Here is a 226,627-nt window from a genome sequence, read left to right as displayed (position 1 = left end):
TTCGACCCGTATGCCCGTGAGTGGCAGGGCGGTAACAGTCGCTGGGACCTGATCGACGTGGTGCGGGCGGCGTATGCGTTGCGCCCCGACGGCATCATCTGGCCAACCGATGAGGAAGGGCGGGTCACCCTCAAGCTTGAACGACTGACCGCTGCCAATGGCATTGATCACGGCAGTGCCCACGAGGCGTTATCGGACGTTCGCGCCACCATCGCGCTGGCGCGCCTGATTCGTGAAAAGCAGCCGAAGTTGTATGACTGGCTGTTTCAGTTGCGCGGCAAACAAAAGGTCATGGACCAGATTCGCCTGTTGCAGCCGATGGTGCATATCTCCGGGCGTTTCTCGGCCGCGCGAAGTTACGTCGGTGTGGTGTTGCCGCTGGCCTGGCATCCGCGCAACAAGAACGCATTGATTGTCTGTGACCTGCACCTCGATCCCCAGGGGTTGCTCGATCTGGATGCCGACGCCTTGCGCCAGCGGCTGTATACCCGTCGCGATGACCTGGCTGAAGGTGAACTGCCGGTGCCGCTCAAGCTCATCCATATCAACAAGTGCCCGGTGGTGGCGCCGTTGTCGGTGCTGCGTCCAGACGATCAACAGCGCCTGGGGCTGGACATGGCGCTTTATCAGGAGCGCGTGCTGCGGCTAAGTGACGCACAACAGGTTTGGCGGGATAAGTTACTGGCGATTTATGCCGGCGAAGACTTCACGCAGAGCCAGGACCCCGAACAACAGTTATACGATGGTTTTATCGGTGATCGGGATCGGCGTCTATGCGAGCAAGTCCGAGCGGCCGACCCTGTCCAATTATCACAAGAGCAATGGCCTTTCGATGACGAACGTTTGCCTGAATTGTTGTTTCGTTATCGCGCACGTAACTTCCCTGATACGTTGAATTTCGAGGAGCAAGAGCGCTGGCGAATATTCTGTCAGCAACGTCTGTCAGATCCTGAGTGGGGGGCGCCAAATACGCTGCAAACTTTCATGGAGGCTGCTGCCCAATTGGCAATTACCGCTACATCGTTTCAGCGGGAGGTGCTCAATGAATGGCAGAATTATGTCCAGGGATTACGCAAACGTTTAAATCTTTGAAAACGAAAAGACCGCAGCCTGAATTGCGGACATAAAAAAACGCCAGCATCTGCTGGCGTTATTTTTTGTCGCGGATAAGTCTTTGACAAACTCTGCGGCTTAGCCCAGCAGAGTAGCCCAACCTTCCACCACGTCACCGCCCCACTTGGCTTTCCACTCTTTCAGAGTCTTGTGGTTGCCACCTTTGGTTTCGATGACTTCGCCGTTGTGCGGGTTTTTGTATTGCTTAACTTTACGGGCACGTTTGGTGCCAGTAGTTTTTACTGCGCCACCGCGTGGAGCCTTGGTTTTGGATTCTGGATCCAACAGCGCGATGATGTCACGCAGGGACTTGGAGTATTCGCCCATCAGGGTGCGCAGTTTGCCTTCGAATTCCAGCTCGGTTTGCAGTTTGTCGTCTTGGGACAGGTTCTTCAAACGGGCTTGCAGCTCTTTGATAGCTTCTTCGGTGGCGCGGTATTCGTTGATCAAGGACATGGGGACTACCTTATGTTTAGCGCTGGATGGCAGGTGACAGTGCCGCAATAATAGTCAGGGTGTTTCATCAAGTAAACATTTAACCGGTGTTTTACTTAAATTAGTTGCGGGGATTAGGACGCGAGTTTCAGGTGCAGTTAAAAGTGTGATGCGGTCATCACAGATATTCACAATTGTGCTCTTGAAGAGTGCGTGCAAGAACACCATCGCGCGGGCAGGCGAAGGGCTGATTGAACCTGTTCCACTGGCCTGCGTGCGCGAACGTGTCATCAATACTGCAGTTTTGCTGCGCAATCGCTAGAATGGCCGCCTTTGCGAAGTTCTGGAGTTTTACCCTCATGCGCACTTTTCGGCTGGTGATTGCTTGCCCGGACCGCGTCGGTATCGTTGCTAAAGTCAGTAACTTTCTGGCGTCACATAACGGCTGGATCACGGAAGCGAGCCATCACTCTGACAATCAGAACGGCTGGTTCTTCATGCGTCACGAGATTCGTGCCGATTCGTTGCCTTTCGGTATCGAAGCCTTTCGCGAAGCGTTTGCGCCGATTGCCCAAGAGTTCTCGATGAACTGGCGCATCACCGATACCGCGCAGAAGAAGCGCGTGGTGTTGATGGCCAGCCGTGAATCCCACTGCCTGGCGGACTTGCTGCACCGCTGGCACAGCGATGAACTGGACTGCGAAATCTCCTGCGTCATTTCCAACCATGACGACTTGCGCAGCATGGTCGAGTGGCACGGCATTCCTTATTACCATGTACCGGTCAATCCGCAGGACAAGGAACCGGCCTTCGCCGAAGTCTCGCGCCTGGTCAAACAGCATGACGCTGAAGTGGTGGTACTTGCCCGTTACATGCAAATCCTGCCGCCTGAGTTGTGCCGTGAATATGCGCACAAGGTCATCAATATTCACCACAGCTTCCTGCCGTCGTTCGTTGGGGCCAAGCCGTATCACCAGGCTTCCATGCGTGGCGTGAAGTTGATCGGCGCGACATGCCACTACGTGACCGAAGAGCTGGACGCCGGTCCGATCATCGAGCAGGACGTGGTACGTGTCAGCCACAGTGACAGCATCGAAGACATGGTGCGTTTCGGCCGTGACGTCGAGAAAATGGTGCTGGCGCGCGGTCTGCGTTATCACCTGGAAGACCGGGTTCTGGTACACGGCAACAAAACCGTGGTCTTCTGACCTCCACACAATACGGTTGAAATTCGAAGGGCCTGGGCGTTCAATCGCTTCAGGCCCTTCGCCGTTTCAGCACTGAGGACATGACCATGACCATGGCCGATCCACTCGACAAAGCCACTTCCAAGGCTCCCGCCACATTGGGAGAAGGGTGTTTGAGTCGCTACGACCCGGATGACATGAGCCCCGAAGACGGCACGGAGTTTCCCGGTGCCGCCGAGTTGTGGGAGCAATTGCAACAAGAAGCCGAAGACACGCCTAAGCCTGCTTGAACCTCATCAGCTTTTTCAGCAGCGGTCGGCCCAGCATCAGCAAAAACACCGGGCCACCCACCACCAGATAGAAGTAATAGGTCACCGCACGCCAGATCAAAATGGCCGCCGCCGCGGTGGACTTGCCCACCATCGGCGCCAGCAACGCCGCCGACGTTAATTCCGCCGCACCGGCCCCGCCCGGCAGCAGGCTGAACTGCCCCGCACTCAGCGACAGCATCTGGATCAGAAAGCACCAGGCCCACTGCAAATCCGCGCCGAGTCCGCGTAACGCCAGATACAGCACGCTGTAACGCAGGAGCCAATGCACGCAGGTCAGGGCAAACACTTTGATCAGCGTCTGCCACGGCAACTTCAACGTGTCAGTGAACGCCGCCAGGAAGTGCAGGAGTTTTCGCGCCCAGCGCAGGCGCGTGGTGCCTTTGACATTCAGGCGCACGAGCAACCGCCCGCTCAGTCGAATCAGTGGTCGATGGTAGCGGGCGACCATCAGGCAGCTGAACAGCCCGCCGAACATCGAGATGGCGCTGACGGTCAGCAGCCACTCCAGGCGTTCGCTGAGGTGCTGGAACAGCGCGTAAATCAGAATCGCGCTCAATGCACAGAGGAAAAACAGCAGGTCGCTCAGTTGATCCATGGCGAACACGGCACTGCCCCTTGCCGGCCGCACGCCGTTACGCGCCAGCAGCGCCATGATGGTCAGCGGTCCGCCGCTGCCGCCGGGGGTGGCGCAATAGGCAAACTCCGCGGCCATGACCACGCCCAGGCTTCTGATCTTTGTGACCTTGTCGCATTGATCGCCCAGCAACAAGCGCAAGCGCAGGGTGTTGACCCCCCAACACAGAAAGATCATGCCGAACATGATCAGCAATTCATTCAGCGGAAAGCTTTGCAGGCGCGACCATGTCTGATTGCCGCCGAGCAGCAATGGAATCAGCACTGCGGCAAGCAGGGCGAGAAACAGCAGAATCCCGCGACTCATGCGACGCGACCGATACGATCACTTTGCAACGAGAGCCATTGGGCTTTGGTCATCGGCACCCGCCCCTCATCCAGCAGGCGTTTGAGGGTCTGCAGCCAATAATTACGTGAAAACGGGTGGCGCATGTCCACCGGATGCACGCCGAGTCGAATCACGGGCGCTTGCCGCCATTGCTGCGCGCGTTGGTCGCTGAGAACTTTTGACAAGCCTCGACGCCAGGCGCTGCGCGCACTCCAGACCAGACCGGGAGCATCGATGGCAGTGAAATCCGGCAGGCGATAGAGATGCTGTGGATCGCTGGTGTACTTGAGGGGTAACTGGCGCAGCGCCTGACGAGTGCCTTCGCTCATCAGCCACGCCGGGGCGACAAAGCCTTCCAGCGGCCATTGATAGCGATGGAATACCTCGATTCCCGTGCGCAGACGGGCGAGGGCGGCGGCTTGCGACAGGCTGTAAAACTCGCCTTCGTGGGTGTAAATCCTGCGCATGAACCAATCTCTGGGGTTGCCGGGGGATGGGCCTTCGTCGCAATGAAAGTAGCCGTGCAATGCCAGCTCGTCACCTCGGGCGACTCGGTGGGTGAGCAAGCGCCTGAAGCCTGGATGGGCGTCGAGATTGTTATGCCTGTGAAAGTCGGGCACCACAAGCCAGGTCATCGGCACCTTGCCCAAGGCATCGACGGCTTCGACAAAAGGTTGGTAGTCGGTCCAGGTTTGCGGCGCGACGTCGTGCAGCACAAGTAACAGGCTGGGCGGGTTCATGGATTCAACCATTGGCGGTCAGCGGCCATTGGCTGCCGAGAACTGCGTGATAGTGGCCCAACAGACTGTTGACCACGGTGTCCCAGGCGTAATGCTGTTCGACATGACTGCGGGCACGTTTGCCCAGCGCAGCGCTGCCCTGGCTGAACAGTTCGCGTACTGCGTTGGCCATCGCCAGGGGATTGTTAGGCGTGCACAGCAAGCCGCAGGCGTCGGTAACGATTTCCCGAAAGGCCCCGGCGGCGACCGCAACGACCGGAATACCGCTGGCCATGGCTTCGAGAATCACCAGGCCGAAGGTTTCCTGATCGCCGGCATGCAGCAGCGCATCGGCGCTGGCCATCAAGCGCGCGACTTGCGTGGCCGGGCAGAATTCGTCGACGACGGTCACGTTGTCCGGCACCACGGCGGGCATCGAGGAACCGACCAGAAGCAGGTGATAACGAGGCCCCAGGCGCTTCATGCACGCCAGCAGGACCGGCAGGTTTTTTTCCTTGGAGCCACGGCCGGCGAAGATCAGCAGATGGGTGTCTTCATCGATGCCCAATTCGGCGCGCAGGCCGGGGTCCCTGGCGCCGGGATTGAAGGTCTGCAGGTCGACGCCCAAGGGCTGCACGAACACATTCTTCACGCCCAGGCCGATCAACTTGTCAGCCATGACCTGGCTTGGCGCCAGGACCCGGTCGAAGTTTCCATACAGTTTGCTGACGTAGGCTTCGACATTGGGGGTCACCCAATTGCCCATTCGATTTCTGGCCAGCAACGGCAGGTCCGAGTGGTAGAAACCGATCACCGGCACGTCCAGTTGCCGACGGGCATCCAGAGCGGCCCACGCCGTCAGGTACGGATCGCCGACTTCGATCAGATCGGGCTGCAAGACTTGCAGGACATTTCGCCATGGGGCCAGGCGGAGGGGGAAGCGATAACCCTTGCCGAAGGGCAGGGCCGGAGCCGGAACCTTGTAAACGCCATCCTGTTCACTCAAATGAGCGCCCGGGATCAGCAGACTGTGGCGAATACCCGGCTTGATGCTCAGGCGCCGGTGCTTGGCATCCAGATACGTGCGCACGCCACCGCTGGCCGGGGCGTAGAACATGGTTATGTCCGCGATATGCACAATGAGCATCCCTCCGGTCCGTTGTTCTCCCTTGGTTGACCTTAATGAAGGATAGATGTTCGTTTGGGGTTTTGTGGCGTGGGGACCGGCGAGGTTTTTGCGGTGTATTACAGACCGCTATCGCGGGCAAGCCCGCGATGAGGTCAGTGAGAGCGCGTCAGATACGGAAACTACCCACCAACTGCTTAAGACGCGCCGCCTGCTGCTCCAGGTCCGAACACGCCCGCAAGGTCGCCTGCAGGTTTTCCACGCCTTCCTGGTTCAGCGTGTTGATCTCGGTGATATCGACGTTGATCGACTCCACGACAGCGGTCTGCTCTTCGGTTGCGGTGGCCACCGACTGGTTCATCCCGTCGATCTCGCCAATGCGCTGAGTCACGCTGTTCAGGCGCTCGCCCGCCAGGTTGGCGATTTCCACGCTGTCTTGGCTGTGGCGCTGGCTGTCGCTCATGGTGCTGACCGATTCCCGGGCGCCGACTTGCAGCTCCTCGATCATGGTTTGCACCTGCTGGGCCGATTCCTGCGTGCGGTGGGCGAGGTTGCGCACTTCATCCGCCACCACCGCAAAACCGCGTCCTGCCTCACCGGCACGGGCCGCTTCGATGGCGGCGTTCAACGCCAGCAGGTTGGTTTGCTGGGAAATGCTGGTGATCACTTCGAGAATCTGCCCGATGTTCACGGTCTTGCTGTTCAGCGATTCGATGTTGGTGCTCGAAGCGCTGAGCATGCTCGACAGCTGATTCATCGCTTTGATGCTGCGATCCACCACTTGCTGGCCGTCTTCGGCCAGGCTACGGGCATCGCTGGCCTGGCTGGAAGCCTGGGCGGCGTTGCGGGCGATTTCCTGAGCCGCGGCACCCAGCTCGTTGATGGCGGCGGCCACGCTGCTGGTGCGCGAAGCTTGCTGGTCGGAGTTGAACATCGACGAGTTCGACGCCGCCACCACGCGCAGCGCGACTTCGTTGACCTGGCCGGTGGCCGAGGACACTTCGCGGATCGAGCCGTGAATACGTTCCACAAAACGGTTGAACGCGGTGCCGAGCACGCCGAATTCGTCGTTATTCTGGATTGTCAGGCGCTTGGTCAGATCGCCTTCACCGTCGGCGATGTCTTCCATGGCTCGGGTCATGACGTGCAACGGCTGGATCAGGATGCGAATCAGCATGCTGAGCAAGGCGATGATAATGGCCACGGCAATGACGGTCGCGATAATGGCCGAGGTGCGGAACTCGCTGAGCATGGCAAAGGCTTTGCCCTTGTCCACGGAAAGGCCGATATACCAGTTGACCGAGGACAGCCCCTTGATCGGGGTGAAAGTCACGATGCGGGTTTTGCCGTCGACCTGGATTTCGTTCGTTTGACTGCCGATTGTCGGGGTGTCTTGCGGGTAGGCATCCTTCAAGGTCTTCATCACCAGCGCCTTGTCTGGATGGACCAGAATCTTGCCATCGGCGCTCACGAGGAACGCATAGCCCATGCCGTCGAAGTCCAGTGCGTTGAGGCTGTCGGTGATCACTTGCAGGCTCAGGTCGCCACCGACCACACCAATGTTCTGGCCGTCCTTGAGGACGCTGTTAACGATGGAAATCACCAGCTGGCCGGACGCCAGATCGATGTACGGTTCGGTCAGGGCAGAACCGCTGGCGCTCTGGGCACTCTTGTACCAAGGGCGAGCGCGCGGGTCATAGCCGTCGGGCATCTTGCTGTCCGGGCGGATGATGAACGAGCCATCCTTGTTGCCCAGGTAGGCACCCATAAAGGTCGACGTCACAGCTTTTTGTTCAAGCAGCTTGGAGACGTTGCCCGTTTCGGGGTTCAGCGCAACGGTTTGCGCCATGTTTTCGATCAGCAGGCTGCGACCGGCCAGCCAGGTTTGAATGTTGTTGGCGGTGACTCTGCCCATCTCTTGCAGATAGTTGTCCAGATCCCTGCGGATCGCATTGCGCTGTAAATAGTCGTTGTACAGGGTGAACGAGGCAAAAGCGGCAATAACGATGAGGGCGGCGGCAAGCAAAATTTTGTGGCTGAAGCGCAGGTTTTTGTTCATGGCTTGGGGTTCCGCTAAGGTCTTTATGTCCTGAGCGTGCTTTTATAAAGGCACGCAAACTGGGCAATGTTGAAAAAGCTGATATTTCCGTCCTCTCCTTAGGGAATTACCGACGCTTGTTTCGTATTGGTCTCACAACTATTTGTATCGGCCATGCAGGATCAAAGATTAACCATGGGTGACAAAATGCCTGACTCATCGCAACTCGTTATCGGAGCCGACCTTGCCGGCCAGCCTGTCGCTCAGGCCATGCGCCTGACCAATCGTCACGGTCTGATCGCGGGCGCGACCGGGACCGGTAAAACCGTCACGTTGCAGCGCCTCGCCGAAGCCTTCAGCGATGCGGGCGTGGCAGTGTTTGCGGCAGACATCAAGGGCGACCTGTGTGGCCTGGGGGCTGCCGGCAACCCGCAAGGCAAAATCGCCGAGCGGATCGCCGGGATGCCGTGGCTGAACCATAAGCCGGCGGCCTATCCGGTCACCTTGTGGGACATTCACGGTGAGTCCGGTCATCCATTGCGCACGACCTTGAGCGAAATGGGCCCGCTGCTGATCGGCAGCCTGCTGGAACTGACCGACAGCCAGCAGTCGGCGTTGTACGCGGCTTTCAAGGTCGCGGACCGCGAAGGGCTGTTGCTGCTGGACCTCAAGGATTTGAAGGCGCTGCTCAATCACCTGCGTGACCATCCCGAAATGCTCGGGGACGATGCGGCGTTGATGACCACCGGTTCCAGCCAGGCATTGTTGCGGCGTCTGGCGACGCTGGAACAACAGGGCGCCGAAGCGCTGTTCGGTGAGCCGGCGCTGCAACTGGAAGACATTCTGCAGCCGACGGTCGATGGGCGCGGGCGCATTCACTTGCTGGATGCCAGTCGTCTGGTTCACGAGGCGCCGAAGGTGTATGCGACGTTCCTGCTGTGGTTGCTGGCTGAACTGTTCGAGCAACTGCCCGAGCGCGGCGATGCGGATAAACCGCTGCTGGCGCTGTTTTTCGACGAGGCCCATTTATTGTTCGCTGGCACGCCCAAGGCGTTGCAGGATCGTCTGGAGCAAGTGGTGCGGCTGATTCGTTCGAAAGGGGTGGGCGTGTATTTCGTCACCCAGTCGCCGGGCGATTTGCCGGACGACGTGCTGGCCCAACTTGGCCTGCGTATCCAGCATGGCCTGCGCGCATTCACGGCCAAAGAACAGAAATCCCTGCGGGCGGTGGCCGATGGCTTCAGGCCGAACCCTGCGTTTGACGCCTTGTCGGTGCTGACTGAGCTGGGAATCGGCGAGGCGCTGGTCGGCACGTTGCAGGACAAGGGCACGCCGGAGATGGTCCAGCGTGTATTGGTTGCGCCGCCGCAATCGCGGATCGGGCCGTTGACTGAAACCGAGCGCACGATGCTGATCGCCGGGTCGCCGTTCAAGGGACGGTATGACAAGCCGATCGATCGGGAGTCGGCGTATGAAATATTGATGGGCCGCAAAGGACTGGCGCCGGAGCCCGAGGCCGTGCCGGGCAAACCTGCGCCGGAGGAACCGAGTTTTACTGATAAGGCCGGGGAATTCCTCGGGACGGCAGCGGGGCAGGCGCTGAAATCGGCGATGCGCCAGGCGGCCAATCAATTGGGCCGACAACTGGTACGTGGTTTGATGGGGTCGCTGCTGGGAGGCAGCAAGCGCCGATAAATTTACAGATCGTTCCCACGCTCTGCGTGGGAATGCAGCCAAGGACGCTCCGCGTCCCAAAGCGTGACGCAGAGCGTCACAAGAGGCATTCCCACGCAGAGCGTGGGAACGATCTGTAAGAAAGTATCAGTCCTTGGGTTTGGCGTGCGCCGCCAGTCGTTCCAATGCTGCCCGCAGATTCGGATCGCTGATCCCGTCGGCCGTGGCCTGAATGGTCGCGCCGGCATCGGACGACAAGCTGATGGTATGGCCCGCCGCGCCTTGTTGAACGGTCGGCGGCTGCACCTTGAACAAAATTCGCGTCAGGCTGGCGAACTCATCAAACATCTGTAACTGTCGTTGCAGACGCTTTTGCTGGTAGCGCAGGCGGGTTGCCCAATGGCCGTCGGTGACGATCAGCAATAAACTGCCTTCGCGCCACGACGCCACATGGCAGTGCTCGCGGGCGGCGGGCTGCAATTGGCTTTCGAGCAGACGTTGTAAATGACCCAGGCGTTGAGCGTGGCCGAAGATGGCTTTCAGCGGTTTGGCTTCGCGAAGCAGAACGGCGGGTGCTCTGGCCGTAAGAGGGCGAAATGCCATGATCAGACACCTGAAGTAACAGAGCTGCCATGGTAGCAGAAAGCGCTCCCTGCACCCGACCCATTGCTTTGCGCGCGCTTTACCCATTAAATCAACAAGTAACTTCTGCCGTGAATGGCTTGAAGTTGAGCAAAAAGCCCTTATTTTAAGTGAGCCCCGTCATAGCGCAGTGCATGCATCGTGGAACAACGCCACTTTCCTCACCATCGTTTCCGGGTAGAATGCTCGTTCGCATGCGGCCATGAGGGCTGCACGGGCGACTCACGGGGCCGCCCTCCATCCCTTTAGTGTGGAAGATCCTGCCGATATGTTTGCGCCTTTGTTAAAGAAACTTTTTGGAAGCAAGAACGAGCGTGAAGTCAAACGCATGCTCAAGACGGTGCAACTCGTCAATGCCTTCGAAGAGCAAATGGTAGCCCTTTCGGACGATCAATTGCGTGCCAAGACAGATGAGTTCAAGGCCCGCATCGCCAAAGGGGAAACCCTCGACAAGCTGCTGCCAGAAGCCTTTGCGGTCGCCCGCGAAGCCGGTAAGCGCGTCATGGGTATGCGTCACTTCGATGTCCAGCTGATCGGCGGCATGACCTTGCATGAAGGCATGATCGCGGAAATGCGTACCGGTGAAGGCAAGACCCTGGTGGCAACACTGGGTGTTTACCTCAATGCACTGTCCGGCAAGGGCGTGCACGTTGTGACGGTGAACGACTACCTGGCCCGACGCGACGCCAACTGGATGCGTCCGCTCTACGAATTCCTCGGCATGACGGTCGGCGTGGTTACGCCATTCCAGCCGCCGGAAGAGAAACGCCTGGCTTACGCCGCCGATATCACCTACGGCACCAACAACGAATTCGGGTTTGACTACCTGCGCGACAACATGGCGTTCAGCATGGAAGAAAAATTCCAGCGCGAACTCAATTTTGCCGTGATCGACGAAGTCGACTCCATTCTCATCGACGAAGCCCGTACCCCGCTGATCATTTCCGGTCAGGCCGAGGACAGCTCCAAGCTGTACATCGAGATCAACAAACTGATCCCGCAGCTGGAATTGCACGTCGAAGAAGTGGAAGGCGTCGTCACCAAGGCCGGCCATTACACCGTCGACGAGAAGACCCGTCAGGTCGAACTCAACGAAGCCGGTCACCAGTACGTCGAAGAAATGCTCACCCGTATCGGTCTGCTGGCCGAGGGCGAGAGCCTGTACTCGGCGCACAACCTGGGCCTGCTGACCCACGTTTATGCCGGTCTGCGTGCGCACAAGCTGTTCCATCGCAACATCGAATACATCGTGCAGGACGGTCAGGTTGTCCTGGTCGACGAACACACCGGCCGTACCATGCCGGGTCGCCGTTTGTCCGAAGGCCTGCACCAGGCGATCGAGGCGAAGGAAAACCTGAACATCCAGGCCGAAAGCCAGACCCTGGCGTCGACCACGTTCCAGAACTACTTCCGTCTGTACAACAAGCTGTCCGGCATGACCGGTACCGCCGACACCGAAGCGTTCGAATTCCACCAGATCTACGGTCTGTCGGTGATGGTTATCCCGCCGAACAAGCCGCTGGCGCGTAAAGACTACAACGACCTGGTGTTCCTGACCGCCGAAGAGAAGTACGCGGCGATCATCAATGACATCAAGGAATGCATGACCCTGGGCCGTCCTGTGCTGGTGGGTACTGCAACCATCGAAACGTCCGAGCACATGTCTGCGCTGTTGCAGAAGGAAGGCATCGAACACAAGGTCCTGAACGCCAAGTTCCACGAAAAAGAAGCAGAGATCATTGCTCAGGCCGGTCGTCCGGGCGCATTGACCATCGCCACCAACATGGCCGGTCGTGGTACCGACATCCTGTTGGGCGGTAACTGGGAAGTTGAAGTTGCCTCCCTGGAAGACCCGACCCCTGAGCAGATTGCCCAGATCAAGGCCGACTGGCAGAAACGTCACCAGCAAGTGCTGGAGTCGGGCGGCTTGCAGGTGATCGCTTCCGAGCGTCACGAATCGCGCCGTATCGACAACCAGCTGCGTGGTCGTGCCGGTCGTCAGGGTGACGCCGGTTCCAGCCGTTTCTACCTGTCGCTGGAAGACAGCCTGATGCGCATCTTCGCCTCTGACCGGGTGAAGAACTTCATGAAAGCGTTGGGCATGCAGTCCGGTGAAGCGATCGAGCACCGCATGGTGACCAACGCCATCGAGAAGGCTCAGCGCAAGGTTGAAGGCCGTAACTTCGATATCCGCAAGCAATTGCTCGAGTTCGACGACGTCAACAACGAACAGCGTAAAGTGATCTATCACATGCGTAACAGTTTGTTGGCCGCCGACAACATCGGCGAGACCATTGCCGACTTCCGTCAGGACGTGCTCAACGCAACCGTCAGCGCGCACATTCCACCGCAATCGCTGCCTGAGCAGTGGGATGTGGCCGGTCTGGAAGCCGCGTTGCAGAGCGACTTCGGCGTGGCGTTGCCGATCCAGAAATGGCTCGACGAAGACGATCACCTGTATGAAGAGACCCTGCGCGAGAAGCTGCTGAACGAATTGCTGGCCGCGTACAACGAGAAAGAAGAGCAGGCGAGCGCCGAAGCGCTGCGCACCTTCGAGAAACAAATCGTTCTGCGTGTGCTGGATGACTTGTGGAAAGACCACCTGTCGACCATGGATCACCTGCGTCACGGCATCCACTTGCGTGGTTATGCGCAGAAGAACCCGAAGCAAGAGTACAAGCGCGAGTCGTACACGCTGTTCTCCGAGCTGCTGGATTCGATCAAGCGCGACTCGATCCGTGTGTTGTCGCACGTTCAGGTTCGCCGCGAAGATCCGGAAGCCGAAGAGCAACGCCTGCGTCAGGAAGCCGAAGCACTGGCCGCCCGCATGCAGTTCGAACACGCCGAAGCGCCTGGCCTGGAAGCGCAACCGGAACTGATCGGTGAAGAGGTTGATGTAGCCCTTGCCATCGCCCCGGTCCGCAACGATCAGAAGCTGGGCCGTAACGAACTGTGCTACTGCGGTTCGGGCAAGAAATTCAAGCATTGCCACGGGCAGATCCAGTAAAACCCGTTTCAACCGCTGAAATACCCGCGCCGCGACCGGCATTAGCCGTCGCGGCGTTTTGCCATTCAAACCACCGTTCTTCCTGAAAGCGGTGCTGACATCATTTATTAAGGAGCGCATTCATGGCTGTTGGTCTTGGTCCTTTGCCAACGTTGCACCCGGTTGCCGGTTTTGAACTCGGTATCGCCTCGGCCGGCATCAAGCGCCCGGGGCGCAAGGATGTTGTGGTCATGCGCTGCGCCGAAGGTTCCACGGTCGCGGGCGTGTTCACCCTGAACGCCTTTTGCGCCGCACCGGTGATTCTGGCCAAGCAGCGCGTGCAAGGCCCGGTGCGTTACCTGCTGACCAACACCGGCAACGCCAACGCCGGTACTGGCGAACCTGGTCTGGCTGCCGCCGAGCGCACCTGCGCCAAGCTGGCTGAACTGACTGGCGTCGATGCAAGCCAGGTGCTGCCGTACTCCACCGGTGTCATCGGCGAGCCGCTGCCGGTCGAGAAAATCGAAGGCGCCTTGCAGGCTGCCCTGGATGATCTTTCGGTCAACAACTGGGAAGCGGCCGCCACCGGCATCATGACCACTGACACGTTGCCAAAAGGCGCGAGCCGTCAGTTCCAGCATGACGGCGTGACCATCACCGTCACCGGTATCAGCAAAGGCGCGGGGATGATTCGCCCGAACATGGCGACCATGCTCGGCTACATCGCCACCGACGCCAAAGTCTCCCGTGATGTGCTGCAGAACCTGTTGCTGGATGGCGCCAACAAGTCGTTCAACCGCATCACCATCGACGGCGACACGTCGACCAACGACTGCTGCATGCTGATCGCCACCGGTCAGGCGGCGCTGCCGGAAATCACTTCGTCCAACGGTGAATTGTTCGCCAAGCTCAAGCAGGCTGTGTTTGAAGTGTGCATGGACGTGGCCCAGGCCATCGTTCGCGACGGCGAAGGCGCGACCAAGTTCGTCACCGTTGAAGTCAACGGCGGCGGCAATCATCAAGAGTGCCTGGACGTTGCATACACCGTGGCCCACTCGCCGCTGATCAAGACCGCTCTGTTTGCCTCCGACCCGAACTGGGGCCGCATTCTGGCCGCCGTCGGTCGTGCCGGCGTGCCGAATCTGGACGTGAGCAAGATAGACGTATTCCTCGGCGAAGTGTGCATCGCCAGCCGTGGCGCTCGCGCTGCGACCTACACCGAAGCCCAGGGCGCGGCGGTGATGCAGCAGGAAGAAATCACCATCCGGATCGAGTTGGGTCGCGGCGATTGCAGCGAAACCATCTGGACCACTGACCTGTCCCACGAATACGTGAAGATCAACGCCGAGTACCGTACTTGATCATTCGTTAGACCGCGTCGCTGCCATCGCGAGCAGGCTCGCTCCCACAGGAGATTCTCCAGTGAATACAACATTTGTGTTCGGCAGGATCAAATGTGGGAGCGGGCTTGCCCGCGATGACGGACAGCCAGTCACCACAAGACTGGCCTGCTTCCCTCATTAAAAGGTCCCGAACATGAGCCTCCACCTGATCATCGGCGACAAACTGCACTCCTCCTGGTCCCTTCGCGGCGCGCTGGCCCTTGACCTCACCGGCGCTCCCTACACCGAAGAGCTGATCAAACTGGGCAAACCGGACACTCGCGCACAACTGCTCAAGCACTCGCCGACCGGCAAGGTTCCGTTGTTGAAAACCGAACACGGCACCATCGCTGACTCCCTGGCGATTGCCGAATACCTGGCCGAGCAATTCCCCGACGCCGGCCTCTGGCCCAAAGACACCGCGGCCCGTGCCCAGGCGCGTTCGGCCTGTGCGCAGATGCACGCCGGGTTCTTTGCCATGCGCGGCAACATGCCGTTCGACCTGAGCCACGATGCCCCTTTATCGCCGACGCCCGCTGACGTTCAAGCGGACATCGAGCGCATGCTGGCGTTGTGGGCCGAATGCCGAGCGACGTCGACTGAAACGGGCCCGTTCCTGTTTGGTAGCGCGACCCTGGCAGATGCGTTCTTCGCACCGATTGCCGTGCGTCTGCGCACCTATCAAGTGAAGTTGCCTGTCGTGGACGAGGCCTATGTCGAAACCCTCTACCAATGGCCTGCATTCAAGGCTTGGCAGAAGGCAGGTCTGGAGGAGGTTGGACAGTGAAACGAGTACACGTAGCCGCCGCCGTTATCCGTGACAGTAGTGGCAAGATCCTGATCGCACGCCGCGCCGACACCCAGCACCAGGGCGGTTTGTGGGAATTCCCGGGCGGCAAGGTCGAGGACGACGAATCCGTCGAAACCGCTCTGGCTCGCGAGCTTCATGAAGAGCTGGGCATTGTCGTCAACACCGCGCGACCGTTGATCAAGGTTCGCCACGATTACCCGGACAAGCAGGTGTTGCTGGACGTCTGGGAGGTCTCGGCCTTTACCGGCGACCCCCATGGCGCCGAGGGCCAGCCTCTGGAATGGGTGACCCAGCGCGATCTGCTGAGTTACGAATTCCCGGCGGCCAACCGGCCAATCGTCGCGGCGGCACGCTTGCCCGCCGAATACTTGATTACCCCGGACGACCTGGAAACCCCGGCCTTGCTGCGCGGTATTCAGAAAGCCATCGCCGGCGGTATCAAACTGATCCAGCTGCGTGCGCCTAACGGCTACGACCCGAAATACCGCGATCTGGCCGTGGATGCGGCAGGGCTGTGTGCCGGCAAGGCGCAGTTGATGATCAAAGGGCCGTTTGAATGGTTGGGCGACTTCCCGTCCGCCGGTTGGCACATCACCGCCGCGCAATTGCGCAAATACGCGGCGGCGGGTCGCCCGTTGCCGGCGTCGCGCTGGTTGGCGGCGTCTTGCCACAATGCTGAAGAGTTGGCGCTGGCCGAAGAGATGGGCGTGGACTTTGTGACCCTGTCGCCGGTGCAGCCGACCCAGACGCATCCAGATGCGCAGCCGTTGGGTTGGGAGCAGGCTTCAGCGTTGATCGAGGGTTTCAGCAAGCCGGTGTTCCTGCTCGGCGGCGTTGGCCCGGCCGAACGGCAGAAGGCCTGGGAAGTTGGGGCGCAGGGCGTGGCGGGGATTCGGGCGTTCTGGCCTGATTCTCTGGCGTAGCGACTGGCCCCATCGCGAGCAAGCTCGCTCCCACTTTTGACCGAGTTCTTCCAGAAGGAATGCGATCAAAAGTGGGAGCGAGCTTGCTCGCGATGAGGACCTTACAGACGCCGATTAAATCTCTGGTTTAGCCGCCGGCTGCCACAAAATCTCGGCAATCCCCTGCCGCTTGGCGATTACCCTTGCCATCACAAACAACAAATCCGACAACCGATTGATGTACGCCAGGCCAACCCCGGTCAGCGGTTCAATCGCATTCAGCTGCTGACACCGTCGCTCCGCACTGCGCGCCAGACTTCGGCAGACATGGGCCTGGGCAATCAGCGCCGAGCCGCCCGGCAAAATGAAATTCTCCAGCGGTCCCAACTCTTCGTTCCACACATCGATCGCCGCTTCCAGCCGTTCGATTTCCGCCGTATTCAACGCCTGATAAACCGGCATCGCCAGTTCACCCCCCAGATCGAACAAACGATGCTGGCAAGGCGCCAAGACCTCGATGACTTCGTTCAGCCCCGGATACGTGGCACTTTCATTCGTCAGCCCGGCCAACAGCACGCCCACCTGACTGTTCAGCGTATCGACTTCGCCAATGGCTTCGATCCGCGGATGGTCCTTGGGTACGCGGCGGCCATCGCCCAGCCCGGTTTCGCCTTTGTCACCGGTGCGGGTGTAAATTTTCGACAGGCGAAAGCCCATGGTTACCTCGATAGCTGATTGAGTTCTTGTGAGATCACTGGGGTGCCCGCCAGCGGCAGGCGCAAGGTGAAGCAGGTGCCTTGGCCCGGCGTCGATTGCACCTCCATCTGTCCCTTGTGGTTGTTGGTGATGATGAAATACGAGACCGACAGGCCAAGGCCGGTTCCCTGGCCGATTTCCTTGGTGGTGAAGAACGGCTCGAAGGTGCGTTTGCGCACGCTCTCGCTCATGCCGATGCCGTTGTCTTCGACCTGGATCTCGGCCCACGGCGGATTCAGTTTGGTGCGCAGGATGATCCGCCCGGGTTCGCTGTCGTCTTCACGCTGGTGAATGGCCTGGGCAGCGTTTTTAAGCAGGTTGAGCAGCACCTGCTCCAGTTCGTTGGCGGTGCCGGGCACCGGCCCCAGCGCCGGGTCGAACTGGCGAATGATTGCCTGGCCCTTGAAGTCGAAGCCGATGGCCAGGTCGAAGTCGTTGCCGGCGATTTCCACCGCTTGATCGATCAACGCCGGCAGGTCGCACGGGGCCATTTGCCGGGTGCTGCGGCGACTGAAACTGAGCATGTGGGTGACGATCTTTGCCGCTCGGGCACCGGCCTGTTGAATGCCGTCCAGCAACTGTGGCACTTCCCGCGCTTGCAGGTATTTGTTGACCGTTTCCAGCGGGATACCGATTTGCTCGGCTTGTTCCAGGTTCTTTGGCAGATCAGGCGAAAGGCGTCGGCGGATGTTCTGCACGTTGTGCAGGATCGCGCCCAAGGGGTTGTTGATCTCGTGGGCCATGCCGGCAGCGAGGCCGCCGACCGAGAGCATTTTTTCCGACTGCACCATCATTTCTTCCAGGGACAGGCGCTGGGTGATGTCGTCGATACGAATCACCACGCCGCGCCCCGCACCGCCCATCAGCGGGTAGAACGTCAGGGCGTAATGCTTGGGTTCGTCGTCCTTGAACCAGGTCACGCGCTCGATCTTGGCCACCGTGTGTTGTTCAACGGTTTGCTTGAGTTGCGGCAGAAACGGTTTCAGTGGCTCGAAGGCGAGGAAGATCGGCTGGTTCAACGCTTCGTCCAGGCGCGTGCCGGACAGGGCGCTGGCCTCCTGATTCCACTGGGTCACGTAAAGCTGCTCGTCGAGGGCGATCAAGGCCGACGGCATGGAGTCGATGATGCTATTGAGGTAGTTCTGGAAGCCCGTGAGCTTTTTCTCGATCTTGCTGCGCACCTGGACTTCCAGTTCCAGTTTGCGATTGGTGTGGCGGGTTTCTTCAGCCAGGCCCTGGGCCTGATCGTAAGCTGCCTGGGAGTCATCCCGGGCACGCTTGAGCTGCTGCTCCCGGGCTTCGATGCGCGAAAGCATGGTGTTGAACGCTTCGGCGAGGCTGCCGATTTCGTCGTGGTTGCCGCGAGAGGCGCGCAAGGCGTAGTTCTCTTCGCGGGTCACTTGCCGTGACAACTCTTCAAGTTGATGGATCGGTCGGGTAATCAGGCGTTTGATCTGGCGGGCGATCACCAGCCACAACAGCACACTGAAAATCAGGATGCCGAGACTGGCGGTCAGGGTCCCGGTGTAGAACGCCACCGGCAATTCGCTGCTGGCCACCAACAAAAGGTGGCCCGGCGCGGTGCCGGGGCGGGGCAGGGTAATCACTTGATTGCTGCGAAACTCGGTGGCTTGCCAGGCTTCGATGTGCCGGTAGCGATCCGGCAGGTTCAGCCTGTCGCCATGCTGCAGTTGCGCTAAACGCTCACCCTTGCCGTCATAAAGCGCGGCGGCCCGCAGCGGTGAATAACTGTTGAGCTCGTTGAGCAGGCGTTCGGCATTCTCCGGCGACTTCAAGGCATCGGCCACCAGGCTCGGGTTGGACACCAGTCGGCCAATGGTTTGCAGCGCCTGGGGGGCCATGCTTTCCTGGGAGATGTAGTACGCGGCACTGATAAAGGTCAGATTGGCGACAAGCAGGATGGTGACCAACAACACCAGCAGGGCGGCCAGCAGTTTCTGGCCGACGGGAAGGTTTTCGAGGCGCTGGCGCAATGGCATCAGGTTCATCGCTGAAAAGGAACAAGTGGCCAGCGTAGCCGCTGCTCAGTCGCTGGGCAATCCAAGGCTGCGCAGATGCGCAATCAGTCGCTGTTGCAATTGATTGAGGTGGGGCAGGTTCAACTGGTGCCGCGCCGCCACTTTGCAGACATAGCCCAACAGGTAGCTGATTTCGGTCCGTCGCTGATTGGCGACGTCCTGGTGCATCGAGGAGTAATTGGCCGCCGTGGCGTGGATTACTCGTTCAACTTCCTGTTGAAGGTCTTGCGCCGCGGCGGGCTGACCGCAACGCTCCAGCAAATCAGTCAGCTCGCTGCACAGGGTGGCGACTTCGCAGTGATGCTCCTGTAAACCACCATTGCGGCAGTCGTGCAGCACCGTCAGGGGATTGATCGCACAGTTGAGCGCCAGCTTTCGCCACAGCCGGGTCAGGATGTCGGTGCTCCACTCATGGGGAATGCCGGCGGCGGTCAGGTCATCCAGCCAGATTGGCGCCACCGGATGGCCGGCATCGCCCAGCCAGGTGTAACCATGACCGGCGAACACTACACGCCAATCGCCGTCGCGAAACGCGCCTTCGGTACTCGATGCGAACACGCAGCGCGCCTGCGGGACCTGCGCGGCAACCGCGTCCTGGCTGCCGAGGCCGTTTTGCAACAGGATCAACTCGGCATCAGGCGTCAGGCGCGGCGCCAGTTGGGCGATGGCGCTCTCGGCGTCGTAAGCTTTACAGGCCACCAGCAAGCGGCTGATCGGTTCCTCGCTGTGCGCAGTTTCACCGGGGATTTCATAGGTGTGGGCTTCGCCATGCTCAACCAGCGTCAACCCGCCGGCGGCCTGATAGGCCTGCAATCGCTGCTCGTCGCGCACAATCAATCTGACCGGCACCCCGGCCCGGGCCAGGCGCGTGGCCCACAAGGTACCGAGACTGCCGGCGCCCAGAACATGCCAAGTGGTAGACATCAGCTTTTTGCTCGGTTTGGCGCAGGCATGTGAGGCTCACAGTATCGGTTGGAAAAGACCCGTTATAATGAGCCCGATTTTAACCGCAAGCCAAGCGCGCGCCATCGCTATCGAGCGCGCCTTTTTACTGGAGAGATTACATGCCGTCGTTCGACGTGGTATCCGAACTGGACAAACACGAAGTCACCAACGCGGTCGAGAACGCCGTCAAGGAACTCGATCGTCGTTATGACCTGAAAGGCAAAGGCACCTTCGAGTTCAAGGAAAAGGAGCTGACCGTCAACCTGACCGCTGAAGCGGACTTCCAGCTCGAGGCAATGATCGAGATCCTCAAGCTGGCCCTGGTCAAGCGCAAGATCGATGTGCAGTGCCTTGAAGTCAAAGACGCTTATGCGTCGGGCAAGCTGATGAAGCAGGAAGCGGTCCTCAAGGAAGGCATCGACAAAGAGCTGGCGAAGAAAATCGTCGCTCACGTCAAGGACGCCAAGCTCAAGGTTCAGGCGGCCATTCAGGGTGAGCAAGTGCGTATCACCGGCAAGAAACGTGACGATTTGCAGGAAGCCATCGCGGCCCTGCGCGCCAAAACCTTCGACATGCCGCTCCAGTTCAACAACTTCCGCGACTGACTTATCAATGCGGGAACCCTGTGGGAGCGAGCCTGCTCGCGAAAGCGGTGTGTCATTCAGTAGTGATGTCGACTGATCTGCCCTCTTCGCGAGCAGGCTCGCTCCCACCCGGATCGTGCTTAACCCAGGAGAAAGAAGATGGATTTGAATACTGAAGTGGACAACCTGGTCAAGGCATCCCAAGCCTGGATTCCGATGATCATGGAATACGGCAGCCGCGTGTTGCTGGCGGTTATCACCCTGGCCATCGGCTGGTGGTTGATCAACAAAGTGGCGCAAAAGCTCGGTGGCCTGCTGGCACTGCGTAACGCCGATCTCGCGCTGCAGGGTTTCATCAGCAGCCTGGCGAACATCATTCTCAAGGTGTTACTGATTGTCAGTGTGGCGTCGATGATCGGCGTCGAAACCACGTCGTTCGTTGCGGCCATCGGTGCGGCGGGTCTGGCCATCGGTCTGGCTTTGCAGGGCAGCCTGGCAAACTTCGCCGGCGGTGTGCTGATTCTGCTGTTCCGTCCGTTTCGTATTGGTGACTGGATTGAAGCCCAAGGCGTTGCCGGTACGGTCGACAGTATCCAGATCTTCCACACCGTATTGCGCACTGGCGACAACAAAACCATCATCGTGCCGAACGGCAACTTGTCGAACGGTATCATTACCAACACAAATCGCCAGCCGACTCGCAAAGTTGTGTTTGATGTAGGCGTGGACTACGAAGCGGACTTGCAGAAGGCCCGTGAAGTGTTACTGGAACTGGCCAACGATCCACGTGTACTGACCGACCCGGCTCCACAAGCAGTCATTTCTACCTTGGGTGACAGTTCGATTACTGTTTCTCTGCGCGTATGGGTGAAGACAGCGGATTATTGGGATGTGATGTTCATGTTCAACGAACAGTCCCGGGATCGTTTGAAAACAGCGGGTATCGATATTCCGTTTCCACAGCGGGTGATTCGTGTGGTACAGGAATCTGCAGTGCAGTGATTGTTTTTTGATCAGCGCCTGACTCTTTGGTCAGGCATGTTTCTCACGGATTTGATCGTTTGACACATTGTTTGTAGCCAATGAAAAAGGCCCATCCGAAGATGGGCCTTTTTTATGCTTACTAACTAACCAACTGCGATTACAAGATCGACAGTGGGTAGTCAACGATCAGGCGGAACTCGTCGATGCTGCCTTCGCCTTCGTCAGCATTGGCGCGGTGCCATGCTTGACGGATACGGAAGGACAGGTCTTTCGCTGGACCTGTTTGAACGACGTATTTGGCTTCCAGGTTGGTTTCGTGGTGTTTGCCATCGGCACCGTACAGGCCAGCGTAAGCGCTACCTGCTGGAGTGTTGGTACCGTCGATGTCCCAACCTTTCACGTAACGGGTCATGAAGCTCAGACCAGGTACGCCGTATTCGGCCATTTTCAGGTCGTAACGGGCTTGTACCGACTTCTCGCCAGGGGCGTTGAAGTCAGAGTACTGGATGGAGTTGGCGAGGAAAATCGAGTCGCCACCGCGGTTGTTTTTACCCACACCGATGTAGTCGAACGGGGTATCGCCGTTCACTTTCTGGAAGCCCAGGGTGAAGGTGTGCGCTTTCAGGAACGAGAAAGCAGCAGCGAGCGAGTAGGCGGTGTTGTTGATTTCGCCTGCTTTGGCGTTACCAGTGTCACGGGTGTTGTAGATGTTACCGTCGAAGTTGATCGACTGGTCGCCGCCCAGTGCGAGGGTGTAGTTCGCGTTGGCGTAGTACTGGTTCCAGATGTCCTCAAGCTTGGCGCCGTACAGCGACACGCTCAGGTCTGGGGTGATGCCGTACTTGCCACCGAAGTAGTCGATGGAGTTGGCTTGCACGCCAGCGTAAGTAGCCCACAGGTCGCCATCACGGGCGTTGCGGTCCTGGCTGGTTGCCGAGTAGAAGTGACCGCCTTCGAGGTCGAGATCTTTGACTTCGCTGCTCTGCAGTTGGATACCGCTGGCAGTTTGGTGAAGGATGCGGGAACCGCCTACAGCGAACACCGGAGAGGTGCTTGGCTGCATGTCGCCGATTTTGAGTTCGGTCTTGGAGATGCGGAACTTGGCGGCAGCGCCGGCTTTGCCCTGGCTGTTTTCGACTTCGCCATCAGAGCCCACGGGCATGTTGCCGGTACCCGAATATTTGTCGGAGCCGTCGAGCTTAATGGCCAGTTGTCCCCAAGCTTCAACGCCGACACCGATCAGACCTTGAGTGTAACCCGAGCTGTACATGCCCTGGATGCCCTGGGTCCAGTCTTTGTCGTCGACTGCGCCGTCTTTCTTGTTGCGATTGTAGTAGTAGTTGCGAACCAGCAAGTCGAGTTTGCTGTCTTCAACAAAACCTTTGGCTTCTGCCTGGTCGCTTACGAAAGGTGCGGCTACTGCCAACTGAGTACTGGCTGCTGCTGCAACTGCCAGTGCAATCATGCTCCACTTCATCACGCGCATCGTGATTTGCTCCTTTGGTTTTAGAAGAGTACTGCCGTCCCACCTGATTTATTATCTGGGCGGCTCTTTCTTTTTGTGTCGGCGCAAACTTATATCACGCCGACCATGTTGGCGATAGTTGCGTATCTAACCTTTCAGCTTCTTTACGACCCTGTCGTAAACAGCTTGGTAGATGTCGCAAATTTACAGCCTCGATGCAAGCGGAATGGCAACTTCAGCGTTGTTTTCCAAGACTTGGACATCGGTAAAAAGAGTCCCTGGTGAAACGTTTGAATCTCCATCGGGCAACCCTGCCGCTGTTTTTATTTGCCTTGAGGCTTCCACTTCCAGCGGAGGCAACCAAGGCGATATGGGTGTGAATGCAACAAGCGTGCACAAATCAGAATTCTGTCGCTATTTTTTTCTGAAGGCCTGCTTGATGCGGTAAAAACCTCATGAAACCGGGGGGTTCAAGCACCTGTTGGTCAAGCTTGACGCCTCGGTTTGCATCGTGTTGCACCCTCCCGTTCAACGGCGTGACAACCAAAAATGTTACCGGTTCACCCCACCAGTGAGTAATTGGCGGATGCCTGACGCACTCAGCGTAGACGCACTGTACGATTTTGGTGCAAAAAATTTCAATCGCTGTACCGAATTCATACAGTGGGGGTGCTGCTCGTCTGGAAACTCTTCATTGTTTATCAGTCATTTCCGCGCTGATTCTGACGTAACAGGTGCTGTGATGGTGCGTCGTGTTAGAAAATGTCTCACGACAGGGCGTTCGCATGCCGAATGTCGTTTCAGTGGCCTGACGTTGGCAGTGGTTGGTCGTGAAGCAGGCCGCTTTCACAGGTATGCTGGCGTCCTGTCGCTTGGTGCGCAGCCTCTCTGGAGGCGGACTAAGCTGAAAAATGATGACCAGGCGGGAGTGCGCGCGGTGTTCGCTTTAGATCCACGACTTCAACAAGACACACTACCGATCGGGGATTTCCCGCTTTGCCGGTTGCTGTTATCCAATGATTCCAATTACCCCTGGTTCATTCTGGTGCCGCGTCGCGACGATATCAGTGAGATATTTCAGTTGGATGTCGCCGATCAGCAGCGGTTGTGGCAGGAAACGACGGCGCTGGCGGAACTGCTCAAGGATGGGTTCGACGCCGATAAGTTGAATGTCGCAGCCCTGGGCAATGTGGTCAGTCAGTTGCACATGCATGTAATTGTGCGCAAGCGAGAAGATGCCGCCTGGCCCGCGCCGGTATGGGGTAAACACCCATCGATGCCTTACAGCGCAGAGCAGATCGCGACGATTCGCGAGCGGTTGCGTCTGCTGTTAACCGAAGATTTCACGTTTCTGGAGGGTTGAATCATGAGCCTGGAAGAGCGCGTTACCGATCTGGAGAGCCAACTGGCCTTTCAGGACGATACCATCCAGTCATTGAGTGATGTGCTGGCGACGCAGCAGCGCGCCGTTGAGCGCCTGCAACTGCAGATGGCCGCACTGCTCAAGCGTCAGGAGGAGATGGCTGGCCAGTTCGCAACCTTTGAAGAAGAAACTCCGCCGCCGCATTATTGAAACCGCAGGCAATAAAAAACCGCGAGCAGCTCGGCTGTTCGCGGTTTTTTTTGGCCCTGGAATCAGCGGCGCGGCAGTGCGGCGATCACATCTTCGGCTTGCAGACCTTTGTCACGATTCATCACGGAAAACTCCACGCGCTGGCCTTCGACCAGAACACGGTGACCTTCGCCACGAATCGCCCGGAAATGCACGAAAATATCATCGCCGGAGTCACGGGAAATAAAGCCGAAGCCTTTAGAGGTGTTGAACCACTTGACGGTGCCGGTATCGCGGTTGCTCATGTCATAGCTTGGCGAGGCGGCGGCCGGTGAAGATTTGTAGAAACTGATGGCCAGGTGCAGGAGAACGGCGATCAGGGCGGCCAGCAGGCTGAACAGAACGGCAGGTTGACCGGCGATGTCCGGCATTTTCGCGATCAGCGAAACGGTTTGCAGGACGACGGCCAGGACCAGCAGGGCGCTGACCAGGTTTTGCAGTTGATGACGTGGGCCTTTGTTCCAGTAAGGAATCACGGGAGCAAGGGTGAGGTTGAGCAGGCCGAAAAAGGCCAGGTACAGCGCAGCGGGTTGTTGCAGGTAAGGAGCAGCTTCGGGTTGCAGGCTGGGTATGAAGGACAACAGCAAAGCTGCTGCGCCCGTTAGCAGGTGAACGATTTTCAACATTTTGATTAACTCACGTTAAGACGGATCACAAGGAAGAGCTGATGGAGCACGGTTCGCTTCAGAACAATAAGAGGCGTTGGACACGTACCCGGTACCAGCCTATGCGCAACCCCCGGAAAATAGGCGGTAGCGACACACTGCCTATTTAACAGCAAAGGCTGCAGCTACTCAAATCAGGCGGTCCGGCGGTGCTCTATAGGGGGATGTAACTGAGGCTGTGAAGACCGCGGGGTAGTTGCAGGCTTTCCGGGTGGTTCTGCCGCTGCGATGTGTGGGTGAAGAAAATCGTCAATCCTGTTCGCGTGTTGCCTGGCACTTCGCAAAATCTGTTTTGCCTCCCTCAAAATTCGCCTGACCGTGTAGGAAAACGGCCGGCCTAGGACGGTCTCCATGATCGCTCTTCACCTGTTGGCTTATCCTACGTCGATGGTCATAAAGTCATCTGGATATCCCTTTGCGCCTGCGCTTTTATAAGGCGACCGACAGTGCTCTTACAGAAGGCAACGATGGCAAAGGAGTGTCAACGATATGGTGTACGAAGACAGGCTAGGCGAAGGGAAGGGAGGCCCGATCAAGGAAATAAGGGTTGATCCGTTTGTCAGCGAATTTGATATGGGGCTGGCCCAGCCGTTATCTCGCTCGGTGCGCTTGAATGGTTTTGCCACCTGTTTGCGGCTTGAACAGGTGTACTGGGATATTTTGGGTGACATGGCCAAGGTCAATAGCTGCTCGGTCAGTGCGTTGTTGTCGCATGTAGACCGCGAGGTGCACCTGCGTCACGGTGGCGTCAGGAACTTCACCGGGCTGGTGCGGGTTATCTGTGTGGTGCGCAGCCTGAAGGAGGGTGGCTGCGTCGCAATGCCCTAGCCACTGCGGTGGATCGGGCAGAGTGTCGGTCTGTGCAGTCTTACGGCTGCACAGGCTGCATTTAATGGATATAATCCCGCGCTTTGCCGCAAAACCCAGCGTGCGCGGTAGCAACCTGATCGCCGAGACAACCCCCATGCCGATGTACGACTATCAATGTGCTTCCTGTGGTCATCAGTTGGAAGCCATTCAAAAGATCAGCGCAGCACCGCTGGTCGACTGCCCTGCCTGCCAGGCGCCAGAGCTTAAAAAGATGCTGTCCATGCCGGGCTTCCGCCTTAGCGGCACCGGTTGGTACGAAACCGATTTCAAGACCGGTTCGAAGAAGAACCTGGCCGGCGGCGACAAAGCTGACTAGGGTCTAGGGCCTGAGTTGAACGACACGTGCGAGTTCCTGGCAAATCGGGCGCCTTATTCAAGCGCCGGGTGAACAAGGTCTCCAACCGAATTTCGAATTACGAGAAGTGAAACCACTACCATGATGCGCAGCCATTATTGCGGCCAACTGAACGAAAGCCTGGAAGGCCAGGAAATTACCCTTTGCGGATGGGTTCACCGTCGCCGTGACCACGGTGGGGTGATTTTCCTCGATATCCGTGATCGTGATGGTCTGGCCCAGGTGGTGTTCGATCCGGACCGCGCCGAGAGCTTCGCCGCCGCCGATCGCGTGCGCAGCGAGTACGTCGTGAAGATCACCGGCAAGGTACGCCTGCGTCCGGCCGGTGCAACCAACGCCAACATGGCGTCGGGCATGATCGAAGTCCTGGGCTACGAGCTGGAAGTGCTGAACGAGTCGGAAACCCCGCCGTTCCCGCTGAACGAGTACTCGGACGTGGGTGAAGAAACCCGTCTGCGTTATCGCTTCCTCGACCTGCGTCGCCCTGAAATGGCCGAGAAGCTGCGCCTGCGTTCGCGCATGACCACCAGCATCCGTCGTTACCTGGACGAGAACGGCTTCCTCGATGTCGAGACGCCGATCCTGACCCGTGCGACCCCTGAAGGCGCGCGTGACTATCTGGTGCCAAGCCGTACTCACGCCGGTTCGTTCTTCGCCTTGCCGCAATCGCCGCAGCTGTTCAAGCAACTGCTGATGGTGGCTGGCTTCGACCGTTACTACCAGATCGCCAAGTGCTTCCGTGACGAAGACCTTCGCGCTGACCGCCAGCCGGAATTCACCCAGATCGACATCGAGACCAGCTTCCTCGATGAAAAAGACATCATGGGCCTGACCGAAGGCATGATCCGCAACCTGTTCAAGGAAGTGCTGAATCTGGAATTCGGCGAGTTCCCGCACATGACTTTCGAAGAAGCCATGCGCCGCTACGGTTCCGACAAGCCAGACCTGCGTAACCCGCTGGAACTGGTGGATGTTGCCGACCAGCTCAAAGAAGTCGACTTCAAGGTCTTCAGCGGTCCTGCCAACGATCCGAAATGCCGTGTCGCCGCCTTGCGCGTCCCGGGTGCGGCGAGCATGCCGCGCAAGCAGATCGACGATTACACCAAGTTCGTCGGCATCTACGGTGCCAAGGGCCTGGCGTACATCAAGGTCAACGAACGTGCGAAGGGCGTCGAGGGGCTGCAGTCGCCAATCGTCAAGAACATCCCTGAAGCCAACCTCAATGTGATCCTCGATCGCGTTGGCGCGGTTGACGGCGACATCGTGTTCTTCGGTGCCGACAAGGCCAAGATCGTCAGCGAAGCCCTGGGTGCGCTGCGGATCAAAGTCGGTAACGACCTGGACCTACTGACCTGCAAGTGGGCGCCAATGTGGGTCGTCGACTTCCCGATGTTCGAAGAGAACGACGACGGCAGCTTCACCGCCTTGCACCACCCGTTCACCGCGCCGAAGTGCACACCGGAAGAACTGGAAGCCAACCCGGCGACCGCTCTGTCCCGTGCCTACGACATGGTCCTGAACGGCACCGAGCTGGGTGGCGGTTCTATCCGTATCCACCGCAAGGAAATGCAGCAGACGGTATTCCGCCTGTTGGGTATCAATGAAGCAGAACAGGAAGAGAAATTCGGCTTCCTGCTCGATGCCCTCAAGTACGGCGCGCCGCCGCACGGCGGCCTGGCCTTCGGCCTGGACCGTCTGGTCATGCTGATGACCGGCGCCCAGTCGATCCGTGAAGTGATCGCTTTCCCGAAAACCCAGAGCGCGGCTGACGTCATGACTCAGGCTCCGGGTGCTGTAGATGCCAAGGCATTGCGCGAATTGCACATTCGTTTGCGCGAAACGCCAAAAGCAGAGTAAGACTGACCCTGAAGGCGCATCCTTATGGGATGCGCCTTTTTTACAGGTCGAGATTTTTTTCTTGCTGGCCAGCGTGAATACGCGGCGGGCAATGTTTCAAAGAGAATTCGGAGCGAGATATGGCGGGTCATTCCAAGTGGGCGAACATCAAGCACCGCAAAGAACGTCAGGATGCCAAGAAGGGCAAGATTTTCACCAAGTGGATTCGTGAACTGACCGTTGCTGCCCGTCAGGGCGGCGGTGATCCGGGTTCCAATCCGCGTCTGCGCCTGGCGCTGGACAAGGCCCTGGGCGCGAACATGAGCCGCGACATCATCGATCGCGCGGTGGCCCGCGGTGCTGGCGCTGCCGACACCGACGACATGGTCGAACTGACCTACGAAGGCTACGGCCCGGGCGGCGTGGCGGTGATGGTCGAGTGCATGACCGATAACCGTAATCGCACCGCAGCTGCCGTGCGCCATGCCTTCAGCAAGTGCGGCGGCAACCTGGGAACTGACGGGTCGGTGGCGTACCTGTTCGAGCGCAAGGGGCAAATCTCCTTCGCGCCGGGCGTCGATGAAGATGCCCTGATGGAAGCGGCCATGGAAGCCGACGCCGATGACGTGGTAACCAACGAAGACGGCTCGATCGACGTGTTCACCTCGTTCGCCGGTTTCTACTCCGTGCGAAACGCGCTGGAAGCCGCCGGTTTCAAAGGTGATGACGCCGAAATCGTGATGTTGCCGACCACCAGCGCCGAACTGGATCTGGAAGGCGCCGAGAAGGTGCTCAAGCTGATCGACATGCTCGAAGACCTGGATGACGTACAGAACGTCTACTCCAATGCGGACATTCCGGAATCGGTCGCCGCACAGCTGGGTTAACGGCAGCTAAGATCTAATGTGGGAGCTGGCTTGCCTGCGATGCCATCACCTCGGTGTATAAGACAGACCGAAGTGATGCCATCGCAGGCAAGCCAGCTCCCACAATTGTTATTTGGTGTATTGGATATTTTGCTTTTACTCAACCCGCAGGCGTTATGACTTTAATTCTTGGTATCGACCCTGGTTCGCGCATTACCGGGTATGGCGTGGTACGCGATACCGGGCGGGGTTGCGTGTACGTGGCGTCGGGCTGTATTCGCACCGGTTCCGGCGAGTTGCATGAGCGTCTGCAAATCGTCTATCGCAGTGTGCGGGAAGTCATTCAGACCTACGGCCCGGTGACCATGGGGATTGAAAAGGTCTTCATGGCGCGCAACGCCGATTCTGCGTTGAAGCTAGGGCAGGCGCGGGGGGCGGCGATTGTTGCCGGTGCCGAAGAAAGCCTGGAAATCGCCGAGTACACCGCGACCCAGGTCAAGCAGGCGGTGACCGGCACGGGGGCGGCGAATAAAGAGCAGGTGCAGATGATGGTCATGCACATGCTGAAATTGACCAGCAAGCCGCAAATCGATGCCTCGGACGCCCTGGCCATTGCCATTTGCCATGCCCACACCCGATCGAGCCTGTTGCCGCATGGTCTGGGAGCGGCACGCAGTCGTGGCGGGCGCCTGCGTCTCTGATAGCATCAGCAATCGTTTTTTAGGGAATGAGGGTTTTGCGCCTGTGTTGCCGGCGCAAAACCCTTGTTCTGTCAGTCGCCAGTCATTGATCTGGCCAACGCTCAAGGATCTGAAACGTGATTGGACGCTTGCGCGGCACACTGGCTGAGAAACAGCCGCCGCACCTGATTCTGGATGTAAACGGTCTGGGGTATGAGCTGGAAGTGCCCATGACTACGCTTTATCGCTTGCCGTCGGTCGGTGAACCGCTGACCTTGCACACCCATTTGGTCGTACGCGAAGACGCGCAGTTACTCTATGGTTTCTATGGCAAACGTGAGCGAGACTTTTTTCGCGAGTTGATCCGTCTCAATGGTGTAGGGCCCAAATTGGCCCTGGCGTTGATGTCGAGCCTGGAAGTCGACGAGTTGGTCCGTTGCGTGCAGTCCCAGGACACCTCGGCATTGACCAAGGTGCCGGGCGTCGGCAAGAAGACCGCCGAGCGTTTGCTGGTCGAGCTCAAGGATCGCTTCAAGGCCTGGGAAACCGTACCGGCCATGTTTGCACTGGTGCCGAACCAGCCGGGTGGGCCTGATGCGCCAGCGCCGGTCGCCACCGCCGAAAATGATGCAGTCAGCGCGCTGATTTCCCTGGGCTACAAGCCGCAGGAGGCCAGCAAGGCGATTTCTGCGATCAAGGAGAAAGGCTTGAGCAGTGAAGACATGATTCGTCGTGCCCTGAAGGGAATGATTTAAGTGATTGAAGCTGATCGTCTGATTGCCGCCACGCCTGGCCCTCGCGACCGCGAGGAAGTCCAGGATCGGGCGATTCGTCCTGTCAGCCTGGCCGAGTACATTGGTCAGCCGACCGTACGCGAGCAGATGGAGTTGTTCATCCAGGCGGCTCGCGGGCGTAACGAATCGCTGGACCACACGCTGATTTTCGGCCCCCCGGGTCTGGGCAAGACCACCCTGGCCAACATCATCGCCCAGGAAATGGGCGTGTCGATCAAAAGCACCTCCGGCCCGGTGCTCGAGCGCCCGGGCGATCTGGCCGCGCTGCTGACCAACCTTGAGCCACATGATGTGTTGTTCATCGACGAAATCCATCGGTTGTCGCCGATCGTCGAGGAAGTGCTGTACCCGGCCATGGAAGATTTCCAGCTCGACATCATGATCGGCGAAGGGCCAGCCGCGCGCTCGATCAAGCTTGATCTGCCGCCTTTCACCCTGGTCGGTGCGACGACGCGGGCGGGGATGCTGACCAATCCGCTGCGCGACCGTTTCGGGATCGTCCAGCGCCTTGAGTTCTACAGCACCGCTGACCTGGCGACGATTGTCAGCCGGTCGGCAGCCATTCTCGGTTTGCCACTGGATCCGGAAGGCGCTTTCGAAATCGCTCGTCGTGCTCGCGGTACTCCGCGGATCGCCAATCGCCTGCTGCGCCGGGTGCGCGATTTTGCCGAGGTTCGTGCCAAGGGCCACATCACCAAGCCGATTGCCGATCTGGCGTTGAACCTGCTGGATGTCGACGAGCGTGGCTTCGACCACCAGGACCGGCGTCTGTTGTTGACCATGATCGAGAAGTTCGATGGCGGGCCGGTCGGGGTCGACAGTCTGGCGGCCGCCATCAGCGAAGAACGCCACACCATTGAAGACGTGCTGGAGCCGTATCTGATTCAGCAGGGCTATATCATGCGCACGCCACGGGGACGAGTTGTTACCCGCCACGCGTACTTGCATTTCGGTTTAAACATTCCGTCACGATTGGGCGAGATGCCCGTGGTAGACGAGTTCCTCGATGCCGTGGACGATTAATCACCTTTGCGCGCTGATTTATTCGGAGTTTGCGCGGTCTCAGGACCGTGCTTTCGCCAGAAAGCCGCGAATCAATGAAAAACAGTTGCCTGGCCGGATTGGCAACCTGAGGAGTAAGCACTAGAGTATGCGCGCGCAAAACGGGCTTGAGCCTTTCGCACTTCGTTGTCGCGTTTATTACGAGGACACCGATGCGGGCGGCATCGTGTATTACGTCAATTACCTCAAGTTTATGGAACGGGCTCGAACCGAGCGGCTCCGGGATCTGGGCTTTGCCCAATCGGCGCTGGCAGGGGAGGACCTGTTGTTTGTCGTGCACTCCAGCGAAGCGCGTTACCACGCGCCGGCGCGACTGGACGACGAGCTTCTGGTAAGCGCTGAAGTAATCGAATTGAACCGAGTCAGCCTGCGCTTCAAACAGCAGGTCAGGCGGGCAACGGATAATGTGCTGCTCTGTGAAGGGCAGTTTCTGGTGGCCTGTGTGCGCACTGAAAGTTTAAAACCCCGGGCCATTCCCGAAGCTCTACGTGCGGCCTTTGCCGACGTGAGCGGCGCGGGTACACACTCAAAGCAGGAGATAAAGCGTGGAAGCTAACGTCGTCGACCATTCCTCCATGTGGAGCCTGGTCAGCAATGCCAGTATCGTGGTGCAACTGGTAATGCTGATCCTGGTAGCCGCATCGGTGACCTCATGGATCATGATTTTTCAGCGCAGCAATTTGATTCGTGCCGGTCGACGTGCCCTGGAGAGCTTTGAAGAGCGCTTCTGGTCCGGTATCGACCTGTCCAAACTCTACCGTCAGGCCGGCAGCAACCCTGATCCGGATTCGGGCGTAGAGCAGATCTTCCGTGCCGGTTTCAAGGAATTCTCCCGTCTGCGTCAGCAGCCTGGCGTAGACCCGGAAGCGGTCATGGAAGGCGTGGCCCGTGCCATGCGCGTTGCCATCTCCCGCGAAGAAGAAAAGCTCGAGCAGAGCCTGCCGTTCCTCGCCACCGTGGGTTCCGTCAGCCCGTACATCGGTCTGTTCGGTACTGTCTGGGGGATCATGAACTCCTTCCGTGGCCTGGCCACTGCCCAGCAAGCGACCCTGGCCACTGTGGCTCCCGGTATCGCCGAAGCACTGGTCGCCACCGCGATCGGTCTGTTCGCCGCGATTCCGGCCGTTATCGCTTACAACCGTTTTGCTGCTCGCAGCGAAACCCTGCTGGGCCGTTACTACACCTTCGCCGATGAATTCCAGGCGATCCTGCACCGCAAAGTGCACACCAGCGAAGAATAAGCAGGTAATTTCCAATGGCTTTAATCGCTCGAGCTCGCAAAAAGCGCAAGCCGGTTGCCGAGATGAACGTGGTGCCCTACATCGACGTGATGCTGGTGCTGCTGGTCATCTTCATGGTGACCGCGCCAATGCTCAATCAGGGCGTGAAGGTTGATCTGCCCAAGGTTTCCAGCGAAGCCTTGCCGCAGGACAACAACACCCAGGTCCTGACCATTTCGATCAAGGCTGACAAGACCTACTACTGGAACCTTGGCAGCGAAGTCGACACCGAAAAGCAGCAGGACAAGGCCATGACCTTGCCGCAGATGACGGACGCGGTGACCAAGATCATTCGCGCCGGGACCGAAGGCGGCAAGCGTACCCAGGTGTTCATCCGTGGCGACAAGACCGTCGATTACGGCTCCGTGATGGGCGCCATGGGCGGATTGCAGAAAGCCGGGGTCGGTAATGTTGGCTTGATTACCGAGGCACCCTGATGCAGCAAATGCGAGAGCCGTCCGCCTCGGAAAGCTACTTCTGGCCTAGTGTCTGGGCGATTGTCTTGCACGTGCTGGTGTTCGGCATGCTGTTCGTCAGTTTTGCCTTCACACCGGAGCTGCCGCCGGCCAAGCCGATTGTCCAGGCGACCTTGTACCAACTGAAGTCGAAAAGTCGGGCGACCACCCAGACCAATCAGAAGATTGCGGGTGAAGCGCAGAAATCTGCTGCGCGTCAGACCGAAGTCGAACAGATGGAACAGAAAAAGATCGAGCAGGAAGCGATCAAAGCCGCGGAACAAAAGAAGGAAGACGCGGCTCAAAAAGCCGAAGAATCCAAGAAGGCCGACGAGACGAAGAAAGCTGAAGAGGCCAAAAAGGCTGATGAAGCCAAGAAAGCCGATGAAGCCAAGAAGACCGCCGAAGCCAAAAAGGCCGAAGAGAAAAAATTGGCTGATATAGCCAAGAAGAAAGCTGAAGAAGAAGCCAAGAAAGAAGCTGAAGAAGAGGCCAAGAAAGCGGCCGCTGAAGAAGCCAAGAAAAAGATCGTCGAAGACGCGAAGAAGAAAGCCGCCGAAGAGGCCAAGAAGAAATCTGAAGCTGAAGAGGCGAAGAAGAAAGTCGCCGAAGACGCGAAGAAGAAAGCTGCCGCCGATGCTGCGAAGAAAAAATCGCAGGAAGCGTCACGTAAATCCGCTGAAGAGAAAAAGGCCCAGGCCCTGGCAGATTTGCTTTCCGACACGCCTCAGCGTCAGCAAGCCTTGGCGGATGAGCAAGGTGACGAAGTCGCCGGCAGTTTCGATGATTTGATTCGTGCTCGTGCAGCGGAAGGCTGGGCTCGTCCACCTTCGGCACGCAAAGGCATGACGGTCGTGTTGCAAATCGGCATGTTGCCGGACGGTACGGTGACTTCGGTCAGCGTGGCCAAGTCCAGTGGCGATGGTCCGTTCGACTCGTCGGCAGTTGCGGCGGTCAAGAATATTGGACGTTTGACAGAAATGCAGGGAATGAAGCCGAGCGATTTCGCTCCGTATCGTTCATTCAAGATGACATTCACACCTGAGGATCTAGCCTTGTGAGAAACCTTCTTCGAGGAATGCTTGTCGTTATCTGCTGCCTGGCAGGGATAGCGGCGGCGGATGAAAAAAACATTCTGGTCACCAGCGGCAGTGATCGGGCAACCCCGATTGCGGTAGTGCCGTTCGGCTTCCAGGGCGGCACCGTGCTGCCAGACGACATGGCCGAAATCATCGGTAACGACCTGCGTAACTCGGGTTATTACTCGCCGATTCCAAAGCAGAACATGATCAGCCAGCCAAGCCAGGCCAGCGAAATCATTTTCCGTGACTGGAAGGCTATCAGCGCCCAGTACATTATGGTCGGCAGCATCGTTCCAGCGGGCGGTCGCCTGCAGGTTCAATACGCGCTGTTCAACGTCGCCACCGAGCAGCAAGTGCTGGCCGGCAGCGTGTCGGGCAGTGTTGATCAACTGCGCGACATGGCGCACTTCATTGCCGACCAGTCGTTTGAAAAACTCACCGGTATCAAGGGTGCGTTCTCGACACGCCTGTTGTACGTAACGGCCGAGCGTTTCTCCGAGAAGAACACGCGCTACACGCTGCAACGTTCGGACTATGACGGTGCCCGCGCCGTGACCCTGCTGCAATCGCGCGAGCCGATCCTGTCGCCGCGTTTCGCACCGGATGGCAAGCGCATCGCTTATGTTTCTTTCGAGCAGAAGCGTCCGCGTATTTTCATGCAGAACATCGACACCGGTCGCCGTGAGCAGATCACCAACTTCGAAGGTCTCAATGGCGCACCAGCCTGGTCGCCGGATGGCAATCGCCTGGCATTCGTACTGTCCAAGGACGGCAACCCGGACATCTACGTGATGAACCTGGGTTCGCGTCAGATCAGTCGTGTCACCAACGGTCCTGGCATCAACACCGAACCGTTCTGGGGTAAGGATGGTTCCACCATCTACTTCACGTCCGACCGTGGCGGCAAACCACAGATCTATAAAACCAGCGTCGGTGGCGGTGGTGCGGAGCGTGTGACCTTTATTGGTAACTACAACGCCAACCCTAAATTGTCGGCTGATGAAAAGACCCTGGTGATGATTCACCGCCAGGATGGCTTCACTAATTTCAAGGTGGCTGCCCAGGATTTGCAGCGAGGTAGTGTAAAGATCCTCACTGATAGCACTCTGGACGAGTCGCCTACTGTTGCGCCCAACGGCACCATGGTAATCTACGCCACCCGCCAGCAGGGCCGGGGAGTCTTGATGCTCGTGTCCATTAATGGACGCGTAAGGCTCCCGCTTCCTACCGCACAAGGCGAAGTCAGAGAACCTTCCTGGTCCCCTTACCTGAACTGACGCGGCGCTACACGTTGTACTTAACACACTGGGGTTCATTAGGAGTTTCACGATGGAAATGCTGAAGTTTGGTAAATTTGCTGCGCTGGCTCTGGCCATGGCTGTAGCTGTAGGTTGCTCGTCCAAAGGCGGCGACAATGCCGGTCAAGGCGCTGTCGATCCAAACGCTGGTTACGGCGCAAACACTGGTGCCGTTGACGGTTCCCTGAGCGAAGAAGCTGCTCTGCGCGCAATCACCACCTTCTACTTCGAATACGACAGCTCGGACCTGAAGCCAGAAGCCATGCGCGCTCTGGACGTTCACGCCAAAGACCTGAAAGCAAACGGCGCTCGCGTTGTTCTGGAAGGCAACACCGACGAACGTGGTACTCGTGAGTACAACATGGCACTGGGCGAGCGTCGTGCGAAAGCCGTTCAGCGTTACCTGGTACTGCAAGGTGTTTCCCCAGCTCAGCTGGAACTGGTTTCCTACGGCGAAGAGCGTCCAGTTGCTACCGGCAACGACGAGCAGTCCTGGGCTCAAAACCGTCGCGTCGAACTGCGTAAGTAATTCGTCATGCGAACGTGCCGTCGTGCTGTAACTGTTTTGGCTCTCAGTCTCACATCGCTTGCGGCGTGGGCTGCGGTTCCTGTGGTCGATAACAACTCCGGTTATAACAATAGCGGGAGCAGTTATCCGCCTGCGGGTTACGGTACGAACGGCGCCTATGCCGGGGGAGGGGTTTCGGCCCCTGTCTCGGCACAGGGCGAGCTGTTCAACCAACTGCAATCGATGCAGGAGCAGATTTCACGTCAACAGGGCGTGATCGAAGTTCTGCAAAATGATGTAGCGCGCATGAAGCAGGAAAACCTGGAGCGATACCAGGATCTTGATCGGCGCATAGGATCCGGCGTAGCACCAGCCGCGACGCCTGATAATTCTTCCTCCGGTGGCAATTTGAATGCCCCCGGTGCAGCAGTCGGCGTAAGCGCAGGAGCTGCAGCCGCAGCCGCGCAAGCACCCGCTGCGGGTAGCGAACCGGCCGATCCGGCGAAGGAAAAGCTGTACTACGATGCAGCCTTCGACCTGATCAAAGCCAAGGATTTCGACAAAGCCAGCCAGGCTTTTGCCGCATTTCTGCGCAAATACCCGAACAGCCAATACGCGGGCAATGCCCAGTACTGGTTGGGCGAAGTGAATTTGGCCAAAGGTGATCTGCAAGGTGCGGGTCAGGCTTTTGCCAAAGTTTCGCAGCTGTATCCAAAGCATCCAAAAGTGCCTGATTCGCTGTACAAGCTGGCTGATGTAGAGCGCCGCCTCGGTCATACCGACAAGGTAAAAGGCATTCTGCAGCAGGTGGTGTCGCAATACCCGGGCACTTCCGCCGCTCAACTGGCCCAGCGTGATCTGCAAAAAATGTAGGTCTGTGAGGCTCGTTTTGAAGAAACCCGCGCTTGTCGCGGGTTTTTTCGTTAGAATTCACACCCTTTTTTGAAACACGCTTTTTGGGATCTGCGCGATGGCGGGGTTCCTTGAAGTGCCTGACGGAGGCGGACAGCCTGTTTAGCTGTCATGCCCGTGGCGACTATGCAAGACACATTGAGAATCACCGAAGTTTTCTACTCGTTGCAGGGGGAAACGCGGACTGCCGGGCTGCCCACAGTTTTTGTGCGCCTGACCGGTTGCCCATTGCGTTGCCAATACTGCGACAGCGCCTATGCGTTCACTGGCGGCACCGTGCGCACGCTCGACGACATCCTCGAGCAAGTGGCCGGTTTTCGTCCGCGTTATGTCTGTGTCACCGGCGGCGAGCCGTTGGCCCAGCCGAACGCCATCCCATTGCTCAAGCGGTTGTGCGATGCCGGTTACGAAGTGTCACTGGAAACCAGTGGTGCTCTCGACATCTCGGCGGTAGATTCCCGGGTCAGTCGTGTTGTCGACTTGAAAACCCCGGGTTCGAAAGAAGCGCACCGCAACCGCTACGAGAACATTGAACTGCTCACGCCCAACGACCAGGTGAAGTTTGTCATCTGCTCGCGGGAAGACTACGACTGGGCGGTGTCCAAACTCATCCAGTACGGTCTCGACCAACGAGCAGGCGAAGTCCTGTTCTCGCCAAGTCATCACGACCTGAATGCACGGGACCTGGCTGATTGGGTGGTGGCGGACAACCTGCCAGTGCGTCTGCAATTGCAGCTGCATAAATATCTTTGGAATGACGAGCCGGGGCGCTGATATGACTGAACAACTGAACACTACTGAAAAGCGTGCGGTCATCCTGCTGTCCGGCGGTCTGGACTCGGCAACTGTCGTGGCCATGGCCCGTGCCGAAGGCTACAGCTGCTACACCATGAGCTTCGACTACGGTCAGCGGTCTCATGCCGAACTGCACGCGGCGGCGCGTGTCGCTCGCGACCTGGGTGTGGTCGAGCACAAGGTGATCGGCCTGAACCTGAACGGTATCGGCGGTTCGGCGCTGACCGACAGCAGCATCGACGTGCCGGAGGTGCCGGGCGAAGGTATTCCGGTGACTTATGTGCCTGCGCGCAACACGGTGTTTCTGTCTCTGGCGCTGGGCTGGGCTGAAGTGCTGGGCGCGCGTGACATCTTTATTGGTGTGAACGCCGTGGATTACTCCGGTTATCCAGACTGCCGTCCTGAGTTCATCGAGTCGTTCGAGCGCATGGCCAATCTGGCGACCAAGGCGGGTGTAGAAGGCAATGGCTTCCGTATTCAGGCGCCACTGCAGAACATGAGCAAGGCGCAGATCGTCCAGGCAGGCGTGAAGCTGGGGGTCGATTACGGGCTGACCGTTTCTTGCTATCAGGCCGACGATCAGGGCCGTGCTTGCGGCAAATGCGACAGCTGCCGACTGCGTGCGGAAGGCTTTGCAGCAGCCGGCGTAAGCGACCCAACACCTTATTTTTGATTTATTTTAAATTAGGTGTTGAATAGTCCTTAAAAATCAGTATTATACGCGCCACCACACAGCGGGTCGTTAGCTCAGTTGGTAGAGCAGTTGGCTTTTAACCAATTGGTCGTAGGTTCGAATCCCACACGACCCACCATTTTTGTAGCAGTTTTAAAAGTCTGGAAGGCCCACGCAAGTGAGGATTTCCGGATTTTTTTTTGCCCGCGATTTGTGCTGGCCCCCTGGTGGGGCTGCACCGCATGGCACAGGTCAGAATCATCTTTTGCATCCAGCCGATATTCTGTAGCCTTGCGCCTCTTCACCGCTGTCCGTGCCTGATGAATACTCACTCTCCGGCGGTACCCTGAAGGGTCCGGAGCCGGGTGTATACTCGACTTTCGCGCGAATGCGCCTGCAGGTCTTGCAAACATGACGCAGATTTCCGAACGCCTTCTGGTTCAAGCCCACCTCGACGCCAAGCAGCCCAAGCCGCTGACCGCCGAGGAGGAAGCTTTCTATCGTGCCGCCATCGCTGCCGAGCTCAAGGCTCAGGACGCGGTGCTGGTTGCTCACTTCTATTGCGATCCGGTGATTCAGGCCCTGGCCGAAGAAACCGGCGGTTGCGTCTCCGATTCGCTGGAGATGGCCCGCTTCGGCAGCGCTCACCCGGCCAAGACCGTGGTCGTTGCCGGTGTGAAGTTCATGGGCGAAACCGCCAAGATCCTCAATCCTGAAAAACGCATACTGATGCCGACCCTCGAAGCGACGTGTTCGCTGGACCTGGGTTGCCCGGTGGACGAGTTTTCGGCGTTCTGCGATCAACACCCGGAACGTACGGTGGTGGTCTATGCCAACACCTCGGCCGCGGTCAAAGCCCGTGCGGACTGGGTAGTGACGTCCAGCTGCGCGCTGGAAATCGTCGAAAGCCTGATGGATAACGGCGAGACCATCATCTGGGGCCCGGACAAACACCTGGGCACTTACATCCAGCGTCAGACCGGTGCGGACATGTTGCTGTGGGACGGTGCCTGCATCGTTCACGAAGAGTTCAAGTCCAAGCAGCTCGAAGACATGAAGGCGCTGTACCCGGACGCTGCAATTCTGGTGCACCCGGAGTCGCCGACATCGGTGATCGAACTGGCAGACGCCGTCGGCTCGACCAGTCAGTTGATTGCGGCGGCGAAGAGCCTGCCGAACAAGACCCTGATCGTCGCTACCGATCGCGGCATCTTCTACAAGATGCAGCAGCTGTGCCCGGACAAGGTCTTTATCGAGGCGCCAACGGCCGGCAACGGCGCAGCCTGCCGCAGTTGCGCGCACTGCCCTTGGATGGCGATGAATACCCTTGAGCGCCTGCTCAAGAGCTTGAAGGAAGGGGCGAACGAGATCTTTGTTGATCCGGCGTTGATTCCGCAAGCGATCCGGCCGCTGAAGCGCATGCTCGACTTCACCCAGGCTGCACGGATGAAACTGGCTGGTAACGCCTGAGATCTATCGGCTAGTCATAAATAACCTGTGGGAGCGAGCCTGCTCGCGATAGCGGTGTATCAGTCAAATTGAAGGTGACTGGCACACCGCTATCGCGAGCAGGCTCGCTCCCACATTGGTTTTTGTATGCCGTAGTTATTTGGTCTTCTTCGGGATGCGCACAATCCGGGTGTTGGAGTAGATGTCATGCCAGCTGCGTTTCTGTTTATCGAACAGCGACCAGATGAAGCCCAGGCCAACGCACAGCAGCGACGCGATCGACACCACAAACCGCAACAGCGCCTGCCACAGGCTGATGGACGAACCGTCGGCGTTCTGTACGCGGATGCACCACACCTGCATGCCCAGCGTCTGACCGGACCAGGTCCAGAACTTGGCAAAGAAGCCAAACAACACAAACAACAGTACCGTCGACAGCAATGGATCGCCGTCCAGCGCGCCGGCTTCGGTGAGGGCGCGCATCTTGTCTTCGCCGATGATCGCCATCTGGATCATCTTGTACACGCCGCTGGTGACGATCAGCAGGGCGGTACACAACAGGAAGTCATAGAACATGGCTGCCAGGCGCCGACCCAGGGTGGCGGCGGGGAAGTCGCCCTGGGGAGTGAGCAGGTGTTTGGACATCGCAGCCTCTGGACGCAAAAGAAGCCATTTTACGGATTTACGCGCACAAAAAAGCCCCTGATGTCAGCATCAGGGGCTTTTTCGTTACAGAAGATTAAGCTTCTGCTTGTACTTCGTCAGCCTGCATGCCTTTCTGGCCTTGCACAGCAACGAAAGTCACTTTCTGGCCTTCTTTCAGGCTCTTGAAGCCGTTGCCCTGAATGGCGCGGAAATGCACGAACAGATCCGGACCGCTTTCAGGAGTGATAAAACCAAAACCTTTCTCGTCGTTAAACCACTTGACGGTACCGCTCTGACGTTGGGACATTTCTTATTTCCTTTGACGCAAAAAATTAATGACAGTCTCTTTCTCATGAAAGAGTACTGGGGCTGGTTGCAGGAGAGTAAGAAGACGTCGAACGGGATGTAGCTAACTTGTAGGCTACTGCCCAGGTCACGATTCCAAGCGACCCATGCAAACACAGTGAACAAACTCTACGCCAACTACGAGAGAAAAAACAAGCCCCTGTGAAAGGCCCGGTTTTGCTGAGGTTGCGGGTTAGTGTGTTCACTAGTGCGGGCTTATTCGATGAGGAGGTTCAATTGTTTTCGAACGTTATAAGCAAAGTTCATAAACGAAGCTTAGAGCCAACGACATGCACTATTTTATGGCGGTTGCGTTACACATTAGTGCACTGTTAACGCAACCGCGTTACTTATAGAAACAGTCAATCAGCCGCGATAGTAGCGTTGTGCAACAAATGGCATTTTGCTTACAAGCAAAGGCACCTTTTTCCCACGCACGATCGCCCAAACGGGTGTGTCGATGGCGATGTACTTGCTGTCGAGGTAACCCATCGCCAAAGGACCGCCCAAGGTTGGCCCGAAACCGCCACTGCAAACCGTACCGATGATGTCGCCCGCTTCATTGACGATCTCAGCGCCTTCGCGCACCGGAGTGCGTTCCTGGGGCAGCAGGCCGACGCGTTTGCGGCTGACGCCGTTTTGCTGTTGCGCATATACGGTTTGAGCGCCGGGGAAGCCGCCGGCCCGTGCGCCATCGGCGCGACGTGGCTTGGAGATGGCCCACAACAGGCTGGCTTCGATCGGGGTGGTGTCGGTGTTCATGTCGTGGCCATAGAGGCACAGGCCGGCTTCCAGGCGCAGGGAGTCGCGGGCGCCAAGGCCGATGGCTGCCACTTCAGGCTCGGCCAGCAGGGCGCGAGCCAGGGCTTCGGCGTTGGCCGCCGGCACGGAGATTTCGAAACCGTCTTCACCGGTGTAGCCCGAACGGCTGACAAAACAGTCCACGCCCAGCAGTTTCACGCGGGTGAACTGCATGAAGGTCATCTTCGCCACTTCAGGCGCCAGGCGCGCGAGCACGGTGACGGCCGCCGGACCTTGCAGCGCCAGCAACGCGCGCTCTTCGAAGAGCGGCTCGATGGTGCACTGATCGCCGATGTGTTGGCGCAGGTGCGCGAGGTCCTGATCCTTGCACGCGGCGTTGACCACCAGGAACAGCTCGTCGTTACCCAGATTGGCGACCATCAGGTCGTCGAGGATGCCACCGGTTTCGTTGGTAAACATCGCGTAGCGTTGCATGCCCACCGGCAAGTCGATGATGTCTACCGGCACCAGGGTTTCCAGGGCCTTGGCGGCATTGGCGCCGGTCAGGCGGATCTGGCCCATGTGCGAGACATCGAACAGCCCGGCCTGATCACGGGTGTGCTGGTGTTCTTTCATCACGCCCAGCGGGTATTGCACGGGCATGTCATAGCCGGCGAACGGCACCATGCGTGCGCCTAGCTCGATGTGCAGTGCGTGCAACGGGGTTTTCAACAGGTGTTCGGTGGACATATTCAGCTCCTGAAAAAGTAGGCAGATGCGCGTGCGCATCAGCACTCGATAATGTTGACCGCCAAACCGCCGCGGGCGGTTTCCTTGTATTTGCTTTTCATGTCGGCGCCGGTCTGGCGCATGGTGCGGATGACCTTGTCGAGCGAGACAAAGTGCTGGCCGTCGCCGCGCAGGGCCATGCGTACCGCGTTGATCGCCTTGACCGAGCCCATGGCGTTGCGTTCGATGCAAGGCACTTGCACCAGTCCGCCAATCGGGTCGCAGGTCAGGCCGAGGTTGTGTTCCATGCCGATTTCCGCAGCGTTTTCCACTTGCTGTACCGTGCCGCCCAGCACCTCGCACAAGGCGCCCGCCGCCATGGAGCAGGCCACGCCGACCTCGCCCTGGCAGCCGACTTCGGCACCGGAGATCGAGGCGTTTTCCTTGTAGAGAATCCCGATCGCCGCAGCAGTCAGCAGAAAGCGCACAACGCCGTCTTCGTTGGCGCCGGGGATGAAGCGCATGTAGTAGTGCAAAACCGCCGGGACGATTCCTGCTGCACCATTTGTGGGCGCGGTAACGACGCGTCCGCCATTGGCGTTTTCTTCGTTGACCGCCAAGGCATACAGGTTGACCCAGTCCAGCACCGACAGCGGATCGCGCAATGAGGATTCAGGGTTCTTGCACAGTTGCCGATGCAACGCGGCGGCGCGGCGCTTGACCTTCAATCCGCCGGGCAGGATCCCTTCGTTGCGGCAACCGGCGGCGACGCAATCCTGCATCACTTGCCAGATTCGCAGCAGTCCGGCGCGGGTTTCCGCTTCGGGGCGCCAGGCGCTTTCGTTGGTCAGCATCACCTGGCTAATGGATAAGCCGTAGGTGGTGCAATGGGTGAGCAGGTCCTTGGCGCTTTTGAACGGGAAGGTCAGAGGCGTGGCGTCTTCGACAATGCGGTCGGCGCCGGCGGCGTCTTCATCGACGACAAAACCACCGCCGACCGAGTAATACTCGCGGCTGCGGATCTGCAGGCCGGCAACATCGAACGCGCGAAAAATCATGCCGTTGGGGTGATACGGCAACGGTTTGCGGATCATCGCCAGGTGTTCTTTCTCGTTGAACGCAATGCTGTGCTCGCCGAGCAGGTTCAAGCGACCATTGCCGCGAATGTCTTGCAGACGGGCGGCGACGGTTTCGGTATTCACGGTGTCCGGGTGCTCGCCTTCCAGGCCTAGCAACACAGCCTTGTCGCTGCCGTGGCCTTTGCCGGTGGCACCGAGCGAGCCGTAAAGCTCGACTTTGATGCAGTTGGTTGCCGCCAGCAGCCCTTCACGGCGCAGCCCTTCGGCAAAACGCGCGGCTGCGCGCATCGGGCCGACGGTGTGGGAGCTGGAGGGGCCGATGCCAATCTTGAACAGGTCGAACACGCTTAACGACATGGGGGGCTCCTGCGGCGCAGTTGTAAGCTGCAAGCTCCAAGCTGCAAGTAAAAGCAGTTAGCTTTTGACTTGTCGTTTGAAGCTTGCAGCTTGAGGCTCGAAGCTTATTGCTGCTTCTTTTAAGCGTAGCTTTCGATCGACGGGCAGGCGCAAACCAGGTTGCGATCGCCAAACACGTTGTCGACGCGGCCGACCGGTGGCCAGTACTTGCCTTCGATCAGCGACGCAACCGGGTACACCGCTTGCTCACGGCTGTACGGATGCGTCCACTCGCCGACGATTTCCGCGGCGGTGTGCGGAGCGTTTTTCAGCGGGTTGTCTTCCTTGTCCAGGGTGCCATTTTCCACGGCGCGGATTTCTTCGCGGATGCGGATCATGGCATCGCAGAAGCGGTCCAGTTCTTCCTTGGATTCGCTTTCGGTCGGCTCGATCATCAGCGTGCCGGCCACCGGGAACGACATGGTCGGGGCGTGGAAGCCGAAGTCGATCAGGCGCTTGGCGACGTCATCGACGCTGATGCCGCTGCTGTCTTTCAGCGGACGCAGGTCGAGGATGCATTCGTGCGCCACCAGGCCATTGCTGCCGGTGTACAGCACCGGGTAGTGCTCTTCGAGGCGACGGGAAATGTAGTTGGCGTTGAGGATCGCCAGTTGCGAAGCACGCTTGAGACCCGCGCCACCCATCATCCGAATGTACATCCAGGTGATAGGCAGAATGCTCGCGCTGCCGAACGGTGCTGCGCAGACCGCGCCTTCCTTGCGTTCCATGGTGCCGTGACCCGGCAGGAACGGCGTCAGGTGTGACTTCACGCCAATCGGGCCGACACCCGGGCCGCCACCGCCGTGCGGAATGCAGAAGGTCTTGTGCAGGTTCAGGTGCGACACGTCGCCGCCGAACTTGCCTGGCGCGCACAGGCCGACCATCGCGTTCATGTTGGCGCCGTCGATGTACACCTGGCCGCCGTTGTCATGAATGATGCCGCAGATTTCGCGGATGCCTTCTTCGAACACGCCGTGGGTCGACGGATAGGTGATCATCAATGCCGCGAGATGCTCGCGGTGCTCGATGGCCTTGGCGCGCAGGTCTTCGATGTCGACGTTGCCACGGGCATCGCACGCGGTTACCACCACACGCATACCGGCCATGTTGGCGGTCGCCGGGTTGGTGCCGTGGGCCGAGGACGGGATCAGGCAGATGTCGCGACGGTCTTCGCCACGGCTCTGGTGATAGGCGCGAATCGCCAGCAGGCCGGCGTATTCACCCTGGGAGCCGGCGTTCGGTTGCAGCGAGATCGCGTCATAGCCAGTCGCGGCGCAGAGCATCGCTTCCAGTTCGTCGGTCAACTGCTGGTAACCGGCGCTTTGATCGGCCGGAGCGAACGGGTGCAGGGCACCGAATTCAGCCCAGGTGACCGGGATCATTTCGCTGGCGGCGTTGAGTTTCATGGTGCACGAACCCAGCGGGATCATGGTGCGGTCCAGCGCCAGGTCCTTGTCGGCGAGCTTGCGCAGGTAGCGCATCAGCTCGGTTTCTGAGTGATAACGGTTGAACACCGGGTGGCTGAGGATCGGCGATTGGCGGACCAATGCGGCCGGGAAGGTGCTGACCACGGAAGCGGCGAGGGCGGCGAAGTCCGGCAGGGTTTTGCCGTCGGCGAGCAGGGCCCACAGGGTTTCCACATCGGCTTGCGAGGTGGTTTCGTCAAGGGACAGGCCCAGACGTTCAGCATCGACTACGCGCAGGTTGATCTGCTGGGTGCGAGCCTTGTCGTGCAACGCGGCGGTGTTGGCGCCGGTCTTGATCGTCAGGGTGTCGAAGAAGGTCTCTTGTTCGACGGGCAGGCCGATCGCTTTCAGGCCTTGGGCCAGAATCGCGGTCAGGTGATGCACGCGATTGGCGATCTGCGTCAGGCCTTTCGGGCCGTGGTACACGGCGTACATGCTGGCGATGTTGGCCAGCAGTACTTGGGCGGTGCAGATGTTCGACGTGGCTTTCTCGCGGCGGATATGTTGCTCGCGGGTCTGCATCGCCAGGCGCAGGGCCGGCTTGCCGAAGCGGTCCACGGAGACGCCGACCAGACGGCCTGGCATGTCGCGCTTGAACGCATCTTTGGTCGAGAAGTAAGCGGCGTGCGGGCCACCGAAGCCCAGCGGCACACCGAAGCGTTGCGCGCTGCCGATGGCCACGTCGGCACCGAATTCACCCGGCGGTGTGAGCACGGTCAGGGCCAGCAGGTCAGCCGCGACGGCGACCAGCGCGTTGGCGGCGTGGAAGCGTTCGGTCAGTTCGCGGTAATCGAACACATCACCGTTGCTCGCCGGGTATTGCAGCAGCGCGCCGAAGAATGGCGTCACGTCGATCAGTTCACGCTCGTCGCCGACCACCACGTCGATGCCCAGCGGCTCGGCACGGGTGCGCAGCACGTCGAGGGTCTGCGGGTGGCAATGCACGGACGCGAAGAACGCGTGGCTGCCCTTGTTCTTGCTCAGGCGTTTGCAGAAGGTCATCGCTTCAGCGGCGGCGGTGGCTTCGTCGAGCAGCGAGGCGTTGGCGATCGGCAGGCCGGTGAGGTCGCTGATCAGGGTCTGGAAGTTCAATAGCGCTTCGAGACGGCCTTGGGAAATTTCTGGCTGATACGGGGTGTAGGCGGTGTACCAGGCCGGGTTTTCCAGCAGGTTGCGCAGGATCGGCGACGGCGTGTGCGTGCCGTAGTAGCCCTGGCCGATGAAGGTCTTGAACAGCTGGTTTTTGCCGGCGATGGATTTGATCAAGGCCAGGGCATTGGCTTCGCTCAGACCGTCTTCGAGGCCGAGGACGCTGGTGCCTTTGATGCTGTCGGGAATGACGCTGGCGCTCAGGGCTTCCAGGGAATCGAAGCCGAGGCTGTTGAGCATGGCTTGCTCGTCACCAGCACGCGGGCCGATGTGGCGGGCGATGAATTCGTTGGCGGTCGAAAGGTTTACTTGAGTCATGTCAGCGCTCCTCAGGCTTCGGCGTTGGCTTTGATCAGGCGGTCGTAGGCGTCCTGATCCAGCAGGTTGGCGACAGCCGAGGCGTCGGTTGGCTTGAAGCGGAAGAACCAGCCTTCGCCCAGCGGATCTTCGTTGACCAGTTCCGGGCTGCTGTCGAGCGCCGGGTTCACTTCCAGTACTTCACCGTCGAGTGGCATGTACACGCCGCTGGCGGCTTTTACCGATTCCACGGTGGCGGCTTCAGCGCCTTTGTCGTAGGACTGCAGCTCAGGCAGTTGTACGAAAACCACGTCGCCCAAGGCGTTCTGCGCGAAAGCGGTGATGCCGACTGTGACGCTGCCGTCAGCTTCGGTGCGCAGCCATTCGTGATCTTCAGTAAAACGCAATTCGCTCATGGAAACTCCTAAGGGGGCCAGACTCGTCTGGTGGACGCGATGGAATGCTTGGGCAAAAGCCCTGCTTTATGGATGGCTACTAAGCAAGATCGCGGCCAATGTGGTTAAACCCTTATTAATCAATGGTTTGTGCTTAGATTTGAGGCGGGCGAGTTTCAAGACTGTAGCGAAATCGCTACAGATGGAAGCAAAGAAAAAAGCGTAGTGGGATCAAAGCCTTGCACAGCGGTGATCAGGGGAGGGTGTATCGATATCGTTCCGCTGTAGCGCTTTCAGTACAGGTGGAGGTCGTTTTTGAGTTGAGCAAATGATGATCGTTCCCACGCTCTGCGTGGGAATGCCTCAATGGACGCTCTGCGTCTGCTTTGGGACGCGGAGCGTCCCGGGCTGCATTCCCACGCAGAGCGTGGGAACGATCAACACATGCTTTACGGCTTATTGGGAATCCCGTACTTGCGCAACCGATGGGCAATCGCGGTGTGGGAAGTCTGCAGGCGACTGGCCAGTTGCCGGGTCGAGGGGTAGCTGACGTAGAGTTTTTCCAGCAGGGTTTTTTCGAATTCTTCCATGGCTTGCTCAAGGCTGTCGACATCGCTGTCGCTCTGGCGCGCCACCGAGGTGCCGGCGATATCGAGGTCGCCGATGTCCACCAGGCTGCTTTCGCAAATCGCCGCGGCGCGGAAGATGACGTTCTGCAATTGCCGCACGTTGCCCGGCCAGCGATTACCCAGCAGCGCCGGATACGTGCCTGGCGCCAGGCGGCAGACCGGGCGCTGGATTTGCGCGCAGGCCTGCTGCATGAAGTAGCGGGCCAGCAGCAGGATGTCCTGGCCGCGTTCGCGCAGCGGCGGGACTTCGACGTTGAGGACGTTGAGGCGATAGAACAGGTCTTCGCGGAACGAGCCTTCGCTGACCATTTTTTCCAGGTCGCGATGGGTCGCGCTGAGGATTCGCACGTTGACCTTTACTTCACGGTCACCGCCCACTCGACGAAAGCTGCCGTCGTTGAGGAAGCGCAGTAACTTCGCCTGCAAGTACGGCGACATCTCGCCGATCTCATCGAGAAACACCGTGCCCTGGTTAGCCAGTTCCATCAGCCCCGGTTTGCCGCCCCGTTGCGCACCGGTGAAGGCGCCAGGGGCATAGCCGAACAGCTCGCTTTCGGCGAGGTTCTCCGGCAATGCCGCGCAGTTCAGCGCCAGGAACGGCGAGCTGTGCCGAGCGCTGATCGCGTGGCAGGCCCGCGCCACCAGTTCCTTGCCGGTGCCGGTTTCGCCCTGGATCAACAGCGGTGCATCGAGTGCCGCCACTCGCTGGGCGCGCGCCTTGAGCGTACGAATCGCCGGGGATTCGCCCAACAGCGCGTCGAAACCTTCGGCGTGATCATGGTGCAGCGCGGACAGGCGTTCACCGATGCGGTTGGGTTGGTACAAGGTCAGCAGGGCACCCGCGTCGGTGATCGGCGTGGCGTCCAGCAATAGGGTCTGGCCGTTGACGGTGATCTCGCGCAGCGGCAGGCGAAAGCCGTTTTCCAGCAGGGCATCGAGCAACGCCGGGTCGGCAAACAGGTCGGCGACGCTTTCACCGGCCGGTTCGCGACCATACAAGGCGATCAACGCCGGGTTGGCCAGCAACACCTTGCCGGCGCTGTCCAACGCCAGCACCGGGTCGGTCATGGCGGCGAGCAATGCGTCGAGTTGCAAGTGCCGACGCTGGCCGGGAAGGATGTCGACCACCGTCATCGTTTGCACGCCGCGCACGCTGAGCAGCGCGTCACGCAGTTCGTCGAGCACCTCCGGACTCAAGGTCGGGGCGTCGATGTAGACGTTTGGCGGCACCATCTCCACCGCATCCAGATTGAGATTGCGCCCACCGAGCAAGGCCAGGACTTCCTGGGTAATGCCGACGCGGTCGATGAAGCTGACGTGGATACGCATGGGGCGGTTTTTGGTTCTGGAGTGCGGAGGGGTGGCAAGTATGCCTTGGGGCGGGCCAATGGTGAAATCCCGTGCAGGACTTCAGACTTACACCGATCCAATGTGGGAGCGGGCTTGCTCGCGAAAGCGGTGTGACAGGCAATACTAATGTCGACTGATACTCCGCTTTCGCGAGCAAGCCCGCTCCCACAAGGTCAGTGGGCTATTCGAAGTGTTCGATGTTCACCGGGTCGCCGGATTTCATGTCCAGCTGCACCCGGATGTCTTCAAACATCAGATCGTAATGCTTGTGCACCGAGCCGATCTGGCTGTGTGACTTGGGAATGCCGTACTGCTCGGCGATCTTCGTCACGTTGTTGGCAAAGTTGTAGGCCTCCTCCTTGGGCAGGAAGAAGGTCTCTTTCATGTCCTTGCCCTGAATGCTGCCATGCATCGTGAACTGGATGCCTTTGACCCCTTTGGGGTTCTTGCTGACTTCATAGTCGAGGTGAATGTTGTAGCTGACATCATTCTTGTCCAACGCGTGACGCTCGATGTGCAAGTGACCCGGTTCAAACTGTGCCATAGACGTCTCTCCCTACAAGTAAGTAATGCCAGGTTTCGCCGTGCTGATGCGCGTACCTGCCTTGCCCTGGACGATCGCTTCAATGTCCGAGAGTGAACCGATCACCGCGACTTTTCCAGTATGGCGCGCGAACTCGCAGGCGGCCTGCACCTTCGGTCCCATGGAGCCGGCGGCGAAACCAAGTTTTTCCATTTCGTCCGGGTGCGCCTCGGCGATGGATTTTTGCGAGGGTTTGCCAAAGTCGATAAAGGCCGCGTTGACGTCGGTGGCGATCACCAGCAGATCGCTTTCAAGCTGTTCGGCCAGCAGCGCCGAACACAGGTCCTTGTCGATCACCGCTTCCACGCCTTGCAGCTTGCCGTGGGGCCCGTACATCGTCGGGATGCCGCCACCGCCGGCACAGATCACGATGCTGCCTTTTTCCAGCAGCCACTTGATCGGGCGGATTTCGAAGATGCGCTTGGGTCTCGGGCTGGCCACCACGCGACGGAATTTGTCGCCATCGGGAGCAATCGCCCAGCCTTTCTCGGCGGCGAGTTTTTCAGCTTCAGCCTTGGTGTAGACCGGGCCGATGGGTTTGCTGGGATGCTGGAATGCAGGGTCGTTGGCGTCGACTTCGACCTGGGTCAGCAAGGTTGCGAACGGCACTTCGAAGTCCAGCAGGTTGCCCAGTTCCTGTTCGATGATATAGCCGATCATGCCTTCGGTTTCGGCACCGAGCACGTCCAGCGGGTAAGGGGAAACCGAGGTGTAGGCGGCGGCTTGCAGCGACAGCAGACCCACCTGCGGACCATTACCGTGGGCGATCACCAGTTCATTGCCGGCATGGATCTTGGCGATTTGTTCCGTGGCGATCCGGATGTTGGCGCGCTGGTTGTCCGCGGTCATGGGTTCACCCCGGCGGAGCAGGGCGTTACCGCCCAGAGCAACGACGATACGCATAATGCAATCCTTCTACAAAGAGCGGGCCAACGACTCGGTCTACTGTGGGAGCGGGCTTGCTCGCGAAGGCGATTTAACAGGCAACATTGATGTCGACTGAGACGCCGCTTTCGCGAGCAAGCCCGCTCCCACAATTTGACTGTGTTTCGTCAGTGGGAGCCGGGTGAGCCGTTAGATATCCGCCAACGCCGACACCAGGATCGCCTTGATGGTGTGCATGCGGTTTTCCGCTTGCTCGAAGGCGATGTTGGCCGGCGATTCGAAGACTTCTTCAGTCACCTCCACGCCGTTGGCCAGGTGCGGATACCGCGCGGCAATGTCTTTGCCGACCTTGGTTTCGCTGTTGTGGAACGCCGGCAGGCAGTGCATGAACTTCACGCGCGGATTGCCCGAGGCCTTCATCATGGCGGCATTGACCTGGTAGGGCAGCAGTTGCTCGATGCGTTCGTCCCACGCTTCCACCGGCTCACCCATCGACACCCAGATGTCGGTGTGGATGAAGTCCACGCCCTTGACCGCTGCTTTCGGGTCTTCGGTGATGGTGATGCGAGCGCCACTGTCTTCGGCGAAGGCTTTGCACTGGTCGATGAAATCCTGATGTGGCCACAGCGCTTTCGGTGCGGCGATGCGCACGTCCATGCCCAGTTTGGCGCCGATCATCAGCAGCGAATTACCCATGTTGTAGCGTGCGTCGCCCAGGTAGGCGTAGCTGATGTCATGCAGCGGCTTGTCGCTGTGTTCACGCATGGTCAGGGTGTCGGCGATCATCTGTGTCGGGTGGAATTCAGCGGTCAGGCCGTTGAACACCGGCACGCCGGCGAACTTGGCCAGCTCTTCGACGATTTCCTGTTCGAAGCCACGGTACTCGATGGCATCGAACATCCGACCCAGCACGCGGGCCGTATCTTTCATGCTTTCCTTGTGGCCGATCTGCGACGACACCGGGTCGATGTAGGTGACGTGGGCGCCTTGGTCGTGGGCCGCCACTTCGAAGGCGCAACGGGTGCGGGTCGAGGTTTTTTCGAAGATCAGCGCGATGTTTTTGCCTTTCAGGTGTGGACGCTCGGTGCCGGTGTACTTGGCGCGCTTGAGGTCGCGGGAAAGGTCCAGCAGGTAATTGAGCTCGCGCGTCGTGTGGTGCATCAGCGAGAGCAGGCTGCGATTGCGCATGTTGAAAGCCATGATGGATCTCCTTGGGTTTCGGTTATCCGCCTGCTTCACGCTTTATGAGCGTGAAGCAGGGCATTAAAATTAATAGTCGATAGGGTCGCGAATGATCGGGCAGGTCATGCAGTGGCCGCCGCCACGTCCGCGTCCGAGTTCGCCGGCACTGATGGTGATGACTTCCACACCAGCCTTGCGCAGGAGGGTATTGGTGTAGGTGTTGCGGTCATAACCGATCACCACGCCAGGCTCCACGGCCACCACGTTGTTGCCGTCATCCCATTGCTCGCGCTCGGCGGCGAAGCTGTTGCCGCCGGTTTCCACCACGCGCAGGGCTTTGAGGTTGAGGGCCTTGGCCACGGTGTCGAGGAAGTTGGTTTCTTCGCGACGGATGTCGATGCCGCCCGGTTTGCTTTCGTCAGGGCGCAGGGTGAAGGCGACGATCTGGTTCACCACTTCCGGGAAGATCGTCACCAGGTCGCGGTCGCAGAAGCTGAACACGGTGTCCAGGTGCATGGCCGCGCGGGATTTTGGCAGGCCGGCGACGATGACTTTCTCGACGGCTTTGTTCTTGAACAGGTTGACCGCCAGTTGGCCGATGGCCTGACGGGACGAGCGCTCGCCCATGCCGATCAACACCACACCGTTGCCGATCGGCATCACATCGCCGCCTTCAAGGGTGGCGCTGCCGTGCTCCTGGTCCGGGTCGCCGTACCAGATCTGGAAGTCGGCGTTGGTGAACTGCGGGTGGAATTTGTAGATGGCGGTGGTCAGCAGGGTTTCCTGCCGGCGTGCTGGCCAGTACATCGGGTTCAGGGTGACGCCACCGTAGATCCAGCAGGTGGTGTCGCGGGTGAACTGCGTGTTGGGCAACGGCGGCAGAATGAAGCTGGAGTGGCCCAGGAAATCGCGGAACATCTGAATGGTCTTGCCGCCAAAGCTGTCCGGCAAGTCGTCGGCGGAAACGCCGCCGATCAGGAACTCGGCGATTTTCCTCGGCTCCAGGCTACGCAGCCAGGAACCGGTTTCGTTGACCAGGCCAAGGCCCACCGAGTTGGCTGTGATCTTGCGTTCCAGGATCCAGTCGAGTGCTTCGGGGATGGCAACGATGTCGGTCAGCAGGTTGTGCATTTCCAGCACTTCAACGTTGCGCTCGCGCATCTTGGTGACGAAATCGAAATGGTCACGTTTAGCCTGTGCGACCCACAACACATCATCGAACAGTAACTCGTCGCAGTTGTTCGGGGTCAGCCGCTGGTGGGCCAGACCGGGGGAGCAAACCATGACTTTACGCAGTTTTCCGGCTTCGGAATGTACGCCGTACTTAACTTTTTCCGTGGTCATTACAGTGGTCCTCCAGATGACAGATCATTCCCTCGTTTACACCGAGGGGCTTACAGGGTCAGGAAGCCGTCATACAGTCCGTAGGCTGCCACCAGGGCGCCCACGACGACGGCTGCAAAAATCAGCTTCTCGACGTTGGTGAAAACCGGTTTGTTGACTTCAAGCTTGGCCTTGGCGAACAGGATCGCGCCGGGCGCATAGAGCAGGGCGGACAACAGCAGGTATTTGACGCCGCCGGCATAGATCAGCCAGATCGCGTAGATCAGCGCGATGGCGCCGATGAACATGTCCTTGTTGCGTTCGGACGCCGCGTTTTCATACGTCTCGCCGCGCACCGCCAGCAGAAAGGCGTAAGCCGCCGACCACAGGTAAGGCACCAGAATCATTGAAGTCGCGAGGTAGATCAGCGACAGGTAAGTGCTGGCCGAGAACAGTGTGATGATCAGGAACAACTGCACCATCGCGTTGGTCAGCCACAGCGCATTGACCGGCACTTGCTTGGCGTTTTCCTTGCGCAGGAAGGCCGGCATGGTGTGGTCCTTGGCCGCGGCGAACATGATTTCGGCACACAGCAGCACCCACGACAGCAGCGCCCCGAGCAACGAGATCACCAGGCCAACGCTGATCAACACCGCGCCCCACGGACCGACCACGTGCTCCAGTACCGCCGCCATCGACGGGTTCTGCAGTTTGGCCAGTTCCGGTTGGGTCATGATGCCCAGGGACAGCACGTTCACCAGCACCAGAAACAGCAGCACGGTGATGAAACCGATCACGGTGGCTTTACCCACATCGGTGCGTTTTTCTGCCCGGGCCGAGAAGATGCTCGCGCCTTCGATGCCGATGAACACCCATACGGTGACCAGCATCATTTTGCGTACCTGGTTCATCACGCTGCCCAGGTCCGGGTTTTTCAAGCCCCAAATGTCAGCGGTGAAGATGTCCAGTTTGAACGCGAAAATCGCGATCAGGATAAACAGCCCAAGCGGCACGACTTTGGCGACGGTGGTCACCAGGTTGATGAACGCCGCTTCCTTGATGCCCTGCAGTACAAGGAAATGCACACCCCAAAGTAATACTGAAGCGCCGATCACGGCTGCGACGGTGTTGCCTTCGCCGAAGATCGGAAAGAAGTAACCGAGGGTACTGAACAACAGAACGAAGTAACCGACGTTGCCCAGCCAAGCGCTGATCCAGTATCCCCAGGCGGAAGAGAAACCCATGTAGTCGCCGAATCCTGCTTTGGCGTAGGCGTAAACCCCGGCGTCCAGATCAGGTTTGCGGTTGGCCAGGGTCTGGAAGACAAAGGCCAGGGTCAGCATGCCGACCGCCGTAATGGCCCAGCCGATGAGCACGGCACCGACGTCGGCACTGGCGGCCATGTTCTGGGGCAAGGAAAATATCCCACCGCCGATCATGGAGCCGACAACCAACGCAACGAGTGCGCCGAGTTTCAGTTTTCCGGGGGTTTCAGACATTGTATGACTCCAGTGCAGGAGAAGAAGAGGACCAGTTTAATTTGATGGGCTGTTCAATCATCTGACTTAGATCAAGTAATGCTCGGATTTCGTTGCCGATTAATGACTTACGCAAACTTTGCGAGCATAAGTCTGTTGTTTGAGAAGCCCGTTCCAGAGGCCCCTGACCAAAGTTTAATAAATAGAGCGTAGCCATTCAGATTTAGACGCTAGTCCGTTTTCCTGTTTTGGCAAGTGTGGGTCCCTGAATGTCGTGTGGTATTGATTTATTAGGATCTGGTCACGCCTGCGCTATTTAAAGATGCTGGCATAGTGCGATTAGCTATAAATAAAACTCAGGGTTGGCGTTAATTGATAAACGTAATTACGCTTCAGCTATTTAGTTAAAACCGATTTATGTGACGTTCGCGTGGCGATGGTCGCGATAGGAAATGGAGATGCAGGAATGTCGCAACCGATGCAAAAGCTTGGCTTGAGCGCGCTGATCGCTTTGGTGGTGGGGTCGATGATTGGTGGCGGGATTTTTTCCTTGCCGCAAAACATGGCGGCGCGCGCTGATGCCGGGGCCATATTGATTGGTTGGGCAATCACTGCCGTGGGCATGTTGGCGCTGGCCTTCGTGTTCCAGACCCTGGCCAATCGCAAGCCTGAACTGGACTCCGGGGTGTACGCCTACGCGAAGGCCGGTTTCGGCGATTACATGGGTTTTTCATCGGCCTGGGGATACTGGATCAGCGCCTGGCTGGGCAATGTCGGATATTTCGTGCTGCTGTTCAGCACCCTCGGTTACTTCTTCCCCGTGTTCGGCCACGGCAACACGCCAGTTGCCATCGGCTGCGCCTCGGTGCTGTTGTGGGCGGTGCATTTTCTGGTGATGCGCGGGATCAAAGAAGCGGCGTTCATCAACCAATTGACCACCGTGGCCAAGATCGTGCCGCTGATCATGTTCATCGTCATTGCCGCCGTGGCGTTCAAGGCCGACATCTTCACCCGTGACATCTGGGGCCGCAGCAACCCCCATTTCGGCGGTGTAATGGAGCAGGTGCGCAGCATGATGCTGGTGACTGTGTTCGTCTTCATCGGCATTGAAGGCGCCAGTGTGTATTCGGCCCGCGCGCAGAAACGTTCGGACGTCGGCCGGGCGACAGTCATCGGTTTTGTCGGTGTGTTGGCGCTGCTGGTGCTGGTCAATGTGTTGTCGCTGGGGATCATGAGCCAGCCCGAATTGGCCACCCTGCAGAACCCGTCGCTGGCGGCGGTGCTGGAACACATCGTCGGCCCCTGGGGCGCTTTGCTGATCAGCATTGGCCTGGCGATTTCGCTGCTCGGTGCGTTGTTGTCCTGGGCTCTGCTGTGCGCCGAGATCCTCTTCGCCACGGCCAAAGACCAGACCATGCCGGCCTTCCTGAAGAAAGAAAACGTCAACCACGTGCCGGTCAATGCGCTGTGGCTGACCAATGTGATGATTCAGATTTTCCTGCTGATTACGCTGTTTTCGGCCGGGACGTACACCAGCCTGATCTACCTCGCGTCGTCGATGATTCTGGTGCCGTACCTGTGGTCGGCGGCGTATGCGGTGTTGTTGAGCGGGCGCGGCGAAACGTACGAGCACGCCTCGGGCGAACGCACCAAGGACCTGATGGTTGGCGGCATCGCGCTGTGTTACGCAATGTGGTTGCTGTATGCGGGCGGGGTGAAGTACTTGCTGCTGTCGGCGTTGCTGTATGCGCCCGGCGTGATTCTGTTCGCCAAGGCCAAGCATGAGCAGGGCGAGCCATTGTTCACCCATGTCGAGAAGGGAATTTTTACCTGCGTGAGCATCGGCGCCGGGCTGGCGGCGTACGGGTTGTACAGCGGCTTGCTGTCGTTGTGAGGGTGTTTTTGGCGGATCAAGCGGTCGATGGCGTTTACTCACGCAGCATCGACCTGATCGCGATAGTTATCTGAAAGTCACCGCCACTTCGGAAGATGGGAACCCAGTTCAGTCGCTGGAAGCGCCCACTGCAGCGGCGTCCCGGTGATTTTCAGTGGCACATGAAGCCGATGCGCCGGCCCCCAGGCTGTCTGCTCGACCAGCAGGCCCTGATCGTTTTCATCCTCTGCCCGTAACGCTTCGTCTGTGCCCGGGCCATTTTCAATCAACAGTTTTGCGGTGCGCGCCAGTGACAATCTGGCCGACCCGCCACGACCCAACAACGTGATCGCCGCTGCCGCCATCAAATACCCGGTCGCATGATCCAGCGCCTGTACCGGCAATGGCGTCGGCTTGTCTGCGTTCTTCCAGCGCATGCCCGCTTCAGCGATTCCGCTGCTCATCTGCACCAGACTGTCGAACCCTCGACGGTTCTGCCACGGACCGCTCCAGCCGTAAGCGTTGAGGCAGACATCAATCAGCCCCGGGGCCAGTCGTTGTCGCTCGGCAACGCCGTAGCCCAACCGCTCCAGTGCATCGGCGCGGTAGCCGTGAAGCAAGATATCGGCGTCCTTGAGCAGGCTGTCGAACACCGCTCGATCGCTTGCGTCGTGCAGGTCAAGGCGCGCGCAGCGTTTGCCCAGCGTGACTTCCGGCACCACGCCCGGTTCGTTCCAGGTTGGCGGGTCGATGCGCAAGACATCGGCACCAAGACCGGCGAGGAAACGGCTGGCGATGGGGCCAGCCAGTACTCGGGTCAGGTCCAGCACCTTGATGCCCGCCAGCGGCTGCGCCACCGAACCCAGCCACGGTTTTGCCGCTTGACTGTTGCTTGCACTGAACTGAATCAACGGTTCGGCGTTCACTGCCAAACCTTGGGGATGCGCCTGCCATTGCGCCCAGGTGCGCATTTCGGCGGCACAGCCACCGGCGTCGACCACTGCCTGCTCCAGATCGGATTTCGCCCATTGCGCAACCTGGCTCGCCATCGCGGCGCGGTCGGCACAAGCGCCGAGCACCCGCTCGGCGGCGGCACGATGATGCGGTGCATTAGTGTGCAAGCGGATCCAGCCGTCCCGGGTCGCGTAGTCACCGGCCACCGGGTCCCACATCGGTGGAACGCTCCAGCCAACGGGACGGATCGAGGTTGCAAACCAGAAAGACGCCAGGCGGCGGTCGACTTCAAGTGGGGGTAAACGGCCGGTGTGTTGCTGCAGCAGTTCACTGACCGCCTGGCCGGCTGCGGCAATGCTGGCGCACGCCAGGTCAGTGACGGCAAACGCCGAGGGCAGGGCGCCGCTCGACGTGAATGGAATCGGCGTATGGGGCAAGCCGAGTGCGGCTTGAATGGACGTGAGTAAACCAGTCATTGAAGGCCCTCCGGAAGAGGGCTTCATGATAGATCGTTCCCACGCTCCGCGTGGTAATGCCTCAAGGGACGCTCCGCGTCCAGTGACGCGGAGCGTCACGGGCTGCATTCCCACGCGGAGCGTGGGAACGATCAGATACAGGGGATTGGCGGTGCAACTTTAAACGCGGAACTGGTCCATCAATTTCATCTGCTGGTTGGTCAGGGAATTGAGTTGGTTGCTGATCTGCGCCGATTGGGTGGCCTGGCCCGTCAGGGTTTCGGTGACGGTACGGATTGCCGAGACGTTGCGGTTGACCTCTTCGGCCACGGCGCTTTGCTGTTCGGCGGCGCTGGCGATTTGCAGGTTCATGTCGCTGATCACGGTGACCGCGTCGCTGATTTTGCTCAAGGCCTGGACCGCTTGTTGAATCTGCCCGGCGTTGCTGTGGGCCTGGGTCTGGCTCGAATGCATGGTGGCAACCACGCCGCGAGTGCCGGACTGGATGCGCTCGATGACGATGCGAATTTCTTCCACCGAATCCTGGGTCCGTTTGGCCAGGTTGCGCACTTCATCGGCCACCACCGCAAAACCACGACCGCTCTCGCCGGCGCGGGCCGCTTCAATGGCCGCGTTGAGGGCCAGCAGGTTAGTTTGTTCGGCGATGCTGCGGATCACTTCCAGCACCGAACCGATCTGTTCGCTGTTGACCGCCAGCGCTTCGACTTCGGTCACGGCTTTGCTGACTTCGTCGGCCAGTTGATTGATGTCACGGGTGCTGCGCTCGATGATCGACATGCCATCGCGAGCCGATTGATCGGCACCTTTGGCAGCATTGGCTGCGTTCGACGCGCTGCTGGCGACGTCGTGGGCGGTGGCGCTCATCTCGTTGGACGCGGTGGCGACCTGGTCGATTTCGCGGAACTGCACCTGCATGCCTTCGCTGGTCTGGCGGGCGATCTCCGAAGACTGGTCGGCGGTGCCTCGGGCGTCGGTGATGCTCTGTTTGATCTGCGCGATGGTCGGTTGCAGCTTGTCGAGGAAGCGGTTGAACCAGCTCACCAGTTCGCCCAGTTCGTCTTTCTTGGTGTAGTGCAAGCGTTGGGTCAGGTCACCGTCGCCGCTGGCAATCGCCTTGAGCATTTCGGCGACGCTGTTGATCGGCCGGGTCACGCCGGACGCGGTGAGCCAGATCAGCAACAGGCCAATCAGCCCGGCAACGACAGCCACCAGCACCGCCTGGATCGTGCCGCTTTGCTGGGCCTCATCGAGTACTTTTTGCAGCTTCACCGAATCGGCCAGCAGCACTTGTTTGGGCAGATCGATGACCACGCCCCAGGCCTTGGAATCGTTGATCGGGCTGACCGGGAACACCGCGCGGATCAGGTCGCCCTGTTCGAGGATCTTCGGCGTGCCGCCATTGAGCAGTTGCAGAATCTCCTTGCCGTCTGCGCCCAGGGTTTCGCCGATGTTTTTGCCGACCTTGCTCGCGTCGGTGCTGTAACCGGCAAGCACGCCGCTGCCGGAAACAATCAGCATGTGCCCGGCGCCGTTGAACAGCTCGCGCTGGGAATCGATTGCGGCGGCTTGCAGCGCGTCCAGAGCAATGTCTACGCCGACCACGCCGATGGATTTGCCGTCCACCAACAGCGGCACGGAAATCGTGGTCATCAGCATTTCCTTGCCGCCGACCGTGTCCGCATACGGGTCGAGCAGGCAGGTGCGCTTGCTGTCACGAGGGCAGGTGTACCAGCTGTTGTAGGGCGTGCCGCTGAGGCTCAAGGTGGTTTTGGTCATGTCGTCTTCGACCATGATCGTGTTCAGCCCGGTCCCGCCGGCACGGCTCCAGTAACTGGCGAAACGTCCGACTTCGTTGGACTGGCGGGCAGCATCGTTGGCGAACTCGCTGTCCTTGCCGTCCAGCCCGTTGGGCTCGAACGCCAGCCAGATCCCCAGCACCTTACTGTTGCGCTCGAAGGCGGTTTTCAGGCTCTGGTTCAGCTCTTCACGCAGGGCGCCGGCTTCAATCGAACGCTTGGCGGCCATGTTGCGCATGTCTTTGATCTGGTCGGCGAGGGCGGTCACCACCAGCAGGTTTTCACCGAACGTCTTCTGCACCCGCACCGCTTGCTCGGCCGCTTTGGACTGCAGCAGATTCTGCACGCTGTCCGTCAGCATCTTGCTGCTGGCGGCACTGGCCAGTTCATCGTTCTGATTGGTCTGGTAGAAGTTCATGCTGACGATCAGCGCGATCACACCCAGCAGGCACAGACCGGACAGCAGGACGATTTTCAGGCGGATGGAGAGAGTGTCGAACATGGGGCGAACTCGCAAATGGCAAATGAATGAGTTGTTGGCTATGGGTCGAAGTCGACCCGATCGCCAAATCCATTCAGCGCCATTCAATGCACATCGGCGTGGGAAGAGGATGCATGATGGTGGCTCCGACGAGCGGTCATGGTTGATCGTTTGCGCAGGAAAATGCCCTGAAAATGGCAAAAAAATCAGGAGATTTTGCAGAGCTGTAACAGGTGAATCTGCTGGTGCAAGCCATTGATTCGAGCGAATGACAACGGCTTGTCATCCGCTCGAGTGATCAATGATTGAGGGGGAAGGGGTTATGCGCGACCCAGCAGATAGGTCGCGTAATCGGGGATGCGGTGCTGGTGCGCCTGATCCATCATCGGGCTGCTGAGCAGGTAGTCGGCGCTGCATTCGTTGCAGGCCACCGGAATGTTCCAGACCGCCGCGACCCGCAATAACGCCTTGATGTCCGGGTCGTGTGGCTGCGGTTCGAACGGGTCCCAGAAAAACACCAGCATGTCGACCCGCTGTTCGGCGATGCGCGCGCCGAGCTGCTGATCACCGCCCAAGGGACCGCTGATCATGCTTTCCACCGGCAGATCCAGGCGTTGTTGCAATAACAATCCGGTGGTGCCGGTGGCGACCAGCTCGTGTTGCGCGAGCCTGTCTTTCTGCCGCTCGGCCCAATCCAGCAAAAACACCTTGCAGTGGTCATGGGCGACCAAGGCGATACGCTTGCGCGCCGCCATGGTCTTTTGCGTGAAGCTGATACCGATCATCGCTGCTGCTCCTGCTTTTTCACGGCGGATTACTCAGCGTTGCACAGCGCCAGGCAGTTATCGAGCATGCGGTTGGAGAAGCCCCACTCGTTGTCGTACCAGGCCAGCACCTTGAGCAGCTTGCCGCTGGACTTGGTGTGGTTGGCGTCGAAGATCGACGACAGCGGGTTGTGGTTGAAGTCGCTGGAGACCAGCGGCAGGGTGTTGTAGCCAAGAATCTTCGAGTGCTGGCTGGCTTCTTTGAGCAGCGCGTTGACTTCGTCAGCGCTCGCTTCGCGTTTGAGCTGAACGGTCAGGTCGACCAACGAGACGTTGATCACAGGAACACGCACCGCCATGCCGGTCAGTTTGCCCGCCAGTTCCGGTAGCACCAGGCCGACCGCTTCAGCGGCGCCGGTCTTGCTCGGGATCATGTTCTGGGTGGCCGAACGGGCACGGTACGGGTCGGTGTGGTAAACGTCGGTGAGGTTCTGGTCGTTGGTGTAGGCGTGAATCGTGGTCATCAGACCGCTTTCGATGCCCAGTTCGCGGTGCAGCACCTGAGCCACAGGCGCCAGGCAGTTGGTGGTGCACGAGGCGTTGGAAATGATTTGGTGCGATTGGCGCAGAATGTCGTGGTTGACTCCGTAAACCACGGTGGCGTCGGCGCCTTTGGCCGGTGCCGAGATGATCACTTTGCGTGCGCCGGCCGTAATATGCGCGGCGGCTTTGGCCCGGTCGGTGAACAGACCGGTGCATTCGAACACCACATCAATTTTTTCCGCGGCCCAAGGCAGGTCGGCCGGGTTACGAATGGCGCTGACAGAAATACGGTCGCCGTTGACGGTCAGGCTTTCCTGATCGTGCTGGACATCGGCGTCGAACGTGCCGTGAACAGTGTCGTACTTGAGCAGATGAGCATTGATCGAGCTGTCGCCCAAGTCATTGATGGCAACGATCTGCAGATCCTGGCGATAGCCTTGGGTATACAGTGCGCGGAGGACGTTACGGCCAATTCGGCCAAAACCATTGATTGCGATTCGAAGAGTCATTTAACAGGGCCGCCGTCGTTTTGTTGTTGGAATTACAAGATTATTCGCATAAAAATAGAAAACAAGCCTTTTTAATGGCAATATTTTGTTCAATCTACAACGAGTGACCTGAATCAACTGGTCCGACCGATCAAGAAAACCGTCTGTCATCCCATCGACACCGGCTCTTGTTCAGCATAGACAATCAGGTCGCCACATCCGTTAGCCTGGAGTTCTACACATGCATCCCCGCGTCCTTGAGGTCACCGAACGGCTTATCGCCCGCAGTCGCGCAACTCGCGAGGCTTACCTTGCACTCATTCGCGGTGCAGCCAGCGATGGCCCGATGCGCGGCAAGCTGCAATGCGCCAACTTCGCCCACGGCGTGGCCGGTTGCGGCACCGAGGACAAGAACAGCTTGCGGATGATGAACTCCGCGAACATCGCGATTGTTTCGTCATATAACGACATGCTCTCGGCGCATCAGCCGTACGAAGTCTTTCCTGAACAGATCAAAAAGGCCTTGCGCGAAATCGGCTCTGTCGGCCAGTTCGCCGGCGGCACCCCGGCCATGTGCGATGGCGTGACCCAGGGCGAGCCGGGCATGGAACTGAGCCTGCCGAGCCGCGAAGTGATCGCGCTGTCCACCGCCGTGGCGTTGTCCCACAACATGTTCGATGGCGCGCTGATGCTCGGCATCTGCGACAAGATCGTGCCGGGCCTGATGATGGGCGCGTTGCGTTTCGGTCATCTGCCGATGATCTTCGTCCCGGGCGGGCCGATGGTGTCGGGCATTTCCAACAAGCAGAAAGCCGACGTGCGCCAGCGCTATGCCGAAGGCAAGGCCAGCCGCGAAGAGCTGCTGGAATCGGAAATGAATTCCTATCACAGCCCTGGCACGTGCACGTTCTACGGCACCGCCAACACCAACCAGTTGCTGATGGAAGTCATGGGCCTGCACTTGCCGGGCGCTTCCTTCGTCAATCCGAACACGCCGTTGCGCGATGCCCTGACCCGCGAAGCGGCGCATCAGGTGACGCGCATTACCAAACAGAATGGCAATTACCTGCCGATCGGCGAAATCGTCGACGAGCGCTCGCTGGTCAACTCCATCGTTGCCCTGCACGCCACTGGCGGTTCGACCAACCACACGCTGCACATGCCGGCCATCGCCATGGCGGCGGGCATCCAGTTGACCTGGCAGGACATGGCCGACCTCTCCGAGGTGGTACCGACCCTGAGCCACGTCTACCCGAACGGCAAGGCCGACATCAACCACTTCCAGGCTGCGGGCGGCATGTCGTTCCTGATCCGCGAACTGCTGGATGCCGGCTTGCTCCACGAAAACGTCAATACGGTGCTGGGCCACGGGCTGCGCCGCTACACCATGGAACCGTTCCTCGACAACGGCGAACTGGTCTGGCGCGAAGGCATCACCGAAAGCCTCGACGAAAGTATCCTGCGTCCCGTGGCTCGTGCGTTCTCGCCGGAAGGCGGCCTGCGGGTGATGGAAGGCAATCTCGGTCGCGGTGTGATGAAAGTTTCGGCCGTCGCGCTGGAGAACCAGATCGTCGAAGCACCGGCCATGGTGTTCCAGGATCAGCAGGACCTGGCCGATGCGTTCAAGGCCGGTCTTCTGGAGAAGGATTTCGTTGCGGTGATGCGCTTCCAGGGCCCGCGCTCCAACGGCATGCCGGAACTGCACAAGATGACGCCGTTCCTCGGCGTGCTGCAGGATCGCGGCTTCAAAGTGGCACTGGTGACCGACGGGCGCATGTCCGGTGCGTCGGGGAAAATCCCGGCGGCGATTCACGTCAGTCCGGAAGCCTATGTGGGCGGCGCTCTTGCGCGGGTGCAAGAGGGCGATATCATCCGCGTCGATGGCGTCAAAGGCACCCTGGAGCTTAAGGTGGACGCCGAAGAATTCGCAGCGCGCACGCCGGCCAAGGGCCTGTTGGGCAACAACATCGGCACCGGTCGCGAACTGTTTGGTTTCATGCGCATGGCTTTCAGCTCCGCAGAGCAGGGCGCCAGCGCCTTTACTTCTGCCCTGGAGACGCTTAATTGAAACTGGCTTTGGTCGGTGACATCGGTGGGACCAACGCACGTTTCGCGTTGTGGAAAAGCCAGCAACTGGAGTCGATCCAGGTGCTGGCGACGGCAGATTACGCCAGCCCTGAGGAGGCCATTGGTGTCTACCTCGGCGGCTTGGGGCTTAAGCCGGGCGACATTGGATCGGTGTGCCTGTCGGTCGCCGGCCCGGTGAGCGGTGATGAATTCAAGTTCACCAACAATCACTGGCGCCTGAGCCGCAAGGGCTTCTGCAAGACTTTGCAGGTTGATCAACTGCTGCTGATCAACGATTTCTCGGCGATGGCCCTGGGCATGACCCGTTTGCAGCCCGGCGAATTTCGCGTGGTGTGCGAAGGCACGCCGGAACCGCTGCGTCCCGCTGTAGTGATCGGGCCGGGCACGGGGCTGGGTGTCGGCACTTTGCTCGACCTTGGCGAAGGTCGCTTTGCGGCATTGCCGGGCGAGGGCGGTCACGTTGACTTGCCCCTGAGCAGCCCGCGGGAAACTCAGCTGTGGCAGCACATCTTCAATGAGATCGGTCATGTCAGCGCTGAAACCGCGTTGAGCGGCAGCGGCTTGCCACGGGTTTACCGGGCGATCTGCGCGGTGGACGGTCATACGCCGGTGCTCGAAACGCCGGAAGCGATCACCGCTGCCGGGTTGGCGGGTGATCCGGTGGCGCTGGAAGTGCTGGAGCAATTCTGCTGCTGGCTCGGTCGCGTGGCCGGCAACAACGTGCTGACCACGGGCGCGCGCGGCGGTGTGTACATCGTCGGTGGGGTGATTCCACGGTTTGCCGATTTCTTCGTCGAAAGCGGTTTCGCCCGGTGCTTCGCCGACAAGGGCTGCATGAGCGATTACTTCAAAGGCATTCCGGTGTGGCTGGTGACGGCGCCGTATTCCGGCCTGATGGGCGCGGGTGTGGCACTCGATCAAGCACAGTAGTGATCGTTCCCACGCTCTGCGTGGGAATGCAGCCCGTGACGCTCCGCGTCACTGGACGCGGAGCGTCCCTTGAGGCATTCCCACGCAGAGCGTGGGAACGATCATATTCAAGGTCCATCAGGCATAATCCGCACAACTCAAACAACAAGGACGCCGCCCCGTGAGCTCAGTCAACAAGTCGATTTTGTTGGTCGATGACGATCAAGAGATACGCGAGTTGCTGGACACCTACCTGACCCGCGCCGGTTTCCAGGTCCGCACCACGCCCGATGGCGCAGGCTTTCGCCAAGCCATGAACGAGGCCCCGAGCGATCTGGTGATCCTTGACGTGATGCTGCCGGACGAAGACGGTTTCAGTCTGTGTCGCTGGATCCGCCAACACCCGCGTCAGGCTCAGGTGCCAATCATCATGCTCACAGCCAGTTCCGACGAGGCCGACCGCGTCATCGGCCTGGAGCTGGGTGCCGACGACTACCTTGGAAAACCCTTCAGTCCTCGTGAATTGCAGGCGCGGATCAAGGCCTTGTTGCGCCGTGCGCAATTCGGTCAGGAGCGCTCCGGCAGCGAAGTGCTGGCCTTCGACGACTGGCGCCTGGACATGGTCAGCCATCGGCTGTTCCACACCGACGGTGAAGAAGTGATTCTCTCCGGCGCCGACTTCGCGCTACTGAAACTGTTCCTCGATCACCCTCAGCAAATCCTTGACCGCGACACCATCGGCAACGCCACCCGTGGCCGTGATCTGATGCCGCTGGATCGCATTGTCGACATGGCCGTCAGCCGTCTGCGTCAACGCCTGCGCGACACCGAAAAGCCACCCCGGCTGATCCGTACCGTGCGCGGCAGCGGCTACCAACTGGCCGCCAATGTGGTTGCCAGCAATGGTCACTGAGTTTTTCCGCAAGCTGGTTGCCCGGGTGCCGGTGCCGCGTTCGCTGCTTGGGCGCATGTTGCTGCTGACCCTGCTGGCGGTGCTGTTCGCACAGACGTTATCGAGCGTGATCTGGGTCTCGCAACTGCGCGCCACCCAGCTCGAGGGCCTGGTCACCAGCGCCCGAAGCCTGGCCCATTCGATGACCGCCAGCGTCAGCTATTTTCGCTCGCTGCCGGTGGCGTTTCGTCCGTTGGTGCTCGACCAGTTGCGCAGCATGGGCGGCACCCGGTTTGTCGTGACCCTCAATGACAAGCCCTTGGGCATGGAAGTGCTGCCGATCACTCCGCGTAAAGCGGCGGTGCTCAAAGCGGTGGACGAAGTGTTGCGTGAGTCCCTGGGCCACGACACAGATATCTCGGTGACCTTCGTCAGTCCCGCCGACCTGCGGATCTTCAATAGCGGGCTGAAACTCGATGAATTGCCACGCTCCTGGGCGCACTACGCGTTGACCCTGGAACCGATCAATCCGCCGGTGCTGGTCACGCAGATCCAGATGGCGCCGGGGGAATGGCTGTACATCGCGTCCTTGTTGCCCGAGCCCTACACCAGTCTTGAAGAGCAGGGCCTGCCGGCGCAACAGGTCTGGTTCATCGTCCTCACCAGCGGCTTCCTGCTGTTGTTCATCGGCCTGTTGGTGCATTGGCAGAGCCGGCCGCTCAAGCGCCTGGCGCGGGCGGCGCGGGACATGTCCCTGGGCGCCGAAGTCGAGCCGGTGGCTGAGGGTGGCGGCAGTGAAGTGGTCGAAGTGGGGCGTGCCTTCAATGCCATGCGCGAACGCATCAGCCGTTACCTGACTGAGCGCAGCCAATTGTTCAGTGCGATCTCCCACGACTTGCGCACGCCCATCACCCGTTTGCGGTTGCGCGTGGAGTTGCTTGAAGACGAAAAGCTGCAAGCCAAGTTCGGTCGCGATCTGGATGAGCTGGAGCTGCTGGTCAAAGGCGCGCTGCAATGTGTGAAAGACACCGACATCCATGAAAACATCGAACCGGTGGACCTCAATCATGTGCTGGATTGCCTGGTGGAGCCGTACCTGGCACCCAATGGCAATGGTCGCGTGACCCAGCAGGGGCGGGCGGTGGCGGCTTATCCGGGGAAACCGCTGGCGCTCAAGCGCTGCATCGGCAACCTGATCGACAACGCGTTGAAGTACGGGCAAAACGCTCACCTGCACATCGATGACGATGAAAGCGCATTCATCCTGCACGTCGACGACGAAGGGCCGGGCGTGCCGGAGCAGCGGCTGGAACAGGTGTTCGAACCGCACTTCCGCCTGGCCGGGCAGCAGCAGGGTTATGGCCTGGGGTTGGGGATCGCGCGCAATATTGCCCACAGTCATGGCGGGGAAGTCAGCCTGCAGAACCTGCGTGAGGGCGGGTTGCGGGTGACGTTGCAGTTGCCGCGCAGTGTTGATTAGCGAGACCGCGTTATCGTTCTTCGCGAGCAAGCCCGCTCCCACATTGGATTGTGTCGGACACATAACCCTGTGGGAGCGGGCTTGCTCGCGAAGGCGTCAGACCATTAATCAAATACCTCAAGCCAAATGTCACAGAGCGGTGACATAACTCGCCCCCTTCGTTACAAGCCCGCCACCCGCCGTTGTTTAGACTGCGACCAGTCAAAACAACAAAAAAGGCACCCCATGGACACCTTCCAACCGGCTTTCAGCAGTTGGCTGAACGCACCTGCCCATCAACACTGGCTCGCCGCCGAAGGCCTGCGCTTGCTGGCGTTTGCCAAGGCTTCAAAGCTTGCGGAAGGCTTTGGCAATCTCGATGACAAGGGCCGCCTCCCGGCCAACGCCCAAGCCGAAACCATGAACACTGCGCGCATGACCCACAGCTTCGCCATGGCGCATATTCAGGGGCTGCCGGGGTTTGCCGAACTGGTGGACCATGGCGTCCAGGCCCTCAGCGGTCCGTTGAAGGATGCCAAGCACGGTGGCTGGTTCGCCACCGCCCATCCACTTCACGACAACACCGGCAAGGCCGCCTACCTGCACGCCTTTGTCGCCCTGGCCGCGAGTTCGGCGGTGGTCGCCCGGCGGCCCGGCGCGCAGGCCTTGCTCGATGACGCGATCGACATCATCGACACGCATTTCTGGAGCGAGGAGGAGGGCGCGATGCGCGAATCCTTCAACCGCGACTGGAGCGAGGAAGAGGCCTATCGCGGCGCCAACAGCAACATGCACACCACCGAAGCCTTCCTCGCACTGGCCGATGTCACCGACGACAACCGCTGGCTGGTCCGTGCGCAACGGATCGTCGAGCGGGTGATCCACGGTCACGCCGCAGCCAACGATTACCTGGTGGTTGAGCATTTCGACCGCAACTGGCAACCGCTGCGTGACTACAACCACGACAACCCGGCCGATGGTTTTCGTCCCTACGGCACCACCCCGGGACACGGTTTCGAGTGGGCGCGGTTGTTACTGCACCTCGAGGCTGCGCGGGTCCAGGCCGGGATGCTCACGCCGGGCTGGCTGGCGACCGATGCGCAAAAACTCTTCGATAACAATTGCCGCCATGGCTGGAATGTCGACGGGCTGCCCGGGATTGTCTACACGCTGGACTGGAACAATCGCGCCGTGGTCAGCCATCGCCTGCATTGGACCCATTGCGAAGCCAGCGCCGCGGCCAGTGCGCTGCTCAAACGTACCGGCGATGAACAATACGAAGCCTGGTACCGACTGTTCTGGGAATTCTGTGACAGTCATTTCATCGACCGTGAAGGTGGCAGTTGGCACCATGAACTGGACCCGCAAAACCACCCAAGCGCTGATATCTGGGGTGGTAAACCGGATTTGTATCACGCCTGGCAAGCCGTCTTGATCCCGCGCCTGCCGTTGGCGCCGAGCATGGCCACGGCTTTGGGACAGTTGTCCCAGAGCGCTCCTGTGTAACCATGCGGTGACATTCCAACGTCCCTTCGTTACCTGCGAAGGGATGACTCCTGTTTAAAATCCTATGCAGCGCAAGCACCAGACTTGCATGCATAACAACAAGAAAGGTACTACTAGATGAATGCGATTTCTCGCCTCGCTACTGTCATTTCTCTCGCTTCAATGCTTCCTCTGTCTGCATTCCCCCTGAGTACGCTTGCCGCCGATTCCAAAGGTTCGGTAGAAGTCGTTCACTGGTGGACGTCCGGTGGTGAAAAAGCTGCTGTCGATGTCCTCAAGGCCCAAGTCGAAAAAGACGGTTTCACCTGGAAGGACGGTGCTGTCGCCGGTGGTGGCGGTGCTACGGCCATGACCGTACTGAAAAGCCGTGCCGTTGCCGGTAACCCGCCGGGTGTAGCGCAGATCAAAGGTCCGGATATCCAGGAATGGGCGTCTACCGGTCTGCTCGATACCGACGTCTTGAAAGACACTGCCAAAACCGAAAAATGGGACAGCCTGCTCGACAAGAAAGTCTCCGATACCGTGAAGTACGACGGTGATTACGTGGCCGTGCCGGTGAACATTCACCGCGTCAACTGGTTGTGGATCAACCCGGAAGTCTTCAAGAAAGCCGGCATCGAAAAAGCGCCAACCACCCTTCAGGAATTCTACGCGGCCGGTGACAAGCTCAAGGCTGCAGGCTTCATTGCGCTTGCCCACGGCGGCCAGCCTTGGCAGGACAGCACCGTGTTCGAAGCGGTAGTCCTTTCGGTCATGGGCGTCGACGGCTACAAGAAAGCCCTGGTCGACCTCGACAACGCTGCTCTGACTGGTCCCGAGATGGTCAAGGCGCTGACCGAGCTGAAGAAAGTCGCGACCTATATGGACGCCGACGGCAAAGGCCAGGACTGGAACCTGGAAGCGGCCAAGGTCATCAACGGCAAGGCCGGCATGCAGATCATGGGTGACTGGGCCAAGAGCGAGTGGACAGCCGCCAAGAAAGTCGCCGGCAAAGACTACGAGTGCGTAGCCTTCCCGGGCACCGACAAGGCCTTCACCTACAACATCGACTCCCTGGCGGTGTTCAAGCAGAAAGACAAGGGCACTGCTGCCGCTCAGCAGGACATTGCCAGGATCGTGCTGGGTGAGAACTTCCAGAAAGTCTTCAGCATCAACAAAGGCTCGATCCCGGTTCGAAACGACATGCTGAGCGACATGGGCAAGTACGGTTTCGACTCTTGCGCCCAGACCGCTGCCAAGGACTTCCTGGCGGACGCCAAGTCCGGCGGCTTGCAGCCGAGCATGGCGCACAACATGGCGACCACGCTGGCGGTACAAGGCGCGTTCTTTGATGTCGTGACCAACTTCATCAACGACCCGAAAGCCGATCCGGCCACTGCCGCCAAGCAACTCGGCACGGCGATCAAAGCGGCCAAGTAATGCTTGGCCCCTGTAGGAGCGAGCCTGCTCGCGATGGCGGTGTATCAGTTGATACATCCAGAGTCTGACACTCAGTTATCGCGAGCAGGCTCACTCCTACAAGGGGAAGCATTTCCAACGTAAATTTTCTCTCGTAATGGATGTCCCCATGAGTTCTGTTGCTGTGTTCAGCAAGGCCTCGCCGTTCGATGCATTGCAGCGCTGGCTCCCCAAACTGGTGCTGGCGCCCAGCATGTTCATCGTGTTGGTGGGGTTCTATGGCTATATCCTGTGGACCTTCGTCCTGTCGTTCACCACGTCGACCTTCCTGCCGACTTACAAGTGGGCAGGCCTGGCGCAATACCAACGGCTGTTCGACAACGATCGCTGGTGGGTAGCGAGCAAGAACCTGGCGCTTTTCGGCGGCATGTTCATCGGTATCACCCTGGTGATCGGTGTGCTGCTGGCGGTGTTCCTTGACCAGCGCATTCGTCGCGAAGGTTTCATTCGCACCATTTACCTGTACCCGATGGCGCTCTCGATGATCGTCACCGGTACGGCCTGGAAATGGCTGCTCAACCCGGGCATGGGCCTGGACAAATTGCTGCGCGACTGGGGCTGGGAAGGCTTTCGCCTGGACTGGCTGATCGATCCGGATCGCGTCGTGTATTGCCTGGTGATCGCAGCGGTCTGGCAAGCCTCGGGCTTTATCATGGCGATGTTCCTCGCCGGTCTGCGAGGCGTTGATCAATCGATCATCCGTGCCGCCCAGATCGATGGCGCGAGCATGCCGCGCATTTACCTGAAAGTGGTGTTGCCGAGCCTGCGCCCGGTGTTCTTCAGCGCAGTGATGATCCTGGCCCACATCGCGATCAAGAGTTTCGACCTGGTGGCGGCAATGACGGCCGGTGGCCCGGGTTATTCGTCCGACCTGCCTGCGATGTTCATGTATTCCTTCACCTTCAGTCGCGGCCAGATGGGCATGGGCTCGGCCAGTGCGATTCTGATGCTCGGTGCGATTCTCGCAATCATCGTGCCTTACCTGTACTCCGAGCTGAGGACCAAGCGTCATGACTAGTTTCGCTGCCAAACCTTCCATCAGCCTGAGTCGTATCGCGATCTATGGCGTCCTGATCCTTGCCGTATTTCTGTACCTGATACCGCTGGTGGTCATGCTGTTGACCAGTTTCAAGACACCCGAAGACATCAACTCCGGCAACCTGCTGAGCTGGCCGACCGTGGTCAGCGGCATTGGCTGGGTCAAGGCCTGGGGCACCGTTGACGGGTATTTCTGGAACTCGATCAAGATCACCGTTCCGGCGGTGCTGATCTCCACCGCCATCGGCGCGTTGAACGGCTATGTACTGTCGATGTGGCGCTTTCGCGGCTCGCAATTGTTCTTCGGCCTGCTGCTGTTCGGTTGCTTCCTGCCGTTCCAGACCGTGCTGCTGCCGGCCTCGTTCACCCTCGGCAAGATGGGCCTGGCCAGCACGACCACGGGCCTGGTGTTCGTGCACGTGGTGTATGGCCTGGCGTTTACCACGCTGTTCTTCCGCAACTACTACGTCAGCGTGCCCGATGCGCTGGTGAAGGCGGCGCGGCTCGATGGCGCGGGCTTCTTCACCATCTTCCGCTTGATCATCCTGCCGATGTCCACCCCGATCATCATGGTCTGCCTGATCTGGCAGTTCACCCAGATCTGGAACGACTTCCTGTTCGGCGTGGTGTTTTCCAGCGGTGACTCGCAACCCATTACGGTGGCGTTGAACAACTTGGTCAATACCAGTACCGGGGCCAAGGAATACAACGTTGATATGGCGGCGGCGATGATCGCCGGGCTGCCGACCCTGCTGGTCTATGTGGTCGCAGGCAAGTATTTCGTGCGCGGGCTGACGGCCGGCGCAGTCAAGGGGTAATCATGGCAACGCTCGAACTTCGCAATGTAAACAAGACCTATGGCCCTGGCCTGCCGGACACCCTCAAGAACATCGAACTGTCGATCAAGGACGGTGAGTTCCTGATCCTGGTCGGACCTTCGGGTTGCGGCAAATCGACCCTGATGAATTGCATCGCCGGCCTGGAAACCATCACTGGCGGCGCGATCATGATCGGTGATCAGGATGTCAGCGGCATGAGCCCCAAAGACCGCGACATCGCCATGGTGTTCCAGTCCTACGCGCTGTACCCGACCATGAGCGTGCGCGAGAACATCGCCTTTGGCTTGAAGATCCGCAAAATGCCCGCCGCCGACATCGAAGCGGAAGTGGCGCGGGTGTCCAAGCTGCTGCAGATCGAACACTTGCTCAACCGTAAACCGGGCCAGCTCTCCGGTGGTCAGCAACAACGCGTGGCGATGGGCCGTGCCTTGGCGCGTCGGCCAAAGATCTATCTGTTCGACGAACCGCTGTCCAACCTCGACGCCAAGCTGCGCGTCGAGATGCGTACCGAAATGAAACTGATGCACCAGCGCCTGAAAACCACCACGGTCTACGTGACCCACGACCAGATCGAAGCGATGACCCTGGGCGACAAAGTGGCGGTGATGAAGGACGGGATCATTCAGCAGTTCGGCACGCCAAAAGACATCTACAACAACCCGGCCAATCTGTTCGTGGCGAGCTTCATCGGTTCGCCGCCGATGAACTTCATCCCGCTGCGTTTGCAGCGCAAGGACGGTCGTCTGCTGGCGTTGCTCGACAGCGGCCAGGCACGTTGCGAATTGCCGCTGGGCATGCAGGACGCCGGGCTCGAAGACCGCGAAGTGATCCTCGGCATGCGCCCGGAACAAATCGTGCTGGCAGGCAGCGAGCCCAATGGTTTGCCGACCATTCGCGCCGAAGTCCAGGTCACCGAGCCAACCGGTCCCGACACCCTGGTGTTCGTCAATCTCAATGAAACCAAAGTCTGCTGCCGTCTGGCGCCGGACGTTGCACCGGCCGTGGGCGAGACCCTGACGTTGCAATTCGATCCATCGAAAGTGCTGTTGTTCGATGCCAAGACGGGTGAGCGCCTGGGGGTGGCCGGTCAACCAAAAGCCGAGAGCCACAGCGCCAACGTCGCTCAGTTCAAAGGCCGCTAGAGATCAATTGTAGGAGTGAGCCTGCTCGCGATTGCGAACTTTCATTCAACATTGATGTTGACTGACACACCGCTATCGCGAGCAGGCTCACTCCTACAGGGGGATATGCGCAGAGCGGCCTGTCGCTCTGCGCAAAAGATGTAACCGCGTTAAATAAAAACAGTTAATAACAATAAAACGAGGATGTAGGGATGAAGAAGAAGAACAACGCTCAGCTTATCTGCCAATTGTCAGCTGTTGCGGCAATGATGATGGTCGGTAGTGTGCATGCGGCTGACGCGTTCAGCGCCGATTCCAAGTGGATGACCGGTGATTGGGGTGGAGAGCGGACCAAGCTGCTTGAGCAGGGTATCGACATCAAGGCCGACTACGTCGGTGAAGTCGGCGGCAACCTGCATGGCGGCTACAACGACGACAAGACTGCCCGTTACGCTGACCAGTTTGGTCTGGGCGTGGCGCTGGACCTGCAAAAGCTGTGGGGTTGGGATAACACCCAGGCCAAGATCCAATTCACCAACCGTAACGGTCAGAACATCTCCAATGACCGCGTCGGTGACCCGCGTGCCGGGACCTTGAGTTCCTCTCAGGAAGTCTACGGCCGTGGTCATATGGTCCGTCTGACCCAGCTGTGGGTTCAACACCAGTTCCTCGACGGCAAACTCGACGTCAAAGCCGGTTACTTCGGCGAAGGCGAAGACTTCAACACCTTCCCGTGCGAGTTCCAGAACCTGGCGTTCTGCGGTTCCCAGGTGGGCAACTGGGCCACCAACATCTGGTACAACTGGCCAATCAGCCAGGCGGCGTTGCGCGTGAAATACAACATCACGCCTGAGTTGTATGCGCAGATCGGTGCCTACAACCAGAACCCGACGCAGCTGGAACACGGCAACGGCTTCAAGCTCAGCGGCAGCGGCACCCAGGGCACCGTGTTGCCAGTGGAATTGGTCTGGTCGCCGAAGGTCAACGGCCTGCCGGGCGAATACCGTGTGGGTTACTACAAGAGCACGGCTGACGCCAATGACGTTCTCAAAGACTCCAACGGCAATGACGCAGCGACCACCGGTAACAGCTACCGCGTTCACGACAGCAAGCACGGCTACTGGGGCGTCGTGCAGCAGCAACTCACCACCCACAATGGCGATGCTTCCCGTGGTCTGAACGTTGCGGCGAACGCCACGTTCCACGACAAGGACACCAACGTCGTCGACAACTACCAGTCGCTGATGTTCGTGTACAAGGGCCCATTTGACGCACGTCCAAAAGACGACGTCGGGATCGGTTTTGCCCGTATCCATGTCAACGATGACGTGAAGAAAAACGCTGAGCTGGTCAACGCCAGCAACGGTGTTTCCGACTACAACGATCCGTTGTTCTCGCCGCTGCGTAGCACCGAGTACAACTACGAAATCAACTACGGCTTCCACGTGACCAACTGGCTGACCGTGCGTCCCAACCTGCAATACGTCACTCACCCAGGTGGTGTAGACGAAGTCGACAACGCCCTGGTAGCAGGTCTGAAAATTCAGTCGGTGTTCTAACGTTGTTGCGATAAGCTCCTCTCTATGTGCGCATTTTTGCGGACAGCCTTGGCTGTCCGCTTTTTTTTGGGGGCCGCGTACGCCCTGGTGACAGATGTTTTTCGGGACCGTGGCACATGCATGAGCATCCGCTACAACGCTTCTTCAAATCGTTGCGCGAACGACCGGTGTTTGCGTGGGAGCGCTATCAGAAGCGCGACGTGCTGGTGATCGACCATCCGCTGTGTCAGGCGGTGTTCAGTCGACAGGGCGCGCAGTTGCTGCACTTCCAGCCCACAGGCCAGAAACCCTGGCTCTGGTGCGCGGCGAAGTGGCCGCAGGTTGGTGCCATTCGTGGTGGCGTGCCGGTGTGCTGGCCGTGGTATGGCCGTCATCCAAGCGAAAACGCCTGGCCCTCCCATGGCTGGGCACGGTTGATAGACTGGAAGCTGCTCGACAGCCGCCATGACGACGATGGCGTGCACCTGCATTGGCAACTTCAGTTATGTGACTGGCAAGTGGATTTGCACGCACACCTTGGCGAGCGAATGGATTTACGCCTGAGCACCGAGCATCAGGACAGTTTGCCGTGCCAATTGAGTCAGGCGTTGCACGCTTACTGGCGTATTGGCGACGTGGGTGAGGTAGCGCTGTCTGGGCTCGATGGCGCGCAGGGATACGATCAGTTGAACCGCCAGGTTTGCCAGCAGGAAGGTGAATTGCGGGTCGAGGGTGGCTGTCAGCGGGTGTTCCAGCATGACGGCGAATTGCACATCAAGGACCATGCCTGGCAGCGCGAGTTATGCATCGACACCGGCGATCACGCGGACACGGTGGTTTGGCACCCGGGTACGCGGCCGTTGCTGGGGGTGAGCTGGAACGAGATTTCCGAGTTTGTGTGCGTTGAAGCTGCGAGTGGCGGGACCGATAGCCTCAGCCTGGCGCCGGGGCAGAGGGCGCATTTGAGTTTGCAGGCGAGGGTAGGGGTCTGATGATCATTCCCACGCTCTGCGTGGGAATGCCTCAAGGGACGCTCCGCGTCCAGTGACGCGGAGCGTCACGGGCTGCATTCCCACGCAGAGCGTGGGAACGATCGGCGTGGGCTTAGTTGAACTCATCCCCAATCGGATACCGGCTGGCATTCAGGCTCTCTTTGATCTTGCGCAAATGCGGCTGGAAATCCACGCCTCGGCGCAAGGTCATGCCGGTCGCCAGGACATCCAGCACCGTCAGCTGAATGATCCTCGAGGTCATTGGCATATAGATGTCAGTGTCTTCGGGCAATGGAATGTTCAGGCTCAACGTACTGGCCTTGGCCAATGGCGAACCTTCGGCGGTCAACCCCAGCACCGAGGCGCCGTTCTCCCGGGCGATACGCGCCACTTCCACCAGTTCGCGGGTGCGGCCGGTGTAGGAGATGATCACGAACAACTCGCCGGTGTGTGCCACCGACGCAATCATGCGCTGCATGAGCACGTCGGCATGGGCGGTGACGGCCAGGTTGAAGCGGAAGAACTTGTGCTGCGCATCCAGCGCCACCGGGGCCGAGGCGCCGAGGCCGAAGAAGTGGATCTGCCGGGCCTGGATCAACAGGTCGACGGCGCGGCTGATCAGGTTCGGGTCCAACGCCTGCAACGCACTGTCGAGCGAAGCGATGGCGCTGCCGAAAATCTTCTTGGTGTACGCTTCGGGATTGTCATCGGCCTCGACCGCGCGGCTGACATACGCTGCGCCACTGGCCAGGCTCTGGGCCAATTGAAGCTTGAGCTCCGGGTAGCCGCTGACGCCGAACGAACGGCAGAAGCGGTTGACCGTCGGCTCGCTGACCTTTGAGGCCTGGGCGAGGGCGGCGATGCTGAACCGGGTGGCTTGCTCTGGGTTGAGCAGGATCACTTCGGCGACTTTGCGTTCTGCCTTGTTCAGGTCTTCAAGGCGATTCTGGATCTGTTCCAGTAAATTTCGCACGCGGTCCATAGATGTTTCCTTAGCTCCGCAAACATGAGAGCAATGCAAATAAGAGCCCTGGCTATGCAAATTGGGACTTTGATCGGGCCCGTAACGGTGGCCTATCCTACTGATGGCTCAGACCGACCACCACTCGGAATCTGTATTTTGCGAAAATGTTGTGGTTATTACTACATTTTCCCTTGAGTGATGCCTTGAAAAAAGGTATTTGTAGCTTAACTTGATAAAAGAACAAACATCATGCCTTCGATTACGGTTGAACCGTGCACCTTTGCCTTGTTCGGCGCCCTCGGCGATCTGGCCCTGCGCAAGCTGTTTCCTGCCCTTTATCAACTCGATGGCGCAGGCCTGTTGCACGAGGATACGCGCGTTATCGCGCTGGCCCGTGAGCCTGGCAGCGAGCAGGAGCACCTGGCGTTCATCGCCTCGGAGCTGCGCCGTTACGTCGGTGCCAAAGAGCTGGACGAAGCTGTGGTCGAACGCTTCCTGGCCCGTTTGAGCTACCTGCATGTGGATTTCCTCAAGGCCGACGATTACGTCGCCCTGGCTGAAATGGCTGGCAGCGCTCAGCGCGTGATTGCCTACTTCGCCACCCCGGCAGCTGTTTACGGCGCAATCTGCGAGAACCTGTCGAAGGTCGGCCTGGCCGAAAACACCCGTGTGGTGCTGGAAAAACCGATCGGTTCGGACCTGGAATCCTCGCGCAAGGTCAACGATGCCGTGGCGCAGTTCTTCCCGGAGAATCGTACCTATCGCATCGACCACTACCTGGGCAAAGAGACCGTCCAGAACCTGATCGCCCTGCGGTTCGCCAACAGCCTGTTCGAAACCCAGTGGAACCAGAACTACATCTCCCACGTGGAAATCACCGTGGCCGAGAAAGTCGGGATCGAAGGCCGTTGGGGCTATTTCGACAAGGCCGGCCAGCTGCGGGACATGATCCAGAACCACTTGCTCCAGCTGCTGTGCCTGATCGCCATGGACCCGCCGGCCGACCTGTCCGCCGACAGTATCCGTGACGAGAAAGTCAAAGTGCTCAAGGCGCTGGCGCCGATCAGTCCGGAAGGCCTGACCACGCAGGTGGTGCGCGGCCAGTACATCGCCGGCTACAGCGAAGGCAAACCGGTGCCGGGTTACCTGGAAGAACCGAATTCGAACACCCAGAGCGACACCGAAACCTTCGTCGCCCTGCGAGCTGATATCCGCAACTGGCGTTGGGCCGGCGTGCCGTTCTACCTGCGTACCGGCAAGCGCATGCCGCAGAAACTGTCGCAGATCGTCATCCACTTCAAGGAACCGTCGCACTACATCTTCGCCCCCGAGCAGCGCCTGCAAATCAGCAACAAGCTGATTATCCGCCTGCAACCGGACGAAGGCATTTCCTTGCGCGTGATGACCAAAGAACAAGGCCTGGACAAGGGCATGCAGCTGCGTAGCGGTCCGTTGCAGCTGAATTTTTCCGACACCTGGCGTAGCGCGCGGATTCCCGATGCCTACGAACGGTTATTGCTGGAAGTGATGCGCGGCAATCAGAACCTGTTTGTCCGTAAAGATGAAATTGAAGCCGCGTGGAAGTGGTGTGACCAGTTGATCGCCGGGTGGAAAAAATCCGGTGATGCGCCCAAGCCGTATGCGGCCGGGTCCTGGGGACCGATGAGCTCCATTGCACTGATCACGCGGGACGGGAGGTCGTGGTATGGCGATATCTAATTTGAAACTGCCTCAGGGCGTCAGCGCCCATGAGTTCAAGAGCCCGGTGCTGTTGGCTGAAGGCCTGGCGCTGAATGTGGCCAAGCAACTGAGCGAGGCAATCGATGCGCGCGGCACGGCGACCCTGGTGGTTTCCGGCGGTCGCAGCCCGGTGGCGTTCTTCCAGCACCTGGCCAAGCAAACGCTGGACTGGTCCAAGGTCGTCGTGACCCTGGCCGATGAGCGTTGGGTGCCGGTCGAGCACACCGACAGCAATGCCGGTCTGCTCAAGCGCTATCTGCTGCAAGGCCCGGCGGCCAAGGCGCAGTTTCTGAGCCTGTACAGCGCCACCGCCAACCTTGAGCTGGCGGCCGAGCAGGCTGATCGTTTGCTCGCCGAATTGCCCCCGATCGACGTGCTGATCCTCGGCATGGGCGATGACGGTCACACCGCGTCGCTGTTCCCGAACAGCCCGAACCTGGCCGATGCCTTGCAAGTCGACGGCACGCGTCGTTGCTACCCAATGCTGGCGCCTACCGTGCCGCATCAGCGCCTGACCATGAGTCGTGCGCTATTGGCCTCGGCCAAGACCACTGTTCTATCTATTTCCGGTCAGTCGAAGCTGACCACCCTGAGTGCCGCATTGGCCGGTGACGATGTCGCCGCCATGCCGATTCGCGCGTTTCTGCAACCTACGTTAGAGATTTACTGGTGCCCATGAGCCAAGGAACAGCCGCTATGAAAAACACATCCCCGACCGTTTCCATGGCGGACAAAGTTGCCCTGATCGACAGCCTCTGCGCCAAGGCGCGGATTCTGCCGGTGATCACCATCGCTCGCGAACAGGATGTCCTGCCTTTGGCCGACGCCCTGGCCGCCGGTGGCCTGACGGCCCTGGAAGTGACCCTGCGTTCGCAGTTCGGCCTCAAGGCCATCCAGATACTGCGCGAGCAGCGTCCGGAACTGGTGACCGGTGCCGGTACGGTGCTGGATCGCAGCATGCTCGCTGCTGCCGAAGCGGCGGGTTCGCAATTCATCGTTACGCCGGGCATCACCCGTGACCTGCTTGAAGCCAGTGTCGCCAGTCCGATTCCGCTGTTGCCAGGCATCAGCAATGCCTCCGGCATCATGGAAGGCTATGGCCTGGGTTATCGCCGCTTCAAGCTGTTCCCGGCGGAAGTCAGCGGTGGCGTCGCGGCCATCAAGGCGCTCGGCGGCCCGTTCGGCGAAGTGAAATTCTGCCCGACTGGCGGCGTCAGCCCGGCCAACATCAAGAGCTACATGGCGTTGAAAAACGTGATGTGCGTGGGCGGTAGCTGGATGCTTGATCCGGAGTGGATCAAGAACGGCGACTGGGCCCGCATTCAGGAATGCACCGCCGAGGCCCTGGCGCTGCTGGACTGATCGGCTTTTACCAAACACCTCGTTGTGTGTTCTACGGCTTTACGGTGCGCTTGGTCGGTGCACCGTTTTTTTTTGCCCGCAAAAAAAACGTGTGGGAGCGTGGCTTGCCCGCGATGAACGATGACGCGGTATGTCTGTCGGACCGCGGTGTCTGAATCGCGGGCAAGCCACGCTCCCACAGGGGACATCAGGCGATACATAGTTACCGCCTCACGCCCTTCAGTCAGCGTTAACCTGCGTTCATCTTATGGAAGAGAGAACGTTCATGGACGACAACACTTCAGTTGCACCTTCACACCCGGTCTACCTGCTGTCTCCCGAGCAGATCGCCGGTCCGTATTTTCGCAATCCCCAATTGATCAGGCGCAACATCAGCGAAAGCGCCGATGGCATTCCGTTGGTGCTTCGATTGGCAATTGTCGATGCCATGACGGGTCAGCCGGTGACCGGGGCCTTGGTCGATATCTGGCATTGCAACTCGCGTGGGGCATATTCGGGCTGGAGCAAGATCAATCCGGACAAGGAAGTCGACGACGGGGACATCGGCTCGATCCTGCGCACTGACGACGACACCTACCTGCGTGGCGGGCAATTCACTGACAAGAAAGGCATCGTGCGTTTTACCTCGATCTATCCGGGGTTCTACGCCGGCCGAGCCGTGCATATTCATGTCGCCGTTCGAATAACCTCCGGCAACAATTTCCTGCAAGAACGGCACGTCGCCTGGGTCGGTCAGCTCTACTTTCCCGAGGTCGCCTCACGCTCGGTGCTCAACGCCCGCGAGTACAGCGGTCGATCCGCTTCACCGCTGACCAACGATCAAGACTTTCACTATCAACACCAGGGCGGCGAGGCGTCGACGTTGACCGTTCACACCCTCGGTCGGGACTCGAACGAGGATGGCTACTTCGGCCACATGACCATCGGCATCGACACGTTCGCCGCCTCGACACACATCAGGCCGGAGGACTTCGACAAGTACACGGTATGACGTCAGCGCAGTTCGCTCAGCGCCCGCGCCAGTAAATTCATGTCGGCAGCGGTGTTGGTGAGCCCCGGCGTAATGCGGATGCACGGCCCGCTCGCGGCCCCGGTGCGGACAACGGTGAACAGGTTGTAGTCGCTAAGCAGGCGCTCGACCATCGCCTGTTGATCGGTATGGCGGGTAAACCGCATCGAGGTGATCGCGCAATACAGGCGTGGGTCGTCCGGGGTCATGACATCGATTCCCGGCAACGACCGGACCGCATTGACCCACAGGTTGCGCAGGTGGTTGAGCCGTGCACTCTTGGCCGCGGCGCCGCCCATGGCCAGGTGTTCCTCGAACACCAGTGGCAGGGTCAGCAGCGCCGGGATGTTCGGCGTGCTGTAGGGCGTGCGGGCGCGAATATCGGTGACCGGGAAATGCATCTCGCCCATGTCCGGATCAATGTCGGTCAGGCGTTCCCGGGCGATGTAGATAAATCCCAGCGTCAGGGGCGCGCCAATCCATTTGTGCAGGTTGAAGCCGGCGAACGAAATGCCCAGTTCATCCAGATTGAATTCAAGCTGGCCCAGGGCGTGCGCACCGTCGAGGATCACGTCGATGCCCCGTTCCTTGGCGGCAGCGGCGATGGCCTGAACGGGCATGACCAGTCCGGTACGGTGAGTGACGTGGGTCAGGGCCATCAATTTGAGCTTTGGATAGCGCTCGAAAGCGTCGCGATAAGTGGCCAGCAAGCTGTCGAAACTGGCGGGGTGCTGGTGGTCGATTTCGATCACTTCCACGCCACGGTGCCTGGCCAGCCAGCGCATTGCACCTTTGACCGTGTCGTATTCCAGATCGCAGATCAGCACCTGATCGCCCGGCTGCAGGCGGTTGTAGTTGCGGATCAATGACTGCAAGCCGTCCGAGGCGTTGCGGGTGAGGGCAACGGTGTCGGCGGGAACCCCTAGCAACCCGGCAAGCTGTGCGAGGATCTGCAGGCTTTCGCCTTGTTCGAAACGCTGACGCACGTGCACCGAGTTGCTGCGGTTGATCAGCTCGATGTTGCGTTGGTATTCCTCGACCACCGTGCGCGACATACGCCCGAAGTAGCCGTTTTCCAGGTTGATGGGCCCGGGCTCGACCGCATAGCGGTCGGCAAAGGTCTTCCAGAATTGTTCATCACGGGCGCGGCGGGTGTTATCGGGCATGTGCTATTCGGTCCGGTTTTATACGATCAGTCAGTGGCGCGGGGCAGGTTTACCGTGTTTGGCGCGCAACGGTTCGAGCAGTTCAGCCAGTCCGTTGTGATCAATTTCCTGCATCAGGGCCAGCAAGCCGCCGAGTTCGCCATGGGGGAAACCCTCCCGGGCGAACCAGTTCAGGTATTGGCCGGGAAGGTCGGCAATGATCCGGCCCTTGTACTTGCCGAAGGGCATTTCACGGGTGATCAGCAGTTCGAGTTTCTCTGGGTTCATCATCTGTCGTCTGGATTCATTTCAAGCGGGAAAATACAGGCATTCTGCATGCAGGCCAATTGACAGATCATGCAAAAAAAGCGGATACAGATTTTGTCATTAAATATAACTGTTTGAAAAATAAGGAGTAAATCTTCAATTCGAAGCTGGCATGCAGGGTGCAATAGCTATTACATCTTTCATCAACCCGTGAGGAATTGAAAATGACCGACATTAATAAAGAAGCGATCTCTGTACTCAACGACCTGATCGAAACCAGCAAAGACGGTCAGGAAGGGTTCAAGACATGCGCTGAAGATATCAAGCACCCTGAACTCAAAACCCTGTTCGTGCAACGCTCGGCTGATTGCGCAACTGCAGCGGCGGAGCTGCAAAGCGCCGTGCGTTCGATGGGTGGCGATCCGGAAACTTCCACCAGCGTCAGCGGCGACTTGCACCGTCGTTGGGTCGACGTGAAAGCGATGTTCACCGGCAAGGATGAAGAGGCCGTGTTGAACGAAGCCGAACGCGGTGAAGACCATGCGCTGAAGGCTTACAAAGAAGCCATGGAAAAAATCAACAAATACAACCTGGTGGGCATTCGTGACCTGGTTGAACGTCAGTATCACGGCGTGCAACGCAATCATGATCAGGTAAAAGCCCTGCGCAACCAGGCGCGCGCACGCTCGTAAGCGTTCGTAACCTGTCAAAAACGCCAGCCAGTCTGGCGTTTTTTTGTGCCTAGGAATTAGTGCTGGACGGGTGATAGATAGCTAGCTAATAATTTGTTTTTCAAGTGTATGAGTCATGGCTCAGCTGAACCGACTATCGTTAAATCGTCCTTCCAAGAGTGCTTTACGTGCCTATCACTTTGCAGGCTTTGTTTGCGCCTGACCGCCGCGCCCTTCAATTCGCTATCAAAACCCTGCTCGGCGGTGGTCTGGCGCTGTGGCTGGCGTTGCGGTGGGGCCTGGAGCAACCAGCCTGGGCGCTGATGACGGCGTTTATCGTCGCCCAGCCATTGTCCGGGATGGTGGTGCAAAAGGGACTGGCGCGACTGTTGGGAACGCTGATCGGGACGATCATGTCGGTGGTGTTCATGAGCGTATTTGCTCAGACGCCGTGGCTTTTCCTGCTGGCATTGGCGTTGTGGCTCGGGCTGTGTACGGCGAGTTCGACGTTGTTGCGCAGTGCCTGGTCCTATTCCTTTGTGCTGGCCGGTTACACGGTGGCAATCATCGCGCTGCCGGCAATCGCGCATCCGCTGACGGTGTTCGACCAGGCGGTGGCACGCTGCACGGAAATCTGTCTGGGAATCCTTTGTGCTACGGCAGCCAGCGCGCTGCTCTGGCCGATGCGTGTCGAACGGCAACTGGCGGATCAGGCGCGGGCGGCGTGGCAGAGCGGGATGAATGCGGCGCGTGCGACCTTGGCCGGCGACGCTCAGGCACGCAAAGGCCTGCTGGAAATTCTCGGGCGCATTGTCGCCGTCGATGCCCAGCGCGAACATGCCTGGTTTGAAGGTGGCCTGGGTCGACAACGCGCCCGGGCGATCAGTGGATTGAGTCAAAAGCTGTTGATGCTGCTGCGCATCGCCCGTTCGGTGCGCCGGCAATGGAAGCAACTGGACGCGCCCGAAGCGCAGCAGCTGCAGCCGTGGATGACCGAGGTTCAGGATGCGCTGAACGGTGCCGACACTGCGACGCTGCAAGCGTTGCGGCCAAGGTTGCTCGACGCCTGCCATGACCCGCAGATCAGCTCCGCGCAGAGCTATTGCCTGGCCCGATTCACCTTGCTGCTCGACACCGCCATGGCCGCGACGACGGCATTGAGGGCGGTGGAGGAGGGTCGTGAAACGGTCGATCCGCCGCGCACCCTGACGCCACATCGCGACCTGTCATTGGCATTGGTTTTCGGTGCGCGCAGTGCCTTGGCATTCCTAGTGGTCTCGAGTTTCTGGCTCGCCACCGCCTGGCCCGCGGCGGCGGGTGCGCTGGTGCTGACCTGCGTGGTGTGCAGCCTGTTTGCCAGTCGTGAGAATGGCGCGCAGATCGGCATGAGCTTCATGCGCGGGATTTTTCTGGCGATACCGGCGGCGTTTTTCGTCGGGCAGATTCTGCTGCCGCAATGGAGCGGGTTTGCGTTGCTCTGCCTGGGCATGGGCGTGCCGTTGTTTCTCGGTGCGCTGGGCATGGCCAAGCCACAGATTGGCGCCACGGCCACCTCGTTCTGCTTGCACTTCATCGTCCTGGTGTCGCCGCTGAACGCGATGAAATTCGACGTCGCCACTTTCTTCAACAGCGCCCAGGCGATGGTGGTCGGTGTCGGCGCGGCGGTGCTGGCGTTTCATTTGCTGATCCTGCGTAACCCGGCGTGGCACGGCCGCCGTTTGTTGGCGGCGACGCTCGACGATCTGGTCCGGCTGACCCGGCGCAATCTGCGCGGTGCCGAAAGCTGGTTCGGCGGACGCATGGCCGATCGCTTGCTGCAACTGGCACGGCATTATCCGGAGTTGCCGGAACCGGCGCGCAGTCGCTGGGACGATGGTCTGCTTGGCCTGGACATCGGCGATGAATTGCTCCATCTGCGCTTGAGCCTGGCCGTTGCGCAGGTGCCGGTCAGCGCGCCTGAGCAGCGTTATCTCGAGCGTCTGGAAAAAGTCCTGGCACAAGGCCCTGCTGGCGACTGCGCGGATGCGCTGGAACAACCCAGCGAAGAGTTTTTGAAGACGTTGTACGCGTTGCCGCCCAGCGACGCGGTGAAACTGGCACAGGGCGCGGTGCTGCAATTGCAAAGCAGTTGGCGCGCCTGGTGCCGACAACAGGAGCAAAGCCATGGGCTTGCGTGAGTGGTCGGTGGGCGGAGTGCTGCTCAGTCCGTTTCTGATTTATGTGTTGCTGGCGCTGCTCGTCACCGGGGCTTTGCGCATGCTGTTGCGCCTGACCCCGGTGGGCCGCTGGATCTGGCACGAAGCGCTATTCGATTGCGCCTTGTACGTCTGTGTATTGACCTTGATCACCGTCGTCCTCGGACCTTTATAAGGAGTTGAACATGCGTACCCCCGTACGTGTCGCGGTAACCCTGTGCCTGGTGGCGGTGGCGATATTCGCCGGTTTCCATTTGTGGCAGTACTACATGCTCACGCCCTGGACCCGGGATGCGCGGATCCGCGCCGACGTGGTAGTCATCGCCCCGGATGTGTCGGGATGGGTGCGTGAACTCAAGGCGTTCGATAACCAGCAGGTCAAGGCCGGTGATCTGTTGTTGAGCATTGATCGCGACCGTTTCGAAGCGGCGTTGGAGAAAGCCCAAGCGGTGGTGCAAACGCGCCAGCAGCAGCTCAATTTGCGCGAGCGCGAAGCCAGCCGTCGCGCCAGCCTGGGACCGCAAGCGATCAGTGCCGAGTTGCGCGAGAACGCCCAGATCAATGCCGGCATCGCCCGTGGCGAACTGCGCGAGGCTCAGGCGGAGGCCAAAGTCGCCGAACTCAATCTTGCCCGCAGCCAGGTCCATGCGCCGCGCAATGGGCACATCACAAACTTGCGTCTGGCTGAAGGCAATTACGTGAATGCCGGGCAATCGGTGATGGCCTTGATCGATGATTCGACCTTTTATGTGCAGGCATATTTCGAAGAAACCAAGCTGCCACGGATTCGTGTCGGCGATCCGGTGAAGGTCTGGTTGATGAGCGCGGGGGAGGCGCTGGACGGGCATGTTGAAAGCATCAGTCGCGGGATCACCGACCGCAACACCACGCCGGACGGGCAGTTGTTGGCGGAGGTGGAGCCGACGTTTAACTGGGTGCGGCTGGCGCAGCGGATTCCGGTGCGGATCAAGATCGACAACCTGCCGCCGGAGATGAATTTGAGTTCAGGCATGACGGCGAGCGTGCAGGTGCAGGAAGGGCCTTGAGATCAAAAGATCGCAGCCTCGTTTTACTCGACAGCTCCTACAGGTATACGCCAAACCCTGTAGGAGCTGTCGAGTGAAACGAGGCTGCGATCTTTTGAGGGTAATCAGCCGATGCTGATGGCCGGCAAGGTCGGCAAGGTCACGGTCTGCTGTTTGCGCGGCGCCAGGATCTCAGCCTCGCCATCGACGACCAGTTCGTCACGCTGGTTAAACACACGAGTGGCAATCCGCACGCGGAATTTCGGCATTTTTTCCAGGATTTCCAGACGCACCGTCAAGGTGTCGCCGATCTTCACCGGCTTCTGAAAGCTCATCTGCTGGCCGATGTAAATCGTCCCCGGCCCAGGCAATTCACAGGCAACGGCGGCACTGATCAACGCGCCACTGAACATGCCGTGAGCGATGCGCTCCTTGAACATGGTGCCAGCGGCGAATTCGGCGTCCAGGTGAACTGGATTGTGATCGCCGGACATGGCGGCGAACAACTGAATGTCGCGCTCTTCGACCGTCTTGCTATAGCTGGCGGTCTGGCCGACTTCGAGGGCTTCGTAAGGGGTGTTGGTAACCTGGGTCATCTGTTTCAATTCCTGTCACGAATAAATAAATTCACAAAAAAACTATTCCGATCTGGGCGGCCGGCGGTGGCTCAGCGTCTGCGCAATCCAGTTCAACACGTCGTTGATCACTTCATCGCGGTTGCTCTCGTTGAACAGTTCGTGCCTGGCCTGAGGGTAAATAGTCAGTTGCAGGTTGCGGCTGCCAGCCTCGCGAAGTGCGTGGGCCAGGTCTTTCAGACGTTTGCCTTCGCTGACTGGATCACATTCACCGCCAATCACCAGCAACGGCAGGCCCGGATCAATCTGCGCGAGATTGGACGCTTTGCTGATTTGCTGCAAGCCGCCGAGCAAATCGATCCACAGTTGATTGGTGCAGCGAAAGCCGCAAAGCGGGTCATTGGCGTACAAGTCGACCTGCGCCGGATCGCGGCTGAGCCAGTCGAACTGCGTGCGCGCCGGTTTGAATTTCTTGTTGAACGAGCCGAACGAAAGCCACTCGATCAGCGCGCTGCGACCCTTCGGGCCTTGGCGCAAACGTTCGAGCCGGGCAATCTGGCGGGCCGCGCGATACAGCGCCACCGGTTGGAAATTCGAGCCGCTGAGCACCGCGCCATGCAGGCTGGCGCTGTGGTGCAGCAAATAAGCCTGGGCGATGTAGCTGCCCATGCTGTGACCAAGCAGCACGATCGGCACGCCGGGGTGCTGCTGGCCGATGTGCTGGTTGAGACTGGCCAGGTCGCCGACGACTTTGCACCAGCCATCGTCATCGGCGAAATGGCCGAGCGTCCCGTTTTCGGCAGTTTTGCCATGTCCGCGCAGGTCCGGCGCGTAGACGCCATAACCCTGTTCGCAGAATTTTTCCGCCAGACGGGCATAGCGTCCGCTGTGCTCGGCCATGCCATGCGCCAACAGAATCACTGCTTTCAGCGGCGCGGCGGGCAGCCACTGGTTGACGAAGAGGCGGCTGCGGTCACTCGCGGTCAGCCAGAAAGTGTCGTGGATCATGGCGATTCCTTTGCATGGGACTGCATGGCATGGGCGTCGCTGCATTGTATAGCGCATCCCGCGCTTGCCGTCTGATCAGGCCACGCCACGGCTGGAAGATTCACATGATCAATGACGGTGCCTGTCGTATTTGCCTGATTCGCCATAGCTGCTAGTGTCCGTGGAGCTCCGCCTTTCGCTTTTTGTTTTTTGAACAGAGACAGAAACGCGGCCCCGGATAGGTTCAGGTAAAGAGGACAAGAACAATGCAACCTGATTTCTGGAATGACAAACGCCCGGCCGGCGTGCCCCTGGATATTGACCTTGGGGCCTACAAGTCGGTGCTTGAGGTGTTCGAGCGTTCCTGCAAGAAATTCGCTGATCGTCCCGCGTTCAGCAGCATGGGCGTGACCCTGACCTACGCCGAACTGGAACGCCACAGCCTGGCGTTCGCCGGCTACCTGCAAGCCCACACCGACCTGGTGCCGGGGGATCGCATTGCGGTGCAGATGCCCAACGTCCTGCATTACCCGATTGCCGTGTTCGGCGCCTTGCGCGCCGGGCTGATCGTGGTCAACACCAACCCGCTGTACACCGCGCGGGAGATGCGCCATCAATTCAAGGACTCCGGTGCCCGGGCGCTGGTGTACCTGAACGTGTTCGGGAAGAAGGTCGAGGAAGTGCTGCCCGACACCGACATCCAGTACCTGATCGAAGCGAAGATGGGCGACCTGATGCCCGGCGCCAAGGGCTGGCTGGTCAATACGATGGTGAGCAAGGTCAAGAAGATGGTCCCGGCGTATTCGTTGCCGCAGGCGATTTCTTTCAAGAGCGCGTTGCGTCTGGGCCGGGGCCTGGGCATCAAGCCGCTGAAAGTCGGCCTCGACGACATCGCCGTGCTGCAATACACCGGCGGCACCACGGGCCTGGCCAAGGGCGCGATGCTGAGCCACGGCAACCTGGTCGCGAACATGCAGCAGGCTCGGGCTTGTCTGGGGCAGTTCGGCACCGACGGTCAGCCGCTGCTGCGCGAAGGGCAGGAAGTGATGATCGCGCCGCTGCCGCTGTACCACATCTATGCGTTCACGGCGAACTGCATGTGCATGATGGTCACCGGCAACCATAACGTGCTGATCACCAATCCGCGGGACATCGGCGCCTTCATCAAGGAGCTGAAGAACTGGCGGTTCTCGGCGCTGCTGGGGCTCAACACGCTGTTCGTTGCGCTGATGGACCATCCGGACTTCAAGACCCTGGATTTCTCCAGCCTCAAACTCACCAACTCCGGCGGCACCGCACTGGTCAAGGCCACCGCCGAGCGCTGGGAAAAACTCACCGGTTGCCGCATCACCGAGGGTTACGGCCTGACCGAAACCTCGCCGGTGGCGTGCACCAACCCGTATGGCGACAAGTCGCGGATCGGCACGGTCGGCCTGCCAGTACCGGGCACCACGCTCAAAGTGATCAACGATGAAGGCGTCGAGCAGGCCTTGGGCGAGCGCGGCGAGCTGTGCATCAAAGGCCCGCAGGTCATGAAGGGTTACTGGAACAAGCCCGAAGCCACCGCCGAAGTGCTGGATGCCGAGGGCTGGTTCAAGTCCGGTGATATTGCGGTGATCGACCCGGACGGATTCGTGCGCATCGTCGATCGCAAGAAAGACATGATCATCGTCTCGGGTTTCAACGTGTACCCCAACGAGATCGAAGACGTGGTCATGGCTCACCCGAAGGTCGCCAACTGCGCGGTGATCGGCGTGCCGGACGAGCGTTCGGGGGAGGCGGTGAAGTTGTTTGTGGTGGCCCGCGAGTCGGGGGTCAGCCTCGAAGAGCTGAAGGCCTACTGCAAGGAAAACTTCACGGCGTACAAAGTGCCCAAGCACATTGTCTTGCGTGAGTCGTTGCCGATGACGCCGGTGGGCAAGATTCTGCGGCGGGAGTTGCGCGATATCGCCTGATCGATGAATGGCCGCGCTTCGCGCAAATCGCGGGCAAGCCCGCTCCCACAGGATCAGCAGTGAACCTTGTGGGAGCGGGCTTGCCCGCGATGCTTTTAGGGACTAAAGCCCCATTTTACGGGACTTTCAAGGCGCTATAGAATTTTTGCTCTAAAATGACCGCTTGCCATTCTTGAGTCACTAAAGTGACTGTAGGGGCCGCTTTTGGCTCTAGTCGACCCTTGGCAAAGCTGCTACTCTCGGCGCGCTTTGTGACTTCTCGGCCTCGTAAAAAGCCAGACTCACCAACAAAAGACACTATAAAAAACACACACCAATAATAATCGCATCAAATGCGGTGAAGAATTCGCGTTGCTGAGGAGTGGGCTTCCATGAACGAAGACTTTTGGAAGGATAAGTACCCTGCTGGGATTGCTGCCGAAATCAATCCAGACGAGTATCCGAATATTCAGGCAGTGTTGAAACGATCCTGCCAACGCTTCGCTGACAAGCCGGCTTTCAGCAACCTGGGCAAGACAATCACCTACGGTGAGCTGTATGAATTGTCCGGCGCCTTTGCCGCTTACCTGCAACAGCATACCGACTTGCAGCCGGGCGATCGAATCGCCGTGCAACTGCCCAACGTATTGCAGTACCCGGTTGCTGTGTTCGGCGCCATCCGCGCCGGGTTGATCGTGGTCAACACCAACCCGCTGTACACCGCGCGGGAAATGGAACACCAATTCAAGGATTCCGGGGCCAAGGCCCTGGTTTGCCTGGCCAACATGGCGCACCTGGCTGAAATCGTCGTGCCCAAAACCGGCGTCAAGCACGTGATCGTGACCGAAGTGGCCGACTTGCTGCCACCGCTCAAGCGCCTGCTGGTCAACAGTGTCATCAAGTATGTGAAGAAGATGGTCCCGGCGTATCACTTGCCCAAGGCCGTCAAGTTCAACCATGTACTGAGCAAGGGCCACGGCCAGCCAGTGGCTGAAGCCAATCCGGCCAGCAGCGATGTTGCCGTGCTGCAATACACCGGCGGCACCACCGGCGTGGCCAAGGGCGCGATGCTCACCCACCGCAACCTGGTGGCGAACATGTTGCAGTGCAAGGCGCTGATGGGCTCCAACCTCAACGAAGGCTGCGAGATCCTGATCACGCCGTTGCCGCTGTACCACATCTATGCCTTCACCTTTCATTGCATGGCGATGATGCTGATCGGCAACCACAACATCCTGATCAGCAACCCGCGCGACTTGCCGGCGATGGTCAAGGAACTGTCGAAGTGGAAATTCAGCGGTTTCGTCGGCCTCAACACGTTGTTTGTCGCCCTGTGCAATAACGAAGGCTTCCGCAAGCTGGACTTCTCGGCACTGAAAATCACCCTGTCCGGCGGCATGGCCCTGCAACTGGCTGCGGCCGAGCGCTGGAAAGCGGTCACCGGTTGCGGCATTTGCGAAGGTTACGGCATGACCGAAACCAGCCCGGTGGCCACGGTCAACCCGATCCAGCACATCCAGATCGGCACCATCGGTATTCCGGTGCCGTCGACCGTGTGCAAAGTCATCAATGATGCCGGCGTTGAACAGGCGATGGGCGAGATCGGCGAGCTGTGCGTGAAAGGTCCGCAGGTCATGAAAGGCTACTGGCAGCGTCAGGACGCCACCGACGAAATCCTCGACAGCGAAGGCTGGTTGAAGACCGGTGACATCGCGCTGATCCAGCCTGACGGCTACATGCGCATCGTCGATCGCAAGAAAGACATGATCCTGGTCTCCGGTTTCAACGTTTACCCGAACGAGCTCGAAGACGTGCTGGCGACCCTGCCGGGCGTGCTGCAATGCGCGGCCATCGGTGTGCCGGACGAGAAGTCGGGCGAGGCGATCAAGATTTTCGTCGTCGCCAAGCCGGGCGTGACATTGACCAAGGAACAGGTGATGGAGCACATGCGTGCGAACGTGACCGGCTACAAGGTTCCGCGCTCCGTGGAGTTCCGCGATGCATTGCCGACGACCAACGTCGGCAAGATCCTGCGCCGCGAGTTGCGCGACGAAGAGCTGAAGAAGCTGGGCGTGAAGAAAGTCGGCGCCTGATCAAACAAAAGCCCCGCAGATGCGGGGCTTTTTATTACCTGACCGATCGTTCCCACGCTCTGCGTGGTAACGCATCCCGGGACGCTCTGCGTCCCAGCAGCGGACGCGGAGCGTCCGGGGCGGCATTCCCACGCAAAGCGTGGGAACGATCTAATCAGAGCCGGAAAGGCGCGAAATTGACGTTGGTGCCCGCCGGACGCATGTCCTGCAGGAACGAGTCCTTGTCGGCGCTCAGTTCCAGGCTCAAAGCGGCTTTGCGCTTGCCTTCATTGCGCACCACCAGGCCTTCAAGCTTTTCACGCAGGAACACCGTCGGCACTTTCAGGTGCAGCAGTTCGTCGGTGTCCGGTGTGTGCATCAGCAGGTGAACCCATTCGTACTGACCAATGGCCAGGCGCGCGACCGGGATATCGAACCACCAGATGTTGCGATTGCGGTTCAATTCGGTGAAATGGCAATTGTTGACGCCAAGCACAGCACCGCCAAGTTCCTGGTTTCTGCGGGCAATGGCCTGTTTTTTATCGAGTTTCATAACATTCCTACGGGATTGGATCTTCAGCGCCATGGCCTGAATACGTTGCGCATTCTCGGGGGTTGGTCGACAAACATAAAGCCTAACCTGCGCTGAACGATGAAATGTACGACCGAAAATAAATGAAACTCCGCGCAAAAGCCTCCGGTCAATCCTTATGTAACGACTTTTCTCGTTGAATTGTTCACAGGAGAAACACCATGAGCAGCACTGGCGATAAAGTAAAAGGCATGGCCAACGAAGCAGCTGGTAACGTCAAGCAAGGTGTCGGCAAAGTAACCGACAACACCAAGCTGCAAGTCGAAGGCAAGATTCAGGAAAAGAAAGGCGAGGCCCAGCAAGCGGTCGGTAAAGCCAAGGACGCCATCAAAAAGGGCGTCGACAAGGCTTGATCCAGCCTTTGATGAGCAACACGAACGGCCATCCAAGGATGGCCGTTTTTGTGTCACCCTGAACTTGCACAACGAAATTGTTTCAAAGACGCCAAGTAGGCTAATTTGACGTAGAAAACGGCCCCGAGTCGCCACGACTTCAACCCTTATTGCGGCGAAAGGAGACGCTAATGTTTTTCCCTCACATGAAAGGCCTGCGCCTGCACCGTGTCATGGTGCGCACGGTCACCGAGTTCATCGACGACGAGATGTCGACTTATGCCTCGGCGCTCGCCTATCAGATGCTGTTCTCGCTGTTTCCCTTCATCCTCTTTCTGATCGCCCTGATCGGTTTCCTGCACCTGCCTGACTTCTTTTCCTGGCTGCGCCTGCAGTCGGAACTGGTCCTGCCGCCCCAGGCGCTGGAACAGGTGAACCCGGTCATCGACCAGTTGCAGCAGTCCAAGGGTGGTTTGCTGTCGATTGGTATCGTGATCGCGCTGTGGACGGCGTCGGCCGGTGTGCGGTTGATGATGAGCGCGATGAACGCCGCCTACGACGTGGTTGAAGGCCGGCCCGCGTGGAAGCGTATCCCGCTGTCGATTATCTACACGGTCGGCATCGCCGGCATGCTGTTGATCGCCGCCGCGTTGATGGTACTCGGGCCGCAAGTGATGGGCTGGATCGCTTCGCAAGTCGGTCTCGAAGACTTCATCGTGACGCTGTGGACCATCGTGCGCTGGCCGGTGGTCGTGGTGCTGCTGATGGTGGCGGTGGCGCTGATCTATTACGTCATGCCCGACGTCAAACAGGAGTTTCGCTTTATCACTCCAGGCTCGGTGCTGGCGGTGGTGGTGTGGATCTGCGCCTCCGTGGGTTTTGGTTTGTACGTCAAGGAGTTCGCAAACTACAACGCCATGTATGGCAGTATCGGCGCGATCATTGTGCTGTTGCTGTACTTCTACATTTCCGCGGCGGTGCTGTTGCTGGGTGCGGAGATGAATGCAGTGATCGAACATATGTCGACCGAGGGCAAGAATGATGGCGAAAAAGTCCCCGGCGAACTCGATCACGAACCCAAACAACACGTTTCCGGACTGGCTCGGGATCACTCGCTCCAGCCTAAACCTGATGAAGTCATAAAATGATCCGTGAAATCCTGAAAATGGGCGATGAACGCCTGCTGCGCATTGCTCCGCCGGTCCCCGCCGAAATGTTCGACAGCCCCGAGCTGTGGCAACTGATCGACGACATGTTCCAGACTATGGAAAGCGTCGGCGGCGTCGGCCTGGCCGCGCCGCAGATCGGCGTCGACCTGCAACTGGTGATCTTCGGATTCGAGCACAGCGAACGCTATCCGGACGCTGAGGCGGTGCCGCAGACCATCCTGATCAATCCATTGATCACACCGTTGAGCCCGGTAATGGAAGAGGGCTTCGAAGGGTGCCTGTCAGTGCCTGGCCTGCGCGGTGCGGTGGATCGTTATCAGCAGATTCGCTACGAAGGTTTCGACCCCAAGGGCCAGCCGATTGTGCGGATCGCCGAGGGCTTCCATGCGCGGGTGGTGCAACATGAATGCGATCACCTGATCGGTCGGTTGTACCCGTCGCGGATTACCGATTTCAGCAAATTTGGCTTTACGGAAGTCATGTTCCCGGACCTCGATCCGAACGCAGACGACTGATCACCCCAAAACCAATGTGGGAGCGGGCTTGCTCGCGAAAGCGGTGTATCAGTCAATATCAGCGTTGAATGACACACCGCTTTCGCGAGCAAGCCCGCTCCCACATTTGATCTTCATATGGCTTTAGTGCGTTATTTGGCCAGTTGCGTACCCATGGCAATCATCGGTTTACTGCGCGCATAACGGCTCAAACGTTCGGCCATCGAATAGGGCAACGCGGGGTCGAAGGTGAACCCGTGACGCTCATAAAAGCCGCGCAGGTCCGGGTGACAAAAGAGCCACACCGGGCCTTCGACATCCTTGACCGCCTCGGCGATCAACGTGCCAGCGATCCCTTGTTGGCGACACGCCGGATCGACGAACAGCCCCGTCAGCCAATGCCCTTCAGCCACCGGCCGCAAACACAGCGCGCCAATGATCCCGTCGCGCCTTGCAACCCACAATTGAGCGTCGCGCACGGCTTTCATCGACGATTGGTGGGCGCGATAAAATTTGTTCATCAAGGGCCACAAAGGCTCCTCGAGCAAGGTGTACTGGGTGTCGGGCATGGTCGTGGACTGTCGGTGCGCAAAGCGGGCGATTATAAAAGAACACGAGCGCAGCGATAGGTGTATACCTGATCTCACATCCCGTATGAGTGGAGTAGGTATCATGGCCAAAGGCATGGATTCAAAGAAAGCAGCAAAGAAAAAACCGGCGAAAACCGCCGATGAAAAGCGCGCGGACAAGAAGGCCAAGAAAGTGGATGTGTTCGGCCATTGATCCCGTGTTGATTGGTTGATCGTTCCCACGCAGAGCGAGGGAACGATCTTCAAAATAATCTGCAAGATTTCCCGGCGCCATTGCACAGAAGGGGATTGGTCCCCGATCTGAGCAACGCCATGTCCCATTACTTCGATACAGCCCATCGAGAAGAAATCGAAACCCTGCGCCGACGCCTGACCGCTCGCACCGAATGGCCGACCTGGCTGTTGCTGATCGGCGTGTATGGCGGCTGGTTCAGCCTTGTCCTGGTGAGTGATTGGTTGGGGGTGTGGTGGAGCACGTTGCTGCTCATTCCGCTGGTGGTGCTTTGGTTGTCGGTGCAGCACGAATTGCTTCACGGGCATCCGACCCGTTGGCCATTGCTCAATAAAATCCTCGGCTACGCGCCGTTCGCCGTCTGGTATCCCTACACCCTTTACCGTGCCAGCCATTTGCTGCATCACCGCGACGAAGACTTGACCATTCCCGGTCGCGATCCGGAAAGTCGTTACCTGACGGCAGAACGGTGGCAGGGCAGTTCGCTTTTTGAACAAAGCCTGCACTGGCTGAACAAAACCGTACTCGGGCGCTTCCTGCTGGGCGCGCCACTGGCCTTGCTGGCGCTGGCGCGGGAAGAACTGCGGCGACTGAAAAAGGCTGAGCGCCAAGCCTGGTTCATGTGGCTGACCCACGGTGCATTGACGTTGCTGATGCTGATCTTCATCGCGAACTACAGCGTGCTGCCGGTGTGGCATTACCTGTTGCTGATCAGTGTGCCGGCGCTGTCGATTGCCATGATTCGCTCCTACTATGAACACCGTCCGCATGTGCAGCCCGAGCAACGCACGGTCATCAATGAAGCCGCCTGGCCGTGGCGCTGGCTGTTCCTGAACCTCAATCTGCACCTGGTGCACCACGACTTGCCAGGGTTGCCTTGGTACGACTTGCCCCGGGCCTACCGCGCACGTCGCGAGCAGTGGCAGGCGCGCAGCGGCGGATTTGTGCTGCTGGGTTATGGGCAGTTGTGGCGACAGCATGGAGTGAGGGCCATCGATAGCCCGAGGCATCCATTTCACTGATTTTTCATGATCCACATCTGACCCCTGTGGGAGTGAGCTTGCTCGCGATGGGGGCGTACCTTTCACATTGATGTTGCCTGAAACACCGCTATCGCGAGCAGGCTCGCTCCCACCGGGGAATAGGGTTGTATGGGAAGATTTCGATGACACAACACATCGCTGAACTACTGATGTACGTCGCCCCCGAGCCAATCCGCCAGGCCAACGAGCGGTGGCTGGCGCAGATCATCGCGCAGCTGGGCACCACCCGACTCAGCGCCGAAGGCCTGTCGCTGATGGACCTCTGGCTGTCCCCGCAATTGCTGCTGACCCAGACCTGCGGCTACCCGCTGATGACCGCGTTGCGCGGCAAGGTCCGGGTCATTGGTCGACCGCGTTACGAGCTCCCAGACAGCACCGGCGGCAATCATTGCAGCCTGCTCCTGAGCCGCGCCGATGACCCACGGCGGACCTTGTCCGACTGGCGCGACAGTCGCGGCGTGATCAACGGCGAAGACTCCAACAGCGGCATGAACCTGTTGCGGCACCGCCTGGCGCCGCTGCATCGCGACGGGCAATTCTTTTCCAGTGTCGCCATCAGCGGTAGCCACCGCGAGAGCCTGCGTTGGCTGCGCGAAGATCGTGCGGACCTGGCGGCCATCGACAGTGTGACCTTCGCCTATCTGGCGCGACATGCCGAGCAAGAAGTCGCCGGATTACGCATCGTTGCCCGAAGCGCGTTCAGCCCGACCTTGCCGTACATCACGGCTTTGGGCGTCACGGATGGCCAGGCAGAGCAGATGCGCCAGGCGATGAATCAGACCCTGAAAAGGTTGCCCGACGTCGTTGAGATCCTGGGACTGCATGAAGTGTTGCCGGCCACTGAAAGCGACTATCAGGTGGTGCTCGATTATCAACAGGAGGCTGAAGTATTGGGCTATGGGCTTTTTCGCTAGCTCGAATGATCGCAGCCTCGTTTCACTCGACAGCTCCTACACGGATCATCGTTTACCTGTAGGAGCTGTCGAGTGAAACGAGGCTGCGATCTTTTATCGATTAATTCCCAAATAGAATATAAAAATTCATTTTAAGTATTATTAAAGAATAAGGCTCCTTGCTAGGATCGCGCCACCGGATCACCGGACATTCAGCGACCCCAAACCTTGGAGCCTCTATGTCCGGCACCGACGTATCCCATCGCAACCACATCGACAGCTTGTTCCGCACCCATTATTCCTGGCTGTGCGCACACTTGCGTCGGCATCTGGGCGCCAGCCCCAGCGTCGAAGACGTCGCCGCTGAAACCTTCGTGCAACTGCTGCAATCCCCAGGGCTGACACCGATTCGCGAGCCTCGTGCCTTGCTCACCACCATCGCCCGCCGGTTGATCTATCAGCTCTGGCGTCGCCGCAAACAGGAGCACCAGCACCTCGACCAGTTGCAACACGACGATCACCCATCCGTGAAATCGCCTGAGGAACTGGCGCAACTCAGCCAGGCATTGCAGGGCCTCGACCAGACGCTTGGACGCTTGCCGGGCAAAGTCAGGGAGACCTTCCTGTTGTCACGCGTCGACGGGCTGACGTACCCGCAAATCGCCGCCGAGCTGGGCATCTCCCAACGCTCGGTCAGCGTCTACATGACCCGCTCCCAGGCACTGTGCGACCGGCACAGCGCCAACCAACCCTTGAATGCCCTGACCCGGAGGTCCGCATGAGATCGATCAAAACCCTGCTCGGCAGTTCGCTGTTGGCGCTGAGCCTCGTCGCAACCCACGTGCCGGCTGCTGAAAAAGCCGCGCCGATTCACTTTGGCGATATCACGTGGGAAAGCGGTAGCCTGATCACCGAAATCCTGCGTCTGATCGTCGAGAAAGGCTATGGCTACCCGACCGACACGTTACCGGGCAGCACCGTCAGCCTCGAAGCAGCGCTGGCCAAGAATGACATCCAGGTGATCGGCGAAGAATGGGCGGGTCGCAGTCCGGCGTGGGTCAAGGCGTCCGCCGAGGGCAAAGTGTTTGGTTTGGGTGACACGGTCAAAGGCGCCACAGAGGGTTGGTGGGTGCCGGAATACGTGATCAAGGGCGACCCGGAGCGCGGCATCAAACCCCTGGCCCCGGAACTGAAATCCGTCGCCGACCTGGCCCGCTACAAGGACGTGTTCCGCGATCCCGAAGACCCTAGCCGCGGACGCTTCCTCAACAGCCCGACCGGTTGGACCTCGGAGATCGTCAACAGCCAGAAACTCAAGGCCTACGACCTGACCGCCAGTTACGTCAACTTCCGTACAGGCTCTGGCGCTGCGCTGGATGCCGAGGTCGCGTCATCGATCCGCCGTGGCAAACCGGTGTTGTTCTACTACTGGTCGCCGACGCCGCTGCTGGGGCGCTTCAAACTGGTGAAGCTCGAAGAACCGGCCTTTAACGCCGAGGCGTGGAAAACCCTGGCCGATGCCAATAACCCCAATCCCAAGGGCACCCGTTCCATGCCGGCGAGCCTGGCCATTGGCGTGTCCGCACCGTTCAAGGCGCAATACCCGGACCTGGTGGCGTTCTTCGAAAAAGTCGACTTTCCGATCGATTTGCTTAACCAGACGCTGGGGCAAATGAGCGAAAAACGCCAGCAACCGCGTCAAGTCGCAGAAGCGTTTTTGCGGGATCAGCCGCAGATCTGGAAGGGCTGGGTGCCGGGGGAAGTGGCGAGCAAGGTGAGTGCGAGCCTGTAGTTTTTCCTGATGTTTTGCGACGCATGAGCGACTGCATTCGCGAGCAGGCTCGCTCCCACATTGGATCTGCTGAGAGCACAAAATGTGTGTAAGCCTCAGACCCAGTGTGGGAGCGGCGATGTCGCGGTCTACACCAACTCCGCAGCCAACGCGGCTTTCACTGCTGGCCGTTGCTCAATGCTGGCCTGAAACCGCACCAACGCCGGCCACTGATTCAAATCAATGGCAAACAGTGGCGCCCAGCGCAGCACCGTAAACAGATACGCATCGGCGATGCCGAACCCACCCGCCAGCAAATAATCTTGCCGCCCCAGCGTTTCGTTCAACACCGCCAATCGCTTGAACAGCTTCTCTTTGATCAGCGCTTTTACCGTCTCCGGAAACTGCGAATTGAACAGCCAGCCCAGTCCGCCATGAATCTCTGTCGAGACAAAGTTCAAGCACTCTTGCAACCGTACCCGCTGGAACGTCCCGCTCGCCGGTGCCAGGTTTGCGTCCGGTCGCAGGTCCGCCAGGTATTGCAAGATCGCCGGGCCTTCGGTCAACACTTCGCCGTTATCCAGCTGCAAGGCCGCGACGTAACCCTTTGGGTTGATCGCGAGGAAGTCATCGCCCTCAACCGTTTTTTTGGTGCGGTTATCAACGCGGATCAATTCGAATGGCAGATCCAGTTCACGCAGCACGATATGCGGCGCCAGCGAGCAGGCTTGGGGGGTGTAATACAACTTCATCGGGAGGGCTCTGGTTGGGGATTTACGCCAGTGTCATAGTGCGCGGTGCCCTCGGTAAAATTACTCTTTCAGAACACAGCCATAAGGAAAGCTACTGCCATGATGAATCTGATGCATTGGCGAATGGTGGTGGCGGTGGCTGATACCGGCAACATCACCCGGGCCGCCGAGCGCGTTGGCATGACCCAGTCAGGGGCGAGTCAGGCGTTGGCCTTGATTGAAGAAACATTGGGCGTTCAACTGTTCAGTCGGGAGAATCGCCAAACGTTGCCGACGGCCATCGGCTTGCCTGTGATCGAACACGCACGAACGATGCTTGGAGCCCTGGAAAATATTCGCAGCAGCGTCGATGCCGCCAAAGGCATTCAACGCGGCACGATTCGCCTGGCCAGTTTCCCCATGGTGCTGGCTACGTTCCTGCCGCCATTGTTGCGCCAGTTCAATCGGCTCTATCCCGGCATTGAAGTGGTGGCACTTGAGGTCAGCGACGATGAAATTGAAGCACTGCTCGACGCCGGGCTGGTGGATGTCGGCGTGGTGTTGAACCCGCCCCCCGAGCGCAAGGCCAGTCATTTGGGACGTGATGCCTGGATGGCCGTCGTCCCGCTCGGTCATCCCTTGGCGCGCCGTTCGAACGAGGTCGGCATTACCCTTGCGGAGTTGGTGCAGGAACCTTTCGTGTTGGCCACGGGCGGTTGTTCAACCAACGCTCGCAGCCTGGCCGCAGATGCCGGTTTGCAGTTACGTGACGTTCGGGTCGAGGTCCGGGAGTGGAGCAGCGCGTTCACGCTGGTGCGGGAAAACATCGGCGTGACGCTGGTGCCCGAATTGACGCTGCCCACTCATCGCCAAGGCCTGCGTGTGATGCCAGTCCACCCGCGTATCGAGCGCGAGTTTGCCTTGGTGGTCACGCCGACCCGGGAACCTTCAGCCGCCGTGCAAGCATTGCTCAACATGCTCGCTGAACCGATTTTGTCCTCAATGCTGGCTGACTAGTGGCCTTGCGCCTTCTCTGCTCCTGTCTAAGCTGACTTGTAACTGACTATGTCGCTGGCGATAGCCAATGACACCGCAAACGTGCGCAACCCACGGCACCATACTGAACAACAAGGAAGCTGTGCGCTAAAGGGAATTACTGATGAAACCGTTAGGGCTGGCCCGGTTCCGGGCTATCAAGAGAAGGATGTCTTGATCAGAGTGCTGCTGCATGGACTCTCCGATTGAACATCATTGATCACCTGACATTTCCTCCCGTGGAGGAACGCGTGTGCCTGTACCAAGAAGCGATTTGGTAGAGCCGTTGAAAGACCGAAGAACTTTCATCAATCAAAAGAACGCGCTTAAGGTGATACGACCATGTTTAACCTACATCACAAGGCTGACCTTCAGGAAATCCAACGATTCAGTTGCGCGCTGAGCGAAGCCAACGCCAAGTTGGCGGCGGTCAGCCGCTCGATGGCCATGATTGAGTTCACCCCGGAGGGCATCGTGCTCGATGCCAACGACAACTTTTGCCGCGCAATGGGTTACAGCGCCGAAGAAGTTCGCGGCAAACACCACCGGATCTTTTGCGAAGAAGCGTTCTACCGCAGTGAGGAATACGCGAAGTTGTGGCGAGACCTGGCTCGTGGCGAACCTGTTGGCGGTACGTTTTTGCGGTTGAACAAGCAAGGCAAGGAAGTTTGGCTCGAGGCCAGTTATATGCCGGTGTTCGGTGCCGATCGCCAGGTTAAAAGCGTGATCAAAGTCGCAACGGATATTTCCGACAGGGTTTACAAGGAACACGAAGAAGAAAGCATGCTCTCTGCGATTGGCCGTTCCATGGCGGTGATCGAGTTCACCCCCGAAGGCAAAGTCATCACCGCCAACGACAACTTTCTGAAGACGATGCATTACTCGCTCAACGAAGTGATCGGCCAGCATCACAGCCTGTTTTGCCACCGCGCCGAATCCGAGTCGCAGGCGTACAAGGCGTTCTGGGCTTCACTCAATCGCGGCGAATATCACTCGCACCGTTTCGAGCGCAAAGACAAGCACGGGCATACGGTGTTCCTTGAGGCCTCTTACAACCCGTTGTTCGATGCCAAGGGCCGTTTGTACAAAGTGGTGAAGTTTGCCAGCGACATCACCGAGCAAGTGACGACGTTGCAGACCGCAGCGGAGTCGGCCCACAGCACCTCGGTGCAAAACGATGCCTGCGCGCAGAAGGGGTCTCAAGTGGTGCAGCAAACCGTGCAGATCATCCAGGACATTTCCCGGGACTTGAACGAAGCGGCGCAGAGCATCGATGCGGTCAGCAAGCAGTCCGACATCATCGGCACCATCGTCCAGACCATTCGCGGCATCGCCGACCAGACAAACCTGCTGGCGCTGAATGCGGCCATCGAAGCCGCGCGGGCCGGCGACCACGGACGCGGGTTTGCCGTGGTGGCCGACGAAGTTCGCAGCCTTGCGGCACGCACGAGTCAGGCGACGGTGGAGATTGTCGACGTGGTGCGCAAGAACCACGATTTATCGATGAGCGCCGTGACGAGCATGCAATCGAGCTTGAGCCGAACCGGTCTGGGAGTGGAACTGGCGAACGAGGCGGGCGAGGTGATTCTGGAAATTCAGCAGGGCTCGCGGCATGTGGTGGATGCGATCAGTCAATTTAATTCGACGTTGCAGATCATCTGAGTCGCGGCAATGCCTTTGTAGGAGCCGAACGGCTGGCTCCTACAAAAAGTCCCTGTGTCTTCAAAGTGAAGCAAGGAATTTGTCGACTACCTGAGGCGTGTCTTTTGCAGTGCTGCTGTCGCCAGCTTTCTCGGTCGACGCCAGCTTCATCTTGTCTTCCATGCGCTGGGCGATCTCTTTGCTAATGGCCAGTTGTTTTTCTGGCGGCATGGCTTTGAGGTCTTCTTCGGTGATGCCCATCTCTTTCAGGATACTGTCGTGCATACGCTGTTCCGGCGTCTTGCTCATGTAGTCCTTGAAGTCGGTCATGGCCGTGCTGTCAGTGGCCTTGGCTTGAGCGTTGGCTGGCAGCTTGGCAGAGTCGGCGGCTTGCAGCGCCACTCGGGTTTTGGCGAACGCTTCATTGACGTTGTCGCTGATTTTGCTGGCCTCGCTGACTTGCTGGGTGGCCTGTCCAGTGGCGGACGACTGAACCTGCGCCTGCCCATTGGTTTGAAAGGCTTGAAACATCGAGTTCTGAACGCCGCTCTGCAGCCCGGCCGCCACTTCGGCCGCCGGGTCTTTGCCGAGCTTCTTGGCCAGGGGAATAATCTGCGCTTGTTTTGCACTGACAAACATGACGGATAAACCTGCAGGTAATGACTGATCTATGGAATCGAGCAATTAGCGTGCCGTTGTCCCGGGCCCGCGTTTGCCGGGCCTGAAGGGACAGGTTGCACGCGGCGGGCGGTCAACGTTTGCCGCTGGGCGGCAGCCATCGACCGCCGACGTCTCAGCGGTGCGCGATATTTTCCAGCGCCAGGTTGCGGGTGCGCGGGCCAAACCAGCCGATGGTCAACATCACGATCAGCATGCTGGCGACAATGAACGCCAGCACGCCCGGCGTGCCGAAGTGCTCGAGGAAAATCCCGATCAGCAAACTGCTGAACACCGTCGACAATCGGCTGAACGAATAACAGAACCCCACGGCGCGGGCGCGGATGTTGGTGGGGAACAATTCACTTTGATAAGAGTGATAGCTGAAGCTCAGCCAGGCGTTGCAGAAAGTAATCATCACTCCGCAGAAGATCAGGCCGAAGGCGCTGGTCTGCATCGCGAACAGCGTACCGAAGGTCATCGCACCGAGTGCCGAACCGACGATCTGCCACTTGTTTTCAAAACGGTTGGCAAACTTCACAAACAGCAGCGGCCCGAGCGGGTAGGCGAGGGTGATGATGAACGCGTACATCAAGCTGTGCGTGACACTCACGCCCTGACCGGAAAGCAGCGCTGGCAGCCAGTTGCCGAAGCCGAAGAAGCCGATGGCCTGGAACACGTGGAAGACAATCAGCATCAGCGCCCGACGACGATAGGGGGGCTGCCAGATATCGGCGAAGCGGCCAGTGCCTTGAATGTCCACGGCGGCCAGTTCCGGCTCGTCCAATGGCTTGCCCTGATCTTTCACGCAGCGCGCTTCGATGTCATCGACAATCGCGCTGGCCTCGTCGAACCGGCCATGCTGGGCCAGCCAGCGCGGTGATTCCGGCAACCGTGAACGCAGCCACCAGATGAACAGCGCAAATACCGCACTCGCCAACACCACCCAACGCCAGCCGGACACACCGAACGGCGCCTGTGGCACCAGCCACCACGACATCAGCGCCACCGCCGGCACCGACAGAAACTGCACGAAAAAGGCGAAGGCAAACGCCGAACTGCGCATGCGTTTAGGCACCAGTTCCGAGAGGTAAGCATCGATGGTCACCAGCTCGATACCTAGTCCGATGCCCACCAGAAACCGCATGCAGATAATGCCCAGTGCCGAACTCTGAACGCCCATCGCCACTGTCGCGACGGTGTACCAGATCAGTGCGAAGGTGAAGATCGCGCGGCGTCCGAAACGGTCGGCCAGCGGGCTCAGCAAACTCGCGCCAAGGAACAGCCCGAGAAACGTCGCGGAGGCGAACGCTGCCTGGTCAGAGAAACCGAACACGCCCTGACTGCCGGTGGCGAAGATGCCGTCGCGGATCAGGCCCGGGCTGATATAGGCCGTCTGGAACAGGTCATAGAGTTCGAAAAAACCACCGATCGAGAGCAGCGCCACCAGGCGCCAGAGGGTCGCCACGGCGGGAAGTCGGTCGATGCGTGCAGAAATCTGCGCGGCGCGAACGGGATCGATGCCGTCTGTTTGAGCGACGGTTGGGGTAGGCGCAGTCATGGGCTTGTCCATTTCTTATTGATGGAGAAGCTTAGCCTGCTATCGGAATCAATGGTTGTGAATCTCGGCGGCTTTGCACCGAGATTCGCCCGGTTATTGCAGCAGATGTTCGGTTTTTAGTGATTTGTAGCGCAGGGCGCTCAAGGCAGGCCGTTGCAGCCGTATTTCAGGAAACCGGGACGTTGTGCCAATCGCTGAAAATACTCATCGATGGCCGGGTAGTCGGGGCGCTCCATCGGCGTCATCAGCCAGCGGTTGACGGACAAGCCGATGACGATATCGGCCAGGGTGAAGTGTGGTCCGGCGACATAGGCTTTGGTGGTTGCGAGCTGATGCTCGAGGATGCCCATCTTCTGGTTCCAGCCGCGTACGCCGGCGGCGATGTGATGCGGATCCTGGAACTCCGGGTCCTTGCGCACCAGTGCCGTAAAGGCATAGCTCCAGGAGCTGTTGAGTTCAGTGGCTTGCCAATCCATCCACTGCTCGACCCGAGCGCGTGCCGCCGGTTCGTGCGGCAGCAAGTCGGTGTTGTGGTGTTTGCCTGCCAGATAACGGCAGATGGTGTTCGACTCCCACAGCACGCCCGCCTCATCGATGATCACCGGGACCTGGGCATTGGGATTGAGCCGGAGAAACTCCGCCGTGTGGGTCGACGCGTAACCGCCGCCCCAGTCTTCTCGTTCGTAGGGAACGCCCAGTTCCTCACACGTCCACAGAACTTTTCTGACGTTGATGGAGGAGGCTTTACCCAGAATTTTCAGTGCATGTTCCATTGGGCTACTCCGTTAGCGATTCGACGCTTCAGGAATCTAACAGACATTTCGAGCAGGATCGTATTGCGCCGATGCGGGCTGAGCACAGATGCAGGGGAGCACTATCAAGGTTAGTTGAAATCCCACTGCTTGAACGACGCGCCGTTCAAGCACGCGGCGATTCACTGTGGGGTGCCAGCTCGCTCCCATCGGTCAGGTGCTCTCGCGCACCTTCAACTCAAACCCCATGTCCTGCACCGGTTTTGCCACTGAATTGCCGGCCAGCAGCGTCAACATCAACTCCGCCGAACGGCGGCCAATGGCCTCGCGCGGGGTGCTGATGCTGCTCAGGCGCGGGACCATGTGCGCCGAGGCAGGCAGGTCGTTGAAGCCGAGGATCGCTACGCGTTCGGGGATTTTGATCCCGCAGCGCATGGCTTCCAGCAGCGCGCCCTGCGCCAGGTCGTCGTTGCCGAAGAAGATCGCATCGACATCCGGATGAGCGGCAATAAGCTGTAGGAACAACTCGCCACCCAAACCGACGGAGGAGGCGCGCGGTGTCAGTATTTCCAGATCCGGGTCATACAAGCCGGCCTTTTGCAGCGCCTTGCGGAAACCTTCGCCACGCAACAACGTGCGTTGGTCCAGCTGCGCGCCGATGTAGGCCAGGCGTTTGCGCCCACGGGACAGCAAATGCTCGGCTGCCGTTTCGCCGGCGGCGAGTTGCGAAAAGCCCACACAGTTCACGCCCGCCGCACTGTCCAGTTCCATCATGTACACGCACGGGATGTTGCTCGCCTCGATCATCCGCCGAGAACTTTCAGTGCGGTCGAAACCGGTCAGCAGCAAACCGCGCGGCTGATACGCCATGTAATTGCGCAGCAGGTTTTCTTCTTCATCGCGCGAGTAATGGAAGTTGCCGATCAGGACTTCGAAGCCCTTGGGGCGCAAAACCTGATGAATGGCTTCCAGCGTATCAATGAACAGCAAGTTGGACAGCGACGGCACCAGAACCACCACCGAATGGCTCTGGGCCGAGGCTAACGCCCGGGCAGCAGGGTTGACCACGTAGTTGAGTTCAAGCGCCGCTTTCTGCACTTTTTCCACCAGTTCGGTGGCCACTGTGCTGACACCGCGCAAGGCGCGGGAGGCGGTGATCGGGCTGACACCAGCCAGGCGTGCGACTTCGTTCAAGGTCGGGCGGCCAGTGGTGCGCGTATTTTTATCGTTTTTAGGGGAGTTCATCGAGCGGCTTGCCAAACAAAATTCGAGGCACTAAGGTAGCGCTGTCTCGATGCAGCTGCAAATGCGTGAGCGGGGTTTGCCTGATCCCCGCTTTTTGGCATTGGGAACGAACATGCTGCAACCCACAAAAATGACAAGAAGGCGTCGGCAACTTCTGCTTTTGTTCCAGTGTCACAACTGTCAAAGGTAGCGCTGTCTGCGCGCTGAGGTGTTACATGAATCATCCCATCACCGCCCTGGTCATCATGGGCGTTGCCGGTTGCGGCAAGACTTGCGTCAGCGAGGCCTTGTGCCAACTCAGCGGCGCGACCGCCATTGAAGGCGACACTTTCCACCCTGCCGCCAATATCGAAAAGATGAGCGCGGGTATCCCCCTGGACGACGAAGACCGTGCCGGCTGGCTCGACAGCCTGTGCGATGAGCTGCGCCGCGTGGATGCCAAGGGCGAGCGCCCGGTGCTGACCTGCTCGGCCCTCAAACACAGTTATCGCGAACGTCTGCGCAGCGCCTTGCCTGGCCTGGGCTTCGTTTTTCTTGAGCTGACTCCTGAAGTTGCCGCCGATCGTGTGTCTCACCGGCCTGGCCACTTCATGCCATCGACCCTGATCGACAGCCAGTTCGCCACGCTTGAATCGCCCGTTGGCGAGCCCCTGACCCTGGCTCTGGACGCGTCGAACCATAGCGTCGAGCAATTGGCGAAGCAGGCGCATGTCTGGTGGCTGGAACACGGCCTGAAACTCGCCGTATGAGTCGGGCCAGAAAAGACAGCGCTGTCCTTATGGCGTGCGAATTACCCGCTTTAATAACAACAACAACCAGGAGACACCCCTAATGTTTGGCATGTCCCACGAGACGTTCCTGCTGCTCGATGCAGTGGTCACGGTGATCGGGCTTATTGTCCTGATCACCAAGTTCAAGCTCCACCCGTTCATTGCCCTGATCATTGCCGCCGCGTTCCTCGGGCTGACTTCCGGCATGCCGATCGGCACCATCATCAAGGCGTTCCAGGACGGCTTCGGTGGGGTGCTTGGTTTCGTCGGGATCATCCTCGCGCTGGGCACGATGCTCGGCAAGATGATGGCCGAGTCGGGCGGGGCGGATCAGATTGCCCAGACCCTGATCCGGGCGTTCGGCAAGGACAAGGTGCAGTGGGCCATGATGTTCGCCGCGTTCCTGGTCGGCATTCCGCTGTTCTTCGAAATCGGTTTCGTGCTGCTGATTCCGTTGGTGTTCATCGTCGCCCGGCGTACCGGCGTGTCGATCATCAAGATCGGTATCCCGCTGCTGGCCGGTCTGTCCGCCGTTCACGGCCTGGTGCCACCGCACCCGGGTCCGTTGCTGGCCATCGGTGTGTTCGGTGCCGACATCGGTAAAACCATTCTCTATGGTCTGATCGTTGCGCTGCCGACGGCCATTATCGCCGGCCCGATCTACGGCACGTTCATTTCCAAATACATCCCCGGCCATCCTAACCAGGAACTGGTGGATCAACTGGCTCGCGAGCCGGAAGCGGCCGAGCTGCCAAGCTTCGGCATCACCCTGGTCACCGTGCTGCTGCCGGTGTTCCTGATGTTGCTCAAGACCTTTGCTGACGTGGTGCTGCCGGAAGGCAACTTCGCGCGCTCCTTCATGGACCTGGTCGGTCACCCGATCTCGGCGTTGCTGTTGGCGCTGCTGCTGTCGCTGTATACCTTTGGCCACAAGCAGGGCATGGGTTCGAGCAAGATTCTGAAGTTGCTCGACGCCAGTCTCGCGCCGACCGCCGCGATCATTCTGATCATCGGTGCCGGTGGTGGCTTCAAGCAGATGCTGGTGACCAGCGGCGTGGGTGACGTGATCGGCCACATGGCCGTGAATGCTCAGATTTCTCCGATCCTTCTGGCGTGGCTGGTGGCGGCGGTGATTCGCGTGGCGACCGGTTCTGCAACCGTGGCGACCATTACCGGCGCAGGCATCGTGGTGCCGGTGGTGGGGATGATTCCAGGTGTGAACCGTGAGCTGCTGGTGCTGGCCACCGGTGCCGGTTCGTTGATCCTGTCTCACGTCAACGACGCGGGTTTCTGGCTGGTGAAGCAATACTTCAACATGACCGTGGCTGAAACGTTCAAGACCTGGACCGCGATGGAAACCATCCTGTCCATTGTGGCGCTGGGCTTTATCCTGCTGCTGTCGATGTTCGTCTAAGCACACCGTCGCACTGATCGTTCCCACGCTCTGCGTGGGAATGCATCCCGTGACGCTCCGCGTCACAGTGGACGCGGAGCGTCCATGGCGGCATTCCCACGCAGAGCGTGGGAACGATCAGGTACAAAAAAACCGCATCGCTGCGGTTTTTTTGTGTCTGCTTAATCGATCAGGCGTTGGCTTTGCCGACCAACCCATCCGCCCGGAACATCGCGCGAATCCCGCGCACGGCCTGACGAATCCGGTCCTGGTTTTCGATCAGCGCGAAGCGCACATGATCATCCCCGTATTCCCCGAATCCCACACCCGGCGAGACGCAGACCTTGGCCTCGGCGAGCATTTTCTTGGCGAATTCCAGCGAGCCCAAGTGCGCATACGCCTCGGGAATCTTTGCCCAGACGTACATAGAAGCTTTCGGATTCTCGACCATCCAGCCCAGTTCATGCAGGCCCTTGACCAGCACGTTGCGTCGCTGCCGGTACTGCTCGGCGATGTCTTTGACGCACTGCTGATCGCCTTCCAGCGCCGCAATGGCCGCGACCTGCAATGGAGTGAACGTGCCGTAGTCGTGATAACTCTTGATCCGCGCCAGGGCGTTGACCAGTTCGGCGTTGCCGACCATGAAACCGATGCGCCAGCCCGCCATGTTGTAGCTCTTGGACAGGGTAAAAAACTCCACCGCGATGTCCTTGGCGCCCGGCACCTGCATGATCGACGGGGCTTTCCAGCCGTCGTAGACGATGTCGGCGTAAGCCAGGTCGTGCACCACCAAAACGTCGTACTGTTTGGCGAGCGCGATCACGCGTTCGAAGAAATCCAGCTCCACGCATTGGGCCGTGGGGTTGGACGGGAAGCCGAGGATCATCATTTTCGGTTTCGGGATCGAACCACGAATGGCGCTTTCCAGTTCGGCGAAGAAGTCCACGCCAGGAATCAGCGGCACCGAACGCACTTGGGCGCCGGCAATCACGGCACCGTAGATGTGAATCGGATAGCTCGGGTTCGGCACCAGGACCGTGTCGCCCTGATCGAGGGTGGCCAGCATCAAATGCGCCAGGCCTTCCTTGGAACCGATGGTCACGATGGCTTCGCTTTCCGGGTCGATATCGACCGCGTAGCGATCCTTGTACCAGTTGGAAATCGCCCGGCGCAGACGCGGAATGCCTTTGGACGTCGAGTAACCGTGGGTGTCTTCGCGCTGGGCGACGGTCACCAGTTTTTCGACGATGTGCGGCGGGGTAGGGCCATCAGGGTTGCCCATGCTGAAATCGATGATGTCTTCGCCACGACGACGGGCGGCCATCTTCAGCTCGGCAGTGATGTTGAATACGTAAGGGGGGAGTCGATCTATGCGCGCAAAGCGGCGCGGCGAACCTGGGTTGGCCATTGTTGCCTCGGATAACGTGAGCGCCCGGAACCGTCCGAGCGACGCTGGCCACTGCGGTGGCCTGTTGCGGAAGATAAGGGCTGGTATGGCACACTGTCCAGCGACTCTGTAAACAAATTTTTCCGAAGGAAATCGGTTGATGGAATTTACCAGCGGCTTCTTGCTGAGCCTTTCGCTGTGCCTGGATATCGGCGTGGCCAACATCGCGATGATCACCCTGGCCATGCAGCGCGGCTATTTTCAAGGCTTTGCGCTGGGGTTGGGGACCTGTGTCGGCGACCTGATCTACGCGGTGCTGGCACTGGCGGGCATGACGGTTTTGCTGCAGTACGAAACCGTGCGCTGGGTACTGTGGATCGGCGGTTCGGCGTTGCTGGTGTATTTCGCGGCGAAGATGATCTACTCGGCGATTCACCATGAGGCGGTGCTGGCGCAGTCTGCGGAAGTGGGGCAGAACTCCCATCGCAAGGAGTTTTTTCGCGGCATCTTCCTCGCCATGTCATCCCCCAGCGCAATCCTGTGGTTCGCCGCGGTGGGCGGCACCTTGATCGCGCGCTCCGGCGGCAGTGGCGCCCTGAGTTCGGCGTTGTTTCTCGGCGGATTTCTCTGCGCTGGCGTGCTCTGGTGCGTCGCGTTGTGTTTCGCTGCGAGTCACGGCGGCAAGTTGCTGGGCGACAAACTGCTGCGCTACTCCTACATGGCATCGGCGGCTATCTTCTGCTATTTCGCGGTCTACGTGATTCTATCGGGCTACAACGAGTTTATTGGCTCGGGCGCCGTCGAGCAGTTGCAGGCCCTGTAAGTGGGCGAATCGGTTCGGGCTTCTATACTCCCAGCCGAACCCACTTTTTTCGTCTCAGGAGTTGAGTCATGGATGAGCAAACATTTGTCGAACCGGCCGAGCCACGCATCGAACATGGGCACTTTTTGCTCATTGCCGGTTTTGGCGGGCGATTTACCCAGGAAACCTCCAGGAAAATCCCCGACCTCTGGGAAAAATTCATCCCCGAGATTGGCAAGATTCCCGGTCAAAAAGGCGAAGTAACGTACGGCATCTGCTGCAATCCGGATGGCAAAGGTGGTTTCGAATACATTGCCGGCGTGGAAATCAGCAAGCTCGATGACCTGCCCGAGAAGTACCGTTGGATCGAGGTTCAGCCCCAGCAATATGCGGTGTTCGAGCACAAGGGTTCACTGGACACTTTGCCCAAGACTTTTCAATACATCTGGAAAACCTGGCTGCCAAAGTCCATTTATCAGGCGGTGGACGCGCCGGAATTCGAACGCTACAGCGAAGACTTCAACCCGAAACTCAACACCGGAAAGCTGGAAATCTGGCTGCCGATCAAAGAGCAATGAGCGCATCGAGAGGCGGACCGAACGTGCGCCTCTCGATGTTACTTGCCTCGCTTCATCCGTCGCGCCCGCATCAGGTCGATCGACAACGTGATGAAGCCAAACGTGCTGATGCCCAACAGCATAAGAAGACCTATCTGAACGCTGCTCATGGTGAGTTCCCCCTATTGATGTCCAGAGACAGGACACATCAATAATCCACACCAACGAGCAATGACAGCGCCTATACGCAGGCTTTACGGCGCCTGCGGTGATCGATATGAACACCTTATTAATCTATGATCCCAAGCCTTCTCATTCGCTGATTCCGAGCTGCCATGAACACCGTCATCCGCCACGTCATTCCTGCTGACCTGGACCGTTGCTACGCTATCGAAACCGTTGCCTACGAAGGTGACGAAGCCGCCACCCGGGAAAAAATCGCCACCCGCATCGCCACCTGGCCCGAGGGGTTCATCGTCGCTGAAGTCGACGGCGTGGTCGCCGGCTTCATCAATTCAGGTGCGGCGTTTCAGGTGCAAATGTCCGATGAAGCCTTCAAGGAACTGATCGGCCACGACCCGGCCGGCCCGCAAGTGGTGATCATGTCGGTGGTGGTGCACCCGGATTATCAGGGGCAGGGTTTGGCCAAACGATTGATGGCTGAATTCATCGAGCGGATGCGAGGTCTGAAAAAGACCCATATCCATTTGATGTGCAAGGAACGACACATTCCGCTCTATGCCGGATTCGGATTCGCCTACATCAAGCCTTCGGAATCCGACCACGGCGGCATGGCGTGGCATGAGATGGTGTTGGCGCTGTAAACCTCTATCAAACAGCGCAGACCCCTGTGGGAGTGAGCCTGCTCGCGATAGCGGTGGCTCAGCCACCGATGATGTCGTCTGACGCACCGCTATCGCGAGCAGGCTCGCTCCCACAAGGTGTAGGTGTTGTGTTCGTGAAGGCTGTCGCTCAGCCTTGCAGCAAGCGCCTCAAAAAACCAGACTCATGCGCCGTTCATAGCCGATCCGGCCCTTGTACGCTTCGCCGCTGTCGACCCAGCCGAATTTCGCATAGAGCGCGATGGCCGCTTCGTTGTCTGCGTCCACCGATAATTCCAACGCTTTTATTTCTGGAAACGCCTGGCGTGCCACGTCGGGCAAGGCTTGCAGGCAGGCCTTTCCATAGCCTTTGCCCTGAGCTCGCTGATCGACTTGCAAGGCGTGCAGGGTGGCGCTGTGTTCGTCGGCCCACGCGGGCAGCACCGGCGGACGTTTGAGCAGCAGGAAGGCGACTGGCTTCTCCTCGGCCAGCAGGGCAAATCCTTTGACCCCGGGGCCGGGTTTGGACAGCAGCGAGTGCAGGGCGCCGTGGATGTCCCCCGAGAACCTGATTTGCTCTTTGTGAACTTCGATGGCCTCGATCTGCTGGCGCTGAAGCGCGTTCAGGCTTTCATAAGGCACGAGTCGGGTTATCACTGGAGTGTCCTTTTTCCATCAAAAAACAGGTTTCGGATTCTAGCGAGTTTGCGTTCGTGGATTATTTTTATTTCAACGGTCGATTTGGCGTCAGGTCAGACGACTAAGGGTGTCTTCATTCTAAAAACCACGGAGAACCACCATGAACGCTACCCACGAAATCGAGACCCTGATCGAACACTATCGCCAGGCCGTCATCGCCAAGGATATCGACAAGCTCATGCCCCTGTATGCCGAGGACATCGTCTCCTACGACGCGGTCAAGGCTCTGGAGTTTCGGGGTAAAGCCGCCTATCGCGCGCACTGGGAGGAGTGCATGGAAATGTGCCAGGGCGCGCATAAGTTTGATTTCAGCCACATGAACATCGTGGCGGATGAGCACATCGCCTTCGCCCATTGGCTGGCCCATTGCGGCGGCACCAATGAACAGGGTGAAACCCAGGCCTGCTGGATGCGCGTCACCGCCTGCTATCGGCGCGATGCCGGGCAATGGCGGATTGTCCACGAACATTGGTCGGCCCCGTTCGACATGACGAGCGGCAGCGCACTGTTCAACCTTGAACCCTGATCGTCGGGTTGTTTATCGGGAAGCCGCGCGAAAACACCTATCAGCGGCCATAGTTGATCAGTTCGATCCGGGAGAGTCCAAATGAAGTATCTGTGCCTGGTCTACAGCAACGAACAGACGTTGCACTCCTTGCCCGACAGCCCCGAGGACGCCGAGTGCCTGGCCTACGCCGAGTCAATCCAGGGCAGTGGCCGGATGCTCGCGGCCGAGGCGCTGGAATCGGTGCAGACCGCGACCACCGTGCGCATGCGCAACGGCAAGCTGTCGATCACCGACGGTCCGTTCGCCGAAACCAAGGAGCAATTGGCCGGCTTTTACCTGATCGATGCCAAGGACCTCAATGAAGCGATCCAGGTCGCCGGCAATATTCCGGCGGCCCGGGTTGGCAGCGTCGAGGTGCGTCCCGTTCGCCAGTTGAATCCCTGAATAACAATCAAAAAAACCAGGAGAGCCCATGAGTCCGCAAACCTTTGACCGCAAACCTGCCCCGTACGAGTTGTCCATCAGCCGGCTGATCGACGCGCCGCGCCGCAAGATCTTTCGCGCCTGGACCGAACCCGCCTTGCTCGCCCAATGGTGGGGGCCCCACGGAATGACCACGCCCGAATGCGAAATGGACCTGTGGGTCGGCGGCCAGTTTCGCACCCTGATGCGCGCCCCGGACGGCACCGAGTACCCGACCATGGGCGTGTTCCTGGAAATCGTCGCGCCTGAGCGTCTGGTGTTCACCGACGCGTTTATTCCAGGCTGGATTCCATCGGGCAAGCCGTTCATGTCGGCCGAAGTGACGCTTGAAGACCACAATGGCCAGACCCTCTATACCGCCCGCGCCATGCACTGGTCCGAAGAAGATCGCCAGGCTCACGACGCCATGGGTTTTCATGACGGCTGGGGGCAAAGCCTTGATCGACTGGAAACGCTGGTGACTGACGGCATGCCGGACTGATGCCTGACAATTCAGTCACGGCTAGGGTCGAGCAGGTTTACCGCGAAGACTCGCGGCGGATTCTGGCGACCCTGATCCGTTTGCTCGGTGATTTCGACCTCGCAGAAGAGGCGATGCACGAGGCTTTTTTCGTCGCGGTCGAGCGCTGGCAGCGTGACGGTGTGCCGGACAATCCGCGCGCGTGGCTGGTGTCGACCGGGCGCTTCAAGGGCATTGATGTGTTGCGTCGGCGCGCGCGGTTTGCCGCCTCGAAACCGCTGTTGATCGCTCAACTGGAGGCGCTGGAACAGGCCGACTGGAGTGATGAAGACGTGGAAGATGATCGCTTGCGGCTGATCTTCACCTGTTGCCACCCGGCATTGGCGGCAGACGCCCAGGTGCCGCTGACCCTACGCGAAGTCTGCGACCTGACCACGGAAGAAATCGCCCGGGCCTTTCTCTCGGCACCGGCGACCATCGCCCAGCGCATCGTGCGGGCGAAAGCGAAAATCCGTGATGCGAAAATCCCTTATCAAGTCCCCACGCTGGCGGAATTGCCCGAGCGCCTGGACAGCGTGCTGCGGGTGATTTACCTGGTGTTCAACGAAGGCTACTCGGCATCGGTCGGCGCTGAAGTGACCCGTGAAGAGCTGACGCGCGAGGCGATTCGGCTCGGGCGATTGTTGCTGCAATTGCTCCCGGAATCGGAGGTGATGGGGCTGCTGGCCTTGATGCTGTTGCACGAGTCGCGGCGCCGGGCACGGACGTCGGCAGACGGTGAGTTGATTGTGCTGGACGAACAGGATCGCTCGTTGTGGGATGCCCAAATGATTGCCGAAGGCTGCGCGTTGGTGGAAGCGGCGCTGAGCACCGGACGGTTCGGGCCTTATTGCCTGCAAGCGGCGATTGCGGCGGTGCACGCCGAGGCGCCCACGGCGGGGGAGACTGACTGGCAGCAGATTGTCGGCCTGTATGACGTGCTGTTGGCGGCGGTGCCTTCACCGGTCATTGAATTGAACCGCGCGGCGGCGATCTCCAGGCGTGACGGTCCGCTGGCAGGGCTGGTGTTGGTCGAGGGAATTCTGGATCGCGGCGAATTGCAGGACTACCACTTGGCGCATTCGGCGCGGGCGGAGTTTTGCCGGCAGTTGGGGCGGGTCGAAGAGGCGCGGGCGGCTTATGAACGGGCGCTGGAATTGACGCAGCAGGTGCCGGAGCGGCGGTTTATCGAGGCGCGGATCAGGGCTTTGAAGTGAGGTGATTTCGCGAGCCTCTTCGCGGGCAAGCCCGCTCCCACAGTGGAGCGGTCACAAAATTTGTGTACACCACCAATCCCTGTGGGAGCGGGCTTGCCCGCGATAAGGTCCGCAGGACCTTCACTCCAGCATCTTGCCCAGCAACCAGCTCCCCGCCGGCCCCGGCGGATGCAACCGCGACCACAGCGCATCGACGAACACCGGTTTCGGCCAGCCGCGCACGTTCAATTCCTGCAACGTCCCCGGGCCAAACCGCTCCACCAACCAGCGCGGCAAAGGCGCCCAGCCAAATCCACCCTGGGCCATTTCCAGCAGCATCAGGTAACTCGGCGCCGACCAGACACGTCCCTTCGCACGGCTTTCATACGGATTGACGATGGTCGCCAACCGTAACTCCCGGTGCTGTTGCAGCACGTCCTGATCAATGCCGCTCAGCGTCGCCAGGGGATGCTCTCGGGAGACAAACAACGCGATTTCGGTCTTTTCCTCAACCGTTGAGCTGACCAGGTCCGGCGGGTAACTGTCCTGTTTTTCCGCGAAGGCGACATGCGCCCGACCGCGTTGCACCAACGCCACCAGGTCATCACATTCAGCGATCAGGCATTCAAGCTCCAGGTCCGGATAACGCTGGTCGAACGCACTGAGCGCCGCTTCGAACCGGTCGGACTGATAGGTATCGGAAATCGCCACCGTCAGCTTCGGCTCAACCCCTTGCGAGAGTTGGCTGGCGGTCATTTCCAGACGGCTGGTGGCGGCGAGGATTTCCTCGGCCCGCTGCAGCATCACGTGCCCGGCCGGCGTCAGGCCGGGTTTGCGGCTGCTGCGGTCGAAGAGGGTCAGGTTCAGATCGATTTCAAGACTGGCCACCGCCGCGCTGATGGTCGACTGACTGCGGCCCAGCTTGCGCGCCGCCGCCGAGAACGAGCCTTGCGTCGCCGCCTGCACAAACGCCTGCAACACTTCTTGAGACGCCATGAACTATCGCCTTGATCGATGGTTATTGGTTATGAAGTATCGACGTGAGGGCGGATCATGGCAACCACAGTCACTCAGGGAGTCCTGATCATGAGCGTCAACAAATCCATCACCGAACGAATCTTGCAGGCCATCGGTTTCGAAGTGCTGGCCATCCTGATCTGTACGCCACTGCTGGCGTGGATCATGGATAAACCGATGCTTGAGATGGGCGTCGTCACCGTGGTCATCGCGGCATTGGCGCTGGCGTGGAACGTGGTTTTCAACGGCCTGTTCGATCGCACACTCAAGCGCTTCGAGATCGCTCATACCGCGTGGATGCGGGTCGTCCATGCGCTGCTGTTTGAAGGCGGACTTGTTGCGGTCGGGGTGCCGTTGATTGCCTGGTGGCTCAACGTCAGCCTGTGGCAGGCGTTCCTGCTGGACATCGGCGTGCTGCTGTTTTTCCTGCCCTACACCTATGTGTATCACTGGGTGTATGACGTGGTGCGTGAGCGCATGGTGATCGGCCGGGCTACGTTACGCAAAGCTCACTGACAAACTCGAGAAACGCCCGCACCTTGGCCGCCGGCAAGTGCCGTGAAGGGTACAAGGCATACAGCGGGAAACGCTCATCGGGCCAGTCGGGAAACAACTCGACCAGACGGCCCGCCTTCAAGGCCGGCGCCATCCCCAGGTCCAGTACCTGGGCGATGGCCTGGCCACTTTCACAAACGCTGTGCAGCGTGCCGACATCATTGACCAGCAAGCGGCAATGCGGCTGTACATGCAACACCGGCCGTCCCGGTCGATGGAATTCCCAGCCGAACGGGCGAGCGGTTTGCGGATCGCGGAACTGCATGCACACGTGCCGCTCGTCTTCCATGTCCAATGGCGTCAATGGCCGCCCATGTTTTTTCAGATAGGCCGGCGAGGCGACGGTCAGCACCCGCACCTCCAGCAATTGGCGCGCGACCAGCGAGGAGGACGCCGGATGCCCAAATCGCACGGCCAGATCAAAACCATCGGCCACCATGTCGCCCAATTGATCGCGGGTTTGCAGTTCCAGGTACAGCTCGGGATAGCGCTGCATGAACTGGCCGAGCGCCGGGCCGATAATCAGTCGGGAAAAGTACGGGTCCATGTTGACTCGCAGGCGTCCCCGGACTTGAGTGGCGCTGCTGGATGCCGAGTTCGCCGCTTCTTCGAGACTGGCCAGCAGCGGCGCGATCTCGCCGTAGAAACGCCGGCCCTCATCGGTCAGGGTGACGGTGCGGGTGGTGCGGTCGAACAGGCGAATGCCCAAGCGTTTTTCCAGCCGGGCGATGGCGCGGCTCACGCCCGATGGCGTCAGTTCCAAGGCCTCGGCGGCGCGCACGAAGCTGCCACCATCGACTACCGCGCTGAAAACGCCCATGCCGCTGGCAAGACTGGCATCGAAGCTCATTGATGATTCCTGATCACGTATGCAATGACATTGATGCTATCGGAGAATCTCGCCATTGCGCGGAAAATTCTCCCCATCGCGACATTCGTCGTTTTCTGGCAGGAGAGCAGTTCATGTACGCAGTGATGGGCATTACCGGGCAGGTGGGTGGCGAAGTCGCCCGAACTTTGTTGGCTGCCGGCCGTGCAGTACGCGCCGTGGTGCGCAACGCCGACAAAGGCGCGCAGTGGGCGCAGCGTGGTTGTGAGCTGGCGTTGGCCGATGTCGATGACTGGCAGGCCATGGCCCAGGCCTTTACCGGCGTGGACGGTGTTTTTGTGATGATGCCGTCGAACTTCGATCCGTCCCCCGGTTTTCCAGAAACCCGGCAGTTGGTGCAAAACATTCGTCAGGCACTGACAGCCGCACGCCCCGGTCACGTGGTGTGCCTGTCGACCATCGGTGCCCAGGCCACTCAGCCGAACTTGCTCAACCAGTTGCAACTGCTGGAGCAGGCGTTAAACACGCTGGAATTGCCCATCACTTTCCTGCGCCCGGCGTGGTTCATGGAAAACGCTCAGTGGGACGTCGAGCACGCGATGGGCTCGGGGATGATTCCGAGTTTCCTGCAACCGCTGGATAAACCGGTGCCGATGATCGCCACCGTCGACGTCGGTCGGGTGGCCGCCGAGCTGTTGGCGGAATCATGGCAGGGCAAACGCGTCGTTGAACTCGAAGGCCCACAACGCATTACTCCGCTGCAATTGGGTGCCGGTTTCAGCGAACTGTTGGGCAAACCGGTGCGGATGCAAAGCGTGCCGCGCGAGACCTGGCAGGCGTTGTTCGAGCATCAGGGCATGCGTAATCCATTGCCGCGGATACAGATGATCGATGGCTTCAACGAAGGCTGGATCGAGTTCGAAGGCGAGCCGCGCAAGGGCAGGGTGGAACTGCTCACAGTGTTGAAGAGACTTGTCTCCCGGCACTAAAAAAACGGGCTGATGATCAGCCCGATTTTTTATGGCGCGGCACCCATCTGGAACTTGAAATCAGCACCACGGATCGCCGTGTCGATGCGCTGGGCGTTCATGGACTGGCTGGCGAACCTGATCCAGTCCACAACCTAAGGCACCGCAGATAAACGTGTGGGAGCGGGCTTGCTCGCGAAGGCGGCGTATCATTCAACTCAACTGTTGAATGTGAGTCCGTCTTCGCGAGCAAGCCCGCTCCCACAGGTTTTGTTTCAGCTTCCAGTTTGATGGTTAAACGTGGAAGTAGCCTACGCAGCTATCAAACGGCAAACGCTTGAGCTCGATCTTGTTCAGGTCCAGCACTTCGCGCAGGGCTTTGGTTTCGCCCGGGAAGTTGCGGTAAGCCACTTCGTCCAGGACCACGATCGCGCCTTTTGGCATGTACGGCAGGAAGGTTTCCAGCGCGACCTTGGTCGATTCGTACAGGTCGGTGTCGAGGATCAGCATGGCCACGACCAGGTCCGGGCGGGTCTTGACCCATTCCGGCACGGTTTTGACGATGTCGCCTTTGACCAGCTCGCAACGCGGGATGCGGTTGACCGGGCGCAGCAGGTCGTTGGCGTCGATCATGTCCTGGATCAGCGACTGGTCGGTGTCGGAGAACATGGTCTCGTTGACGTCGGCCGGGTCTTCTTTCTTGTCGATGCTCTGGAAGCCTTCGAACGTGTCGAAGCCAATGATCGAGCGGTTGATCGCGTACGGTTCGAGAATCATCGACAAGTGCATGTACAGCATCAGCGAGTTGCCCTTGTACACGCCGCACTCGATGATCGCGCCCGGTACTTCAGCGACTTTCTTGAACAGCTCCATGCGCGACAGCGCAGCGGTCACGCCGATGCGGTTGGCGAAGACGAACGGCGCGTCGGCCACGTACTCGGCATCGACCCGTTTCAGAACGTTGGCACGGGTTTCGTTGTACTGGGCCTCTGCGGGCGTGATGCGACGCTTGGTCATTGCTGGATTCCTTGGAAATTCGAAAAGTCGTGGGCGTGGAAATAGTCTTTGAAGCCGGCGCCGACGTCAGGGCAGGCGCTGTCGACGTTGATCGCGCCGCGCTTGTGCTTGAGGTCGTCGAGGTGCATCAGGCGGAAATCCACGCTGAAGCGGGTTTGTTCGGTGTGGTTGGCGACCGTGCCGTGCAGGTGCGAGCCTGAGAAAATCAGCATCTCGCCGGTGTTGCCGGCAATGCGCACTTCGGACGCAGTGTTGATGTCTTCCAGCGGCACCGGGTGCACGCGGACTTCCTCCTTGAGGTTGTCCTTGGCCTTGTGGCGCTGGTTGTTGATCCAGTCGTTGAGGCTCCATTGGCTGGAAGTGTTCTTCACCGGAACGTCGAAGTAGCCGGCGTTTATCATCATGGTCTGGTCGGGGCGAATGGTGTGCACCGGCATCCAGGTGTTGATCTGGCAATCGACGCTGCCGTACCACGTGTCGCGATGCGGTTTGTAGGCATAGCTGACACCGGCGTGCAGGTAGTCATAGTTCGGTACCACGCGAATGCGCGGCACGTCGAAAATGTATTCGCGCGGGTCGACGCCGATTTCGTCGATGAACGCCAGGATCAGGTCCTTGGCGCGCTGGCTGTTGGTGAACTGGCCTTTGAGGCGCGTCACCAAAACCACGAATTCTTCCACCGGCATCAGCGTGTGCAACGCCTGGTGATTGGTCTCGCCGTCGAAAGCGGCGGTGATGCTTTCCTGAGCGAACGCACACAACTCTTTGGCCGCGCGCAGCTGGGTGTTCAGGAAGATGTCGCCGGCGTAGATGGCTTCTTTGAAGTCAGCTTTTTGCTGAAGCTGATTGATGTACAGATTCACGATTCCACTCCTGAATGCATCGAGTCTCTTAAGAGTCGGCCACACGTTAGCAAACTGAAGTGCAATCGGGCTGGCGGCGGATCAATAAAAGCGAAAAGCGTTGAATCTTCGACGAAATGCATTGTCCGGACAAAAAAATCCCCCTGTGGGAGCGGGCTTGCTCGCGAAGACGGATGCACATTCAACAGTTGAGTTGACTGACACTCCGCCTTCGCGAGCAAGCCCGCTCCCACAGGGGGGTTGTGTTGAGGCTAGAAAATCTGGGTGAACAACCAATACAAACTGCCCGACAGCAGAATCGCCGCCGGCAAGGTCAGCACCCAGGCCATCAGCAGGTTGCGGATGGTCTTCATCTGCAAGCCGCCACCGTTGGCGACCATGGTCCCGGCCACGCCTGAAGACAGCACATGGGTGGTCGACACCGGCAATCCGAACATGTCCGCCGCGCCGATGGTCAGCATTGCCACGGTTTCCGCCGAGGCGCCCTGGGCGTAGGTCAGGTGGGTCTTGCCGATCTTCTCGCCGACCGTCACCACGATACGTTTCCAGCCGACCATGGTGCCCAGTCCCAGCGCAATCGCCACGGCGATCTTCACCCACAGCGGAATGAAGCGCGTCGAGTTGTCGATCTGTTGCTTGAACAGTTGCAGCTTGCTGGTGGTGTCGGCGTCGAAGTTGCCGACCTTGTTCTTGTCCATCAGGCGAATGGTTTCGCTGGTCAGGTACATGTCGTTACGCACGTTGCCCACGGCTTCGACCGGTACTTTGGACAGCGAGCCATAACCCTTGACCTCTGCGCCGATGCTGCCCGTGAGGGCGGCGAGGGCTGGAATCAGTTGTGGCGTGGCTTGCTTGCTGCGCACGTATTCGGACAGCACCGGACGCGGATCGGCCGGGGCCGGCAGCGGCGCGGTTTTCACCAGTGCTTGCTGGGTGACTTCGGCGACGGCGGCGAATTGCAGCGCCTGGTCGGCTGGCATGGTGCGGTTCAACGCATACGCCATCGGCAACGTTCCGACCAGAATCAACATGATCAGCCCCATGCCTTTCTGGCCGTCGTTGGAACCGTGGGCGAACGAAACGCCGGTGCAGGTCACAATCAACATGCCGCGAATCCACCACGGCGGCGGCGTGTTGCCCACCGGAGCCTTGTACAGCGAGCGATTTTTGACAAACGCACGCAGGGCCAGCAGCAACAGCGCGGCAAAGCCGAAACCGACCAGCGGTGACAACAGCAACGCGTAACCGATCTTGGTCGCCTGCGCCCAGTCCACGCCGCTGGTGCCGTCATGGCCGTGCATCAAGGCATTTGCTACGCCGACGCCGATGATCGAACCGATCAAGGTGTGCGACGAGGAGGCCGGCAAACCCAGCCACCAGGTGCCGAGGTTCCACAGGATCGCCGCGATCAACAGGGCGAAGATCATCGCGAAACCGGCGGCGGAACCGACTTGCAGAATCAGCTCCACGGGCAGCAGCGCGATGATGCCGAACGCCACCGCACCACTCGAAAGCAGCACCCCCAGGAAGTTGAAGAACCCGGACCAGGCCACCGCCAGGTTTGGCGGCATCGAGTTGGTGTAAATCACCGTGGCGACGGCGTTGGCGGTGTCGTGGAAACCGTTGACGAACTCAAAGCCCAGGGCGATCAGCAGCGCCACACCCAACAGCAGGAACGGCGTCCAGGTGGTGACCACCGTGCCGAGTTCGCTCATGTCGTGCATCAGGCTGTAAGCAGTGAACAACAGTCCGCTGGCCAGCAAACCGAAGAAGATCACGAGGGTCAACAGGCTGGGTTTTTTGTCGAATTGCGGCTTGGCGCTTCTGGTGGCCGCTTGCGTCTGGGCAGAGAGGGAAGGCGTAGCCATGACGGACAGTCCTGGGGAGGGAAGGAGTGTCGCCCATGATCGTTGCTGAATGTTACAGAGGAATTGCGTCAGGTCAGGGTTTGGTTTTTTAAGGGCCGAATGATCGTTCCCACGCTCCGCGTGGGAATGCCGCCCGGGACGCTCTGCGTCCCTTCCCGGATGTGACGCAGAGCGTCAATGGATGCATGCCCACGCGGAGCGTGGGAACGATCACGTGGGGAGGGTCAATAATCCTGACGCTTGCGAAACGCCCAGCGCCCGGCGATCAGGGTAAACGTCGCCACCAGTGCCACCAGAATCCAGAACCCCTCAGGATCTCCGGCCAGTGGCACCCCGCCCACGTTCATCCCGAAGAAACCGGCGATGATGTTGATCGGCAGCGCCAGCACCGTGACCACGGTCAGGGTGAACAGCGTGCGGTTGCTTTGTTCGTTGAGGTTGGCCGCGATTTCTTCCTGCAACAGCTTGATCCGCTCACCCAGCGCCGTGAGGTCGTTGATGATCAGCGCAAACTCCTCGGTGGACTTGCGCAGCTCCTTCACGTCCTCTTTCTGCAACCACTGCGGCGGCCGGTTGAGCAGGCGCAACAACGACCCCGGCTCCAGCGCCAACAACCGCTGCAAACGCACCAGCACCCGACGATTGGCGCCCAGCTCGGCGCGGTTGGTCGACAGCCGCGAGGACAGCAACTCATCCTCAATCTGATCGACGCTGAGGCTGGTCTTGCGCACGATCTGAGTCAGCACTTCGCCTTGATCGCGCAGCAAATGCACCAGCAACTCCAGCGGTGAGCGAAAGCGTTCGCCGGCTTTCACCGAGGAACGCAGCTTGTCCACCGAGTGCAGCGGTTGCAGGCGCGCGCTGATGATCAACCGACTGCGGGCACAGACCCACAGTGTCGAGACGTCCGACGACACCATGCTTGAGAGGTTGAACACCACGTCGTTGACCACCGCCAGCAACGCCGAATCGACATGCTCGATGCGTGTCGAGCGCGAGCCTTCATGCAGCGCTTCGAAAAACTCTTCCGGCAGTTCCAGGTGGCTTTTCATCCAGCGCTCGCAGGCGGCATGCGCGAGGTTGAGGTGCAGCCAGAGGAATTCGTCGCTGTCGTCCGGTTGTTGCAAGCATTGCAGCGCCTTGGCCGAATCGATCTCGCGACCGCGCTCGCCCGGGCGAAAACTGAAACCGTAGAGCAGACCGAACAGGTCTGTGTCGCGATGGGTTTGGTCGATGCTGTGGTTCATGAGGGCTCGCAAGGAGAGGCGCCTGCCGCGGGTTTTACAGGTTCACTTGAGCCGCATCATCGCAAGGCTCGATGACATTTTTGTGACACAAAAATAGCCGCAAACGATTGCTTTGCCGGTGGTCGGATTAAGCTCAAGAACCGCTTTGGTACGCCGATCACAACGCATGTGGCCGTGGCCACCAGCCAATGTTGCAGACAGGGATGTCCGAATGCCTTTCACGCTTTGTTCGGCGTGTTCCACCCCTGTCGTGAGTATCACTCGATGCTGCAAAAATCCCTGAGAGCACAAATTCTCGCCTTGTTGAGCGGTAGCCTGTTGGCGATGTTGTTGATCGCTCTGGCCTGCTTTCATTTCCTGTCCAACGGTGTCCAGAGCTACGCGAATCTGATTGACGGGCCGCTGCACACCTCCCAATTGATCGATGAGGCCAACCTGCAATTCAAGGTGCAGGTCCAGGAATGGAAAAACGTCCTGCTGCGCGGCAAGCAACCGGCGGATCTGGATAAATACTGGAAGCAATTCGAAGACCGCCAGCGTGATGTGCAGGGCATCCTTGGCGAGCTGGCCGGGCAGAAGGGGATCGACTCGCAACTCAAGACCCGCATCGAACGCCTGCGTGACGAACACCGTTCGTTGGGCGCTGCCTACCAGAAGGGCCGTGATGCGTACGTGGCCGCGGGTGCCGATCCAACGGCGGGTGACACGGCGGTCAAAGGGGTGGACCGCGCAACCAGCGATCAGATGAGCGAACTGGTCAGTGAATTGCGCAAGCAGGGCACCGAGCAATCGAAGCTGATCAGTGCCAGCGCCGATCGCACGGTGCTGCTGGGAACCATCGTGATGCTCGCCTCGGGCTTGCTGATCGGCCTGTTGAGCCTGTGGCTGGTCAACCGCAACCTGGTTGAACCGATTCGCAAGCTGATCGAATACGTCGCGCAACTCAGCCAGGGCAAATTTGCCGATCGCGTGGCCAGCACCCGTCAGGATGAGCTGGGCAAGTTGGCGATAGCCGCTAACACCCTGCGTGATTTCCTCGCCGACACCTTCAGCCGCTTGCAGCGCAGCACCAAGGATCTGGACAGCGCCAGCGGTGAACTGAACGCCATCGCCAGCCTCATGGCCAGCGGCACCAACGATCAGTTCAACCGCACCGATCAGGTGGCCACGGCGATGAACGAAATGTCCGCCACCGCCCAGGAAGTCGCGCGGCATGCCGCCGATGCGGCACGTGCTGCCGACGATGCCGACCAGTCCGCCCAGCAAGGCGAAAAAGTCATGCAGGGCACCATTCACACCATTACCCGGATGCGTGGCGAAATCGCCAATACCGCCACGGTCATTCGCCAACTGGAAACCGACAGCGGGCGGATCGGCAAGGTGCTGGAAGTGATTCGCGGCATCGCCGAGCAAACCAACCTGCTGGCGCTCAACGCGGCGATCGAAGCGGCACGTGCCGGTGAAGCCGGGCGTGGTTTTGCGGTGGTTGCCGATGAAGTACGCAGCCTGGCCCAGCGCACGGCAGCATCGATCATCGAGATCAACCAGATTATTCAAACCGTACAAACCGGCGCAGTCGATGCGGCCCAGGCCATTGAAAGCGGGCAGTCGCGCAGTGAAGAAAGCGTCGAGCAAGTGACCCAGGCCGGCGCCATGCTGGAGCGGATCACCCATGCCGTGGAAGCCATTCGCGACATGAACCGCCAGATCGCCACCGCCGCCGAAGAGCAAACCTCGGTGGCCGAAGACATCTCGCGCAACCTCACCGAAATCACCAGCATCGCCAGCACCAACCTGGACAGCGTGCGGCGCACCGAAGCGGCCAGCCACAATCTGCACGGCTTGTCGGGGCAGTTGAATGAAGTGACATCGCGACTGAGCGCCTGATGGCAATGGCTGTGTACCGGTTTGCTTACCGAGTCGGTACACAGTCGATCTCAAGTCCGCTGAGCGGATGTCGATGACCGGATTACCCTGAACCCTTATTGGATCAATCCCATGGTCAGCATCAGCTCCGTCTCGATCAATCAAACCCTCTCCACGCCCACCAGCAAAACCACGATCAGTGACAAAACTGACGACACTTCCACCACGGCAACCGGCACCGCGTCTGCCGACAGCACCAAGGTGGCTGCCGGTGGCGCGCCCGCGTCAGGTGGCAGCAGCTCCAGTAGCAGCAGCGAAGAATCCGATTCGGTGAAAGCCCTGCGCAAGCAGATTGCCGAGTTGCAAAAGCAATTGCAGGAGGAACAGCAGCGACTGCAAGCCGCCCAGGCCAAGCAGGAAAGTGCTGACGCCAAAGCGGCTGACGTAGCGGCGGCGCAGTCGCAGATCGCGACCACCTCGGGTTCATTGCAGACGGCGACGGCGGCGTTGTTGCAAGCGTTGCAGGAGTCCAGTTCCAGTACATCGGGTTCGTTGGTCAGCACGACGGCTTGATGCTCGAAGGCCGAAAGTCATCCCCTTCATCAGGAGCTGAATGCAAAAAAGCCGCACGATCCGAAGATCGCGCGGCTTTGTTTTGTGTGCATCAGACGTCTTGTTTGTTGCTCAGGACTTTGCCGGTGGCGGCGTCGAAGTCCACGTCGAATTCTTTACCGTCAGCGGTTTTCAGTTCCACTTCATACTCATAGCCATTGAAGTGGTTGTCCAGGTCGGTGTCGGTGATGGTCGCACCCGGGTGCAGTTTCAACGCGGCCTGGTTCATTTCTTCCAGTGGCTTGATCTTGCCGCTCTTGACCAGTTCAGGGATCTGGTCGACGCGGACATCTGCATGGGCCAGGCCAGCGGTGAATGTCAGGGTGGCGACAGTGAACAGGGCGGTCAGGGTTTTCATGAAGTTCTTTCCTTGGGTGATCCGTTTAAGTGGGATCAGGTTAACCAAGGCAACTTAATTCACCCTTAATTCCTCCGGCGTCGCCGCCGAGCCGATGCCCACAGGACCACATGGACCCTGTGGGAGCGTGGCTTGCCCGCGATGGGCACACCTCGGTTCTGGATCAGTACCCGTTGTTCTGCAACAACTGCGCGACAGTCCCCGCCGCCGGACGTTTGTAGAACTTCAACAGTTCACTGGCGCGGTTGGTGAAGATGCCATCGACACCGGCGTCCATGACTTTCTGATAATCAACGGCATCGTCGATGGTGTAGGCGTGCACCAACAGACCCTGATCGTGGGTGTACTGGTTCATCCACGGTTGCACCAGGTCGGAGTAGCTCTGATCACCACCCTTGGTCAGCGCGGCTGAAGGGCCGGTGCCGATTGCGCCCTGGGCCTTGGCGTAGTCGATCCATTGCTGGAATTCGGCTTTGTCCTTCGGTTGTTGCTTGGCGTAGTAGGTCGCTTTGTCCTTGTCGCCGGACTCGGCAAACGTCACCTTGGATTTGGGCTCGATGCTGCCTTCGCCGACCCACAGCAACAGGATCTTGGGCACTTGTGGCATTTCTTTTTGCAGCAGTTCCAGGCTGCTCTTCTCGAAGGTTTGCAGCACGACTTTGCCTTTGCCCTGGCCGACCCCCAACTCGCTTTTGGCCAGTTTCGAGCCAGCCGGACTCAACCAGCCGCGATCCTGGAGTTTTTCCTTGAGGTCATGCTCGATGCCGGGGAATTGCTTGGGCTCCTTGGTCTCGATGTACAGACCAGGCTTGTGCAGCGGATTGCCCCGGGCGATGTCGATGATTTCGTCGAGGGTCAGAATCTTCAGGCCGACGAAGGAGGGACGGGCACGGTCCGGGTAGGCGGTGTTGAACCAGCTGCCGGCATCCAGGGTTTTCAGTTCGGCGATGGTGAACGCGTTCGCCGGGCTGTCCTTGCGCTCCGGGAATTTGCTCGCAACATCGGTGGTGCGTTGCAGGTTGTTGTCGTGCAGGGCAAACAGCACGCCATCCTTGCTGCGTTGCAAGTCCATTTCCAGGTAGTCGGCACCCAGGTCGCGGGCCAGTTTGTAGGAAGCGGCTGTGGATTCCGGTGCATCGAACGATGCGCCGCGGTGGGCAATGACAGCCGGGTGAGGGATGCCCAGACGGGTCGCCAGCGCAGTCGGGCCTGGCTCGCTGGCAGCCTGTGCCTGGCCGAGGCCGAGCAGCATGCTCAGCAGCAGGGCACTTTTCGTGAAGGTAACAGGCATGGTCGAATTCCTTTCGCGATGTATTTTCAAAGACGTACCTTTTAACAACTGAGCGCCGCTTACGCTATCGCCAGACCGACATAAACGTGTTTAAAGCAGATTTTTCCAGCGCTTTTGTGCGGTTCTTTGCAGTACCCTTGGCGTCGGCAGTTTCCCCGGCAGAGGGAAATCCGAGTGCTTTCCTTGCGTGTAAACCATCGATCACCGGTCGTTAACGACCTTTTTGTGAGGTTTATATGCGCATCACTTCCGAACTCATCTGTCAGGCCGCCGACCAACTCAAAGGCTTCGTCGGCCTCAATCGCAAGACCGGCCAATACATTGTGCGTTTCAGCGAAGATTCCTTCGGAATGGACGTCGCCGATGACGGCATCATTCCTGTCAACGAGTTTGTCTGGGCACCGGGACCGGAGCAGGCCATGACTCTCAAGCGTGAGCTGATCCAACTGTTGCTGGACCAGAATATCGATGACCGGATCAACATCACCGAGCCGTTGCGGGTGTACATGAGTCGGCGAGAAGTGCCGGAGATTGCGGCGATTCGGAGTCTGGTGCGGGGCTGAGTTTTGTAGTGTCTTTGCTGGCCTCATCGCCAGCAGGCTGGCTCCCACACTGGTTTTTGTGAACGACACATAACCCCTGTGGGAGCTAGCCTGCTAGCGATGGCGGCCTAAACATCACCGCATCATCTTACTGCCTTGAACGCATACGCCCGCTCAACCTTGCACACTCGCGTATGACACGCCGAATACCACGTCGAGCGCCCACGCTCGCGAATTTCGCTGTGCTCTGGATGATGCTTCCACGCCAGAATCGCCGCCTCACTGGCCCAATAGGAAACAGTAATCCCCAAGCCATCCTCGCCCCGAGCCGATTCCACACCCAGAAACCCCGGTTGCTGACGAGCCAGCTCCACCATGCGCTCAGCAGCCTCGGCGTAACCTTGATCACCCTCGGTGCGCAGCGAGGTAAAGATCACCGCGTAATAAGGTGTTGCCGGTGTTGGGGCGATCACAATTTCTGTCTCGCGCAGGCTTCGATCAGCGCGCGCACCAGCGGCGGTAGGGTGCCCTTGAGCGCTGCTCGTTCAGGCTGGAACAGCGTGGCGACGAAAAACGGATGACCATCGAGTTCCACCGCCCGCAAGTCGCCGGCTGAATCGTGGCCAACGGCGCGCAGCTGTTGGGTCAACAACTCACCCTCGAACTGCGGATTAACCCCGTAGCGGCAGCGATATCCTTCGATGATTTCAGCGCTTTCGTACGCCTTGGCGATCAACGAGCCTTCAACCAGATGAATGCTGTCCACGGCCTCAACCAGTGAACAGGTCAATGGCGTGAGCAACGCGCGCGCTGCATCGGGATGGGTTTCGCCGTGTTCGGCGTCTTTCCAGCCCAACACGTTTCGGGCGAACTCAAGCACCGCATGTTGAAACCCGCCACAGGTGCCGAGGAACGGGCGCTGCCGTTCACGGGCAAAACGGATCGCGCGCAACGCGCCGTCCATGTCGCGATAAGGGCTGCCAGGCACGCACCAGAAACCGTCGAAGTGTTGTAAAGGGGGGGCGGCGTTGATGTGATCGGTGGCCAGCCACTGAAATTGCACATCCAGATTCAGCTGTTCGGCCGTCATGCCGAGCGCCACGGGTATGGCTTGATGGGCGGTGATCTGTGGGTCGTAATCACCGATCAGGGCGATTCGGATTGCGCTGGTTTCCATGAGTGATCCCCGGGGTTGTTGATTCCTGATGCCCACTATAGATTGGCGTTCACGCAATCAATATTGGCGTTATCCCAAGTGATCAATGCACCCGCGCACTATCGACTGGACTATCCCGACCTGGCCCTGATCCTCGCCCTGGTGCGCGGCGGCTCTCTGGCAAGGGCTTCAGCGCTATTGAAGGTCGACGTGTCGACGGTGTTTCGCGCCGTTCGCCGACTGGAAGCCGGCCTGGGCCAGCAACTGTTCGAAAAAAGCCGTGCCGGTTACCTGCCGACCACGTTGGCGCAATCCCTGGCCGAGCAAGCGGAACGCGCCGAACAAGCGCTGGACGCCGCGCGTATTGGCGTGGAGCAGGGCGGTGAAGTCATCAGCGGCACGGTGCGCCTGACCTGCACCGATTCGGTTCTGCAAGGTTTGCTGTTACCGGCGCTGGCGCAGTTCATGCCGTCCTACCCGGCGCTGACCCTCGAATTGAGCACCTCCAACGACTTTGCCAATCTGAGCCGGCGCGACGCCGACATTGCGTTGCGCCTGACTCGCACACCGCCTGAGCATCTGGTCGGTCGACGTCTGGCGGATATTTCCTACCGGGTTTGCGCCAGCGCGGCGTATCTGAAATCGGTCGATGCGCACGACCTGGCGTCGCTGACCTGGATCGCGCCGGATGACTTTCTGCCCGACCATCCCACCGTGGCGTGGCGGCGTCAGCAATTCCCCGGCGTGACGCCCGGTTATCGCTGCAACAGCATGCTGTCGGTGACCGAACTGGTGCGCGCCGGACTGGGTGTCGCGGCGTTACCTGACTTTTTGATCGGCGACCAGCTGCAACCACTGACCGGCCCTTTGCATGGATACGACACCGCGCTCTGGTTGCTGACCCGCCCGGATTGCCGAGCGTTGCGCTCGGTGGTGACGTTGTTTGATGAATTGGGGCGGGCGCTTCGATTGCCTTGACCGATTGTTAAGTCTTCGACTGATCGTGGTTCAACACGTGTTGATGCACTTCCGAGGTCAGGCTTTCGATGCGTTCAGTCAGGCTCTTGGTCATTTCCGTCAACCGGGTGTTTTGTTCGAGCAATTCCATGAGTTGCGCGGTGTTCTTCGCCGCTTGTGCCTGGCGTTCGCTATTGGCCACCGCGAGGGATTCCCGGTGCAAGGCGTCGGCGTCTGACTGGGCTTTGTCCCGCGCGGCCTGACGGGTCTGGGCCAGCAGAATCAGGGGGGCGGCATACGCGGCTTGCAGGCTGAACGCCAGGTTGAGCAGGATGAATGGATAGACGTCGAAGTGGGTCACGCCAAAAACGTTAAGGCAAATCCAGAGCGCCACGATCAACGTCTGGGCGCCCAGAAAGGTCGGCGTACCGAAGAACCGCGCAAACGCCTCGGCGCGCAAGGCAAACTTGTCAGTGCCGAACGTAGGTTCCAGGTGCGCGTGAGGGCGGTGAAAGCGCAGGTGATCGACGGGAGCCGCGGCAGTGGTGTCTTTAGGCTTGGTGGTCATGATGCTCTCTGCGTGATGCTGGGAAATAGCGTCACTATAGCCCTCACGCCAGTTTCATTCTGAAACACATTTCAGTGTTTATTTTCAGAGTGACCGGTGGGGATGGGCTAGGCAGAACGTGTCATTTTTTGCACCCGGATTCAGCACTGGTAGCAGGCCAGGAACATGTCCAGCGCCGACTCCACCACGGTGTTCTGCATCTCCTCCGCCAGTGGAGGCAGTCCCATGGAAATCTGCGGCCAGAACGCAAAGGACTTGAGCATTCCCTGGATCTGTTGCGCGGCAAATTGTGGGTCGACCTGTTTCAGGCGACCGTCGGCCTGAGCGGCGCGAATCCACACCGTCAGTCCTTCTTCACGCTCGCCCATTCGCTCGACCATGTTCTGCGCGCGCTCGGGGGAATGGATGGTGGCAGCAATCGCGACCCGCGCCAGGTCGAGAAAATTGTCATCGCCCAGCATCTGCAACTTTGCCTTCAACATCAGGCGCATTTGCTCGCGCAGTGGCTGATCGTGGCGGTAGGCGGTTTCCTGCTCGTCCGTCACCCGCGCCCACAATTGATTGAGGATTTCGGCGAACAACTCTTCCTTGCTCGGGAAGTGGTTGTACACCGTGCGCTTCGACACGCCGGCGGTGGCTGCGATCTTGTCCATGCTGGTGATGTCGAAACCGTTGGCACGGAATTCGGCAATCGCCGCCTGAATGATGGCTTCGCGTTTACGGTCGGTGAGTCGCTGTGGAGCTGTCATAAGTACGCTTCGGCAGGAGGCAATGGAGAATTACACTTGGTAGTTTACTTGTGAACGGGTTTGATGCAACCTTGAAACTACACTGTGCAGTGTAATGTTTTGTTAATCCTGCACCGTCAAGAATAGAGTCTCCGGCTGATGCGTGCGTGCCTTGGCCATTTATTGTCCCACCGTGGAAAACCACCATTTGCGGTTTTTCTGGAGTCACTCAGTTATGGCCACGTCAATGTCCTCAACGGAAAATGCTGCCCCCACACCTGAAGCGTCCCGTCAGGTAGAAGGGTTCTTTCGCAACCATTCTCCCGTGCAGCGTGAAGGCTTTCGCAAGATGTTGCGCATCATGTGGAACATGATCTTCCACAAACCGAGCGACACCCGCCCGAAAGCACCTGTGCCGGTGCAAGCCTTGACGCAAGCCGCGTTGATCGCGGCTCCCAACCACAGCGTTTACCGACTCGGTCATTCCACCGTGCTGCTGAAATTGCGAGACAAGTTCTGGATCACCGACCCGGTCTTCGCCGAGCGCGCCTCGCCGGTGCAGTGGGCCGGCCCGAAGCGTTTCCACCAGCCGCCAATCAGCCTGGAACAATTGCCACCGATTGAAGCGGTGATCCTGTCCCACGATCACTACGACCACCTCGACTATGAAGCGGTGCTCAAACTGGCGGACAAGGCCAACTACTTCCTGACCCCGCTGGGTGTGGGCGACACGTTGATCAAGTGGGGCATCGACGCCAGCAAAGTGCGCCAACTGGATTGGTGGCAGGACACCGAAGTCGACGGCATGCAGTTCATCGCCACGCCGTCGCAACACTTTTCCGGGCGCGGCCTGTTCGATGGCAACAGCACGCTCTGGGCTTCGTGGGTGATGATCGACGGCGACACGCGGATCTTCTTCAGCGGCGACAGCGGTTATTTCGACGGCTTCAAACGCATCGGCGAACAGCACGGCCCGTTCGACCTGACCCTCATGGAAACCGGCGCCTACAACGTCGAGTGGCCTCACGTGCACATGCAGCCCGAGCAAACCCTGCAAGCGCACATCGACCTCAAAGGCCGTTGGTTATTGCCGATTCACAACGGCACCTTCGACCTGTCGATGCACGCTTGGTATGAACCCTTCGACCGGATACTGGCGTTGGCCTGGGAGCGCAATGTGTCGATCACCACCCCGCAAATGGGCGAGGCGTTCAACGTCATGTACCCGCAGCGGGGGAGCGCCTGGTGGTCAGGAGTGGCAGAAGAAAGTGAGCAGATCGCCGCTCAGAACGCTTGATCCTCTGCCGCCGGGCCGCTCACTCTGGAGCGGCCCACGATCTTCGCCACCGTCAGATCGCTAACGTGACCGTCGAGAATTTCATCCAGCTCCGACGACAACAGCCCAAGCCTTTTCGCCGCTTCAGCCTTATCCAGCTGACCGGTATCGAGGAGCATCCCGACCTTCATCAGGCATTCGGCCTTGGCCCTCATCTCGCCCACATCGGCATCCCCCGAAGACGGATGACCGCGTCGGTTGTATTCATCGAATCCATTCATCAGCTGACACCTCACTCGACCATCGCATAGTCCGCCCGACCCACCGGATCAGGCGTCGACCCTCGCACATTCATTCCTCGACCCGGCGCAAAACCGGGGAAGAACACCAGACCTTCCGATTCAAACCGATACGCCAACGCCAGCCGCGTGACATCCAGCACATCGCGCTCGGCCTCAAATCGTTGAATGGCGTCCACGGAGACACCGGATTCCTGCGAAAGCTCTTCCACACTCCAACCCAGCATCGCTCGGGCCTGGGCACAGTGGGCGGGGGTGAACTGGAAAAGGGCGATACGTTCCAGGGTGATTTTCATCGCAAGAGAGGCCATGGTGTTCTCCGGGCTCGAGAGTGCTAATCCAAAAAGTACTGTGATTTTGTACAGTTGTTTTGCGCCCGGATCAAACTCAATTTTTGATTTTTGCTATTTCGTGGCGTTCATCCAGACGGACGGTGCCTGTCCCAACACGCGGCGAAACATGGTCGAGAATGCCCCCGGGCTGTCATAACCGAAGTCCAGGGCTATGCGCGTCACGGGGGCGCCCGCCGCTAACCGGGCCAGGGCCAGTATCACGCAGGCCCGTTGCCGCCATTGGCTGAAGCTCAGCTCCGTCTGTTGGCGAAACAGCCGATTGAACGTGCGCAGGCTGACGTGCAATTGATCAGCCCATTGCTGCGGCGATTGATGAGCATCGGGACGCTGCAAGAACCCTTGGCACAACTCCAGCAACCGCGCATCGACCGGTAGAGGAATATGCAGCGGCAAGTGAGTGCTGCGGACCAGCTCATGCAGCAACAAGTCGATCAGCACGCCATCGCGCCCGGCCTCGTCATACGCCAGCGAGATCTCCACCGCCTCCATCAATAAGTGCCGCATCAACGGCGACACACTGATGACCTGGCAACGCGCCCCCAGATCAACCACACCCGGTTCGATGTACACACTGCGCGTGCTCACCCCCAGCATCATTACCTCATGCGCCACACCCGCCGGAATCCACACCGCCCGTTGCGGTGGCACCACCCAATCGCCGTCGTGCGTGCTGACCTGCATCACGCCTGTTGCTCCGTAGAGGAGTTGTGCCCGCCGATGTGTATGACGAGGCAACAAATGCCCGTGGGAATAGTCCGTGCCGATGGCCACTACGGGCCGGGGTGTTTCATCCAGCAGATCAATCGAAACGTTGCGCATCTAGCGGCTTCCGGCAATTGGCGTAAACACGAACATTATTGGCTGACTTGCTGAAGCCGGCCAAGGCACTTCGTTCTATCGTCGAGCGCTCTCAATCAACGGACGACGCACGATGTTTTATCTATTGCTGGCATTTTTCGGCTGCATGACCGGCATCACCGCCGTGCTGTTTGGCTTCGGCGGCGGCTTCGTTGTGGTGCCATTGCTGTACCGCTTGTTAACCGCCAGCCACAGCAGCGATGACCCGATCGGCCAATCGGCGATGCACATCGCCGTGGCGACTTCGACCTGCGTAATGATCGCCAACGCACTGATCGCCACCCGAAAACACCACCGCGCAGGTAATCTCATTCGCCATTACCTGTGGCCGTTGGGTGGCTTCATCGGCTTGGGCGCGACGGTCGGCGCCGTGGCCGCGACGTGGGTCAGTGGCGAACTGATTCGTTACGCCTTCATCGCCTACCTGGCCGTGACCATCGTGGATTGCCTGTTCAGACGCGGATTTCTGACGGCGTCCGACACTGCAATTCCACGGCGATTGGGGAGGGTAGAACAGTCTGGCGGCGGTATAGGAATCGGCATGATTGCCACGTTTCTTGGTGTAGGCGGCAGCGTCATGACCGTGCCACTGTTGCGGCGATGCGGGTTGAGCATGAGTCACGCGACGTCCATGGCCAATCCGCTAAGCCTGCCGGTGGCGTTGGCCGGGACAGCGACATACATGGCAATGGCGGCGTTCGCCGAGTTTGATCTGGGCACGTGGTTTGTGGGTTATGTGGATCTGCTGGCGTTTGCGGTTTTGACGATGGGGTCGTTGGTGGGGATTCGATTGGCTGCGCCGTGGATTGGGCGGATACCGGATCTGGTCCATGCGAGGGTTTATATTGGGTTGCTGGTGTTGGTGATGGTCAGCATGATGCTGAGTTAAAGCGTGCAATGACCTCGATTCCCCTGCGCAACCCGGCCATAATCCGCGCCGCTAAGCTTGCGCCGCGTATCCTCTGTCCGGCGCTGCTCCGACTTATTCAGGGATTGAACGATGCTCAAAGGATTGCTACGCCTGGCGCCAGTGGCCGCGCTGCTAATTATGCTGGGTGCTACCGCCCACGCCGAGGACGGAAGACGCGTCTTCACCGGCACTCTGGGCAAGATGCCCATCGTTATGGAATTGGAAACTGCTAGCGCGGAAAACATCAGCGGTCGCTACTTCTATCAAAAATACCGCAAGGATTTGACTCTCCACGGCATTAAGAATGGAGAGATGTTGGTACTCGATGAAGGTGAACAGTCTTACGGAGACAAACTACCTCTGCCCAAAATTCGTCTGCATATCGAGCCCAACCGGTTATGGGGAGATTGGAGCAACGACGAAGGCAAGACGCTGAAGATAGAACTGGTGGAGGCCAAGCAGCCTGTGATCCCTGCCAGTACTCTTCCTTACTTGGTTAAGCTCCATGAATCTGAGCCTTACGAATATCGACGTCTTCAAGGTGTGCAACTCAAACGAGGAAAGACCGAAACGTTCAATGGCTACTCACTGCAATGGTGGAGCGAGCCGCAAACAAAGTTGACGATTTTTGAGATTGTTTCTGGCTACACCCCCGAAGCGCGCGAACGTATCAATCAGGTATTGATGGGGCGTTTGTGGCAGGAAGTAGTGGGATATTACGAATGCTTCGCCGGCAGTGGAGGGGCGTTCTATATCCAAACGATCAAACCGTTGTTGATTACACCTGCGGTCATCAGCGTGGACGTCAGTACTGAGGTCAACTGTGGCGGCCCGCACCCGGATAACAGTGAGGCTCCAATCAATCTGGATGCCAAGTCTGGTAATTCTCTGACGCTTGAGGATGTGCTCTGGGTGGGCCGGGGCAGCCCTCTGCATTACGAAGAGGGAAATAACGAACAGTCCTCTGGCGCATTCAATGCGTATTCCGAGTACCGCAGCAAAGAATTTGCGCCTTGGCTTGTTGGGCAGTTACGTGAGCTTTATCCCGATCAGATGTTGCCCGGTAGCGATGAGAACTGCGCTTACAACGAAGAAGATCATTGGCAATTCCCCACTTGGTATTTCACAGAAAACGGAATCAAGCTAGGGCCCAACTTCTCCCACGCGGAGGCCCCGTGTGCGTATGTCGACTGGAGCGTTCTGCCCTACAACGTCGTCAAGCAACACCCCGGCGGCGTGGCGTTGCAACTGCCCTAAGGCTGCATCTACCCAAGGAGGATTTGATGTTCAATGGATTGTGTCGCCTGACCGGCGTTTTCGTATTGGTGTGCTCAATATTTTCTAATGATCTCTGGGCCGATAACGTCATGCAGGTCTACACCGGAACCTTGGGCAAAGCGCCGATTGTGCTTGAAGTGAACCCCAGCTCCGGTGACGGCCGTTACTTCTACCAAAAGTATCGTCAGGACCTGATGCTCAGCGGTACGAAGGAGGGGCAGGAACTTGTCTTGGGGGAGGGCGAAGACGAGGATGAACCTCGCCCGAGCATTCGCCTGCGACCCAAGGCAGAAGGTTTGTCTGGCGAATGGACCAGTCCCAAGGGCAAAGTCCTGAGGATAGAACTTCAGCAAGCCAGGCTTGTGGCGGTGCCTGCCGGAACCTTGCCTTTTCTCGCTCAACTTCACGACAAGTCGCCATACGAATACCTTCGCCTGCAAGGCATGAAACTCAAACAAGGCCAGACCCAAGACTTCATGGGCTACACGCTGCGATGGTGGAGCGAACCGCAATCCGGGATGTCGTTGTTTGAAGTGGTTTCGGGTTACAGCGCCGGAGAGCTTCAGCGCATCAATCAACAATTAATGGGGCGATTGTGGCAGCAAGTCGTCAGCTTTCACGACTGCCTCACCCAGCCCGGCATGTACGTCTACAGCCAAAAAGCCGATCCGCTATGGATGTCACCCTCGGTGATCAGCGTGAACATCACGGCCGAGTACAACTGTGGCGGGTCGTATTCGGATGAGAGGGACATGCCGTTCAATCTCGATACCAAGACCGGAAAGACCCTGGCGCTGGAAGATGTGCTTTGGATAGGGCAGGGCGAACCTCAACATTTCGAACTAAGTCAGCTCGACGACAAGGCTTCCTATGATGCTGATCACGCCTATTCCGAATACCGCACCAAAGAATTGGCACCGTGGCTGGTAGGCCAATTGCGTACGCTCTATCCCGAGGAAGTCACCACCACGACCGACCGTAATGATGGCTGCGTCTACGCTGAAGAGCAGCCGTGGATATTCCCCGCCTGGTACTTCACCGACCAAGGCATCAAGTTGCTGCCTTCCTTTGCTCACAACCAAGCCATGTGCCGAAACGTGGAATGGAGCGTCCTGCCGTACAACGTGATCAAACAACACCCCGGCCACATAGCATTGAAGTTGCCCTGACGCTGGATTACTTATCCGCCAACCCCGGCGCCTCCCGAATAATAAAGTGATCCAGGTTCTCAATATTCGCACTGAACACCCCGAACGTCTGCTCGGGGTTTTTCTTGCTTGGCACCTGCTTCAACTCCGGCGTCACGCCATAGAAGAAGCAATACAACTCGGCCTCGCTGTCGATGGCGTGCTTGATCTCTTCCAGGAACGCTTTGCGCTTGCGGTAGTTCTCGATCAACTTCTTGCTCAAGTAAACGTTCACCGAATAAGGCTTCTTCTTCGCCTCGTCCGCCTGCTTGAACCAGACCTTCTGCTCGAAATCGATACGAAAGCTCTGGGTGTAATCCCTGATCTCCTTGATCTTGCCCCAGTAAATCAGCCCCTTGTTGTCCGTCAGGTATTCAATCTTCTTGAAGAACGACCCATAAGGCGCCGTGTGCTCGCCAATCTTCAGCGGCATGCGCTTGAGCAACTCCTTGTCTCCGTAGTTCGAGACAAAACATTCCACCGGATGCGCGAAGACACTGGTCTTGTCCGGCGCTGTTTCACGACTCGGTTGCTCCGTGTGACTGTCCACCGAAGCGGCTTGCGGGGCATCGCGCATCGCATCCGCTGCCACCACCGGGTTCGACGGCTTACGCACATACTGACGCCGAGTCAGCAACAACTCCGACGGGAAATGCTCCTCGCGACTGTCATCCGTTTCCGCACCGTCCGCGTCCAAACCTGACGCCGGCGTCTTGAGACTGGCATAAGGACAATCCGCCACATGCCGCGTGCTGGGCGTGTTCTTGAAGTGCGGGGTGCGAACGTAATTGACGTTCTTGGCGTTGAACGTGGTCAACACATTCGCCGCATCGAACGCCGCCCTGCATGCGTCATTGGGACATTGGAAGTGTTCTTTGGCGGAATCGAACTCCATGGTTTCGTCGAAATTCAAATCCCGCACGTCATAGATCGACAGCTTGTCGTCGAGACTGAGGCAGTAGGCGAGGTCGAATTTCATGGTGGGCTCGGGTCCTTGAGTGGGGAAGGGTATTAATAGCGGGAGGCGGGGTGGGTTGCACTGAATGTTTTCAACACACCGTAAACCCATCACACGTCAATTTTGACTGGTGGTTAAAAAAAGAATGAGATCGGATGGAAACGAAACCGAGCAGGCTTGTTCAATGGCTGTAATTTGCACCTTCGTCAATTGGTAGTCATACACGTAGTCCTCTTGATCCTTCCAGCCCATCAATACCGCGAGTTCCTCGCTTTTGATCGGAAGCACGTGCTCATAAGAAGCAAAGTCGTCTCCCTCATTGATACCCATCACCGTGTGCTTCATGGCTCTACCGTCCTCGTTGGGTCTGCAGGTTTTGTCTGATTGCCTGATGCGTGATCAAACTCGCCCAAGTGTTTTCCGCGTTTGTTGTATTTCTCCACTGCGCCGTGCTGGAAGTCCCATTCGTAAATTGTGCCTTTTTTATCCTTCCAACGAGGACGTAGGCCCCCGCCCTTCATGCGGGTTTTGCCAGGGGCCCATTTTGCATCCGGGAAGGCCGGCAAGGTATGTGGCTTCGGGTAGTAATGATGAGAAATACTGACAACGACATAGACCGGCCTTACCCCCGAATCAGCCGGAAACACAAGAATGAAATCCTTGTACTCCGGCGGATACACCGGATTCACAATGATGCTGTCAGCCGCTTTCGTCGGCGGGTAAACCCAAATTTGCGGCGCTTGCGGGGCAGCCTCCAGCGCCGGAATGCCCAGGATGTCGGAACCATCCACTGCCGGTGTCCAGATCAGTTCAATGCCGTCACCCAGGTCAGCCACCTGCTGGCTGGCACGCAAGGTGAACTGCGCGACATCAACCATTTCCCAATCGCGATTTTTGCCGGTGTAGAAAGCGTATCCCTGAGGCTACCGTCAGTCTGTTGCTCGACTCGCAGGCGAACGCGGGTGCGGGCCTGTTTGAGCGAACGGAGTTGGTCTTCGCTGTAAAGCGAGCTGTCGCCCAGACTCGATGGTGTGACCAGCGCAACAAGGCCAACCAGCGCTTCTGCGACGGAGCCTGCGGCGAATGCCGAGCCGGCCAAGGCGAGGGAGCCCAGACCGACGGGAATCGCTGTGCCACTGATCTTCTTCAGTGGCACAGCACCTGATTCGTCCGCTTTGCGAGCAGCTAACAGAATCAGGTTCGGATGGTGACGTCATGCCCATCACCGGAGGGTTGTCACATTGGGTTTCATTGCTTGGAGCAAGTCCCCATAAAGTACTCTAAACCCTCTGGGAAACTGATGCCCAGAAGTCTTGATAGTGCCATTACCTGATCTTCGTTTAAAAGTAGCTCTCCTGGTTCCACTTCATTAAGTGGCTTCGATTCAATCAAATGCGCAACTTTCTCATTGAGTTCACTTCCTTCGATATCCAGCTCAAACTGCAAGGAGTCGTCCTGCTTGTCATCCGGATAAAAGCCAGTTATTAAAAGGTAGCGCATGCTGTAATCCTTAATTTCTTGAGGTTTTTCTGCCTGGTTTCGCAGGTTTTGTTTGGTCGCCTGTGATGTGGTTGAACTCGCCTAAATGGATTCCGAGTTTGTCGTATTTTTCCACAGCATTACTTTTGTAGTCCCATTCATAGATTCGCCCCTTACGGTCAACCCAACGAGCGCGCTTCCTTCCTCCCCCTTGAACAGATGACTTCGACTTTACGCGGGTTGTATCTGGGAATGCGGGAAGCGTTTTCGGGTGGTCATAATACGAATGATCACTGGTTTGACTGAGAACAATGTATACCGGCCTAATCCCGGAATCAGCCGGAAACACAAGAATGAAATCCTTGTACTCCGGCGGATACACCGGGTTCACAATGATGCTGTCAGCCGCTTTCGTCGGCGGGTAAACCCAGATATGCGGCGCTTGTGGTGCAGCCTCCAGCGCCGGGATGCCCAGGATGTCGGAACCATCTACAGCCGGTGTCCAGATCAGTTCAATGCCGTCACCCAGGTCAGCCACCTGCTGGCTGCCGCGCAATGTGAACTGCACGACATCAACCATTTCCCAATCGCGATTTTTGCCGGTGTAGAAACCATATCCTTTGAGGCTGCCGTCAGTCTGTTGCTCGACCCGCAGGCGAACGCGGGTGCGTGCCTGTTTGAGTGCACGGAGCTGGTCTTCGCTGTAAAGCGAGCTGTCGCCCAGACTCGATGGTGTGACCAGCGCAACAAGGCCAACCAGCGTTGCTGTTACGGCGCTCGCCGCGACCAAGGGAGCAGCGGCGAATGCCGAGCCGGCCAGGGCGAGGGAGCCAAAACCGACAGGGATCGCTGTGCCGCTGATCTTCTTTAGTGGTATAGCGCCTGATTCATTGGCTTCGCGAGCACCCAGCAGAATCACGTCACCGTAGTCTTTCAGGCTATCGGTCGGCACCATCCCTGAGGGATTCGAGTAATCAATGATGGCGTCCGGCAGCTTGCAGGACTTGGCGAAGACACATCCGGCTTGAGTGGGCCTTTGCTTTTCTGCGATGACCTGACGGCTCCGTTCGAAAGCTTCTTGCCTGGCCAGCATGGCCTCATAGGCTTTTTGTCTGGCGTCCCGCTCGGCCAATTCAGTGGCAGTCATGTAGCGGCAGGTGACGTGATGCCCATCACCGGAGGGTGGGTTCTGAATCCGCGGAATGTCCTTGTTGCCAGTCACTGATCATCCTTTCGTTATCCATCGGCAGCCCCGGAAAAGGGGCAGCGCGACGTTAACTAACGTGGCTGATCGTGGCTGTAGGACGAGTCCTGGATGACTCTAAGCGTTTTCTCTTTTTATTGGGACGGCAGCGCAATCCTTACGACTCGCTGCCTTCGTGCGCATAAGTTTTCTAGGCTCAATCACTCAAGCTTCAACCGTTCCACCTTCTGAAACAGTGAAGCAGTGAACTCATCCCGATCACTTGAATGGTGACAACGGCGATGACAATTCGGGCACAGCGCCACGGCATTGCTCGGGCGATCCGAACCTTCCTGCGCCAAATGCTTAACGTGATGAACCTCAAGAAACGGCCTACCGTCCTTTTCAAACGGCGCCGGTTTTCCGCAACCTTCGCAGATACCCTTGGCCTCTTTCCGCACCCAGGCTCTAACCTCAGGATCGCGTACAAAAGAGTTGCCCGAGCTCGGCACTTGTTGTGGTTTCACAATCCCCTTCGGCTCGCCCTTGAGTGGTTGCTTTTCAAGTTTGGTTGCACGTTGTTCCAGCGTTGCCTCATCGGCGGTCGGGGCAAAGTCTTCCGGCGTTAAAGTACTCGGCGCGTTCAGCGCTTCACGAATGCTGCGCGCAACATTCGCGCCGACATTCTTGGCGGGTTTGTATCCCGCAATGCGAGCTCGACCCAGCTCCTCCAGCACGGTAGAGATGTTCTGCATTCGAAACTCAACCGACCCTTTGGTCCGACCGGCTAAGGCTCCCTCACGCAAGATGCGGTTCTCCTCAGTCTTAACGACTTTCTGACCACTCTGCTCGCGGGACAGCATGCTGAGATAGGCGTCAACCGCAGCCTGAATCTCAATGTCAGTCCAATCGCTATTGCTCTTTTCCGTATCCATACAATCGCCGAGGGTTGAAAACCCTCGGACGATACTGAGTGGCCATTACGCCTGTCTACGAAAATTCCTACAGAAAATACCGACGCTTCTTTCAGTTGGTCCTACAAAGGCTAACTAACCGAATGCTTTGAAGACTGAAGAGCCTCCAAAACCTTCCGCCACCAAGGCTTAATCACCGGCACTCGCCGCCGAGTGCGATTCAGCAACAGATAAGGCATGTCCCGAAGCCGAATCCAGCCTTCATCCTGCCAATGCAACAGACTCAACGACATCTCCGGCCAATCCAACAAACTCAACATTGGTCGATCAGAATTTTTTGACGGTGCCGCATCGCGCAAAGCCGGCACTACTTGATGAGTCAGCCACTCGCGCAACAACCGATTCCCAGGCGCGTAGTGGTAAACCAACAATGCATACGCACCGGACTCGCTGATCATCAAGCGTTTTTCCGGTTGCCCGTGGTAATCGATCAGCAACGTGTGCCTCTGATCTTCATCGAGTTTGCTGACGACCCGATCATTCAGATGCAAGCCCATCAATCGACCAAAATCGCGGGCGCAGAACCATGGCTGGTTTTCCAGGAGGAGGGCATGAAGGACAAGATTGTGGCGGGAGAAGGCCATTACCGAGAAGGGATCAGACATGGCTGATCACCAGAATTTCCAGAGTACGGGGTTGGTCAAGTTTAGGCATATCCATTACCTCTACGTTTAGATTTTGGAGGGCCTGAACCCAACGTAGAGTGGACTTAAGAAATCCCAACGAACACAGCCAGCACGCATCTTAACGACACGAATCACCTAAAGGTGATTGCGCATCTGAGCGATTGGCCAAGCTTTCTACGTTGGGCGTTTCTTAGGCACCTGCAATGGAGCTTAGTGGTGCTTTGAGTGGACATCAATGCGGAAGCAGCTGTAAGTGCTGTAGGAGTTCTGACGCAGTAGCGTAGGGGTGAAAGGTAGGAATTCATTCCCCAATAAAAAAGCCCCGATTAGATCGGGGCTTTTGTTTTTTCGACTTGTCGATTCAGGCAGCAATCGTCAAATCGTGGCGAGCGAGACTATTAGTCCCAGCTAAGCGCACCACCAGTTTGGTATTCAATTACCCGAGTCTCAAAGAAATTCTTCTCTTTCTTCAAGTCCATAATCTCGCTCATCCAAGGGAACGGATTCGTAGTCCCCGGATACTCTTCCTTCAACCCAATCTGAGACAAGCGACGGTTAGCGATGAACTTCAGGTAGTCCTCCATCATCGACGCGTTCATGCCCAATACGCCGCGAGGCATGGTGTCACGTGCGTATTCGATCTCCAGCTGAGTGCCCTGCAGAATCATCTGCGAAGCTTCTTCCTTCATTTCGGCATCCCACAGGTGTGGGTTTTCGATTTTGATCTGGTTGATCACATCGATGCCGAAGTTCAGGTGCATGGATTCGTCGCGCAGGATGTACTGGAACTGCTCGGCGACGCCGGTCATTTTGTTGCGGCGGCCCATGGAGAGGATCTGGGTGAAGCCGCAGTAGAAGAAGATGCCTTCCAGAACGCAGTAGTAGGCGATCAGGTTGCGCAGCAGCTCTTTGTCGGTTTCGACGGTGCCGGTTTCGAACTTCGGATCGGAGATCGAACGGGTGTATTTGAGGCCCCAGGTGGCTTTTTTCGCGACCGATGGGATCTCGTGGTACATGTTGAAGATCTCGCCTTCATCCATGGCCAACGATTCGATGCAGTACTGGTAGGCGTGGGTGTGGATCGCTTCCTCGAAAGCCTGGCGCAGGATGTACTGGCGGCATTCCGGGTTCGTGATCAGGCGGTACACGGCCAGGACCAGGTTGTTGGCAACCAGGGAGTCGGCGGTGGAGAAGAAGCCGAGGTTGCGCATGACGATGCGGCGCTCGTCGTCGGTCAGGCCTTCCGGGTCTTTCCAGAGGGCGATGTCGGCGGTCATGTTGACTTCTTGCGGCATCCAGTGGTTTGCGCAACCGTCCAGATACTTCTGCCAGGCCCAGTCGTACTTGAAAGGCACGAGTTGGTTAAGGTCGGCGCGGCAGTTGATCATGCGCTTTTCGTCGACGGCAACACGGGCGGAGGCGCCTTCGAGTTCGGCGAGGCCTTCGGCGATGTCGAGGTTGTCCAGGGCAGCTTTGGCACGGGCGATAGCGGCAGAGTCGTTCGCGGTAACGGCGCGAGCTTCTTGAGCGGCGACACCACCAGCGGTGTCGAGTCGGTCCATGTTGGCTTCAGTCGCGTGGCCGGCGTTGGCGCCTTTTACCACGGTCTCGCCGCTGTCTTCTTTGTCGAATTCGTCCCAGCTCAGCATGACGTGTCGTCTCCTGCGTGAGGGCCAGATGCCCGTGTGAAAACTCTATGGTTGGTTTTTCACACGACCTTACTGGCCGCGTTGGATAGCGTTTTTTGCAGCGGTACACGCAGGCAAATAAACATAATTTTGTACGGGGTTCCGAGAGCCTCTGAGGGGCGCAGAAATCGGTGAGGACTTCGGCGTGGGCTTCAGACTGGCTGTTATCCCTGTAAGGGAATATTGCAGGCCCGTTTAAGGCGGCATTATAGGGAAATTTTTGCGGCAGTGGTGGGGCGAATCCGCGCATGGAGCGGTCGAGAAGGCGGGTTTTTCGGTCGGAGCGAGGGTTTATAGGGCTTTGGCTGGATATCGCGGGTGAAGATTTTTTTTCATAAATTTTGGTGAACAAATTTTTTGTTCAAAAAATAGCCAAAAAAAGCGGTTTTTCACTACATGTTGTGTTTTGAATCGGTTTTCGGTGGCTCCAGACACAACTAAGCCCGACCGAAGTCGGGCTGTAAGTCACGCTCGGTGATCAGCTGAAGCGAGCGGCACCAACGCGGTCAGCACCATCGGCAGCAACCTTGGCGGCGCCAGTGTGATCAGAACCATCGGCAGCGACTTTGGCGGCGCCAGTGTGATCAAAACCGTCAGCGGCGAGTTTGCCTGCACCGATGTGGTCGGCGCCATCAGCGGCGAAGGAGGCCGAGCCGGTGTGGTCGTAGCCGTCAGCAGCGACAGCCGATTCAGTGGTGAAAGCCGCCGAGCCGGTGCGGTCGTAACCGTCAGCAGCGAAGGTGTTGGCAGCCAGGACAGACAGGGTCAGGGCGAGGATCAGTTTGGTTTTCATGATAGTGGCTCCAGGTTCGTGGGCGTTTTATGCCTTGGGTGTGGAATTCATACTACGCCGACAAATTTGATTAAAAAGCGCAAATAAATGCTTAAAACAATCGTAAAAATCGATCTATACGGTTCGGCGCTTCATCTGCCTGAAACAGCGGGCGGATGGGTCGAACCGTTTAGGAAAGTGCCGGGTGATTAGCCGTTAGAGCAGCCGTTACCCATGATGCTGTAGCGAAGAATATGGCGTTGACCGTTGGAGTCGTCGTATTCCATTTTCATTGGAACGACGCCACACACATCCGGGACTTCACTCATGGAGATAACTTTGGCGATGTCCAGGTGAGTGGAGTAAGTGTATTCCTCGATGGCCGGTTTTTGCTGCGCAACATCAGTCGGAGCCTCGTCTGCCATGGCGGTTACGCACAGACTGCTGAGGGCCAGAACTAATAAAGCTTTCATTTCTTTTTTACCTTTTAGAGGTCGAGTGGGGTCACGCAACCTTTTTGGGGTTGCGTGTGGAACTTGATCACTGGTTGGTTGATTAACTGCCTTCGTGGGGGCTGCAACTTGGTTAATCAGGGTTTGCCTTGTTGGCGAGGCAGATTTTAGGCGTGGGGTCTGCATTCATATAGGTGGGCTTTTGATAAACACCTTTGACAGATTTCGTAACAATCACCGATTAACGTTGTAGAAGTCGGTTTGTTGGCTGAATTACGACGTGGTTTTTCAAGCGCGCCGCGTCATCGTTTTTCGCGGACAAGTCACGTTCCCAGTGGGCTGGCGGGGTGTTTGGGACGTGCGTTCCAGGCGTGTCCGGGGCTTATCACGATAGTTTGTAGGGGCTTGTTACTACCATCGTCGAATGGTTCTATAGGCCCGGCCCGGCTACAACAGGGTCATACAAAAACAACTATTCCACCGAGGTAAGAAAGATGAGTGCGGCTTCCCTGTATCCCGTTCGTCCCGAGGTTCTGGCCAACACGCTGACTGACGAGGCGACCTACAAGGCGATGTACCAGCAGTCTGTCGTCAACCCGGACGGCTTCTGGCGCGAACAAGCCAAGCGCCTCGACTGGATCAAGCCTTTCACCACGGTGAAGCAGACGTCCTTCGACGATCACCATGTCGACATCAAATGGTTCGCCGACGGCACCCTGAACGTTTCCTACAACTGCCTCGACCGCCATCTGGCCGAGCGCGGCGATCAAATCGCGATCATCTGGGAGGGCGATGACCCTGCCGAGAGCCGCAACATCACCTACCGCGAGCTGCACGAACAAGTCTGCAAGTTCGCCAACGCCTTGCGTGGCCAGGATGTGCACCGCGGCGACGTGGTGACTATCTATATGCCGATGATCCCCGAAGCCGTGGTCGCCATGCTGGCGTGCACCCGGATCGGCGCGATTCACTCGGTGGTCTTCGGTGGCTTCTCGCCGGAAGCCTTGGCAGGCCGCATCATCGACTGCAAATCCAAAGTGGTGATCACGGCCGACGAAGGCATTCGTGCCGGCAAGAAGATCCCGCTCAAGTCCAACGTCGATGACGCGTTGACCAACCCGGAAACCAGCAGCATTCAAAAAGTCATCGTGTGCAAGCGCACCGGTGGCGACATCAAGTGGAACCAGCATCGCGACATCTGGTTTGAAGACCTGATGAAAGTGGCGGGCGCGGTTTGCGCGCCGAAAGAAATGGGCGCTGAAGAAGCGCTGTTCATCCTTTACACCTCCGGTTCGACCGGCAAGCCAAAAGGTGTCCAGCACACCACTGGCGGTTATCTGCTGTACGCGGCGATGACCCACGAGCGCGTGTTCGACTACCGTCCGGGCGAAATCTACTGGTGCACCGCCGACGTCGGCTGGGTCACTGGCCACACTTATATTGTCTATGGCCCTCTGGCCAACGGCGCGACCACGGTGCTGTTCGAAGGCGTGCCGAACTACCCGGACATCACGCGGGTGGCGAAGATCGTCGACAAGCACAAGGTCAACATTCTCTACACCGCGCCGACCGCGATTCGCGCGATGATGGCGTCGGGCACTGCCGCTGTAGAAGGCGCCGATGGCAGCAGCCTGCGTCTGTTGGGTTCGGTCGGTGAGCCGATCAACCCGGAAGCGTGGGATTGGTACTACAAAAATGTCGGCCAGTCCCGTTGCCCGATCGTTGATACGTGGTGGCAGACCGAAACCGGCGGCAACATGATGAGCCCGCTGCCGGGTGCTCACGCGCTCAAGCCGGGTTCTGCGGCACGTCCGTTCTTCGGCGTGGTGCCAGCCTTGGTGGATAACCTGGGCAACATCATCGAAGGCGCTGCCGAGGGCAATCTGGTGATTCTCGATTCGTGGCCAGGCCAGGCGCGCACGCTGTACGGCGACCACGATCGTTTCGTCGACACCTACTTCAAGACTTTCCGTGGCATGTACTTCACCGGTGACGGCGCCCGTCGCGATGAAGACGGTTACTACTGGATCACCGGTCGCGTGGATGACGTGCTTAACGTGTCAGGCCACCGCATGGGTACCGCCGAAATCGAAAGCGCGATGGTTGCTCACCCGAAAGTCGCCGAGGCCGCCGTCGTCGGTGTGCCGCACGACATCAAGGGGCAGGGCATCTATGTCTACGTCACGCTGATCAGTGGCGAAGAGCCGAGCGAGCAGTTGCGTCTGGAGCTGAAAAACTGGGTGCGTAAGGAGATCGGCCCGATTGCATCCCCTGACGTCATCCAGTGGGCGCCAGGCTTGCCGAAAACCCGCTCGGGCAAAATCATGCGCCGCATCCTGCGCAAGATTGCGACGGCCGAATACGATGGCTTGGGGGATATCTCCACCCTGGCGGATCCGGGAGTGGTGCAGCATTTGATCGAGACGCACAAGACCATGAATGTTGCGTAAGTAACAATTCTTGAGTCATCGAAGCCCCGCCAGGCATTGCGCCTGGCGGGGCTTTTTATTACCTGGGGTTGATCGTTCCCACGCTCCGCGTGGGAATGCATCCAGTGACGCTCTGCGTCACACGTTGGAAGGGACGCAGAGCGTCCCGGGCGGCATTCCCACGCGGAGCGTGGGAACGATCAGGACGATCAGGACGATCAACGTTGATTTCCAACCAATATTTATCGGCTCACCTGTCAGCCCATTCCTACTGTTACCCACCACCCTTCAAGTAACTGAATGTGTAACCGCTTGAACCGATACGGGGCATTGAGAAACGCATCGCCCCATTCCCGGGCCTCTGCAGCCACCCAGAAAAATAAGACACAACGCTGCGCTTGCCGGATTAGAAGGGTTTGCCAATAATAGGCCCGCAATTTGCAACATAGATCGGTTCACTGTCTTTTGCTCTTGCATGAAATTGCAAGGCTGTCAACGCGCCCAAGCGGCTTTCTCGGTGCTTCTGTAATTAGTTGTCGCATTGAAGAAATATCGGCTTCGGGCCTGTCGTTAGAATGCCGATCACTCGCTCGTTGTCGCCCGCGTTGAAAATAACGCGCGATTCCTACAACGCAGCATCGCTTTTCCGGTTCCACTCATTCGCATATTGGGCTGTCGCTCACTCTGCCGTTTTAGCCCTTTACCGATGGAGTCCCAAGATGAAGAAACTCGTGCTGCTTGGCGCCCTGGCACTGTCCGTGCTGTCTCTGCCAACCTTCGCCGATGAAAAGCCTCTGAAAATTGGCATCGAAGCGGCTTACCCTCCGTTCGCCTCCAAAGCGCCGGACGGCAGCATCGTTGGTTTCGACTACGACATCGGCAACGCCCTGTGCGAACAGATGCAGGTCAAGTGCGTGTGGGTCGAGCAAGAGTTCGACGGTCTGATCCCGGCACTTAAAGTGCGCAAGATCGACGCGATCCTGTCGTCCATGTCGATCACTGAAGACCGCAAGAAATCCGTGGACTTCACCAACAAGTACTACAACACCCCGGCTCGCCTTGTCATGAAAGCCGGTACTCCGGTCAGCGACAGCCTGGCTGAGCTCAAGGGCAAGAACATCGGCGTGCAACGTGGTTCGATCCACGAGCGTTTCGCTCGCGAAGTCCTGGCCCCGCTGGGTGCCGAGATCAAGCCTTACGGTTCGCAGAACGAAATCTACCTCGACGTGGCCGCTGGCCGTCTCGACGGCACCGTGGCAGACGCTACGCTGCTGGATGACGGTTTCCTGAAAACCGACGCCGGCAAAGGTTTCGCCTTCGTTGGCCCGGCCTTCACCGACGTCAAATACTTCGGCGACGGCGTGGGTATCGCGGTTCGCAAAGGCGACGCGTTGAAAGACAAGATCAACACCGCGATCGCTGCCATTCGCGAGAACGGCAAGTACAAGCAAATCCAGGACAAATACTTCGCCTTCGATATCTACGGCAAGTAAGACGTCCAAGCGACAAGTCCGAAATGGCGCAAGCAACAGGATCTCTGAGGTTTGCGCCATTTTTTCATCCCAACATTCGAGGACCTGAATCATGTTGAAAGGCTACGGGGCTGTCATCCTCGATGGCGCATGGCTGACGCTTCAGCTCGCCTTGTCGTCCATGGCCCTGGCCATCGTTCTGGGTCTGATCGGCGTTGCATTGCGTCTGTCACCGGTTCGCTGGCTGGCATGGCTGGGCGATCTGTACTCCACGGTGATCCGCGGTATTCCCGATCTGGTGCTGATCCTGCTGATTTTCTACGGCGGCCAGGATTTGCTTAACCGTGTCGCACCGATGCTTGGCTTTAACGATTACATCGACCTGAACCCGTTGGCCGCCGGTATCGGCACCCTGGGCTTCATCTTCGGTGCGTACCTGTCGGAAACCTTCCGTGGCGCCTTCATGGCGATCCCCAAAGGTCAGGCAGAAGCCGGCATGGCGTACGGCATGAGCAGTTTTCAGGTGTTCTTCCGGGTCTTGGTGCCACAGATGATTCGTCTGGCGATCCCGGGCTTCACCAACAACTGGCTGGTATTGACCAAGGCGACTGCGCTGATTTCGGTGGTCGGTCTGCAAGACATGATGTTCAAGGCCAAGCAGGCGGCAGATGCCACCCGCGAGCCTTTCACCTTCTTCCTCGCAGTGGCGGCGATGTACCTGGTGATCACCAGCGTCTCGTTGCTGGCATTGCGTCACCTTGAGAAGCGCTACTCGGTAGGCGTAAGGGCGGCTGATCTATGATCTTCGACTACAACGTCATTTGGGAGGCCTTGCCGCTGTACTTCGGCGGCCTGGTGACCACCCTCAAATTGCTCGCGCTATCGCTGTTTTTCGGCCTGCTGTGCGCCTTGCCGCTCGGCTTGATGCGCGTGTCCAAGCAGCCGATCGTCAACATGACGGCCTGGCTCTACACCTACGTGATCCGCGGCACCCCGATGCTGGTGCAGTTGTTCCTGATCTACTACGGTCTGGCGCAATTCGAAGCGGTACGTGAAAGCTTCCTGTGGCCGTGGCTGTCCAGCGCAACGTTCTGTGCGTGCCTGGCGTTCGCGATCAACACCAGTGCCTACACCGCTGAAATCATCGCCGGCAGCCTGCGCGCCACGCCGAACGGTGAGATCGAAGCGGCCAAGGCGATGGGCATGTCGCGCTACAAAATGTACAAGCGCATCCTGCTGCCGTCGGCCCTGCGCCGGGCGCTGCCGCAGTACAGCAACGAAGTGATCATGATGCTGCAGACTACCAGTCTGGCGTCCATCGTGACCCTGATCGACATCACCGGTGCCGCGCGCACGGTCAACGCCCAGTTCTACTTGCCGTTCGAAGCCTACATCACGGCCGGTGTGTTCTACCTGTGCCTGACCTTCATTCTGGTCAAACTGTTCAAACTGGCCGAGCGCCGCTGGCTGGGCTATCTGGCCCCGCGGAAGCACTGATATGGAACGCATCGATCATTCATTGCCGTGGAGCCACCTGGGCAGCGAACGCCAGATTTCGGTGTTCCGCTTCGGTACCGGCGAGCGCAAGGCCTACATTCAGGCCAGCTTGCACGCCGATGAGCTGCCGGGGATGCGCACGGCCTGGGAGCTGAAAAAGCGCCTGACCGAACTCGAAGCCCAAGGCTTGCTCAACGGTGTGATCGAACTGGTGCCAGTGGCCAACCCACTGGGCCTCGGTCAGCTGTTGCAAGGCAATCATCAAGGGCGTTTCGAAGCGGGCAGCGGCAAGAACTTCAACCGCGATTTCGTCGAGCTGAGTGCGCCAGTGGCCGCTGCGCTCGACGGGCATCTGGGTGATGATCCGCACGCCAACATCCGCATGATTCGCCAGGCCATGAGCGATGCGCTCGACGCCTTGCCGCCGGCCGCGAGCCAGTTGCAAGGCATGCAGCGCATCTTGCTCAGCCACGCGTGCACCGCCGATGTGGTGCTGGATCTGCATTGCGATGCCGAGGCGGCGCTGCACATGTATGCCTTGCCGCAGCACTGGCCGCAATGGCGTTCCCTTGCCGCGCACCTGGACGTGAAAGTGGGGCTGCTGGCGGAAGATTCCGGTGGCAGTTCCTTCGATGAAGCCTGCTCGCTGCCGTGGTTGCGCCTGTCGCGTCAGTTTCCCGATGCGCAAATCCCGCTGGCTTGCCTGGCAACTACCATTGAATTGGGTGGTCAGGCCGACACTGGCCGCGCTGAAGCCTGTGCTTATGCCGAAGGCATTCTGGCGTTCCTCGCCGAGCAAGGGCTGATCAGCGGCGAATGGCCAAAACCTGCGCAGGAAGCGTGCGAAGGCCTGCCGTTCGAAGGCACTGAATTGCTGTTTGCACCGCACCCGGGTGTGGTGAGTTTCCTGCGTAAACCCGGTGAATGGATTGAAGCCGGCGACGAGATTTTCGAAGTGATCGATCCGTTAGCGGATCGGGTCAGCACGGTGTGTGCTGGTACGTCCGGGGTGCTGTTTGCCATTGAACGGCTGCGTTATGCCCAACCCGGTTTCTGGCTGGCCAAGGTGGCGGGGCGCGAAGCGCTGCGTCACGGGCGCTTGCTCAACGACTGACTGACTGTTTTTGTGAGAACCGACCGCATGTACAAACTTGAAGTCCAAGACCTGCATAAACGCTATGGCAGTCACGAAGTGCTCAAGGGCGTGTCCCTGAAAGCGGCGGCTGGCGATGTGATCAGCATCATCGGCTCCAGTGGCTCCGGCAAAAGTACCTTCCTGCGCTGCATCAACCTGCTGGAGCAGCCGCACGCGGGCAAGATTCTGCTCAACAACGAAGAGCTGAAACTGGTCGCCAACAAGGACGGCGCCCTGAAGGCCGCCGACCCGAAACAGCTGCAACGCATGCGTTCGCGTCTGTCGATGGTGTTCCAGCATTTCAACCTGTGGTCGCACATGACCGCGTTGGAAAACATCATGGAAGCGCCGGTTCACGTGCTTGGCATGTCCAAGGCTGAAGCCCGTGAAAAGGCCGAGCACTACTTGAACAAGGTGGGCGTGGGCCACCGCAAGGACGCCTATCCGGGCCATATGTCCGGCGGCGAGCAGCAGCGCGTGGCGATTGCCCGTGCGCTGGCGATGGAACCTGAGGTGATGCTGTTCGACGAACCGACTTCCGCCCTCGACCCGGAACTGGTCGGCGATGTGTTGAAGGTGATGCAGGCCCTGGCGCAAGAAGGCCGGACCATGGTGGTGGTCACGCACGAAATGGGTTTTGCCCGTGAAGTGTCGAACCAGCTGGTGTTCCTGCACAAAGGTGTCGTTGAGGAAAGCGGCAACCCGCGTGAGGTGCTGGTCAATCCACAGTCCGAACGCCTGCAGCAATTCCTCTCGGGTAGCCTGAAGTAAACCGAACTCCCGTTGCGCACCGGGATAGTGCATGCTTCGCAACCTAAAGGCTGGCCCCTATCCCCTGTGGGAGCGGGCTTGCTCGCGAAAGCGGTGGTTCAGTCAACATCGTTGTTATCTGAACCACCGCTTTCGCGAGCAAGCCCGCTCCCACAATGGATCTGTGTTGGTTTCGAGATATGCGTTCATTTACGGGCTAGCATTGGCCCATGCCTTCATCACTGTTTCGTTTCGGATTGCCCGCCATGACTGCCCATCGAATTGGTTTCCTGATTTGGCCCAGCACTAAAGCACTGACGCTTGCGCTGGCTGAGGAGGCCTTGCGTGTTGCCCAGCGTGTGCATCCGGACGTTGTCTACGAACTGTCGTTTTTACAGGCCGAACCGCCGACCGAAGGCGCCTGGCAATTGCCGGGTGAGCCGTGGGCCGGCAAGCTCGAAAATTTCCAGAAACTGTTTTTGCTCGCCGATGAGCCGCCGACCACTCTCGCGCCGGCGCTCAGCAGTTCGTTGAAGCAGTTGGTGCGAGCCGGTTGTGTGATTGGTGGTTTGTCGGCCGGTGTCTACCCATTGGCTCAACTGGGTTTGCTCGATGGCTACCGCGCCGCCGTGCATTGGCGCTGGCAAGACGATTTCGCCGAACGTTTCCCGAAAGTCATCGCCACCAGTCATCTGTTCGACTGGGATCGTGATCGCCTGACCGCGTGCGGTGGCTTGTCGGTTCTCGACTTGCTGCTGGCGGTGTTGGCCCGTGATCACGGTGCTGAGCTGGCCGGTGCGGTCTCCGAAGAACTGGTGGTCGAGCGCATCCGCGAAGGCGGCGAGCGCCAACGCATTCCGCTGCAGAACCGCCTCGGTTCCAGCCATCCGAAGCTCACGCAAGCCGTGTTGCTGATGGAAGCCAACATCGAAGAGCCGCTGACCACCGACGAAATCGCCCAGCACGTGTGCGTATCCCGTCGGCAGTTGGAACGGATTTTCAAGCAATACCTCAATCGCGTGCCGAGCCAGTACTACCTGGAACTGCGCCTGAACAAGGCCCGGCAGATGTTGATGCAAACCAGCAAGTCGATCATCCAGATCGGCCTGTCGTGTGGCTTCTCGTCGGGGCCGCATTTCTCCAGCGCCTACCGCAACTTCTTCGGTGCCACGCCGCGAGAAGATCGCAACCAGCGGCGCAGCAGTAGCCCGTTCGAGTTGTCATCGGTGCCATCGGAACGAGGCTGACGGCGAATTTATTCGTCTACTTCGGACCCTTCCGTGGACGACATTTGCATCTCGCCTCGATTGATCACCTCTTCCACGCCGAAATCCATGCCCGTCTTTTCGAAGTAGCTGATCATCCGCAGCAGCGCTTCTTCAGCAAACGGATTGCCCCGTAAGTTTATGGTTTCCGCTACTTCCAACGGCAATTCCATAAACTCGCTCGGGATGTCGGCGATTGCGTTGTCGCTCAAATCTGCCCAGTCGAGCAGCGTTAGCGAAAACAGGCCCTCGGGTATGGTCGTAATACCGGTTCTCGAGAGTAGAACGGTCGCAAGCTCTGTCATTTGGCTCAAGTCAGGTGTGCGCGCCAGCGGGTTCAGGCTCAAGTCGAGATAATCGAGCTGTTCCATTCCGGCCAATGCGTTAACCGAGTTGGCAGACAGACTGACGCGACAGTCGGGCAGTGACAGTGAGCGCAATTGACCCATCTTGAATACCGCTTCGGGAATGTCGGCGATGTCGAAGTCACGCAGCCTCAAGCTTTTCAGATTGGGGAAGGACTCCAGGAAACGCCCGACCCGAGTCACGCCATCAGCGCTTCGCAGCTCCAGTGCGGACACATGACTGAAGTCGGCGCTGAGTGGCGGAAGTTCTCCATGGATGGGCTGATCGAAGACAAACTCATACGTTGGCTCAAGCGAATCATTGAAGTCATCCAGTTCGGACTCTTGCCGCCAGCACCGCTCCAGCACTCTCGCGAATTCGTCGCGGTTGGCATGTTCGGCAAACAACTGGAAAGCATTGAACGGTTCGCCGGTCAGCGGGTGCAGGGGCGGCAAGTCAGCGGTCCAGGCTGCCAGATCATTGTTTAGCCGAGCGAGCTCCGTTTCCAGACGGGTCAGCTCTATGCGGCCATCTTCCAGCGTGCCCGGCAAATCGTAGACAAACTCGCTGGCCTGTTCGATCTCCCGGGTCGGGTAGAGCGCCCTGACGCGCTGGATATCGGCGTCCGGGGCATTGACGCCCACATCGAAGGTGGTTTCCAGGTAATGAAGTTTGATGAGTTGTCGTGCCCTGTCGGTCAGCGGGTTTGATGACAGGTGCACACCGCGTTTGTCGTACAGCGCGCTGTCGAAAAAACCGGGCGGCAGTTCGGTGATGCCGTTGTTCATTAACAGGAGGGTGTCGAGTTTCGGGTGGCGCAGTGCGCTGCCGGGGATGTCGATCAAGCCTGTTTCGCTCAGGTCCAGGTGCACCAGTTCTGGAAACGAGTCGATGTTGGGAACCGTATCGAAAGGATTTCGGTGCAGGTCCAGCATCACCATTTTTTTCAGGGGGGACAGTTTTGACCAGGCGAGGGCGTCAAACCTGATGGCGCAATCGTTGAGCACCAATGCGTCGAGGTTGGCCATTTTGGGGATGGCGTCGGGCAGGGTGGTCAGGGTGAAACGGCGCAAATCGAGGCGACGCAGATGAGTGAAACGCTGCAGGAAATTGTGAATTCCTTGTTCCGCACGACGGCCCTCAAGCGACAGCAGTGAGACGTGGCTGAAGTCGGCCGTCAGTGTTGGCAGATCGCCCAGGATCGGTTCATTGAACCGCAATGCGTAGCGGGGGCCGATGCCTGGTGCGTCCAGGTCCGGTTCCGATTGGCGACGCCAGCTGCGCTGGATTTCCTGGGCCAGCAATTGACGATTTTGCAGTTCGACCTGCCGTTCCAGGTCCGTCAGCGCAAGCCTGGTTTCGGGGTGGATGGTGGGCGCGTCGTTAATCCATTGGTGCAGGTCTTGATGCAGTCGGGCAAGTTCGCGGCTCAGGCGGGACAGCTCGACGCGAGCGCCATCGGGATGTTGCTGCAAGCGAGTGACCAGCGTCTGCAGTTCCTGTGGAGCAAGGTCGGGATAGACCTCGCGCACCCTGTCATCGAGCGAGGGCGAATTGGGGTCAACGCGACCGTAACCATCAGCCCCGCCCGGCAGGCGCATGGTCGTCGGGTCGTAGTAAGGTTTTCGCTGCGGATGTTTCGCAAACACGCTCCGTAGAGCCGGTTGGTTCTGTGCGTGCTCGGCGATGTGCTGTTTGAAAGCCAAGCCGTCTTCAAGGGAAAAGCCCAGCGTAGTGCGCCCGGAATCCGGCAGTGCCTGAAGAATGGCCTGATAAAAATCGACGGGCACATCAGAGACTTCATGGACCTGGTAACTGCCGTCATCTGCGTGCACCAGCGTTCTGACGAGGGTGGCGTTTTCCTGGCCGATGCTGTCGCGCAAGGTCCCTTCAGAGGAATATTCCCTGACCTCGATGCGCAGCCCGAGCGGCCAGCCGGGTAACGACTCGAGGCTATGCAACGCCAGTCGATGGGTGTCCGTTGTGTCCATGCCCTCTAGATAAAATCCCTCAAACGCCCGGGCGCCGCGCACCGCCTCCATGGCTTTCACCGCCACATCCTTGAGGCGCTGCGGCACACGACCATTCTCCAGTTGCATCAGCTCGGTGCCGGTTGTGTTGCTCACCAGTTCTTGTGCGATGTCTGTCGGCAAACCTTGAGCGCTTCCTTGCACCAGTTGAACGTGTGGGTCGTCGGTTTTTTCAAGCTCACGGTAGCGCGATTCGAACAACGATTTGCGCTGGTTGAGGGCCTGGTAAAGATCGGGGGGATCGCCAAGGGGCTGCTCGACGATGGCCTGAATCTCGCGGTCGATTTTGAAGCGCTTGATGGTGTCGGTCAGTAGCGAAGGCGGGCGTTGGTTCTCGACATGCGTCTCGCGCAGCACATTGTCGTGGAAGCCGCTGATCTGCAGGATCTGTTCGCGCTCGGTATTGCTGAGCGACTCGACGCTGTGGCCGAGGCGCCGCATAACGGTTTCCCGGTCCCATGCCAGAGGTTGCTCCAGAGTGGTCTGCCAGGCGCCATGCCGGTTGTGCCGCAGGGGCGGTTGATAGGCGTCGGGTCGGTGCGGATGCTCAATCTGAAACTGCGCTGTTTCACTGTCCGGCTTGACGCTATAGAGCTTGCCCTCAAGGTGCAGCAACGTCTTGCCCTGATGCTGATACAAACCCAGGTGATCGGGTGTGGCGGCAGTGGGCAAGTCGACGGATTGTTCGTACGGTGTCAGGTCCGGCTTCCAGTATCGGGTGTTGCCTGCCGGAGTAGCGACCGCTTTGAGTGGCGAAAGCAGCGCCACGGTTTCGCTGGACAGCAGACGGCTGAATGCACCCGCCGCCATGGCGCCGCCGACTGCGAATGTCCCCACCTCAACCACGGTTTCGACGAGCGTCATCAGTTGTTCGAAGGCTGCTGTTTTCAGACCTTCGGCCCAATCGATGATGCCTTCAAATGTTTCGTCGAGTACCTGATAAGCCATATAGGAAAGCATCACCTCTCCCAGGAAAGGCACAAAAGGCAATGCAACGAACGATGCCACTTCAAGAATCGATTTGGCGATACGGCTGAAGGCGTCCCACGCCGCCCATCGTGCGTTTTGGTCGGCACGAGCGGTCGAGACCGCGAGGGTGCGTGCGTCGTTAAGGATTTTGTTCAGTTGTTGCTGATAGAGGTGAATCCACAGGCAGCTGTTGATCGGGCTCAGCGAAAACTGCAGGTTCGGCTTGTCGACGGGCGTGTCGCGCCAGCTTGGCCGTGGGTCGCCGCGAGTGTGCTCATGCCAGGTCACGCCGCTAAGTCGGCGGTTGAGGTCGGCGAAAAATTCACCTCGTTGCCCATGATCGACAAATCGGCTGAAGAAGGTCTGGTAGGCGGGGGAGCGCAGTTTGCGGGTCAGGTCCGCCATGAACGACAAGGTGTCGGGGTACTGTTTGAGCGGATGTTCCGGGTCGTCGGGAATGTAGACGACGATTCGCGATGCTTGCGATTTGAGATCGAGTCGCGGGGCAAAAATGACGATTCCGGTCAGCACCGAGGACATCACTTTCAGGTCATTGGCGTGTAGCCGCCAGTTGCCCAGCATCACGTTTTTTTGGCCCTCGACGATGGCGAGAATCGAACGATACGCATCGGCCGGCAGGTCTTCGCGAACGTGAGCCAATTGCAGCGCGGAGCGAAGGGCCGCTTTGTGCGTCGCGATGACACTCGACTTCAATACCGCGCCGGCCACGGGGTTGGTAAACCCCAGGTTGTCTTTGAGGTGCGCTTCGTACTGAGCGCCGATATCCAGCTCCCTGCACAACCGGGTGAAGTCCTGAATGGACAGTCGGGGTTTGATCGTCGGCAACGTATCGAATTGCCCGGTGGACGAAGGTTTGGTGATGAACGTCGAGACGGATTCATAAGCATCCGACGCAGTCTCCGAGTCCTCGAAATTGTGCAGCGCCGCATCGAGCAGTGAAACCGTCCAGGTGCGGGCAGCACCAGTCTTGATCGCGAACCATGGCGTGGTTTGCGGGATGTACAGGCGCAGGAAGGTTGTCTCGACGTCCAGCTCCAGGCCGAAGCGACTCTTTAATGCATCACTCAGGAGGGGTTTGGCGAAGTCTCGGGCGTTTTGCAGCTTATCCAGCATCGACTCCAGCTTGTTGCGCTGAGTCCAGTGTTGCGCGCTGGTGGCTTTCAATGACAGCAACTGTTCGCGGGTGGCGGTGGTGTGCCATTCGGGCACTGCCACTGAAGCGCTTTTCAGTGCGCCTCGCGTTGCCGGTGATGCTTTCAAGACCCAGTCGGGCAGATTGTTGAACGCATGTTGGAAATGCGCGTCTGGTTGAGCCATTGGCTCCGGTTCTTGCTGATTCATGCGCTATTCCCTTAGCGGCTGGATGGACGCCAAGCAAAACAAACGATGAAGCACCGTGTGCGGTACATATTTACCGCACCGGTCGACAAGCCTGCCTATAACCTGTGCCGGCGGTTTAAACTGCGCCTTTGCGACCCTATATGTCGCATTGCCGTAAACCCGGGAAAAACCGGGGTTTGCGCTATAAGAAGTTGTCGCTTGGCGGCAAGGCCGGGCTGAAAACTGTCCTTACAATCCTCACCAAGCTCGCCAGTTCCCGGCGAGTGTTCCTCATCAGGAGACTCCGATGTCCGTTGAGCACGCTGCGGTAGAACGCGCCGATTTTGACCAGGTAATGGTTCCCAACTATGCGCCTGCCGCATTCATCCCTGTGCGTGGCGCCGGTTCCCGCGTTTGGGACCAGTCCGGCCGCGAGCTGATCGACTTCGCAGGCGGGATTGCCGTCAACGTATTGGGTCATGCGCATCCCGTGCTGGTCAGTGCCTTGACCGAACAGGCGAACAAGCTGTGGCACGTGTCCAACGTGTTCACCAATGAGCCGGCCTTGCGCCTGGCACACAAGCTGGTCAACGCCACTTTTGCCGAGCGTGCATTCTTCTGCAACTCCGGCGCCGAAGCCAACGAGGCCGCCTTCAAGCTGGCCCGTCGCGTCGGTTTCGATCGGTTCGGCAGCGAGAAGTACGAAATCATCGCCGCACTCAACAGCTTCCACGGTCGTACCCTGTTCACCGTGAACGTCGGTGGCCAGTCGAAGTATTCCGATGGCTTCGGTCCGAAGATCACCGGCATCACTCACGTGCCGTTCAACGATCTGGCTGCTTTGAAAGCCGCTATTTCCGACAAGACCTGCGCCGTTGTCCTGGAACCGATCCAGGGCGAGAGCGGTGTCATCCCGGCCGAACTCGAATACCTGCAAGGTGCCCGCGATCTGTGCACCGCGCACAACGCACTGCTGATTTTCGACGAAGTGCAGACCGGCATGGGCCGCACGGGTCACCTGTTCGCCTATCAACATTACGGCGTGATCCCGGACATCCTGACCAGCGCCAAGAGCCTGGGCGGCGGTTTCCCGATCGCGGCAATGCTGACCACCGAAGACCTGGCCAAACACCTGGTCGTCGGCACCCACGGCACCACTTACGGCGGCAACCCGCTGGCGTGCGCTGTTGCTGAAGCGGTGATCGACGTGGTCAACACCCCTGAAGTGCTGGCTGGCGTCAAAGCCAAGCACAACAAGTTCAAGGCTCGCCTGGAGCAGATCGGCGAGAAGTACGGCCTGTTCACCAAGGTTCGCGGCATGGGCCTGTTGATCGGTTGCGTGCTGAGCGATGCCTGGAAAGGCAAGGCGAAGGACATTTTCAACGCCGCCGAACGTGAAGGCCTGATGATTCTGCAAGCTGGCCCGGACGTGGTGCGTTTCGCGCCAAGCCTGGTGGTTGAAGACGCGGATATCGATGAAGGTCTGGACCGCTTCGAACGCGCTGCCGCCAAACTGACGCAAGCCTGATAGACCCTTCGACGCCTGACCATTCAGGCGTCGATCCAAATTTTTTATGCCGGACCGGATCAAATGTGGGAGCGGGCTTGCTCGCGAAAGCGGTGGGTCAGACAGCGATAATGTCGACTGATGCACCGCTTTCGCGAGCAAGCCCGCTCCCACGTTAGTCCAAGTGCTTGCAATGACTGCCGGTTATTTTTCCTAAAAGAGTTTTTCGAGAAAAGGAGTGACACCATGCTGGTGATGCGCCCCGCGCAAATGGCTGATCTGGGCGAGGTACAGCGTCTGGCTGCGGACAGCCCGATTGGTGTCACTTCCTTGCCGGATGACGTTGAACGCCTGAGCGACAAGATCGCAGCAAGCGAAGCCTCGTTTGCCGCCGAAGTCAGCTTCAACGGCGAAGAGAGCTACTTCTTCGTGCTTGAAGACACGGCCACCGGCAAACTGGTCGGCTGCTCGGCGATCGTAGCCTCGGCCGGTTATTCCGAGCCGTTCTACAGCTTTCGAAATGAAACCTTCGTGCACGCTTCCCGCGAGCTGAAGATTCATAACAAGATTCACGTGCTTTCCCAGTGCCACGACCTGACCGGCAACAGCTTGCTGACCAGTTTCTACGTGCAGCGCGAGTTGGTCGGGTCGCCTTGGGCGGAACTCAACTCCCGTGGTCGTCTGCTGTTCGTGGCCAGCCATCCGGAGCGTTTTGCCGATTCCGTGGTGACCGAGATCGTCGGCTACAGCGATGAGAATGGCGACTCGCCGTTCTGGGATGCCATCGGCCGCAACTTCTTTGACCTCAACTACGCTGAAGCCGAGCGCCTGTGCGGCCTGAAGAGCCGGACGTTTTTGGCCGAGCTGATGCCGCATTACCCGATTTACGTGCCGCTGCTGCCGGACTCCGCTCAAGAAGCGATGGGCCAGGTGCACCCTCGTGCGCAAATCACCTTCGACATCCTGATGCGCGAAGGCTTCGAGACCGATCACTACATTGACATTTTCGACGGCGGCCCAACCTTGCACGCCCGTGTTTCGGGGATTCGTTCCATCGCCCAGAGCCGCGTGGTGCCAGTGAAAATCGGTGAGGCGGTCAAAGGTGTCGGTCGTCAGTATCTGGTGGCCAATGCCCAGTTGCAGGATTACCGCGCCGTGTTGCTTGAGCTCGATTACGCGCCAGGCAAACCCGTGACTCTGGATCTGGAAGCGGCCGAAGCCCTGGGCGTCGGTGAAGGTGCGAGCGTGCGCCTGGTGGCGGTTTAACGCCTGCTGCTATGCCTGGAAAGAATGCCTAGTAAGCAACAGTGTTTCGCGGGTGGCGCAAGCGGCCCGTCTGAGGAGATAGCATGATCGTTCGTCCCGTACGCAGCAGCGATTTACCCGCTCTGATCGACCTGGCCCGCAGCACCGGCACCGGCCTGACTACGTTGCCGGCCAATGAAGAGCGTCTGGCCCACCGGGTTGGCTGGGCCGAGAAGACCTTTCGCGGCGAAGCCGGGCGGGCCGATGCGGACTACCTGTTCGTACTCGAAGACGATAACGGGCGCGTGGTCGGCATTTCCGCCATCGCCGGCGCTGTCGGCCTGCGTGAGCCCTGGTACAACTTCCGCGTTGGCCTCACGGTCAGTGCCTCGCAAGAGCTGAATATCTACCGCGAGATACCGACGCTGTTCCTGGCCAACGACCTGACCGGCAACTCGGAATTGTGCTCGCTGTTCCTGCACGCCGATTACCGCACGGGCCTCAATGGCCGCATGCTGGCCAAGGCGCGGATGCTGTTCATCGCCGAGTTCCCGCAACTGTTCGGCAACAAGATCATCGCCGAAATGCGCGGTGTGTCCGACGAAGCAGGGCGCTCGCCGTTCTGGGAAAGCCTGGGCCGTCACTTCTTCAAAATGGAATTCAGCCAGGCCGATTACCTGACCGGCGTGGGCAACAAGGCGTTCATCGCCGAACTGATGCCCAAATTCCCGCTGTACACCTGCTTCCTGTCGCCGGACGCGCGCAATGTCATCGGTCAGGTCCACCCGGACACCGAGCCGGCCCTGGCGATGCTCAAGAGCGAAGGTTTCAGCTATCAAGGCTACGTCGACATCTTCGACGCCGGCCCTGCGGTCGAGTGCGAAACCGGCAAGATCCGCGCGGTTCGCGACAGCCAGGCACTGGTGTTGGCCATCGGCACGCCGGGTGACGACGCGACGCCTTTCCTGATTCACAACCGCAAGCGCGAAGACTGCCGGATGACCGCCGCGCCAGCACGTCTCGCCGCCGGTACGTTGGTGGTCGATCCACTGACCGCCAAACGTCTTCAACTCAATGCCGGCGATCAAGTGCGCGCCGTTGCGTTGTCTGCTGCTCGGGAGTCGAAATAATGAATTCGCTATACATCGCAGGTGAATGGCTGGCCGGTCAGGGCGAAGCCTTTCAATCGCTGAACCCGGTCACCCAACAAGTGCTGTGGGCCGGCGAGGGCGCAACCGCTGCTCAGGTGGAATCGGCCGTGCAAGCCGCGCGTCAGGCGTTCCCGGGCTGGGCCCGTCGTACCCTGGACGAACGCATTGCCGTGCTTGAGGCCTTTGCCGCGGCACTGAAAAATAACGCTGACGAACTGGCGCGCTGCATTGGCGAAGAAACCGGTAAACCGCTGTGGGAATCGGCAACTGAAGTGACCAGCATGGTCAACAAGATTGCGATCTCGGTGCAAAGCTACCGCGAGCGTACTGGCGAGAAGAGCGGCCCGTTGGGCGACGCCACCGCTGTGTTGCGCCACAAGCCGCACGGCGTGGTCGCGGTGTTTGGTCCTTACAACTTCCCGGGCCATTTGCCGAACGGTCATATCGTTCCGGCGCTGCTGGCCGGTAACAGCGTGCTGTTCAAACCGAGCGAGCTGACCCCGAAAGTCGCCGAGCTGACGGTCAAGTGCTGGATCGAGGCGGGCCTGCCGGCTGGCGTGCTGAACCTGCTGCAAGGCGCTCGCGAAACCGGTATCGCCCTGGCGGCGAACCCGGGCATCGACGGTTTGTTCTTCACCGGGTCGAGCCGTACCGGCAACCATCTGCACCAGCAATTTGCCGGTCGTCCGGACAAGATCCTCGCGCTGGAAATGGGCGGAAACAACCCGCTGGTGGTCGATCAAGTGGCAGACCTTGATGCCGCCGTTTACACCATCATTCAGTCGGCCTTCATCTCTGCTGGCCAGCGTTGCACCTGTGCGCGCCGCTTGCTGGTGCCGCAAGGTGCCTGGGGTGATTCGTTGCTGGAACGCCTGGTGGAGGTCAGTTCGACCATTGAAGTCGGGGCTTTCGACAAGCAACCGGCGCCATTCATGGGCTCGGTGATTTCCTTGGGCGCTGCCAAAGCCCTGATGGATGCGCAGGAACAGTTGATGGCCAATGGCGCCGTGGCGCTGCTGGAAATGACTCAGCCTCAGGCGCAAGCCGCGTTGCTGACCCCCGGCATCCTGGACGTGACGACCGTGGTCGATCGCCCTGATGAAGAGCTGTTCGGTCCATTGCTGCAAGTGATCCGCTACGCTGACTTTGAAGCGGCGATCGCAGAAGCCAACGACACCCAATATGGTCTGGCGGCCGGTTTGCTGTCCGATTCCGAAGCGCGTTATCAGCAGTTCTGGCTGGAAAGCCGCGCCGGTATCGTCAACTGGAACAAGCAACTGACCGGTGCAGCGAGCAGCGCGCCATTCGGCGGCATCGGCGCCTCGGGCAACCACCGCGCCAGCGCCTACTACGCTGCAGACTATTGCGCGTACCCGGTGGCATCGCTGGAAACCCCGAGCCTGGTGTTGCCTGCTGCTCTCACGCCAGGCGTGAAGATGGCGTAACGCCTATCGCCAGCAGGCTGGCTCCCACAGGTTCGTTGGTGTTCACACATTTTGTGTACTACCCGATCACTGTGGGAGCCAGCCTGCTGGCGAAGGCCGCGACCCGGTCGCACTGAACAGTTACTGAAGCCTATAACAACAGATTCTCGTGGAGCCTCGCTGATGAAATCCTATGAAGTCAATTTTGACGGTCTAGTGGGGCCGACCCATAACTACGGCGGCCTGTCCTACGGCAACGTCGCGTCCCAGAGCAACAGCCAGCAATCTTCGAACCCGAAGGAAGCTGCGCTGCAAGGCCTGGCGAAGATGAAAGCGCTGATGGAAATGGGCTTTCAGCAAGGCGTTCTGGCACCGCAAGAACGTCCTGACGTCGCTGCGCTGCGTCGCTTGGGTTTCAGCGGCACCGACGCACAAGTGATCGAGCAGGCAGCGAAAGACGCGATGCCGTTGCTGGTCGCCAGTTGCTCGGCGTCGAGCATGTGGGTAGCCAACGCCGCCACGGTCAGCCCGAGTGCCGACACGGCCGACGGTCGCGTGCATTTCACCGCTGCGAACCTCAATTGCAAATACCACCGCAGCATCGAACACCCGACGACCAGCCGAGTGCTGGGCGCCATGTTCGCTGACCAGAAGCATTTCGCTCACCACGCCGCATTGCCGGCCGTGGCGCAATTCGGTGATGAAGGCGCTGCCAACCACACGCGTTTCTGCCGTGAATACGGTGAAGCCGGCGTCGAATTCTTCGTGTTCGGTCGTAGCGCATTCGACACCCGTTACCCGGCGCCGCAGAAATACCCGGCGCGCCAGACCCTCGAAGCCTCGCAAGCGGTCGCCCGTCTGCACGGTCTGAGCGAGAGCGGTGTGGTCTACGCCCAGCAGAACCCTTCGGTGATCGATCAGGGCGTGTTCCACAACGACGTGATCGCGGTGGGTAATGGCGAGGTGCTGTTCTATCACGAGGACGCGTTCCTCGACACCGAACAGATGCTCGCTGAACTGCAAAGCAAACTGGCCAAGGTCGGCGGCAAATTCCAGTCAATCTGCGTGCCGCGTTCCGCGGTAACCGTCGAAGACGCCGTTCGTTCCTACCTGTTCAACAGCCAACTGCTGACGCGTCCTGATGGTTCGATGCTGTTGATCGTGCCGGAAGAGTGCCGTGGCAATGAGCGTGTCTGGCAATACCTGCAAAGTCTGACCAGCTCCGGTGGCCTGATTCGCGAAGTGAAGGTTTTTGACCTGAAACAAAGCATGCAAAACGGCGGTGGCCCGGCTTGCCTGCGCTTGCGCGTTGCTTTGAATGAAACCGAACTGGCGGCCGTCAATCCAGGGGTTATCATGACGGCACCGTTGTACGGCACCCTGACCGAATGGGTCGACAAGCACTACCGCGACCGCATGACCGAAAATGATCTTGCGGACCCGCAATTGCTGCTTGAATGCCGGACGGCACTGGATGAACTGACGCAAATCCTTAAACTGGGCGCGGTTTATCCATTCCAGATTAATTGAAAGTCGAGAGCGTAAAGACATGAGCGATACCCTGCAGCTGATCCTTGAAGACACCGACGGCACGCAACTGGAAACTTCCTGCACCCGCGTCGCGGTCATGTGGCAAGGCAAAGAGCTGTGGATCCAGCAAGATGGCCGTGGCCAGTTGCTGATCGGCGTGGACGTCGAAGAGGGTGATGCCGAATACGCTAACCTGCTGCTGCGCCCATTGGCGACTAATCTGGTAAGTCTGCAACTGGAAATGGAACCGGCTGAAGTCGGTGACGAAGACCATGTGCACGGCCCGGATTGCGCACACGACCACTAAGGAAACCGCTCTATGCTCGCCCTCGGCAAACTGCTTGAACTGACGCTCGCCGGCCGCGAACCGGCGGAGAAGACTCAACTGACTGTCGAAGGCGTACGCATGCGCTGGTTGAGCGAAGGTGCGCTGGAAGTCCGACCACCCGAAGCTCGCGACAATGGCCTGGACCTGCTGCTGTCAGCCGGTATCCATGGCAATGAAACAGCGCCGATCGAGTTGCTCGATCGCCTGTTGCACGACATTGCCCGCGGCGATATCAAGCCGCGCGCCCGTATTCTGTTCCTGTTCGGTAACCCTGAAGCCATTCGCAAAGGCGAGCGTTTCGTTGAGCAGGACGTCAATCGGCTGTTTAATGGCCGTCACGAACAAACCAGCGGTTCCGAAGCCCTGCGCGCGTGTGAACTGGAACGGTTGGCCGCGAGTTTCTTCAGCTTGCCGGACCGCAACCGTCTGCATTACGACCTGCACACGGCGATCCGTGGCTCGAAAATCGAGCAGTTCGCGCTGTATCCGTGGAAAGAAGGTCGCCAGCATTCACGCGTAGAGCTGGCTCGCCTGCGCGCCGCCGGCATGGAAGCGGTATTGCTGCAGAACAAACCGTCCATCGTCTTCAGCTCCTACACCTACGACAAGCTCGGTGCCGAGTCTTTTACCCTTGAGTTGGGCAAGGCGCGGCCGTTCGGGCAGAACGAAGGAGTTAACGTCTCGCTGCTGGAAAAGCGTCTGCAGCAGATTATCGAAGGCAACGAACCGCCGATGGCTGATGACGACCTCAATGGTTTGCAGCTGTTTAGCGTGGCCCGGGAAATCATCAAGCACAGCGATAGCTTCCGCTTGAACCTGCCAGCAGACATTGAGAATTTTTCGGAATTGGATGTGGGTTACGTGCTGGCCGAAGACATCGCCCAGACCCGCTGGATCATCGAAGAGCAGGGCGCGCGGATCATCTTCCCCAACCCCAAGGTCAAGAACGGCTTGCGTGCCGGCATCCTGATCGTGCCCACCACCGACGAAAACCTCGCCTGAATTCGCCGCAAACCAATGTGGGAGCTAGCCTGCTGGCGATAGCAATGTGTCAGTCACCCTGGTTGTCGACTGATACTCCGCTATCGCCAGCAGGCTAGCTCCCACATTTTTGTCCGGTGTTTAGACGGCTACTGCGCGATGTTCTGTGCGACGCAACGCACGCATCTTGTGCAACGTATCCGCACACGTCTTCGCCGCTTCCTGACCTTTATGCACGAAATGCTCGAAGAAGAACTTCTGATGTTCTTCGCCGGCATGGAAGTGATGAGGGGTCAACACCACCGAGAACACCGGCACTTCGGTTTCCAGCTGAACCTGCATCAGGCCGCTGATCACCGACTGGGCGACGAATTCGTGACGGTAGATGCCGCCATCGACCACCAGGCCGGCAGCGACGATGCCGGCGTATCGGCCGGACTTGGCCAGCAGCTTGGCATGCAATGGAATTTCAAAGGCGCCGCCGACTTCGAAGAAATCGATGTCCGACTCCTGATAACCCTGCGCAATCATTTCGGTGACGAAGCCTTTACGGCTCTGGTCGACAATTTCCTTGTGCCAGCAGGCCTGGATGAACGCAACGCGCTCGCCCTGATGGTTTTTGCTTTTGCTATCGATTGCGGTGGGTTGCATGTTCTGACTCCTGTTTATGTATAAAACAGGGCATATGAATCGAATGGGATTTAAGGGTACGCACGCTCGCACGAATGCCTGCGGACGGCCCTTTGGCGCCAATCCCGTTCTCTCTTCATCCGGACTATGACCGTCGGCCCCGGGATCACACCGGGTCTGCTGACCTTGTCGCCAGCACAGCCATTGCCGTGTCTGTCGCCAAGCGCTCGCGGGCTATGCGCATTGCGCGCAATTACCGCCGGTGGGGAGTTGCACCCCGCCCTGAGAACGTTTTTGCCGCCAGATTGTTAGGCGGCGAAGCGTTTTTAACACATATTTGTGGGCGGCGCACCGCTGCTTTCTGATGATTGATATCGATATTTTCACTGATACGGCGGGTCTTTTCCGTGCTCAAGGGTTGATTATTCATCGTCATGACCGCAGTACTTCCTTCCTGAAAGGGATTTTCCCCTGCTTACCGAGGCCAGATTCATGAGCGTTATCGATCTTCGCAGCGACACCGTCACCCAACCGACCGCAGGGATGCTCGACGCGATGGCCAACGCGGCCACCGGGGACGACGTTTATGGCGAGGATCCGACGGTCAATCGTCTGGAAGCGGAACTGGCAAAACGTCTGGGTTTCGCCGCGGCGCTGTTCGTGCCGACGGGCACCATGAGCAACCTGCTGGGCCTGATGGCTCACTGCGAGCGCGGCGATGAATACATCGTCGGCCAACAAGCGCATACCTATAAGTACGAAGGTGGCGGCGCGGCGGTGCTCGGTTCGATCCAGCCACAACCGCTGGAGGTGCAGGCCGACGGTTCGCTGGACCTGGCACACGTGGCGGCGGCGATCAAGCCGGACGATTTCCACTTCGCCCGCACGCGCCTGCTGGCGCTGGAAAACACCATGCAAGGCAAAGTGTTGCCACTGGAGTATCTGGCGCGGGCCCGCAGCTTCACCCAGGAACATGGCCTGGCCTTGCACCTGGACGGTGCCCGGTTGTACAACGCGGCGGTGAAATTGGGTGTTGATGCGCGCCAGATCGCCCAGTATTTTGATTCTGTCTCGGTCTGCCTGTCCAAAGGTCTGGGCGCGCCGGTTGGTTCGGTGTTGTGCGGTTCCGCCGAGCTGATCGGCAAGGCACGGCGTCTGCGCAAGATGGTCGGCGGCGGCATGCGCCAGGCCGGCATTCTGGCGGCGGCGGGGCTGTACGCCCTGGACAATAATGTCCAGCGTCTGGCCGATGACCATGCCAATGCTCAATTGTTGGCCGAGGGGCTGCGCGCGGCGGGTTACGAAGTCGAGCCGGTGCAGACCAACATGGTCTATGTGCAGATGGGCGACAAGGCTGAGGCGATCAAGGCGTTTGCCGGCGAACGCGGGATCAAGCTGAGCGCCGCAGGTCGATTGCGAATGGTCACGCACATGGACGTGAGCCGTGCTCAAATCGAGCAGGTTGTCGCGACATTCGTCGACTTTTCTCGCAACTGATCGCGTCAGCGGTCCAATTGACCGTTTCTATCGTATAAACACGCTGTACCCCGCGCGCTGGGCCGATATAATGCGGCCCTTTGCCGTCGCTTCGTCTGTTGACGTTTCGAACAGGCCTTTGGCCGCAGCCTCCGTGGAAGAACCTAATGAAAAGCGCAGAAATCCGTGAAGCCTTCCTTCGCTTCTTCGAAGAGCAAGGCCACACCCGTGTAGCCTCCAGCTCTTTGATTCCGGGCAACGACCCAACCCTGCTGTTCACTAACGCGGGGATGAACCAGTTCAAGGACTGCTTCCTGGGCCAGGAAAAGCGCGCGTACACCCGCGCGGTCTCCAGCCAGAAATGCGTGCGCGCCGGCGGTAAGCACAACGACCTGGAAAACGTCGGTTATACCGCTCGTCACCACACGTTCTTCGAAATGCTGGGTAACTTCAGCTTTGGTGATTACTTCAAGCGCGACGCGATCACCTACGCGTGGAACTTCCTGACCTCCGAAAAGTGGCTGAACCTTCCCAAGGAAAAGCTCTGGGTCACCGTTTACGCCAGCGATGACGAGGCGTACGACATCTGGACCAAGGAAATCGGCGTTCCGGCCGAGCGCATGGTTCGCATCGGCGACAACAAAGGCGCGCCTTACGCTTCCGACAACTTCTGGACCATGGGCGATACCGGCCCATGCGGTCCTTGCACCGAGATTTTCTACGATCACGGCGCCGACATCTGGGGCGGCCCACCGGGCTCGCCGGAAGAAGACGGCGACCGTTACATCGAGATCTGGAACAACGTCTTCATGCAGTTCAACCGCACCGCCGATGGCGTGTTGCACCCGCTGCCAGCACCGTCGGTCGATACCGGCATGGGCCTGGAGCGGATCAGTGCCGTGCTGCAGCACGTTCACTCGAACTATGAAATCGACCTGTTCCAGAGCCTGCTGAGCGCATCGGCCAAGGCCATCGGTTGCACCAACGACAATCAGGCTTCCCTGAAAGTCGTGGCCGACCACATTCGTTCGTGCGGCTTCCTGATTGCCGACGGCGTGCTGCCGTCCAACGAAGGCCGTGGCTACGTGCTGCGCCGGATCATTCGTCGCGCCTGCCGTCATGGCAACAAACTGGGCGCCAAAGGCAGCTTCTTCTATCAGATCGTTGCAGCCCTCGTTGCCGAGATGGGCGAAGCGTTCCCTGAGCTGAAATCCCAGCAGGCGCACATCGAGCGCGTCCTGAAAGCCGAAGAAGAGCAATTCGCCAAGACCCTGGAGCAGGGCCTGAAAATCCTCGAGCAGGATCTGGCCGAACTCAAAGGCGACGTGGTGCCGGGCGATGTCGTGTTCAAACTCTACGACACCTACGGTTTCCCGATGGACCTGACGGGCGACATCGCTCGCGAGCGCAACCTGACCATCGACGAAGAAGGCTTCGAGCGCGAGATGGAAGCCCAGCGCGTCCGTGCTCGTTCCGCCAGCTCCTTCGGCATGGACTACAACAGCCTGGTCAAGGTTGACGTGGCCACCGAATTCACCGGCTATCAAGCGACTAAAGGTTCGGCGAAAGTCGTTGGTCTCTATAAAGATGGCCAGTCGGTCGACGTGCTCAGCGAAGGCGAAGAGGGTGTGGTCGTCCTGAACCAGACGCCGTTCTACGCTGAATCCGGCGGTCAGATTGGCGACTGCGGTTACCTTCAGGTCGGCAACGCGCGCTTCGACGTACGCGATACCACCAAAACCGGCGGCGCTTTCTTGCATCACGGCGTGCTGGCCTCGGGCAGCCTGACCATTGGTGCGCCGGTAGAGACTCATGTTGATGCCGAAGTGCGTCACGCCACGTCGTTGAACCACTCGGCGACTCACTTGCTGCACGCCGCACTGCGCCAGGTGCTGGGCGATCACGTCCAGCAGAAAGGCTCGTTGGTCGACAGTCAGCGCCTGCGCTTTGACTTCAGCCACTTCGAAGCCATCAAGCCTGAGCAATTGAAGGCGCTGGAAGACATCGTCAACGCCGAGATTCGCAAGAACTCCGAAGTTGAAACCGAAGAAACCGACATCGAAACCGCCAAGAAAAAAGGCGCCATGGCGCTGTTTGGCGAGAAGTACGGTGACAACGTGCGCGTACTGAGCATGGGCGGCGATTTCTCCGTCGAACTGTGCGGCGGTATCCACGCCAACCGTACCGGCGACATCGGCCTGCTGAAAATCATCAGCGAAGGCGGTGTAGCCTCTGGCGTACGTCGTATCGAAGCGGTCACCGGTGCTGCGGCATTGGCATACTTGAACGCTGCGGAAGAACAACTCAAGGAAGCGGCTAACCTGGTCAAGGGCAGCCGCGACAACCTGATCGACAAGCTGTCGGCTGTGCTGGAGCGCAACCGTCTGCTGGAGAAGCAACTCGAGCAGTTGCAGGCCAAGGCTGCCAGCGCGGCGGGCGACGATCTGTCGGCTTCCGCTCTGGACGTCAAAGGCGTGAAAGTGCTGGCCGTGCGTCTGGACGGTCAGGACGGCAAGGCGCTGCTGGCGCTGGTCGATCAACTGAAAAACAAACTCGGCCGCGCAGTGATCCTGCTCGGCAGTGTCCATGAGGAAAAGGTCGTTCTGGTTGCAGGCGTAACCAAAGACCTGACTGGCCAACTCAAAGCCGGTGATTTGATGAAGCAAGCCGCTGCGGCAGTGGGCGGGAAGGGCGGTGGTCGTCCAGATATGGCGCAGGGCGGTGGTACTGACGCTGGCGCACTGGATGCCGCATTGGCCCTTACCGTTCCATTTGTAGAGCAGGGTTTATAAGGCAGTGTGTCCGGCCCGCAGTCTAGTGGCGGGCCGCAACGCTGTTTGAGTGATTATTTGGGCGCCCTTCATGGGCTGAGGCGGCTTTGAAATGGCTTTGATCGTACAGAAATTTGGAGGCACCTCAGTCGGTACTGTCGAGAGAATCGAGCAGGTCGCCGACAAGGTTAAGAAATTCCGCGATGCCGGCGATGACCTGGTGGTTGTGCTGTCTGCAATGAGCGGCGAAACCAACCGTCTGATCGATCTGGCCAAGCAAATCAGTGGCGACGGCCAACCGGTTCCGCGCGAGCTGGACGTGATCGTCTCCACCGGTGAGCAGGTGACGATTGCGCTGTTGGCGATGGCGCTGATCAAGCGCGGCGTGCCAGCGGTGTCGTACACCGGCAATCAGGTGCGGATTCTGACGGACAGCGCGCACAATAAAGCGCGGATCTTGCAGATTGATGACCAGAAGATTCGCGGTGATCTGAAGGCGGGTCGTGTAGTAGTTGTCGCCGGTTTCCAGGGCGTCGACGAGCACGGCAACATCACCACCCTCGGTCGTGGCGGTTCCGACACCACCGGCGTGGCGCTGGCGGCAGCCTTGAAGGCTGACGAATGCCAGATCTACACCGACGTCGATGGCGTCTACACCACCGATCCGCGAGTTGTGTCCGTGGCTCAGCGCCTGGACAAGATTACCTTTGAAGAGATGCTGGAAATGGCCAGCCTCGGTTCCAAGGTGTTGCAGATCCGTGCGGTGGAATTCGCCGGCAAGTACAACGTTCCGCTGCGCGTACTGCACAGCTTCAAGGAGGGTCCGGGCACCCTCATTACTATTGATGAAGAGGAAACCATGGAACAGCCGATCATTTCCGGCATCGCTTTCAACCGCGATGAAGCCAAGCTGACCATCCGTGGCGTGCCAGACACCCCAGGCGTGGCGTTCAAGATTCTCGGCCCGATCAGTGCCGCGAACATCGAAGTCGACATGATCGTGCAGAACGTTGCGCACGATAACACCACCGACTTCACCTTCACCGTGCACCGCAACGACTTCCAGGCTGCACAGACCGTGCTGGAAAACACTGCTCGCGAGATCGGTGCCCGTGAAGTGGTTGGCGACATCAAGATCGCCAAGGTCTCGATCGTCGGCGTCGGCATGCGTTCCCACGCAGGCGTGGCCAGCCGTATGTTCGAATCGCTGGCAAAAGAAAGCATCAACATCCAGATGATCTCGACCTCGGAAATCAAGGTTTCCGTGGTGATCGAAGAGAAGTACCTGGAACTGGCTGTGCGCGCCCTGCACACAGCTTTCGAACTGGACGCTCCGGCCCGACAGGGCGAGTGATGCGTTTTGCCAAAGGGCGCGGTCTGACCGCGCCCTTTGTCTTTTTTGAATGGCGCGACCCAGGAACTGTTCTTTTGCTCGCGCTGGTCAATACTCAGGCATGTAGGCCGCGATCGTTCAGGTTGTAGGTCGAGTGCCTTTTTTTTGCAGACTGCTGTCCCTGAAATGAAATGCGTGAGGAGAAAGGTATGCTGATTCTGACTCGTCGGTGCGCAGAAAGCCTGATTATTGGTGATGGCGAAATCACCGTGACCGTGCTCGGCGTTAAAGGAAATCAAGTGCGCATCGGTGTCAACGCCCCGAAAGAGGTTGCGGTCCACCGTGAGGAAATTTACCTGCGTATAAAGAAAGAGAAGGACGAAGAACCAAGCCATTAATTTTTATCGTTTTTTATGTTTGCAAACGGGGAAGAAGCTGGTTAATATACGCCCCGTGTTGCGGAGAGCTGGCCGAGTGGCCGAAGGCGCTCCCCTGCTAAGGGAGTACACCTCAAAAGGGTGTCGGGGGTTCGAATCCCCCGTTCTCCGCCATTATTTGCGTAGTACGTTGTAATCTGGCTTTTTCGGTAAGTGTTTGAAATTACTAGAAAAAGTGCTTTACATAGAGATTAAACGGCCTATAATGCGCGGCAACAAATGCACTCGTAGCTCAGCTGGATAGAGTACTCGGCTACGAACCGAGCGGTCACAGGTTCGAATCCTGTCGAGTGCACCATTTAAGAGTCAGTTGCAGTAATGTGAATGACTTGGCTTCAACCAGTTGTGATCTGGTCTAAAAACACAAATGCACTCGTAGCTCAGCTGGATAGAGTACTCGGCTACGAACCGAGCGGTCACAGGTTCGAATCCTGTCGAGTGCACCAAACACCAAAAAGCCCGCGTTTAACGCGGGCTTTTTGCCGTCTGGGATTTGGCTTTTCCTTTAGTACATCCTTTCTCATCGAACTCCACGTTTGCGCTACGACCTCGCTTGATGTCGTAGCGGTAGCTCGTGGCTGAATTGCGAACGCTGACCTTGTCTGGCTTGCCAAGGGCGCTCTCGACGTCCTGCTGGCTCATGCCGGCGATGACCCGTTGATTGATGATCGCTTCGCGCCGCTCCCTGGCGCTGATCAGGTTTCCACATTTATCTTCGGTCTTGCCGACAATGACCGGTTCTCTTCTTTTTACTTTCGTGTCAGTTTTTTCGCGATTGTCGGCTTCCGGCATGACAGCCACTGTGCTGCTTGGCGGGAGTGCGCGGACATCCTGCAGCGAGAGGTTTTCTCCGGCTGTACAACTGAGAGTGGTGAACGTAATGCGCCCGTCATCGGCTTCGCAGCGGTGAATTGTCTGTGCGTTCACGCAGGGCGGCAGACAGAGCAGGATGCTCAGCAAAAAATAATGTGAATGAGATGGCATTTGGCGTCCTCCATGACGGTCCAAGCCAAAGGGTAGTCGCTGCATTTTTCAACGGTGGTGTGTTTTCTTTTCAGAATGAGTCGTCGCAGTTTGAGAGATCAGGACTGCACTCAGCTTTGTCTTGCAACCGCTTGTTTCAGCCACGATTTTTTAACGTTTTAAACCGTCGGGCGGTGTATCATTGCGCCCGTCAGCCCCGCCGGGGCTTGTGGAATACCTCCATGGACTTACCCAGTAGTTACTCAGTATCCCGTTTTTCCAATCATGAATTGACTGATTGATCCTTCCGGCGTGCCCCGCTGCTGGGAGTGGAGTTCGCCTATGTCCGATGTTGAAGTAAAGAAAACACAAGAAAGCTTGCAGGACCGCCTTGCTCAAGTCATTGAGCTGCTGCAACGCCAGCGCGTGGTCGAAGACCTGACTCACCGCCAGGAAGGTCCGCATCACGACCGTGTCGAGAACCTGGTTCACCGGCAAAACCTCGTCGAGCTGCAGCGCAAGCTCGATGATCTGCACTCCGCCGACGTCGCCTACATCCTTGAAGCCTTGCCGCTGGACGACCGTCTGACGCTCTGGCAACTGGTCAAGGCTGATCGCGACGGCGACATCCTCCTCGAAGTATCCGATTCGGTTCGTGAAACCCTGATCGCCGACATGGACGATCACGAGCTCCTGGCTGCGGCCAAGGACATGGACGCCGACGAACTCGCTGACCTGGCCTCCGAGCTGCCGCGAGACGTCGTCCACGAGCTGATGGAAACCCTCGACACTCAACAACGCGAGCGCGTGCGCTCCGCGTTGTCCTATGACGAGGAGCAAGTCGGTGCGCTGATGGACTTCGAGATGGTGACCATCCGTGAGGACGTCAGTCTCGAAGTGGTTTTGCGTTACCTGCGCCGTCTCAAGGAATTGCCTGGCCACACCGACAAGTTGTTTGTGGTCGACAACGACGGCGTGCTCAAGGGCGTGCTGCCAATCAAGCGTTTGCTGGTCAACGATCCGGAAAAGCAGGTGTCGGAAGTCATGGCCAGCGACCCGGTGAGTTTTCACCCGGACGAGGACGCTTACGACGCGGCTCAGGCATTCGAACGTTACGACTTGATCTCGGCCCCTGTGGTCGACAAGAACGGCAAGTTGATCGGCCGTCTGACCATCGATGAAATGGTCGACCTGATTCGTGAAGAGAGCGAAAGCGAAGTGCTCAACATGGCGGGTCTGCGCGAAGAAGAAGACATCTTCGCCTCGGTCTGGAAATCCCTGCGCAACCGTTGGGCCTGGCTGGCGGTCAACTTGATCACCGCATTTCTCGCCTCCCGGGTAATCGGTCTGTTCGAAGGCTCCATCGAAAAACTGGTGGCGCTGGCGGCATTGATGCCGATTGTGGCGGGGATCGGTGGTAACTCGGGCAACCAGACCATTACCATGATCGTTCGCGCCATGGCGCTTGATCAGGTGAGCACCGGCAACACCTCGCGCCTGATGCGCAAAGAGTTGGCCGTCGGTTTGATCAACGGACTGGTGTGGGGTGGCGTGATCGGTATCGTCGCCTATCTGTTGTATGGCAGTTGGTCCCTGGGGGTGGTGATGACTGCCGCCATGACGCTTAACCTTTTGCTGGCGGCGTTGGCAGGGGTGTTGATTCCGATGACGCTGGCGCGGCTTGGGCGCGATCCTGCGATGGGGGCCAGTGTGATGATCACCGCCATGACCGACAGTGGCGGCTTCTTCATCTTCCTCGGGCTGGCGACAATATTCCTGCTGTGAGTTGAATGCCCATTAAGAACCCGCCAATCGGCGGGTTTTTTGTGGTCGAATTTCAGGCAAAAAAAAGCCAGCAATTACGCTGGCTTGAACTTTCGGGTTGAATCAGGAAGCGTCTGCGGCCAATTCGGCATCATGCGCGATCAGCGAAACAAGAGCGTTTTGCTGGCGGTGGGAGAGCTGGCGGAAACGTTGAAGCAATTCGCGTTCGTGCAAAGACAGCTCCGGGCTGTCCAGGCGCATGCTTAATTCTTCGCCCAGTGCGCCTTCCTGAATAAGACTCTGCTCAAGGCGCGCAATGATTTCGGAGTTCATGCTGCGATGATGATTGCGAGCCACCTCGGCAATGCGTTCACGCATTCCGTCTGGCAGACGTACGACGAACTTGTCAGCCGTACGGCTGGAATAAATTGCCTGTTTCAATGGGCGCATATATTTAACCGGTTAGTTCAGGGGAGCGGTTCTCGGGATTGGCCGCAGGATGTCAAATAGGACAAGCACTATGGCCAAATGTTCAACCTGAATTGATAGAGGCTCGCATCATGCCTCAAAGAAGCCAGATCATTGGCGTCAATTCTGTGACAAATATTGAACTGGATAAAGGCGTTATGCCAGCACCAATTATCAGAAATGCGGACTGGTTTGAAAAGTTTGCTCCAGTGCCATTTCGCTGATCGCGTCCTTTGCCCGACAGGTGGTGTCCAAATACGCCTGAAGGTGCATGCTATGCGGATTCGATCCGTGGTCCTTACCTTAACAGGATAGTGGCAAATGGCCGATTTACTAGTGGCGCATGCGCACAGAGGGATGATTCAGGATGGATGGCAGGCTGATTTATTTGATGGGGCCCTCCGGATCAGGCAAGGACAGCCTCATCGAAGCGGCGCGAAAACCCCTTCAGTCGCTTGACTGCGAAGTGGTAAGGCGGGTCATCACGCGCTCCGCCGAATCCGTGGGCGAGGACGCCATTGGCGTCAGCCATGAAGCGTTCGAGCGGCGTCGGCAGGCGGGTGAGTTCGCGTTGTCCTGGAATGCCAATGGGCTGGATTACGGTATTCCGATCCAGATCGATCATTGGCTCAAGGAAGGTCGGCAGGTATTGGTCAACGGGTCTCGCGGCCATCTGGCCGAAGCGCTGCAGCGCTATCCCACGCTGCTGCCAGTGCTGTTGACGGTCAAGGAAGAGGTACTTCGCGAGCGACTGTTACGGCGTAATCGCGAGAGCTTTGTGCAAATTGAAGAGAGATTGCGCCGTAACGCGCTATTTACGGCAAGCGATTGCGTCGGTGACGTGCAAATTCATCTGCTCGACAACTCTGGCGAGCTGGCCGTCACCGTTGAAAACCTTCTGAAGTTGATCACGGTCAGCGCAGAACCGGATCGAACTTGAATTTGCGACCGGCAATCAGCGCCAGCACGAACAGCGCGCTGAAAACGCCGCAAGCAATCAGCGGCAGAGTTACAACCGCGTCCTGAATCAATGACAGATGAAGAATGCCGCTCAGTAGGGCAAGGATCAGAAATCCTGCGGCTGATTTGGACATGCTGTGCTCCTGATAGGGGTAAATCAAAATACCAAGCGTTCGGAAGACTGTGTTGCTGGCGGATCGTATTGCTGGCTTACGTCTTGACCAACAAAGACACGCTGATCGCTCATGACGGCCAATTGCGGGGCTTTTTGCAGTTGTAGGTAATGAGGCATGCGTTGGGCGACGACCTGGACAGCACCGTTCTCGGGGGCAAAATGAAATCCCAACAGAATGGCCAGGGCGATCGCATTCGAGAGTAATAGGGCGCTGTTCATGAGGCTGACCTCCGTTGTTCTTGAGAACAGCTAAAGCAGCCCGCGTGCCAACAGTCTAAAGGCTATTAAATCCTTTAAAAACAAGCAATTAAGTTAATGTTGCGAAAGCCGGTCATTGCAAATTGCAATGATGGCACTTTGCGAGGATGCAATTTGCACGGTAAACAAAAGCTACGGTGTCGAGGGGCGTCTGCCTACACTTAAAAAGCCCAAGGACGACATGACAAACGCAGGTCTGCCCGTTAACATGCACGCCGTCTATCGCACCGCATTTTTTGCGGGGCGACTTGTGTCTCAGTAGCTCAATTGGATAGAGCATCCCCCTCCTAAGGGGAAGGTTGGCAGTTCGAACCTGCCCTGGGACACCACATTGATTTCAGCCTCGCGCTGCAAAACGAAAGCCCTGCCGGAAACCTTCTTCCGACAGGGCTTTTTTGTGTCCTCAAAACCGACGATCTACATGGAAAGTCTTTGATTGCTGTGCCTTACTCCAGAGACAAAACAAGGAGCGAAGCAATGCGACGCAGAGGCGCACAGTTCTGGCTATGGACCAACACCCGGTTGCCTCTCCACACCCACGAAGAAGTGCTCAGCGACGGCGTACAGGTCGAAGTCCAGGCGCGGGTGAGTCATACAGGCGTCACTCAGGTGTTTATCGGGATATATGCCGACAGTGGTTGGGCGATTTGCGAAGAATTTCATGACCGCTGTGTCGGTGAGTTTTACTGCACGGCGTTAAAGTGGGGGGCGCGGCGAGCCAGAGAGCTGGTGGCCGATACTCGGGCGTTTGTGGCGCCGCATCGGGTGCAGCTGACGTTGGACCCGGTGATCACCGATGAAAAAACGCTGGCTCTGCGACGGATGGAAATGACCGAGCGTGAACGTCTGAAGATCCGCACCGACGACGCCTGGTTGGAATACGTGGCAGCGAAGGAGGCGATGCTCGATTTGATGCGCGCGCCCAAAGTCGATCCCGGGGTCTGGGCGGACCATAAAGAGCGACTCAGGCAAGCAATTGATCGGCGCATCAGCGTGCAACGCGCCTATTTGTGTTGAGTCATTTGCCCATCGATACGCTCTTGGAGCGTAGTGCCTCAATGGTTTCGATCAACTCCTCGTAGGACACCGGTTTTCCCACGTGCTGGTCAAAGCCCGATTGCCGGGACTTTGTAATGTCGTTGTGGGCGCCATAGCCCGTCAGCGCAATGGCCGGCACATCCTTGGCGAGCGGTAGCTGACGTAACGCGCTCATCAGCTCGTGACCGCTCATGACCGGCATGCCAAGGTCCGAAATGATGAGGTCGAAATACATGCTTTTCGCTGCATCCAGAGCTTCCACCGGGCGGTCGAAGGCGATGACTTCGGCGCCTTCCATTTCCAGCAGAACTTTCAAGGTTTCCAGCACATCGGCAGAGTCATCGACCAGCAGAATGGTCAAACCGTTCAGCCTTCCGCTAGCTTCATCGTGCTGCGGGGCAGGGTAAGCCTCGCCATCCGTCCTGGCCATCGGCAGGCAGACGCTGAACGTACAGCCTGCGCCCAGCCCAGGTGAGCTGACTTCAACCGTGCCTTGCTGTGCTTCTGTCAATTGGCGCACCAGCGACAAGCCAATGCCCAGTCCCTCGCGGTGGTGCGAAGCGTGCTGCTTTTCAGCCTGCCCGAACAGGTCGAACACGTGCTCGAGGTTCTCGGCGGCGATGCCTGTGCCGTTGTCTTTGACGTCCAGTCGCACCTTGTCACCGTCCTGGCTGGCGATCAGTTGCACGCGACCTGTGGGCGGGGTGAATTTCAGCGCGTTGTTCACCAGGTTCCAGATGATCTGCTCCAGGCGCGTCGGGTCGGCGTGAACCATCAAAGGCTGCGAAGGCACTTCAAGCTCGACCGTGGTTTCGTGCTGTTCGTTGAGCACGACCGTATGAATGTCGCGCAGCACGCTGACCAGGTCTACGGTGACCGCTTGCAGCTTGAGCTTGCCGGTTCGCACCCGTGCGACATCCAGCAGATCGTCGATGATCCGCGCCTGGCTGTTGACGGCATCGCAGATCGTGTTGACGGCCTTGGCCGCCGGGGCCACAGACTTGGTCACCGGCAACCGGCGCAGCAGCTCGGCGTTGAGCTGGATCAGGTTCAAGGGATGCTTGAGTTCATGGGACATGACCGCGAAGAACTCATCCTTGAGGTAGCTGGTGTTGCGGGTCTCGGCCAGTGCCTGACTCTGTTCTTCGTGCTGGCGCTTGTGGCCGGTCAGGTCGCGGGCGATTTTCACGTAGCCGCGCAGATTGTCGCCCGTGAGTAGCGTCACCTCGCCGCTGCAATAGAAGCGGCTGCCATCCTTGCGCTGGTACCAGCGTTCGTCTTCGCTGCGACCTTGGGTGCGGACCCTCTGCAGCTCGGATTTGGGGATGCCGGAGGCGCGGTCTTCTTCGGAGAAAATGAAGTCGTAATAAGCGCCTTCAGCCTCGGCCTTGCTGTAGCCGAAAATCAACTCGGCGCCTTTGTTCCAGCTGGTGATCACACCTTGTTCATCGAGGGTGATGATTGCGTAATCGCGGGTGCTTTCAGCCACCAGGCGCATGCGTTCTTCGCCCAGGCGCAGCTCTTCTTCGGCGGCGCGGCGCTTGGTGATGTCGATGAAGGTCAGCACCGTGCCGTCGATGTGGTCTTCGCTGGAGCGGTAAGGCAGAAGACGGGCGATGTACCAGCGATTGTCGGTGCTGCTGATTTCACGTTCGATCATGTTCAACGATTCGAATACCAGCGCGGCATCTTTGGCCAGGTCGTCGTATTGCAGGCGATGGGTGATATCGAGCAAGGATCGCCCGGTATCCACCGGCAACATACTGAAGATGTCCGTAGCGCGCGGCGTAAACCATTTGATCCGCATACCCCGGTCGACAAACACCGTGGCGATGTCGGTCGAGGCGATCAGGTTGGTCAGGTAGTCGTTGATCTTGTCGGTTTCTTCAACTTTGGTCTTCAGCTCGTAGTTGACCGTCAACAACTCTTCGTTGATCGACTGCAGTTCTTCCTTGCTGGTTTCCAGCTCTTCGGTGGCCGAGCGCAGTTCTTCGTTGATCGCCTGCATTTCTTCGTTGGAAGCCTTGAGCTCTTCGCTGGAGACTTCCGATTGTTCAATGGTGTCCTGCAAATGCAGTTTGGTGCGTTGCAGTTCCCGTTCAAGGTTGGACAGGACCTGGCTTTCGGTTTGCAACAGGGTCGTTGCTTCCTGTTCGGACGGGTCGATTTCGGCTTCTTCGAAAATCACCAGGACAAATTCGCCTTCCGACTCGTCGTCCTTATAAGGCTGCGCCAGCAGATCGATCCTGTAGCGTCGATTGTCGCGCGTGATAGGCACCGCGCGGGATTTGACCGCCAGGCCGCTTTGTTGAACCTGGAACAGCGTGGTGCGGATTTCCAGGCGCAACTCAGGAAGGATCAGCGTCAGCAGGTTGCGTGACAACTCACCGCCCACATAGCGCAGGAAACGTCCGGCGCTTTCGCTCATGTGCAGGATGTCGGCGTTGGCATCGACAATCATGCTCGGTGGCGCTGTCCGTTCCAGGGCGCGCTGATGAATGTCACTGAAGGACAGCTTGCGCTGCACCGCGTTTTGCGGGGTCTCGCGGGAAACATTGGAGCGCACGTAACCACCACGCGGCATGGTCGGAGTACGACGGCTGTTGGCGGTACCGGTCTTGGCGCGGAAGATTCGGTTGCGCTTGTCCACCGGGGCGAATAGCTCGTGGCACGCGTCCGCGCTTTCGGAGGAGCCCAAAAACAGAAAACCGCCCGGGCGTAGCGCAAAGTGGAACATCTGCAGAATTTCGCGTTGCACTTCGCGATCCAGATAGATCAACAGGTTTCGGCAAACGATCAGGTCGATTTGCGAGAAGGGCGGGTCGGACAACAGGCTGTGTTTGGCAAACAGGACTTTTTCGCGCAGCTCCTTGCGAATCCGGTAGTGGTCATCTTCCTTGACGAAATAATTGCGCAGGCGCGTTGGCGGCACATCGGTCACGATTGCTTGCGGATACAGGCCTGCGCGGCCGACGCTGATGGCACGTTCGTCGATGTCGGTGGCGAACAATTGCAACGTGGCTTTGCTGGAGTCGAGTTGCAGCTGGTCACTGAGCAGCATCGCCAGGCTGTAGGCTTCCTCGCCCGTGGAGCAGCCCGCCGACCAGACGCGGATTTCTTCTTTTTCGGGGTGCGCCGACACAGCCGCGCTAACCAGTTGCGGCAGCACGTCGCGTTCCAGGGCCTCGAACGCTTCGCGATCACGGAAGAAATTGGTCACGCCGATCAGCATGTCGCCCAGCAGGGCCTTGGTTTCTTCGGGGTTGTTTTGCAGGTAGTGATAATAGGCCGCGAGGTCAGGTTGGGCCGTGACCTGCATCCGGCGCTCGATACGCCGCAGCACGGTTGCGCGCTTGTAGTGCTTGAAGTCGTGACCGGTGCCGGTGCGTAACTGGATCAGGATGTCATGCAGCAATTGCTCGGCGATCGCCGCGTCGCGCTCGGACACGGACGCAAAGGATTGCAGTTCCGGGTCGTTGGCGGTGGGCAAGCTGATTTCCTGGGAGTTGTGCCACAACTCCAGCAGCTTCTGCGGCATTTCCACCACCGGCAACACCAGGTCGACCATGCCCGTCTCGATGGCGGCGCGGGGCATGCCGTCGAACTGGGCATCTTCCGGCGCCTGCGCCATGGTGATCCCGCCGTGTTCCTTGATGCGCGACAAACCGACCGCACCATCGGAGCCGCTGCCCGACAGCACCAGACAGAACGCGCGCTCGCGGTGCACTTCGGCCAGGTCGCGGAAGAACAGGTCAATGGAGGCGTGTCGGCTCTCCTTCGGGTCGTTGTTGCTGACCTCCAGCACACCGTCGCTCATCGTCAGCCGTTGGGCCGGGGAAATGACGTAGATGTGGTTCTTCTCGATTGGCACCGTTTCAGTGACTTGGCGCACCGGCATCCGGGTCGATTCCTGGATGATCTTGTCCGCGATGCTCTGGTGGTCGGGCGACAGGTGAAGAATGATCACGAACGCCATGCCGTTGTCGTGTGGCATGTGTTCGAAAAACAATTTGATGGCTTGCAGTCCGCCCGCCGATGCGCCAATGCCGACCACCGGAAAGTCCAGGGTGCTGGGGCTCAAGGCTTTTCGCTTGGGAGCGTTGGCCGAGTGGGGGGGAGTGCTGGTCATTTCTGCTGCCTTAGCCGGCGTTAGGGGCATTGAATTCAAATAGGTCTGAACGGGCTTTAATAAAGCAGGATAATCCCGTTTTTCAATAGCGCCTTCAAATATTTAGAGGCACTTTGCTGGCATGCGTTCTCAAGTGAACGGCACTGCTGGCCGATAACCCGATCGGTCATGGTCTTCTCCTTAAACTGCCTGGAAATCTTCGATGCTGTCGTATCACCAAAAGCGTTTTCTGATCGTCGATGATTTCTCGGACTTTCGCAGTTCCGTCAGGTCCATGCTGCGCGAATTGGGGGTCAAGGACGTCGACACCGCGGACAGCGGTGAACAGGCGCTGCGCATGTGCTCGCAGAAGGCCTACGACTTTATCCTGCAGGATTTCCACCTCGGCGATGGCAAGAAAAACGGTCAGCAGGTGCTCGAAGATTTGATGGTCGAGAAGCTGATCAGCCACGAAAGTGTGTTCGTCATGGTCACCGCCGAAACCAGCCAGGCGATGGTGCTCAGTGCGCTGGAGCATGAGCCCGACGCTTACCTGACCAAGCCGTTCAACCGCTCGGGTCTTGCGCAGCGCCTTGAGCGTCTGGAACAACGCAAGAACCTGCTCAAGCCGATTCTGCAAGCGCTTGATCGCGGCAAGCCGATGGAAGTGCTCAACGCCTGTATCGAGTTGTGCAAAAAGGACATCCGTTATTCGCCGTTGTGCCTGCGTTATCGTGCGGATGCGTTGCGTGACTTGAACCAGAACGAAGCGCTGGAACGCCTTTACGACGGCATCATTGCTGATCGGCCTTTGCCTTGGGCGTTCGCCGGGCTGGGCAAATTGCTGTTCAAGCGTGGTCAGGTCAGCCAGGCCAAAGGCGTCTACGAAAAAGCCTTGAAGGTGTTTCCGATGATGCCGGCGCTGTATGACGGCATGGCCGACGTGCTGGTGGCTGAAGGGGACAACAAGGGCGCACAGAAGGTGCTGGAAGAGGCCATTCGCCTGTCGCCGCTGGCGGTGCGCCGGCAAGCGCAGTTGGGCAAGCTGGCGATGGCCAACGAAGATTTCGAAACGGCATCGAAGGCTTATCGCCAGGCCGTGTCCCAGGGCGCTCAATCACGTTTCAAGGATGCCGAAAGCAACCTGGGCCTGGCCCACGCCTTGATCAGCAAAGGCAGCGAGAAAGGCCTGGATACCCGCACCCGGCTGGAGATCAACACGACGCTCAGCCAGGTGGCCAAGGAGAACCCGTCTGACCCGGGCCTGCAAATCCGTGCGCGGCTGATGAAAGCCACCAGCCTGTTGCTCAACGACGCGGAAACCGCGGAAAAGCTCACCGAGCAAGCAATGATGCGCCTGGACGGCATGGAGCAGTTCATGAGCGCCGAAGCGGCGCTGCTGGTGGCCAAGCAGCTGCAAATGCTCGGGCAGGCCAGTGCCGGTGCGTCGATGTTGAAGAACTGCGCGGAAATCTACGGTGACGACCCTGTGGTGATGCAAGGGATCGCCAAATTGACCGATGATCCGACGATTCTGAATTCAGGCAACGTGGCCTCCGATCTCAACCGCCAAGGCGTGCAGATATACAAGACCGGCAACCTGGTCGAAGCCCGGGCGGTGTTTCGCAAAGCGCTGGCCCTGCAACCGAAAAACATTAGTATCGCGCTCAATATGGCGCAGTCGTTGTTGCACGGCACGGACACCAGCGTGCCTTCGCCCGAGCTTGAAGAATGTCGGGCCTGCCTGAAGCAGGTCGGCATGATGCCCGACACCGACGCGCGTTATCCGCGCTACCAGAAACTGAAAATCAAGGCGTTCAGCGGATGAGCCAAGAGTACCCGGCACTGGATTTCTCCACGGTGATTGCCTCCACCGTGCACGACATGAAGAACTCGCTGGCCATGCTGATGCAGGCTCACAGCCAATGGATGGGGCGCTTGCCCAACTCTGAGCGGCAGAGTCCGGAGCAGGGCGTCATCGAGTTCGAGTTCGCTCACCTCAACGGCATGCTGGTGCAGTTGCTGGGGCTGTACAAGCTGGGCGTCAATCAGATGCCGTTGCAGCCTGCCTACCATGAGCTGGATGATTTCATCGAAGCGCAACTGGCCGCTCATCAAGAAGTGTTCGCCAGTCGCGGCATCGTCGCGACCTATGAAGTCGACCCCCTGTGTCCCTTGGGGTTCTTCGACCGGGAGCTGGTTGCCTCGGTGCTGGCCAACACCATCAACAACGCCATTCGTTACGCCCGCCAGTCGCTGCTGATCAGTGTCAGCGACGAGGCCGGTCAGTTGATGCTGACCATCAATGACGATGGCGATGGTTATCCCGTCGAGATGATCGAGCGTCAGGCCGACTATGTGCAGGGCATCAATCACAGCAGCGGCAGCACAGGCCTGGGCTTGTATTTCGCCGGCCGGATCGCCGCCTTGCATCAGCGCAATGGCGTGCAAGGGTGCACCCGGATCAGCAACGGTGGCCCGTTGGGCGGCGGTGTATTCAGCCTCTATCTGCCCTGACGTTTCTTTTTGTGTGTGCTGCTTGAAATTCCGAACAGGCGGAGCCTATTTTGTACGGGTCGCCGTTCGCGGCTTGCACCACTACAAAGGATTGCGTCATGACAACCGATGGCCAGCGTTCACTCGCGCAGCGATTGACGGGCATTGATGAGATTGAATGTGTCACGCCGGACTTGAATGGCGTACCGCGCGGTAAGGTGATGACCGCCGAAGGATTCCTTGATGGGCGGCGTTTGCAGATGGCGCGGGGTGTGCTGCTGCAATGCATCATGGGCGGCTACCCGGCAGCACGGTTTTACGGCAGTGACGACGGCGACCTGGCGCTGGTGCCTGATCCGGCGCAGATCCATCGCCTGCCCTGGAGTAATCCACCGCGAGCGTTGGCCATTTGTGACGCCGACGAGCTGACCGGCGAACACTCGAACCTGTCGACCCGTGGCCAGCTCAAGGCGGTCATCGCGCGTTACGCGGCCCTGGGCCTGGCGCCAGTGGTGGCGACCGAGCTGGAATTCTTCGTGTTCGCGCCCAATCCCGATCCAACCCAGCCGTTCCAGCCGCCGCTGGGCCTGGACGGTCGACGCGAGGACGGTCATTCGGCGTTCAGCGTCAGTTCCAACAACGGTTTGCGGCCGTTCTTCAGTGACGTCTACCAATGCATGGCGGCGTTGGGCCTGCCGCGCGATACCTTTATGCACGAGATGGGCGTCAGCCAGTTCGAGATCAACTTGCTGCACGGCGATCCATTGCTGCTGGCCGACCAGACGTTACTGTTCAAGCATCTACTCAAAGAAGTCGCGCTCAAGCATGGCTTGACCGTGGTCTGCATGGCCAAACCCCTGGCGCACACGCCGGGCAGTTCGATGCACATTCACCAGAGCATCGTCGAGATCGGCAGCGGGCGTAACGTGTTCAGCGACGAGGCCGGGCAGCCGACCGCCACCTTCCGTCATTTCATCGGCGGCCAGCAGGCCTGCATGGCTGATTTCACCGCGCTGTTTGCACCGAACGTGAACTCCTATCAGCGCTTGTGTCATCCCTACGCGTCACCGAATAATGCCTGCTGGTCCCACGACAACCGAGCCGCCGGGTTGCGCATTCCCGCCAGTTCGCCGGCCGCTCGTCGGGTCGAGAACCGTCTGCCGGGCGCTGATGCCAATCCGTACCTGGCGATCGCCGCCAGCCTTGCCGCCGGTTTGCATGGTATTGAGAACGAACTGGAGCCGAGCGAGGCGATCCAGGGCGAATTCCAGGTGCCGGATAATCTTTCGTTGCCGTGTACCTTGCATGCCGCTCTTGAACGTCTGAAACGTAGCCAATTGGCGAAGGAACTGTTTGGCAATGAGTTCATCGAAGGCTACGTCGCTTCGAAGACCATGGAGTTGACCAGCTTCTTCGATGAAATTACGCCCTGGGAGCGCCGTGTCCTGGCTGCTCAGGCCTGACGATTTATCGTCTACGGTCTATCTTTTCGGATAGCCCGACTCTCACTGCAAGGAGCCGCTCGGAACGCCGATGCGCCAAATCTGGAAACCTTTTCGAGCGCTTTATTTTGCCTCGCTGATGATGTTGATCGGCTCTGGCTTGCTGAGTACGTACCTGGGCTTGCGCCTGGCGGCCGATCACGTCGACAGCCTGTGGGTCGGTGCGTTGATGGCGGCCAACTATTTTGGCCTGGTGCTGGGCGGCAAGATTGGCCACCGGCTGATTGCCCGGGTCGGACACATTCGAGCCTATTCGGCCTGCGCCGGTATCGTTGGCGCGGCGGTGCTCGGCCACGGCCTGATCGACTGGCTGCCAGCCTGGATATTCCTGCGGATCATCGTCGGCCTGGGCATGATGTGCCAGTACATGGTCATTGAAAGCTGGCTCAACGAGCAGGCTGAAGCTTCGCAGCGTGGCACGGTGTTCAGCGGCTACATGATCGCCTCCTACCTGGGGCTGGTGCTGGGTCAGCTGATTCTGGTCATGCACCCGGCGCTGGGCCTGGAGCTGCTGATGCTGGTCGCCTTGTGCTTCGCGCTGTGCCTGGTGCCGGTGGCCCTGACACGCCGGATTCACCCGGCACCGTTGCATCCGGCGCCAATGGAGCCGCGGTTCTTCATCAAGCGTGTGCCGCAGTCTTTGAGTACGGTGCTGGGGGCAGGGCTGATCATTGGCTCGTTCTACGGTCTGGCGCCGTTGTATGCCTCGCAGCAAGGGTTGTCCACCGAGCAGGTCGGTCTGTTCATGGGTAGCTGTATTTTTGCCGGACTGGTGGTGCAGTGGCCGTTGGGCTGGCTGTCCGACCGTTATGACCGGGCATTGTTGATCCGCTGTTTTGCGGTGGTGCTGGCCCTGACTGCGTTGCCGCTGGCCATCATGCAGCAGGTGCCGCTGGAGATTTTGTTTGTCGCCGGGTTCTTCTGTTCACTGGTGATGTTCTGCCTGTATCCGCTGGCGGTGGCGTTCTCCAATGACCATGTCGAAGGTGATCGTCGTGTCTCGCTGACTGCCATGTTGCTGGTGACCTACGGCGTTGGCGCCAGTATCGGGCCGTTGGTGGCCGGTGTACTGATGAAGCTGTTTGGCAGCCACATGCTCTATGCCTTCTTCAGTTTCTTCGCGTTGGTGCTGGTGTGGCGCATCCGCCCCAAAGCGGTCACCAACCTGCATCAGGTCGACGATGCGCCGCTGCATCACGTGGCCATGCCGGACAGCATGTCCAGTTCGCCGCTGGTGGCGTGCCTCGATCCGCGTGTCGATGAGCAGGTGGTGCAAGACCAGATGCAGAGCCCGATCAGCCCCGAGCCGGAGCCTGAACCGGAACCGCAGGCGGATCCGCCACCTGAAGATCCGGACGCGGGCCGCGAGCAGAGTTTTACCGAGGCCCGGCCATAGGCCAAGGCATAAAAAAACGGGCAGTCACCGCAAGGGACTGCCCGTTTTTTTGTTGAAGCGTCGTATTACATGTCGTCTTTGTCGAAACGTCGTGCTTCGCGTTGCAACTGATAGACGAAGCGCTCGACTTGCCGCTGCACCAGTCCGCTCATGTTATGGAAGCGAACACCGGCAAAGGTAGTGGAGATCTTCTCTTCGAAGTGCAGGTAACGCAGCTCGACCGGTGCGGTCATGTTGCCAAAGGGCAGGGCGGCGACGAAGCGGTCATAGACCTGGCCCAGTTGCAGGCTGCTGGTGATGTCGCCTTCAAAACGCAGCTTGCAGCCGGTGGCCGAGATGTCCAGCAGCTTGCCGCCCAGGCTCGACTTGAGTTTGTCGCCACCCAGTTCGACGCTGACCAGTTGCGCCAGTTTCAACGCTGCACGGAACGCATTGCGGCGCTGGTGATAAACCACTTCAGCGGGCAGGGGGCCACGATAGCAGCGAGTATCGCCGGACTCATCGATGGTCAGCGCGCCATTGCTTTCCCAGGCGATGCGCACACCGTCGTGGAAGCCTTCAACTTTGTACGGTTCTCCGGCCAGCAGAAACCGTTCTCCGTCACGCGGGATCATTTCATCCAGGGCGATCATGTTGCGGTCGCGATCAACGTCCACCAGATAGCTCTGAAAGCGCTGGGTGCGCTCATGGAACGTGATGATCAGTGGGTCATGGCTGTCCTGAAGCTGGCGCAGGTTGCTGGAGATTTCCAGAGGTGTGGTAAGCACCTTGGGTGGCTGCGGGGCGTCTTCCGCGCTTTGGGTATTGAACACGGTTAATCAATCTCCAGGCAAAAAATGACTACGGCGAGCCAGCATTTTGCCAGCATGTTTCGTGTCTTGATAGGGCGTGTCGATGCAAAGGCTCAAGCCTGACTGAGCGGGCGCGGCTTCGCAAGCTTGGCGGTGGATCCGCGAGCATCATAAAGTGCGGGTGGTTCGCCGCCGGTGAGGATTTTCAGCTGATTGGCCGTGGCGGCCTGCTGAACCAGAATGGACTGGCCGTTACTGGCGTTCGCAGCCTGGCACTGAGCCAGGAGGTCAGTCAGTACATCGCTCTGTGCCAGCAACTGTTCGCCAATGCTGGAATGGCTGGCAAGTTGCTCGAGGCCTGTGCGATCGAGCGGCAGGTTGAGGCTGGCGAGGATTTCACTGCGCTTGCGGCCATGCTGGTCAAGCAAAACGATCAGTGCCTGTTTCTGCGCGAGAATATCCTCGAGCAGTTGCATGTCACGACCATGCAAGGCGAGGGACTCGGTTTGCAGTAACTCCAGCAAGTGTTGCGCCGGGGCAAAGTCGTCGATGATCAGTTGCAGTAAATTAGTATCGTGCATGGCTGGCCTTGGGGTTTAAGCGTCCAAAAGCCTGGCGCAGGCAATGGCCTAGCGCTGGGCTTCGAAGTTGAGCAGTTTGCTGGCTACACGGTTGCTGTCGACTTTATAGCTGCCATCGGCGATTGCTGCTTTCAACTCTGCCACGCGGGCGTTGTCGACGGCAGGCTGATCGCGCAGCTTGTCAGTGACCTTCTGCAACTGTTGAGCCTCATTGCTGAGGTGTACCGATTCCCCGCTTGTGACGGTACTGGCCTGTTCGGCCGGGGTATTCAGCGGCGCGGATTTGCCGGCTTCGGCGGTTTCCTTCGCGGCGCTGGTACGCGTACTGCCGGTAAGTGGCGAGGAGCTGTTTAAACGGCTGAAATCGATGACCATGATAAAAAACCTCTGGGTATTTGGACGCTTGCCATGTTTTCGGCTCTCCCTGCAAAAACTTTAGGCCCATTTATCAATGAGCGTGCAAGTGCCAGTGCTTGTCCTGCCTGGGGCACAGTTTAGGGAACAGCCGGGCAACACGCCATCTCTTCACCCATAGAGCCAGAGATATCTACATAGCCACTTCCACTTGGCCTGGCGCGATCACCTGCGCCTTGATGACCCGGTTGGAATTAAGGTTTTTCACTCGAATCTGTTCACGCAAGCCGCCGTTGGAAAGCGCTTCGCCGGGCATGCGCACACTGAGCGTACCACTGCGCGCGGTAATCACCACTTGGTCGCCCTTGCTGATGACTTCCGCCTGTTCTAGATGGACCAGCGTCAGGACCTGATCGGCGACCGTTGGTCGGGTAAGTTTTTGTCCAATGGCTTGATCCAGCGCGGTGAAATAACCCTGGTTGATCAGACTGATATCACGTTCGCGCAGCATTACGTCGCCGGGTTCGATGATACCGGCGCGCTTGAGCGGCCGAGTGGTCGTGACAACGTCCCGAAACAGGCGGACTTGAGCGGGTACGAACACGGTCCAGGGCGATGAGCTATCACAGCGAACCTTGACCGTGACCCGTCCGATCGGAGTCGCCGGGCTCTCCAGAGTGGCTGTCAATTCCTTGTCGCACATGGGCATATGCATACGTGGATCGAGTCGGTTGACTTCGATTTCGTAGCGGCCTTCGGTTTGACTGGTAGCCAAATAGTCTTCTACGGTGAACTCAAGAAAGCCCTGAGTGACGCCGATAAGCATGTCAGGCAAGGTAACCGCGTCAGCAAGGGCAGGGCTGCCAGCGTTGAACAGGCAAACGGCCGATATCGCACAAAGCAATTTGCGGAAAGTTGATGTCAGGCGTCGGAAAAATGTCGGTTCTGTGTTCATAAGAGTTAAAAAGCAAGCGCCGTGCCGTTTAGCAATGAATGGGCGTCGCAACACACTTAAGCGTTGGTGTAGGAGTTCTGTGCATGGCTGGTGTAATGGATTCGGTAAACCAGCGCACGCAACTGGTGGGGCAGAATCGCCTTGAGCTGTTGTTGTTCCGTCTTGACGGCCAGCAGCTGTATGGGATCAACGTGTTCAAGGTTCGTGAGGTGCTGCAATGCCCCAAGCTGACCCTGATGCCCAAGTCCAGTCCTGTCGTGTGCGGTGTAGCAAATATCCGAGGGGCGACCATTCCGATTCTTGATCTGGCAATGGCAACCGGCTCCGGCGCGCTTAAGGATCAGAGCAATCCGTTTGTGATCATCACGGAGTACAACACCAAGACCCAGGGTTTCCTGGTGCGCTCGGTGGAGCGCATCGTCAACATGAACTGGGAGGAAATTCATCCGCCTCCCAAGGGCACCGGGCGCGATCATTACCTGACCGCTGTGACTCGGGTCGACAATCAGCTAGTCGAAATCATCGACGTCGAAAAAGTGCTGGCGGAAGTGGCGCCGACACCGGAAGCGATTTCGGTCGGCGTGGTGGATGTCGAAACCCAGCACAAAGCGTTGTCGCTGCGGGTCTTGACGGTCGATGACTCATCGGTGGCGCGCAAGCAAGTGACGCGCTGCCTGCAAACGGTCGGCGTCGAAGTGGTGGCGTTGAACGACGGTAGGCAAGCGCTGGAATACCTGCGCAAGCTGGTCGACGAGGGCAAGAAGCCGGAAGAAGAGTTCCTGATGATGATTTCCGACATCGAGATGCCGGAAATGGACGGGTACACCCTTACGGCGGAGATCCGCGCCGACCCGCGCATGCAAAAGCTTCATATCATCCTGCATACTTCGTTGTCGGGCGTATTCAATCAGGCGATGGTCAAGAAAGTCGGTGCTGATGACTTCCTTGCCAAATTCCGCCCTGATGACCTGGCATCCCGGGTAGTCGACCGGATCAAAGCAGCAGATATCAGCTAGGGGCCTTTTGTCCCTGGCGGTTCAACACGATTTAAGAGGCGGTATCTTTGTCTACGGGTAATTTGGATTTCGAACAGTTCCGGGTATTCCTGGAAAAAGCCTGTGGCATTTTGCTCGGTGAAAACAAGCAATACCTGGTCTCGAGCCGTCTCAACAAACTGATGGAACAGCAGGGTATCAAGTCGTTGGGTGAACTGGTCCAGCGCATTCAGACCCAGCCGCGCAGTGGTTTGCGCGAGATGGTGGTGGATGCCATGACCACCAACGAAACCCTGTGGTTTCGTGACACCTATCCGTTTGAAGTCTTGAAGAACAAGGTGCTGCCCGAAGCGATCAAGGCGGCCCCCGGTCAACGTCTGCGGATCTGGTCGGCGGCGTGCTCGTCGGGTCAGGAACCGTATTCGCTGTCGATGTCCATCGATGAGTTCGAGCGGGTCAACATGGGCCAGTTGAAAATGGGTGTGCAGATCGTTGCCACTGATTTGTCCGGCACCATGCTGACCAACTGCAAGACCGGCGAGTACGACAGCCTGGCCATCGGCCGTGGCCTGTCGCCCGAACGCCTTCAGCGTTATTTCGACCCCAAGGGGCCGGGACGCTGGGCCATCAAGGCGCCGATCAAGAGCCGCGTGGAGTTTCGCTCGTTCAACCTGCTCGACAGCTACGCGGCCCTGGGCAAGTTCGATATCGTGTTCTGCCGCAACGTGTTGATCTACTTTTCCGCCGAGGTGAAGAAAGACATCCTGTTGCGCATTCACAGCACCCTCAAGCCCGGCGGTTATCTGTTCCTCGGCGCCTCCGAAGCGCTGAACGGTTTGCCGGATCACTACCAGATGGTCCAGTGCAGTCCGGGGATCATTTACCAGGCGAAGTGATGGGTTGGCGGCACACATGAAAACGGGAGTCCTCAGGGGCTCCCGTTTTTTTATGCCTGATGATTTCCCACACACACCCCAATCCAAATGTGGGAGCGGGCTTGCTCGCGAAGGCGTCGTGTCAGTCGACATCTGCTTTGATTGACACTCCGCCTTCGCGAGCAAGCCCGCTCCCACATTCGAATAGGTGCTGCCGGTGGGAAAGCGGCAGAAAAGCGGCAGACGGCGGAAACCGGTTGCCGCTTTTCTGGCATTGCCGCCTTGCCACCGCCCCGCAAAGCCCCGGTTTACGGGATTTTTTGAATTGGCACGCCGCTTGCTATGTCTCTGTTACGAAAATCAGGTCACCCGAAGGTTTCCCGACATGAGCATCAGCTTCGATAAAGCGCTCGGTATCCACGAACAAGCCTTGGGCTTTCGCGCCCAGCGTGCCGAAGTCCTGGCCAACAACATTGCCAACGCCGATACCCCGAACTACAAGGCTCGGGATCTGGAGTTCTCCAAAGTGCTCGCTGCACAGAACGAGAAAACCAACGGCGGCACCTTTGCCTTGAACATGACCAACAACCGTCATATCGAAGCACAAGGCCTGGGTAACGGCGACGAATCGCTGATGTATCGCACGCCGATGCAACCGTCGATCGACCAGAACACCGTGGACGCTCAACTGGAACAGTCGAACTACGCGGAAAACGCGGTCGGTTTCCAGGCCAGCTTCACCCTGCTCAACAGCAAATTCAAAGGGCTGATGTCAGCCCTGCGCGGAGAGTAATTCATGTCTCTATCCAGTGTTTTCAACATTGCCGGTAGCGGCATGAGTGCCCAGACCACTCGCTTGAACACCGTGGCTTCGAACATCGCCAACGCCGAAACCGTTTCGTCGAGCATCGACCAGACCTATCGCGCCCGTCACCCTGTGTTCGCCACCATGTTCCAGGGCGGCCAGAGCGGCGGCAGTGATTCGCTGTTCCAGAACCAGGACGCGGCCGGTCAAGGCGTACAAGTGCTGGGCGTGGTTGAGGATCAGAGCAACCTTGAGGCGCGTTACGAGCCGAACCATCCGGCGGCCGACGCCAAGGGCTACGTCTACTACCCGAACGTCAACGTCGTGGAAGAAATGGCCGACATGATTTCCGCCAGTCGTTCGTTCCAGACCAACGCCGAAATGATGAACACCGCCAAAACCATGATGCAGAAGGTCCTGACCCTCGGTCAGTGATAAGGGGCGACTCAGATGAGTGTTACCGATTCCACCAGCAGCCTCAGCGTCAATGACATTCTGGCGAACTCTTCCGTCAAGTCCAGCAGCTCCACGTCGGGCGGCATTGCCTCCGCGACCAACAGCGCGACGGGCGGTAAAGCGCTGGGCAAGGATGCGTTCCTGCAATTGCTGGTCACCCAGCTCAAAAACCAGAACCCGCTCGACCCGCAGGACAACAGCGCGTTCGTCGCCCAGTTGGCCCAGTTCAGCAGCCTGGAAGGCATCACCACGCTCAACAGCACGGTCAGCTCGATTGCCGGCAACTACAGCTCTTCGCAAGCGCTGCAGGCGTCGTCCCTGGTCGGCCGTTCCGTGATCGTGCAGACCAACAATATCCAGGTCGATGATCCGACCAAGGCCGTCAACGGCTCGGTCAACCTGACGTCGTCCATCGCCAGCGGCACCGTGACCGTTGCCGACAGCACTGGCAAAACCATCAGAACCATCGATCTGGGCACCCGTGCGGTCGGTAGTTCCAGCTTTACCTGGGATGGCAAGGACTCGAGCGGCAATCCCGTTCCGGTCGGCGCCTACACCATCAAGGCCAGTGCACCGGTCAACGGCACGGCGACGGACCTGGCGGTTTACCTGCCGGCCACCGTCAACAGCGTGACCCTGAGCCAGACCGGCGGCGAGCTGACGCTCAACCTGGCGGGCCTGGGCCCCGTCGCCCTGTCCAAAGTTCAAACCATTGGTATATAGAGCCGACTAACCCGGCACAAAGGAGTGGAATATGTCTTTCAATATCGGCCTTAGCGGTCTCTATGCAGCCAACAAACAACTGGACGTGACCGGTAACAACATCGCCAACGTCGCGACCACCGGTTTCAAATCCTCCCGCACTGAATTTGAAGACGTCTACTCGGCGACCAAACTCGGCAGCGGCGGCAAAGTGGTCGGCAGCGGCGTGCGCCTGGCCAACGTGTCCCAGCAGTTCACCCAGGGTGACATCAACAACACCGGTAACGTGCTGGACATGGGCATCAACGGTTCGGGTTTCTTCGCCTTGAGCAATAACGGTTCGGTGTCCTACACCCGTAACGGTACGTTCAAGGTCGACAAGGACGGTTTCATCACCAACACCGATTACACGTCCCGCCTGCAAGGCTACGGCGTGGATGCCAACGGCAAGATCATCAACGGCGTGTTGACTGACCTGAAACTGGACACCTCGAACCTGGCGCCGAAGTCGACTTCGGCCGTGGCATCGACAATCAACTTGAACTCGACGGCTCCGGTCATCGACGATACCGTCCCGGCGGGCAAGTTCGACCCGACACTGACGGCGACCTACACCAAGTCGTTCAGCACTCCGATCTATGACAGCCAGGGCAACCAGCACACCATGGATCAGTACATGGTGAAAACGGCTGGCAACACCTGGAAGGTTTATACCCTGGTCGATGGTCGTAACCCGGATGCTACCGGCAGCGACCCGAAAGTCACTGCCCCGGTCGCTTCGACACTGTCGTTCGACTCTGGCGGCAAGTTGACTCAGGTCAGCACGCCCCCTGGAGTCATCAGCACTGACTTGAAGCTGAACAACTGGGTACCAGGCACCGTGACCAATGGCGTCTGGACAGCCAACGGTGCAGCCGCCAACCCGGCAGGCGTAACCATTTCGTTGGCCAAGACTACCCAGTACAACGCTGACACCGCCCGTTCCATCCCGACTCAGGACGGTTACGCCACTGGCCAGATCACCAACCTGACCATCGACGGCACCGGCACCCTGTTCGCCAACTTCAGCAACAACCAGAGCAAGGCCATCGGCCAGGTTGCGCTGGCCAGCTTCACTAACGAACAAGGCCTGCAAGCGATTGGCGGTACCAGCTGGAAAGAGACTTACGCCTCGGGTATCCCGGGCTATGACGCTCCGGAAACCGGGACCCTGGGCTCCATCCAGTCCAACTCCCTGGAAGAGTCCAACGTCAACCTGACCAACGAACTGGTCAACCTGATCAAGGCGCAGAGCAACTACCAGGCGAACGCCAAGACCATCTCCACCCAGAGCACCATCATGCAGACCATCATTCAGATGACCTGATGCGGGTTAGCGCTGCATAAAGAACCCCTCGCAAGAGGGGTTTTTTTTTGCCGGGATTATTTATGTGGTGCCGAAGTTTTGGTGGTATGTGCAGGCCTCTTCGCGGGCAAGCCCGCTCCCACAGGCGACCGGGGTGGCCCAGAGAAATGCGATCACAGTGGGAGCGGGCTTGCCCGCGAAGGCGTCAGCCCGGCCGCCACTTTCCTTGAGGTAAAAGAAAACCCCCGACAGTCCAGAGGACTGATCGGGGGTTTTCGAGTCAGCGCCTTTCAGCGCTCACCGGTTCAGCTTATTGGCAAGCTTCGCAATCCGGCTCGTCGATGGCGCAAGCCTTCGGTACTGGAGCAGGACCGGCTGGAGCTGCCAGGACCGAATCTTCACCGTGGTTGCCGCCGCTGGAAACAGCGTTCAGTTTGCCGGTGTTGATGGTCGACTTCTCGGTGCTGGTCGCGGCCAGGGCACGGAGGTAGTAAGTGGTTTTCAGACCACGGTACCAAGCCATGCGGTAGGTCACGTCCAGCTTCTTGCCCGAGGCGCCAGCGATGTACAGGTTCAGCGATTGAGCCTGGTCGATCCACTTCTGACGACGGCTGGCCGCGTCAACGATCCACTTGGTGTCCACTTCGAAAGCAGTCGCGTAGAGCTCTTTGAGTTCTTGCGGGATGCGCTCGATCTGCTGCACCGAACCGTCGTAGTACTTCAGGTCGTTGATCATGACCGCGTCCCACAGACCGCGAGCCTTCAGGTCGCGAACCAGGTACGGGTTGATCACGGTGAATTCGCCCGACAGGTTCGATTTCACATAGAGGTTCTGGTAGGTCGGTTCGATCGACTGCGATACGCCAGTGATGTTGGCGATGGTCGCGGTCGGTGCGATGGCCATGATGTTGGAGTTACGAATGCCTTTCTGTACACGGGCACGAACCGGTGCCCAGTCCAGGGATTCGTTCAGGTCAACGTCGATGTACTTCTGGCCACGCTGTTCGATCAGGATCTGTTGCGAGTCCAGCGGCAGGATGCCTTTGGACCACAGCGAACCCTGGAACGTCTCGTAGGCGCCGCGCTCGTCGGCCAGGTCGCAGGAGGCCTGGATCGCGTAGTAGCTGACCGCTTCCATCGACTTGTCGGCGAACTCGACGGCAGCGTCGGAACCGTAAGGAATGTGCTGCAGGTACAGCGCGTCCTGGAAGCCCATGATGCCCAGGCCGACCGGACGGTGTTTGAAGTTGGAGTTCTTCGCTTGCGGCACCGAGTAGTAGTTGATGTCGATCACGTTATCGAGCATGCGAACGGCGGTGTTCACGGTACGTTCCAGCTTGGCGGTGTCCAGCTTGCCGTTGACGATGTGGTTCGGCAGGTTGATCGAGCCCAGGTTGCAAACGGCGATCTCGTCCTTGTTGGTGTTCAAGGTGATCTCGGTGCACAGGTTCGAGCTGTGGACCACGCCCACGTGCTGCTGCGGGCTGCGCAGGTTGCACGGGTCTTTGAAGGTCAGCCATGGGTGGCCGGTTTCAAACAGCATGGACAGCATTTTGCGCCACAGGTCTTTGGCCTGGATGGTCTTGAACAATTTGACCTTGCCTGGGTATTCGGTCAGGGCTTCGTAGTACTCGTAACGCTCTTCGAAAGCCTTGCCGGTCAGGTCGTGCAGGTCCGGCACTTCGGATGGCGAGAACAGGGTCCACTTGCCGTCATCGAAGACGCGCTTCATGAACAGGTCAGGGATCCAGTTGGCGGTGTTCATGTCGTGGGTACGACGACGGTCATCACCGGTGTTCTTGCGCAGCTCGATGAACTCTTCGATGTCCATGTGCCAGGTTTCCAGGTAGGCACAGACAGCGCCTTTGCGCTTGCCACCCTGGTTAACGGCGACGGCGGTGTCGTTCACCACTTTCAGGAACGGTACAACGCCCTGGGATTTGCCGTTGGTGCCCTTGATGTACGAGCCGAGTGCACGAACCGGTGTCCAGTCGTTGCCCAGGCCGCCAGCGAATTTGGACAACATGGCGTTGTCGTGGATCGCGTGGTAGATGCCGGACAGGTCATCCGGCACGGTGGTCAGGTAGCAGCTCGACAGCTGTGGACGCAGGGTGCCGGCGTTGAACAGGGTCGGGGTCGAGGACATGTAGTCGAAGGACGACAACAGGTTGTAGAACTCGATCGCACGGTCTTCCTTGTTCTTCTCTTCGATCGCCAGGCCCATGGCCACGCGCATGAAGAAAATCTGCGGCAGTTCGAAGCGGATACCGTCCTTGTGGATGAAGTAACGGTCGTACAGGGTTTGCAGGCCCAGGTACGTGAACTGCTGATCGCGCTCGTGGTTGATCGCCTTGCCGAGTTTTTCCAGGTCAAACGTGGCCAGGATCGGGTTCAGCAATTCGAACTCGATACCCTTGGCGATGTACGCAGGCAGGGCCTTGGCGTACAGGTCGACCATTTCGTGGTGGGTCGCGCTTTCGGCAACGTTCAGGAAGCTCAGGCCTTCGGCACGCAGGGTGTCCATCAGCAGGCGGGCGGTCACGAACGAGTAGTTCGGCTCACGCTCGACCAGCGTACGGGCGGTCATCACCAGGGCGGTGTTGACGTCGGTCAGGGCCACGCCGTCGTACAGGTTTTTCAGGGTTTCGCGCTGGATCAGGTCGCCGTCGACTTCTTCCAGGCCTTCGCACGCTTCGGTGACGATGGTGTTCAGGCGGCCCATGTCCAGAGGAGCAAAGGTGCCATCGGCGCGGGTGATGCGGATCGACGGGTGAGCGTTGACGGCTTCTTCGGCCGGGGCGTGGGCAGCGCGTTCTTTCGAACGGCCGTCACGGTAGATCACGTAGTCGCGAGCCACTTTCTGCTCGCCGGCACGCATCAGGGCCAGTTCAACCTGGTCCTGGATTTCTTCAATGTGGATGGTGCCGCCCGATGGCATGCGACGCTTGAAGGTCGCGGTGACTTGTTCGGTCAGGCGGGCAACGGTGTCATGGATTCGCGACGAGGCGGCAGCGGTGCCGCCTTCAACTGCGAGAAACGCTTTGGTGATCGCGACGGTGATCTTGTCATCGGTGTAAGGAACGACAGTGCCGTTACGCTTGATCACGCGCAGTTGACCAGGCGCGGTGGCGGACAGATCCGAAGTCGAATCAGCGGCCTGCGGCAAGGTGCCCTGCGGGTTCTCGCGAGTTGTGTCGGTTTGCATGGGGGGTTGTCTCCACATTCTCTATGTTTGTTTGGGCACCATCACGGTGCCCACCGTTCTGTCCTGAAGCACTACAACCGACGAGATGCCGGGTATAACAACTTCGAGACAGTAGGAAAAAGGCTAATGATGCCGCTTCCTTGCCGAAGTCTTTGGCCGCGAGCCTGGGCTCGAAGCCGGATTCCTTTCAGGGGTGCCAGTTATGACTGCAACACCCGTACCGTTCTGACCGTTCAGGCCTGGAAAAACGGTGCCATCCGCGCACGCGGTTTGGGCTTGTAAATTCGTGCTTGGTTCAACCTGCAACACGCAATAAAGCGCTTGAGTTTCAGGTCTGAAATGTGGTTGGGCTTTTAAGCTAAAACCCTACATGTAGGGTTTTTTTCGCGCCGAGGTACAAGATAATGCGTTTTGGAGGGTGTTGCAACGTACTACCTGTGGATAAACCTGTGCGTAAATTGTGTGTGAAACGTGGAACGGGCGTGTAGGCCGCGACCTAGCTGGAGCGAACCGTTTTCCACTGATTTTCAGCGATTGAAAACAGTCATTCGGATTTTTAAGGGCGCGAACCCTATCACAAAAAATCCGCTTGTCCGAACGCATCTGTCGGCTTGTGTTCTCGGCGTTCGGCGTTTATACAATCGGCCAGTGCGTACGCATTCTTATCCTCCCCAATCATTACAAAAAGACGGGCGGATCCTTCCTTATAAGTGTTGTTGGCAAGCAGAGGTCACCGTGGAGCAAGAAGCCTGGCAGGTATTGATTGTGGAGGACGACCAGCGTCTGGCCGAACTGACCCGCGAATATCTGGAAGCCAACGGCCTGCGCGTGTCGATCGAAGGCAATGGCGCGCTGGCCGCTGCGCGCATCATCAACGAGAAGCCGGACCTGGTGATCCTCGACCTGATGCTGCCGGGCGAAGACGGCCTGAGCATCTGCCGCAAGGTACGCGACAAATATGACGGCCCGATCCTGATGCTCACCGCCCGCACCGACGATACCGATCAAATTCTTGGCCTCGACCTGGGTGCCGACGATTACGTGTGCAAACCGGTGCGCCCGCGTCTGTTGCTGGCGCGTATCCAGGCGCTGTTGCGCCGCAGTGAAGCCCCTGAGGTGGCCCCGGAAAAACAACGGCGCCTGCAGTTCGGTCCGCTGGTGGTGGACAACGCGCTGCGCGAAGCCTGGCTCAATGACAGCGGTATCGAACTGACCAGCGCCGAGTTCGATCTGCTGTGGTTGCTGGTGGCCAACGCGGGCCGAATCCTGTCCCGGGAAGAGATTTTCACCGCGCTGCGCGGCATCGGCTATGACGGCCAGGACCGCTCCATCGATGTGCGCATCTCGCGCATCCGGCCCAAAATCGGCGACGACCCGGATCATCCGCGATTGATCAAAACCATCCGCAGCAAGGGTTATCTGTTCGTTCCGGAAGCCTGCACCCCGTGAACTCGATCTTCCTGCGCATCTACGGCGGCATGTGCGCGGCGCTGATTCTGGTGGCTGTGCTGGGCGTGCTGGCGTTGCATTTGCTCAATCAGGTGCGCAGCGAGCAATACCGCGAGCGCCTGGCCCACGGCACTTTTTCGCTGATGGCCGACAACCTGCAACCGATGAACGATACCGAGCGCCATCGGGCCTTGCTGGTGTGGGAACGTTTGCTCGGCATTCCATTGGCGTTGAACACCTTCGCCCAGACCGACCTCGACCTCACTCAGCGCACCCGCGTGCTGCGTGGCCAGGCATTGGTAGAACAGACCGGTCCGCATGCGGCGAAGGTTTACCGTCTGGTCAGCGAGAAGGAACAGCTCGTTCTCACGGGTGAAGTCCAGCAGATCAGTGAGCAACTGGCGCGGGCCACCATTTATCTGTTGGCCGACGAACTGGTGCGCGTACCGGTGGCCGAACAGCCCAAGCGTCTGGCGCAATTGAAGAAAGACAAAGGTTTTGGTTTCGACCTGCGCCTGGTCACCGTCGACCAGGCGGACATGGACGAGGACCAGAGCCGCCGTATCTCCGAGGGCGACACGGTGATGGCGCTGGGCAAGGGCGGCGATTCGATCCGGGTGTTTGCCGGCATGGTCGGCACACCGTGGGTGCTGGAAATCGGCCCGCTGTATCAGATGAATCCGTATCCGCCGGAATGGCTGGTGCTGATCGCGGCCCTGGGTTTGAGCCTGATCGGTTTGATCGTCTATCTGTTGGTGCGTCAACTGGAGCGCCGCTTGCGTGGCCTCGAAGCAGCTGCCACGCGCATCGCCAAGGGCAGCCTGGAAACCCGTGTGCCGGCACGTGGCGCCGATTCGGTAGGGCGCCTGGCCTCGGCATTCAACGGCATGGCCGAGCACTTGCAGCAGTTGCTGGCGATCCAGCGGGAGCTGGTGCGCGCGGTGTCCCACGAATTGCGCACACCGGTGGCGCGCCTGCGTTTCGGCCTGGAAATGATCGGCTCGGCCACCACGCCGCAGGCACTGGAGAAATACCTTGAAGGCATGGACCATGATATCGAGGACCTCGACAAACTGGTCGACGAAATGCTGACGTACGCGCGGCTGGAGCAGGGCTCGCCGGCGCTGAATTTTCAGCGGATCGACCTGGATGCGCTGGTGACTCAGGTGATCGAGGAGCTGGCGCCATTGCGCGCCGATGTCACCGTGCAGCGTGGTTTGTGTTTGTCGGCTGCCGATTGTGATGACGCCTGGGTTGAAGCCGAGCCGCGCTATCTACACCGGGCGATGCAGAACCTGGTGAGCAACGCCATGCGCCATGCTTCGTCGCGGGTGACCGTCAGTTATCAGGTTGGGCAACAGCGTTGCCGAGTGGACATCGAAGATGACGGGCCGGGCGTGCCGGAGTCGGCGTGGGAGAAAATCTTCACGCCGTTCCTGCGCCTCGATGACAGCCGAACTCGCGCTTCCGGTGGGCATGGTCTGGGCTTGTCGATCGTGCGACGGATCATCCATTGGCATGACGGGCGGGCGTTGATCAGCAAGAGCAAAAGCCTGGGCGGGGCTTGTTTCAGCCTGAGTTGGCCGAGGAATCAGGAGAGGCGCTGAGATTGTTGGTGTTCTTTAGGGCCTCATCGCGGGCAAGCCCGCTCCCACAGGGATCTCAGGTGCTGCGTAGATCGTGTGGGAGCGGGCTTGCTCGCGATGAGGCCAGTACACGCACCGAAAATCCTCAGGCCTTGATGCTTACCAGACTCAACAGCTGCCCATCCTTGATCCCAAACTGCGCGTCCAGCTCAGTGCCGTTGCGCCACTCGGCAGACAAATCCGTCAGCAAACGCAACCGCACCTCGCCAGCCTCACTCCACTCCAGCACTTCAGCGTGCTCAAAATAAAAACGCTGCTGGACAATCGGATACAGCGCCTTGAACAAGCTTTCCTTCACCGAAAACGTCAGCGTCACCAGCAACGCCAACTGATCGCGAGCACCGGCTGCCATGCGCTGCATCTCCGCCGGTATAAGGATTTCCCCGGCCAGGCGTTCGGCCCGCTCTGGGTTGAGCAGGTTTTCCAGGTCCATCCCCAAACCGCGCCAATCACTTTTCTTCGCCACAATCGCTGCCGCACGGCCGGTGCTGTGGGTGATGGAGCCGCTGATATGCGCAGGCCACACCGGGGCGCGGTCTTCACCGATGGCCGGGATGAAACTCAGCCCTTCCAACTGTTGCAACGCGGCGCGTGCACAAACACGCCCGGCGAGAAACTCGGCCTGACGCTTGGCGACCGAGCGCTGGATGCTCGCTGGCGGCTCGATGGCGCTGCGCTGGAAATCATCGCTGGCCAGTTGCGCGGTATCGAAGTGAGTGCTCAACAGCACGGTATCGGGCAGCACAAACGGCAGCGGCCAATGGGCATCGAGTGGGGTGCAGCAGACGGGCAGGGCGGGGACGGAATTCATGTCGGGCATTTTGCCGGGTTGCTCTCGGGCTGGGTAGTGCAAAGGTTCAAACCGAGGCGCGGCCATCGCGGGCAAGCCCGCTCCCACATGGATTTGTGTTGCAACATAGATCCAGTGTGGGAGCGGGCTTGCCCGCGATGGCCGCGCCTCGGTCTGTCCGATCAGCCAAAAATCTTCTTGAAAAACGCCTGCATGTCCGCCCAGGATTTTTCATCCGCCGATTTGTTATAGCCAATGTCCGGCCCGCCGTGATCGCCATGGCTCAAGCGATCTGCATCCGGATTGCTGAACCCGTGCTTGGCGCCTTCAAGGCTGACGAACTTGTAGTCAGCCCCGGCCTTGTCCATTTCAGCCTTGAACGCCGCCACATTGTCCGCCGTCACCATGCTGTCCAGAGCGCCATGCTCCACGAGGATTTTCGCCTTCACGCTCCCCGGTGTCGCTGGCGTCTGGGTGGCCAGCGCGCCGTGGAAGCTCACGACACCGGCCAATGGCACGCCTTGGCGCGCCGCATTCAGCACCACGCCGCCACCGAAGCAGTAACCGATGGCGGCGATTTTATTCGGGTCGGTCTGCGCCTGTTTCTTCAGCAAGTCGAGCCCGGCCTTGAAGCGCGCACTGGACGCGGCACTGTCTTTAACCGCCGCCTGCATGAAGGTCATGGCGTCTTTGGGATGTTCGGTGTTCTTGCCATCGCCATACATGTCGATGGCCAGGGCGCTGTAGCCCAGGCCGGCCAGGTCGCGGGCGCGGCGTTTGGTGTAGTCATTGAGTCCCCACCATTCGTGCACCACCACCACGCCAGGTCGTTGGCCTTTGATCGCGTCGTCGTAAGCGTAATAGCCGATCAGGTGGGTGCCGTCAGGGCTCTGATAGGGGATTTCCTGAGTCTTGATCGCGGCTTGGCTAAGCCCGCTCAAGGCCAGTAATAGGAGGGCGAGGCAAACACGCATGGTCGGATCTCCTGCAATAAAGTCATCAAAACCGTCGGGTGGATGTGATTCAGCTTAGGTTCAGAGTGCGTTCAGAGTGCGTTCAGAGTGCGTTCAGGGTGGTGTGCGTAAGCTTGACCAGTGTCCAAAAGCTAATGGCGCATGAGGAAATGCCCAATGGCTCGCTTAAAAAGCTGCTTGCGGCCTTCACCGTCTCGGGCGTGAGCACCACTGTTTTTGCCAACGGCGACAATTTCGCCAGCCTTACTCTTGGACAGACCAGCGACAAGATTAAAAAGTCCCACACCCGAACGACAACGTGTCGGTCTCGGACAATGGCATTAAACTGCATCAGGAAAACCTGCTGGGGCAGCTACGATCTGTCCTGCCCGGTGAGGATTGCGCGGCTTACCTGACTGGCGAAACCATGCTTTGGAGATGTTGATTTGCCTAGGAGCGCGTTATGAAACTGCTGGTCGTTGAAGATGAAGCGCTGTTGCGCCATCACCTGCAAACCCGCCTGACGGACAGTGGCCATGTGGTCGAATCCGTGGCCAACGCCGAAGAGGCGCTCTACCAGACCGAGCAGTTCAACCATGACCTGGCGGTGATCGACCTCGGCCTGCCGGGCATGGGTGGGCTCGATTTGATTCGGCAGCTGCGTTCACGCGGCCATACCTTCCCGATCCTGATCCTCACTGCACGAGGCAACTGGCAGGACAAGGTCGAAGGCCTCGCCGCCGGTGCCGACGATTACGTGGTCAAGCCGTTCCAGTTCGAGGAGCTCGACGCACGCCTGAACGCCTTGCTGCGCCGCTCCAGCGGTTTTACGCAGTCGACCATCGTCGCCGGACCGCTGCTGCTGGACCTCAATCGCAAACAGGCCACCCTCGACGAACAACCGCTGGCCCTGACCGCGTACGAATACCGGATCCTGGAATACCTCATGCGTCATCATCAGCAAGTGGTGGCCAAGGATCGCCTGATGGAGCAACTCTACCCGGACGACGATGAGCGCGATCCGAACGTCATCGAAGTGCTGGTCGGCCGTCTGCGCCGCAAACTCGAAGGCCCGACCGGTTTCAAACCAATCGACACCGTGCGTGGCCTTGGCTACCTGTTCAATGAGCGCTGCACTTGATTCGATCCCTTCGTGTCCGTTTGATGCTCGCCGCCACTTTGCTGGCGGTGTTGTTCATGCTGGCGTTGCTGCCCGCGATGCAGGGCGCGTTCAGCCTCGCGTTACAGGATTCCATCGAGCAGCGCCTGGCGTCGGACGTGACCACGCTGATCTCCGCCGCGCGGATGGAAAACAACACCCTGCAAATGCCCGTGCAGTTGCCCGATGAACGCTTCAACCTGACCGACAGCCGCTTGCTCGGCTACATCTACGACCGTGAAGGGCATCTGGTGTGGCGTTCCAGAGCCACCCGCGAAGAAATGCTCAACTACAAACCGCGCTACGACGGACTCGGCAGCGAATTTGCGCGCATTCGCGAAGCCAATGGTCAGGAGTTCTTCGTCTACGACGTCGAAGTCAAACTGCTCGGCGGCAAAAACGCGGCATTCAGCTTCGTTGCCCTGCAACCGGTGCGCGAATACGAAGCGACCCTCGAAGGCTTGCGCGAAAATCTCTACCTGGGTTTCGGCGCCGCGTTGCTGGTGCTGCTCGCCTTGCTGTGGATCGGTTTGACCTGGGGTTTGCAGGCCTTGCGCCGGCTTAGTCAGGAACTCGACGAAATCGAAAACGGCGCGCGCGAAAGCCTCAGCGAACAACACCCACGCGAACTGCTGCGCCTGACCGGTTCCCTCAACCGTTTGCTACACAGCGAACGGGAACAGCGCAGCCGCTACCGCGACTCCCTCGACGACCTGGCCCACAGCCTGAAAACCCCGCTGACCGTGCTGCAAGGCGTCAGCGAAGACATGGCCAAACGCCCGCAAGACCGCGATCAGGCGCGGGTGCTGCAAAACCAGATCGAACGCATGAGCCAGCAGATCAGCTATCAACTGCAACGTGCCAGCCTGCGCAAAAGTGGTCTGGTGCGCCATCAGGTGCGCCTGCGCCCAGTGTTGAAAAGCCTGTGCGACACGCTGGACAAGGTCTACCGCGACAAACCCGTGCGCGTCGCTTTCGATCTGCCGGACCCGTGTTACGTGCCGATCGAGCAGGGAGCCTTGCTGGAAATGATGGGCAACCTGCTGGAAAACGCCTACCGCCTGTGCCTGGGCGAAGTGCGCATCAGCGTGCGCGAAACCCTGAGCGGCGTTGAGTTGTGCGTTGAAGACGACGGGCCGGGCGTACCACCGGATCAGCGGGCACGGATTCTCGAGCGCGGCGAGCGACTGGACCGACAACATCCGGGGCAGGGCATTGGCCTGGCGGTGGTCAAGGACATCATCGAGAGCTACAGCGCCAAGCTGACGCTGGGGGATTCGCCGATGGGCGGGGCGGCGTTCCGGATTCATTTTCCGGTGGTTTGACCCCCGTCACTGATCGTTCCCACGCTCTGCGTGGGAATGTAGCCCGGGACGCTCCGCGTCCCTTTCCAGAGCCGGAACGCGGAGCGTCCGTTGAGGCATTCCCACGCGGAGCGTGGGAACGATCATCAAGCGGTGCTTAAACCTCGATCGCTACCTCAACTCGGCTGGCCACGCCTGTGAATCCTTGGCGTCGGCGAGCGTGATGTTGAGTAATTTCGCGGGTTTGATCGAGGGTTCCCATCGCCACACGGTGTTGGGGATTCAGCAAGTCGTGATGCTCGGTGAGCTGGCGGTGAACCGGATGCTGGACAGGCTCGATCCGCAGAATGCGGCTGGCTAACTGATCGTTCCCACGCTCTGCGTGGGAATGCAGCCCGGGACGCTCCGCGTCCCTTTCCAGAGCTGGAACGCGGAGCGTCCCTTGAGGCATTCCCACGCAGAGCGTGGGAACGATCAGTGGGCCTTCAGTTCTCTTGCGCGCGGTACGCCCCTGGCGTCACCCCGGTCCATTTCTTGAACGCCCGGTGAAACGCCGAAGGTTCGGAAAACCCCAGCTGCTCGGCAATCTGTTGCAACGACAGGTCCGCACGCCCCAGATGATAAATCGCAATGTCCCTGCGCAACTGATCCTTCAATTCCTGAAAGCTTGATCCTTCTTCACGCAAGTGCCGGCGCAAGGTCTGCGGACTGATGTGCAGGTGTGCCGCCACGGCTTCGAGGTCCGGCCAGCGCGAACTGTCGCGGCTGAGCAAGCGGCGCAACTGGCTGCTCAGGCTGTCGCCGTCATCCGGGCGCGAGAGCAGGTCGGCGGGGGAGTGTTCGAGGAAGTGCTTGAGGGTGCGCTCGTCCTGTAACAACGGCATGTTCAAGTAACGACTGTGAAACAGCAGGCTGCTTTGCGCCGAGGAAAAAACCATGGGGCAGGGGAACAGCAAGTCGTATTCCGCGCCGTGCTCCGGCTTTGGATAACTGAAGGTCGCCTGTTCCAGCCGGATACGCTGACCGATCAGCCAGCTGCCGAGACGATGCCATACCATCAATTGGCTTTCGGTCAGGAAATGGTCCGGGTCCTGGAACTTCGAATCGTCGAGGCTCAGGCGGATCATTTCATCTTCGCGGGTCAGGGTCAGACGCGGACCGTCGGGGAATAGGCTATAAAACAATAAGCCGCGATGAAGTGCTTTTTCCAGATTGCGGCAGTGAATCACCGCATGGCACATCATCGCGAACGTGCCGGTTTTGCTGGGCACCGGCCCGAAGCCGAGGTATTCGTCGTCCAGTGCCAGCCACAAACCCTGGATCAAACGGGTGAACTGCTCAGGGGCAATACGCGCGCGCGGCTCATCCAGCAACTCGGGGCTGATGCCCAGTTGTTGCAACAGATTGGAACAGTCATATCCGAGGCGTTGCGCGCCACCGAGGGCGGCTCGGGCGAAATGACTGGCGATGGTGCGTTCGCGCATAGGAGGCAGGTCCGTCCATTGAACGGCGGATGGTAGCCGCGGTGCGCGGCGATGAACAAGGCGGATATCCGCCAAATTGCAGGATGAGGTCTGGTTGATGGGCGGAAACCCGCCACATTGTTCTCGCCGATGGGTGGTATGAAAAAGCTGTAACCCCTGATGTCAAAAGGCTTGCGGGGATTTTGCAGAAGGTGGCACGGGCCTTGCGATACAACCGGCAGATGCTTGCCGATGCGCAGCTCGACAAAACAAATCCCTCCAGTGCAGGAGGGTTCGCAATTGAAGTGTTCAGGGCAACAGATGGATGTTGTCACCGGGCACTCTTGAGGAACTTTGCAATGACGACTCGTCAGCCACTGTACAAATCCCTGTATTTCCAGGTGATCGTTGCCATCGCCATCGGCATCCTGGTCGGTCACTTTTACCCACAGACCGGTGTGGCCCTCAAGCCGCTGGGTGACGGGTTCATCAAACTGATCAAAATGATCATCGCCCCGATCATCTTCTGCACCGTTGTCAGCGGTATCGCGGGCATGCAGAGCATGAAGTCGGTCGGCAAGACCGGCGGTTACGCGCTGCTGTACTTCGAAATCGTGTCGACCATTGCATTGCTGGTCGGTCTGGTTGTAGTCAACATCGTGCAGCCGGGCGCCGGCATGCACATCGACGTGACCACGCTGGATGCCTCCAAAGTCGCTCAATACGTGGCGGCCGGTGCTGATCAAAGCGTCGTTGGCTTCCTGCTGAACGTGATCCCGAACACCATCTTCGGCGCATTCGCCACCGGCGATATCCTGCAAGTGCTGATGTTCTCGGTGATCTTCGGTTTCGCCCTGCATCGCTTGGGTGCCTACGGCAAGCCGATCCTGGACTTCATCGATCGCTTCGCCCACGTCATGTTCAACATCATCAACATGATCATGAAGCTCGCGCCACTCGGTGCCTTGGGCGCCATGGCGTTCACCATCGGTGCCTACGGCGTGGGTTCGCTGGTGCAACTGGGTCAACTGATGGCCTGCTTCTACATCACTTGCATCGTGTTCGTACTGGTCGTGCTGGGCGGTATCGCTCGCGCTCACGGTTTCAGCGTACTGAAAGTGATTCGCTACATCCGTGAAGAACTGCTGATCGTGCTGGGTACCTCTTCTTCGGAATCGGTACTGCCACGCATGCTGATCAAGATGGAACGCCTGGGCGCGCAGAAATCCGTGGTGGGTCTGGTGATCCCGACCGGTTACTCGTTCAACCTCGACGGTACTGCGATCTACCTGACCATGGCGGCGGTGTTCATTGCTCAGGCAACCGACACCCACATGGACATCACGCACCAGATCACCCTGTTGGTGGTGTTGCTGCTGTCCTCCAAAGGCGCTGCCGGCGTGACCGGTTCGGGCTTCATCGTATTGGCCGCTACCTTGTCCGCCGTTGGCCACCTGCCGGTTGCCGGTCTGGCGCTGATTCTGGGTATCGACCGCTTCATGTCCGAAGCTCGCGCACTGACCAACCTGGTAGGTAACGCTGTTGCTACCCTGGTTGTGGCCAAGTGGGTCAAGGAACTGGACGTTGACGTGATGCACGCAGAACTGGCTTCTGGCGGTCGCGGTATCTCCGACGAACGTGTTGAAGACGACCTGGGCGTAGCCGAAGGCGCTACCCCAAGCAACGTCAAGTAAGACTTGCTGCAATGAAGAAACCCGCTTCGGCGGGTTTTTTCATGCCCGGGATTTGAGCATAACGGTCACAGCCGCTGACACTTCAGGTGATTGCTGCAATGCCATTGCCTGCCTAGGCTTGAAGCATCGCTCACGGAGATTGCTCATGCTCGGTCCACTGGCATCACTCAAGGTTATGGATTTCTCGACACTGCTGCCGGGGCCGTTTGCCTCGTTATTGCTGGCGGACATGGGCGCCGAGGTATTGCGCATCGAATCGCCGACCCGCATGGACCTGCTACGGGTATTGCCGCCGCACGATCAAGGCGTGTCCGCCAGCCACGCCTACCTCAATCGCAACAAGCGCAGCCTGGCGCTGGACCTCAAGCAACCCGAGGCGCTGGAGGTGATCAAGCAGTTGCTGGCGGACTACGACATCGTGCTGGAGCAATTCCGTCCCGGCGTGATGGAACGGCTGGGGCTGGGGTATGAAGCGTTGAAGGCGATCAATCCGAGGCTGATCTACGTGTCGATCACTGGCTACGGGCAGACAGGCCCCTACAAGGATCGCGCCGGCCATGACATCAATTATCTGGCGTTGGCAGGGTTGGCGAGCTACACCGGTCGCGCCGACAGTGGGCCGTTGCCGCTGGGCATGCAGGTGGCGGACGTCGCTGGCGGCTCGCTGCATGGGGTCATCGGCCTGCTGGCGGCAGTGATCGCTCGGCAACAATCCGGGGTGGGGCAGCACCTGGACGTGAGCATGACCGACTGCGCCTTCAGCCTGAACGCCATGACGGGTGCCGGTTACCTGGCCTGCGGCGTGGAGCCGGGCAGGGAAGATCAAATGCTCAATGGCGGCAGCTTCTACGACTATTACCGCTCGCGGGACGGGCGCTGGTTGTCGGTGGGCAGTCTGGAGCCGGGTTTCATGAAGCAATTGTGTACCGCGCTGGGCCTGGAAGAACTGTCGGTGCTGGGCTTGTCGCCTCAGCCAGCCCAGCAAAAGAAGCTCAAGGAAGCGCTGAAAACTGAATTCGAGAAGCACGACTTTACCGAGCTGTGCTCCCTGTTTGCCGAACTCGATGCGTGTGTCGAACCGGTATTGAGCCTGAGTGAGGCGGTGCGGCATCCGCAGCTCAAGGCGCGCGAGCTGGTGACGGAGGTGCCGCGTGGGGATGGTTCGACCCAGCCACAGATGGCTTGTCCGTTGAAGTTTTCAGATGGATTGCCAGAACCCCGGCATGTTGGCGCGTCGCTGGGGCAGCATACGGATCAGGTGCTGGGGGAGTTGGGGTTTAGTGCTGAGCGGATTGAAGCATTGCGAGCTGCGAAAGTCGTAAGTTGATCGTTCCCATGCTCCGCGTGGGAATGCATCCCGTGACGCTCCGCGTCACAGTGGACGCAGAGCGTCCATGGCGGCATTCCCACGCAGGAGCGTGGGAACGATCATCAAATACGACTATTCGACCCGCATCTCCCCGCTAAACACCAATGTACTGCGGCATCTGCGGCACAAATACCGCCGTCCTTGCCGCACCAGGCTATGGCGCTGGGCGGAAAACGGAAAGTCGCTGTCGGCGCACGGGCATTTGTAGATATAGCGCGTCACGCTTCGGCGTTTGACGTCGTAGGTGTGGCAGCGGTTGGGCGGTAATTCATACACGCCGCGCATGATCAATTGCCACTCTTCGCCGTGCGGCTGGATGCGGTCGCCGAACAGTTGATGGGCGATCAGGTGTGCGACTTCATGGGCCACGGTCTGCTTGAGGAAGTCTTCGGTGTTTTCCCGGTACAGCTGAGGATTGAAGCGCAGCAGGTTCTCGTGCAAATGCGCGACACCGGCTTTTTGACCGCGCAGCTTGAGGCTCACCACGGGGCGTTTGAAAGAGCGTTTGAAAAAGGATTCGGCGAGTTGGTAACAGTCTTCGACGCGGGTATTGAGTTGCTCGGGCATGCTTGATGGATCTCCAGAGACGTCGAGTATGCCGCAACGCCGGGGCCTTGCGAATCGTCGATGTGCCGAGTGGTCGTCACCTTCTTTGTGCTTGGTCATTAGAAGGCCGCCTTGCGGCGGCCTGTATTGGCAGATCTGGTTATTAGTGGGTGAGTTGCTAATTGGTATAGACCGGCCCCACGCCGAGTCCCCAGACAATAACGGTAAACGCCATGATGGCCACCAGCACCACCAGGCCTACGGCTAGCACTGAACTGGAAAACAGGAATCCCTCGTCCGATGGAATGTTCATGAAGGTTGGTAAGCCCACATACAACAGGTAAACGGTATAGCAGATGGCCGCCGTCCCGACGATCATCCCCAGCCACATATGTGGATACAGCGCCGCCAGACCGCCAATGAACAGCGGTGTCGCGGTATAGGTTGCAAACGCAACACAACGGGCCAGACTCGGATTGGCGTCATACGTGCGGGCCATCCAGTGGATGAATGCGCCCATCACCGCGACACCGCCGAGCATCGCCAGGTACGACATGATCGTCATCCATAGCGCGCTTTCATGGGTCAGCATCACCGGTGCCCGGCTGCCAATGACCCAGCCGACCTGAGTGGTGCCGATAAATGCCGACACGGCAGGGATCGCTGCCAGAATCAGCGTGTGAGTCAGGTACATGTGGCTGATGCTTTCCTCTTGGTCGCCACGGATTTGTTTCCATTCCTGGTCGGGGTGGGTGAAGAGCCCCACTACGTGATGGATCATGCCAGTCACTCCTCTTGTTTTTACCGTCGCCCCCCAGTGGAGCGCTTACAGGCCAAAGTGGCCAAGTAAGTAATAGGTCTGGATATGTCAGCGACCTTATGTCGCAGTATAGAAAGGTCTTTACGGCGCAGGTGCAGGGGCGTTAGAGCAAATCGCGCTGTAAACAGACCTGTTAATCGCTGCGGGGTCTGTCACCACAATCCCTGTGGGACGGGCTTGCTTGCGAAAGCGGAGTGTCAGGCAATATGGTTTCGACTGACACTCCGTCTTCGCGAGCAAGCCCGCTCCCACAGTGGACGGTGGGCCCTTCGCCCACGGAGCGTTTTTGCGTAAAATGCCGGCCTTTCGTCACACTCACGGATTCGCGTCATGGGCACACTCACGGTCAACCAGAACAAACTGCAAAAGCGCCTGCGCCGTCAGGCCGGTGAAGCTGTTGCCGATTTCAACATGATTGAAGACGGCGACAAGGTCATGGTCTGCCTGTCCGGGGGCAAGGACAGCTACACCATGCTCGACGTGCTGCTGCATTTGCAGAAGGTCGCGCCGATCAAGTTTGAAATCGTGGCCGTGAACATGGACCAGAAACAGCCAGGCTTCCCCGAAGAAGTGCTGCCGGCGTACCTGAAAACCCTGGGCATCGAGTACCACATCGTCGAGAAAGACACCTATTCGGTGGTCAAGGAGCTGATCCCGGAAGGCAAGACCACCTGCTCGTTGTGCTCACGCCTGCGTCGCGGCACGCTCTACACCTTCGCCGACGAAATCGGTGCGACCAAAATGGCCCTGGGGCACCACCGCGACGACATCGTCGAGACGTTCTTCCTCAATATGTTCTTCAACGGCTCGCTCAAGGCCATGCCACCCAAGTTGCGCGCCGACGATGGCCGCAACGTGGTGATCCGTCCGCTGGCCTACTGCAACGAAAAAGACATCCAGGCGTACTCGGACTTAAAGCAATTCCCTATCATCCCGTGCAACCTCTGCGGTTCTCAGGAAAACCTGCAGCGCCAAGTGGTCAAGGAGATGTTGCAGGAGTGGGAGCGCAAGACCCCGGGACGCACCGAAAGCATCTTCCGCAGCTTGCAAAACGTCATCCCGTCGCAACTGGCGGACCGCAACCTGTTCGACTTCACCAACCTGCGTATCGACGAAACCGCCGCGTCGCGGTTCGTCAATGTCGTGAACCTCTAAACACAATCACTGTGGGAGCCAGCCTGCTGGCGATGGCGGTGGGTCAGACACATCGTTGTTGACTGACCCACCGCCATCGCCAGCAGGCTGGCTCCCACATGGGTCTATTTCACTTATTCATCTGGAGAGGGCATGCGCGATTACAAGTGGCTGCACGAATACTGTCTGAACCGCTTCGGTTCGGCAGCTGAACTGGAAGCCCATCTGCCCGTTCCCAAGACCCCGGCGCAATTGCGCAAGATCAGCGATGATCGCTACCTTTCGACCATGGCGCTACGCGTGTTCCGCGCCGGCCTCAAGCACAGCCTGGTGGATGCCAAGTGGCCGGCCTTTGAAGAAGTGTTTTTCAAGTTCGACCCGGAAAAAGTCGTGCTGATGAGCGCCGAGCACCTGGAGCGCCTGATGCAGGACGCGCGGATCATCCGTCACTTGGGCAAGCTCAAGAGCGTGCCGCGCAATGCGCAGTTCATTCTGGATGTGGCCCATGAAAAGGGCAGCTTTGGCGAATTGATCGCCGACTGGCCGGTGACCGACATCGTCGGCTTGTGGACCTTTCTGAAAAAACGCGGGCATCAATTGGGCGGGCTGTCGGCGCCGCGCTTCTTGCGCATGGTCGGCAAGGACACGTTTGTACCGAGCTACGACGTGGTCGCAGCGTTGAACGCGCAGAAGATCGTCGACAAGGTGCCGACCAGTCTGCGCGATCAGGCGTTGGTGCAGGATGTGTTCAACCAGTGGCATGAACAGAGCGGCGGTCGGGCGATGAGCCAGATTTCGATGATGCTCGCGTACACCGTCAATCATTAAGACCGAGTCGCGGCAATCGCCAGCAGGCTGGCTCCCACATTGGATCTGTGGCGTACACAGGTTCCCTGTGGGAGCCAGCCTGCTGGCGATTGCAATCTGTCAGGCAGCGGAAGTCTCGCCTTCGCCGGCGAGCTTGCGATTCAACTGAAACCGCCACCGCACATACAGCAACGCCGAGCAAAACACCGCCAGGCTTGCGCCCATCTCCAGCAAACCGAACAGCTGCCGGTTCGGGTCATACGCGGCCAACGCGCCCTTGATGAAATACAGGTTCACCACAAAACACATCCACGAATGCCCGCGTGCGCTGCCGACTATCATCCCCGGCGCCAATAACAGCAGGGGCACCAGCTCGATCAGCAGAATCACCCACGGCCGCGCGCCATGCAGGTCGGCGACCAGCAGGTAGTAGACGCACAACAACCCCACCAGTCCGAAAAAGCACAACAGGCTGACAACCCGCATCGCTCGGACTCGAGGTTCGAGCCATTCGATGGCGGGCAGAATCTTCGGCTTCTTCGCCATGTCAGCCCTCCAGCTTCAGTGCAGTCTTCGCCAGCCGCAGGCCCAGCGCCCGGCACAGCGCGACTTCATGCTGATTCAATCCCTGTTTGCCATCGGCCCCGGCGTGATGGCTGGCGCCGTAAGGCGTGCCGCCGCCCCGGGTTTCCAGCAGGGCCGATTCGCTGTAGGGCAGGCCGGTGATCAGCATGCCGTGGTGCAATAACGGCAGCATCATCGACAGCAGTGTGGTTTCCTGGCCGCCGTGCAGGCTTGCGGTCGAGGTGAAGACGCCAGCCGGTTTGCCCACCAGGGCGCCGGTCAGCCACAGGTTGCTGGTGCCATCGAGAAAGTACTTGAGCGGCGCCGCCATGTTGCCGAAACGGGTTGGGCTACCCAGGGCCAGGCCTGCGCAGTTTTTCAAATCGTCGAGGCTGGCGTACAGCGCGCCTTCGTCGGGAATGTCCGGCGACACGGCTTCGCATTCGGTGGAGATCGCCGGCACGGTGCGCAACCGCGCTTCCATTCCGGCCTGTTCGACACCACGGGCAATCTGCCGCGCCATTTCATTGGTCGAGCCGCTACGGCTGTAATACAGAACCAGAATGTACGGTGCGCTCACGGCAGCAACTCCAGCACATTTTCCGGCGGACGGCCGATGATGGCTTTATCGCCGACTTCCAGAATCGGTCGCTCCATGAGTTTCGGGTGGGCGGCGATGGCGGCGATCAATTGCGCCTCGCTCAGGCTGGCGTCGGCCAGGTTGAGGGTTTTGTACTCCTCCTCACCAGTGCGCAGCAGTTGCCGGGCGCTGATGCCGAGCTTGGTCAGCAGACTCTGGATTTGCGCGGCGTCCAGCGGCGTTTCCAGGTAACGGACCACGGTCGGGGCCAGGCCACGGGCTTCGAGCAGTTCGAGCGCACCGCGGGATTTCGAGCAGCGCGGATTGTGATAAAGCGTCAGATCGGTCATGTGCGGGTCGCATCTTGCGTAAGGTGGCGGCTATTCTAACTGGGCAGCGCGTAATCCAGAACCTTGCGAGGCGATGGGTCGCAGGCGCATTCAATTTTGAACAAGGAACACGACATGACAAGGCGACTGGCAGCGGCATTGGCAATCATTGGCGCGTTGATGCTGGGGGGCTGCGGCAACGACTATGGCATCGACCAGAACGGTCACAAAGTCGCCGCCGAACGCCTGGACAAGCAATGGGTGGTGCTCAACTACTGGGCCGAATGGTGTGGCCCGTGCCGGACGGAGATTCCGGAGTTGAATGTGCTGGCCGAGCAGTTGAAAGACAAAAAGATCGGTGTGTTCGGGGTCAATTTCGACAATGTGCAGGGTGAAGAGCTGAAAAGCGCCAGTGAAAAACTGGGGATCAAGTTCACGGTGCTGGCGTCGGACCCGGCCGATCTTTTTGAATTGCCACGCAGCGAGGCGCTGCCGGTGACGTACATCATCGATAACCGGGGCAAGGTGCGTGAACAACTGATGGGCGAGCAGACAGCGGCGGGGGTAATGGCCAAGCTAGAGGCGTTGCAGGCGAAGAACTGAAAGCAAAGGATGATGATCGTTCCCACGCTCTGCGTGGGAATGCCGCCCGGGACGCTCCGCGTCCCTTCGCAAATCGTGACGCAGAGCGTCACAGGATGCATTCCCACGCAGAGCGTGGGAACGATTAGCACGCCTCGACGTGGGAACGCTCAGCAGGATCAGTCAGAGGCTCAACCCTCTTCCAGCCACCAGCGCAACGGCTTGCCCTCGGCCGGCCAGAAACGCATCTGCTCGATCGGCGATACGTCCCAGCGCTGCACCCCTTCCAGCGCCTGCAAGAAGCGCTGTTCCTGCTCCATGACTGCCGGCGCACACAGCTTGCGGGTGCTGCCGATCTTGCCGAAGCTCAGCTTATCGCCATCTATCGTGTACGGCGCGAACCAATGGTTGCAGCCGCCGTTACCGTAGGCCCGACCGTCATCACCCAGGGTGATGGTCAGGTGGCTGTAATCCATCAGCGGACGTTCGCCGATCCATTCCAGAATGTAGCTGCGATTTTGTTCAAGTTGTACCGGCTCGGCAGCGCAGCCCATCAGGCTGGCACCAACGATTGCGGGTAGAGCAAGGCGTTTCATTACGCGGGCTCCTGGCATTTCGGGCACAGGTGCTTCTCGCCAACGGTGGTCCAGCCCAGCTCGGCAATCCGCGCGGTGGCCGCCGGTTTTTCAGCCTTGTTGCCCAGCTTGGCGTCGACCGCGAACTCGAAACTCAGCTCTTTGGCGCAGCTGTCGCAATTGACTTTCCAAGTGTGGATCGCCAATTCGCCAAACACCGGACCACTGGCCACTGCGACCCATTGGCCTGGCGGATTGATCAAGTGGCGAACCGTTTCAACGGTCAGGCGCATGGACAAGTCCTTGGCACCTTTGAGGGTCACGACCAGCACGTCATTATTACGAATCGAGCCGCCGTTGCCGGTGACTTGATAGCGCCCCGGCACGAGGGCGCGGCATTCGGTGAGGGTGTGTTGCGGGTTCATCAGGCTGTAGCGGAAATCGTGTTCGACCATGGGTCCTCCAAATATGCGCGGTATGCTATCACGGGCCTGCACGCAGCATGGCGCGGGCAGATGACCTTCGATCAGGTTCAAATTACCCACCGACTCATGGCAAACTGCCGCTTTTGCATCTCTAAGGAACGGACATGGCGTTAATCGAATGTTATGAGTGCAAGCAGAGCATCAGCTCCACGGCGCCTGCTTGCATTCATTGCGGTGCCCCGGCGGGAACGGTGCAAGCGACCACGTCGACGCCAGCGCCTGCAGCAGCACCGCTTTCTTTCGGGCGTTTGCCGGCGGATGAGAAAGTGGCGAGGGTGACCCCGGCTGCATTTGGACGCAAACGCAAAACCCAGGGCCCGGCCGAGGTTCAGGCCGCGACACCAACACCTGTTCTCAACGGGCCGCGTCCGGTGGAGCTCTGGCTGAAACTGATGATTTTCTTCATGCCGCCGTTTTTTGTCTGGTTCCTGCTGCGTCGCGGGCATTCAGTGGGGCAGCGTTTGCTGGGCTTCGGCTGGCTGGGGCTGATGATCCTGTTGTCCAAGGCCTGATAGCAATCAACCCTCGACCCTATTCTGCGGCGTCCCGGCGGCCCAGGCTGCGATGTTCTGCAAGGTCGTCGCGGCAATCGCCGCCAAGGCTTCGCGGGTCAGGAAGGCCTGGTGCGCGGTGATGATCACGTTCGGAAAGGTCAGCAACCGCGCCAGCACATCGTCCTGCAACGGCAAGTCGGAACGATCCTCGAAGAACAGCTGCGCTTCTTCTTCATACACATCCAGCCCCAGATAACCCAGTTGACCGTCCTTCAGCGCATCGATCAGCGCTGGCGTATCGACCAGGCCACCACGCCCGGTGTTGATCAACATGGCGCCGGGCTGCATGTGTGCCAGTGATTCGCTGTTGATCAAGTGTTTGCTCTGCTCATTCAGCGGGCAGTGCAGGCTGATGATCTGCGACTCGGCCAACAGTTGCGGCAAACTGAGGTAGCGGGCGCCAAGGGCCTCGACCTGGGGATTCGGATAGGGATCGTAGGCCAGCAACTGACAGCCGAAGCCGTTCATGATTTTGGCGAAGGTCGCGCCGATCTGCCCGGTGCCGACCACGCCGACGGTCTTGCCCACCAAATCGAACCCCGTCAGCCCGTGCAGGCTGAAATCACCTTCGCGAGTGCGGTTGTAGGCGCGGTGCAAGCGGCGATTGAGCGCCAGGATCAGCGCCACCGCGTGCTCGGCCACGGCATGCGGCGAATAGGCCGGGACCCGCACAACCGAAAGTCCCAAGCGCTTTGCCGCTGCCAGATCAACGTGGTTATAACCGGCCGAGCGCAGGGCGATCAGCCGTGTGCCGCCCGCCGCCAAACGTTCGAGCACCGGGGCGCTGAGGTCATCATTGATAAAGGCGCAGACCACCTCGTGAGCATCGGCCAGCGCCACCGTGTCGAGGCTCAGCCGTGCGGACTGAAACTGCAGTTCAATACCGGCGGGTAGATCGCAGCTCAAAAAGCTGTCGCGGTCGTAGGTCTGGCTGCTGAATAGAATCGTGCGCATACGGTCCTCCTGGATAACTCGATCACGCTTTATTAGGAGCTGTCGTGCCTTGGCGAGGCTGCGATCTCAGCAAAAAGCAAAGCAAGATCAAAAGATCGCAGCCTCGTTTCACTCGACAGCTCCTACAGGGGGGAGTCTAGCGATTATGGCTTCAGCGCCATTGCGCTGCATCAAGCGTTGATACGGGCGTGGGCGGCCAGGCGGTTGATCGCGCGGTCGAGTTCTTCCAGCGCGCCGGTGGCTTTGGGATCCTGTTGCTTGAGCAGGGTTTCGCTGCGCTGGCAGGCGGCACGCAGTTGCGGCACACCGCAATAACGCGTCGCGCCATGCAAGCGGTGAACGCGCTCGATCAGGGCGTTGTGGTCGTTGGTCTCACGAGCAATGCGAATCGCCTCGCGATCCGCTTCCAAAGACGCCAGCAACATCGCCAGCATGTCCGCCGCCAGATCGGCTTTGCCGGCGGCCAGGCGCAAACCTTCGTCGTGGTCGAGCACTTGCAACTCATGAGCGATGCCGAGGCTGTCGCTGGATCGCTCCGGTCCGTGATTGCGCAACGCCAGGCCGGTCCACTTCAGCACCACCTGCGCCAGTTGCCGTTCGCTGATCGGCTTGGTCAGGTAGTCGTCCATGCCGCTTTGCAGCAGGGCGCGTTTTTCGTTGGCCATGGCGTGGGCGGTGAGGGCGACAATGGGCAACGGCGTGCAGTGCCGTTCGGTTTCCCATTGGCGAATCGCTTCGGTGCTTTGGCGTCCGTCCATGCCGGGCATTTGCACGTCCATCAGCACCAGATCGAAGGTTTCGGTTTGCACTGCCTTGACCGCCGCGTAACCGCTTTCCACCGCAAGTACCTTGGCGCCCATGTCTTCGAGCAGGGTTTGCACCAGCAACAGGTTGGCCGGGTTGTCGTCGACGCACAGCACTTTTGGCGCGCGGCTCGACACCGGCTCGCCGGGCTCGCTGCGCTGCTGGCGCGGGTTGACCAGGTCGGACAATGCCCGACGCAGTTTGCGGGTGCAGGCCGGTTTGGCCTGAAGCTGGCTGTGTGGATTGGGCACCGAGAGGTGAAACAGCGTCTGTTCGGTGGTCGGGCACAGCACCAGCACTTTGCAGCCCAGGTGTTCAAGGTCCCAGATGTGCTGGTTGAGGCGCTCGGGCGGCATGTCGTTGCTGGTGATGCCGAGCACCGCCAGGTCGATCGCCTGATCGGTCTGATGCGCGCCGGTCACGCCATTGGCCAGGCTTTCCAGAGTATTGAACGGCGTCACCGCGAGGCCGCAATCTTCCAGTTGATGCTGCAACGCCTGACGCGCCAGTTCATGGTTTTCCAGCACCGCCACGCGGCGCCCGAGCAATGGCGGGCCGGGCAGGTCTTCGGCATCATCGCGGGTTTTGGGCAAACTGAGGCTGATCCAGAATTCCGAGCCTTCTCCCGGCGTGCTGTCGACACCGATCTCGCCACCCATCTGTTCGATCAACCGCTTGGAAATCACCAGCCCGAGGCCGGTGCCCCCCGGCTGGCGCGACAGCGAATTGTCGGCTTGGCTGAACGCCTGAAACAGCGCACGCACGTCCTGGTTGGACAGGCCGATGCCGGTGTCCTGAATGCTGATGCGCAGTTGCACGCTGTCTTCATGCTCTTCTTCAAGCATGGCGCGGGCGACGATGGTGCCCTCGCGGGTGAACTTGATCGCGTTGCTCACCAGGTTGGTGAGGATCTGCTTGAGCCGCAGCGGATCGCCCACCAGCGACAGCGGCGTGTCGCGGTACACCAGGCTCACCAGTTCAAGCTGTTTGGCGTGGGCGGCCGGGGCGAGGATGGTCAAGGTGTCTTGAAGCAGGTCGCGCAGGTTGAACGGGATGTTGTCGAGCACCAGTTTGCCGGCCTCGATTTTCGAGAAGTCGAGGATCTCGTTGATGATCCCCAGCAGGCTGTCGGCGGATTTCTCGATGGTGCCCAGATAATCGAGCTGGCGTGGGGTCAATTCGCTTTTTTGCAGCAAGTGGGTGAAGCCGAGAATACCGTTGAGCGGCGTGCGGATTTCATGGCTCATGTTGGCCAGGAACTCGGATTTGATCCGGCTCGCCTCCAACGCCTCCTTGCGCGCCAGGTCCAGCTCGATGTTCTGGATCTCGATGGTTTCCAGGTTCTGGCGCACGTCTTCGGTGGCCTGATCGACGCTGTGCTGCAATTCTTCCTGAGCATTTTGCAGAGTGCCGGCCATGCGGTTGATGCCGGACGCCAGCTCATCCAGCTCCTGGCTGCCAAGCGGTGGCAGGCGGGTTTCCAGGTGGCCATCCTTGAGTTGCGCCACCGCCAGTTTGATCTGGCTGATCGGTCGGTTGATCGTGCGGCCCATGCGCAGCGCCAACAGCGCCGCACCGGCCAGGCCAGCGCCGATCAACAGCAGGCTGGCGAACAGGCTGCGGTAACCGCGCAGCAGCATGCCGTTGTGGGACAGTTCGAGTTCGACCCAGCCCAGGAGCAGATCGGCTTCTTCGGGAATCAAGTCACCGGCCAGGTTGCGGTGTTTACCGAACACCGGCAGCAGATAACGCGTGGCATCGTTGCCACTGCGGCGCAGCATCTGCGAGCCATTGCCCATGGGCGCCTGATTGAGCATGGTCGGGCCGGCATGGGCCAGCGGCGTGCGGTCGGGGGCGAGGAAGGTCACTGCGCGAACGTCGGCGGTTTCCAGCGACTGCGTTGCGATACGCTCCAGCAGCTCACTGTCCTTGTGGCTCATGGCCGGAGCGACCAGCGGCGCGAGCTGTTCGGCGATCATTTCACCGCGCTGCATCAGTTGGGTTTGCAGGTCCGATTGCTGCATCCAGGTGAAATAGCCGCCCAGGACCAACGCCATCAGGGTGGTCGGCAACAGGGTCAGCAACAGCACGCGGCCTTTAATTCCCAGTTTCGTGAGCACGCATCTCTCCTGCATCCAGCTATTGATTGACCTGCGCGTACATCCGGCACGCGCCACTTGGGCAGTGTAGCGATTTGCATGCGGGCAATCTTCGTAAAATTGATGTCGTCATTCGTCGAGCGTGTCGGCGCTTTAGCCTCATGGGTAAACCTTGGGTTGCCCATCGGCAGGCAATCTTGAATAATCTCCAACTGAGAATTATTTGCAGATACTCATGACTCCCATCGCTGTTAGCCATCCCCGAATCCTGTCCATCGAAGACGACCTGGTGCTTGGTGCTTACGTGCACGAGCATTTGGGGCGCTGTGGGTTTCAGGTGACCTGGTGCCAGAACGGCCGAGAGGGCCTGGCCATCGCGCGCGCGCAAACCTTCGATGTGGTGTTGATGGATATTCTGCTGCCGGGGCTGGACGGGCTCAACGTGCTGACGCAATTGCGACAAAGTCATTCCACCCCGGTGGTGCTGATGTCGGCGCTGGGCGCCGAGGCGGACCGCATCAGCGGTTTTCGTCTGGGGGCCGACGATTACTTGCCCAAACCCTTCAGCATCGCCGAGTTGCGGGTGCGCATCGAGGCGATCCTGCGCCGGGTGGCGCTCGATCGTCGACCGCAACCGTCACCGATTACACCTTCCCTGGATAGCCTGCGTTTTGACGATGAGCAGTACGAGGTTTTCTACGGCGAGCATGCCGCCGGCCTGACTCGCAGCGAGTACCGTTTGCTGGAAACGCTCAACCGCAATGGCGACGAAGTCCTGAGCAAAGCCTTCCTTTATCAGCACGTGCTGCAACGCGGGTACGCGGCCCATGACCGCAGCCTGGACATGCATATCAGCCAGATCCGTCGCAAGCTCAACACCATCGGTTACACCGAGCGCAAAGTGCGCACGGTCTGGGGCAAGGGTTACGTCTTGAGTGCCGGCGATGAAATGGTCTGACCTGCCTGGCCGGCATTCACTGTTCTGGAAACTGGCGTGCCTGTTGGTGGCGTTCTGTCTGTTGATGATCTGGCTGAGCTGGTCCTGGGGTCGATACATGGAGCAGAAGAACCTGTTCCTCTCCGACGAGGCCCGGGGCACGCTGACCCGCTACGCCGCCGAAGCCGAGCATGCCTGGAATCACCGCCAGAACGCAGGCATCGATGCCTGGCTGCAGGAGCTGGGCACGCGTGAAACCACGTGGGTCGGAGTCATCGGCGGTGATTTGCAGTCCTTGAGCAGCTACCCGCTGACCGACAAGGAAGTCCAGCGCCTGACCTTTTTGCGTGGGCTGGATTGGCCAACCAGTCTCCATACCAAGGGGCTGCCCTGGTTGAGAATCCCTTTTCCAAACGACCCCGCGGTCGGCAGCCTGGTGATCGAATTGCCCCAGCGCTTCATGCCCGGCCAATACCGGGTGTTCTGGCGCGTGATCACCAACGGCATCATTCCGGGTTTGTTCACGTTATTGCTGTGCATCGGTCTTTATCGGCTGCTGGTCGTGCCGTTGAACAGCTTGCGTGAACAAGCCAACGCCTGGCGCGTCGACCAGTTGAATGTGCGCCTATCGAGCAACACCACCAATCGTCCGGATGAACTGGGTGAGCTGGGCCGGGCGTTCGATCACATGGCCGAACGACTGCAAAGCAGCGTGGCCCTGCAACAGCAATTACTGCGCGACCTGTCCCACGAACTGCGGACGCCGCTGAGCCGATTGCGGGTCGCCAGCGAAAGCGAGCAGGGGCTGCCGCAATTGCGTGAGCGTATCGGTCGGGAAGTCGATGGCATGCAGCGACTGGTGGAGGACACGCTGCAACTGGCCTGGCTCGACACCGAACGCGCACCGCTGCCCGACGACGGGATCCAGATTCAGGCGCTGTGGGAAATGCTCACGGAAAACGCCTGCTATGAAACTGGCTGGCCGGCCAGTCAGTTGCACTGCTCGGTGGATTCCTCGTGCTGGGTTCGCGGCCATCTCAATACCTTGGCGCAGGCGCTGGAAAACATTCTGCGCAATGCCATTCGTCATTCCCCAAGTGGCGGCATCGTCCGTCTTGACGCTGAGCGCGATGGCGACTTCTGGCAGGTGTGGCTGGAGGATGAGGGCGGCGGGGTGGCTGACGCGGATCTTGAGCGGATCTTCAGTCCGTTCATTCGCCTCGACGGCTCGCGGCCGGGGAATGGCGGGTTTGGCTTGGGATTGAGCATTGCCAGGAATGCGGTGAAGCGTCAGGGCGGGAGCCTTTGGGCCGAGAACACCGGGACCGGGTTGCGGTTGCATATGCGGTTGGTGGCGGATGATGACGTTGCCAGTGATGACGCCATCGCGAGCAGGCTCACTCCCACAGTGGATGTGTGCCGGCCACAAATCGCGTAACCCGTCTGGATCCCTGTGGGAGCGGGCGAGTTGGAACGTCAGTTCAAAGCTGCCTTGTCCGAGCGCAGTGTGACCCCTCCGTCGAATGTCTTTGCGGTGCTGAAGCACACTCACCCCTGTAGAGCTGGCGATATCCGTGATGTCTGCATGGTTGAGTTTCCATACTTGCCATGCAGGCAAATAGTCAATTTTTATGTAGGGGGGGCTAAACTGTTTCTAAGTGCGAAGCACAATAAAATGACATGCGTGACGCCGATAGTAGATGGGTTTTTAACAAAATACCTTCAAATGATTTTTAATTCATCACTCCGCAGTTCGTTGATTTCAGTAATATCAAAAAACACTTCAATGCCAAGTGCTAACTCCAAGTCACATGTCGTTAATCCTTGCATGGTTAGTCCTTGTTTAAGAGGGGTGGGTTGTGAGGGTGTGCTGTGTTATCTGAGGAGGGTTTGCTTGATTATTAATAGTATTATTATGGGGAGTATGTGGAGTAAGAGAAAGGTTGTGCATAAACTTTGGCATACTCCCCAGCGTAAGCGCAGTAACTTGTAGATTCCATAGCAAAAAAATAAAAAAATGGTGATTTTAAAGGCAGACATGAGTGCGCTAGACATAGTACCTCCTGCAAAATGTATTCCCAGTGCTTGCATGTTCCAT

The 226,627-nt window shown here is 58.9% G+C and carries 212 protein-coding genes, 5 tRNA genes, 7 pseudogenes and 1 riboswitch (1 of these 225 cut by a window edge); of the genes and pseudogenes, 131 read left to right on the top strand and 93 right to left on the bottom strand.

Translation table 11 applies throughout. The annotated features are described in order from the left end of the window. Window positions 1-1,092, top strand: the 3' portion of a protein-coding gene (sbcB, locus tag HNR03_RS10300) for an exodeoxyribonuclease I (RefSeq protein WP_259153241.1). It extends 339 nt beyond the left edge of the window; only the last 1,092 of its 1,431 coding nucleotides appear in the window; its start codon lies off the left edge, out of view; it ends in the stop codon at window positions 1,090-1,092. 99 nt (window positions 1,093-1,191) lie between these two features. Here sbcB and mvaT read toward each other — a convergent pair whose 3' ends face one another. Continuing rightward, the gene (gene mvaT, locus HNR03_RS10295) at window positions 1,192-1,569 is read right to left on the bottom strand and encodes a histone-like nucleoid-structuring protein MvaT (RefSeq protein ID WP_007933316.1); all 378 of its coding nucleotides are present in this window, start codon (window positions 1,567-1,569) and stop codon (window positions 1,192-1,194) included. Window positions 1,570-1,907: 338 nt separating this feature from the next. Here mvaT and purU point away from each other — a divergent pair, with 338 nt between their 5' ends. Both purU and HNR03_RS10285 read left to right on the top strand, forming a co-directional pair. After that, complete coding sequence (gene purU, locus HNR03_RS10290; protein ID WP_259153240.1) at window positions 1,908-2,756, top strand: formyltetrahydrofolate deformylase; 849 nt, start codon at window positions 1,908-1,910, stop codon at window positions 2,754-2,756. An 86-nt stretch (window positions 2,757-2,842) separates the two neighbouring features. After that, complete coding sequence (locus HNR03_RS10285; protein ID WP_222590503.1) at window positions 2,843-3,025, top strand: hypothetical protein; 183 nt, start codon at window positions 2,843-2,845, stop codon at window positions 3,023-3,025. Here HNR03_RS10285 and HNR03_RS10280 read toward each other — a convergent pair. The 5 genes and pseudogenes from HNR03_RS10280 to HNR03_RS31905 form a co-directional block, all read right to left on the bottom strand. Further along, on the bottom strand, window positions 3,012-4,007 hold the full coding sequence (locus HNR03_RS10280) for a lysylphosphatidylglycerol synthase transmembrane domain-containing protein (protein ID WP_259153239.1): 996 nt from the start codon (window positions 4,005-4,007) through the stop codon (window positions 3,012-3,014). The two genes, HNR03_RS10285 and HNR03_RS10280, sit on opposite strands and share 14 nt — an antisense overlap. Next, window positions 4,004-4,780: a DUF2334 domain-containing protein gene (locus HNR03_RS10275; RefSeq protein WP_259153238.1), complete on the bottom strand. Its 777-nt coding sequence runs from the start codon at window positions 4,778-4,780 to the stop codon at window positions 4,004-4,006. Before HNR03_RS10275 ends, HNR03_RS10280 begins: the two co-directional genes overlap by 4 nt. Continuing rightward, window positions 4,773-5,894 (bottom strand): glycosyltransferase family 1 protein, encoded by a 1,122-nt coding sequence (locus tag HNR03_RS10270; RefSeq protein WP_259153237.1) that lies wholly within the window; start codon window positions 5,892-5,894, stop codon window positions 4,773-4,775. The genes HNR03_RS10275 and HNR03_RS10270 overlap by 8 nt, the downstream gene beginning before the upstream one ends. A 148-nt stretch (window positions 5,895-6,042) precedes the next feature. After that, a complete protein-coding gene (locus HNR03_RS31910) occupies window positions 6,043-6,807 on the bottom strand; it encodes a methyl-accepting chemotaxis protein (protein WP_405046053.1) in 765 nt (254 codons plus the stop codon). Between the two features lie 93 nt (window positions 6,808-6,900). Next, window positions 6,901-7,932 (bottom strand): annotated as a pseudogene (locus tag HNR03_RS31905) (cache domain-containing protein); the annotation flags it as partial. A gap of 186 nt (window positions 7,933-8,118) precedes the next feature. On the opposite strand from HNR03_RS31905, the gene HNR03_RS10260 reads away from it, so the two are divergent. Next, a complete protein-coding gene (locus HNR03_RS10260; protein WP_259153234.1) occupies window positions 8,119-9,606 on the top strand; it encodes a DUF853 domain-containing protein in 1,488 nt (495 codons plus the stop codon). 126 nt (window positions 9,607-9,732) lie between these two features. Here HNR03_RS10260 and HNR03_RS10255 read toward each other — a convergent pair whose 3' ends face one another. Next, window positions 9,733-10,188, bottom strand: coding sequence for a DUF721 domain-containing protein (locus tag HNR03_RS10255; protein WP_150639435.1), 456 nt, complete (start codon window positions 10,186-10,188; stop codon window positions 9,733-9,735). Between the two features lie 307 nt (window positions 10,189-10,495). On the opposite strand from HNR03_RS10255, the gene secA reads away from it, so the two are divergent. The 4 genes from secA to HNR03_RS10235 all read left to right on the top strand — a co-directional run bounded on the left by secA (window position 10,496) and on the right by HNR03_RS10235 (window position 16,329). Further along, a complete protein-coding gene (gene secA / locus HNR03_RS10250) occupies window positions 10,496-13,234 on the top strand; it encodes a preprotein translocase subunit SecA (RefSeq protein WP_259153233.1) in 2,739 nt (912 codons plus the stop codon). A 122-nt stretch (window positions 13,235-13,356) separates the two neighbouring features. Next, a complete protein-coding gene (gene argJ / locus HNR03_RS10245; protein ID WP_259153232.1) occupies window positions 13,357-14,574 on the top strand; it encodes a bifunctional glutamate N-acetyltransferase/amino-acid acetyltransferase ArgJ in 1,218 nt (405 codons plus the stop codon). Window positions 14,575-14,749: 175 nt separating this feature from the next. Beyond that, window positions 14,750-15,382, top strand: coding sequence for a glutathione S-transferase family protein (locus HNR03_RS10240; RefSeq protein ID WP_259153231.1), 633 nt, complete (start codon window positions 14,750-14,752; stop codon window positions 15,380-15,382). Then, complete coding sequence (locus HNR03_RS10235) at window positions 15,379-16,329, top strand: Nudix family hydrolase (RefSeq protein WP_259153230.1); 951 nt, start codon at window positions 15,379-15,381, stop codon at window positions 16,327-16,329. The genes HNR03_RS10240 and HNR03_RS10235 overlap by 4 nt, the downstream gene beginning before the upstream one ends. Window positions 16,330-16,443: 114 nt before the next feature. On the opposite strand, the gene HNR03_RS10230 is transcribed toward HNR03_RS10235, so the two are convergent. The 3 genes from HNR03_RS10230 to HNR03_RS10220 are packed head-to-tail and all read right to left on the bottom strand — an operon-like array spanning window position 16,444 to window position 20,027. Further along, the gene (locus HNR03_RS10230; protein WP_259153229.1) at window positions 16,444-17,025 is read right to left on the bottom strand and encodes a cob(I)yrinic acid a,c-diamide adenosyltransferase; all 582 of its coding nucleotides are present in this window, start codon (window positions 17,023-17,025) and stop codon (window positions 16,444-16,446) included. A gap of 2 nt (window positions 17,026-17,027) precedes the next feature. After that, the gene (locus HNR03_RS10225; RefSeq protein WP_222588179.1) at window positions 17,028-19,064 is read right to left on the bottom strand and encodes a HAMP domain-containing sensor histidine kinase; all 2,037 of its coding nucleotides are present in this window, start codon (window positions 19,062-19,064) and stop codon (window positions 17,028-17,030) included. A 45-nt stretch (window positions 19,065-19,109) separates the two neighbouring features. Next, window positions 19,110-20,027 (bottom strand): putative 2-dehydropantoate 2-reductase, encoded by a 918-nt coding sequence (locus HNR03_RS10220; RefSeq protein ID WP_259153228.1) that lies wholly within the window; start codon window positions 20,025-20,027, stop codon window positions 19,110-19,112. A 140-nt stretch (window positions 20,028-20,167) separates the two neighbouring features. Here HNR03_RS10220 and HNR03_RS10215 point away from each other — a divergent pair, with 140 nt between their 5' ends. Then, a complete protein-coding gene (locus HNR03_RS10215) occupies window positions 20,168-20,653 on the top strand; it encodes a YajQ family cyclic di-GMP-binding protein (protein WP_008029244.1) in 486 nt (161 codons plus the stop codon). Between the two features lie 138 nt (window positions 20,654-20,791). After that, complete coding sequence (locus HNR03_RS10210; protein WP_090187452.1) at window positions 20,792-21,634, top strand: mechanosensitive ion channel family protein; 843 nt, start codon at window positions 20,792-20,794, stop codon at window positions 21,632-21,634. 139 nt (window positions 21,635-21,773) lie between these two features. Here the strand turns inward: HNR03_RS10210 and HNR03_RS10205 are convergent, their stop codons facing one another. Further along, on the bottom strand, window positions 21,774-23,102 hold the full coding sequence (locus tag HNR03_RS10205) for an OprD family porin (RefSeq protein ID WP_259153227.1): 1,329 nt from the start codon (window positions 23,100-23,102) through the stop codon (window positions 21,774-21,776). A 916-nt stretch (window positions 23,103-24,018) separates the two neighbouring features. Here HNR03_RS10205 and HNR03_RS10200 point away from each other — a divergent pair. Both HNR03_RS10200 and HNR03_RS10195 read left to right on the top strand, forming a co-directional pair. Then, entirely contained in the window at window positions 24,019-24,444 is a 426-nt protein-coding gene (locus HNR03_RS10200; RefSeq protein WP_259153443.1) for an HIT domain-containing protein, read from the top strand. A gap of 3 nt (window positions 24,445-24,447) precedes the next feature. Next, entirely contained in the window at window positions 24,448-24,654 is a 207-nt protein-coding gene (locus HNR03_RS10195; RefSeq protein WP_222588176.1) for a SlyX family protein, read from the top strand. 62 nt (window positions 24,655-24,716) lie between these two features. Here HNR03_RS10195 and HNR03_RS31740 read toward each other — a convergent pair whose 3' ends face one another. Then, window positions 24,717-25,319, bottom strand: a complete 603-nt coding sequence (locus HNR03_RS31740; protein WP_090187443.1) for a cold-shock protein — start codon at window positions 25,317-25,319, stop codon at window positions 24,717-24,719. A 528-nt stretch (window positions 25,320-25,847) separates the two neighbouring features. Between HNR03_RS31740 and HNR03_RS10185 the strand changes: the two genes are divergently transcribed. From HNR03_RS10185 to nadA, 18 genes are all read left to right on the top strand, one after another. After that, window positions 25,848-26,186, top strand: a complete 339-nt coding sequence (locus HNR03_RS10185; RefSeq protein WP_259153226.1) for a ribbon-helix-helix domain-containing protein — start codon at window positions 25,848-25,850, stop codon at window positions 26,184-26,186. A 136-nt stretch (window positions 26,187-26,322) separates the two neighbouring features. Further along, the gene (locus tag HNR03_RS10180; RefSeq protein WP_010457489.1) at window positions 26,323-26,544 is read left to right on the top strand and encodes an FmdB family zinc ribbon protein; all 222 of its coding nucleotides are present in this window, start codon (window positions 26,323-26,325) and stop codon (window positions 26,542-26,544) included. A gap of 120 nt (window positions 26,545-26,664) precedes the next feature. Next, window positions 26,665-28,440, top strand: a complete 1,776-nt coding sequence (gene aspS, locus HNR03_RS10175; RefSeq protein WP_222588174.1) for an aspartate--tRNA ligase — start codon at window positions 26,665-26,667, stop codon at window positions 28,438-28,440. Between the two features lie 119 nt (window positions 28,441-28,559). Further along, window positions 28,560-29,306 (top strand): YebC/PmpR family DNA-binding transcriptional regulator, encoded by a 747-nt coding sequence (locus HNR03_RS10170; protein WP_192417091.1) that lies wholly within the window; start codon window positions 28,560-28,562, stop codon window positions 29,304-29,306. A 155-nt stretch (window positions 29,307-29,461) separates the two neighbouring features. Then, window positions 29,462-29,986, top strand: a complete 525-nt coding sequence (gene ruvC / locus HNR03_RS10165) for a crossover junction endodeoxyribonuclease RuvC (protein WP_208669606.1) — start codon at window positions 29,462-29,464, stop codon at window positions 29,984-29,986. A 116-nt stretch (window positions 29,987-30,102) separates the two neighbouring features. After that, complete coding sequence (ruvA, locus tag HNR03_RS10160) at window positions 30,103-30,720, top strand: Holliday junction branch migration protein RuvA (RefSeq protein ID WP_090187430.1); 618 nt, start codon at window positions 30,103-30,105, stop codon at window positions 30,718-30,720. Further along, entirely contained in the window at window positions 30,721-31,782 is a 1,062-nt protein-coding gene (gene ruvB, locus HNR03_RS10155) for a Holliday junction branch migration DNA helicase RuvB (protein WP_208669605.1), read from the top strand. A gap of 127 nt (window positions 31,783-31,909) precedes the next feature. Next, window positions 31,910-32,377 (top strand): tol-pal system-associated acyl-CoA thioesterase, encoded by a 468-nt coding sequence (gene ybgC / locus HNR03_RS10150; RefSeq protein WP_222588172.1) that lies wholly within the window; start codon window positions 31,910-31,912, stop codon window positions 32,375-32,377. Beyond that, entirely contained in the window at window positions 32,367-33,062 is a 696-nt protein-coding gene (gene tolQ / locus HNR03_RS10145; protein ID WP_222588171.1) for a protein TolQ, read from the top strand. The genes ybgC and tolQ overlap by 11 nt, the downstream gene beginning before the upstream one ends. 23 nt (window positions 33,063-33,085) lie before the next feature. Continuing rightward, window positions 33,086-33,538 (top strand): protein TolR, encoded by a 453-nt coding sequence (gene tolR / locus HNR03_RS10140; protein WP_161807482.1) that lies wholly within the window; start codon window positions 33,086-33,088, stop codon window positions 33,536-33,538. Next, window positions 33,538-34,617 carry a cell envelope integrity protein TolA gene (gene tolA / locus HNR03_RS10135; RefSeq protein WP_259153214.1) on the top strand — a complete coding sequence of 360 codons (1,080 nt, stop codon included), beginning with the start codon at window positions 33,538-33,540 and terminating at the stop codon, window positions 34,615-34,617. The genes tolR and tolA overlap by 1 nt, the downstream gene beginning before the upstream one ends. Further along, the gene (tolB, locus tag HNR03_RS10130) at window positions 34,614-35,915 is read left to right on the top strand and encodes a Tol-Pal system beta propeller repeat protein TolB (protein WP_405046049.1); all 1,302 of its coding nucleotides are present in this window, start codon (window positions 34,614-34,616) and stop codon (window positions 35,913-35,915) included. Before tolA ends, tolB begins: the two co-directional genes overlap by 4 nt. Before the next feature lie 52 nt (window positions 35,916-35,967). Then, window positions 35,968-36,465, top strand: a complete 498-nt coding sequence (gene pal / locus HNR03_RS10125) for a peptidoglycan-associated lipoprotein Pal (RefSeq protein ID WP_090187413.1) — start codon at window positions 35,968-35,970, stop codon at window positions 36,463-36,465. 6 nt (window positions 36,466-36,471) lie between these two features. Next, window positions 36,472-37,317 carry a tol-pal system protein YbgF gene (gene ybgF / locus HNR03_RS10120; RefSeq protein WP_259153206.1) on the top strand — a complete coding sequence of 282 codons (846 nt, stop codon included), beginning with the start codon at window positions 36,472-36,474 and terminating at the stop codon, window positions 37,315-37,317. A gap of 165 nt (window positions 37,318-37,482) precedes the next feature. Then, a complete protein-coding gene (gene queE, locus HNR03_RS10115; RefSeq protein WP_222588168.1) occupies window positions 37,483-38,130 on the top strand; it encodes a 7-carboxy-7-deazaguanine synthase QueE in 648 nt (215 codons plus the stop codon). Between the two features lies 1 nt (window position 38,131). Next, window positions 38,132-38,824: a 7-cyano-7-deazaguanine synthase QueC gene (gene queC, locus HNR03_RS10110; protein WP_259153205.1), complete on the top strand. Its 693-nt coding sequence runs from the start codon at window positions 38,132-38,134 to the stop codon at window positions 38,822-38,824. A gap of 63 nt (window positions 38,825-38,887) precedes the next feature. Then, window positions 38,888-38,963, top strand: a tRNA-Lys gene (locus HNR03_RS10105). A gap of 272 nt (window positions 38,964-39,235) precedes the next feature. Continuing rightward, complete coding sequence (gene nadA / locus HNR03_RS10100) at window positions 39,236-40,294, top strand: quinolinate synthase NadA (RefSeq protein WP_208669592.1); 1,059 nt, start codon at window positions 39,236-39,238, stop codon at window positions 40,292-40,294. 135 nt (window positions 40,295-40,429) lie between these two features. On the opposite strand, the gene HNR03_RS10095 is transcribed toward nadA, so the two are convergent. The 12 genes from HNR03_RS10095 to arcD (HNR03_RS10040) all read right to left on the bottom strand — a co-directional run bounded on the left by HNR03_RS10095 (window position 40,430) and on the right by arcD (HNR03_RS10040) (window position 54,966). Next, the gene (locus HNR03_RS10095; RefSeq protein ID WP_222588165.1) at window positions 40,430-40,918 is read right to left on the bottom strand and encodes an RDD family protein; all 489 of its coding nucleotides are present in this window, start codon (window positions 40,916-40,918) and stop codon (window positions 40,430-40,432) included. 94 nt (window positions 40,919-41,012) lie between these two features. After that, window positions 41,013-41,225 carry a cold-shock protein gene (locus HNR03_RS10090; RefSeq protein ID WP_003175786.1) on the bottom strand — a complete coding sequence of 71 codons (213 nt, stop codon included), beginning with the start codon at window positions 41,223-41,225 and terminating at the stop codon, window positions 41,013-41,015. A gap of 404 nt (window positions 41,226-41,629) precedes the next feature. Next, on the bottom strand, window positions 41,630-42,754 hold the full coding sequence (gene gcvT, locus HNR03_RS10085; RefSeq protein WP_259153162.1) for a glycine cleavage system aminomethyltransferase GcvT: 1,125 nt from the start codon (window positions 42,752-42,754) through the stop codon (window positions 41,630-41,632). Window positions 42,755-42,792: 38 nt separating this feature from the next. Further along, window positions 42,793-44,169 (bottom strand): L-serine ammonia-lyase, encoded by a 1,377-nt coding sequence (locus HNR03_RS10080; protein ID WP_222588163.1) that lies wholly within the window; start codon window positions 44,167-44,169, stop codon window positions 42,793-42,795. A gap of 119 nt (window positions 44,170-44,288) precedes the next feature. Continuing rightward, window positions 44,289-47,141: an aminomethyl-transferring glycine dehydrogenase gene (gene gcvP, locus HNR03_RS10075; protein ID WP_259153159.1), complete on the bottom strand. Its 2,853-nt coding sequence runs from the start codon at window positions 47,139-47,141 to the stop codon at window positions 44,289-44,291. A gap of 11 nt (window positions 47,142-47,152) precedes the next feature. Continuing rightward, complete coding sequence (gene gcvH / locus HNR03_RS10070) at window positions 47,153-47,536, bottom strand: glycine cleavage system protein GcvH (protein ID WP_208669587.1); 384 nt, start codon at window positions 47,534-47,536, stop codon at window positions 47,153-47,155. 428 nt (window positions 47,537-47,964) lie between these two features. Next, window positions 47,965-49,473, bottom strand: a complete 1,509-nt coding sequence (locus HNR03_RS10065; RefSeq protein ID WP_090187390.1) for a sigma-54-dependent transcriptional regulator — start codon at window positions 49,471-49,473, stop codon at window positions 47,965-47,967. Window positions 49,474-49,675: 202 nt separating this feature from the next. Then, window positions 49,676-50,038, bottom strand: a complete 363-nt coding sequence (locus HNR03_RS10060; protein ID WP_222588160.1) for a DUF5064 family protein — start codon at window positions 50,036-50,038, stop codon at window positions 49,676-49,678. 12 nt (window positions 50,039-50,050) lie between these two features. Continuing rightward, window positions 50,051-50,980 (bottom strand): carbamate kinase, encoded by a 930-nt coding sequence (gene arcC / locus HNR03_RS10055; protein WP_222588159.1) that lies wholly within the window; start codon window positions 50,978-50,980, stop codon window positions 50,051-50,053. Window positions 50,981-51,151: 171 nt separating this feature from the next. Then, entirely contained in the window at window positions 51,152-52,162 is a 1,011-nt protein-coding gene (locus tag HNR03_RS10050) for an ornithine carbamoyltransferase (protein ID WP_222588158.1), read from the bottom strand. Window positions 52,163-52,231: 69 nt separating this feature from the next. Continuing rightward, window positions 52,232-53,488 carry an arginine deiminase gene (gene arcA / locus HNR03_RS10045; protein WP_259153154.1) on the bottom strand — a complete coding sequence of 419 codons (1,257 nt, stop codon included), beginning with the start codon at window positions 53,486-53,488 and terminating at the stop codon, window positions 52,232-52,234. Between the two features lie 50 nt (window positions 53,489-53,538). Further along, the gene (gene arcD, locus HNR03_RS10040; protein ID WP_259153152.1) at window positions 53,539-54,966 is read right to left on the bottom strand and encodes an arginine-ornithine antiporter; all 1,428 of its coding nucleotides are present in this window, start codon (window positions 54,964-54,966) and stop codon (window positions 53,539-53,541) included. Between the two features lie 445 nt (window positions 54,967-55,411). On the opposite strand from arcD (HNR03_RS10040), the gene arcD (HNR03_RS10035) reads away from it, so the two are divergent. Next, window positions 55,412-56,839, top strand: a complete 1,428-nt coding sequence (gene arcD / locus HNR03_RS10035) for an arginine-ornithine antiporter (protein WP_259153150.1) — start codon at window positions 55,412-55,414, stop codon at window positions 56,837-56,839. Window positions 56,840-56,916: 77 nt separating this feature from the next. Here the strand turns inward: arcD (HNR03_RS10035) and HNR03_RS10030 are convergent, their stop codons facing one another. The 5 genes and pseudogenes from HNR03_RS10030 to gap form a co-directional block, all read right to left on the bottom strand. Continuing rightward, complete coding sequence (locus HNR03_RS10030; RefSeq protein ID WP_259153148.1) at window positions 56,917-58,248, bottom strand: CoA transferase; 1,332 nt, start codon at window positions 58,246-58,248, stop codon at window positions 56,917-56,919. A 159-nt stretch (window positions 58,249-58,407) separates the two neighbouring features. Next, window positions 58,408-58,935 (bottom strand): annotated as a pseudogene (locus tag HNR03_RS31900) (methyl-accepting chemotaxis protein); the annotation flags it as partial. Between the two features lie 378 nt (window positions 58,936-59,313). Then, a pseudogene (locus tag HNR03_RS31895) lies at window positions 59,314-60,273 on the bottom strand (chemotaxis protein); the annotation flags it as partial. A 572-nt stretch (window positions 60,274-60,845) separates the two neighbouring features. Continuing rightward, window positions 60,846-61,310 (bottom strand): methylglyoxal synthase, encoded by a 465-nt coding sequence (locus HNR03_RS10020; RefSeq protein WP_222588152.1) that lies wholly within the window; start codon window positions 61,308-61,310, stop codon window positions 60,846-60,848. 29 nt (window positions 61,311-61,339) lie between these two features. After that, window positions 61,340-62,341, bottom strand: coding sequence for a type I glyceraldehyde-3-phosphate dehydrogenase (gene gap, locus HNR03_RS10015; RefSeq protein ID WP_059402992.1), 1,002 nt, complete (start codon window positions 62,339-62,341; stop codon window positions 61,340-61,342). Between the two features lie 220 nt (window positions 62,342-62,561). Here gap and edd point away from each other — a divergent pair, with 220 nt between their 5' ends. From edd to HNR03_RS09960, 11 genes are all read left to right on the top strand, one after another. Beyond that, a complete protein-coding gene (gene edd / locus HNR03_RS10010) occupies window positions 62,562-64,388 on the top strand; it encodes a phosphogluconate dehydratase (protein ID WP_222588150.1) in 1,827 nt (608 codons plus the stop codon). Then, window positions 64,385-65,338: a glucokinase gene (locus tag HNR03_RS10005; RefSeq protein ID WP_259153133.1), complete on the top strand. Its 954-nt coding sequence runs from the start codon at window positions 64,385-64,387 to the stop codon at window positions 65,336-65,338. Before edd ends, HNR03_RS10005 begins: the two co-directional genes overlap by 4 nt. A 160-nt stretch (window positions 65,339-65,498) precedes the next feature. Further along, window positions 65,499-66,230 carry a response regulator gene (locus HNR03_RS10000; RefSeq protein WP_259153128.1) on the top strand — a complete coding sequence of 244 codons (732 nt, stop codon included), beginning with the start codon at window positions 65,499-65,501 and terminating at the stop codon, window positions 66,228-66,230. After that, window positions 66,220-67,689 (top strand): ATP-binding protein, encoded by a 1,470-nt coding sequence (locus tag HNR03_RS09995; RefSeq protein ID WP_222588148.1) that lies wholly within the window; start codon window positions 66,220-66,222, stop codon window positions 67,687-67,689. The genes HNR03_RS10000 and HNR03_RS09995 overlap by 11 nt, the downstream gene beginning before the upstream one ends. Before the next feature lie 225 nt (window positions 67,690-67,914). Continuing rightward, window positions 67,915-69,174, top strand: a complete 1,260-nt coding sequence (locus HNR03_RS09990; protein ID WP_259153127.1) for an AGE family epimerase/isomerase — start codon at window positions 67,915-67,917, stop codon at window positions 69,172-69,174. 117 nt (window positions 69,175-69,291) lie between these two features. After that, the gene (locus HNR03_RS09985; RefSeq protein ID WP_259153126.1) at window positions 69,292-70,593 is read left to right on the top strand and encodes an ABC transporter substrate-binding protein; all 1,302 of its coding nucleotides are present in this window, start codon (window positions 69,292-69,294) and stop codon (window positions 70,591-70,593) included. 148 nt (window positions 70,594-70,741) lie between these two features. Further along, window positions 70,742-71,650 (top strand): carbohydrate ABC transporter permease, encoded by a 909-nt coding sequence (locus tag HNR03_RS09980; protein WP_090187348.1) that lies wholly within the window; start codon window positions 70,742-70,744, stop codon window positions 71,648-71,650. Then, a complete protein-coding gene (locus tag HNR03_RS09975; protein WP_090187346.1) occupies window positions 71,643-72,488 on the top strand; it encodes a carbohydrate ABC transporter permease in 846 nt (281 codons plus the stop codon). Before HNR03_RS09980 ends, HNR03_RS09975 begins: the two co-directional genes overlap by 8 nt. 2 nt (window positions 72,489-72,490) lie before the next feature. Then, window positions 72,491-73,651, top strand: coding sequence for an ABC transporter ATP-binding protein (locus tag HNR03_RS09970; RefSeq protein ID WP_259153123.1), 1,161 nt, complete (start codon window positions 72,491-72,493; stop codon window positions 73,649-73,651). A 191-nt stretch (window positions 73,652-73,842) separates the two neighbouring features. Beyond that, window positions 73,843-75,189, top strand: a complete 1,347-nt coding sequence (locus HNR03_RS09965; protein WP_222588145.1) for a carbohydrate porin — start codon at window positions 73,843-73,845, stop codon at window positions 75,187-75,189. Window positions 75,190-75,305: 116 nt separating this feature from the next. After that, a complete protein-coding gene (locus tag HNR03_RS09960; RefSeq protein WP_259153116.1) occupies window positions 75,306-76,160 on the top strand; it encodes a D-hexose-6-phosphate mutarotase in 855 nt (284 codons plus the stop codon). A 112-nt stretch (window positions 76,161-76,272) separates the two neighbouring features. Here HNR03_RS09960 and HNR03_RS09955 read toward each other — a convergent pair whose 3' ends face one another. Beyond that, entirely contained in the window at window positions 76,273-77,133 is an 861-nt protein-coding gene (locus HNR03_RS09955) for a MurR/RpiR family transcriptional regulator (protein WP_173667542.1), read from the bottom strand. A gap of 240 nt (window positions 77,134-77,373) precedes the next feature. Between HNR03_RS09955 and zwf the strand changes: the two genes are divergently transcribed. The 4 genes from zwf to HNR03_RS09935 all read left to right on the top strand — a co-directional run bounded on the left by zwf (window position 77,374) and on the right by HNR03_RS09935 (window position 81,217). Beyond that, a complete protein-coding gene (gene zwf, locus HNR03_RS09950) occupies window positions 77,374-78,843 on the top strand; it encodes a glucose-6-phosphate dehydrogenase (RefSeq protein WP_222588143.1) in 1,470 nt (489 codons plus the stop codon). Next, window positions 78,830-79,543: a 6-phosphogluconolactonase gene (gene pgl / locus HNR03_RS09945; protein WP_259153112.1), complete on the top strand. Its 714-nt coding sequence runs from the start codon at window positions 78,830-78,832 to the stop codon at window positions 79,541-79,543. Before zwf ends, pgl begins: the two co-directional genes overlap by 14 nt. A 17-nt stretch (window positions 79,544-79,560) precedes the next feature. Further along, the gene (locus tag HNR03_RS09940) at window positions 79,561-80,226 is read left to right on the top strand and encodes a bifunctional 4-hydroxy-2-oxoglutarate aldolase/2-dehydro-3-deoxy-phosphogluconate aldolase (RefSeq protein WP_222588141.1); all 666 of its coding nucleotides are present in this window, start codon (window positions 79,561-79,563) and stop codon (window positions 80,224-80,226) included. A gap of 265 nt (window positions 80,227-80,491) precedes the next feature. Next, the gene (locus tag HNR03_RS09935; RefSeq protein WP_259153104.1) at window positions 80,492-81,217 is read left to right on the top strand and encodes an intradiol ring-cleavage dioxygenase; all 726 of its coding nucleotides are present in this window, start codon (window positions 80,492-80,494) and stop codon (window positions 81,215-81,217) included. A gap of 2 nt (window positions 81,218-81,219) precedes the next feature. Here HNR03_RS09935 and HNR03_RS09930 read toward each other — a convergent pair whose 3' ends face one another. Next, window positions 81,220-82,401 (bottom strand): aminotransferase class V-fold PLP-dependent enzyme, encoded by a 1,182-nt coding sequence (locus tag HNR03_RS09930; protein ID WP_259153100.1) that lies wholly within the window; start codon window positions 82,399-82,401, stop codon window positions 81,220-81,222. 30 nt (window positions 82,402-82,431) lie between these two features. Then, window positions 82,432-82,668: a DUF3820 family protein gene (locus HNR03_RS09925; RefSeq protein ID WP_090188871.1), complete on the bottom strand. Its 237-nt coding sequence runs from the start codon at window positions 82,666-82,668 to the stop codon at window positions 82,432-82,434. Window positions 82,669-82,871: 203 nt separating this feature from the next. On the opposite strand from HNR03_RS09925, the gene HNR03_RS09920 reads away from it, so the two are divergent. From HNR03_RS09920 to HNR03_RS09905, 4 genes are all read left to right on the top strand, one after another. After that, entirely contained in the window at window positions 82,872-83,339 is a 468-nt protein-coding gene (locus HNR03_RS09920) for a PA2169 family four-helix-bundle protein (protein ID WP_259153099.1), read from the top strand. 167 nt (window positions 83,340-83,506) lie between these two features. Further along, a complete protein-coding gene (locus HNR03_RS09915; protein ID WP_259153098.1) occupies window positions 83,507-85,495 on the top strand; it encodes an FUSC family protein in 1,989 nt (662 codons plus the stop codon). Then, window positions 85,482-85,688: a DUF1656 domain-containing protein gene (locus tag HNR03_RS09910; RefSeq protein ID WP_008151119.1), complete on the top strand. Its 207-nt coding sequence runs from the start codon at window positions 85,482-85,484 to the stop codon at window positions 85,686-85,688. Before HNR03_RS09915 ends, HNR03_RS09910 begins: the two co-directional genes overlap by 14 nt. A gap of 10 nt (window positions 85,689-85,698) precedes the next feature. Next, window positions 85,699-86,559: an HlyD family secretion protein gene (locus tag HNR03_RS09905; RefSeq protein ID WP_259153093.1), complete on the top strand. Its 861-nt coding sequence runs from the start codon at window positions 85,699-85,701 to the stop codon at window positions 86,557-86,559. A gap of 104 nt (window positions 86,560-86,663) precedes the next feature. On the opposite strand, the gene HNR03_RS09900 is transcribed toward HNR03_RS09905, so the two are convergent. Continuing rightward, entirely contained in the window at window positions 86,664-87,134 is a 471-nt protein-coding gene (locus tag HNR03_RS09900) for a MaoC family dehydratase (protein ID WP_208669565.1), read from the bottom strand. A gap of 42 nt (window positions 87,135-87,176) precedes the next feature. Further along, entirely contained in the window at window positions 87,177-88,121 is a 945-nt protein-coding gene (locus HNR03_RS09895) for an alpha/beta hydrolase (RefSeq protein WP_259153092.1), read from the bottom strand. A gap of 245 nt (window positions 88,122-88,366) precedes the next feature. On the opposite strand from HNR03_RS09895, the gene fadD2 reads away from it, so the two are divergent. Further along, complete coding sequence (gene fadD2 / locus HNR03_RS09890) at window positions 88,367-90,055, top strand: long-chain-fatty-acid--CoA ligase FadD2 (protein ID WP_259153087.1); 1,689 nt, start codon at window positions 88,367-88,369, stop codon at window positions 90,053-90,055. 371 nt (window positions 90,056-90,426) lie between these two features. Continuing rightward, window positions 90,427-92,127 carry a long-chain-fatty-acid--CoA ligase FadD1 gene (fadD1, locus tag HNR03_RS09885; RefSeq protein WP_259153086.1) on the top strand — a complete coding sequence of 567 codons (1,701 nt, stop codon included), beginning with the start codon at window positions 90,427-90,429 and terminating at the stop codon, window positions 92,125-92,127. Between the two features lie 154 nt (window positions 92,128-92,281). Here fadD1 and HNR03_RS09880 read toward each other — a convergent pair whose 3' ends face one another. Continuing rightward, a complete protein-coding gene (locus tag HNR03_RS09880) occupies window positions 92,282-92,659 on the bottom strand; it encodes a hypothetical protein (RefSeq protein WP_027923866.1) in 378 nt (125 codons plus the stop codon). A 200-nt stretch (window positions 92,660-92,859) separates the two neighbouring features. Between HNR03_RS09880 and HNR03_RS09875 the strand changes: the two genes are divergently transcribed. From HNR03_RS09875 to def, 3 genes are all read left to right on the top strand, one after another. After that, window positions 92,860-93,051: a CsbD family protein gene (locus tag HNR03_RS09875; protein ID WP_222588132.1), complete on the top strand. Its 192-nt coding sequence runs from the start codon at window positions 92,860-92,862 to the stop codon at window positions 93,049-93,051. A gap of 170 nt (window positions 93,052-93,221) precedes the next feature. Then, window positions 93,222-94,178 (top strand): YihY/virulence factor BrkB family protein, encoded by a 957-nt coding sequence (locus tag HNR03_RS09870; protein ID WP_222588131.1) that lies wholly within the window; start codon window positions 93,222-93,224, stop codon window positions 94,176-94,178. Further along, entirely contained in the window at window positions 94,175-94,714 is a 540-nt protein-coding gene (def, locus tag HNR03_RS09865) for a peptide deformylase (RefSeq protein ID WP_259153085.1), read from the top strand. Before HNR03_RS09870 ends, def begins: the two co-directional genes overlap by 4 nt. A gap of 131 nt (window positions 94,715-94,845) precedes the next feature. Here the strand turns inward: def and HNR03_RS09860 are convergent, their stop codons facing one another. Next, window positions 94,846-95,262 (bottom strand): GNAT family N-acetyltransferase, encoded by a 417-nt coding sequence (locus HNR03_RS09860; protein WP_259153084.1) that lies wholly within the window; start codon window positions 95,260-95,262, stop codon window positions 94,846-94,848. 333 nt (window positions 95,263-95,595) lie between these two features. Between HNR03_RS09860 and HNR03_RS09855 the strand changes: the two genes are divergently transcribed. The 4 genes from HNR03_RS09855 to HNR03_RS09840 all read left to right on the top strand — a co-directional run bounded on the left by HNR03_RS09855 (window position 95,596) and on the right by HNR03_RS09840 (window position 99,243). Further along, window positions 95,596-96,537, top strand: a complete 942-nt coding sequence (locus tag HNR03_RS09855) for a fatty acid desaturase (RefSeq protein WP_259153083.1) — start codon at window positions 95,596-95,598, stop codon at window positions 96,535-96,537. A gap of 143 nt (window positions 96,538-96,680) precedes the next feature. Beyond that, window positions 96,681-97,472 carry a phosphate/phosphite/phosphonate ABC transporter substrate-binding protein gene (locus tag HNR03_RS09850; protein ID WP_259153082.1) on the top strand — a complete coding sequence of 264 codons (792 nt, stop codon included), beginning with the start codon at window positions 96,681-96,683 and terminating at the stop codon, window positions 97,470-97,472. A gap of 218 nt (window positions 97,473-97,690) precedes the next feature. Beyond that, complete coding sequence (locus HNR03_RS09845; protein WP_259153081.1) at window positions 97,691-98,233, top strand: sigma-70 family RNA polymerase sigma factor; 543 nt, start codon at window positions 97,691-97,693, stop codon at window positions 98,231-98,233. Next, window positions 98,230-99,243: an ABC transporter substrate-binding protein gene (locus HNR03_RS09840; RefSeq protein WP_259153080.1), complete on the top strand. Its 1,014-nt coding sequence runs from the start codon at window positions 98,230-98,232 to the stop codon at window positions 99,241-99,243. Before HNR03_RS09845 ends, HNR03_RS09840 begins: the two co-directional genes overlap by 4 nt. Before the next feature lie 128 nt (window positions 99,244-99,371). On the opposite strand, the gene gstA is transcribed toward HNR03_RS09840, so the two are convergent. After that, a complete protein-coding gene (gene gstA / locus HNR03_RS09835; protein WP_259153079.1) occupies window positions 99,372-99,974 on the bottom strand; it encodes a glutathione transferase GstA in 603 nt (200 codons plus the stop codon). 99 nt (window positions 99,975-100,073) lie between these two features. Here gstA and HNR03_RS09830 point away from each other — a divergent pair, with 99 nt between their 5' ends. The 3 genes and pseudogenes from HNR03_RS09830 (at window position 100,074) to HNR03_RS31885 (ending at window position 102,650) form a co-directional block, all read left to right on the top strand. Further along, window positions 100,074-100,970: a LysR family transcriptional regulator gene (locus HNR03_RS09830; RefSeq protein ID WP_259153078.1), complete on the top strand. Its 897-nt coding sequence runs from the start codon at window positions 100,074-100,076 to the stop codon at window positions 100,968-100,970. A 360-nt stretch (window positions 100,971-101,330) separates the two neighbouring features. Beyond that, window positions 101,331-102,107, top strand: a pseudogene (locus tag HNR03_RS31890) (PAS domain-containing protein); the annotation flags it as partial. Next, on the top strand, window positions 102,081-102,650 hold the full coding sequence (locus HNR03_RS31885) for a methyl-accepting chemotaxis protein (RefSeq protein ID WP_405046052.1): 570 nt from the start codon (window positions 102,081-102,083) through the stop codon (window positions 102,648-102,650). The pseudogene HNR03_RS31890 and the gene HNR03_RS31885, both read left to right, overlap by 27 nt. A gap of 60 nt (window positions 102,651-102,710) precedes the next feature. Here the strand turns inward: HNR03_RS31885 and HNR03_RS09820 are convergent, their stop codons facing one another. The 4 genes from HNR03_RS09820 to HNR03_RS09805 form a co-directional block, all read right to left on the bottom strand. After that, window positions 102,711-103,268, bottom strand: coding sequence for a hypothetical protein (locus tag HNR03_RS09820; protein WP_259153077.1), 558 nt, complete (start codon window positions 103,266-103,268; stop codon window positions 102,711-102,713). Between the two features lie 154 nt (window positions 103,269-103,422). Continuing rightward, a complete protein-coding gene (locus tag HNR03_RS09815; protein WP_259153076.1) occupies window positions 103,423-104,847 on the bottom strand; it encodes an MFS transporter in 1,425 nt (474 codons plus the stop codon). Between the two features lie 140 nt (window positions 104,848-104,987). Continuing rightward, entirely contained in the window at window positions 104,988-105,620 is a 633-nt protein-coding gene (locus HNR03_RS09810; protein ID WP_259153075.1) for a glutathione S-transferase family protein, read from the bottom strand. Window positions 105,621-105,812: 192 nt separating this feature from the next. Continuing rightward, window positions 105,813-106,844, bottom strand: a complete 1,032-nt coding sequence (locus tag HNR03_RS09805; protein WP_259153074.1) for a LacI family DNA-binding transcriptional regulator — start codon at window positions 106,842-106,844, stop codon at window positions 105,813-105,815. A gap of 215 nt (window positions 106,845-107,059) precedes the next feature. On the opposite strand from HNR03_RS09805, the gene HNR03_RS09800 reads away from it, so the two are divergent. After that, complete coding sequence (locus HNR03_RS09800) at window positions 107,060-107,593, top strand: gluconokinase (protein ID WP_090187259.1); 534 nt, start codon at window positions 107,060-107,062, stop codon at window positions 107,591-107,593. Between the two features lie 82 nt (window positions 107,594-107,675). Continuing rightward, a complete protein-coding gene (locus HNR03_RS09795; protein ID WP_259153066.1) occupies window positions 107,676-109,028 on the top strand; it encodes a GntP family permease in 1,353 nt (450 codons plus the stop codon). 169 nt (window positions 109,029-109,197) lie between these two features. On the opposite strand, the gene alaC is transcribed toward HNR03_RS09795, so the two are convergent. Continuing rightward, window positions 109,198-110,415: an alanine transaminase gene (alaC, locus tag HNR03_RS09790; RefSeq protein ID WP_259153065.1), complete on the bottom strand. Its 1,218-nt coding sequence runs from the start codon at window positions 110,413-110,415 to the stop codon at window positions 109,198-109,200. Between the two features lie 139 nt (window positions 110,416-110,554). Here alaC and HNR03_RS09785 point away from each other — a divergent pair, with 139 nt between their 5' ends. From HNR03_RS09785 to HNR03_RS09775, 3 genes are all read left to right on the top strand, one after another. Then, window positions 110,555-111,217: a LysE family translocator gene (locus tag HNR03_RS09785; protein ID WP_222588117.1), complete on the top strand. Its 663-nt coding sequence runs from the start codon at window positions 110,555-110,557 to the stop codon at window positions 111,215-111,217. A 68-nt stretch (window positions 111,218-111,285) separates the two neighbouring features. Then, the gene (locus HNR03_RS09780) at window positions 111,286-111,774 is read left to right on the top strand and encodes a GyrI-like domain-containing protein (protein WP_259153063.1); all 489 of its coding nucleotides are present in this window, start codon (window positions 111,286-111,288) and stop codon (window positions 111,772-111,774) included. Window positions 111,775-112,088: 314 nt separating this feature from the next. Continuing rightward, window positions 112,089-112,577, top strand: a complete 489-nt coding sequence (locus tag HNR03_RS09775; RefSeq protein ID WP_222588115.1) for a GNAT family N-acetyltransferase — start codon at window positions 112,089-112,091, stop codon at window positions 112,575-112,577. 168 nt (window positions 112,578-112,745) lie between these two features. Here HNR03_RS09775 and HNR03_RS09770 read toward each other — a convergent pair whose 3' ends face one another. Further along, window positions 112,746-113,231 (bottom strand): N-acetyltransferase, encoded by a 486-nt coding sequence (locus HNR03_RS09770; protein WP_222588114.1) that lies wholly within the window; start codon window positions 113,229-113,231, stop codon window positions 112,746-112,748. 142 nt (window positions 113,232-113,373) lie between these two features. On the opposite strand from HNR03_RS09770, the gene HNR03_RS09765 reads away from it, so the two are divergent. From HNR03_RS09765 to HNR03_RS09750, 4 genes are all read left to right on the top strand, one after another. Beyond that, complete coding sequence (locus HNR03_RS09765) at window positions 113,374-113,799, top strand: nuclear transport factor 2 family protein (protein ID WP_222588113.1); 426 nt, start codon at window positions 113,374-113,376, stop codon at window positions 113,797-113,799. 81 nt (window positions 113,800-113,880) lie between these two features. Continuing rightward, complete coding sequence (locus tag HNR03_RS09760; RefSeq protein WP_222588112.1) at window positions 113,881-114,225, top strand: YciI family protein; 345 nt, start codon at window positions 113,881-113,883, stop codon at window positions 114,223-114,225. 28 nt (window positions 114,226-114,253) lie between these two features. After that, window positions 114,254-114,745, top strand: a complete 492-nt coding sequence (locus HNR03_RS09755; RefSeq protein ID WP_259153062.1) for an SRPBCC family protein — start codon at window positions 114,254-114,256, stop codon at window positions 114,743-114,745. After that, a complete protein-coding gene (locus HNR03_RS09750) occupies window positions 114,745-115,980 on the top strand; it encodes an RNA polymerase sigma factor (protein ID WP_259153061.1) in 1,236 nt (411 codons plus the stop codon). Before HNR03_RS09755 ends, HNR03_RS09750 begins: the two co-directional genes overlap by 1 nt. Window positions 115,981-116,100: 120 nt before the next feature. On the opposite strand, the gene HNR03_RS09745 is transcribed toward HNR03_RS09750, so the two are convergent. Continuing rightward, window positions 116,101-116,955: a LysR family transcriptional regulator gene (locus HNR03_RS09745; protein WP_222588109.1), complete on the bottom strand. Its 855-nt coding sequence runs from the start codon at window positions 116,953-116,955 to the stop codon at window positions 116,101-116,103. Between the two features lie 90 nt (window positions 116,956-117,045). On the opposite strand from HNR03_RS09745, the gene HNR03_RS09740 reads away from it, so the two are divergent. Next, window positions 117,046-117,492 carry a multidrug/biocide efflux PACE transporter gene (locus tag HNR03_RS09740; protein WP_259153060.1) on the top strand — a complete coding sequence of 149 codons (447 nt, stop codon included), beginning with the start codon at window positions 117,046-117,048 and terminating at the stop codon, window positions 117,490-117,492. Here the strand turns inward: HNR03_RS09740 and HNR03_RS09735 are convergent. Beyond that, window positions 117,470-118,381: a LysR family transcriptional regulator gene (locus HNR03_RS09735; protein WP_259153059.1), complete on the bottom strand. Its 912-nt coding sequence runs from the start codon at window positions 118,379-118,381 to the stop codon at window positions 117,470-117,472. The two genes, HNR03_RS09740 and HNR03_RS09735, sit on opposite strands and share 23 nt — an antisense overlap. Window positions 118,382-118,494: 113 nt before the next feature. Here HNR03_RS09735 and HNR03_RS09730 point away from each other — a divergent pair, with 113 nt between their 5' ends. Then, window positions 118,495-119,349: an NmrA family NAD(P)-binding protein gene (locus HNR03_RS09730; RefSeq protein ID WP_259153058.1), complete on the top strand. Its 855-nt coding sequence runs from the start codon at window positions 118,495-118,497 to the stop codon at window positions 119,347-119,349. Between the two features lie 12 nt (window positions 119,350-119,361). After that, entirely contained in the window at window positions 119,362-119,487 is a 126-nt protein-coding gene (locus HNR03_RS09725) for a hypothetical protein (RefSeq protein WP_259153057.1), read from the top strand. Between the two features lie 135 nt (window positions 119,488-119,622). On the opposite strand, the gene HNR03_RS09720 is transcribed toward HNR03_RS09725, so the two are convergent. The 4 genes from HNR03_RS09720 to HNR03_RS09705 all read right to left on the bottom strand — a co-directional run bounded on the left by HNR03_RS09720 (window position 119,623) and on the right by HNR03_RS09705 (window position 124,323). Next, a complete protein-coding gene (locus tag HNR03_RS09720; protein WP_007946102.1) occupies window positions 119,623-120,345 on the bottom strand; it encodes a TylF/MycF/NovP-related O-methyltransferase in 723 nt (240 codons plus the stop codon). Beyond that, complete coding sequence (locus tag HNR03_RS09715) at window positions 120,342-121,208, bottom strand: hypothetical protein (RefSeq protein ID WP_090187219.1); 867 nt, start codon at window positions 121,206-121,208, stop codon at window positions 120,342-120,344. Before HNR03_RS09715 ends, HNR03_RS09720 begins: the two co-directional genes overlap by 4 nt. Window positions 121,209-121,459: 251 nt before the next feature. Further along, a complete protein-coding gene (locus tag HNR03_RS09710) occupies window positions 121,460-123,076 on the bottom strand; it encodes an inorganic phosphate transporter (RefSeq protein WP_222588105.1) in 1,617 nt (538 codons plus the stop codon). Window positions 123,077-123,300: 224 nt separating this feature from the next. After that, window positions 123,301-124,323: a transporter gene (locus tag HNR03_RS09705; protein WP_222588104.1), complete on the bottom strand. Its 1,023-nt coding sequence runs from the start codon at window positions 124,321-124,323 to the stop codon at window positions 123,301-123,303. A 264-nt stretch (window positions 124,324-124,587) separates the two neighbouring features. Between HNR03_RS09705 and HNR03_RS09700 the strand changes: the two genes are divergently transcribed. Together HNR03_RS09700 and HNR03_RS09695 are read left to right on the top strand one after the other, a co-directional pair. Next, the gene (locus HNR03_RS09700) at window positions 124,588-126,210 is read left to right on the top strand and encodes a methyl-accepting chemotaxis protein (RefSeq protein ID WP_259153056.1); all 1,623 of its coding nucleotides are present in this window, start codon (window positions 124,588-124,590) and stop codon (window positions 126,208-126,210) included. Between the two features lie 111 nt (window positions 126,211-126,321). After that, window positions 126,322-126,762, top strand: a complete 441-nt coding sequence (locus tag HNR03_RS09695) for a hypothetical protein (protein WP_259153055.1) — start codon at window positions 126,322-126,324, stop codon at window positions 126,760-126,762. A gap of 91 nt (window positions 126,763-126,853) precedes the next feature. Here the strand turns inward: HNR03_RS09695 and HNR03_RS09690 are convergent, their stop codons facing one another. Further along, window positions 126,854-127,159: a PepSY domain-containing protein gene (locus HNR03_RS09690; RefSeq protein WP_259153054.1), complete on the bottom strand. Its 306-nt coding sequence runs from the start codon at window positions 127,157-127,159 to the stop codon at window positions 126,854-126,856. Between the two features lie 163 nt (window positions 127,160-127,322). Next, on the bottom strand, window positions 127,323-128,450 hold the full coding sequence (locus tag HNR03_RS09685; protein ID WP_259153053.1) for a glycerophosphodiester phosphodiesterase: 1,128 nt from the start codon (window positions 128,448-128,450) through the stop codon (window positions 127,323-127,325). Between the two features lie 236 nt (window positions 128,451-128,686). Between HNR03_RS09685 and HNR03_RS09680 the strand changes: the two genes are divergently transcribed. Further along, on the top strand, window positions 128,687-129,013 hold the full coding sequence (locus tag HNR03_RS09680) for a DUF2025 family protein (protein WP_259153052.1): 327 nt from the start codon (window positions 128,687-128,689) through the stop codon (window positions 129,011-129,013). 122 nt (window positions 129,014-129,135) lie between these two features. Here the strand turns inward: HNR03_RS09680 and HNR03_RS09675 are convergent, their stop codons facing one another. Continuing rightward, the gene (locus tag HNR03_RS09675) at window positions 129,136-129,465 is read right to left on the bottom strand and encodes an antibiotic biosynthesis monooxygenase (RefSeq protein WP_259153051.1); all 330 of its coding nucleotides are present in this window, start codon (window positions 129,463-129,465) and stop codon (window positions 129,136-129,138) included. After that, complete coding sequence (locus HNR03_RS09670) at window positions 129,462-130,169, bottom strand: CTP synthase (RefSeq protein WP_259153049.1); 708 nt, start codon at window positions 130,167-130,169, stop codon at window positions 129,462-129,464. The genes HNR03_RS09675 and HNR03_RS09670 overlap by 4 nt, the downstream gene beginning before the upstream one ends. Window positions 130,170-130,184: 15 nt before the next feature. On the opposite strand from HNR03_RS09670, the gene HNR03_RS09665 reads away from it, so the two are divergent. Beyond that, the gene (locus HNR03_RS09665; RefSeq protein WP_259153048.1) at window positions 130,185-131,126 is read left to right on the top strand and encodes a LysR family transcriptional regulator; all 942 of its coding nucleotides are present in this window, start codon (window positions 130,185-130,187) and stop codon (window positions 131,124-131,126) included. A gap of 7 nt (window positions 131,127-131,133) precedes the next feature. On the opposite strand, the gene HNR03_RS09660 is transcribed toward HNR03_RS09665, so the two are convergent. Both HNR03_RS09660 and HNR03_RS09655 read right to left on the bottom strand, forming a co-directional pair. Then, a complete protein-coding gene (locus HNR03_RS09660) occupies window positions 131,134-131,673 on the bottom strand; it encodes a DUF1003 domain-containing protein (protein ID WP_222588096.1) in 540 nt (179 codons plus the stop codon). Between the two features lie 140 nt (window positions 131,674-131,813). Continuing rightward, window positions 131,814-132,422 (bottom strand): TetR/AcrR family transcriptional regulator, encoded by a 609-nt coding sequence (locus tag HNR03_RS09655; protein ID WP_222588095.1) that lies wholly within the window; start codon window positions 132,420-132,422, stop codon window positions 131,814-131,816. Between the two features lie 214 nt (window positions 132,423-132,636). Between HNR03_RS09655 and HNR03_RS09650 the strand changes: the two genes are divergently transcribed. After that, window positions 132,637-133,698, top strand: coding sequence for an MBL fold metallo-hydrolase (locus HNR03_RS09650; protein WP_259153045.1), 1,062 nt, complete (start codon window positions 132,637-132,639; stop codon window positions 133,696-133,698). Here HNR03_RS09650 and HNR03_RS09645 read toward each other — a convergent pair. From HNR03_RS09645 to HNR03_RS09635, 3 genes are all read right to left on the bottom strand, one after another. Further along, entirely contained in the window at window positions 133,686-133,958 is a 273-nt protein-coding gene (locus tag HNR03_RS09645) for a helix-turn-helix domain-containing protein (RefSeq protein WP_259153044.1), read from the bottom strand. The two genes, HNR03_RS09650 and HNR03_RS09645, sit on opposite strands and share 13 nt — an antisense overlap. 11 nt (window positions 133,959-133,969) lie before the next feature. Further along, a complete protein-coding gene (locus tag HNR03_RS09640; RefSeq protein WP_222588093.1) occupies window positions 133,970-134,287 on the bottom strand; it encodes a helix-turn-helix transcriptional regulator in 318 nt (105 codons plus the stop codon). A gap of 93 nt (window positions 134,288-134,380) precedes the next feature. After that, window positions 134,381-135,148 (bottom strand): helix-turn-helix transcriptional regulator, encoded by a 768-nt coding sequence (locus HNR03_RS09635; RefSeq protein WP_259153043.1) that lies wholly within the window; start codon window positions 135,146-135,148, stop codon window positions 134,381-134,383. Between the two features lie 112 nt (window positions 135,149-135,260). Between HNR03_RS09635 and HNR03_RS09630 the strand changes: the two genes are divergently transcribed. The 3 genes from HNR03_RS09630 (at window position 135,261) to HNR03_RS09620 (ending at window position 138,544) form a co-directional block, all read left to right on the top strand. Further along, window positions 135,261-136,076 (top strand): sulfite exporter TauE/SafE family protein, encoded by an 816-nt coding sequence (locus tag HNR03_RS09630; RefSeq protein ID WP_259153041.1) that lies wholly within the window; start codon window positions 135,261-135,263, stop codon window positions 136,074-136,076. A gap of 111 nt (window positions 136,077-136,187) precedes the next feature. Then, complete coding sequence (locus tag HNR03_RS09625; protein WP_259153039.1) at window positions 136,188-137,354, top strand: hypothetical protein; 1,167 nt, start codon at window positions 136,188-136,190, stop codon at window positions 137,352-137,354. A 26-nt stretch (window positions 137,355-137,380) separates the two neighbouring features. Further along, complete coding sequence (locus tag HNR03_RS09620) at window positions 137,381-138,544, top strand: hypothetical protein (RefSeq protein ID WP_259153037.1); 1,164 nt, start codon at window positions 137,381-137,383, stop codon at window positions 138,542-138,544. 7 nt (window positions 138,545-138,551) lie between these two features. Here HNR03_RS09620 and HNR03_RS09615 read toward each other — a convergent pair whose 3' ends face one another. The 10 genes and pseudogenes from HNR03_RS09615 to HNR03_RS09570 form a co-directional block, all read right to left on the bottom strand. Continuing rightward, the gene (locus HNR03_RS09615; protein WP_259153029.1) at window positions 138,552-139,541 is read right to left on the bottom strand and encodes a hypothetical protein; all 990 of its coding nucleotides are present in this window, start codon (window positions 139,539-139,541) and stop codon (window positions 138,552-138,554) included. A gap of 96 nt (window positions 139,542-139,637) precedes the next feature. After that, window positions 139,638-139,865 (bottom strand): hypothetical protein, encoded by a 228-nt coding sequence (locus HNR03_RS09610; protein WP_259153027.1) that lies wholly within the window; start codon window positions 139,863-139,865, stop codon window positions 139,638-139,640. Further along, window positions 139,862-140,718 (bottom strand): annotated as a pseudogene (locus HNR03_RS09605) (colicin E3/pyocin S6 family cytotoxin); the annotation flags it as partial. The pseudogene HNR03_RS09605 and the gene HNR03_RS09610, both read right to left, overlap by 4 nt. Before the next feature lie 50 nt (window positions 140,719-140,768). Further along, window positions 140,769-141,020 carry a pyocin S6 family toxin immunity protein gene (locus tag HNR03_RS09600; RefSeq protein WP_259153025.1) on the bottom strand — a complete coding sequence of 84 codons (252 nt, stop codon included), beginning with the start codon at window positions 141,018-141,020 and terminating at the stop codon, window positions 140,769-140,771. Between the two features lie 10 nt (window positions 141,021-141,030). Next, the gene (locus tag HNR03_RS09595) at window positions 141,031-142,221 is read right to left on the bottom strand and encodes an S-type pyocin domain-containing protein (protein ID WP_259153023.1); all 1,191 of its coding nucleotides are present in this window, start codon (window positions 142,219-142,221) and stop codon (window positions 141,031-141,033) included. Between the two features lie 182 nt (window positions 142,222-142,403). Next, the gene (locus HNR03_RS09590; RefSeq protein WP_259153022.1) at window positions 142,404-143,117 is read right to left on the bottom strand and encodes an HNH endonuclease signature motif containing protein; all 714 of its coding nucleotides are present in this window, start codon (window positions 143,115-143,117) and stop codon (window positions 142,404-142,406) included. A gap of 110 nt (window positions 143,118-143,227) precedes the next feature. Continuing rightward, window positions 143,228-143,761 carry a Bro-N domain-containing protein gene (locus HNR03_RS09585; RefSeq protein ID WP_259153020.1) on the bottom strand — a complete coding sequence of 178 codons (534 nt, stop codon included), beginning with the start codon at window positions 143,759-143,761 and terminating at the stop codon, window positions 143,228-143,230. A 419-nt stretch (window positions 143,762-144,180) separates the two neighbouring features. After that, complete coding sequence (locus HNR03_RS09580; protein WP_259153019.1) at window positions 144,181-145,431, bottom strand: ribonucleotide-diphosphate reductase subunit beta; 1,251 nt, start codon at window positions 145,429-145,431, stop codon at window positions 144,181-144,183. 517 nt (window positions 145,432-145,948) lie between these two features. After that, window positions 145,949-146,263, bottom strand: coding sequence for a hypothetical protein (locus tag HNR03_RS09575; RefSeq protein WP_222588086.1), 315 nt, complete (start codon window positions 146,261-146,263; stop codon window positions 145,949-145,951). A gap of 188 nt (window positions 146,264-146,451) precedes the next feature. After that, window positions 146,452-146,715, bottom strand: a complete 264-nt coding sequence (locus HNR03_RS09570) for a DUF2790 domain-containing protein (protein WP_090187135.1) — start codon at window positions 146,713-146,715, stop codon at window positions 146,452-146,454. Between the two features lie 473 nt (window positions 146,716-147,188). Between HNR03_RS09570 and acs the strand changes: the two genes are divergently transcribed. From acs to HNR03_RS09535, 7 genes are all read left to right on the top strand, one after another. Then, a complete protein-coding gene (acs, locus tag HNR03_RS09565; RefSeq protein WP_259153018.1) occupies window positions 147,189-149,144 on the top strand; it encodes an acetate--CoA ligase in 1,956 nt (651 codons plus the stop codon). Between the two features lie 698 nt (window positions 149,145-149,842). After that, window positions 149,843-150,616, top strand: a complete 774-nt coding sequence (locus HNR03_RS09560; protein WP_090187130.1) for an ABC transporter substrate-binding protein — start codon at window positions 149,843-149,845, stop codon at window positions 150,614-150,616. Between the two features lie 91 nt (window positions 150,617-150,707). After that, the gene (locus tag HNR03_RS09555) at window positions 150,708-151,397 is read left to right on the top strand and encodes an ABC transporter permease (protein ID WP_090187128.1); all 690 of its coding nucleotides are present in this window, start codon (window positions 150,708-150,710) and stop codon (window positions 151,395-151,397) included. Further along, window positions 151,394-152,092 carry an ABC transporter permease gene (locus HNR03_RS09550; RefSeq protein WP_259153017.1) on the top strand — a complete coding sequence of 233 codons (699 nt, stop codon included), beginning with the start codon at window positions 151,394-151,396 and terminating at the stop codon, window positions 152,090-152,092. Before HNR03_RS09555 ends, HNR03_RS09550 begins: the two co-directional genes overlap by 4 nt. A 1-nt stretch (window position 152,093) precedes the next feature. Further along, window positions 152,094-153,206 carry a M14 family metallopeptidase gene (locus HNR03_RS09545; RefSeq protein WP_222588083.1) on the top strand — a complete coding sequence of 371 codons (1,113 nt, stop codon included), beginning with the start codon at window positions 152,094-152,096 and terminating at the stop codon, window positions 153,204-153,206. Between the two features lie 27 nt (window positions 153,207-153,233). Then, complete coding sequence (locus tag HNR03_RS09540; RefSeq protein WP_007943885.1) at window positions 153,234-153,998, top strand: ABC transporter ATP-binding protein; 765 nt, start codon at window positions 153,234-153,236, stop codon at window positions 153,996-153,998. A 245-nt stretch (window positions 153,999-154,243) separates the two neighbouring features. Continuing rightward, window positions 154,244-155,224: a GlxA family transcriptional regulator gene (locus HNR03_RS09535; protein ID WP_010457247.1), complete on the top strand. Its 981-nt coding sequence runs from the start codon at window positions 154,244-154,246 to the stop codon at window positions 155,222-155,224. 8 nt (window positions 155,225-155,232) lie between these two features. Here HNR03_RS09535 and HNR03_RS09530 read toward each other — a convergent pair whose 3' ends face one another. Continuing rightward, entirely contained in the window at window positions 155,233-159,948 is a 4,716-nt protein-coding gene (locus HNR03_RS09530; protein ID WP_259153016.1) for a dermonecrotic toxin domain-containing protein, read from the bottom strand. A 286-nt stretch (window positions 159,949-160,234) separates the two neighbouring features. On the opposite strand from HNR03_RS09530, the gene HNR03_RS09525 reads away from it, so the two are divergent. The 7 genes from HNR03_RS09525 to astE all read left to right on the top strand — a co-directional run bounded on the left by HNR03_RS09525 (window position 160,235) and on the right by astE (window position 168,114). Further along, window positions 160,235-161,455 (top strand): aspartate aminotransferase family protein, encoded by a 1,221-nt coding sequence (locus HNR03_RS09525; RefSeq protein ID WP_259153015.1) that lies wholly within the window; start codon window positions 160,235-160,237, stop codon window positions 161,453-161,455. Window positions 161,456-161,680: 225 nt separating this feature from the next. Next, window positions 161,681-162,700 (top strand): arginine/ornithine succinyltransferase subunit alpha, encoded by a 1,020-nt coding sequence (aruF, locus tag HNR03_RS09520; RefSeq protein ID WP_090187112.1) that lies wholly within the window; start codon window positions 161,681-161,683, stop codon window positions 162,698-162,700. A gap of 83 nt (window positions 162,701-162,783) precedes the next feature. Beyond that, window positions 162,784-163,809 (top strand): arginine N-succinyltransferase, encoded by a 1,026-nt coding sequence (gene astA / locus HNR03_RS09515; protein WP_259153014.1) that lies wholly within the window; start codon window positions 162,784-162,786, stop codon window positions 163,807-163,809. After that, window positions 163,806-165,275, top strand: coding sequence for a succinylglutamate-semialdehyde dehydrogenase (gene astD, locus HNR03_RS09510; RefSeq protein ID WP_259153417.1), 1,470 nt, complete (start codon window positions 163,806-163,808; stop codon window positions 165,273-165,275). The genes astA and astD overlap by 4 nt, the downstream gene beginning before the upstream one ends. A 162-nt stretch (window positions 165,276-165,437) precedes the next feature. Further along, the gene (gene astB / locus HNR03_RS09505; protein WP_222588079.1) at window positions 165,438-166,784 is read left to right on the top strand and encodes an N-succinylarginine dihydrolase; all 1,347 of its coding nucleotides are present in this window, start codon (window positions 165,438-165,440) and stop codon (window positions 166,782-166,784) included. Between the two features lie 19 nt (window positions 166,785-166,803). Then, window positions 166,804-167,091 carry a hypothetical protein gene (locus HNR03_RS09500; protein WP_033056735.1) on the top strand — a complete coding sequence of 96 codons (288 nt, stop codon included), beginning with the start codon at window positions 166,804-166,806 and terminating at the stop codon, window positions 167,089-167,091. Window positions 167,092-167,103: 12 nt separating this feature from the next. After that, window positions 167,104-168,114 (top strand): succinylglutamate desuccinylase, encoded by a 1,011-nt coding sequence (astE, locus tag HNR03_RS09495; RefSeq protein WP_222588078.1) that lies wholly within the window; start codon window positions 167,104-167,106, stop codon window positions 168,112-168,114. Between the two features lie 120 nt (window positions 168,115-168,234). On the opposite strand, the gene HNR03_RS09490 is transcribed toward astE, so the two are convergent. Further along, the gene (locus HNR03_RS09490) at window positions 168,235-168,744 is read right to left on the bottom strand and encodes a 6,7-dimethyl-8-ribityllumazine synthase (protein WP_090187099.1); all 510 of its coding nucleotides are present in this window, start codon (window positions 168,742-168,744) and stop codon (window positions 168,235-168,237) included. 102 nt (window positions 168,745-168,846) lie between these two features. Then, window positions 168,847-169,017: riboswitch (FMN riboswitch) on the bottom strand. Then, entirely contained in the window at window positions 168,977-169,159 is a 183-nt protein-coding gene (locus HNR03_RS09485; protein ID WP_259153005.1) for a hypothetical protein, read from the bottom strand. It overlaps the preceding riboswitch by 41 nt. Before the next feature lie 56 nt (window positions 169,160-169,215). Here HNR03_RS09485 and ltaE point away from each other — a divergent pair, with 56 nt between their 5' ends. The 7 genes from ltaE (at window position 169,216) to HNR03_RS09450 (ending at window position 175,186) form a co-directional block, all read left to right on the top strand. Continuing rightward, complete coding sequence (gene ltaE, locus HNR03_RS09480; RefSeq protein WP_259153002.1) at window positions 169,216-170,220, top strand: low-specificity L-threonine aldolase; 1,005 nt, start codon at window positions 169,216-169,218, stop codon at window positions 170,218-170,220. A 146-nt stretch (window positions 170,221-170,366) separates the two neighbouring features. Continuing rightward, window positions 170,367-172,991, top strand: coding sequence for an alanine--tRNA ligase (gene alaS, locus HNR03_RS09475; RefSeq protein ID WP_222588075.1), 2,625 nt, complete (start codon window positions 170,367-170,369; stop codon window positions 172,989-172,991). Window positions 172,992-173,082: 91 nt separating this feature from the next. Next, complete coding sequence (locus tag HNR03_RS09470; RefSeq protein ID WP_031319071.1) at window positions 173,083-174,324, top strand: aspartate kinase; 1,242 nt, start codon at window positions 173,083-173,085, stop codon at window positions 174,322-174,324. A 188-nt stretch (window positions 174,325-174,512) separates the two neighbouring features. Beyond that, window positions 174,513-174,701, top strand: coding sequence for a carbon storage regulator CsrA (gene csrA / locus HNR03_RS09465; protein WP_002554426.1), 189 nt, complete (start codon window positions 174,513-174,515; stop codon window positions 174,699-174,701). Between the two features lie 62 nt (window positions 174,702-174,763). Further along, window positions 174,764-174,854, top strand: a tRNA-Ser gene (locus HNR03_RS09460). A 107-nt stretch (window positions 174,855-174,961) separates the two neighbouring features. Beyond that, a tRNA-Arg gene (locus HNR03_RS09455) sits at window positions 174,962-175,038 on the top strand. A gap of 71 nt (window positions 175,039-175,109) precedes the next feature. Continuing rightward, window positions 175,110-175,186: transfer RNA gene (locus HNR03_RS09450), tRNA-Arg, on the top strand. 19 nt (window positions 175,187-175,205) lie between these two features. Here the strand turns inward: HNR03_RS09450 and HNR03_RS09445 are convergent. Further along, the gene (locus HNR03_RS09445) at window positions 175,206-175,724 is read right to left on the bottom strand and encodes a cell envelope protein SmpA (protein ID WP_259152990.1); all 519 of its coding nucleotides are present in this window, start codon (window positions 175,722-175,724) and stop codon (window positions 175,206-175,208) included. Between the two features lie 321 nt (window positions 175,725-176,045). Here HNR03_RS09445 and mgtE point away from each other — a divergent pair, with 321 nt between their 5' ends. Beyond that, the gene (gene mgtE / locus HNR03_RS09440) at window positions 176,046-177,488 is read left to right on the top strand and encodes a magnesium transporter (RefSeq protein ID WP_259152989.1); all 1,443 of its coding nucleotides are present in this window, start codon (window positions 176,046-176,048) and stop codon (window positions 177,486-177,488) included. A 102-nt stretch (window positions 177,489-177,590) separates the two neighbouring features. Here mgtE and HNR03_RS09435 read toward each other — a convergent pair whose 3' ends face one another. Then, window positions 177,591-177,917 (bottom strand): Arc family DNA-binding protein, encoded by a 327-nt coding sequence (locus tag HNR03_RS09435; protein WP_028620557.1) that lies wholly within the window; start codon window positions 177,915-177,917, stop codon window positions 177,591-177,593. Window positions 177,918-178,302: 385 nt separating this feature from the next. Between HNR03_RS09435 and phnN the strand changes: the two genes are divergently transcribed. After that, on the top strand, window positions 178,303-178,875 hold the full coding sequence (phnN, locus tag HNR03_RS09430) for a phosphonate metabolism protein/1,5-bisphosphokinase (PRPP-forming) PhnN (RefSeq protein WP_259152986.1): 573 nt from the start codon (window positions 178,303-178,305) through the stop codon (window positions 178,873-178,875). Here phnN and HNR03_RS09425 read toward each other — a convergent pair. Together HNR03_RS09425 and HNR03_RS09420 are read right to left on the bottom strand one after the other, a co-directional pair. Then, window positions 178,850-179,029 (bottom strand): PA3371 family protein, encoded by a 180-nt coding sequence (locus HNR03_RS09425; RefSeq protein ID WP_222588070.1) that lies wholly within the window; start codon window positions 179,027-179,029, stop codon window positions 178,850-178,852. The genes phnN and HNR03_RS09425 overlap by 26 nt on opposite strands. A gap of 23 nt (window positions 179,030-179,052) precedes the next feature. Continuing rightward, complete coding sequence (locus tag HNR03_RS09420) at window positions 179,053-179,289, bottom strand: hypothetical protein (protein WP_222588069.1); 237 nt, start codon at window positions 179,287-179,289, stop codon at window positions 179,053-179,055. 291 nt (window positions 179,290-179,580) lie between these two features. On the opposite strand from HNR03_RS09420, the gene HNR03_RS09415 reads away from it, so the two are divergent. Further along, window positions 179,581-179,657 (top strand) — tRNA-Arg (locus tag HNR03_RS09415). A gap of 148 nt (window positions 179,658-179,805) precedes the next feature. Continuing rightward, on the top strand, window positions 179,806-180,345 hold the full coding sequence (locus tag HNR03_RS09410; RefSeq protein WP_259152984.1) for a hypothetical protein: 540 nt from the start codon (window positions 179,806-179,808) through the stop codon (window positions 180,343-180,345). A 1-nt stretch (window position 180,346) separates the two neighbouring features. Here the strand turns inward: HNR03_RS09410 and HNR03_RS09405 are convergent, their stop codons facing one another. Further along, complete coding sequence (locus HNR03_RS09405) at window positions 180,347-184,495, bottom strand: CheR family methyltransferase (protein ID WP_259152982.1); 4,149 nt, start codon at window positions 184,493-184,495, stop codon at window positions 180,347-180,349. 202 nt (window positions 184,496-184,697) lie between these two features. Here HNR03_RS09405 and HNR03_RS09400 point away from each other — a divergent pair, with 202 nt between their 5' ends. The 4 genes from HNR03_RS09400 (at window position 184,698) to HNR03_RS09385 (ending at window position 189,868) form a co-directional block, all read left to right on the top strand. Next, the gene (locus HNR03_RS09400) at window positions 184,698-186,302 is read left to right on the top strand and encodes a tetratricopeptide repeat-containing response regulator (RefSeq protein WP_222588066.1); all 1,605 of its coding nucleotides are present in this window, start codon (window positions 184,698-184,700) and stop codon (window positions 186,300-186,302) included. Further along, window positions 186,299-186,991, top strand: coding sequence for a sensor histidine kinase KdpD (locus tag HNR03_RS09395; protein WP_259152980.1), 693 nt, complete (start codon window positions 186,299-186,301; stop codon window positions 186,989-186,991). Before HNR03_RS09400 ends, HNR03_RS09395 begins: the two co-directional genes overlap by 4 nt. A 200-nt stretch (window positions 186,992-187,191) precedes the next feature. Further along, on the top strand, window positions 187,192-188,433 hold the full coding sequence (locus HNR03_RS09390) for a glutamine synthetase family protein (RefSeq protein ID WP_259153410.1): 1,242 nt from the start codon (window positions 187,192-187,194) through the stop codon (window positions 188,431-188,433). A gap of 70 nt (window positions 188,434-188,503) precedes the next feature. Further along, entirely contained in the window at window positions 188,504-189,868 is a 1,365-nt protein-coding gene (locus HNR03_RS09385; RefSeq protein ID WP_259152979.1) for an MFS transporter, read from the top strand. Window positions 189,869-189,933: 65 nt separating this feature from the next. Here the strand turns inward: HNR03_RS09385 and HNR03_RS09380 are convergent, their stop codons facing one another. From HNR03_RS09380 to flgA, 4 genes are all read right to left on the bottom strand, one after another. Further along, the gene (locus HNR03_RS09380) at window positions 189,934-190,680 is read right to left on the bottom strand and encodes a flagellar brake protein (RefSeq protein ID WP_222588063.1); all 747 of its coding nucleotides are present in this window, start codon (window positions 190,678-190,680) and stop codon (window positions 189,934-189,936) included. Window positions 190,681-190,772: 92 nt separating this feature from the next. Continuing rightward, window positions 190,773-191,240, bottom strand: coding sequence for a flagella synthesis protein FlgN (locus tag HNR03_RS09375; protein WP_259152976.1), 468 nt, complete (start codon window positions 191,238-191,240; stop codon window positions 190,773-190,775). 48 nt (window positions 191,241-191,288) lie between these two features. After that, on the bottom strand, window positions 191,289-191,615 hold the full coding sequence (gene flgM, locus HNR03_RS09370) for a flagellar biosynthesis anti-sigma factor FlgM (protein WP_090187018.1): 327 nt from the start codon (window positions 191,613-191,615) through the stop codon (window positions 191,289-191,291). Between the two features lie 172 nt (window positions 191,616-191,787). Continuing rightward, window positions 191,788-192,549: a flagellar basal body P-ring formation chaperone FlgA gene (flgA, locus tag HNR03_RS09365; protein ID WP_259153409.1), complete on the bottom strand. Its 762-nt coding sequence runs from the start codon at window positions 192,547-192,549 to the stop codon at window positions 191,788-191,790. An 83-nt stretch (window positions 192,550-192,632) separates the two neighbouring features. Here flgA and HNR03_RS09360 point away from each other — a divergent pair, with 83 nt between their 5' ends. From HNR03_RS09360 to flgE, 6 genes are all read left to right on the top strand, one after another. After that, window positions 192,633-193,565 (top strand): chemotaxis protein CheV, encoded by a 933-nt coding sequence (locus HNR03_RS09360; RefSeq protein WP_208669481.1) that lies wholly within the window; start codon window positions 192,633-192,635, stop codon window positions 193,563-193,565. 47 nt (window positions 193,566-193,612) lie between these two features. Then, window positions 193,613-194,440, top strand: a complete 828-nt coding sequence (gene cheR, locus HNR03_RS09355) for a protein-glutamate O-methyltransferase CheR (protein WP_007899126.1) — start codon at window positions 193,613-193,615, stop codon at window positions 194,438-194,440. Between the two features lie 364 nt (window positions 194,441-194,804). Beyond that, a complete protein-coding gene (flgB, locus tag HNR03_RS09350; RefSeq protein WP_222588060.1) occupies window positions 194,805-195,212 on the top strand; it encodes a flagellar basal body rod protein FlgB in 408 nt (135 codons plus the stop codon). Window positions 195,213-195,215: 3 nt separating this feature from the next. Further along, window positions 195,216-195,659 carry a flagellar basal body rod protein FlgC gene (gene flgC, locus HNR03_RS09345; protein ID WP_007937507.1) on the top strand — a complete coding sequence of 148 codons (444 nt, stop codon included), beginning with the start codon at window positions 195,216-195,218 and terminating at the stop codon, window positions 195,657-195,659. A 15-nt stretch (window positions 195,660-195,674) separates the two neighbouring features. Then, complete coding sequence (gene flgD / locus HNR03_RS09340) at window positions 195,675-196,403, top strand: flagellar hook assembly protein FlgD (protein ID WP_259152970.1); 729 nt, start codon at window positions 195,675-195,677, stop codon at window positions 196,401-196,403. A gap of 31 nt (window positions 196,404-196,434) precedes the next feature. Next, window positions 196,435-197,748, top strand: coding sequence for a flagellar hook protein FlgE (gene flgE / locus HNR03_RS09335; protein ID WP_222588058.1), 1,314 nt, complete (start codon window positions 196,435-196,437; stop codon window positions 197,746-197,748). Window positions 197,749-198,037: 289 nt separating this feature from the next. Here flgE and HNR03_RS09330 read toward each other — a convergent pair whose 3' ends face one another. After that, window positions 198,038-200,932: a ribonucleoside-diphosphate reductase subunit alpha gene (locus HNR03_RS09330; protein ID WP_259152949.1), complete on the bottom strand. Its 2,895-nt coding sequence runs from the start codon at window positions 200,930-200,932 to the stop codon at window positions 198,038-198,040. A gap of 735 nt (window positions 200,933-201,667) precedes the next feature. Between HNR03_RS09330 and HNR03_RS09325 the strand changes: the two genes are divergently transcribed. Both HNR03_RS09325 and HNR03_RS09320 read left to right on the top strand, forming a co-directional pair. After that, window positions 201,668-202,381: a response regulator gene (locus tag HNR03_RS09325; protein ID WP_222588055.1), complete on the top strand. Its 714-nt coding sequence runs from the start codon at window positions 201,668-201,670 to the stop codon at window positions 202,379-202,381. Further along, entirely contained in the window at window positions 202,378-203,988 is a 1,611-nt protein-coding gene (locus HNR03_RS09320; protein ID WP_259152947.1) for an ATP-binding protein, read from the top strand. The genes HNR03_RS09325 and HNR03_RS09320 overlap by 4 nt, the downstream gene beginning before the upstream one ends. A 124-nt stretch (window positions 203,989-204,112) precedes the next feature. Here the strand turns inward: HNR03_RS09320 and HNR03_RS09315 are convergent, their stop codons facing one another. Together HNR03_RS09315 and HNR03_RS09310 are read right to left on the bottom strand one after the other, a co-directional pair. Then, window positions 204,113-204,838: a 4'-phosphopantetheinyl transferase gene (locus tag HNR03_RS09315; protein ID WP_259152941.1), complete on the bottom strand. Its 726-nt coding sequence runs from the start codon at window positions 204,836-204,838 to the stop codon at window positions 204,113-204,115. A gap of 161 nt (window positions 204,839-204,999) precedes the next feature. Next, complete coding sequence (locus tag HNR03_RS09310) at window positions 205,000-205,791, bottom strand: dienelactone hydrolase family protein (RefSeq protein WP_259152932.1); 792 nt, start codon at window positions 205,789-205,791, stop codon at window positions 205,000-205,002. Window positions 205,792-205,940: 149 nt separating this feature from the next. Between HNR03_RS09310 and HNR03_RS09305 the strand changes: the two are divergent. From HNR03_RS09305 to HNR03_RS09290, 4 genes and pseudogenes are all read left to right on the top strand, one after another. Continuing rightward, a pseudogene (locus tag HNR03_RS09305) lies at window positions 205,941-206,165 on the top strand (hypothetical protein); the annotation flags it as partial. Window positions 206,166-206,233: 68 nt separating this feature from the next. Continuing rightward, entirely contained in the window at window positions 206,234-206,911 is a 678-nt protein-coding gene (locus HNR03_RS09300; protein ID WP_259152926.1) for a response regulator, read from the top strand. Next, window positions 206,908-208,254: an ATP-binding protein gene (locus HNR03_RS09295; protein WP_259152919.1), complete on the top strand. Its 1,347-nt coding sequence runs from the start codon at window positions 206,908-206,910 to the stop codon at window positions 208,252-208,254. Before HNR03_RS09300 ends, HNR03_RS09295 begins: the two co-directional genes overlap by 4 nt. Before the next feature lie 169 nt (window positions 208,255-208,423). Continuing rightward, window positions 208,424-208,594 (top strand): annotated as a pseudogene (locus HNR03_RS09290) (DUF6124 family protein); the annotation flags it as partial. A gap of 124 nt (window positions 208,595-208,718) precedes the next feature. On the opposite strand, the gene HNR03_RS09285 reads toward HNR03_RS09290, so the two are convergent. After that, window positions 208,719-209,717: an AraC family transcriptional regulator gene (locus HNR03_RS09285; protein WP_259152918.1), complete on the bottom strand. Its 999-nt coding sequence runs from the start codon at window positions 209,715-209,717 to the stop codon at window positions 208,719-208,721. A 338-nt stretch (window positions 209,718-210,055) separates the two neighbouring features. Here HNR03_RS09285 and HNR03_RS09280 point away from each other — a divergent pair, with 338 nt between their 5' ends. Both HNR03_RS09280 and HNR03_RS09275 read left to right on the top strand, forming a co-directional pair. Further along, window positions 210,056-211,390, top strand: a complete 1,335-nt coding sequence (locus HNR03_RS09280; RefSeq protein ID WP_259152917.1) for a dicarboxylate/amino acid:cation symporter — start codon at window positions 210,056-210,058, stop codon at window positions 211,388-211,390. Window positions 211,391-211,535: 145 nt separating this feature from the next. Next, window positions 211,536-212,717: a CaiB/BaiF CoA-transferase family protein gene (locus HNR03_RS09275; RefSeq protein WP_259152916.1), complete on the top strand. Its 1,182-nt coding sequence runs from the start codon at window positions 211,536-211,538 to the stop codon at window positions 212,715-212,717. A 114-nt stretch (window positions 212,718-212,831) separates the two neighbouring features. Here the strand turns inward: HNR03_RS09275 and HNR03_RS09270 are convergent, their stop codons facing one another. Together HNR03_RS09270 and HNR03_RS09265 are read right to left on the bottom strand one after the other, a co-directional pair. Beyond that, window positions 212,832-213,326, bottom strand: coding sequence for a SprT family zinc-dependent metalloprotease (locus tag HNR03_RS09270; protein WP_222588045.1), 495 nt, complete (start codon window positions 213,324-213,326; stop codon window positions 212,832-212,834). A gap of 157 nt (window positions 213,327-213,483) precedes the next feature. Beyond that, a complete protein-coding gene (locus tag HNR03_RS09265; protein ID WP_090186965.1) occupies window positions 213,484-214,086 on the bottom strand; it encodes a Yip1 family protein in 603 nt (200 codons plus the stop codon). Window positions 214,087-214,455: 369 nt separating this feature from the next. On the opposite strand from HNR03_RS09265, the gene ttcA reads away from it, so the two are divergent. Both ttcA and HNR03_RS09255 read left to right on the top strand, forming a co-directional pair. Beyond that, window positions 214,456-215,280 carry a tRNA 2-thiocytidine(32) synthetase TtcA gene (ttcA, locus tag HNR03_RS09260; protein ID WP_090186962.1) on the top strand — a complete coding sequence of 275 codons (825 nt, stop codon included), beginning with the start codon at window positions 214,456-214,458 and terminating at the stop codon, window positions 215,278-215,280. Window positions 215,281-215,412: 132 nt separating this feature from the next. Then, window positions 215,413-216,087, top strand: a complete 675-nt coding sequence (locus tag HNR03_RS09255) for a DNA-3-methyladenine glycosylase I (RefSeq protein WP_222588044.1) — start codon at window positions 215,413-215,415, stop codon at window positions 216,085-216,087. 99 nt (window positions 216,088-216,186) lie between these two features. Here HNR03_RS09255 and HNR03_RS09250 read toward each other — a convergent pair whose 3' ends face one another. The 3 genes from HNR03_RS09250 to arsC are packed head-to-tail and all read right to left on the bottom strand — an operon-like array spanning window position 216,187 to window position 217,560. Continuing rightward, window positions 216,187-216,612: a DUF2069 domain-containing protein gene (locus tag HNR03_RS09250; RefSeq protein ID WP_222588043.1), complete on the bottom strand. Its 426-nt coding sequence runs from the start codon at window positions 216,610-216,612 to the stop codon at window positions 216,187-216,189. A gap of 1 nt (window position 216,613) precedes the next feature. After that, complete coding sequence (gene wrbA / locus HNR03_RS09245) at window positions 216,614-217,210, bottom strand: NAD(P)H:quinone oxidoreductase (RefSeq protein WP_090186954.1); 597 nt, start codon at window positions 217,208-217,210, stop codon at window positions 216,614-216,616. Next, window positions 217,207-217,560, bottom strand: a complete 354-nt coding sequence (gene arsC, locus HNR03_RS09240; RefSeq protein WP_090186951.1) for an arsenate reductase (glutaredoxin) — start codon at window positions 217,558-217,560, stop codon at window positions 217,207-217,209. The genes wrbA and arsC overlap by 4 nt, the downstream gene beginning before the upstream one ends. Before the next feature lie 114 nt (window positions 217,561-217,674). Between arsC and HNR03_RS09235 the strand changes: the two genes are divergently transcribed. Beyond that, a complete protein-coding gene (locus HNR03_RS09235) occupies window positions 217,675-218,142 on the top strand; it encodes a TlpA disulfide reductase family protein (RefSeq protein ID WP_259152908.1) in 468 nt (155 codons plus the stop codon). A 170-nt stretch (window positions 218,143-218,312) separates the two neighbouring features. Here HNR03_RS09235 and HNR03_RS09230 read toward each other — a convergent pair whose 3' ends face one another. Both HNR03_RS09230 and HNR03_RS09225 read right to left on the bottom strand, forming a co-directional pair. Then, complete coding sequence (locus HNR03_RS09230; RefSeq protein ID WP_222588041.1) at window positions 218,313-218,717, bottom strand: META domain-containing protein; 405 nt, start codon at window positions 218,715-218,717, stop codon at window positions 218,313-218,315. Continuing rightward, window positions 218,717-219,151, bottom strand: a complete 435-nt coding sequence (locus tag HNR03_RS09225) for a hypothetical protein (protein ID WP_033056853.1) — start codon at window positions 219,149-219,151, stop codon at window positions 218,717-218,719. Before HNR03_RS09225 ends, HNR03_RS09230 begins: the two co-directional genes overlap by 1 nt. Window positions 219,152-219,285: 134 nt before the next feature. On the opposite strand from HNR03_RS09225, the gene HNR03_RS09220 reads away from it, so the two are divergent. Then, window positions 219,286-219,693: a hypothetical protein gene (locus HNR03_RS09220; RefSeq protein ID WP_222588040.1), complete on the top strand. Its 408-nt coding sequence runs from the start codon at window positions 219,286-219,288 to the stop codon at window positions 219,691-219,693. Between the two features lie 6 nt (window positions 219,694-219,699). On the opposite strand, the gene HNR03_RS09215 is transcribed toward HNR03_RS09220, so the two are convergent. Beyond that, window positions 219,700-220,689, bottom strand: a complete 990-nt coding sequence (locus tag HNR03_RS09215; protein ID WP_259152905.1) for a 2-hydroxyacid dehydrogenase — start codon at window positions 220,687-220,689, stop codon at window positions 219,700-219,702. A gap of 170 nt (window positions 220,690-220,859) precedes the next feature. After that, window positions 220,860-223,613, bottom strand: coding sequence for a response regulator (locus HNR03_RS09210; protein WP_259152904.1), 2,754 nt, complete (start codon window positions 223,611-223,613; stop codon window positions 220,860-220,862). Window positions 223,614-223,827: 214 nt separating this feature from the next. Between HNR03_RS09210 and HNR03_RS09205 the strand changes: the two genes are divergently transcribed. After that, entirely contained in the window at window positions 223,828-224,550 is a 723-nt protein-coding gene (locus HNR03_RS09205) for a response regulator transcription factor (protein ID WP_259152903.1), read from the top strand. After that, window positions 224,537-225,967, top strand: coding sequence for a sensor histidine kinase (locus HNR03_RS09200; protein ID WP_259152899.1), 1,431 nt, complete (start codon window positions 224,537-224,539; stop codon window positions 225,965-225,967). Before HNR03_RS09205 ends, HNR03_RS09200 begins: the two co-directional genes overlap by 14 nt. Window positions 225,968-226,627: the final 660 nt, after the last annotated feature.

Source organism: Pseudomonas sp. JAI111, assembly GCF_024809425.1.
Classification (GTDB): domain Bacteria; phylum Pseudomonadota; class Gammaproteobacteria; order Pseudomonadales; family Pseudomonadaceae; genus Aquipseudomonas.
The sequence above is the reverse complement of the archived record's forward strand: the minus strand, read 5'-3'. Positions and strand labels throughout refer to the sequence as shown.

What these genes read in the sequence shown, in the direction of transcription:
- alaS (WP_222588075.1), top strand. Translation starts at nt 170,367, where the DNA reads ATGAAAAGCGCAGAAATCCGTGAAGCCTTCCTTCGCTTCTTCGAAGAG.
- HNR03_RS09585 (WP_259153020.1), bottom strand. Translation starts at nt 143,761, where the DNA reads ATGTCTGATCCCTTCTCGGTAATGGCCTTCTCCCGCCACAATCTTGTC.
- HNR03_RS09400 (WP_222588066.1), top strand. Translation starts at nt 184,698, where the DNA reads ATGCTGTCGTATCACCAAAAGCGTTTTCTGATCGTCGATGATTTCTCG.
- flgD (WP_259152970.1), top strand. Translation starts at nt 195,675, where the DNA reads ATGAGTGTTACCGATTCCACCAGCAGCCTCAGCGTCAATGACATTCTG.
- HNR03_RS09220 (WP_222588040.1), top strand. Translation starts at nt 219,286, where the DNA reads ATGGCGTTAATCGAATGTTATGAGTGCAAGCAGAGCATCAGCTCCACG.
- fadD2 (WP_259153087.1), top strand. Translation starts at nt 88,367, where the DNA reads ATGCAACCTGATTTCTGGAATGACAAACGCCCGGCCGGCGTGCCCCTG.
- HNR03_RS09870 (WP_222588131.1), top strand. Translation starts at nt 93,222, where the DNA reads ATGTTTTTCCCTCACATGAAAGGCCTGCGCCTGCACCGTGTCATGGTG.
- HNR03_RS09680 (WP_259153052.1), top strand. Translation starts at nt 128,687, where the DNA reads ATGCGCATCACTTCCGAACTCATCTGTCAGGCCGCCGACCAACTCAAA.
- gstA (WP_259153079.1), bottom strand. Translation starts at nt 99,974, where the DNA reads ATGAAGTTGTATTACACCCCCCAAGCCTGCTCGCTGGCGCCGCATATC.
- HNR03_RS09540 (WP_007943885.1), top strand. Translation starts at nt 153,234, where the DNA reads ATGTACAAACTTGAAGTCCAAGACCTGCATAAACGCTATGGCAGTCAC.
- flgB (WP_222588060.1), top strand. Translation starts at nt 194,805, where the DNA reads ATGAGCATCAGCTTCGATAAAGCGCTCGGTATCCACGAACAAGCCTTG.
- flgM (WP_090187018.1), bottom strand. Translation starts at nt 191,615, where the DNA reads ATGGTCATCGATTTCAGCCGTTTAAACAGCTCCTCGCCACTTACCGGC.
- edd (WP_222588150.1), top strand. Translation starts at nt 62,562, where the DNA reads ATGCATCCCCGCGTCCTTGAGGTCACCGAACGGCTTATCGCCCGCAGT.
- HNR03_RS09975 (WP_090187346.1), top strand. Translation starts at nt 71,643, where the DNA reads ATGACTAGTTTCGCTGCCAAACCTTCCATCAGCCTGAGTCGTATCGCG.
- HNR03_RS09200 (WP_259152899.1), top strand. Translation starts at nt 224,537, where the DNA reads ATGAAATGGTCTGACCTGCCTGGCCGGCATTCACTGTTCTGGAAACTG.
- HNR03_RS31740 (WP_090187443.1), bottom strand. Translation starts at nt 25,319, where the DNA reads ATGTTGAAAATCGTTCACCTGCTAACGGGCGCAGCAGCTTTGCTGTTG.
- HNR03_RS10170 (WP_192417091.1), top strand. Translation starts at nt 28,560, where the DNA reads ATGGCGGGTCATTCCAAGTGGGCGAACATCAAGCACCGCAAAGAACGT.
- HNR03_RS09270 (WP_222588045.1), bottom strand. Translation starts at nt 213,326, where the DNA reads ATGCCCGAGCAACTCAATACCCGCGTCGAAGACTGTTACCAACTCGCC.
- HNR03_RS09235 (WP_259152908.1), top strand. Translation starts at nt 217,675, where the DNA reads ATGACAAGGCGACTGGCAGCGGCATTGGCAATCATTGGCGCGTTGATG.
- aspS (WP_222588174.1), top strand. Translation starts at nt 26,665, where the DNA reads ATGATGCGCAGCCATTATTGCGGCCAACTGAACGAAAGCCTGGAAGGC.
- HNR03_RS10270 (WP_259153237.1), bottom strand. Translation starts at nt 5,894, where the DNA reads ATGCTCATTGTGCATATCGCGGACATAACCATGTTCTACGCCCCGGCC.
- HNR03_RS09610 (WP_259153027.1), bottom strand. Translation starts at nt 139,865, where the DNA reads ATGAAGCACACGGTGATGGGTATCAATGAGGGAGACGACTTTGCTTCT.
- HNR03_RS10205 (WP_259153227.1), bottom strand. Translation starts at nt 23,102, where the DNA reads ATGCGCGTGATGAAGTGGAGCATGATTGCACTGGCAGTTGCAGCAGCA.
- HNR03_RS09375 (WP_259152976.1), bottom strand. Translation starts at nt 191,240, where the DNA reads ATGCACGATACTAATTTACTGCAACTGATCATCGACGACTTTGCCCCG.
- HNR03_RS09775 (WP_222588115.1), top strand. Translation starts at nt 112,089, where the DNA reads ATGAACACCGTCATCCGCCACGTCATTCCTGCTGACCTGGACCGTTGC.
- HNR03_RS10050 (WP_222588158.1), bottom strand. Translation starts at nt 52,162, where the DNA reads ATGGCTTTCAACATGCGCAATCGCAGCCTGCTCTCGCTGATGCACCAC.
- HNR03_RS09425 (WP_222588070.1), bottom strand. Translation starts at nt 179,029, where the DNA reads ATGTCCAAATCAGCCGCAGGATTTCTGATCCTTGCCCTACTGAGCGGC.
- HNR03_RS09590 (WP_259153022.1), bottom strand. Translation starts at nt 143,117, where the DNA reads ATGGATACGGAAAAGAGCAATAGCGATTGGACTGACATTGAGATTCAG.
- flgC (WP_007937507.1), top strand. Translation starts at nt 195,216, where the DNA reads ATGTCTCTATCCAGTGTTTTCAACATTGCCGGTAGCGGCATGAGTGCC.
- HNR03_RS09575 (WP_222588086.1), bottom strand. Translation starts at nt 146,263, where the DNA reads ATGAAAACCAAACTGATCCTCGCCCTGACCCTGTCTGTCCTGGCTGCC.
- argJ (WP_259153232.1), top strand. Translation starts at nt 13,357, where the DNA reads ATGGCTGTTGGTCTTGGTCCTTTGCCAACGTTGCACCCGGTTGCCGGT.
- HNR03_RS09650 (WP_259153045.1), top strand. Translation starts at nt 132,637, where the DNA reads ATGGCCACGTCAATGTCCTCAACGGAAAATGCTGCCCCCACACCTGAA.
- HNR03_RS09820 (WP_259153077.1), bottom strand. Translation starts at nt 103,268, where the DNA reads ATGTTTGTCAGTGCAAAACAAGCGCAGATTATTCCCCTGGCCAAGAAG.
- HNR03_RS10255 (WP_150639435.1), bottom strand. Translation starts at nt 10,188, where the DNA reads ATGGCATTTCGCCCTCTTACGGCCAGAGCACCCGCCGTTCTGCTTCGC.
- HNR03_RS09315 (WP_259152941.1), bottom strand. Translation starts at nt 204,838, where the DNA reads ATGAATTCCGTCCCCGCCCTGCCCGTCTGCTGCACCCCACTCGATGCC.
- HNR03_RS09205 (WP_259152903.1), top strand. Translation starts at nt 223,828, where the DNA reads ATGACTCCCATCGCTGTTAGCCATCCCCGAATCCTGTCCATCGAAGAC.
- arcD (WP_259153152.1), bottom strand. Translation starts at nt 54,966, where the DNA reads ATGTCTGAAACCCCCGGAAAACTGAAACTCGGCGCACTCGTTGCGTTG.
- HNR03_RS10095 (WP_222588165.1), bottom strand. Translation starts at nt 40,918, where the DNA reads ATGTCCAAACACCTGCTCACTCCCCAGGGCGACTTCCCCGCCGCCACC.
- HNR03_RS09685 (WP_259153053.1), bottom strand. Translation starts at nt 128,450, where the DNA reads ATGCCTGTTACCTTCACGAAAAGTGCCCTGCTGCTGAGCATGCTGCTC.
- HNR03_RS10080 (WP_222588163.1), bottom strand. Translation starts at nt 44,169, where the DNA reads ATGTCGTTAAGCGTGTTCGACCTGTTCAAGATTGGCATCGGCCCCTCC.
- acs (WP_259153018.1), top strand. Translation starts at nt 147,189, where the DNA reads ATGAGTGCGGCTTCCCTGTATCCCGTTCGTCCCGAGGTTCTGGCCAAC.
- HNR03_RS09690 (WP_259153054.1), bottom strand. Translation starts at nt 127,159, where the DNA reads ATGAAAACCCTGACCGCCCTGTTCACTGTCGCCACCCTGACATTCACC.
- HNR03_RS09735 (WP_259153059.1), bottom strand. Translation starts at nt 118,381, where the DNA reads ATGAGCTTCGATGCCAGTCTTGCCAGCGGCATGGGCGTTTTCAGCGCG.
- HNR03_RS09555 (WP_090187128.1), top strand. Translation starts at nt 150,708, where the DNA reads ATGTTGAAAGGCTACGGGGCTGTCATCCTCGATGGCGCATGGCTGACG.
- HNR03_RS09395 (WP_259152980.1), top strand. Translation starts at nt 186,299, where the DNA reads ATGAGCCAAGAGTACCCGGCACTGGATTTCTCCACGGTGATTGCCTCC.
- HNR03_RS09280 (WP_259152917.1), top strand. Translation starts at nt 210,056, where the DNA reads ATGACGACTCGTCAGCCACTGTACAAATCCCTGTATTTCCAGGTGATC.
- HNR03_RS09710 (WP_222588105.1), bottom strand. Translation starts at nt 123,076, where the DNA reads ATGGCTACGCCTTCCCTCTCTGCCCAGACGCAAGCGGCCACCAGAAGC.
- HNR03_RS10225 (WP_222588179.1), bottom strand. Translation starts at nt 19,064, where the DNA reads ATGCCATTGCGCCAGCGCCTCGAAAACCTTCCCGTCGGCCAGAAACTG.
- HNR03_RS09600 (WP_259153025.1), bottom strand. Translation starts at nt 141,020, where the DNA reads ATGCGCTACCTTTTAATAACTGGCTTTTATCCGGATGACAAGCAGGAC.
- HNR03_RS09720 (WP_007946102.1), bottom strand. Translation starts at nt 120,345, where the DNA reads ATGACCAAGCGTCGCATCACGCCCGCAGAGGCCCAGTACAACGAAACC.
- HNR03_RS10285 (WP_222590503.1), top strand. Translation starts at nt 2,843, where the DNA reads ATGACCATGGCCGATCCACTCGACAAAGCCACTTCCAAGGCTCCCGCC.
- HNR03_RS09920 (WP_259153099.1), top strand. Translation starts at nt 82,872, where the DNA reads ATGACCGACATTAATAAAGAAGCGATCTCTGTACTCAACGACCTGATC.
- HNR03_RS10030 (WP_259153148.1), bottom strand. Translation starts at nt 58,248, where the DNA reads ATGACTGGTTTACTCACGTCCATTCAAGCCGCACTCGGCTTGCCCCAT.
- HNR03_RS09635 (WP_259153043.1), bottom strand. Translation starts at nt 135,148, where the DNA reads ATGCGCAACGTTTCGATTGATCTGCTGGATGAAACACCCCGGCCCGTA.
- HNR03_RS09855 (WP_259153083.1), top strand. Translation starts at nt 95,596, where the DNA reads ATGTCCCATTACTTCGATACAGCCCATCGAGAAGAAATCGAAACCCTG.
- HNR03_RS09445 (WP_259152990.1), bottom strand. Translation starts at nt 175,724, where the DNA reads ATGCCATCTCATTCACATTATTTTTTGCTGAGCATCCTGCTCTGTCTG.
- HNR03_RS09960 (WP_259153116.1), top strand. Translation starts at nt 75,306, where the DNA reads ATGCATGAGCATCCGCTACAACGCTTCTTCAAATCGTTGCGCGAACGA.
- HNR03_RS10065 (WP_090187390.1), bottom strand. Translation starts at nt 49,473, where the DNA reads ATGCGTATCCACGTCAGCTTCATCGACCGCGTCGGCATTACCCAGGAA.
- ruvC (WP_208669606.1), top strand. Translation starts at nt 29,462, where the DNA reads ATGACTTTAATTCTTGGTATCGACCCTGGTTCGCGCATTACCGGGTAT.
- HNR03_RS09330 (WP_259152949.1), bottom strand. Translation starts at nt 200,932, where the DNA reads ATGCAAACCGACACAACTCGCGAGAACCCGCAGGGCACCTTGCCGCAG.
- HNR03_RS09850 (WP_259153082.1), top strand. Translation starts at nt 96,681, where the DNA reads ATGACACAACACATCGCTGAACTACTGATGTACGTCGCCCCCGAGCCA.
- queC (WP_259153205.1), top strand. Translation starts at nt 38,132, where the DNA reads ATGACTGAACAACTGAACACTACTGAAAAGCGTGCGGTCATCCTGCTG.
- HNR03_RS09705 (WP_222588104.1), bottom strand. Translation starts at nt 124,323, where the DNA reads ATGAACCACAGCATCGACCAAACCCATCGCGACACAGACCTGTTCGGT.
- HNR03_RS10020 (WP_222588152.1), bottom strand. Translation starts at nt 61,310, where the DNA reads ATGATCGGTATCAGCTTCACGCAAAAGACCATGGCGGCGCGCAAGCGT.
- HNR03_RS09670 (WP_259153049.1), bottom strand. Translation starts at nt 130,169, where the DNA reads ATGGAAACCAGCGCAATCCGAATCGCCCTGATCGGTGATTACGACCCA.
- HNR03_RS09995 (WP_222588148.1), top strand. Translation starts at nt 66,220, where the DNA reads ATGGTCACTGAGTTTTTCCGCAAGCTGGTTGCCCGGGTGCCGGTGCCG.
- HNR03_RS09880 (WP_027923866.1), bottom strand. Translation starts at nt 92,659, where the DNA reads ATGAAACTCGATAAAAAACAGGCCATTGCCCGCAGAAACCAGGAACTT.
- HNR03_RS09800 (WP_090187259.1), top strand. Translation starts at nt 107,060, where the DNA reads ATGAATCATCCCATCACCGCCCTGGTCATCATGGGCGTTGCCGGTTGC.
- HNR03_RS09990 (WP_259153127.1), top strand. Translation starts at nt 67,915, where the DNA reads ATGGACACCTTCCAACCGGCTTTCAGCAGTTGGCTGAACGCACCTGCC.
- HNR03_RS09700 (WP_259153056.1), top strand. Translation starts at nt 124,588, where the DNA reads ATGCTGCAAAAATCCCTGAGAGCACAAATTCTCGCCTTGTTGAGCGGT.
- phnN (WP_259152986.1), top strand. Translation starts at nt 178,303, where the DNA reads ATGGATGGCAGGCTGATTTATTTGATGGGGCCCTCCGGATCAGGCAAG.
- pgl (WP_259153112.1), top strand. Translation starts at nt 78,830, where the DNA reads ATGGCGATATCTAATTTGAAACTGCCTCAGGGCGTCAGCGCCCATGAG.
- ybgF (WP_259153206.1), top strand. Translation starts at nt 36,472, where the DNA reads ATGCGAACGTGCCGTCGTGCTGTAACTGTTTTGGCTCTCAGTCTCACA.
- HNR03_RS10275 (WP_259153238.1), bottom strand. Translation starts at nt 4,780, where the DNA reads ATGGTTGAATCCATGAACCCGCCCAGCCTGTTACTTGTGCTGCACGAC.
- HNR03_RS09745 (WP_222588109.1), bottom strand. Translation starts at nt 116,955, where the DNA reads ATGGCGTCTCAAGAAGTGTTGCAGGCGTTTGTGCAGGCGGCGACGCAA.
- gap (WP_059402992.1), bottom strand. Translation starts at nt 62,341, where the DNA reads ATGACTCTTCGAATCGCAATCAATGGTTTTGGCCGAATTGGCCGTAAC.
- def (WP_259153085.1), top strand. Translation starts at nt 94,175, where the DNA reads ATGATCCGTGAAATCCTGAAAATGGGCGATGAACGCCTGCTGCGCATT.
- HNR03_RS09230 (WP_222588041.1), bottom strand. Translation starts at nt 218,717, where the DNA reads ATGAAACGCCTTGCTCTACCCGCAATCGTTGGTGCCAGCCTGATGGGC.
- HNR03_RS09760 (WP_222588112.1), top strand. Translation starts at nt 113,881, where the DNA reads ATGAAGTATCTGTGCCTGGTCTACAGCAACGAACAGACGTTGCACTCC.
- HNR03_RS09255 (WP_222588044.1), top strand. Translation starts at nt 215,413, where the DNA reads ATGCGCGATTACAAGTGGCTGCACGAATACTGTCTGAACCGCTTCGGT.
- HNR03_RS10240 (WP_259153231.1), top strand. Translation starts at nt 14,750, where the DNA reads ATGAGCCTCCACCTGATCATCGGCGACAAACTGCACTCCTCCTGGTCC.
- HNR03_RS09750 (WP_259153061.1), top strand. Translation starts at nt 114,745, where the DNA reads ATGCCTGACAATTCAGTCACGGCTAGGGTCGAGCAGGTTTACCGCGAA.
- HNR03_RS10195 (WP_222588176.1), top strand. Translation starts at nt 24,448, where the DNA reads ATGAGCCTGGAAGAGCGCGTTACCGATCTGGAGAGCCAACTGGCCTTT.
- HNR03_RS09895 (WP_259153092.1), bottom strand. Translation starts at nt 88,121, where the DNA reads ATGATCCACGACACTTTCTGGCTGACCGCGAGTGACCGCAGCCGCCTC.
- HNR03_RS09490 (WP_090187099.1), bottom strand. Translation starts at nt 168,744, where the DNA reads ATGCAACCCACCGCAATCGATAGCAAAAGCAAAAACCATCAGGGCGAG.
- HNR03_RS09625 (WP_259153039.1), top strand. Translation starts at nt 136,188, where the DNA reads ATGCTCAAAGGATTGCTACGCCTGGCGCCAGTGGCCGCGCTGCTAATT.
- arcD (WP_259153150.1), top strand. Translation starts at nt 55,412, where the DNA reads ATGTCGCAACCGATGCAAAAGCTTGGCTTGAGCGCGCTGATCGCTTTG.
- HNR03_RS09970 (WP_259153123.1), top strand. Translation starts at nt 72,491, where the DNA reads ATGGCAACGCTCGAACTTCGCAATGTAAACAAGACCTATGGCCCTGGC.
- HNR03_RS09470 (WP_031319071.1), top strand. Translation starts at nt 173,083, where the DNA reads ATGGCTTTGATCGTACAGAAATTTGGAGGCACCTCAGTCGGTACTGTC.
- gcvP (WP_259153159.1), bottom strand. Translation starts at nt 47,141, where the DNA reads ATGACTCAAGTAAACCTTTCGACCGCCAACGAATTCATCGCCCGCCAC.
- HNR03_RS09785 (WP_222588117.1), top strand. Translation starts at nt 110,555, where the DNA reads ATGGAATTTACCAGCGGCTTCTTGCTGAGCCTTTCGCTGTGCCTGGAT.
- arcA (WP_259153154.1), bottom strand. Translation starts at nt 53,488, where the DNA reads ATGACCACGGAAAAAGTTAAGTACGGCGTACATTCCGAAGCCGGAAAA.
- HNR03_RS09730 (WP_259153058.1), top strand. Translation starts at nt 118,495, where the DNA reads ATGTACGCAGTGATGGGCATTACCGGGCAGGTGGGTGGCGAAGTCGCC.
- HNR03_RS09275 (WP_259152916.1), top strand. Translation starts at nt 211,536, where the DNA reads ATGCTCGGTCCACTGGCATCACTCAAGGTTATGGATTTCTCGACACTG.
- HNR03_RS09830 (WP_259153078.1), top strand. Translation starts at nt 100,074, where the DNA reads ATGATGAATCTGATGCATTGGCGAATGGTGGTGGCGGTGGCTGATACC.
- astB (WP_222588079.1), top strand. Translation starts at nt 165,438, where the DNA reads ATGAAATCCTATGAAGTCAATTTTGACGGTCTAGTGGGGCCGACCCAT.
- HNR03_RS10280 (WP_259153239.1), bottom strand. Translation starts at nt 4,007, where the DNA reads ATGAGTCGCGGGATTCTGCTGTTTCTCGCCCTGCTTGCCGCAGTGCTG.
- HNR03_RS09545 (WP_222588083.1), top strand. Translation starts at nt 152,094, where the DNA reads ATGGAACGCATCGATCATTCATTGCCGTGGAGCCACCTGGGCAGCGAA.
- HNR03_RS09905 (WP_259153093.1), top strand. Translation starts at nt 85,699, where the DNA reads ATGCGTACCCCCGTACGTGTCGCGGTAACCCTGTGCCTGGTGGCGGTG.
- HNR03_RS09805 (WP_259153074.1), bottom strand. Translation starts at nt 106,844, where the DNA reads ATGAACTCCCCTAAAAACGATAAAAATACGCGCACCACTGGCCGCCCG.
- HNR03_RS09580 (WP_259153019.1), bottom strand. Translation starts at nt 145,431, where the DNA reads ATGCTGAGCTGGGACGAATTCGACAAAGAAGACAGCGGCGAGACCGTG.
- HNR03_RS10210 (WP_090187452.1), top strand. Translation starts at nt 20,792, where the DNA reads ATGGATTTGAATACTGAAGTGGACAACCTGGTCAAGGCATCCCAAGCC.
- HNR03_RS09940 (WP_222588141.1), top strand. Translation starts at nt 79,561, where the DNA reads ATGAAAAACACATCCCCGACCGTTTCCATGGCGGACAAAGTTGCCCTG.
- ltaE (WP_259153002.1), top strand. Translation starts at nt 169,216, where the DNA reads ATGAGCGTTATCGATCTTCGCAGCGACACCGTCACCCAACCGACCGCA.
- HNR03_RS09930 (WP_259153100.1), bottom strand. Translation starts at nt 82,401, where the DNA reads ATGCCCGATAACACCCGCCGCGCCCGTGATGAACAATTCTGGAAGACC.
- ttcA (WP_090186962.1), top strand. Translation starts at nt 214,456, where the DNA reads ATGGGCACACTCACGGTCAACCAGAACAAACTGCAAAAGCGCCTGCGC.
- HNR03_RS09550 (WP_259153017.1), top strand. Translation starts at nt 151,394, where the DNA reads ATGATCTTCGACTACAACGTCATTTGGGAGGCCTTGCCGCTGTACTTC.
- HNR03_RS09765 (WP_222588113.1), top strand. Translation starts at nt 113,374, where the DNA reads ATGAACGCTACCCACGAAATCGAGACCCTGATCGAACACTATCGCCAG.
- HNR03_RS09420 (WP_222588069.1), bottom strand. Translation starts at nt 179,289, where the DNA reads ATGAACAGCGCCCTATTACTCTCGAATGCGATCGCCCTGGCCATTCTG.
- HNR03_RS09535 (WP_010457247.1), top strand. Translation starts at nt 154,244, where the DNA reads ATGACTGCCCATCGAATTGGTTTCCTGATTTGGCCCAGCACTAAAGCA.
- nadA (WP_208669592.1), top strand. Translation starts at nt 39,236, where the DNA reads ATGACGCAGATTTCCGAACGCCTTCTGGTTCAAGCCCACCTCGACGCC.
- HNR03_RS09980 (WP_090187348.1), top strand. Translation starts at nt 70,742, where the DNA reads ATGAGTTCTGTTGCTGTGTTCAGCAAGGCCTCGCCGTTCGATGCATTG.
- HNR03_RS09985 (WP_259153126.1), top strand. Translation starts at nt 69,292, where the DNA reads ATGAATGCGATTTCTCGCCTCGCTACTGTCATTTCTCTCGCTTCAATG.
- HNR03_RS09385 (WP_259152979.1), top strand. Translation starts at nt 188,504, where the DNA reads ATGCGCCAAATCTGGAAACCTTTTCGAGCGCTTTATTTTGCCTCGCTG.
- astE (WP_222588078.1), top strand. Translation starts at nt 167,104, where the DNA reads ATGCTCGCCCTCGGCAAACTGCTTGAACTGACGCTCGCCGGCCGCGAA.
- HNR03_RS09900 (WP_208669565.1), bottom strand. Translation starts at nt 87,134, where the DNA reads ATGACCCAGGTTACCAACACCCCTTACGAAGCCCTCGAAGTCGGCCAG.
- HNR03_RS09755 (WP_259153062.1), top strand. Translation starts at nt 114,254, where the DNA reads ATGAGTCCGCAAACCTTTGACCGCAAACCTGCCCCGTACGAGTTGTCC.
- HNR03_RS10215 (WP_008029244.1), top strand. Translation starts at nt 20,168, where the DNA reads ATGCCGTCGTTCGACGTGGTATCCGAACTGGACAAACACGAAGTCACC.
- mvaT (WP_007933316.1), bottom strand. Translation starts at nt 1,569, where the DNA reads ATGTCCTTGATCAACGAATACCGCGCCACCGAAGAAGCTATCAAAGAG.
- gcvT (WP_259153162.1), bottom strand. Translation starts at nt 42,754, where the DNA reads ATGTCCACCGAACACCTGTTGAAAACCCCGTTGCACGCACTGCACATC.
- HNR03_RS09390 (WP_259153410.1), top strand. Translation starts at nt 187,192, where the DNA reads ATGACCGCCGAAGGATTCCTTGATGGGCGGCGTTTGCAGATGGCGCGG.
- astA (WP_259153014.1), top strand. Translation starts at nt 162,784, where the DNA reads ATGATCGTTCGTCCCGTACGCAGCAGCGATTTACCCGCTCTGATCGAC.
- arcC (WP_222588159.1), bottom strand. Translation starts at nt 50,980, where the DNA reads ATGCGTATCGTCGTTGCTCTGGGCGGTAACGCCCTGCTCCGCCGGGGT.
- HNR03_RS09285 (WP_259152918.1), bottom strand. Translation starts at nt 209,717, where the DNA reads ATGCGCGAACGCACCATCGCCAGTCATTTCGCCCGAGCCGCCCTCGGT.
- HNR03_RS10180 (WP_010457489.1), top strand. Translation starts at nt 26,323, where the DNA reads ATGCCGATGTACGACTATCAATGTGCTTCCTGTGGTCATCAGTTGGAA.
- flgA (WP_259153409.1), bottom strand. Translation starts at nt 192,549, where the DNA reads ATGAACACAGAACCGACATTTTTCCGACGCCTGACATCAACTTTCCGC.
- HNR03_RS09525 (WP_259153015.1), top strand. Translation starts at nt 160,235, where the DNA reads ATGTCCGTTGAGCACGCTGCGGTAGAACGCGCCGATTTTGACCAGGTA.
- HNR03_RS09795 (WP_259153066.1), top strand. Translation starts at nt 107,676, where the DNA reads ATGTTTGGCATGTCCCACGAGACGTTCCTGCTGCTCGATGCAGTGGTC.
- ybgC (WP_222588172.1), top strand. Translation starts at nt 31,910, where the DNA reads ATGCGCGCGCAAAACGGGCTTGAGCCTTTCGCACTTCGTTGTCGCGTT.
- HNR03_RS09435 (WP_028620557.1), bottom strand. Translation starts at nt 177,917, where the DNA reads ATGCGCCCATTGAAACAGGCAATTTATTCCAGCCGTACGGCTGACAAG.
- HNR03_RS09620 (WP_259153037.1), top strand. Translation starts at nt 137,381, where the DNA reads ATGTTCAATGGATTGTGTCGCCTGACCGGCGTTTTCGTATTGGTGTGC.
- HNR03_RS10260 (WP_259153234.1), top strand. Translation starts at nt 8,119, where the DNA reads ATGCCTGACTCATCGCAACTCGTTATCGGAGCCGACCTTGCCGGCCAG.
- queE (WP_222588168.1), top strand. Translation starts at nt 37,483, where the DNA reads ATGCAAGACACATTGAGAATCACCGAAGTTTTCTACTCGTTGCAGGGG.
- HNR03_RS09265 (WP_090186965.1), bottom strand. Translation starts at nt 214,086, where the DNA reads ATGATCCATCACGTAGTGGGGCTCTTCACCCACCCCGACCAGGAATGG.
- mgtE (WP_259152989.1), top strand. Translation starts at nt 176,046, where the DNA reads ATGTCCGATGTTGAAGTAAAGAAAACACAAGAAAGCTTGCAGGACCGC.
- HNR03_RS09250 (WP_222588043.1), bottom strand. Translation starts at nt 216,612, where the DNA reads ATGGCGAAGAAGCCGAAGATTCTGCCCGCCATCGAATGGCTCGAACCT.
- HNR03_RS09725 (WP_259153057.1), top strand. Translation starts at nt 119,362, where the DNA reads ATGATCAGCCCGATTTTTTATGGCGCGGCACCCATCTGGAACTTGAAA.
- purU (WP_259153240.1), top strand. Translation starts at nt 1,908, where the DNA reads ATGCGCACTTTTCGGCTGGTGATTGCTTGCCCGGACCGCGTCGGTATC.
- csrA (WP_002554426.1), top strand. Translation starts at nt 174,513, where the DNA reads ATGCTGATTCTGACTCGTCGGTGCGCAGAAAGCCTGATTATTGGTGAT.
- HNR03_RS09875 (WP_222588132.1), top strand. Translation starts at nt 92,860, where the DNA reads ATGAGCAGCACTGGCGATAAAGTAAAAGGCATGGCCAACGAAGCAGCT.
- HNR03_RS09405 (WP_259152982.1), bottom strand. Translation starts at nt 184,495, where the DNA reads ATGACCAGCACTCCCCCCCACTCGGCCAACGCTCCCAAGCGAAAAGCC.
- HNR03_RS09815 (WP_259153076.1), bottom strand. Translation starts at nt 104,847, where the DNA reads ATGACTGCGCCTACCCCAACCGTCGCTCAAACAGACGGCATCGATCCC.
- HNR03_RS09410 (WP_259152984.1), top strand. Translation starts at nt 179,806, where the DNA reads ATGCGACGCAGAGGCGCACAGTTCTGGCTATGGACCAACACCCGGTTG.
- HNR03_RS09530 (WP_259153016.1), bottom strand. Translation starts at nt 159,948, where the DNA reads ATGAATCAGCAAGAACCGGAGCCAATGGCTCAACCAGACGCGCATTTC.
- HNR03_RS10185 (WP_259153226.1), top strand. Translation starts at nt 25,848, where the DNA reads ATGGTGTACGAAGACAGGCTAGGCGAAGGGAAGGGAGGCCCGATCAAG.
- tolA (WP_259153214.1), top strand. Translation starts at nt 33,538, where the DNA reads ATGCAGCAAATGCGAGAGCCGTCCGCCTCGGAAAGCTACTTCTGGCCT.
- HNR03_RS09630 (WP_259153041.1), top strand. Translation starts at nt 135,261, where the DNA reads ATGTTTTATCTATTGCTGGCATTTTTCGGCTGCATGACCGGCATCACC.
- secA (WP_259153233.1), top strand. Translation starts at nt 10,496, where the DNA reads ATGTTTGCGCCTTTGTTAAAGAAACTTTTTGGAAGCAAGAACGAGCGT.
- HNR03_RS09740 (WP_259153060.1), top strand. Translation starts at nt 117,046, where the DNA reads ATGAGCGTCAACAAATCCATCACCGAACGAATCTTGCAGGCCATCGGT.
- HNR03_RS09845 (WP_259153081.1), top strand. Translation starts at nt 97,691, where the DNA reads ATGTCCGGCACCGACGTATCCCATCGCAACCACATCGACAGCTTGTTC.
- HNR03_RS09860 (WP_259153084.1), bottom strand. Translation starts at nt 95,262, where the DNA reads ATGCCCGACACCCAGTACACCTTGCTCGAGGAGCCTTTGTGGCCCTTG.
- HNR03_RS09695 (WP_259153055.1), top strand. Translation starts at nt 126,322, where the DNA reads ATGGTCAGCATCAGCTCCGTCTCGATCAATCAAACCCTCTCCACGCCC.
- HNR03_RS09910 (WP_008151119.1), top strand. Translation starts at nt 85,482, where the DNA reads ATGGGCTTGCGTGAGTGGTCGGTGGGCGGAGTGCTGCTCAGTCCGTTT.
- HNR03_RS09615 (WP_259153029.1), bottom strand. Translation starts at nt 139,541, where the DNA reads ATGAAATTCGACCTCGCCTACTGCCTCAGTCTCGACGACAAGCTGTCG.
- HNR03_RS09570 (WP_090187135.1), bottom strand. Translation starts at nt 146,715, where the DNA reads ATGAAAGCTTTATTAGTTCTGGCCCTCAGCAGTCTGTGCGTAACCGCC.
- fadD1 (WP_259153086.1), top strand. Translation starts at nt 90,427, where the DNA reads ATGAACGAAGACTTTTGGAAGGATAAGTACCCTGCTGGGATTGCTGCC.
- HNR03_RS09500 (WP_033056735.1), top strand. Translation starts at nt 166,804, where the DNA reads ATGAGCGATACCCTGCAGCTGATCCTTGAAGACACCGACGGCACGCAA.
- HNR03_RS10090 (WP_003175786.1), bottom strand. Translation starts at nt 41,225, where the DNA reads ATGTCCCAACGTCAGAGCGGTACCGTCAAGTGGTTTAACGACGAGAAA.
- gcvH (WP_208669587.1), bottom strand. Translation starts at nt 47,536, where the DNA reads ATGAGCGAATTGCGTTTTACTGAAGATCACGAATGGCTGCGCACCGAA.
- HNR03_RS09485 (WP_259153005.1), bottom strand. Translation starts at nt 169,159, where the DNA reads ATGACGATGAATAATCAACCCTTGAGCACGGAAAAGACCCGCCGTATC.
- pal (WP_090187413.1), top strand. Translation starts at nt 35,968, where the DNA reads ATGGAAATGCTGAAGTTTGGTAAATTTGCTGCGCTGGCTCTGGCCATG.
- HNR03_RS09660 (WP_222588096.1), bottom strand. Translation starts at nt 131,673, where the DNA reads ATGACCACCAAGCCTAAAGACACCACTGCCGCGGCTCCCGTCGATCAC.
- aruF (WP_090187112.1), top strand. Translation starts at nt 161,681, where the DNA reads ATGCTGGTGATGCGCCCCGCGCAAATGGCTGATCTGGGCGAGGTACAG.
- HNR03_RS09225 (WP_033056853.1), bottom strand. Translation starts at nt 219,151, where the DNA reads ATGGTCGAACACGATTTCCGCTACAGCCTGATGAACCCGCAACACACC.
- HNR03_RS09645 (WP_259153044.1), bottom strand. Translation starts at nt 133,958, where the DNA reads ATGAATGGATTCGATGAATACAACCGACGCGGTCATCCGTCTTCGGGG.
- HNR03_RS09640 (WP_222588093.1), bottom strand. Translation starts at nt 134,287, where the DNA reads ATGGCCTCTCTTGCGATGAAAATCACCCTGGAACGTATCGCCCTTTTC.
- zwf (WP_222588143.1), top strand. Translation starts at nt 77,374, where the DNA reads ATGCCTTCGATTACGGTTGAACCGTGCACCTTTGCCTTGTTCGGCGCC.
- HNR03_RS09935 (WP_259153104.1), top strand. Translation starts at nt 80,492, where the DNA reads ATGGACGACAACACTTCAGTTGCACCTTCACACCCGGTCTACCTGCTG.
- HNR03_RS09840 (WP_259153080.1), top strand. Translation starts at nt 98,230, where the DNA reads ATGAGATCGATCAAAACCCTGCTCGGCAGTTCGCTGTTGGCGCTGAGC.
- HNR03_RS10220 (WP_259153228.1), bottom strand. Translation starts at nt 20,027, where the DNA reads ATGTCTACCACTTGGCATGTTCTGGGCGCCGGCAGTCTCGGTACCTTG.
- HNR03_RS09965 (WP_222588145.1), top strand. Translation starts at nt 73,843, where the DNA reads ATGAAGAAGAAGAACAACGCTCAGCTTATCTGCCAATTGTCAGCTGTT.
- HNR03_RS10230 (WP_259153229.1), bottom strand. Translation starts at nt 17,025, where the DNA reads ATGGGCTTTCGCCTGTCGAAAATTTACACCCGCACCGGTGACAAAGGC.
- HNR03_RS09310 (WP_259152932.1), bottom strand. Translation starts at nt 205,791, where the DNA reads ATGCGTGTTTGCCTCGCCCTCCTATTACTGGCCTTGAGCGGGCTTAGC.
- HNR03_RS09560 (WP_090187130.1), top strand. Translation starts at nt 149,843, where the DNA reads ATGAAGAAACTCGTGCTGCTTGGCGCCCTGGCACTGTCCGTGCTGTCT.
- arsC (WP_090186951.1), bottom strand. Translation starts at nt 217,560, where the DNA reads ATGACCGATCTGACGCTTTATCACAATCCGCGCTGCTCGAAATCCCGC.
- HNR03_RS09360 (WP_208669481.1), top strand. Translation starts at nt 192,633, where the DNA reads ATGGCTGGTGTAATGGATTCGGTAAACCAGCGCACGCAACTGGTGGGG.
- HNR03_RS31910 (WP_405046053.1), bottom strand. Translation starts at nt 6,807, where the DNA reads ATGTTCAACTCCGACCAGCAAGCTTCGCGCACCAGCAGCGTGGCCGCC.
- HNR03_RS09300 (WP_259152926.1), top strand. Translation starts at nt 206,234, where the DNA reads ATGAAACTGCTGGTCGTTGAAGATGAAGCGCTGTTGCGCCATCACCTG.
- HNR03_RS09215 (WP_259152905.1), bottom strand. Translation starts at nt 220,689, where the DNA reads ATGCGCACGATTCTATTCAGCAGCCAGACCTACGACCGCGACAGCTTT.
- HNR03_RS09925 (WP_090188871.1), bottom strand. Translation starts at nt 82,668, where the DNA reads ATGAACCCAGAGAAACTCGAACTGCTGATCACCCGTGAAATGCCCTTC.
- HNR03_RS09655 (WP_222588095.1), bottom strand. Translation starts at nt 132,422, where the DNA reads ATGACAGCTCCACAGCGACTCACCGACCGTAAACGCGAAGCCATCATT.
- HNR03_RS10060 (WP_222588160.1), bottom strand. Translation starts at nt 50,038, where the DNA reads ATGGCACAGTTTGAACCGGGTCACTTGCACATCGAGCGTCACGCGTTG.
- HNR03_RS09810 (WP_259153075.1), bottom strand. Translation starts at nt 105,620, where the DNA reads ATGGAACATGCACTGAAAATTCTGGGTAAAGCCTCCTCCATCAACGTC.
- flgE (WP_222588058.1), top strand. Translation starts at nt 196,435, where the DNA reads ATGTCTTTCAATATCGGCCTTAGCGGTCTCTATGCAGCCAACAAACAA.
- HNR03_RS09780 (WP_259153063.1), top strand. Translation starts at nt 111,286, where the DNA reads ATGGATGAGCAAACATTTGTCGAACCGGCCGAGCCACGCATCGAACAT.
- alaC (WP_259153065.1), bottom strand. Translation starts at nt 110,415, where the DNA reads ATGGCCAACCCAGGTTCGCCGCGCCGCTTTGCGCGCATAGATCGACTC.